Source organism: Mycolicibacterium sediminis (genome assembly GCF_010731735.1).
Classification (GTDB): Bacteria; Actinomycetota; Actinomycetes; order Mycobacteriales; family Mycobacteriaceae; genus Mycobacterium; species Mycobacterium sediminis.
The window spans coordinates 395993-626678 of record NZ_AP022588.1 but is presented as its reverse complement, the minus strand read 5'-3'; the positions used below and the strand labels follow the sequence as shown (position 1 = coordinate 626678).

The 230686-nt window shown below is 68.2% G+C and carries 216 protein-coding genes, 5 tRNA genes, 1 other RNA gene and 2 pseudogenes (2 of these 224 cut by a window edge); 108 read left to right on the top strand and 116 right to left on the bottom strand.

The window, feature by feature from the left end; translation table 11 throughout:
* Both G6N64_RS03130 and G6N64_RS03125 read right to left on the bottom strand, forming a co-directional pair.
* Positions 1 to 144, bottom strand: the start of a protein-coding gene (locus G6N64_RS03130) for a GtrA family protein (RefSeq protein ID WP_163801400.1). The gene continues 252 nt to the left of window position 1, outside the view; the window shows 144 of its 396 coding nt (coding positions 1–144); it begins with the start codon at positions 142 to 144; the stop codon falls past the left edge of the window.
* A gap of 24 nt (positions 145 to 168) precedes the next feature.
* Positions 169 to 1407, bottom strand: coding sequence for a hypothetical protein (locus G6N64_RS03125; RefSeq protein WP_163795560.1), 1239 nt, complete (start codon positions 1405 to 1407; stop codon positions 169 to 171).
* Between the two features lie 208 nt (positions 1408 to 1615).
* Here G6N64_RS03125 and G6N64_RS03120 point away from each other — a divergent pair, with 208 nt between their 5' ends.
* Positions 1616 to 2611, top strand: a complete 996-nt coding sequence (locus tag G6N64_RS03120) for an AraC family transcriptional regulator (protein WP_163795559.1) — start codon at positions 1616 to 1618, stop codon at positions 2609 to 2611.
* Between the two features lie 3 nt (positions 2612 to 2614).
* Here the strand turns inward: G6N64_RS03120 and pdxR are convergent, their stop codons facing one another.
* Positions 2615 to 4024 (bottom strand): MocR-like pyridoxine biosynthesis transcription factor PdxR, encoded by a 1410-nt coding sequence (gene pdxR, locus G6N64_RS03115; protein ID WP_163795558.1) that lies wholly within the window; start codon positions 4022 to 4024, stop codon positions 2615 to 2617.
* 186 nt (positions 4025 to 4210) lie between these two features.
* Between pdxR and G6N64_RS03110 the strand changes: the two genes are divergently transcribed.
* Positions 4211 to 4516, top strand: coding sequence for an STAS domain-containing protein (locus G6N64_RS03110; RefSeq protein WP_246230906.1), 306 nt, complete (start codon positions 4211 to 4213; stop codon positions 4514 to 4516).
* A 74-nt stretch (positions 4517 to 4590) separates the two neighbouring features.
* On the top strand, positions 4591 to 5061 hold the full coding sequence (locus G6N64_RS03105) for a carboxymuconolactone decarboxylase family protein (protein WP_163795557.1): 471 nt from the start codon (positions 4591 to 4593) through the stop codon (positions 5059 to 5061).
* A 172-nt stretch (positions 5062 to 5233) separates the two neighbouring features.
* Here the strand turns inward: G6N64_RS03105 and wzm are convergent, their stop codons facing one another.
* From wzm to G6N64_RS03080, 5 genes are read right to left on the bottom strand one after another with little or no spacing between them, the layout of a single operon-like run.
* A complete protein-coding gene (wzm, locus tag G6N64_RS03100; RefSeq protein WP_163795556.1) occupies positions 5234 to 6064 on the bottom strand; it encodes a galactan export ABC transporter permease subunit Wzm/RfbD in 831 nt (276 codons plus the stop codon).
* Positions 6061 to 7023, bottom strand: a complete 963-nt coding sequence (gene glfT1 / locus G6N64_RS03095; protein WP_163795555.1) for a galactofuranosyltransferase GlfT1 — start codon at positions 7021 to 7023, stop codon at positions 6061 to 6063. Before glfT1 ends, wzm begins: the two co-directional genes overlap by 4 nt.
* On the bottom strand, positions 7016 to 7825 hold the full coding sequence (wzt, locus tag G6N64_RS03090) for a galactan export ABC transporter ATP-binding subunit Wzt/RfbE (protein ID WP_174266745.1): 810 nt from the start codon (positions 7823 to 7825) through the stop codon (positions 7016 to 7018). The genes glfT1 and wzt overlap by 8 nt, the downstream gene beginning before the upstream one ends.
* Before the next feature lie 19 nt (positions 7826 to 7844).
* Positions 7845 to 8360, bottom strand: a complete 516-nt coding sequence (locus G6N64_RS03085) for a bacterial proteasome activator family protein (protein WP_246230905.1) — start codon at positions 8358 to 8360, stop codon at positions 7845 to 7847.
* A complete protein-coding gene (locus G6N64_RS03080; protein WP_163795552.1) occupies positions 8357 to 10312 on the bottom strand; it encodes a DUF6541 family protein in 1956 nt (651 codons plus the stop codon). Before G6N64_RS03080 ends, G6N64_RS03085 begins: the two co-directional genes overlap by 4 nt.
* Before the next feature lie 110 nt (positions 10313 to 10422).
* On the opposite strand from G6N64_RS03080, the gene G6N64_RS03075 reads away from it, so the two are divergent.
* Positions 10423 to 11619 (top strand): cysteine desulfurase-like protein, encoded by a 1197-nt coding sequence (locus G6N64_RS03075; protein WP_163795551.1) that lies wholly within the window; start codon positions 10423 to 10425, stop codon positions 11617 to 11619.
* On the opposite strand, the gene G6N64_RS03070 is transcribed toward G6N64_RS03075, so the two are convergent.
* Positions 11616 to 12599, bottom strand: coding sequence for an NAD(P)H-quinone oxidoreductase (locus tag G6N64_RS03070; RefSeq protein WP_163795550.1), 984 nt, complete (start codon positions 12597 to 12599; stop codon positions 11616 to 11618). The two genes, G6N64_RS03075 and G6N64_RS03070, sit on opposite strands and share 4 nt — an antisense overlap.
* 45 nt (positions 12600 to 12644) lie before the next feature.
* Between G6N64_RS03070 and G6N64_RS03065 the strand changes: the two genes are divergently transcribed.
* Positions 12645 to 13157 (top strand): MarR family winged helix-turn-helix transcriptional regulator, encoded by a 513-nt coding sequence (locus G6N64_RS03065; RefSeq protein ID WP_163795549.1) that lies wholly within the window; start codon positions 12645 to 12647, stop codon positions 13155 to 13157.
* 19 nt (positions 13158 to 13176) lie between these two features.
* Positions 13177 to 13266 (top strand) — tRNA-Ser (locus tag G6N64_RS03060).
* Here G6N64_RS03060 and G6N64_RS30450 read toward each other — a convergent pair.
* From G6N64_RS30450 to G6N64_RS03020, 9 genes are read right to left on the bottom strand one after another with little or no spacing between them, the layout of a single operon-like run.
* Complete coding sequence (locus G6N64_RS30450) at positions 13245 to 13373, bottom strand: hypothetical protein (RefSeq protein WP_264002352.1); 129 nt, start codon at positions 13371 to 13373, stop codon at positions 13245 to 13247. The two genes, G6N64_RS03060 and G6N64_RS30450, sit on opposite strands and share 22 nt — an antisense overlap.
* Positions 13374 to 13428: 55 nt before the next feature.
* A complete protein-coding gene (locus G6N64_RS03055) occupies positions 13429 to 14637 on the bottom strand; it encodes a DUF1214 domain-containing protein (protein ID WP_163795548.1) in 1209 nt (402 codons plus the stop codon).
* The gene (locus G6N64_RS03050) at positions 14637 to 15395 is read right to left on the bottom strand and encodes a sugar phosphate isomerase/epimerase family protein (protein WP_174266726.1); all 759 of its coding nucleotides are present in this window, start codon (positions 15393 to 15395) and stop codon (positions 14637 to 14639) included. The genes G6N64_RS03055 and G6N64_RS03050 overlap by 1 nt, the downstream gene beginning before the upstream one ends.
* Positions 15388 to 16527 (bottom strand): sulfotransferase family protein, encoded by a 1140-nt coding sequence (locus G6N64_RS03045; protein ID WP_163801398.1) that lies wholly within the window; start codon positions 16525 to 16527, stop codon positions 15388 to 15390. The genes G6N64_RS03050 and G6N64_RS03045 overlap by 8 nt, the downstream gene beginning before the upstream one ends.
* 20 nt (positions 16528 to 16547) lie before the next feature.
* Positions 16548 to 17669 (bottom strand): LLM class flavin-dependent oxidoreductase, encoded by a 1122-nt coding sequence (locus G6N64_RS03040; RefSeq protein ID WP_163795546.1) that lies wholly within the window; start codon positions 17667 to 17669, stop codon positions 16548 to 16550.
* Between the two features lie 47 nt (positions 17670 to 17716).
* The gene (locus G6N64_RS03035; RefSeq protein WP_163795545.1) at positions 17717 to 18541 is read right to left on the bottom strand and encodes a crotonase/enoyl-CoA hydratase family protein; all 825 of its coding nucleotides are present in this window, start codon (positions 18539 to 18541) and stop codon (positions 17717 to 17719) included.
* Between the two features lie 18 nt (positions 18542 to 18559).
* A complete protein-coding gene (locus G6N64_RS03030; RefSeq protein WP_163795544.1) occupies positions 18560 to 18967 on the bottom strand; it encodes a hypothetical protein in 408 nt (135 codons plus the stop codon).
* Positions 18968 to 18984: 17 nt separating this feature from the next.
* Positions 18985 to 19479, bottom strand: coding sequence for a DUF4334 domain-containing protein (locus G6N64_RS03025; protein WP_163795543.1), 495 nt, complete (start codon positions 19477 to 19479; stop codon positions 18985 to 18987).
* Complete coding sequence (locus G6N64_RS03020; protein ID WP_163795542.1) at positions 19476 to 20540, bottom strand: pyridoxal phosphate-dependent aminotransferase; 1065 nt, start codon at positions 20538 to 20540, stop codon at positions 19476 to 19478. Before G6N64_RS03020 ends, G6N64_RS03025 begins: the two co-directional genes overlap by 4 nt.
* 78 nt (positions 20541 to 20618) lie before the next feature.
* On the opposite strand from G6N64_RS03020, the gene G6N64_RS03015 reads away from it, so the two are divergent.
* The 4 genes from G6N64_RS03015 to G6N64_RS03000 all read left to right on the top strand — a co-directional run bounded on the left by G6N64_RS03015 (position 20619) and on the right by G6N64_RS03000 (position 23354).
* A tRNA-Ser gene (locus G6N64_RS03015) sits at positions 20619 to 20710 on the top strand.
* Between the two features lie 38 nt (positions 20711 to 20748).
* Positions 20749 to 20821: transfer RNA gene (locus G6N64_RS03010), tRNA-Arg, on the top strand.
* A 248-nt stretch (positions 20822 to 21069) separates the two neighbouring features.
* Positions 21070 to 22935 carry an Ig-like domain-containing protein gene (locus G6N64_RS03005; RefSeq protein WP_163795541.1) on the top strand — a complete coding sequence of 622 codons (1866 nt, stop codon included), beginning with the start codon at positions 21070 to 21072 and terminating at the stop codon, positions 22933 to 22935.
* Positions 22936 to 22964: 29 nt separating this feature from the next.
* On the top strand, positions 22965 to 23354 hold the full coding sequence (locus tag G6N64_RS03000) for a nuclear transport factor 2 family protein (RefSeq protein ID WP_163795540.1): 390 nt from the start codon (positions 22965 to 22967) through the stop codon (positions 23352 to 23354).
* Here G6N64_RS03000 and G6N64_RS02995 read toward each other — a convergent pair.
* On the bottom strand, positions 23309 to 25645 hold the full coding sequence (locus G6N64_RS02995) for a putative bifunctional diguanylate cyclase/phosphodiesterase (protein ID WP_163795539.1): 2337 nt from the start codon (positions 25643 to 25645) through the stop codon (positions 23309 to 23311). The two genes, G6N64_RS03000 and G6N64_RS02995, sit on opposite strands and share 46 nt — an antisense overlap.
* A 152-nt stretch (positions 25646 to 25797) precedes the next feature.
* Between G6N64_RS02995 and G6N64_RS02990 the strand changes: the two genes are divergently transcribed.
* Positions 25798 to 26289 carry a metallophosphoesterase family protein gene (locus G6N64_RS02990; protein ID WP_163795538.1) on the top strand — a complete coding sequence of 164 codons (492 nt, stop codon included), beginning with the start codon at positions 25798 to 25800 and terminating at the stop codon, positions 26287 to 26289.
* 58 nt (positions 26290 to 26347) lie between these two features.
* A complete protein-coding gene (locus G6N64_RS02985; RefSeq protein ID WP_163795537.1) occupies positions 26348 to 28225 on the top strand; it encodes an alkyl/aryl-sulfatase in 1878 nt (625 codons plus the stop codon).
* A gap of 60 nt (positions 28226 to 28285) precedes the next feature.
* Here the strand turns inward: G6N64_RS02985 and G6N64_RS02980 are convergent, their stop codons facing one another.
* Complete coding sequence (locus tag G6N64_RS02980) at positions 28286 to 29041, bottom strand: SDR family NAD(P)-dependent oxidoreductase (protein WP_163795536.1); 756 nt, start codon at positions 29039 to 29041, stop codon at positions 28286 to 28288.
* A gap of 82 nt (positions 29042 to 29123) precedes the next feature.
* Here G6N64_RS02980 and G6N64_RS02975 point away from each other — a divergent pair, with 82 nt between their 5' ends.
* From G6N64_RS02975 to G6N64_RS02965, 3 genes are all read left to right on the top strand, one after another.
* Positions 29124 to 29723 (top strand): histidine phosphatase family protein, encoded by a 600-nt coding sequence (locus G6N64_RS02975; protein ID WP_163795535.1) that lies wholly within the window; start codon positions 29124 to 29126, stop codon positions 29721 to 29723.
* Positions 29724 to 29732: 9 nt separating this feature from the next.
* Positions 29733 to 30779 (top strand): phosphotransferase family protein, encoded by a 1047-nt coding sequence (locus G6N64_RS02970; RefSeq protein ID WP_163795534.1) that lies wholly within the window; start codon positions 29733 to 29735, stop codon positions 30777 to 30779.
* A gap of 129 nt (positions 30780 to 30908) precedes the next feature.
* Positions 30909 to 31712 (top strand): transglutaminase-like domain-containing protein, encoded by an 804-nt coding sequence (locus G6N64_RS02965; protein ID WP_163801397.1) that lies wholly within the window; start codon positions 30909 to 30911, stop codon positions 31710 to 31712.
* A gap of 8 nt (positions 31713 to 31720) precedes the next feature.
* Here G6N64_RS02965 and G6N64_RS02960 read toward each other — a convergent pair whose 3' ends face one another.
* Entirely contained in the window at positions 31721 to 32101 is a 381-nt protein-coding gene (locus G6N64_RS02960) for a LapA family protein (RefSeq protein ID WP_163795533.1), read from the bottom strand.
* A 179-nt stretch (positions 32102 to 32280) separates the two neighbouring features.
* Here G6N64_RS02960 and G6N64_RS02955 point away from each other — a divergent pair, with 179 nt between their 5' ends.
* The 5 genes from G6N64_RS02955 to G6N64_RS02935 are packed head-to-tail and all read left to right on the top strand — an operon-like array spanning position 32281 to position 36412.
* The gene (locus tag G6N64_RS02955) at positions 32281 to 33231 is read left to right on the top strand and encodes an ABC transporter substrate-binding protein (protein WP_163795532.1); all 951 of its coding nucleotides are present in this window, start codon (positions 32281 to 32283) and stop codon (positions 33229 to 33231) included.
* A gap of 31 nt (positions 33232 to 33262) precedes the next feature.
* Positions 33263 to 34363, top strand: a complete 1101-nt coding sequence (locus G6N64_RS02950; protein WP_163801396.1) for an ABC transporter ATP-binding protein — start codon at positions 33263 to 33265, stop codon at positions 34361 to 34363.
* A complete protein-coding gene (locus G6N64_RS02945) occupies positions 34363 to 35022 on the top strand; it encodes an ABC transporter permease (protein ID WP_163795531.1) in 660 nt (219 codons plus the stop codon). Before G6N64_RS02950 ends, G6N64_RS02945 begins: the two co-directional genes overlap by 1 nt.
* The gene (locus tag G6N64_RS02940; protein ID WP_163795530.1) at positions 35019 to 35816 is read left to right on the top strand and encodes an ABC transporter permease; all 798 of its coding nucleotides are present in this window, start codon (positions 35019 to 35021) and stop codon (positions 35814 to 35816) included. Before G6N64_RS02945 ends, G6N64_RS02940 begins: the two co-directional genes overlap by 4 nt.
* The gene (locus tag G6N64_RS02935) at positions 35813 to 36412 is read left to right on the top strand and encodes a putative glycolipid-binding domain-containing protein (protein WP_163795529.1); all 600 of its coding nucleotides are present in this window, start codon (positions 35813 to 35815) and stop codon (positions 36410 to 36412) included. The genes G6N64_RS02940 and G6N64_RS02935 overlap by 4 nt, the downstream gene beginning before the upstream one ends.
* Here the strand turns inward: G6N64_RS02935 and G6N64_RS02930 are convergent.
* Positions 36375 to 37319 (bottom strand): prephenate dehydrogenase, encoded by a 945-nt coding sequence (locus G6N64_RS02930; protein WP_163801395.1) that lies wholly within the window; start codon positions 37317 to 37319, stop codon positions 36375 to 36377. The two genes, G6N64_RS02935 and G6N64_RS02930, sit on opposite strands and share 38 nt — an antisense overlap.
* A gap of 105 nt (positions 37320 to 37424) precedes the next feature.
* Here G6N64_RS02930 and G6N64_RS02925 point away from each other — a divergent pair, with 105 nt between their 5' ends.
* The 3 genes from G6N64_RS02925 (at position 37425) to G6N64_RS02915 (ending at position 38700) form a co-directional block, all read left to right on the top strand.
* Positions 37425 to 37943, top strand: a complete 519-nt coding sequence (locus G6N64_RS02925) for a tRNA adenosine deaminase-associated protein (RefSeq protein WP_163795528.1) — start codon at positions 37425 to 37427, stop codon at positions 37941 to 37943.
* Positions 37940 to 38395 (top strand): nucleoside deaminase, encoded by a 456-nt coding sequence (locus G6N64_RS02920; RefSeq protein WP_163795527.1) that lies wholly within the window; start codon positions 37940 to 37942, stop codon positions 38393 to 38395. Before G6N64_RS02925 ends, G6N64_RS02920 begins: the two co-directional genes overlap by 4 nt.
* A gap of 214 nt (positions 38396 to 38609) precedes the next feature.
* A tRNA-Ser gene (locus G6N64_RS02915) sits at positions 38610 to 38700 on the top strand.
* A 51-nt stretch (positions 38701 to 38751) separates the two neighbouring features.
* On the opposite strand, the gene G6N64_RS02910 is transcribed toward G6N64_RS02915, so the two are convergent.
* Positions 38752 to 39099 carry a cupin domain-containing protein gene (locus tag G6N64_RS02910; RefSeq protein ID WP_163795526.1) on the bottom strand — a complete coding sequence of 116 codons (348 nt, stop codon included), beginning with the start codon at positions 39097 to 39099 and terminating at the stop codon, positions 38752 to 38754.
* A 165-nt stretch (positions 39100 to 39264) separates the two neighbouring features.
* Between G6N64_RS02910 and G6N64_RS02905 the strand changes: the two genes are divergently transcribed.
* The 6 genes from G6N64_RS02905 to G6N64_RS02880 are packed head-to-tail and all read left to right on the top strand — an operon-like array spanning position 39265 to position 45252.
* Positions 39265 to 39852 carry a type II toxin-antitoxin system RelB family anti-toxin gene (locus G6N64_RS02905; protein ID WP_163795525.1) on the top strand — a complete coding sequence of 196 codons (588 nt, stop codon included), beginning with the start codon at positions 39265 to 39267 and terminating at the stop codon, positions 39850 to 39852.
* A gap of 59 nt (positions 39853 to 39911) precedes the next feature.
* The gene (locus G6N64_RS02900; protein WP_163795524.1) at positions 39912 to 41024 is read left to right on the top strand and encodes an ABC transporter substrate-binding protein; all 1113 of its coding nucleotides are present in this window, start codon (positions 39912 to 39914) and stop codon (positions 41022 to 41024) included.
* Positions 41025 to 41037: 13 nt separating this feature from the next.
* Complete coding sequence (locus G6N64_RS02895; protein ID WP_163795523.1) at positions 41038 to 41934, top strand: ABC transporter permease; 897 nt, start codon at positions 41038 to 41040, stop codon at positions 41932 to 41934.
* The gene (locus G6N64_RS02890; RefSeq protein ID WP_163801394.1) at positions 41934 to 42728 is read left to right on the top strand and encodes an ABC transporter permease; all 795 of its coding nucleotides are present in this window, start codon (positions 41934 to 41936) and stop codon (positions 42726 to 42728) included. The genes G6N64_RS02895 and G6N64_RS02890 overlap by 1 nt, the downstream gene beginning before the upstream one ends.
* Complete coding sequence (locus G6N64_RS02885) at positions 42718 to 43845, top strand: ABC transporter ATP-binding protein (RefSeq protein ID WP_163795522.1); 1128 nt, start codon at positions 42718 to 42720, stop codon at positions 43843 to 43845. Before G6N64_RS02890 ends, G6N64_RS02885 begins: the two co-directional genes overlap by 11 nt.
* Before the next feature lie 12 nt (positions 43846 to 43857).
* Positions 43858 to 45252: an NAD(P)/FAD-dependent oxidoreductase gene (locus tag G6N64_RS02880; RefSeq protein ID WP_163795521.1), complete on the top strand. Its 1395-nt coding sequence runs from the start codon at positions 43858 to 43860 to the stop codon at positions 45250 to 45252.
* Between the two features lie 67 nt (positions 45253 to 45319).
* On the opposite strand, the gene G6N64_RS02875 is transcribed toward G6N64_RS02880, so the two are convergent.
* The 13 genes from G6N64_RS02875 to G6N64_RS02815 form a co-directional block, all read right to left on the bottom strand.
* Positions 45320 to 46891 (bottom strand): TrbL/VirB6 family protein, encoded by a 1572-nt coding sequence (locus tag G6N64_RS02875; protein ID WP_163795520.1) that lies wholly within the window; start codon positions 46889 to 46891, stop codon positions 45320 to 45322.
* A 407-nt stretch (positions 46892 to 47298) separates the two neighbouring features.
* Positions 47299 to 48057, bottom strand: a complete 759-nt coding sequence (locus tag G6N64_RS02870; RefSeq protein WP_163795519.1) for an SDR family oxidoreductase — start codon at positions 48055 to 48057, stop codon at positions 47299 to 47301.
* Positions 48058 to 48134: 77 nt separating this feature from the next.
* Positions 48135 to 49271: a lipase family protein gene (locus tag G6N64_RS02865; protein WP_246230903.1), complete on the bottom strand. Its 1137-nt coding sequence runs from the start codon at positions 49269 to 49271 to the stop codon at positions 48135 to 48137.
* A gap of 37 nt (positions 49272 to 49308) precedes the next feature.
* Complete coding sequence (locus tag G6N64_RS02860; protein ID WP_163795517.1) at positions 49309 to 50571, bottom strand: hypothetical protein; 1263 nt, start codon at positions 50569 to 50571, stop codon at positions 49309 to 49311.
* Entirely contained in the window at positions 50561 to 51667 is a 1107-nt protein-coding gene (locus G6N64_RS02855; RefSeq protein ID WP_163795516.1) for a glycosyltransferase, read from the bottom strand. Before G6N64_RS02855 ends, G6N64_RS02860 begins: the two co-directional genes overlap by 11 nt.
* Positions 51657 to 52895 (bottom strand): YveK family protein, encoded by a 1239-nt coding sequence (locus G6N64_RS02850; RefSeq protein ID WP_246230901.1) that lies wholly within the window; start codon positions 52893 to 52895, stop codon positions 51657 to 51659. Before G6N64_RS02850 ends, G6N64_RS02855 begins: the two co-directional genes overlap by 11 nt.
* 127 nt (positions 52896 to 53022) lie before the next feature.
* The gene (locus G6N64_RS02845) at positions 53023 to 54120 is read right to left on the bottom strand and encodes a glycoside hydrolase family protein (RefSeq protein ID WP_246230900.1); all 1098 of its coding nucleotides are present in this window, start codon (positions 54118 to 54120) and stop codon (positions 53023 to 53025) included.
* A complete protein-coding gene (locus G6N64_RS02840; RefSeq protein WP_163795515.1) occupies positions 54104 to 55180 on the bottom strand; it encodes a glycosyltransferase family 4 protein in 1077 nt (358 codons plus the stop codon). Before G6N64_RS02840 ends, G6N64_RS02845 begins: the two co-directional genes overlap by 17 nt.
* On the bottom strand, positions 55177 to 56679 hold the full coding sequence (locus tag G6N64_RS02835) for a flippase (protein ID WP_163795514.1): 1503 nt from the start codon (positions 56677 to 56679) through the stop codon (positions 55177 to 55179). Before G6N64_RS02835 ends, G6N64_RS02840 begins: the two co-directional genes overlap by 4 nt.
* A gap of 10 nt (positions 56680 to 56689) precedes the next feature.
* On the bottom strand, positions 56690 to 57745 hold the full coding sequence (locus tag G6N64_RS02830; protein ID WP_163795513.1) for a glycosyltransferase family 4 protein: 1056 nt from the start codon (positions 57743 to 57745) through the stop codon (positions 56690 to 56692).
* Positions 57655 to 59019 (bottom strand): O-antigen ligase family protein, encoded by a 1365-nt coding sequence (locus tag G6N64_RS02825; RefSeq protein ID WP_308206640.1) that lies wholly within the window; start codon positions 59017 to 59019, stop codon positions 57655 to 57657. The genes G6N64_RS02830 and G6N64_RS02825 overlap by 91 nt, the downstream gene beginning before the upstream one ends.
* Positions 59020 to 59041: 22 nt before the next feature.
* Positions 59042 to 60523 (bottom strand): sugar transferase, encoded by a 1482-nt coding sequence (locus G6N64_RS02820; protein ID WP_163795512.1) that lies wholly within the window; start codon positions 60521 to 60523, stop codon positions 59042 to 59044.
* A gap of 162 nt (positions 60524 to 60685) precedes the next feature.
* Positions 60686 to 61381 (bottom strand): GAF domain-containing protein, encoded by a 696-nt coding sequence (locus G6N64_RS02815; RefSeq protein WP_163795511.1) that lies wholly within the window; start codon positions 61379 to 61381, stop codon positions 60686 to 60688.
* Positions 61382 to 61574: 193 nt separating this feature from the next.
* Here G6N64_RS02815 and G6N64_RS02810 point away from each other — a divergent pair, with 193 nt between their 5' ends.
* Positions 61575 to 61793 carry a DUF3072 domain-containing protein gene (locus G6N64_RS02810; protein WP_163795510.1) on the top strand — a complete coding sequence of 73 codons (219 nt, stop codon included), beginning with the start codon at positions 61575 to 61577 and terminating at the stop codon, positions 61791 to 61793.
* 65 nt (positions 61794 to 61858) lie between these two features.
* Here G6N64_RS02810 and G6N64_RS02805 read toward each other — a convergent pair whose 3' ends face one another.
* Entirely contained in the window at positions 61859 to 62818 is a 960-nt protein-coding gene (locus G6N64_RS02805; RefSeq protein WP_163795509.1) for a DUF8129 domain-containing protein, read from the bottom strand.
* 444 nt (positions 62819 to 63262) lie between these two features.
* On the opposite strand from G6N64_RS02805, the gene G6N64_RS02800 reads away from it, so the two are divergent.
* Both G6N64_RS02800 and G6N64_RS02795 read left to right on the top strand, forming a co-directional pair.
* Positions 63263 to 64156: a mycobacterial-type methylenetetrahydrofolate reductase gene (locus tag G6N64_RS02800; RefSeq protein WP_163795508.1), complete on the top strand. Its 894-nt coding sequence runs from the start codon at positions 63263 to 63265 to the stop codon at positions 64154 to 64156.
* Positions 64157 to 64183: 27 nt separating this feature from the next.
* On the top strand, positions 64184 to 64924 hold the full coding sequence (locus G6N64_RS02795) for a YqjF family protein (RefSeq protein ID WP_246230898.1): 741 nt from the start codon (positions 64184 to 64186) through the stop codon (positions 64922 to 64924).
* 16 nt (positions 64925 to 64940) lie between these two features.
* Here G6N64_RS02795 and G6N64_RS02790 read toward each other — a convergent pair whose 3' ends face one another.
* The 3 genes from G6N64_RS02790 to G6N64_RS02780 all read right to left on the bottom strand — a co-directional run bounded on the left by G6N64_RS02790 (position 64941) and on the right by G6N64_RS02780 (position 67496).
* The gene (locus G6N64_RS02790; protein ID WP_220100563.1) at positions 64941 to 65411 is read right to left on the bottom strand and encodes a GNAT family N-acetyltransferase; all 471 of its coding nucleotides are present in this window, start codon (positions 65409 to 65411) and stop codon (positions 64941 to 64943) included.
* Positions 65408 to 66820 carry a PE-PPE domain-containing protein gene (locus tag G6N64_RS02785; RefSeq protein WP_163795507.1) on the bottom strand — a complete coding sequence of 471 codons (1413 nt, stop codon included), beginning with the start codon at positions 66818 to 66820 and terminating at the stop codon, positions 65408 to 65410. Before G6N64_RS02785 ends, G6N64_RS02790 begins: the two co-directional genes overlap by 4 nt.
* Before the next feature lie 160 nt (positions 66821 to 66980).
* Positions 66981 to 67496, bottom strand: coding sequence for a lipoprotein LpqH (locus G6N64_RS02780; protein ID WP_163795506.1), 516 nt, complete (start codon positions 67494 to 67496; stop codon positions 66981 to 66983).
* Between the two features lie 167 nt (positions 67497 to 67663).
* On the opposite strand from G6N64_RS02780, the gene tgt reads away from it, so the two are divergent.
* The 3 genes from tgt to G6N64_RS02765 are packed head-to-tail and all read left to right on the top strand — an operon-like array spanning position 67664 to position 71451.
* Positions 67664 to 68905, top strand: coding sequence for a tRNA guanosine(34) transglycosylase Tgt (gene tgt / locus G6N64_RS02775; protein ID WP_163795505.1), 1242 nt, complete (start codon positions 67664 to 67666; stop codon positions 68903 to 68905).
* A 4-nt stretch (positions 68906 to 68909) separates the two neighbouring features.
* Positions 68910 to 70142 (top strand): cytochrome P450, encoded by a 1233-nt coding sequence (locus G6N64_RS02770; protein ID WP_163795504.1) that lies wholly within the window; start codon positions 68910 to 68912, stop codon positions 70140 to 70142.
* Between the two features lie 19 nt (positions 70143 to 70161).
* Positions 70162 to 71451, top strand: a complete 1290-nt coding sequence (locus G6N64_RS02765) for an acetyl-CoA hydrolase/transferase family protein (protein WP_163795503.1) — start codon at positions 70162 to 70164, stop codon at positions 71449 to 71451.
* A 34-nt stretch (positions 71452 to 71485) separates the two neighbouring features.
* On the opposite strand, the gene G6N64_RS02760 is transcribed toward G6N64_RS02765, so the two are convergent.
* Positions 71486 to 72859, bottom strand: a complete 1374-nt coding sequence (locus tag G6N64_RS02760; RefSeq protein ID WP_163795502.1) for a flavin monoamine oxidase family protein — start codon at positions 72857 to 72859, stop codon at positions 71486 to 71488.
* Positions 72860 to 72952: 93 nt separating this feature from the next.
* On the opposite strand from G6N64_RS02760, the gene hpnE reads away from it, so the two are divergent.
* Positions 72953 to 74302, top strand: a complete 1350-nt coding sequence (gene hpnE, locus G6N64_RS02755) for a hydroxysqualene dehydroxylase HpnE (RefSeq protein ID WP_163795501.1) — start codon at positions 72953 to 72955, stop codon at positions 74300 to 74302.
* 116 nt (positions 74303 to 74418) lie between these two features.
* Here the strand turns inward: hpnE and G6N64_RS02750 are convergent, their stop codons facing one another.
* The 8 genes and pseudogenes from G6N64_RS02750 to G6N64_RS02720 all read right to left on the bottom strand — a co-directional run bounded on the left by G6N64_RS02750 (position 74419) and on the right by G6N64_RS02720 (position 82310).
* A complete protein-coding gene (locus G6N64_RS02750; RefSeq protein ID WP_163795500.1) occupies positions 74419 to 75201 on the bottom strand; it encodes an amino acid ABC transporter ATP-binding protein in 783 nt (260 codons plus the stop codon).
* Positions 75198 to 76595, bottom strand: a complete 1398-nt coding sequence (locus G6N64_RS02745) for an ABC transporter permease subunit (protein WP_409370797.1) — start codon at positions 76593 to 76595, stop codon at positions 75198 to 75200. The genes G6N64_RS02750 and G6N64_RS02745 overlap by 4 nt, the downstream gene beginning before the upstream one ends.
* An 18-nt stretch (positions 76596 to 76613) precedes the next feature.
* A pseudogene (locus tag G6N64_RS30135) lies at positions 76614 to 77390 on the bottom strand (transporter substrate-binding domain-containing protein); the annotation flags it as partial.
* Between the two features lie 56 nt (positions 77391 to 77446).
* The gene (gene gluQRS / locus G6N64_RS02740; RefSeq protein ID WP_163795499.1) at positions 77447 to 78319 is read right to left on the bottom strand and encodes a tRNA glutamyl-Q(34) synthetase GluQRS; all 873 of its coding nucleotides are present in this window, start codon (positions 78317 to 78319) and stop codon (positions 77447 to 77449) included.
* Between the two features lie 26 nt (positions 78320 to 78345).
* On the bottom strand, positions 78346 to 79122 hold the full coding sequence (locus G6N64_RS02735; protein ID WP_163795498.1) for a GntR family transcriptional regulator: 777 nt from the start codon (positions 79120 to 79122) through the stop codon (positions 78346 to 78348).
* A 58-nt stretch (positions 79123 to 79180) separates the two neighbouring features.
* Complete coding sequence (fabG, locus tag G6N64_RS02730) at positions 79181 to 79960, bottom strand: 3-oxoacyl-ACP reductase FabG (RefSeq protein WP_163795497.1); 780 nt, start codon at positions 79958 to 79960, stop codon at positions 79181 to 79183.
* Between the two features lie 28 nt (positions 79961 to 79988).
* Positions 79989 to 80990 carry a phosphotransferase enzyme family protein gene (locus G6N64_RS02725; protein ID WP_163795496.1) on the bottom strand — a complete coding sequence of 334 codons (1002 nt, stop codon included), beginning with the start codon at positions 80988 to 80990 and terminating at the stop codon, positions 79989 to 79991.
* 45 nt (positions 80991 to 81035) lie between these two features.
* A complete protein-coding gene (locus G6N64_RS02720) occupies positions 81036 to 82310 on the bottom strand; it encodes a class-III pyridoxal-phosphate-dependent aminotransferase (protein ID WP_163795495.1) in 1275 nt (424 codons plus the stop codon).
* 229 nt (positions 82311 to 82539) lie between these two features.
* Here G6N64_RS02720 and G6N64_RS02715 point away from each other — a divergent pair, with 229 nt between their 5' ends.
* The 4 genes from G6N64_RS02715 to G6N64_RS02700 all read left to right on the top strand — a co-directional run bounded on the left by G6N64_RS02715 (position 82540) and on the right by G6N64_RS02700 (position 88385).
* Positions 82540 to 84078, top strand: coding sequence for an APC family permease (locus G6N64_RS02715; protein WP_163795494.1), 1539 nt, complete (start codon positions 82540 to 82542; stop codon positions 84076 to 84078).
* Positions 84079 to 84106: 28 nt separating this feature from the next.
* A complete protein-coding gene (locus G6N64_RS02710) occupies positions 84107 to 86344 on the top strand; it encodes a propanediol/glycerol family dehydratase large subunit (protein WP_163795493.1) in 2238 nt (745 codons plus the stop codon).
* 62 nt (positions 86345 to 86406) lie between these two features.
* On the top strand, positions 86407 to 86676 hold the full coding sequence (locus G6N64_RS02705; protein WP_246231179.1) for a diol dehydratase small subunit: 270 nt from the start codon (positions 86407 to 86409) through the stop codon (positions 86674 to 86676).
* Entirely contained in the window at positions 86673 to 88385 is a 1713-nt protein-coding gene (locus tag G6N64_RS02700) for a diol dehydratase reactivase ATPase-like domain-containing protein (protein ID WP_163795491.1), read from the top strand. Before G6N64_RS02705 ends, G6N64_RS02700 begins: the two co-directional genes overlap by 4 nt.
* Before the next feature lie 51 nt (positions 88386 to 88436).
* Here the strand turns inward: G6N64_RS02700 and G6N64_RS02695 are convergent, their stop codons facing one another.
* From G6N64_RS02695 to G6N64_RS02665, 7 genes are all read right to left on the bottom strand, one after another.
* Positions 88437 to 89504: an ATP-dependent DNA ligase gene (locus tag G6N64_RS02695; protein ID WP_197748318.1), complete on the bottom strand. Its 1068-nt coding sequence runs from the start codon at positions 89502 to 89504 to the stop codon at positions 88437 to 88439.
* Between the two features lie 23 nt (positions 89505 to 89527).
* Complete coding sequence (locus tag G6N64_RS02690) at positions 89528 to 90724, bottom strand: acyl-CoA dehydrogenase family protein (protein ID WP_163801387.1); 1197 nt, start codon at positions 90722 to 90724, stop codon at positions 89528 to 89530.
* Positions 90725 to 90817: 93 nt separating this feature from the next.
* Complete coding sequence (locus tag G6N64_RS02685; RefSeq protein ID WP_163795490.1) at positions 90818 to 91459, bottom strand: TetR/AcrR family transcriptional regulator; 642 nt, start codon at positions 91457 to 91459, stop codon at positions 90818 to 90820.
* 70 nt (positions 91460 to 91529) lie between these two features.
* Positions 91530 to 92876: an MBL fold metallo-hydrolase gene (locus tag G6N64_RS02680; protein WP_163795489.1), complete on the bottom strand. Its 1347-nt coding sequence runs from the start codon at positions 92874 to 92876 to the stop codon at positions 91530 to 91532.
* 31 nt (positions 92877 to 92907) lie between these two features.
* Positions 92908 to 93678 carry a sulfite exporter TauE/SafE family protein gene (locus G6N64_RS02675; RefSeq protein ID WP_163795488.1) on the bottom strand — a complete coding sequence of 257 codons (771 nt, stop codon included), beginning with the start codon at positions 93676 to 93678 and terminating at the stop codon, positions 92908 to 92910.
* Positions 93679 to 93688: 10 nt separating this feature from the next.
* Entirely contained in the window at positions 93689 to 93958 is a 270-nt protein-coding gene (locus G6N64_RS02670) for a metal-sensitive transcriptional regulator (RefSeq protein ID WP_163795487.1), read from the bottom strand.
* 80 nt (positions 93959 to 94038) lie between these two features.
* Positions 94039 to 94980, bottom strand: coding sequence for a LysR family transcriptional regulator (locus G6N64_RS02665; RefSeq protein WP_163795486.1), 942 nt, complete (start codon positions 94978 to 94980; stop codon positions 94039 to 94041).
* Positions 94981 to 95175: 195 nt separating this feature from the next.
* Here G6N64_RS02665 and G6N64_RS02660 point away from each other — a divergent pair, with 195 nt between their 5' ends.
* Positions 95176 to 96087, top strand: coding sequence for an SDR family NAD(P)-dependent oxidoreductase (locus tag G6N64_RS02660; protein WP_163795485.1), 912 nt, complete (start codon positions 95176 to 95178; stop codon positions 96085 to 96087).
* A 14-nt stretch (positions 96088 to 96101) separates the two neighbouring features.
* Positions 96102 to 96869, top strand: a complete 768-nt coding sequence (locus G6N64_RS02655; protein WP_163795484.1) for an SDR family oxidoreductase — start codon at positions 96102 to 96104, stop codon at positions 96867 to 96869.
* On the opposite strand, the gene G6N64_RS02650 is transcribed toward G6N64_RS02655, so the two are convergent.
* Positions 96866 to 98026 (bottom strand): LLM class flavin-dependent oxidoreductase, encoded by a 1161-nt coding sequence (locus G6N64_RS02650; RefSeq protein ID WP_163795483.1) that lies wholly within the window; start codon positions 98024 to 98026, stop codon positions 96866 to 96868. The genes G6N64_RS02655 and G6N64_RS02650 overlap by 4 nt on opposite strands.
* A gap of 159 nt (positions 98027 to 98185) precedes the next feature.
* On the opposite strand from G6N64_RS02650, the gene G6N64_RS02645 reads away from it, so the two are divergent.
* From G6N64_RS02645 to G6N64_RS30445, 3 genes are all read left to right on the top strand, one after another.
* Positions 98186 to 99238, top strand: coding sequence for an ATP-dependent DNA ligase (locus G6N64_RS02645; RefSeq protein WP_163795482.1), 1053 nt, complete (start codon positions 98186 to 98188; stop codon positions 99236 to 99238).
* Positions 99238 to 100281, top strand: coding sequence for a non-homologous end-joining DNA ligase (gene ligD, locus G6N64_RS02640; protein ID WP_163795481.1), 1044 nt, complete (start codon positions 99238 to 99240; stop codon positions 100279 to 100281). The genes G6N64_RS02645 and ligD overlap by 1 nt, the downstream gene beginning before the upstream one ends.
* A gap of 564 nt (positions 100282 to 100845) precedes the next feature.
* A complete protein-coding gene (locus G6N64_RS30445) occupies positions 100846 to 102255 on the top strand; it encodes a PGRS repeat-containing protein (RefSeq protein ID WP_163795480.1) in 1410 nt (469 codons plus the stop codon).
* A 292-nt stretch (positions 102256 to 102547) separates the two neighbouring features.
* Here G6N64_RS30445 and G6N64_RS02630 read toward each other — a convergent pair whose 3' ends face one another.
* From G6N64_RS02630 to G6N64_RS02610, 5 genes are all read right to left on the bottom strand, one after another.
* The gene (locus G6N64_RS02630; RefSeq protein WP_163795479.1) at positions 102548 to 102820 is read right to left on the bottom strand and encodes a hypothetical protein; all 273 of its coding nucleotides are present in this window, start codon (positions 102818 to 102820) and stop codon (positions 102548 to 102550) included.
* Between the two features lie 128 nt (positions 102821 to 102948).
* Complete coding sequence (locus G6N64_RS02625) at positions 102949 to 104013, bottom strand: NAD(P)H-dependent amine dehydrogenase family protein (RefSeq protein WP_163795478.1); 1065 nt, start codon at positions 104011 to 104013, stop codon at positions 102949 to 102951.
* Positions 104014 to 104064: 51 nt separating this feature from the next.
* Positions 104065 to 105087, bottom strand: coding sequence for a S1C family serine protease (locus tag G6N64_RS02620; RefSeq protein ID WP_163795477.1), 1023 nt, complete (start codon positions 105085 to 105087; stop codon positions 104065 to 104067).
* Positions 105088 to 105164: 77 nt separating this feature from the next.
* Entirely contained in the window at positions 105165 to 105995 is an 831-nt protein-coding gene (lucA, locus tag G6N64_RS02615; RefSeq protein ID WP_163795476.1) for a lipid uptake coordinator LucA, read from the bottom strand.
* Between the two features lie 81 nt (positions 105996 to 106076).
* Positions 106077 to 106162 (bottom strand) — tRNA-Ser (locus G6N64_RS02610).
* Positions 106163 to 106311: 149 nt separating this feature from the next.
* Between G6N64_RS02610 and ffs the strand changes: the two genes are divergently transcribed.
* The 3 genes from ffs (at position 106312) to G6N64_RS02595 (ending at position 109794) form a co-directional block, all read left to right on the top strand.
* Positions 106312 to 106408, top strand: an RNA gene (gene ffs, locus G6N64_RS02605) — signal recognition particle sRNA small type.
* A 29-nt stretch (positions 106409 to 106437) separates the two neighbouring features.
* Complete coding sequence (locus tag G6N64_RS02600) at positions 106438 to 107724, top strand: aspartate aminotransferase type Ic (RefSeq protein ID WP_163795475.1); 1287 nt, start codon at positions 106438 to 106440, stop codon at positions 107722 to 107724.
* A 48-nt stretch (positions 107725 to 107772) separates the two neighbouring features.
* Entirely contained in the window at positions 107773 to 109794 is a 2022-nt protein-coding gene (locus G6N64_RS02595) for a DNA polymerase III subunits gamma/tau (RefSeq protein ID WP_163795474.1), read from the top strand.
* Here the strand turns inward: G6N64_RS02595 and G6N64_RS02590 are convergent.
* Both G6N64_RS02590 and G6N64_RS02585 read right to left on the bottom strand, forming a co-directional pair.
* Entirely contained in the window at positions 109791 to 111101 is a 1311-nt protein-coding gene (locus tag G6N64_RS02590; protein ID WP_163795473.1) for a class I SAM-dependent methyltransferase, read from the bottom strand. The genes G6N64_RS02595 and G6N64_RS02590 overlap by 4 nt on opposite strands.
* A 28-nt stretch (positions 111102 to 111129) precedes the next feature.
* Positions 111130 to 112509, bottom strand: a complete 1380-nt coding sequence (locus G6N64_RS02585) for an FAD-binding oxidoreductase (protein WP_163795472.1) — start codon at positions 112507 to 112509, stop codon at positions 111130 to 111132.
* 90 nt (positions 112510 to 112599) lie between these two features.
* Here G6N64_RS02585 and G6N64_RS02580 point away from each other — a divergent pair, with 90 nt between their 5' ends.
* Entirely contained in the window at positions 112600 to 113040 is a 441-nt protein-coding gene (locus G6N64_RS02580; RefSeq protein WP_163795471.1) for an SRPBCC family protein, read from the top strand.
* Here G6N64_RS02580 and G6N64_RS02575 read toward each other — a convergent pair.
* A complete protein-coding gene (locus tag G6N64_RS02575) occupies positions 113037 to 113774 on the bottom strand; it encodes an Rv3717 family N-acetylmuramoyl-L-alanine amidase (RefSeq protein WP_163801385.1) in 738 nt (245 codons plus the stop codon). The two genes, G6N64_RS02580 and G6N64_RS02575, sit on opposite strands and share 4 nt — an antisense overlap.
* 237 nt (positions 113775 to 114011) lie before the next feature.
* Here G6N64_RS02575 and G6N64_RS02570 point away from each other — a divergent pair, with 237 nt between their 5' ends.
* The 4 genes from G6N64_RS02570 to G6N64_RS02555 all read left to right on the top strand — a co-directional run bounded on the left by G6N64_RS02570 (position 114012) and on the right by G6N64_RS02555 (position 116484).
* Positions 114012 to 114344: a YbaB/EbfC family nucleoid-associated protein gene (locus G6N64_RS02570; RefSeq protein WP_163795470.1), complete on the top strand. Its 333-nt coding sequence runs from the start codon at positions 114012 to 114014 to the stop codon at positions 114342 to 114344.
* A gap of 14 nt (positions 114345 to 114358) precedes the next feature.
* A complete protein-coding gene (gene recR, locus G6N64_RS02565) occupies positions 114359 to 114970 on the top strand; it encodes a recombination mediator RecR (protein ID WP_163795469.1) in 612 nt (203 codons plus the stop codon).
* Positions 114971 to 114980: 10 nt separating this feature from the next.
* Positions 114981 to 115379 (top strand): hypothetical protein, encoded by a 399-nt coding sequence (locus G6N64_RS02560; RefSeq protein ID WP_163795468.1) that lies wholly within the window; start codon positions 114981 to 114983, stop codon positions 115377 to 115379.
* Positions 115380 to 115608: 229 nt separating this feature from the next.
* A complete protein-coding gene (locus tag G6N64_RS02555; protein ID WP_163795467.1) occupies positions 115609 to 116484 on the top strand; it encodes a type IV toxin-antitoxin system AbiEi family antitoxin in 876 nt (291 codons plus the stop codon).
* Between the two features lie 8 nt (positions 116485 to 116492).
* Here the strand turns inward: G6N64_RS02555 and G6N64_RS02550 are convergent, their stop codons facing one another.
* On the bottom strand, positions 116493 to 117194 hold the full coding sequence (locus G6N64_RS02550; RefSeq protein WP_163795466.1) for a type 1 glutamine amidotransferase: 702 nt from the start codon (positions 117192 to 117194) through the stop codon (positions 116493 to 116495).
* Positions 117195 to 117244: 50 nt separating this feature from the next.
* Complete coding sequence (locus G6N64_RS02545; RefSeq protein ID WP_246230897.1) at positions 117245 to 118522, bottom strand: Mur ligase family protein; 1278 nt, start codon at positions 118520 to 118522, stop codon at positions 117245 to 117247.
* Between the two features lie 89 nt (positions 118523 to 118611).
* On the opposite strand from G6N64_RS02545, the gene G6N64_RS02540 reads away from it, so the two are divergent.
* Positions 118612 to 119601, top strand: a complete 990-nt coding sequence (locus tag G6N64_RS02540; protein WP_163795465.1) for a DEDDh family exonuclease — start codon at positions 118612 to 118614, stop codon at positions 119599 to 119601.
* On the opposite strand, the gene G6N64_RS02535 is transcribed toward G6N64_RS02540, so the two are convergent.
* From G6N64_RS02535 to G6N64_RS02525, 3 genes are read right to left on the bottom strand one after another with little or no spacing between them, the layout of a single operon-like run.
* The gene (locus G6N64_RS02535) at positions 119588 to 120673 is read right to left on the bottom strand and encodes a galactokinase (protein ID WP_163795464.1); all 1086 of its coding nucleotides are present in this window, start codon (positions 120671 to 120673) and stop codon (positions 119588 to 119590) included. The genes G6N64_RS02540 and G6N64_RS02535 overlap by 14 nt on opposite strands.
* Complete coding sequence (gene galT, locus G6N64_RS02530) at positions 120670 to 121767, bottom strand: galactose-1-phosphate uridylyltransferase (protein ID WP_163795463.1); 1098 nt, start codon at positions 121765 to 121767, stop codon at positions 120670 to 120672. The genes G6N64_RS02535 and galT overlap by 4 nt, the downstream gene beginning before the upstream one ends.
* Positions 121764 to 122549: a DeoR/GlpR family DNA-binding transcription regulator gene (locus G6N64_RS02525; protein WP_163795462.1), complete on the bottom strand. Its 786-nt coding sequence runs from the start codon at positions 122547 to 122549 to the stop codon at positions 121764 to 121766. The genes galT and G6N64_RS02525 overlap by 4 nt, the downstream gene beginning before the upstream one ends.
* A gap of 138 nt (positions 122550 to 122687) precedes the next feature.
* On the opposite strand from G6N64_RS02525, the gene G6N64_RS02520 reads away from it, so the two are divergent.
* The 3 genes from G6N64_RS02520 to G6N64_RS02510 are packed head-to-tail and all read left to right on the top strand — an operon-like array spanning position 122688 to position 125688.
* On the top strand, positions 122688 to 124394 hold the full coding sequence (locus G6N64_RS02520; protein WP_163795461.1) for a sodium:solute symporter family protein: 1707 nt from the start codon (positions 122688 to 122690) through the stop codon (positions 124392 to 124394).
* 15 nt (positions 124395 to 124409) lie between these two features.
* Entirely contained in the window at positions 124410 to 124715 is a 306-nt protein-coding gene (locus G6N64_RS02515; protein ID WP_163795460.1) for an Asp23/Gls24 family envelope stress response protein, read from the top strand.
* Between the two features lie 7 nt (positions 124716 to 124722).
* Positions 124723 to 125688: an aldose epimerase family protein gene (locus G6N64_RS02510; protein ID WP_163795459.1), complete on the top strand. Its 966-nt coding sequence runs from the start codon at positions 124723 to 124725 to the stop codon at positions 125686 to 125688.
* A gap of 4 nt (positions 125689 to 125692) precedes the next feature.
* Here the strand turns inward: G6N64_RS02510 and G6N64_RS02505 are convergent, their stop codons facing one another.
* Positions 125693 to 126544 carry a hypothetical protein gene (locus tag G6N64_RS02505; RefSeq protein ID WP_163795458.1) on the bottom strand — a complete coding sequence of 284 codons (852 nt, stop codon included), beginning with the start codon at positions 126542 to 126544 and terminating at the stop codon, positions 125693 to 125695.
* A gap of 185 nt (positions 126545 to 126729) precedes the next feature.
* Here G6N64_RS02505 and G6N64_RS02500 point away from each other — a divergent pair, with 185 nt between their 5' ends.
* The gene (locus tag G6N64_RS02500; protein ID WP_163795457.1) at positions 126730 to 128034 is read left to right on the top strand and encodes an alpha/beta hydrolase; all 1305 of its coding nucleotides are present in this window, start codon (positions 126730 to 126732) and stop codon (positions 128032 to 128034) included.
* 4 nt (positions 128035 to 128038) lie between these two features.
* On the opposite strand, the gene leuA is transcribed toward G6N64_RS02500, so the two are convergent.
* Positions 128039 to 129859, bottom strand: coding sequence for a 2-isopropylmalate synthase (leuA, locus tag G6N64_RS02495; RefSeq protein WP_163795456.1), 1821 nt, complete (start codon positions 129857 to 129859; stop codon positions 128039 to 128041).
* A gap of 286 nt (positions 129860 to 130145) precedes the next feature.
* Between leuA and G6N64_RS30125 the strand changes: the two genes are divergently transcribed.
* Entirely contained in the window at positions 130146 to 130982 is an 837-nt protein-coding gene (locus G6N64_RS30125; protein ID WP_246230896.1) for a UCP033725 family protein, read from the top strand.
* Between the two features lie 86 nt (positions 130983 to 131068).
* Here G6N64_RS30125 and G6N64_RS02485 read toward each other — a convergent pair whose 3' ends face one another.
* From G6N64_RS02485 to G6N64_RS02455, 7 genes are all read right to left on the bottom strand, one after another.
* Entirely contained in the window at positions 131069 to 131716 is a 648-nt protein-coding gene (locus G6N64_RS02485) for a type II toxin-antitoxin system RelB family anti-toxin (RefSeq protein ID WP_163795455.1), read from the bottom strand.
* Positions 131717 to 131732: 16 nt separating this feature from the next.
* Positions 131733 to 132920: an NAD(P)/FAD-dependent oxidoreductase gene (locus tag G6N64_RS02480; RefSeq protein WP_163795454.1), complete on the bottom strand. Its 1188-nt coding sequence runs from the start codon at positions 132918 to 132920 to the stop codon at positions 131733 to 131735.
* A gap of 76 nt (positions 132921 to 132996) precedes the next feature.
* Complete coding sequence (locus tag G6N64_RS02475) at positions 132997 to 134328, bottom strand: FMN-binding glutamate synthase family protein (protein ID WP_163795453.1); 1332 nt, start codon at positions 134326 to 134328, stop codon at positions 132997 to 132999.
* A complete protein-coding gene (locus G6N64_RS02470; protein ID WP_163795452.1) occupies positions 134328 to 135014 on the bottom strand; it encodes a protein glxC in 687 nt (228 codons plus the stop codon). The genes G6N64_RS02475 and G6N64_RS02470 overlap by 1 nt, the downstream gene beginning before the upstream one ends.
* Positions 135002 to 135898: a class II glutamine amidotransferase domain-containing protein gene (locus G6N64_RS02465; protein WP_163795451.1), complete on the bottom strand. Its 897-nt coding sequence runs from the start codon at positions 135896 to 135898 to the stop codon at positions 135002 to 135004. Before G6N64_RS02465 ends, G6N64_RS02470 begins: the two co-directional genes overlap by 13 nt.
* 81 nt (positions 135899 to 135979) lie before the next feature.
* Positions 135980 to 137293 carry a type III glutamate--ammonia ligase gene (gene glnT, locus G6N64_RS02460; protein ID WP_163795450.1) on the bottom strand — a complete coding sequence of 438 codons (1314 nt, stop codon included), beginning with the start codon at positions 137291 to 137293 and terminating at the stop codon, positions 135980 to 135982.
* A gap of 117 nt (positions 137294 to 137410) precedes the next feature.
* The gene (locus tag G6N64_RS02455) at positions 137411 to 138664 is read right to left on the bottom strand and encodes an ammonium transporter (RefSeq protein WP_163801382.1); all 1254 of its coding nucleotides are present in this window, start codon (positions 138662 to 138664) and stop codon (positions 137411 to 137413) included.
* A 246-nt stretch (positions 138665 to 138910) separates the two neighbouring features.
* On the opposite strand from G6N64_RS02455, the gene G6N64_RS02450 reads away from it, so the two are divergent.
* Positions 138911 to 139384 (top strand): hypothetical protein, encoded by a 474-nt coding sequence (locus G6N64_RS02450; RefSeq protein WP_163795449.1) that lies wholly within the window; start codon positions 138911 to 138913, stop codon positions 139382 to 139384.
* A 37-nt stretch (positions 139385 to 139421) separates the two neighbouring features.
* Complete coding sequence (locus G6N64_RS02445; protein WP_163795448.1) at positions 139422 to 140405, top strand: bile salt hydrolase; 984 nt, start codon at positions 139422 to 139424, stop codon at positions 140403 to 140405.
* Here G6N64_RS02445 and G6N64_RS02440 read toward each other — a convergent pair.
* Entirely contained in the window at positions 140402 to 141004 is a 603-nt protein-coding gene (locus G6N64_RS02440) for a nitroreductase family protein (RefSeq protein WP_163795447.1), read from the bottom strand. The two genes, G6N64_RS02445 and G6N64_RS02440, sit on opposite strands and share 4 nt — an antisense overlap.
* A gap of 118 nt (positions 141005 to 141122) precedes the next feature.
* On the opposite strand from G6N64_RS02440, the gene G6N64_RS02435 reads away from it, so the two are divergent.
* The 3 genes from G6N64_RS02435 (at position 141123) to G6N64_RS02425 (ending at position 144577) form a co-directional block, all read left to right on the top strand.
* Positions 141123 to 142388: an aspartate kinase gene (locus G6N64_RS02435; protein WP_163795446.1), complete on the top strand. Its 1266-nt coding sequence runs from the start codon at positions 141123 to 141125 to the stop codon at positions 142386 to 142388.
* Positions 142389 to 143423 (top strand): aspartate-semialdehyde dehydrogenase, encoded by a 1035-nt coding sequence (locus tag G6N64_RS02430; protein ID WP_163795445.1) that lies wholly within the window; start codon positions 142389 to 142391, stop codon positions 143421 to 143423.
* Positions 143424 to 143539: 116 nt separating this feature from the next.
* Positions 143540 to 144577 carry a DUF4185 domain-containing protein gene (locus tag G6N64_RS02425; protein WP_174266914.1) on the top strand — a complete coding sequence of 346 codons (1038 nt, stop codon included), beginning with the start codon at positions 143540 to 143542 and terminating at the stop codon, positions 144575 to 144577.
* Between the two features lie 50 nt (positions 144578 to 144627).
* On the opposite strand, the gene G6N64_RS02420 is transcribed toward G6N64_RS02425, so the two are convergent.
* Entirely contained in the window at positions 144628 to 144798 is a 171-nt protein-coding gene (locus G6N64_RS02420) for a CsbD family protein (RefSeq protein ID WP_163795444.1), read from the bottom strand.
* Between the two features lie 162 nt (positions 144799 to 144960).
* On the opposite strand from G6N64_RS02420, the gene G6N64_RS02415 reads away from it, so the two are divergent.
* From G6N64_RS02415 to egtE, 10 genes are all read left to right on the top strand, one after another.
* Positions 144961 to 145467 (top strand): hypothetical protein, encoded by a 507-nt coding sequence (locus G6N64_RS02415; RefSeq protein WP_163795443.1) that lies wholly within the window; start codon positions 144961 to 144963, stop codon positions 145465 to 145467.
* A 92-nt stretch (positions 145468 to 145559) separates the two neighbouring features.
* Positions 145560 to 147008 carry a catalase gene (locus G6N64_RS02410; RefSeq protein ID WP_163795442.1) on the top strand — a complete coding sequence of 483 codons (1449 nt, stop codon included), beginning with the start codon at positions 145560 to 145562 and terminating at the stop codon, positions 147006 to 147008.
* A gap of 264 nt (positions 147009 to 147272) precedes the next feature.
* Positions 147273 to 147764 carry a hypothetical protein gene (locus G6N64_RS02405; protein WP_246230895.1) on the top strand — a complete coding sequence of 164 codons (492 nt, stop codon included), beginning with the start codon at positions 147273 to 147275 and terminating at the stop codon, positions 147762 to 147764.
* 30 nt (positions 147765 to 147794) lie between these two features.
* Positions 147795 to 148235, top strand: a complete 441-nt coding sequence (locus G6N64_RS02400) for an organic hydroperoxide resistance protein (protein WP_281361477.1) — start codon at positions 147795 to 147797, stop codon at positions 148233 to 148235.
* A complete protein-coding gene (locus G6N64_RS02395) occupies positions 148232 to 148885 on the top strand; it encodes a sensor domain-containing protein (protein WP_163801379.1) in 654 nt (217 codons plus the stop codon). The genes G6N64_RS02400 and G6N64_RS02395 overlap by 4 nt, the downstream gene beginning before the upstream one ends.
* A gap of 94 nt (positions 148886 to 148979) precedes the next feature.
* Complete coding sequence (gene egtA, locus G6N64_RS02390; RefSeq protein ID WP_163795440.1) at positions 148980 to 150299, top strand: ergothioneine biosynthesis glutamate--cysteine ligase EgtA; 1320 nt, start codon at positions 148980 to 148982, stop codon at positions 150297 to 150299.
* A complete protein-coding gene (egtB, locus tag G6N64_RS02385) occupies positions 150296 to 151570 on the top strand; it encodes an ergothioneine biosynthesis protein EgtB (protein ID WP_163795439.1) in 1275 nt (424 codons plus the stop codon). Before egtA ends, egtB begins: the two co-directional genes overlap by 4 nt.
* Entirely contained in the window at positions 151563 to 152252 is a 690-nt protein-coding gene (gene egtC / locus G6N64_RS02380) for an ergothioneine biosynthesis protein EgtC (RefSeq protein WP_163795438.1), read from the top strand. The genes egtB and egtC overlap by 8 nt, the downstream gene beginning before the upstream one ends.
* Positions 152253 to 153218 carry an L-histidine N(alpha)-methyltransferase gene (egtD, locus tag G6N64_RS02375; RefSeq protein WP_163795437.1) on the top strand — a complete coding sequence of 322 codons (966 nt, stop codon included), beginning with the start codon at positions 152253 to 152255 and terminating at the stop codon, positions 153216 to 153218.
* Positions 153215 to 154300: an ergothioneine biosynthesis PLP-dependent enzyme EgtE gene (egtE, locus tag G6N64_RS02370; protein ID WP_163795436.1), complete on the top strand. Its 1086-nt coding sequence runs from the start codon at positions 153215 to 153217 to the stop codon at positions 154298 to 154300. The genes egtD and egtE overlap by 4 nt, the downstream gene beginning before the upstream one ends.
* Here the strand turns inward: egtE and G6N64_RS02365 are convergent.
* The 9 genes from G6N64_RS02365 to G6N64_RS02325 form a co-directional block, all read right to left on the bottom strand.
* Positions 154297 to 154989, bottom strand: coding sequence for a class I SAM-dependent methyltransferase (locus G6N64_RS02365; RefSeq protein ID WP_246230893.1), 693 nt, complete (start codon positions 154987 to 154989; stop codon positions 154297 to 154299). The genes egtE and G6N64_RS02365 overlap by 4 nt on opposite strands.
* 30 nt (positions 154990 to 155019) lie before the next feature.
* A complete protein-coding gene (locus tag G6N64_RS02360; protein WP_163795435.1) occupies positions 155020 to 156498 on the bottom strand; it encodes a glutamate-cysteine ligase family protein in 1479 nt (492 codons plus the stop codon).
* Between the two features lie 9 nt (positions 156499 to 156507).
* Positions 156508 to 157629: an FAD-binding domain-containing protein gene (locus G6N64_RS02355; protein WP_163795434.1), complete on the bottom strand. Its 1122-nt coding sequence runs from the start codon at positions 157627 to 157629 to the stop codon at positions 156508 to 156510.
* 39 nt (positions 157630 to 157668) lie between these two features.
* Positions 157669 to 158385, bottom strand: a complete 717-nt coding sequence (locus G6N64_RS02350) for a class I SAM-dependent methyltransferase (protein WP_163801377.1) — start codon at positions 158383 to 158385, stop codon at positions 157669 to 157671.
* Between the two features lie 47 nt (positions 158386 to 158432).
* Entirely contained in the window at positions 158433 to 158798 is a 366-nt protein-coding gene (locus tag G6N64_RS02345) for a hypothetical protein (protein ID WP_163795433.1), read from the bottom strand.
* A 139-nt stretch (positions 158799 to 158937) separates the two neighbouring features.
* Positions 158938 to 159792, bottom strand: coding sequence for an oxidoreductase (locus G6N64_RS02340; RefSeq protein ID WP_163795432.1), 855 nt, complete (start codon positions 159790 to 159792; stop codon positions 158938 to 158940).
* A gap of 100 nt (positions 159793 to 159892) precedes the next feature.
* The gene (locus G6N64_RS02335; RefSeq protein ID WP_163795431.1) at positions 159893 to 160627 is read right to left on the bottom strand and encodes a PadR family transcriptional regulator; all 735 of its coding nucleotides are present in this window, start codon (positions 160625 to 160627) and stop codon (positions 159893 to 159895) included.
* An 83-nt stretch (positions 160628 to 160710) separates the two neighbouring features.
* Positions 160711 to 161250: a PadR family transcriptional regulator gene (locus tag G6N64_RS02330; RefSeq protein ID WP_163795430.1), complete on the bottom strand. Its 540-nt coding sequence runs from the start codon at positions 161248 to 161250 to the stop codon at positions 160711 to 160713.
* Between the two features lie 70 nt (positions 161251 to 161320).
* Positions 161321 to 162898: an NCS1 family nucleobase:cation symporter-1 gene (locus G6N64_RS02325; RefSeq protein ID WP_163795429.1), complete on the bottom strand. Its 1578-nt coding sequence runs from the start codon at positions 162896 to 162898 to the stop codon at positions 161321 to 161323.
* A 244-nt stretch (positions 162899 to 163142) separates the two neighbouring features.
* Between G6N64_RS02325 and G6N64_RS02320 the strand changes: the two genes are divergently transcribed.
* The 3 genes from G6N64_RS02320 to G6N64_RS02310 are packed head-to-tail and all read left to right on the top strand — an operon-like array spanning position 163143 to position 166044.
* Complete coding sequence (locus tag G6N64_RS02320; protein WP_163795428.1) at positions 163143 to 164471, top strand: carotenoid oxygenase family protein; 1329 nt, start codon at positions 163143 to 163145, stop codon at positions 164469 to 164471.
* 37 nt (positions 164472 to 164508) lie between these two features.
* On the top strand, positions 164509 to 164886 hold the full coding sequence (locus G6N64_RS02315; protein WP_163795427.1) for a hypothetical protein: 378 nt from the start codon (positions 164509 to 164511) through the stop codon (positions 164884 to 164886).
* A gap of 57 nt (positions 164887 to 164943) precedes the next feature.
* On the top strand, positions 164944 to 166044 hold the full coding sequence (locus tag G6N64_RS02310) for a cation:proton antiporter (protein ID WP_163801376.1): 1101 nt from the start codon (positions 164944 to 164946) through the stop codon (positions 166042 to 166044).
* On the opposite strand, the gene G6N64_RS02305 is transcribed toward G6N64_RS02310, so the two are convergent.
* Positions 166023 to 166955 (bottom strand): AraC family transcriptional regulator, encoded by a 933-nt coding sequence (locus tag G6N64_RS02305; RefSeq protein WP_163795426.1) that lies wholly within the window; start codon positions 166953 to 166955, stop codon positions 166023 to 166025. The genes G6N64_RS02310 and G6N64_RS02305 overlap by 22 nt on opposite strands.
* A gap of 44 nt (positions 166956 to 166999) precedes the next feature.
* On the opposite strand from G6N64_RS02305, the pseudogene G6N64_RS30120 reads away from it, so the two are divergent.
* A pseudogene (locus G6N64_RS30120) lies at positions 167000 to 167443 on the top strand (anthrone oxygenase family protein); the annotation flags it as partial.
* On the opposite strand, the gene lfrA reads toward G6N64_RS30120, so the two are convergent.
* The 3 genes from lfrA to G6N64_RS02285 form a co-directional block, all read right to left on the bottom strand.
* Positions 167355 to 169052 carry an efflux MFS transporter LfrA gene (gene lfrA / locus G6N64_RS02295; protein ID WP_246230892.1) on the bottom strand — a complete coding sequence of 566 codons (1698 nt, stop codon included), beginning with the start codon at positions 169050 to 169052 and terminating at the stop codon, positions 167355 to 167357. The pseudogene G6N64_RS30120 and the gene lfrA sit on opposite strands and share 89 nt — an antisense overlap.
* A gap of 28 nt (positions 169053 to 169080) precedes the next feature.
* Positions 169081 to 169647: a TetR/AcrR family transcriptional regulator gene (locus tag G6N64_RS02290; protein WP_163795424.1), complete on the bottom strand. Its 567-nt coding sequence runs from the start codon at positions 169645 to 169647 to the stop codon at positions 169081 to 169083.
* A 143-nt stretch (positions 169648 to 169790) separates the two neighbouring features.
* Complete coding sequence (locus G6N64_RS02285) at positions 169791 to 170711, bottom strand: RDD family protein (protein ID WP_163801375.1); 921 nt, start codon at positions 170709 to 170711, stop codon at positions 169791 to 169793.
* Between the two features lie 28 nt (positions 170712 to 170739).
* Here G6N64_RS02285 and G6N64_RS02280 point away from each other — a divergent pair, with 28 nt between their 5' ends.
* Positions 170740 to 171732, top strand: a complete 993-nt coding sequence (locus G6N64_RS02280) for a stage II sporulation protein M (RefSeq protein ID WP_163795423.1) — start codon at positions 170740 to 170742, stop codon at positions 171730 to 171732.
* On the opposite strand, the gene G6N64_RS02275 is transcribed toward G6N64_RS02280, so the two are convergent.
* From G6N64_RS02275 to G6N64_RS02255, 5 genes are read right to left on the bottom strand one after another with little or no spacing between them, the layout of a single operon-like run.
* A complete protein-coding gene (locus G6N64_RS02275) occupies positions 171733 to 173055 on the bottom strand; it encodes a DUF58 domain-containing protein (RefSeq protein ID WP_163795422.1) in 1323 nt (440 codons plus the stop codon).
* A complete protein-coding gene (locus tag G6N64_RS02270) occupies positions 173056 to 174030 on the bottom strand; it encodes an AAA family ATPase (RefSeq protein WP_197748317.1) in 975 nt (324 codons plus the stop codon).
* Positions 174027 to 175181, bottom strand: coding sequence for a DUF4350 domain-containing protein (locus tag G6N64_RS02265; RefSeq protein WP_163795421.1), 1155 nt, complete (start codon positions 175179 to 175181; stop codon positions 174027 to 174029). Before G6N64_RS02265 ends, G6N64_RS02270 begins: the two co-directional genes overlap by 4 nt.
* On the bottom strand, positions 175178 to 175831 hold the full coding sequence (locus G6N64_RS02260; RefSeq protein WP_163795420.1) for a DUF4129 domain-containing protein: 654 nt from the start codon (positions 175829 to 175831) through the stop codon (positions 175178 to 175180). The genes G6N64_RS02265 and G6N64_RS02260 overlap by 4 nt, the downstream gene beginning before the upstream one ends.
* Position 175832: 1 nt before the next feature.
* The gene (locus tag G6N64_RS02255) at positions 175833 to 176972 is read right to left on the bottom strand and encodes a glycerophosphodiester phosphodiesterase family protein (protein WP_409370793.1); all 1140 of its coding nucleotides are present in this window, start codon (positions 176970 to 176972) and stop codon (positions 175833 to 175835) included.
* Positions 176973 to 177082: 110 nt separating this feature from the next.
* Here G6N64_RS02255 and G6N64_RS02250 point away from each other — a divergent pair, with 110 nt between their 5' ends.
* The 4 genes from G6N64_RS02250 to G6N64_RS02235 all read left to right on the top strand — a co-directional run bounded on the left by G6N64_RS02250 (position 177083) and on the right by G6N64_RS02235 (position 180688).
* A complete protein-coding gene (locus G6N64_RS02250) occupies positions 177083 to 177547 on the top strand; it encodes a GatB/YqeY domain-containing protein (protein WP_163795419.1) in 465 nt (154 codons plus the stop codon).
* A gap of 38 nt (positions 177548 to 177585) precedes the next feature.
* Entirely contained in the window at positions 177586 to 178563 is a 978-nt protein-coding gene (locus G6N64_RS02245; protein WP_163795418.1) for an LLM class F420-dependent oxidoreductase, read from the top strand.
* 178 nt (positions 178564 to 178741) lie between these two features.
* Positions 178742 to 179875: a class I SAM-dependent methyltransferase gene (locus G6N64_RS02240; RefSeq protein ID WP_163795417.1), complete on the top strand. Its 1134-nt coding sequence runs from the start codon at positions 178742 to 178744 to the stop codon at positions 179873 to 179875.
* A 54-nt stretch (positions 179876 to 179929) separates the two neighbouring features.
* Positions 179930 to 180688 (top strand): hypothetical protein, encoded by a 759-nt coding sequence (locus G6N64_RS02235; protein WP_163795416.1) that lies wholly within the window; start codon positions 179930 to 179932, stop codon positions 180686 to 180688.
* A gap of 19 nt (positions 180689 to 180707) precedes the next feature.
* Here G6N64_RS02235 and G6N64_RS02230 read toward each other — a convergent pair whose 3' ends face one another.
* Positions 180708 to 181067 (bottom strand): ArsR/SmtB family transcription factor, encoded by a 360-nt coding sequence (locus G6N64_RS02230; RefSeq protein WP_163795415.1) that lies wholly within the window; start codon positions 181065 to 181067, stop codon positions 180708 to 180710.
* Positions 181068 to 181153: 86 nt separating this feature from the next.
* On the opposite strand from G6N64_RS02230, the gene G6N64_RS02225 reads away from it, so the two are divergent.
* The gene (locus G6N64_RS02225; RefSeq protein ID WP_163795414.1) at positions 181154 to 182482 is read left to right on the top strand and encodes an NAD(P)-binding domain-containing protein; all 1329 of its coding nucleotides are present in this window, start codon (positions 181154 to 181156) and stop codon (positions 182480 to 182482) included.
* On the top strand, positions 182479 to 183678 hold the full coding sequence (locus G6N64_RS02220; protein WP_163795413.1) for an MFS transporter: 1200 nt from the start codon (positions 182479 to 182481) through the stop codon (positions 183676 to 183678). Before G6N64_RS02225 ends, G6N64_RS02220 begins: the two co-directional genes overlap by 4 nt.
* A gap of 34 nt (positions 183679 to 183712) precedes the next feature.
* On the opposite strand, the gene G6N64_RS02215 is transcribed toward G6N64_RS02220, so the two are convergent.
* The 3 genes from G6N64_RS02215 to G6N64_RS02205 are packed head-to-tail and all read right to left on the bottom strand — an operon-like array spanning position 183713 to position 185588.
* The gene (locus G6N64_RS02215; protein ID WP_163795412.1) at positions 183713 to 184123 is read right to left on the bottom strand and encodes an arsenate-mycothiol transferase ArsC; all 411 of its coding nucleotides are present in this window, start codon (positions 184121 to 184123) and stop codon (positions 183713 to 183715) included.
* Positions 184120 to 185220, bottom strand: coding sequence for an ACR3 family arsenite efflux transporter (arsB, locus tag G6N64_RS02210; RefSeq protein ID WP_163795411.1), 1101 nt, complete (start codon positions 185218 to 185220; stop codon positions 184120 to 184122). The genes G6N64_RS02215 and arsB overlap by 4 nt, the downstream gene beginning before the upstream one ends.
* The gene (locus G6N64_RS02205) at positions 185217 to 185588 is read right to left on the bottom strand and encodes an ArsR/SmtB family transcription factor (RefSeq protein WP_163795410.1); all 372 of its coding nucleotides are present in this window, start codon (positions 185586 to 185588) and stop codon (positions 185217 to 185219) included. Before G6N64_RS02205 ends, arsB begins: the two co-directional genes overlap by 4 nt.
* Positions 185589 to 185999: 411 nt before the next feature.
* Between G6N64_RS02205 and G6N64_RS02200 the strand changes: the two genes are divergently transcribed.
* From G6N64_RS02200 to G6N64_RS02145, 10 genes are all read left to right on the top strand, one after another.
* The gene (locus G6N64_RS02200) at positions 186000 to 187169 is read left to right on the top strand and encodes a Fic family protein (RefSeq protein ID WP_078316146.1); all 1170 of its coding nucleotides are present in this window, start codon (positions 186000 to 186002) and stop codon (positions 187167 to 187169) included.
* Positions 187170 to 187723: 554 nt separating this feature from the next.
* Positions 187724 to 188875: a DUF3644 domain-containing protein gene (locus G6N64_RS02195; RefSeq protein ID WP_174266744.1), complete on the top strand. Its 1152-nt coding sequence runs from the start codon at positions 187724 to 187726 to the stop codon at positions 188873 to 188875.
* Between the two features lie 352 nt (positions 188876 to 189227).
* Positions 189228 to 190250 carry a hypothetical protein gene (locus G6N64_RS02185; protein ID WP_078316090.1) on the top strand — a complete coding sequence of 341 codons (1023 nt, stop codon included), beginning with the start codon at positions 189228 to 189230 and terminating at the stop codon, positions 190248 to 190250.
* A 315-nt stretch (positions 190251 to 190565) separates the two neighbouring features.
* Complete coding sequence (locus G6N64_RS02180; protein ID WP_197748316.1) at positions 190566 to 191117, top strand: chemotaxis protein CheB; 552 nt, start codon at positions 190566 to 190568, stop codon at positions 191115 to 191117.
* Positions 191118 to 191978: 861 nt separating this feature from the next.
* On the top strand, positions 191979 to 192170 hold the full coding sequence (locus G6N64_RS02170; protein ID WP_163794974.1) for a hypothetical protein: 192 nt from the start codon (positions 191979 to 191981) through the stop codon (positions 192168 to 192170).
* Positions 192136 to 192393 (top strand): cytochrome c oxidase assembly protein, encoded by a 258-nt coding sequence (locus tag G6N64_RS30675; protein WP_078316088.1) that lies wholly within the window; start codon positions 192136 to 192138, stop codon positions 192391 to 192393. Before G6N64_RS02170 ends, G6N64_RS30675 begins: the two co-directional genes overlap by 35 nt.
* Before the next feature lie 153 nt (positions 192394 to 192546).
* Entirely contained in the window at positions 192547 to 192816 is a 270-nt protein-coding gene (locus G6N64_RS02160) for a metal-sensitive transcriptional regulator (protein ID WP_078316087.1), read from the top strand.
* A gap of 22 nt (positions 192817 to 192838) precedes the next feature.
* Positions 192839 to 193249, top strand: a complete 411-nt coding sequence (locus G6N64_RS02155; RefSeq protein ID WP_078316086.1) for a DUF302 domain-containing protein — start codon at positions 192839 to 192841, stop codon at positions 193247 to 193249.
* 33 nt (positions 193250 to 193282) lie between these two features.
* Positions 193283 to 194056: a sulfite exporter TauE/SafE family protein gene (locus G6N64_RS02150; protein ID WP_078316085.1), complete on the top strand. Its 774-nt coding sequence runs from the start codon at positions 193283 to 193285 to the stop codon at positions 194054 to 194056.
* Positions 194057 to 194109: 53 nt separating this feature from the next.
* Positions 194110 to 195456: an MBL fold metallo-hydrolase gene (locus tag G6N64_RS02145; RefSeq protein WP_078316084.1), complete on the top strand. Its 1347-nt coding sequence runs from the start codon at positions 194110 to 194112 to the stop codon at positions 195454 to 195456.
* An 88-nt stretch (positions 195457 to 195544) separates the two neighbouring features.
* Here G6N64_RS02145 and G6N64_RS02140 read toward each other — a convergent pair whose 3' ends face one another.
* Positions 195545 to 198628 carry an MMPL/RND family transporter gene (locus G6N64_RS02140; RefSeq protein WP_163795409.1) on the bottom strand — a complete coding sequence of 1028 codons (3084 nt, stop codon included), beginning with the start codon at positions 198626 to 198628 and terminating at the stop codon, positions 195545 to 195547.
* Positions 198629 to 199001: 373 nt separating this feature from the next.
* Between G6N64_RS02140 and G6N64_RS02135 the strand changes: the two genes are divergently transcribed.
* Positions 199002 to 199643 carry a TetR/AcrR family transcriptional regulator gene (locus G6N64_RS02135; RefSeq protein WP_085981140.1) on the top strand — a complete coding sequence of 214 codons (642 nt, stop codon included), beginning with the start codon at positions 199002 to 199004 and terminating at the stop codon, positions 199641 to 199643.
* A gap of 90 nt (positions 199644 to 199733) precedes the next feature.
* On the opposite strand, the gene G6N64_RS02130 is transcribed toward G6N64_RS02135, so the two are convergent.
* Positions 199734 to 200375 carry a TetR/AcrR family transcriptional regulator gene (locus tag G6N64_RS02130; protein WP_011895470.1) on the bottom strand — a complete coding sequence of 214 codons (642 nt, stop codon included), beginning with the start codon at positions 200373 to 200375 and terminating at the stop codon, positions 199734 to 199736.
* 102 nt (positions 200376 to 200477) lie between these two features.
* On the opposite strand from G6N64_RS02130, the gene G6N64_RS02125 reads away from it, so the two are divergent.
* Complete coding sequence (locus tag G6N64_RS02125) at positions 200478 to 201347, top strand: metal-dependent hydrolase (protein WP_105387184.1); 870 nt, start codon at positions 200478 to 200480, stop codon at positions 201345 to 201347.
* Positions 201348 to 202106: 759 nt separating this feature from the next.
* On the opposite strand, the gene G6N64_RS02120 is transcribed toward G6N64_RS02125, so the two are convergent.
* The 3 genes from G6N64_RS02120 to G6N64_RS02110 are packed head-to-tail and all read right to left on the bottom strand — an operon-like array spanning position 202107 to position 205305.
* A complete protein-coding gene (locus tag G6N64_RS02120; RefSeq protein ID WP_372481192.1) occupies positions 202107 to 202682 on the bottom strand; it encodes a carboxymuconolactone decarboxylase family protein in 576 nt (191 codons plus the stop codon).
* A gap of 35 nt (positions 202683 to 202717) precedes the next feature.
* Positions 202718 to 203815, bottom strand: coding sequence for a zinc-dependent alcohol dehydrogenase (locus tag G6N64_RS02115; RefSeq protein WP_163795408.1), 1098 nt, complete (start codon positions 203813 to 203815; stop codon positions 202718 to 202720).
* Positions 203812 to 205305, bottom strand: coding sequence for an acetyl-CoA acetyltransferase (locus G6N64_RS02110; protein ID WP_163795407.1), 1494 nt, complete (start codon positions 205303 to 205305; stop codon positions 203812 to 203814). The genes G6N64_RS02115 and G6N64_RS02110 overlap by 4 nt, the downstream gene beginning before the upstream one ends.
* A 180-nt stretch (positions 205306 to 205485) precedes the next feature.
* On the opposite strand from G6N64_RS02110, the gene G6N64_RS02105 reads away from it, so the two are divergent.
* The 4 genes from G6N64_RS02105 (at position 205486) to G6N64_RS02090 (ending at position 209591) form a co-directional block, all read left to right on the top strand.
* Positions 205486 to 206079 (top strand): TetR/AcrR family transcriptional regulator, encoded by a 594-nt coding sequence (locus tag G6N64_RS02105; protein ID WP_174266912.1) that lies wholly within the window; start codon positions 205486 to 205488, stop codon positions 206077 to 206079.
* A gap of 48 nt (positions 206080 to 206127) precedes the next feature.
* On the top strand, positions 206128 to 206562 hold the full coding sequence (locus G6N64_RS02100; protein ID WP_011895463.1) for a PaaI family thioesterase: 435 nt from the start codon (positions 206128 to 206130) through the stop codon (positions 206560 to 206562).
* Between the two features lie 52 nt (positions 206563 to 206614).
* Positions 206615 to 207514 (top strand): alpha/beta fold hydrolase, encoded by a 900-nt coding sequence (locus tag G6N64_RS02095; RefSeq protein WP_163795405.1) that lies wholly within the window; start codon positions 206615 to 206617, stop codon positions 207512 to 207514.
* Between the two features lie 784 nt (positions 207515 to 208298).
* The gene (locus tag G6N64_RS02090) at positions 208299 to 209591 is read left to right on the top strand and encodes a PucR family transcriptional regulator (protein WP_163795404.1); all 1293 of its coding nucleotides are present in this window, start codon (positions 208299 to 208301) and stop codon (positions 209589 to 209591) included.
* Between the two features lie 465 nt (positions 209592 to 210056).
* On the opposite strand, the gene G6N64_RS02085 is transcribed toward G6N64_RS02090, so the two are convergent.
* From G6N64_RS02085 to G6N64_RS02070, 4 genes are all read right to left on the bottom strand, one after another.
* Positions 210057 to 211613, bottom strand: a complete 1557-nt coding sequence (locus tag G6N64_RS02085; protein WP_163795403.1) for an acyl-CoA synthetase — start codon at positions 211611 to 211613, stop codon at positions 210057 to 210059.
* Positions 211614 to 211753: 140 nt separating this feature from the next.
* Positions 211754 to 212908 (bottom strand): acyl-CoA dehydrogenase family protein, encoded by a 1155-nt coding sequence (locus G6N64_RS02080; protein WP_163795402.1) that lies wholly within the window; start codon positions 212906 to 212908, stop codon positions 211754 to 211756.
* Positions 212909 to 212965: 57 nt separating this feature from the next.
* A complete protein-coding gene (locus tag G6N64_RS02075; RefSeq protein ID WP_174266743.1) occupies positions 212966 to 214981 on the bottom strand; it encodes an acetyl/propionyl/methylcrotonyl-CoA carboxylase subunit alpha in 2016 nt (671 codons plus the stop codon).
* Between the two features lie 5 nt (positions 214982 to 214986).
* On the bottom strand, positions 214987 to 216588 hold the full coding sequence (locus G6N64_RS02070) for an acyl-CoA carboxylase subunit beta (RefSeq protein ID WP_163795400.1): 1602 nt from the start codon (positions 216586 to 216588) through the stop codon (positions 214987 to 214989).
* Positions 216589 to 216695: 107 nt separating this feature from the next.
* On the opposite strand from G6N64_RS02070, the gene G6N64_RS02065 reads away from it, so the two are divergent.
* Positions 216696 to 217895 (top strand): acyl-CoA dehydrogenase family protein, encoded by a 1200-nt coding sequence (locus G6N64_RS02065; protein WP_372481207.1) that lies wholly within the window; start codon positions 216696 to 216698, stop codon positions 217893 to 217895.
* A 385-nt stretch (positions 217896 to 218280) separates the two neighbouring features.
* Here the strand turns inward: G6N64_RS02065 and G6N64_RS02060 are convergent, their stop codons facing one another.
* Positions 218281 to 218463 (bottom strand): hypothetical protein, encoded by a 183-nt coding sequence (locus tag G6N64_RS02060; protein ID WP_163795398.1) that lies wholly within the window; start codon positions 218461 to 218463, stop codon positions 218281 to 218283.
* A gap of 708 nt (positions 218464 to 219171) precedes the next feature.
* Between G6N64_RS02060 and G6N64_RS02055 the strand changes: the two genes are divergently transcribed.
* The 5 genes from G6N64_RS02055 (at position 219172) to G6N64_RS02035 (ending at position 226555) form a co-directional block, all read left to right on the top strand.
* A complete protein-coding gene (locus G6N64_RS02055) occupies positions 219172 to 220095 on the top strand; it encodes a ferritin-like domain-containing protein (RefSeq protein ID WP_163795397.1) in 924 nt (307 codons plus the stop codon).
* Positions 220092 to 221738 (top strand): flavin-containing monooxygenase, encoded by a 1647-nt coding sequence (locus G6N64_RS02050; RefSeq protein WP_163795396.1) that lies wholly within the window; start codon positions 220092 to 220094, stop codon positions 221736 to 221738. Before G6N64_RS02055 ends, G6N64_RS02050 begins: the two co-directional genes overlap by 4 nt.
* A 71-nt stretch (positions 221739 to 221809) precedes the next feature.
* A complete protein-coding gene (locus G6N64_RS02045; protein ID WP_174266911.1) occupies positions 221810 to 223324 on the top strand; it encodes a flavin-containing monooxygenase in 1515 nt (504 codons plus the stop codon).
* 315 nt (positions 223325 to 223639) lie between these two features.
* Positions 223640 to 225217, top strand: coding sequence for a flavin-containing monooxygenase (locus G6N64_RS02040; protein WP_163795394.1), 1578 nt, complete (start codon positions 223640 to 223642; stop codon positions 225215 to 225217).
* Between the two features lie 537 nt (positions 225218 to 225754).
* Positions 225755 to 226555, top strand: a complete 801-nt coding sequence (locus tag G6N64_RS02035; protein WP_174266742.1) for an SDR family NAD(P)-dependent oxidoreductase — start codon at positions 225755 to 225757, stop codon at positions 226553 to 226555.
* Positions 226556 to 226579: 24 nt separating this feature from the next.
* Here the strand turns inward: G6N64_RS02035 and G6N64_RS02030 are convergent, their stop codons facing one another.
* Positions 226580 to 227287, bottom strand: coding sequence for a TetR/AcrR family transcriptional regulator (locus G6N64_RS02030; RefSeq protein WP_237569051.1), 708 nt, complete (start codon positions 227285 to 227287; stop codon positions 226580 to 226582).
* Positions 227288 to 227434: 147 nt separating this feature from the next.
* On the opposite strand from G6N64_RS02030, the gene G6N64_RS02025 reads away from it, so the two are divergent.
* Positions 227435 to 228580, top strand: coding sequence for an acyl-CoA dehydrogenase family protein (locus G6N64_RS02025; protein WP_163795393.1), 1146 nt, complete (start codon positions 227435 to 227437; stop codon positions 228578 to 228580).
* Between the two features lie 147 nt (positions 228581 to 228727).
* Here the strand turns inward: G6N64_RS02025 and G6N64_RS02020 are convergent, their stop codons facing one another.
* Together G6N64_RS02020 and G6N64_RS02015 are read right to left on the bottom strand one after the other, a co-directional pair.
* Positions 228728 to 229390: a TetR/AcrR family transcriptional regulator gene (locus G6N64_RS02020; protein WP_163795392.1), complete on the bottom strand. Its 663-nt coding sequence runs from the start codon at positions 229388 to 229390 to the stop codon at positions 228728 to 228730.
* Positions 229391 to 229796: 406 nt separating this feature from the next.
* Positions 229797 to 230686, bottom strand: partial view of an acyclic terpene utilization AtuA family protein gene (locus G6N64_RS02015; RefSeq protein ID WP_163795391.1) — the 3' portion only. 847 nt of this gene lie beyond the right edge of the window; the window shows 890 of its 1737 coding nt (coding positions 848–1737); its start codon lies off the right edge, out of view; it ends in the stop codon at positions 229797 to 229799.

The following is a 230686-nucleotide window of genomic DNA, read 5'->3' as shown; positions in this document are numbered from 1 at the left end:
GATGAAGCTGAGGGTCTTGGCGAGGTTCACGTGCAGACCCAGCCGCAGGAACAGCACGTACAGCCCGAAGTCGACGATGGCGGACAGCCCGCCGGTGACGACGAATCGCCACGCCTGAGCGGTCAGGCTCAGGTTCGGCGACATCGGTGGCTCGGCCATCGACGCAGCCTAGCCAGTCGCGTGGCGCGCCTTCGCCGCGCCGACGCCCGATGCGAGCACCGCGATCACCAGGGTCACGGCGAGCGGCGGGAGGAACGGCACGATCGACCGTGCCGTGCCGATCGGCAGCAGGATCATCGCGAGGAACACCGCAGGCATCACGACGCGGAGCCACCACCCGGCCGGGCCGTCGTCGAGCCGGGCGTTCGCCTCGATGATGACGGCGTACACGAGCAGCAGCAGCCACATCGCGACCCAGGGCACGATCTCGTCGGCGTGAAGCCACGCTCGGGTCATGCCGACCACGAGGAGCGCCGCGACCACGACGGCGGAGACGAGCTGAACCTCCGGGACCCGGTGGGCTTCCATGGTGCCGGTCAGTCGGACGATGCCGAGCATCATCGCGAGGAGACCGGCGAGTGACAGCGACACGGCAATGCCCGCATACGCGTAACGGGCAGCGTCGCCGAACAGGTCCTGAGCGATCGCCGTCGCCCACCTGCCGTCGATGCGGGCGACGCCGGGATCGGCCGCCCGCACGGCATACCAGCAGGTCACGGCCACGACCGCCGCGACGATGATGCCCGTCGCCATCGGCCTGCCCACGGAGGCGACGCGGTCGCTCTGCGTGGTGATCAGCTCGACGCCGATGACGCCCTTGGCGGCGAATGCCAGCGCACCGATGACGGCTAGAGCGGTCCAGGGGCCGGCGTCGGGAAGGGGGTTGATCAGAAGGTCGGGGTCGGTCAGCGCCTTGGCCGTGACCGCGAGTGCGACGTAGAAGAGTCCGAGTGCGCCGACCCCCGCCAGTACGGCGGCGATCGCGGCCGTCGCGCGGGCGGGCAGCGCGTACGCGACCACCGCTGCCACGGTCAGTGCCGCCAGTCCGTAAAGGGGCCACAACCACGTGTCGATGCCCAGCGGGTCGTCGACGTAGGCGAAGAGCACCGCCAGCCCGAATGCGGTCGCACTCAACGCCGCGAACGCCGTGTAGGCGGCCAGTTGCAGGATGGTGACGGTCTCGCCGGCGCCGCGGCCTAGCGTCGACGCGACGAGGTCGCCGGTGGTGGCGCCGTGCGGTGCTCGACGACGCAGGCGAACCAGGGCGTAGATCACGGTCCCGAAGACGATCGCCCCCGCCAGGGTGCCGAGGCCGTTGCCGCCCGCACCCGCGGACATGACGACTCCCAGGGTCAACCCCGCGGCCCGCCAGCCTGCGATGGGTTGTTGATTCGGGACGGTGGTCACGTGAGACGAGTCTTCCAGGCTCGCGGGTGGTCCCGGCGCACCAAAAAGCCACCACCCGCTCACCCCACGAGAGCGGATGGTGGCAGTCCCCGAGTCGACACTTCCGTTAGTTTCCAGTTCAACGGTATGAATCCCGACCCGCGCCGGTAATGACCACACCTAGCGTCATGTGTGACCCAACCGCGCATCGGTGGGGTAGCTTCTGCCTGTGGCAGGCCATACGGTCGCGATTCAGTTCGTCCGCTCGGCCCTGGAGCCGGCCCGGGCGCGGGGACTCGACGTCCAGGTCGTGCTCGACCAGGCGGGCATTCCGTCCGACCTGCTCGCCCAGGACGCGGCCAGGGTCACCCGGTCGCAGGCCGAGCGACTGATCGTCGCGCTGTGGGACGCCACGGGTGACGAGCTGATCGGGATCGGCCCGAAACCCGTTCCGCGAGGGACGTTCCGGATGGTGACCCTGGGTCTGATCCATGCGCCCGACCTGTCGACCGCGTTGGCCAGGCTCGTCGAGTTCTCGGGCATCGGCATGGGCGTCGACGTCAGCGACATGTCCGACGACGGACGCACGGCGCGCCTGAGTTTCGCGGGCACCGGTCAGGAGGCCGAAGGGCAACTCGTCATGGCCGTCGGGATGACGGTCGGTCACCGGTTCGCGGCATGGCTGATCGGGAGGCAGATCACGTTGACGGCGGTCGACCTGCCCGGTCCGCCGCCCACCCACGCCGCTGAGTTCACGGCCGTGTTCGGCGTCGCCCCCACCTTCGACGCGCCTCAGGCGGCCATCAGTTTTGCCACGCCCTACCTCGCCGCTCCGCTGGTGCGCGGTGAGGACGAGTTGCTGGAGATGATCGGGCAGTTGCCGACGTCGCTGTTCGTCCGGCAGGACTACAAGCCCACGACCGCGAGCCGCGTCCGGAAGCTCATCGAACGGCGGGCGGTGGAGGCGGTCTCGGTGGAGGACGTCGCGAGGCCGCTGAGCGTCAGCGCCCAACACCTGCGCCGTCAGCTGCGCGAGGAGGGCACGACCTTCCGCCAGATCCGGGACGACGTCCTCCGCGACGAGGCCATCGCGGCCCTGGTGCGGGGCACCGAGTCGATCGAGGAGGTGTCGAGCAGGCTCGGCTTCTCGGAGTCCAGCGCGTTCCGCAGGGCCTTCCGCCGCTGGACGGGCAGCCCGCCGGGGTCTTACCGGCCGGCACCGTGATCGTCAGCGGCGCAGACTGCTCGCCAGTACCCGGCACAGTGCGTCGACGGCGGGACCGAAGGCATGCTCGGCGGGCGTCCCGAAGTTGACGACGATGCCGTCGGTGCGCGGTGTCTCCGGTCCCGCGTCGGGGTGTCTCGACACGGCGAGGCCCGACAGCGCGATCCCGGCCTCGCCAGCGCGACGCAACACCTCCGCTTCGCTGCCCGGCGGCAGCACGAGAAGCAGATGCAGGCCGGCCGACAGACCGCTGATGCCGACGTCGAAGGGTGCGAGCGCCTCGACCAGTCGATCGCGGCGTCGACGGTAGCGCAGCCGCATGCGACGAATGTGCTTGTCGTAGCTGCCTTTCGAGATGAAGTCGGCCATCGTCAGCTGCACGATCCCGTTGACGTGGAACTGCTGGCCGCCCTGCGCCGCCAGGACTCGGTCGACGAGGTCGTCGGGCAGGACCATCCAGCCCAGCCGCAGCGCAGGGGCGAGGCTCTTGCTCGTGGAGCCGAGATACGCGACACGGTCGGGAGCGAGGCCCTGGACCGAGCCGACGGGTTGTCGGTCGTACCGGAACTCGCCGTCGTAGTCGTCCTCGAACACGTAGCCGCCGGTGCGTCGCGCCCACTCGAGCACCGCCTTCCGGCGCGACGGGTGCAGCGGCACACCGTGCGGGAAGTGGTGAGCCGGTGTGAGGAGCGTTGCGACGCAATCGGTTCGGTCGAGGTCGGCGACGACGGCACCGTGGTCGTCGACGCCGATCGGGGTGGTGGCCACGCCGACCGCGGCGAGGGCATCGCGGAACAGGAAGAGGCCGTAGGCCTCGACGGCGATCGGTCCGCCCACGGCCCGCCCGAGGATGTCGACCGCGGTACGGGTGCCCGCCGAGATCACGATCGAGTCCGGCGTGGTGCGGACGCCGCGGACCCGGCCGAGGTATTCGGCGAGCGCCTCGCGCAGCTCGACGCGCCCGCGTGGATCGCCCATGCGCAGCGCCTCGGTGGGAGCCGTCGACAGGGCTCTGCGGGTGGACGCGAGCCAGGCCCTGCGGGGGAACTCCGCGACGTCGGGTGAGCCGGGCATCAGGTTGTGGGTGGGCGTGCCGGGGGTGCCGCGCGGGCGTGCCGGTGGCGGGGCGGCGCCGCGGTCGAGCACCCACGTGCCCGCGCCCTGCCGTGATCCCAGCCAGCCCTCGGCGACGAGTTCGGCGTACGCCTCGGCCACGGTGTTGCGGGCCAGGCCGAGATCCGTCGCCAGGCTTCGGGACGGGGGAAGCACGGTGCCGGTGGCGAGACGGCCGCTGCGGACGGCGTCGCGCAGGGCGTCGAGCAGGAGGTCGCGGGCTCCGCGCGCGCCGGGGGTGATGGCGTCGCGCAACTCGAGGTGCAGGTCGCGGGCACCGGAATCGGCCCATGAGGTCACCGGCGCATTCAAGCACGCCGTTCTCGGCGTCGGGCGTGGCGCGGTCAGGTCACCGAACGGTTCCGATTGAACTTCGGCCGGTGGTGGCAGGGGTCTGCTCTGGGAGACTGGCACGGGTCGCCCGCACCCACTCGAGGAGGACCGATCAACGGCTTCACCACCACGGAGACCTGGCACGGTCGCGTGGTGGTCGTGTCGGCATCCGGGTCCATCGACACCGAGTCCGCGCCCCGGCTCTACGGCGCGGCCGCCGTTGCCGTGCAAAAGAAGCCGACCGGGTTCGTCTTCGACTTCACCGACGTCGACCTGCTGGCGTCGGCCGGCATGCAGGTGCTGGTGACGACCATGCGGATGCTGGGGCCCACGGTCGGCTACGCGGTGGTCGCGGACGGGCCGGGTACGAGCCAGCCCCTGAGCGTCGCGGGCATCGACGACCTCGTCGACGTGGTCACGAGTCTCGACGAGGCACTGCGCCGGGTCGGCGCCGCGTAACGGCGGAATTGGCCCACGAAGAGACGCGTGGATTGCACCAGATGGGCGGTTCTTTGCGGCCTATCGTCGATGGCATGACACAGACACTCGAACACCCCACCGCCATCGACCGGCTGTCCATCTACAAGGTCGCGCCCGGCCTCTACGACGCGATGATGAAGCTGTCGACCGCGTCGGCCGCGGAGATCGACCCCACCATCGGCGAGCTGATCAAGATCCGGGCCAGCCAGATCAACCACTGCGCCTTCTGCCTCGACATGCACGTCGCCGATGCCCGTAAGCAGGGCGAGACCGAGCAGCGGCTCGCGCTCGTCGCCGCGTGGGAGGAGGCGGGCGACCTGTTCACCGACCGCGAGCGCGCCGCCCTCGAGCTGACCGAGGCCATCACCGAGCTTCACCACGGGCACGTTTCCGACGAGGTGTACGCGACGGCCGCCGCGGTGTTCAGCGAGCGGGAACTCGCTCAGGTGATCGCGATGGCCGTCACCATCAACGCCTGGAACCGGTTCAACGTGGCGACGAGGATGAAGGCCCCGCGCCGCTAGCCCGCGACGTCTGCACCAGCGTCGTCGTCCGCCCGCGTCGACGACGCTCGTGCAGAACTCGACGCGAAGCCCGCCTGCGCCAGCGTCGTTCCCGTGAGCCGAACGTGCGGTGGTGGCGGGATTTCGGCCGCAGGGCCGCCGTACTCGCACGTTCGTCGAGGGGCGGTGGCGCTCACACCCAGTACGGCACGCGGGCGCGGTACTGCTTCATCGCGAAGGCGGTCACGGTCCAGCCGACGATGGTCAGCACGATCACGACCACCCAGTGGTGCAGCTCCTGGTCGGCGCCCAGCAGCGGCGCCCGCACGATGTCCAAGTAGTGCAGCAGCGGGTTGAACTCGATGATCTTCGCCCACCCGCCGGCACCCTGATCGCGCAGCGTCTGGTCGTTCCAGATGATCGGCGTCATGTAGAACAGCAGCTGCACCAGGCTGAAGAGCAGCGGACTGATGTCGCGGTAGCGGGTGGCGAGGATGCCGAAGCACAGCGCCACCCACACGCAGTTCACGACGATCAGCGCCAGCGCGGGGATGAACGACAGGTCGGTCCACTTCCACGGCTGCGGATAGATCATCGCGATGATCACGAAGATGACGATGTTGTGGGCGAACAGGATCACCTGCCGCCACACCAGCCGGTACACGTGCACCGACAGCGGCGTCGGCAGCTGCTTGATCAGGCCCTCGTTGGCGACGAAGACGTCGGCGCCCTCGAGGATGCTGGCGTTGATCAGGTTCCAGATGATCAGCCCGAGCGTCACGTAGGGCAGGTGCTCGGACAGCTCGAGGTTGAACAGCTTCGAGTACAGCCCGCCGAGCGCGACGGCCATGGTGCCGGTGGCGATCGTGATCCAGATCGGACCGAGGACGGAGCGCCGATAGCGCTGCTTGATGTCCTGCCAGCCGAGGTGCAGCCACAGTTCCCGCTTGCCGAACCCGGACACCAGGTCGCCCCACGCGCGCGACATCGTCTTCGACTGCGCAGCCGCGTCGGTGAACGTCATCTCGCCCTACTCTCTTCGCCCCGGCCCACGTCCTTGTCGCTCCGCTCGGCCCGGCCGCCGAACCGCTCGCGTCTTCCCAACCGCCGCAACCTGATCCACTCGGCGAGACCGGCGGGGTCGCGCTGGGTCACCAGGAAGAACCAGCCGAACCGCAGCCACTCCTGGGGGACCAGCCTGCGCATGCCGCGCTGCGACTGCAGGTAGCCGCGGTTGCGGTAGGTGAAGTACCGCTTCGTCGGGTCGGGCGGGTACTGCGTGTGCATCCGCCCGCCGAGGATCGGCTTGAACTCGTCGCCGCCCTGCGGGTGCAGGTAGGTGGCGTCCAGGCAGGTGCCGAACGGCAGGCCCGACAGCACCAGTCGCCGGTGGACGTCCACCTCGTCGCCGCGGACGAACAGTCGGAGGTCCGGGACGCCGACGGCCTCCACCGCCGACGCGCGGAACAGGGCGCCGTTGAACAGCGACGCGATGCCGGGCAGGAGGTCGCTCCCGCCGTCGACGCGCAACTCCGACACCCGCCGCCGCCACACCAGACCGCGCCGCAGCGGAAACGCCAGCCGGGCCGGATCGTCCATGTCGCACACCATCGGTGACACCTGCGCCAGCCCGTGTGCAGCGGCGCAGCCGAGCAACGTCCCGAGCACGGAGGCGTCTGCAGGCCGGCCGTCGTCGTCGGCGAGCCAGACCCAGTCCGCGCCGAGCGCCAGCGCGTGCAACATGCCCAGCGCGAAACCCCCTGCGCCACCGAGGTTTCGGCGCGAGCCGAGATAGGTGGTCGGCAGCGGTTGCGCGTCGACCAGCTCGCGCACCCGCTCGTCGGCGTCGTTGTCGACGACGATCAGGTGGTCGGCGGGGCGGGTCTGACCGCTCACCGCCGCCAGCGACTCGGTCAGGGTGTCGAGGCGCCGGTGGGTGACGACGACCGCTACCACACGCTCAGCGGGCGCCGCGTCACTCACGCGGGACGTCCGTGCGCTTGTTCTCCGCGATGATCTCGCGGACGTGATGGGCGGCGTCGTCACCCTCGTAGGCGCGGACCACGTCCTCGATGCCGCCGGCCATCCGGATCGTGCCGTGATCCACCCACATCGCGGTATCGCACAGCTGGGCCAGGAACTCGTTGGAGTGGCTGGCGAACACCAGGATTCCGGAGCGTGCCACCAGATCCTGCAGACGCGTGCGCGCCTTCTTCATGAACTCGGCGTCGACGGCGCCGATGCCCTCGTCGAGCAGCAGGATCTCCGGGTCGATGCTCGTCACCACGCCCATGGCGAGCCGCACCCGCATGCCGGTGGAGTAGGTGCGCAGGGGCATCGACAGGTAGTCGCCGAGTTCGGTGAACTCCGCGATCTCGTCGACCTTGGCCGCCATCTGCTTGCGGGTCTGGCCCAGGAACATGCCGCGGATGACGATGTTCTCGAACCCCGAGATCTCGGGATCCATGCCGACGCCCAGGTCGAAGACGGGCGCCACCCGGCCGGTGACGGTCGCCGAGCCGCGGGTGGGCTCGTAGATGCCCGACAGCAGCCGCAGCAGCGTCGACTTCCCCGCGCCGTTGTGGCCGACGAGGCCCACCCGGTCACCCATCTTCAGGGACAGCGTGATGTCCCGCAGTGCCTCGATCACGACGACGTTCGAGTCGTTGCGACCGATGGTCCCGCCGGCCTTGCCGAGGAACGCCTTCTTCAGCGACCGCGACTTGGCGTCGAAGATCGGGAACTCCACCCATGCGTTCTGGGTCGAGATGTGTGGCTCCGCCACTGTCACGTCCGCCCAGCGCCTAGAGGTACTGGCCGGTCCCGCTCGAGGACCCGGGTCCCCGAGGGCCGGGCCCGGCGCCGGGGCCCCCGACGCCTGGCGGCAGCGCGCCCTGGCGCATCTGCTCGAGCTGCTGGCGCGCGGCCATCTGCTGGGCGAACAGCGCGGTCTGGATGCCGTGGAACAGTCCTTCGAGCCACCCGACGAGCTGTGCCTGCGCAATGCGCAGTTCGGCGTCGGACGGGACGGTGTCCTCGCCGAACGGCAGGGTCAGGCGCTCCAGCTCGTCGCGCAGTTCGGGGGCGAGCCCGTCCTCGAGTTCGCTGATGCTGGTGCGGTGGATGTCGCGCAGCTTGGTGCGGCTGGCCTCGTCGAGCGGTGCGGCGCGCACCTCCTCGAGGAGTTGCTTGATCATCGTGCCGATGCGCATGACCTTCGCGGGCTGTTCCACGAGGTCGGTCAGGGACTTGCCGTCGTCCTGGCCATGGACCGAGGGGCCGTCGTCGATGATCTCGAAGTCGTTGTCGTCGGTTGTCATGCGGAGTGTGTTCCCTGCCATTCGTAGATTCGATCCTTGCCGTTGTCGTAGATCTTCTTCCACGACCTCGACGCGTCTAGCGACACTAGCCCGTCGGGCATCACGAACCCTCGCACGACCGTTCTGCTGGTCAGGACGTAGCGGATGTTCAGCGCCCGCACCGCCTCGGCGACTCTGGGGTCGGTGTCGGCGTCGTCGGCATAGGCCCAGAAGATGAAGCGGTCGTACCCCGGCCCCTGCTGCTGCGGATAGTCGTAGTGGGTCCACAGCGGGTGCAGTCCGGCGACCGCGTACATCCATGCGGTGCCGTCGACGTTGGCGTTGCCGATCAGGGTGTCGTGGGCCCCGGGCAGCGCGGCGAGGTGGGCGATCGCCTCGAGGTCCTTGTCGCCGATCATCACCTGGTCGTACTTCTCGCCGATCAGGTACCGGTGCCGGGGAAGGTAGTGCCAGGACAGTCCGACGGTGGCGACGACGAGGAGCACCGCGGTGGCCGCCTGCCAGACCCGAGGCGAGGGACGCGGCGCGACCCGCCTGCACTGGTCGGCGAGGAATCGCACGCCGACGTACAGCGCAATGCCCGCCATGGGCGCCAGCAGCATGGCGACGACCGCCGAGAGGCGCCGCGGATCGCTGTAGAACAGGTCGCTGAACAACGCGGTGATCCGGCCGACCGGTCCGCCGAACGGCACCGACGAGTGCACGATCGACACGACGAGCAGCAGCCAGATCGCCAGCGGCCACCAGATCCGGCGGATCAGCAGGTAGAGCCCACCGAGCGCGGCCAGCAGAATCAGCATGTTCTGGATCGGATAGTCGTTGAGGTGCCGCGTGTGCTGCACGACGGCGTCGAACAGGACCCGCTTCCTGCTCTGGCCGGTGACGAACTCGTGTCCCGCGATGATCTCGGCCTGCTGAAGGACGCCCACGAACTGCGGCAGCAGCAGCACCACCGAGGGCACCGCCATCAGCAGCAGGGTGACGACGTCGGCCATCCGGCCGCGCACCGGTCGCCACAACCCGTCCAGTAGCCACCACGCGGCGACGAACGTCACGGTCACGACGCCACCGGTGATGTGCACGGAGAAGATGCCGAGCAGGGCCAGCACGGCCAACGGGACGCGATCGCGGTGCCGCAGCGCCGACACGACCAGGGCCATGGTGGGTACCGCGAGGCCATAGGCCGTCATGTTCGGCATCGAGGCGGTGTCGAATTCGACGTACGGCACGGCGGTGAACGAGGCCGTCAGCGCGGACGCGGCGGCAGCGCAGCCCGCCACCGTCCACTGGTCCTCGATGCGAGGCCGAAGCACGACCCAGGTCAGGGCGGCGGCGCTCACCGGGAACAGCCAGATGGCGGCGATCAGGGAGTGCAGGGTGTACGCCGTCGTGGCGGCGGTACCGGCGAGTTGGCACTGGATGGCGGCCAGCGCGTGGAACGCCGAGGGGTAGTAGAGCGCGTCCCTGGTCTCGACGTTCCGAAGTTCGCCCATGTGCGTCGGGGACGCCTGACCGGTGTCGAGGATGAACCGGATGGTGTTCGCGTGCCAGACGGAGTCCCAGTTGCTGGGGACGCTTTGCCAGTGGGTCAGCCCGCTAACGACGGCGTAGCCGATGAGCACGGCCCCCAGGATCACCCCGCCGGCGACGAACACGGCCGGTCCGCGCGCCATCGCGCGACCCTCGGCAGCGGGGTCGCGGAACCGCCGCAGCACCACCTGCAGCACTGTGACCGCGATCACGACCAGCAGTAGGGCCGCGAGCGCGGTCCACCCGTTCCACGGGACGCCCAGGGCGCCCATCGGCAGGATGGCGAGGGCCACCACGCCGGAGGTCAGGGGGGCGCCGACCGCCACGGCGACCGGCCACGTTAGCTGGCCCGCGCGCGCGACGATTGCTCCCGGGATGACCAGCAACAACCACGCCACCAGCACCCCAGCCGTCAAGCTCACTGCACTAGTATGGCTGCCCAGGTGACCCGGTTCGGCGCGGCACGGATGCGCGCGGGCACCTCCCGGGATCGCCATGGGTGGCGATTTTCAGATGCTCGAAGGTGGCTGGCATGGCATATGACGTCGCCCGGGTGCGCGGTCTGCACCCGTCGCTGGGCGACGGTTGGGTGCACTTCGATGCGCCCTACGGCATGCTCCTGCCCGACTCCGTCGCCACCACGGTCTCCACCGCCTTCCGCGGTTCTCTCACCACGGACGTCGGTCCGCACCCCGCCGCGCAACGCAGTGCCGCGGTGCTGGCCGCCGCGCGCCAGGCCGTCGCCGACCTCGTCGGTGGCGACCCCGCGGGCGTCGTGCTCGGCGCGGACCGCGCGATCCTGCTGACGTCGCTGGCCGACGCGGCGTCGTCGCGGGTCGGGCTCGGCTACGAGATGGTGGTGACGCGACTCGATGACGAAGCGAACATCGCCCCGTGGCTGCGCGCTGCGAACCGGTACGGCGCGAAGGTCAAGTGGGCCGAGGTCGACATCGAGACCGGTGAGCTGCCGACGTGGCAGTGGGAGAACCTGATCACCAAGCCCACCCGGATGGTCGCGATCACGTCGGCGTCCTCGTCGCTGGGCACCGTCACGGACCTGCGCCCGGTCATCAAGCTGGTGCACGAGAACAGCGGTCTGGTCGTGGTGGACCACTCGGTCGCGGCGCCGTACCGGCTGATCGGTCTCGACGACGTCGAGGCCGACGTGGTGGCGGTGAACGCCGTCGCGTGGGGTGGCCCGCCGATCGGCGCGTTGGTGTTCAAGGACCCGTCGCTGATCGAGTCCTTCGGATCCGTCTCCCTCGACCCGCTGGCCACGGGCGCCGCGCGCCTGGAGGTCGGCGTCCACCAGTACGGCATGCTCGCCGGCGTCGTCGCGAGCGTCGAGTACCTGGCCAACCTCGACGAGACCGCCATCGGCAGCCGTCGCGAGAGGTTGGCGGTGTCAATGCAATCCGCGGCCACGTACATGGACCGGCTGTTCGACTACCTGCTGTCCGCCCTGCGCTCGCTGCCGCTGGTGATGGCGCTCGGAGCGCCCGAGGTGCGCATCCCGGTGCTGAGCCTGGCGGTGCACGGCGTGCCCGCCGATCGCGTCGTCCGGCGTCTCGCCGACAACGGCGTGCTGGCGGTGGCCAACACCAACTCGCGCGTGCTCGACGTGATCGGCGTCAACGACATCGGGGGCGCCGTCACGATCGGCCTGGCGCACTACACGACCATGGCCGAGGTCGACCAGTTGGTCCGCGCGCTGGCCTCGCTGGGCTAGTCGGAGACGCGGAGCAATACCTTCCCGGTCACCTCGCTGGACTCCAGCCGACGGTGCGCCTCTTCCACCTCGGTGATCGGCAACTCGGCGCCGACGATGGGTCGGACGCTGCCGGCGGCGATCATCGGCCACACGTTCCCGACGACCTCGGAGATGATGGCGCCCTTGCCCGACGGGCCGTCGACGGGACGGGACCGCAGCGCCGTCGCGATCACTCCGGCGCGCTTGCCGAGCAGCTTGCCGATGTTCAGTTCGCCCGTGACGCCGCCCTGAAAGCCGATGACGACGAGACGGCCGTCGGGTGCCAGTGCATCGACGTTGCGGTCCAGGTAGGAGGCGCCCATGATGTCGAGGATCACGTCGACCCCGGCGCCGTCGGACGCGTCGCGAACCCGTTCGACGAAGTCCTGTTCGCGGTAGTCGATCAGGACGTCGGCACCCAGTTCGCGGCACGCGTCCAGCTTCTTCTCCGATCCCGCGGTGACGGCGATCCGGCACCCCATCGCGCGAGCCACCTGGATGGCGTGGGTGCCGATGCCGCTGGCGCCGCCGTGCACCAGCAGGAAGTGGTGCGGCGTCAGCCCGGCGGTCATGACGACGTTCGACCACACCGTGCACGCGACCTCGGGGAGCGCCGCGGCGGCGTGCAGGTCGACGCCGTCGGGGATCGGCATCACCTGGGCTGCTGGCACCGCGACCCGCTCGGCGTAGCCGCCGCCGGCGAGCAGCGCGCAGACCGGTTGCCCGACGCTCCAGCCGTCGACGCCCTCGCCGACGGCGGAGATCCGTCCGGACACCTCGAGGCCGAGGATCTCGCTGGCCCCCGGCGGCGGCGGGTATTTGCCGGCGGCCTGGAGGAGGTCGGCGCGGTTGACGCCGGCGGTCACCACGTCGATGACGACCTCACCGGCTCGGGCGACGACGTCGGGAACCTCCTGCCAACGCAGGTCACCGGGCTTTTCGACCACGATTGCACGCATGTCCATAACGCTACTACCCGGGGATTTCAGTCCTACTATGACGCCATGGAGGGGATCATCGCAGGGCGCACCGCGAGCGCCATGCCGGGGCTGGACATCGCGGAACAACGGTCGTGGAACAACTTCCTGGACGCCGCGCTGCGGCTCTACGCCACGTTGAACAAGGCGCTGGTGGAGTCACATCGCTTGACACTGAACGACGTTCGTTTGCTCGACGCCCTCGACAAGGCGGCGGGCGGGTCGGCCCGGATGGGCGATCTCGCCGAGGAATTGATGTCACTGCCGAGTCGGGTCACCCGGCAGATCCACCGGCTCGAGTCGCAGAACCTGGTGACGCGCTGCTCGAGCCCCGACGACGGCCGGGGGGTGCTGGCCACCATCACCGACAAGGGGCGAGAGGTACTCCGCGACGCGTTGGCGACGTATGGCGACGGGGTGCGGACGCACTTCCTGGATCGGCTGTCCCGCACCCAGATCGCGGCGATGGGGGAGAACTGCCGTCGGATCGGGGCGGGTCTGCGGTCCGACGGCGCGCCCGCCAGGCTCGGCCGCGTCTGAGCCGTTTAGGCTTGACGACGGTGGCGTGGCAGAGCGGCCTAATGCACTCGCCTTGAAAGCGAGAGTCGGCTAACACCGACCGGGGGTTCAAATCCCTCCGCCACCGCCACGAGCGTCGGCCTCCTGTTCGGCGTCGGCGTCCGGGTTGATCCAGAAGATCTGCCACGAGTGACCGTCTAGGTCGTTGAAGCTGCGGCAGATGACGCACTCCTTCACCGTGGTGGCGTCAGCGGTCTCGATCGGGTGCAGGGCGTCGAAGGCGGCCCCACCGTCAGAGCCCGAACCGCAGCCGGATCCCGTCGAACCGCTGCCGCGTCAGCGCCGAGCGTTCGTCCGGCGTGACGGTCCGGGTGTCGGCGGGGAGCGCGGCGGCGAGGTCGGCCCGCCGGACCAGCCGCGTGTGCAGGGGCACCGGGTGCCCGCCCAGCATGTGCCGGTAGGTCAGGTTGCCGCGCTCGAAGCCCTGGGTGTCCATCCAGTTGTGCAGCCCGGGATCGTCGTGGGCCAGCACCACCCGGATGCGGCCGTCGGAGTCGACGGCGGTCCGGCTGGGCGTGAACCCGACGGGCCGGTAGAGGTAGTCCATGCTCGTGAAGAAGGCGCCCATGTTCGTCAACATCCAGAGTCCGTCGTGCGCGTCGAACTCGACGATGAGCGCCTCGTCGGGGCCGAGCACCCAGTGCATGTTGACCGCCGCGCGACCGCGCAGCGCGTCGCCGTCCTCGGACGTCAACGGCGGGAACGCATTCGGATGGTCCTCGTCGACGCCACCGTGGGCGAACGGGAACTCGGGCCAGTCGGTCATCAGCCCGGTCACGAAGGTGCCCGCCCAGTCGATCGCGTCGATCATGGTCCCCGGAGTCGGCAGGGGCCTGGGTCCGTCCATGTCGACGCGCTCGACCGACAGGCGCGCGGGCGTCTCGTCCCACCGGTCGAAGCCCTGCCGGATGAAGAGCTTGCGCGATCCTGGTGTGGTGGGTAGCCAATTCCCCTCGCGCGCAGGCCCGCCGACGAACACCTCGATCGTGCCGTCGGTGGCCACGCTCAGGTCGGCACCGGTGAGGCTCGCCTCGGGCACGTCGCCGAACGGGTCGTGCAGGACGCCGGGGCCGTCGCGCCGCGGGCCCTGCACGGTCACGTTGAGGAACGGTGCGTCGCCGCGGGTGCCGCTGATGCGATAGGTCGAATCGCCGTCGATCCACGCCTGGTGGTAGGTGAAGTCGGCGCAGTCGCCGCCGAGCTTGCGGGTGGGATGGCAGAACGCGTGCAGCTGCGGGAAGCGCGGGTCGCGGGTCTCCAGCGCGAGGTCGAACGCCTGGCCGAGGTTCTGGGTGAGGAAGCGGAAGCCGTCGGCGCGCTGCAGGTCCGAGGCCGGGTTGCGGTCCTTGAACGCGTGGTCGCCGGCGTCGCGCAGACGGTCGCAGAACGCGTGCCACGCGTCGCGCAGCTGCTCGTCGGACCCACCGTCGCCGAACGCCATCACCGCTCCAGCATCGCCGACACGGTCGCGCACGCGCGGCGGGCGGCCGCGGCCGAGCCCTCGGCGTCGACGCGGGGGCCGATCAGTTCGAGGTCGAAGCCACCTCGGTACCCCAGGTCGAGGACGTCGCGGACGAACCGTTCGATGGGGACGGCGCCGTCGCCCGGCACCGCGCGCGCCGGCAGCGCACGGTCACCGAGGACGTAGTCGCTGAGCTGAATCGACCTGATGCGCGGCAGGATTCGCGCCACGGTGTCCATCAGCCCGGCCTCGGTCCAGCAGTGGAACAGGTCGACGACGACGTCGAGTCCGGCCATGTCGGCGAGCGTCTCGGTATCGCGCAGGGTGTGGGCGACGTGGATGTCGGCGTAGAGCGCCGAGGCGTTCTCGATCGCCAGTGCGACACCGGCGTCCGCGGCGCGCGCGCGGCAGGGCGCGACCGCCGCGCAGAAGCGTTCGGCTGCCTCTTCCCACGTCGCGGTGCCGCGGCCGCCGGTCAGCAGGTAGACGCACCGCGTGCCGATCGCGGCGGCGGCGTCGACGACGCGGTCGAGCCGTTCGGCGGAGGAGAACAGGTGGAACACGGTGTCGACGGCGTACCCGCGGCGGGCGATCAGCGGGGCCAGGCCGGGGTCGGTCAACTGCGTGTCGACCAGGCTGAGCCGCCGCAGCCCGAGCGCCGTCCAGTGTGCGTCGTACTCGTCGAGATCGGCACCGAGGAAGCCGACCGCGTGCAGCGAGAGCCGCGGATCAGTCACGGTTCTCGACCTCGACGCCGAATCGCTCTCGGAACGGCCTGAATTCGTCGTGCAGCGCGGCGAGGTCCTCGCCGATGTCGGTGAGCAGCGACGTGGAGTAGCGGAACGTCCCATGCCGGTCGCCGCGGTTCTCCGCGAGGTAGGTCCGCATTGCGTGGTCGCCATCGGCGGTCAGGTCGCGTCCGCTGAACTCGTAGAAGCGGCCGACGGTGCCGACGGGGTCGGCGACGAAGTCGGTGTAGCGCACGTGCAGGATCCGCGGGTCGTCGACGAGCGGGTTGGTCATGGTGTTCGCCACGCCCGCGCGGGTCATCCCGAGGTGGTCGCGCGCGAGGTCGCGCAGGTCGACCGGACCGACGATCCCTTCGAGGATGTCGGCCATCATCATCGTGCGCGACGCCGCGACCTGGACGGGGTCGCGGTGCAGCCACACCAGGGTGGCGTCGGGGTAGGCGGCGAAGAACTCGGCGAGCCGGAACCCGTGAAAGCCCTTGAGCACCCAGCGCTTCGGGGTCCGGCCGAACTGCAGGTGCTGCAGCATCGCCCGGTGTATCGCGTACTGCGCGGCCGCGTCGGTGGGCAGTCCGGCGACGAGGGTCTGCATGGGCACGCGCCACCACGCGGTGGGCGTCATGACGCGGAAGTCGAAGGCCCAGGTGCGCTCGTCCTCGGGCAGCCCGTCGCCGAGCATGTCGTTGTAGGGGTGGCTGTGCAGCCACTTCGGCATCTTCGCGTTGATCTCGCGCCAATCGTCGTCCGCGCGCGCCCGGCGGCCGTCGTCGGGGGACAGGCCCGGTGGCGGCGACGGGTACATCACCTCCCAGAACCGCAGCGCCCGCGACGCGGGGTCGACCGACATCAGCGCATGCATCAGCGTCGTGCCGGACCGCGGCTCGCCGGTGGCGAACATGGGCCGGTCGATCTGCTCGTCGGCGATCGGATGGCGGCTGCGATCGGCGAAGAACTCGAGCCGCGACGTCAGCAGCCAGCGGCACGTCTCGGCGGCGCGGCGGCCGCCGCCGTCGTCCAGACCGAGCGTGTTCAGGTGGTCGACCGCGATCGAGAAGCGTTGCGGCAGAGTCGGATCGCCGTAGACGGACAGGCCGGTTTCGGACTCCGCCTGGGTCAGCATCGCGTCGGCGTCAAGAGCGTTCACGACTGCCCGCACAGCCGCAGCAGCTCGTCCTCGGTGGCGCGCACGTTCGCGGCCGACGCGGCGGCGTGGCGGACGCCGGCCATGGCGCCGTAGTCGAGGATCTTCGGCACGCGCAGTCCGGCGTCGACGAACTCCTTGATGCGCGCCGCCACCCGGGTCGGCGATCCGTGCGGCACCATCGCCAGCACCGCCTCCGGGTGGACGCGGGCGAGGAAGTCGACGATGCGCTCGCGGGTGAGTGTTCCGGGGTCGATGTCCTGAAAGCCGCGCCAGCGCTCGCCCATCGGGTGCTCGAAGCCGTGGTCGGCCAGTGTCTTCGCCGACACCTGCAGGAGGAAGGCCTTCACCAGGGGCGCCTGGACGATGTCGGCGAGCGCGTCGTCGTCGCCGATGAGACACACCTGGATGAAGGCCGGCGTGATGGCCAGGGGGTCGCGGCCGGCCCGGTCGGCCGAGGTCCGCACGGCCGCGAGCATCTCGGCGTAGTGCTCGGGCGTCCACGCACCCGCGGGCCACCAGCCGTCCGCGTGGCGCCCGGTGATCTCGAGCATGCGCGGGCCACTCGCGCCGATCCAGATCGCGGGTGGCCGTCCGCCGTACGGTTCGGTGTCCAGCCGGGCGTGCCGTAACCGGTAGAACCGGCCGGAGAAGTCCACCGGCCCGTCGCCGTCCCACAGCGCCCGGATGACCCGCAGGGCCTCCTCGAAGCGGCTCACCGGATGGTCGAAGTCGAACCCGTAGGGCACGACGTTCTCGGTCTCGCCGCTGCCGAGGCCGAGGATGAACCGGCCCTTCGCGACGTGGTCGATGGTCAGCGCGCTCTGCGCGAGCATCACCGGATGCCGCCGGACGGTGTCGACGACGCTGGTGGCCAGCGGCACGGTATGCGTGAGCGCCGCTGCTGCGGCGGCCACCGCCATGCCGTCGAGGTGGCGGTGCGGTGACGGCGACGCCTCGGCGAGGTCGGTGAACTCGGGTGTCCATATCGAGTCGGGCCAGAAGCTCACCATGTGGTCGGGCAGCCACACCGAGTGGTACCTCGGGTCGTCGAGGAGTGCCAGTGCGTCCAGGTCGAGGGGCAGCGTGGTGCGGAAGAACGCCGCGGGCTGAACCTTCACGCCCGCGATGCTAAGCGACTGCCCAGCATCGTCGGATGGGATTGCGGCTATTCGCCGGTGAACTCCGCAGGCCGCTTCTCGAACATCGCAGTGATGCCCTCGGTGAGGTCCTTGCTGGCCATGAACGCCGAGTTCCAGGCCGCGACGTACCGCAGGCTCGCCGACACCTGCGCGGTGCGCTGGTCGTCGAGCACGTCCTTCACGCCCTGCACCACCAGCGGCGGGTTGGCGGCGATCTCGCGGGCGGTGGCGTGGGCCGCGGCCAGCGAGGCCTCGGCGTCGGGGTAGACGTCGTTGACCAGCCCGATCTTCTCGGCCCGCGCGGCGTCGATGTCCTTGCCCGTCAGCGCCAGTTCCCGCAGATGCCCCTCGGACAGGATCTGCGGCAACCTCGCCAGCGAGCCCACGTCGGCGACGATCGCGAGCTTTACCTCGCGCACGGAGAACTTCGCGTCGGCGCTGGCGTAGCGGATGTCGACGGCCGAGATGAGGTCGACGCCGCCGCCGATGCACCAGCCCTGGATCGACGCGATGACCGGCGTCCGGCAGTCCGCGACCGCGGTGATCGACTGCTGCATGGAGCGTAGCCGGGCGTGGAAGTCGGCGCGCGGCTTGGCGAGCGCGCCGCCGGCCATCATCGAGCCCATGGTGTCGCCCATCGCGGCGAGATCGAGGCCGTAGCTGAAGTTGCGGCCCGATCCGGTCAGGACGATGGCCCGCACCTCGGGGTCGGCGTCGAGACGCTCGAACGCCACGGGCAGTTCGGCCCAGAAGGCGGGGCCCATGGCGTTGCCCTTGCCGGGCCCGGTCAGCGTGACTCGGGCGACGCGGTCGTCGACGTCGACGGTCATGGATTCGTAGGTGTCGCTCATGGACGTCACGCTAGCGGGCTAGGGCGGGCCGCCGGCCAGTAGCTCGCCGAGCGTGACGTCCGCCGGCGTGAACTGGCACAGCGCGTCGAAGGAGATTCGCAGCATCTCCATCTCGTCGGCGGGACTTCCCGTCGGCGGTATGCCCATGACCTCGGTGAGCGTTGCGGTCTGATCCTCGGGCGCCAGTTCGATGAACTCGCCGCACGTCACCGACTGCGCGTCACCCGGAGGGGCCGACGGCGTCCCCGGGGTGGACGTCCGCGGGCTCGACGTCCGCGGTGACGTGGACGTCGACGACTCGCGGGTCGAGATGCTGGCACCGGGTTCGGTGGTCATGGCGACGGTCCCCGGCACGGTGGTGCTGCATCCGGCGGCGACACCGACGGCCAGCAGCGCGGTCGCCACGACCAGGGCTCGAGACGTCATCCGAGCAACGATAGGCGTTAGACCCGCTGAAGGTAGAAGTACAGGTGGCGCGGCGTGCCCGAGGTCGTGTCGAGCGCGCCCTTGCCGTTCATGATGCCGACGACGGCGTGCTCGTCGACCTTCTTGAAGTGGTCGTGGACGGGGGCGCCGTCGTAGACCATCGAGGCCAGCACCTCGCCGCGGAACTCCTCGAGCCAGAGACTCGCCTCGCCCTTCATCGCCTCGGTGTTGGAGAACTTGTTCCCCTCGGCGTCGAGGCACACCAGCGGCTTGGCGTCGGCGGCCGACACGAACGTCTTGCCGAACCAGTTGAGCCGGTTCATGAATCCGTTCGACCGGTGCCCGGTGTCGAATTCGCCGCCCTTCCACTCGCCGAGCATGAAGTCGACGGTGGTCGGTTCGAGCGTCGCCCAGAACTCGTCGAGTTCTGCGTCGGCCAACCGGTCCGTGCGCGCGATCAGCTGCTCGAATGTCGCGCGGGCGGTCGTCTGCTGTGTCGTCTGGGCTGTCATCGCCGTCCTATCCATCGGGTTGCGAACGCGAGGAACGCGTCGTTCTCATGCCGTGCGGCGACGGTGACCCGCACGCCGTCCCGTCCGTAGGGGCGGACGAGCAGCCGGCCGTCGGCCGCGGCGTTGACGAAGTCGTCGGTCCGCTCGGCCAGGGGGAGCCAGACGAAGTTGGCCTGCGACGCGGGCACCTCGAAGCCCGCGGCGCGCAGCGTGTCGGTGACCCGGACGCGCTCGCCGACCACGACGTCGGTGCGCGCCAGCAGTTCGTCGGACGCCTCGAGCGACGCGATCGCGGCCGCCTGCGACACGGTGGTGGCGGTGAACGGCACGTAGACCTTGTTCAGCGCCACGATGACGTCCGGATCGGCCACCGCGTAGCCGACGCGCAGCCCGGCCAGCCCGTACGCCTTCGAGAACGTGCGCAGCACGACGACGTTCGAGTGCTCGCGGACCAGGCCGAAGCTGTCGGGCAGCATGTCGTCGCGGATGTACTCCACGTACGCCTCGTCCAGGACGATCAGGACGTCGTCCGGTACCGCCTCCACGAAGCGGGTCAGTGCGGCGGGGTCGACGACGGTGCTGGTCGGGTTGTTGGGATTGCAGACGAAGATCAGCCGGGTGCGGTCGGTGACGGCGGCGAGCATCGCGTCCAGGTCGAAGGTATGGTCGCGCAGCGGGACCTGAATGGGCGTCGCACCCGCGGTGCGGACCTGCAGCGGGTAGATCTCGAAGCTGCGCCACCCGAACAGCACCTCGTCGCCCACCGAGGCGGTGATCTGGATGAGCTGCTGGCACAGGCTCACCGATCCGCATCCGACGGCGATCTGCTCGGGCGCGAAGGAGCCGCCGTCGAGCGTCTTGGCGAGGCAGTCGCGCAACTCGACGTACCCGTTGTCGGGGTAGCGGTTGATCGTGTCGGCGGCGGCGGCGATCGCGGCGCGCACGCTGGGCAGCGGGCCGTCGACGGTCTCGTTGCTGGCGATCTTGATGGCACCCGGCACCGTCCGGCCCGGCGTGTAGGCGGGGAGATCGGCCAGCAGGGGGCGCAGGCGGGCAGTCACCCGGTCAGTCTAGGGAACGTCGGGATCTGCTTTGCCTTCCCGTCACGAGGCTGTGTACGCTTTCCCCTCGGATCGTCGGGAGGCGTGCCAGAGCGGCCGAATGGGACTCACTGCTAATGAGTTGTCCGTCTTAAAGCGGACCGGAGGTTCAAATCCTCTCGCCTCCGCCACACTGGCCCGCGGCCAGAGTGAACAACTGAATATGCAAGCGCCCGTAGCTCAACGGATAGAGCACTTGACTACGGATCAAGAGGTTAGGGGTTCGAATCCCTTCGGGCGCACGCGTGAGATCGGATCAGCCCGGACCCCTGCAGGGGTCCGGGCTCTTTCATTTTGTGGTCACCCGGCCGGCTTGCGCCGATCGAGCGCAGTTGCTGGCGAGACGTTGTATCTTCGACCCACTCAATTGTCGTAGGGGTCAAATATGGCGGTGCCGCATATCAGTCGTCGACTCGGCGGGCGGCCTTCTCGTCGCGCTGACGGGTCTGCGGTTCGACACTGGTTCGCGGTCGGTGCCGCGTCTGCGGGTGTGAGCGCGGCGCTCTTCGGACTTTCGCTGACGGATTCGTACGTCAGCGTGGCGCTGGCCGACGAGTCCTCGGCGGGCTCCGGAGGTTCTCCCTCGGATGGGCCGCCGAGCGGTGCCGGCTCGTCGACGGCGGTATCCGAGACCGCCGGACCGTCGCCCTCCGTCGCCATGAAGCCGAACTCCACCCCGACGACGGTGGGCTCGGTATCCCCGAGTTCCCTCAAGGCCAAGGACGCGAAGAACGCGAAAGCCAAGGACGCCAGAGTCAAGGACGCCAGGGACGCCAACGACGGGACGGGCTCCGAAGACGCGCAGACCGACGGTCCGCAGATCGCAGCAGTCGACGCACGCGCCCGAAGGAACGACGCGCCGAGCGTCGTGCCCACTGCGGCCACGTCCCCGGCAATCAGCGCGTCGCCGCCGACGAGGGTCGCCGCCGTGGTCGGCACTTCTGCCGCTCCGACCGACTCCCCGTCCGAACCCGCCTTGCCCATGTCGGTTTCGGTCGCCGCGGTGGCCACCAACGATCGCGTGCCGCCGTGGGCGCTTCGGGTCACGGCGCCGGAAAGCGCCCGCACGCAGGTGATCAACTCCCAGGTGACGAGGTGGACGACGTCGTCGCTCGGGTGGATCGATTCGCTGCCGGTGCCCGACGCGCTGAAGTGGCATCTGGAGGGCGCGTTGTGGACCGCCCGACGAACGTTCCTCAACCAGGCGCCGACGGTGGCTCCGGTCACGGTGACCGGTTCGGGCGGCACGACGGTCACCGGTCGTGTCGATGCGATCGATCCCGAGGGCGACCTGATCGTGTTCCGGCTGGTGCGCGGTCCGTCGACGGGAACAGTGCAGCTGAACCCCGATGGCACGTTCAGCTACATCCCGGGAGCGGGCTTCACCGGGGTCGACACGTTCGTGATCCAGGCTCGGGATCTCGGCCTGCACGTGAACCTGGTCGACCCGTTCCGCGGGGTGGGGACGGCGGCCGACGCGCTGGTGAACCAGGGCGCCGTCACGTTCACCTTCGACTACACGTCCGGCTCGCAGTACTGGTCCGCAGATGCTCGAAATGCATTGCAGGAGGCGGCGAACGACGTCGCCGCGTACCTCCTGGTGAAGGCGCCCGTCGTCATCGACTACGAGGTCACGGGGCTGTCCGACGCCGCCGAGGAAACGCTTGCCTCGGCGGGAAGCGACCTGGTCGGTGACGAGCCGGGATTCTGGCGGACGGTGGTGCAGCACGAGATCATCTCGGGCGTCGACTCCAACGGCATGGCAGCCGACGGCGAGATCGAGTGGAACTGGTCCTACCCATGGGCGCTCGGCGACGACGTCGATGCCGGCAGTTACGACTTCACGTCCACGGCGATGCACGAACTGCTGCACTCCCTCGGGTTCCTGTCCTACGTCGACGCGCCCGGTTCGAACACCGACAGGGCGTGGACGCTGTTCGACCGGTACGTCATGACCGCGGGCGGTACGAGGCCGATGGGAGACGACTTCAGGTGGAACGGCAACTTCGATCCCCGTCTGACGGGAACGGGCGGTGGGTTCTTCTTCGGCGGCGCCCACGCCGTCGCGGCATACGGCGGACTACTCGTCCCGCTGTACACCCCGAACCCGTGGGAGGACGGCAGTTCGATGTCGCACCTGGACGATTCGACCTTCACCGGATCGAACCAGCAGTTGATGAATGCGCGCACCGGCACCGGGCTGGGCGTGCGGGTTCTCAGCCCCATCGAGATCGGCATCCTCCGCGACCTCGGTTACGACGTCGTGGTGCCGCAGGCGCCGACCACGACGCTGGCACTGGCCGGCGTCATCGTCATCGGTCGGCTCCGTACTAGGCAGGTGCGCGCCGCGAGGTGACGGCAGTGCTCGCCTGCGATCATGACCACATGACACCACCCGTGATCGAACGCTGGCACCACTTCATCTCCGGCGGGCACGACCCCGGAGCCCTCGACGCGCTGCTCGCCGACGACGTGGTCTTCCACTCCCCGGCCCTGTTCTCACCGCAGGAGGGCCGTGCGAAGACCGCGATGTACCTGATGGCCGCGGCGAACGTGTTCGGCGACACGGACTTTCACTACGTCGGCGAGTGGTGTGCCGAGCGCTCGGCGGTCCTCGAGTTCGCCGCCACGATCGACGGCAAGTACGTCAACGGCGTCGACATGATCGTCTGGGGCGATGACGACCGGATCACGTCCTTCAAGGTGATGATCCGGCCCTTCTCCGGCCTTCAGCTGGTGATGGGGAAGATGGCCGCGCTGCTGCAGCCCAGCTGAACGTGGGCACGCAACTCGTCCGCCGACATCGGCCTCGCGAAGTAGTGCCCCTGCGCGACGTCGCAGCCGTACTCGCGGAGGCGCTCGGCGGTGGCCGCGTCCTCGACCCCCTCCGCGACGCAGGCCACACCGAGCGCGTGCGCCAGGTCGATCACCGACCGGACGATCGCCGCTGCGCGGGGGCTGTGCAGCACCGGCGAGATGAACTGACGGTCGAGCTTGAGTTCGTCGATCGGTAGGTCCCGCAGGTAGCTCATCGTGGCGTAGCCCGTGCCGAAGTCGTCGATCGCGATCCGCAGCCCGTTGTCCCGTAGGCGCTGGATGACCGTGGCTGCACGGCGGACGTTGGCCAGCAGCAGGTGTTCGGTGATCTCGACCGACAGCGCGGCGGGCGGCAGCCCGGCCCCCTCGAGCGCGACGGTGATGTGGTCGGGCAGCTCCAGGTCGTCGAGCGACGGCGCGAACAGGTTGATCGCCACGGGCAGGTCGCAGTGTTCCGAGTCGTACCAGGTGGCCGCGTCGTGCACCGCCCGGTACAGCACCAGCTCGGTGACCGCACCCATCAGCCCGTTCTGCCGCACCAGCGGAAGGAACTGGTTCGGGGTCAGCACGCCGTACTCGGGATGCGGCCAGCGGACCAGTGCCTCGACGCCGACCGTGGTGCCGGTCGACAGGCTGATCTTGGGTTGGTAGACGAGGTCGAGTTCGTCGTCGTCGATCGCCCGCCGCAACTGGCCGAGCAGTTGGATCCCCGCCACGGGGGCGCGTCGGCGCTTGCCGCCCGCGGACTGCGACGTCCGCAGCTCGGCGCGGTCGACGTTGCGCATGTCGGGCGTGAAGACCTGGACGCCGCCGACGCCCGCCTGCCTGCCCGCGTACATGGCGACGTCGGCGCGCTGGAACAGTTCGTCGGCCGTCAGTTCCTCGTCCTCCACCGGCGGCGCGGTGGCCAGCCCGACACTGGGGTGGATGTAGACCTCCTCGCCGTCGAGGAAGAAGGGGCGGTCGAACACCTCGATGACGCGCTGGGCGATCTCGTCGGCAGGACGGGGTCCGCCCTCGATCAGGATGGCGAACTCGTCGCCGCCGAACCTGGCAAGGGTGTCGCCGCGGGGCACCACGCCGGTGAGCCGCTCGCCGACGGCACGGAGGAGCGCATCTCCGGACGGGTGGCCGAGGTGGTCGTTGACGAGCTTGAAGTCGTCGAGGTCGAGCGAGAGCACCGCGACCTCGCGGCCGTCCCGCTCGCGCAGTTGCATCGCGTGGTTGAGCCGGTCGGTGAAGAGCAGGCGGTTGGCCAACCCGGTCAGCGGGTCCTGCAGCGCTTGCTCGGCGACGACGTCGAGCAGTGTGCGATTGTCGACGAGGACGGTCAGCTGCCGCGCGACGGCGGCCAAGATCAGCACGCCGCCGGACGCCACGATCACGTGTGTGGCGCTAGACGACCGCCACAGGTCGATCGAGCCGACAGTAGCGGCGATCACGAGCGGAACGTAGGGCAGCCAGAACCCGAACCTGGACCGCTCCACGTCGGCGGGGATCTCGACGCCGGGTGTACGGGCCGCCTGCAGTGCGCTCGCGCCGACGAGCAGCAGGCCGAGAGCCCAGCCGACCACCAGGGCATCGTCGGCGGTTTGCCCGCGGGCGCTGAAGTACACCAGTGCGCTGTCGGTGATGGCCACCATGGTCAGGCCCGCGGTCACCGTGCCGAGGACGATGCGGTGGCTTGGCAGCGCGGTCGTCATCACCAGCACGCAGACCGCCACCACCAGCACGTCGGTGATCGGGTAGGCGACGGCGACCACCAGCGCTTGCCGGGTCTGATCGCTGGTCGCGAACACGTCGCGCAGGACCAGGACCCAGGAGATCAGGAACAGCGACGCGGTGATGACCGTCGCGTCGAGCAGCGCCCGGATCCCCGTCAGATGGCGGGCACCGGCCGTGCCGAGTGCGGCGGCGAGGACGCCCACGGGCAGCAGCAGGTACGCCGCGTCGGCGATCGACGGCGACTCGAGGGGCGTACCGACGACGAGGGTCTGGTAGGCCCAGATCAGATCGCCGACCACCCAGCCGAACAGTCCGACGGCGAGCAGGGTCCACGCGCGCCGGCGGAGTCGAGTCGTCCGCCAGGCGGCCCACGCTGCGCACCCGAAGGCGAAGGTGCTGAAGACGACCGAGCCGACGTCGTCGACGACCCGGGTGACCGCCGGCCCGCCCCACCCGGCGAAGAGCCAGGCGGCAAACACCGTCAGCGTCGCCGCCATCGCCCATATGAGCGGACCTAACTTCAATCTGAGCACTGTGTCCCCCCAGTTGAGGGCAACTCTTCGCCAACATCGGAGTGATGTCAAGAACGTGGAATCGACGCGGCCGAAGCATCTAGTACGGCTAACAGCAACGTACAGGCAAGCTCGGTCAGGTTTTGCGGCGATATTCTGACGGGGTGCGCCTGCTGTTGATCGCCGACACCCACGTCCCGAAGCGAGCTCGCGACATCCCCGCCGCCGTGTGGGACGAAGTCGACCGGGCCGACGTGGTGGTGCACGCGGGCGACTGGGTCGAGCCGGACCTGCTGGACCGGCTGGAGGCACGCGCGCAGCGCCTGGTCGCGTGCTGGGGCAACAACGACGGCGACGAACTCCGCCGGCGCCTGCCCGAGCGCGCCGACGTGACGCTGGACGGGGTCAGGTTCGCGGTGGTGCACGAGACGGGTCAGTCCGCCGGTCGGGACGCCCGGATGGCGCGGCTCTACCCGGACGTCGACGTGCTGGTGTTCGGGCACTCGCACATCCCGTGGGACGCGACCGCCGAGACGGGACTGCGGCTGCTCAATCCCGGCTCCCCGACGGACCGGCGGCGCCAGCCGTTCTGCACCTACATGACCGCGACGGTGTCCGACGGCAGGCTCGGCGACGTCGAACTGCATCGCCTCTGAGGCGACGCGCGGCGTCGTTTTCCCGCGTTCGCCGAGCGCTGATGGCAACCTCGACGTCATGGAGCACAAGCCGCCGACCGCCGCCATCGAGACCGCGCACGCCGCACACCTGAACGGTCTCCCGTTCGACGACACCCGCGACTTCGCCGACGCGGACCGGGGTTTCATCGGGGCACTCGAACCCTGCGTCGTCACCGCCGCCGACGGTCGGGTGGTCTGGGACAACGACGTGTACTCGTTCCTCGGGGGAGATGCGCCCACGAGCGTGCACCCCAGCCTGTGGCGACAGTCGACGCTCGCCGCCAAGCAGGGCCTCTACGAGGTGGTCGAGGGGATCTATCAGGTCCGCGGGCTCGACCTCTCGAACGTCAGCTTCATCGAGGGCGACACCGGCGTCATCGTCATCGACCCGCTCGTCTGCACCGAGACCGCCGCAGCCGCGCTGGCGTTGTACCGCACGCACCGCGGCGACCGGCCCGTCACGGCCGTCATCTACACCCATAGCCACGTCGACCACTTCGGAGGCGTGCTCGGGGTGACGAGCCAGGCCGACGTCGACGCGGGGACCGTCGCCGTGATCGCCCCGGAGGGGTTCGTCGAACACGCGGTGCAGGAGAACGTCTACGCCGGTACGGCGATGGCGAGGCGGGCGTCCTACATGTACGGCACCGTGCTCGACCGCGGGCCGCGCGGTCAGGTCGGCTGCGGGCTGGGCCAGACGCCGTCCACCGGCGAGGTCGCGATCATCGTGCCGACCATCGACGTAACGACGACCGGCGAGACCCACGTCGTCGACGGTGTCGAGATCGAGTTCCAGATGGCGCCCGGCACCGAGGCGCCCGCCGAGATGCACTTCTACTTCCCGCGGTTCCGCGCGCTGTGCATGGCCGAGAACGCCACCCACAACCTGCACAACCTGCTGACCCTGCGCGGCGCACTGGTCCGTGACCCGCACGGCTGGTCGGGCTACCTGACCGAGGCCATCGACACCTTCTCCGACCGGACCGACGTCGTGTTCGCGTCGCACCACTGGCCGACGTGGGGCAGGGAGCAGATCGTGGAATTCCTGTCACTGCAACGCGATCTGTACGCATACCTGCACGACCAGACGCTGCGTCAGCTCAACCAGGGCCACACCGGCATCGAAATCGCCGAGACGTTCCAGATGCCGCCGGCCCTGGAGCGGGCCTGGCACGCGCACGGCTACTACGGTTCGGTGAGCCACAACGTCAAGGCCGTCTACCAGCGGTACATGGGCTGGTTCGACGGCAACCCGGCGCGGCTGTGGGCGCATCCGCCGGAGGCCATCGGCCCGCGCTACGTTGAGGCGATCGGGGGACTCGACAGGGTCGTCGAGGTGGCACGCGCGGCGTTCGACGACGGTGATTACCGTTGGGCGGCAACCCTGTTGGACCACGCGATCTTCACCGACGAGAACCATCGCGCAGCCCGCGACCTCTACGCCGACACCCTCGAGCAGCTGGCCTACGGCGCCGAGAACGCGACGTGGCGGAACTTCTTCCTCTCCGGTGCCACCGAGTTGCGCGGGACGAACTTCGGCACGCCGACCCAGGCGGCGTCGTCGTCGATGCTGTCGCAGCTCACCCCGGAGCAGATGTTCGACGCGTTCGCCATCAGCGTCAACGGGCCGCGGGCGTGGGACATCGACCTCGCGATCGACGTGCTGTTCACCGACGTGGCCACCAATTACCGCCTGACGCTGCGCAACGGCGTCCTGGTCCACCGCCGGGTGCCCGGGGAACCGGTGACCGCGCAGGCGACCGTCACGCTCGCGACCAAGGCCCGGCTGCTGGCGTTCGTCGCGGGCGACACCACCTCCCCGGGGGTGGAGGTGACGGGCGACCCCGACGCGCTGCCGGCGCTGCTGGGCGTACTCGACCGTCCGGACCCCGCGTTCGACATCGTCACGCCCTAGCGATTCGTGCACGCGCAGCCGCGCTCACCGCGGCTCCGCGTGCACGAATCGCGCGCGTGGCTAGGGGATGCCGCCGTCGGCCCGCAGGATCGACCCCGTGGTGAAGCTCGATGCGTCCGACGCGAGGAACAGTGCAGCGCCGACGATCTCGGAGGGTTGGCCCGGCCGCCGCACCGCGAGGTGCGAGAACGAGTCGCCGCCCACGTCCCACGCCTTGCTGACGTCGGTCAGGAACGGTCCGGCCATCAAGGTGTTGACCCGCACGGTCGGACCGTAGGCCTTCGCGAGGCCCTCGGTGAGTGCGTTCAGGCCTGCCTTGGCCGCGGCGTAGGGCAGCATGTACGGGTCCGGGCGCAGCGACCCGGTCGAGCTGACGTTGATGATCGAGCCGCCGCCGTCGGCGACCATCCGTTCGCCGATCAGCGACGACAATCGGAACGGGCCCTTGAGGTTCAGGTTTACGACGGCGTCGAACAGCTTCTCGGTGACCGACGACAGCGAGTCGTACAGCGGGGACATGCCTGCGTTGTTGATCAGGACGTCGACTTTGCCGAAGCGTTCGTAGGTGGAGTCGACGAGGCCGTCGAGTTGCTCCCACCGGCCGACGTGCACCTGGTAGGGGAACGCGTCGCGGCCGGTCGAGGCGGCGATCTCCTCGGCGGTGACCACGCACGAGTCGATGTCGCGACTGGCGATCACGACGTCGGCGCCGCACTCCGCGGCGGCGAACGCCATCTCGCGGCCGAGGCCGCGGCTGCCGCCGGTGACGAGGACGACACGGTCGGTGAGGTCGAACAGGTCGTCGGCGTACCCCATGTCAGTCCTCCCGGTCGGTCCCCGCCAGGCTGATGCTCGCACGAGCCATAAGGTGGCACCGGCACGATCGAGAAAGGCGCACATGCAACTCCTGGTGATTCGGCACGCATTGCCGCTGCGGAGCGAGCCCGGCCAAGGCGCGGATCCCGATCTGTCGCCGCAGGGCATAGAGCAGGCGAACCGGCTGCCGGCCGCGCTGGCACGGTTTCCGATCACGCGCCTGGTGAGCAGCCCGCAGCGCCGCGCGCTGCAGACCGCGCAGCCGGTGGCCGATGCCCTGGGGCTGAGCGTCGACGTCGACGACCGGCTCGCCGAGTACGACCGCGACCTCACCCACTACGTGCCCATCGAGGAGGCCTCAGAGGAGGACGTCAAACGCCTCATCGGCGGCCACCTCCCGGCAGGGGTGGACGAGCCGGCGTTCATCGATCGGGTGCTGGCCGGGGCCAAGGGCATCGTGGAGGACGCCGACCACGAGGACACCGTCGCGCTGTTCAGCCACGGCGGCGTCATCAACGCCCTGGTGCACCGGTTGATGCGCACCGAACGGCTGCTCTGCGTCCAGGTGGACTACACGGGGATCACCCGGCTGCTGGCCTCGCGGGAGGGCAAGCTCGGCGTCGCGTCGATCAACGGCACCGAACACGTATGGGACCTGCTGCCCCGTAACAGTCGGTGGTAGACAAGTGCCGTGACGACGGACGCCCCCACCTCACGAGCCACGTCGCCGGAAGGCCTCGACCTCGGCGCGCTCGACCACCATCTGCAGTCGATCGGAGTGCCGCGATCGGGTGAGCTGCACGCCGAGTTGATCGCCGGCGGGCGTTCCAACCTCACCTTCCTGGTCCACGACGACGCCTCGAAGTGGGTGTTGCGCAGGCCGCCGCTGCACGGGCTGACCCCCTCCGCGCACGACATGGCGCGCGAATACAAGGTGGTGGCGGCGCTCGCCGATACGGCGGTGCCCGTCGCACGCGCGGTCGCACTGGCCGACGACGACGCGGCGATCGGCACCACGTTCCAGATGGTCGAGTACGTGCCGGGACGCGTGGTGCGGTACGCCTCCGAGCTGGAGGCGCTGGGCACGCAGAACGACATCGAGGCGTGCGTCGACGCGCTCATCGGCGTGCTGGCCGATCTGCACGCGGTCGACCCCGAATCGGTGGGCCTGGGTGACTTCGGCAAGCCGACCGGTTACCTCGAGCGTCAGGTACGGCGCTGGGGTTCGCAGTGGGACCTGGTGAAGACCGACGACGATCCGCGCGACGCCGACGTCCGGCTGCTGCACGCCAAGCTCGGCGACCGCATCCCCTCTCAGAGCCGCAGCGCGATCGTGCACGGCGACTACCGGATCGACAACACCATGCTCGACGCGGACGACGCGACGACGGTGCGGGCCGTCCTCGACTGGGAGATGTCCACCCTCGGCGACCCGCTCAGCGATGCCGCCCTGATGTGCGTCTACCGGCACCCGACCTTCGACAAGGTGCACGCCGGCGCGGCATGGGCCTCGCCGCTGATCCCCTCGGCAGACGATCTGGCGCAACGGTATTCGCTCGCGTCCGATCAGCCGCTGATGCACTGGGACTTCTACATGGCACTGGCCTACTTCAAGCTCGGGATCATCGCGGCCGGCATCCAGTTCCGCGACCGAATGGGTGGCGGCACCGAGTACGGCGACAAGGTCGGCGAGGCCGTCGCGCCGTGCATCGCGATGGGCCTGGCCGAACTCGGCTAGTGTCCGCCGTCACCGAGCGGTTTGCGCCGCGCTGTGATGGGGTATGAACCGCCCGAAATCACGCGCGTTCGCGAGGATTACCCCACCACCAGAGAGGCGGTCGCCATGCCGTCATCATCCCCCGATGCGCTGAAGCGGGACGTCGGCGTCGAGATGGACGTCTGGATCGCCGCCGCCACCACGGTCGAGTTCCAGATCGCCGTGGCCCCGCAGCCCGGCGCCGCGGTCACCGAGTCGCTGTCGTTCACGTTGAACGGCAACGAGATCGAGGCGACCGAGGTCATCGGTGAACACGGCAACCGGATCCACAAGTTCGACGTCGGCGAGGGCAAGCTGCTCGCCAACTACAGCGCGACCATCATCGGTCGCAGCGACCCGGCACCGGTCACCGAGATCGACCTGTCGACGTACCTGCGGCCGAGCCGCTACGCCGAGGCCGACAAGTTCTTCGGCTTCGCCGCCACCGAGTTCGGGCAGTACGCCGACTCGGAGACGCTGCTCGCCAAGGTGTCGCAGTGGGTGGCGACGCGGCTGCACTACGTGCCCGGGTCGTCCGATCCCATCGACGGCGCGGCGGACACGCTGCTCGCCGGCGCGGGCGTCTGCCGGGACTACGCACACCTCGTCGTGGCGCTGCTGCGCGCGGTCAACGTGCCCGCGCGATTGGTCGCCGTCTATGCGCCGGGCTGCCAGCCGATGGACTTCCACGCGGTCGCCGAGGCGTTCGTCGACGGGAACTGGCGGGTGGTCGATGCGACCCTGCTAGCGCCGCGCCAGACGCTGGTCCGGATCGCCACCGGCCGCGACGCCGCGGACACCGCGTTCCTGGACAACCACAAGGGCTCCATCACGCTGAACTACGCGAACGTGCGGGCCGTCGTCGACGGCGACCTACCCGTCGACGACGTCGAGGAGTTGGTGTCGATCCGGTGAGCCACGGCTCAGCGGATGGCCGCCTTGTAGTTCTTCTTCGCGGCACGGCGGAGCTGGAAGATGCGCACCGCGCCCGCGAGGACGGTGATCAGACCGCCGAGGACGGCCGCGGCGAGGATGGAGACGCCCAACGGCAGGCTCCAGTTCCAGCCCAGGAAGTGCAGGACGGCGGACTCGGTGTTCTGCGCTATGAAGATCAAGAGCACGATCAGCACCAGGAAGCCGACGATGAGCGCCGACCACAGCGCGCCGGCGCGGGTGAACTTGACCTCCTTCGCGGGCGAGGGCGGGTTCTGCACGGGCTCGGCCGGAGTCACGTGTCCGGTGGCGGGGTCGAGGGGCGCTTGCGACCCGGAATCGGCGGGTGGCACATACGGGTCGCTGGTCATGGTGACCATCTTGCCCCGCCGGACGGCAAATCAAACAGCCATCGGGCCGGTCGATCCCCGACGCGTCACACATGCCCGGTGACCTCTACCTCGCTCGTCTGCCTGATCCAAACCCGGGCACCGAGCCCGGACTCCCGTTACTGTCGCTTCCTGGCAGGTGACGTCGAAAGGACGTTCGCATGAAATCGGCAAACCACTCCGTGCACCGCCGGGGCCTCCTCGTCCTGGTCGCGGTGCTCGCGCTCCTCCTATCGGCCTGCGGAAGTTCCAATCCGCTGGGCGGCGGCCAGATATCGGGTGACCTGAAGTCCATCAAGGTCGGCTCCGCAGACTTCCCGGAATCCAGGATCATCGCCGAGATCTACGCGCAGGCCTTGGAGGCCAACGGCTTCGAGGTCACGCGGCAGTTCGGCATCGGCAGCCGCGAGACCTACATCCCGGCCGTCAAGGACCACTCGATCGACCTGATCCCGGAGTACACCGGGAACCTGCTGCAGTACTTCGACAAGGAGAGCACGGCCACCGATCCGACCGCCGTCCTGCTCGCGCTGTACGACGCCGTACCCGGTGACCTGACGATCCTGACGCCGTCACCCGCCAACGATCAGGACACCGTCGCCGTCGCCCGCGAGACCGCGCAGCGGTGGAACCTCAAGACCATCGGCGACCTCGCCCAGCATTCGCCGGAGGTGAAGTTCGGCGGGCCGTCGGAGTTCCTCAACCGCAAGGAGGGGCTGCCGGGGCTCAAGGAGAAGTACGGCCTGGACATCTCGCCGGCCAACTTCGTCGCCATCAGCGACGGAGGCGGCCCCGCCACCGTGCGCGCACTGGTCGACGGCACGGTGACCGCCGCCGACATCTTCAGCACGTCGCCTGCGATCCCGCAGAACGACCTGGTGGTGCTCGAGGATCCGAAGAACAACTTCCTCGCCGCCAACGTCGTCCCCCTGGTGGCGTCGCAGAAGATGTCCGACCAACTCAAGACCGTGCTGAACGCAGTATCGGCGAAGATGACCACCGAGGCCCTGATCGAGATGAACACCGAGACGTCCGGCAACGGCGGCATCGACCCCGATGAAGCCGCCGAGAAGTGGGTCAAGAACAACGGATTCGACAAGGCGCTTTCATGATGAGCGCGTGCGCGAAGAGCAGAGGTCACGCGTGATCACCTTCGAGAACGTCACCAAGAAGTACCCCGACGGCACGGTCGCCGTCGATGACCTGACCCTCGACGTCCCCGAGGGCACGCTCGCCGTGTTCGTCGGTCCGTCGGGCTGCGGGAAGACGACCTCGATGCGGATGATCAACCGCATGATCGAGCCGACGTCGGGCTCGCTCACCGTGGACGGTAAGGACGTCACGCAGGTCGACGCCGTGAAGCTGCGGCTGGGCATCGGCTACGTCATCCAGAGTGCCGGGCTCATGCCACACCTCAAGGTCGTCGACAACGTCGCCACCGTCCCGGTGCTCATGGGTGAGTCCCGCCGCACGGCCCGCAAGAACGCGATGGGCGTCCTCGAACGCGTCGGCCTGGATCCCAAGCTCGCCAACCGCTATCCGGCGCAACTCTCCGGCGGGCAGCAGCAGCGCGTCGGCGTGGCCCGGGCGCTGGCGGCCGACCCGCCCATCCTGCTGATGGACGAACCGTTCAGCGCCGTCGACCCGGTGGTCCGCGAGGAACTGCAGACCGAGATCCTGCGGCTGCAGAGCGAACTGCGCAAGACGATCGTGTTCGTCACCCACGACATCGACGAGGCGATCAAGCTCGGTGAAAAGGTCGCGGTCTTCGGCCGCGGCGGCGTGCTGCAGCAGTACGACGCGCCGCGGCGGCTGCTGTCCAACCCGGCCAACGACTTCGTCGCGGGCTTCATCGGCGCCGACCGCGGTTACCGCGGATTGCAGTTCACCCCGGGCAGCGGCCTGCCACTGCACGACGTGCGCACGGTCTCTGAGTCCGGCGTCGACGCGCTCGATCTCGGTCCCGGCGAGTGGGCCCTGGTCACCCATCCCGACGGCTCCCCGTACGCGTGGATCGACGTCAACGGCGTCGGACTGCACCGGCAGGGAAAGTCGTTGTACGACAGCACGATCGCCGGCGGCTCGCTGTTCGTCCCGGACGGAACGCTGCGCCTGGCGCTCGACGCCGCGCTGTCGTCGCCCGCCGGGCTCGGTGTCGCGGTCGACGCACGCAAGCAGGTGATCGGCGGCATCAAGGCCGACGACGTGGTGGCCGCGTTGAAGAACCGACCCAGGACCACCTAGTGCAGTACCTCTTCACCCATCTCGACGATGCGTGGGAGCTGACGCTCGTCCACCTCTACCTGTCGCTGCTGCCGCTGGCGCTCGGCCTGCTGATCGCTGTGCCGCTCGGAGCGCTGGTCCACCGGACGCGGGTGCTGCGGCGGCTGGTGACCATCGCGGCGAGCATCATCTTCACGATCCCGTCGCTGGCGCTGTTCGTGGTGCTGCCGCTGATCATCCCGACGACGATCCTGTCGCCGTCCAACGTCATCATCGCGCTGACGCTATACACCGTCGCGCTGCTGGTGCGGGCGGTCCCCGAGGCCCTCGACGCCGTGCCGCCCGCGGTGCTCGACGCCGCGACCGCCGTCGGCTACCGGCCGTTCATCCGGGTGCTCAAGGTCGAGCTGCCGCTCGCGATCCCCGTGCTGATCGCGAGCCTCCGCGTCGTCGCCGTCACCAACATCTCGATGGTGTCGGTCGGCTCGGTCATCGGCGTCGGCGGCCTGGGCACCTGGTTCACCGACGGATACCAGTCCGACAAGAGCGACCAGATCATCGCGGGGATCGTGGCGATCTTCGTCGTGGCGATCGTGATCGACACCCTCATCATGCTGCTGGGCAAGGTCACCACCCCGTGGGTGCGCACCGGCGGCACCGCGAAGGCAGGCGCGCGATGAACTTCCTGACCGAGGCGCTGTCCTTCATCTTCACCGGCGCGAACTGGGCCGGACCCGCCGGTCTCGGCATCCGCATCCTCGAGCACCTGCAGTACACGGCCGTGGCCGTCGTGTTCTCCGCGCTGGTCGCCATCCCCATCGGCATGATCATCGGGCACACCGGCCGCGGCACGTTCCTGGTGGTGACGGGTGTCAACGCGCTGCGCGCCCTGCCGACGCTCGGCGTCCTGCTGCTCGGCGTCCTGCTGTGGGGTCTCGGGCTGGTGCCGCCGACCGTCGCCCTGATGCTGCTCGGCATCCCGCCGCTGCTGGCCGGCACCTACTCGGGCATCGCCAACGTCGACCGCGCGGTGGTGGACGCCGCGAGATCGATGGGCATGACCGAGCGGCAGGTGCTGCTGCGCGTCGAGGTCCGCAACGCGCTGCCGCTCATCCTGGGTGGACTCCGCACGTCGACCCTGCAGATCGTCGCGACGGCCACCGTCGCCGCCTACGCCAGCCTCGGCGGGCTCGGCCGCTACCTCATCGACGGCATCAAGGTCCGCGAGTTCTACCTGGCACTGGTCGGGGCCCTGATGGTGACGGCGCTGGCGCTGATCCTGGACGCGCTACTGGCGCTCGCCGTGTGGACGTCGGAGCCGGGTTCGAACCGCTTCCGGCGGATGCCGCAGCCGTTCCTCGACGACGAGGTCGCGCTCGAAGGCGCGGCCCCGGCGGCGTCTGGATCTCGATCTGAGGCCAGATCGTCAGGCCGCTACGAACGAGGGGTTGCGTCGCCTACGGTAGAGGGGTGAGTGCAGCAGATCGCTCCGAAGAGTCCGAAGGCCAATGGCCGTCCGTACTGACATGGCGTGCCCACGACCAGTCCCGGATGGAGTCCGTCCGGGTGCAGCTGTCGGGCAGGCGGGTCAAGGCCTACGGCCGCATAGTGGCGGCGGCGACGGATTCGCATCCTGCCTTCGGTGCGTCCTATGACCTGGTCACCGACGAATCCGGCGCGACGAAGCGCCTGTCGCTGACGGTCACGCTCGCCGAGCGCGAGCGGCAGATCTCGATGGCGCGCGACGAAGAGAACATGTGGCTGATCCAGGACCACCTCAACCAGACCAAGCGGTCGGGTTTCGAGGGTGCGCTGGACGTCGACGTGATCTTCAGCCCGTTCTTCAACGCGCTGCCGATCCGTCGCACCGGGCTCTACGAGGTGGCAGAAGCCGTCGTCCTCCCGGTCGTCTACGTGCGGATGCCGGATCTGTCGGTGTCGCTCGAGCAGACCAGTTACTCGAGCAACGAGGCCGGCATCACGCTGGTGTCGCCGGTGGCCGAGACGGTCGTGACCGTCGACGAGCACGGCTTCATCCTCGACTACCCAGGACTGGCAGAGCGGATCTGATGACGCCGCCGGCCCGTCCGGCGGCGGCGAGTTCGGAGCGCCAGTCGGGAGCCCCGATGGTCGTCCCCAGGATCTGCGGGCGGTCGAAGCTGTCGTAGCGGATGCGTGCGGCGTGCCCGGACTCGACGAGTTCGGCCACCGAGCCGGTGGTCGCCAACCCCTCCCGGGCGCGGGTCAGCAGCTCGATCGCACGGTCCAGTGAGCCGCGCAGTTGGTCGGAGTTCGCCTCGCACATCGCCCGGACCAGGTCGGGGGCCGTAGCGGCGACGCGGGTGCCGTCCCGGAAGGATCCCGCGGCCAGCGAGAAGGCGAGCGGCACGTCTGCGGCGCTGACGGCGAGCGCCTCCGCCAACAGGTGCGGGAGATGCGAGATGGCCGCGGCCGCCGCGTCGTGTTCGTCGGAGCGGGCGGGAACGACGAACGATCCGCAGTCCAGCGCCAGGTGCATGACCTCGGCCCAGACGGTCTCGTCGACGTCGTCGTCGACGCTGACGACCCAGGGCGCACCGACGAACAGCCGCGCATCGCCGGCCGTCCACCCCGAGTGCGCGGTTCCGGCCATCGGGTGTCCGCCGACGAACCTCGCGTCGAGACGGCGTGTGCGCACCACCTCCAGCACCGCGCCCTTGACGCTGATGACGTCGGTCAGCGCGCAGTCCGGCGCGACCCGGGCGACGTGCTCGAGCATCCTGGAGAGCGCGGGCATCGGGACGGCCAGCACGATCAGTGCGTCGACGTCCGCCGCCCGTCGAAGCGCGCCGTCGAGGGAGTCGGTCGCATCGAAGCCGTCGAATCTCGCGGCCTGGACGCCGTCGGTCGAGCGGTTGTAGCCGAAGACGTCGCGGCCCGCCGCCGCGCCCGCCCGCATCACCGATCCGCCGATGAGTCCCAAGCCCAATACGCACAGTGGTCTCGCCACCCGTCAAGGTTGGCACATCGGCCGGGCGCCTGGACGCCGGGTGCCGACTTCGTAGCTGGTCAAAGCGCGTCTGCTGCGACTAGCGTTGCCCCAATGGGAGCACAGCGTGCACAGGCGCAAAACCAGGCCGCAGACCTCCCGGAGGGCTTCGGCGTCGCCGTCGTCCGCGAGGACGGCAAGTGGCGGTGCGCGCCGATGAAGCCCGCAGCGTTGACCAGCCTCAAGGCCGCCGAGACCGAGCTGCGGGAGTTGCGCAGCGCGGGTGCGGTTTTCGGCCTCCTCGACGTCGACGACGAGTTCTTCGTCATCGCCCGACCTGCCCCGGCCGGCACGCGGCTGTTCCTGTCCGACGCGACGGCGGCACTCGACTACGACATCGCCGAGGAAGTGCTGCGCGCCCTCGACGGCGACATCGACCTGGACGACCTCGAGGACGAGGAGCCGTTCGAGAAGGGCGATCTCGGTCTGCTCGCCGACCTGGGTCTGTCGCAGGGCGTGTTGAGCATCATCCTGTCCGACGACGACTACGCCGACGAGCAGCTCGGCCGGATCGCGCAGGAGATGGGCTTCGCCGACGAGTTGTCGGCGGTGTTGGACAAATTGGACCGGTGACGGGTGCCGACGAGCGTCTGATCCGGCTCGCGCTCGACGCCGCGGCGCTTGCCGGACCGGCGGACGTGCCGATCGGCGCGGTGGTGATCGGCGCCGACGGCGTCGTGCTCGCCAGTGCCGCCAACGCGCGCGAACGACTCGGAGATCCGACCGCGCACGCAGAGATCCTCGCGATGCGGGAGGCCGCGGCCACGCTGGGCGACGGCTGGCGGCTCGAGGGGACCACCCTGGCGGTGACCGTCGAGCCCTGCACCATGTGCGCCGGCGCGCTGGTGATGGCCCGGGTTGCCCGCGTCGTGTTCGGCGCGTGGGAGCCGAAGACTGGCGCCGTCGGATCGCTGTGGGACGTGGTGCGCGACCGCCGGCTGACGCATCGGCCCGAGGTGCGCGGCGGAGTGCTGGCCGCCGAGTGTGCCGCGCCGCTCGAGGAGTTCTTCGCGCGGATGCGGTGAGCTTCGTTCCGCCGAGACTGCTGTGAGGTCGACTTTTCGCGCGCGGACGCGATCTTTCAGCAGGCTCGACGATGCCCGCCTGAGCCGACCCGCCGAGCGTGAGCCCACGGCGAAGAATCGGCCGGAAACTCGCCGTGGCGTCACGTTCGTTGGCCTCTGACCGTGGTCGATGGGCGATTAGGGGCGAAGCGCGTCGACCGGTAAGCTGCCACACGGTGGCGTGTCCGAGCGGCCTAAGGAGCACGCCTCGAAAGCGTGTGACGGGTAACCCCCGTCCGAGGGTTCAAATCCCTCCGCCACCGCCACAACCGCCCTCCTGACCAGTCAGGCAGGGCGGTTCTTGCGTCCGGCCACGGTCAGAAGACGGTGTAGACCTTGCGGAGCGTCTCCGTGACGTCCCACCGGCCCGACCATCCGGGCGGCAGGACGACGAGATCGCCCGCGCCCACCTCGATGCGACGCCCGGTCTCGTCGTCGGTGATCGTGGCCCGCCCCGAGAGGACGTAGCAGGTCTCGGTGTCTGGCCGGTTCACGACGGGCCAGCCACCCGGCTCGCACTCCCACACCCCGACCTGGGCGTCGGTGCCCGATTCCACCGACAGCGTCCGCAGCTGCGGGTCCCCGCTGTCGGCACCGGCGCGACGGCCGCTGGGCTCGAGGTCTCCCGTGACGGTGCCCTTGGGCAGGTGGACGAGTGCGCCCATGGCGGCCTCCTTGACGTTGTCGACTGATGTACGCGGGGCCGGCGGATTGATTTCGCGATTCCGGTTGCCGCGGCCCGGTGGCAGGCATAGTGTCACACGCCAACGAACGTTTTGTTCGCTTGCAACGAACTGTTAGTTCTTCTAGCAGAGGATGGGTGTTCGCTGGTGGCCCTGATCGAGGACGGCATCGACCCGGTCGCGTCGAGCACCGAGGCCGAAATGGGCAGCCGCATCAGGGAATTCAGGGGCACCCGCAAGCTCAGCCTGCGCGACCTCGCTGCCCGGGCCGGAATCTCCGCCGGATTCCTCAGCCAGCTGGAGCGCGGGCAGGTCAACGCCAGCGTCGGCACGCTGCGGCGCCTCGCCGAGGAACTCGGCGTCAAACTGCCGGACCTGTTCGGCGATCACCACGCCGGCGGCGCGCGGATCCTGCGGCGAGCCGACCGCCCCGAGATCCACGTCGACGACCTCAGCGCGAAGTATCTGCTGTCGCAGAAGCCGTTGATGAACCTCGAGGTGTACTCAGCGGAGTTCGCCCCCGGCGGATCGGCGGGCGCGGCCTACGTGCACGGCGATGCCCAGGAGGTCCTGATCGTCGTCAAGGGCACCCTCGTCCTCGAACTCGACGGCAAGAAGCACGAACTGAACGCCGGCGACTCCGCGGAGTACCGCACGTCCATTCCGCACACGGTGCACAACCTCGGCGACTCACCCGCCGAACTGCTGTGGATCGTCAGCCCGCCGACCGCATGACCGCGACATCGAGTACGACCACCACCGACCGCGAAACACGTTCCACAGGAGGAGTTCACATGACCACTGCACTCAAGACCCTCGGATGCGGCGTGGCTGCCGTATTGCTCACCGCGGCGTGTTCGTCGGGACCCGCGCCGGGTGCCGACGTCGACCTGGGCAGCGGCCCACCGCAGGCGGGCACCGTGAAGGCCGACGCGCTCAAGGGCGTCACGATGACCTTCGTGTCCTACGGCGGCATCTTCCAGGAGGGCCAGACGCAGGCCGCGATCGATCCGTTCGCCAAGGAGTCCGGCGCCCGCATCCTGCAGGACGGCCCGACCGAGAGCACGAAGATCAAGTCGCAGGTCGAGTCGGGGAACGTCACCTGGGACGTCATCGACACCACCAACGTGTTCACCGCTCAGCACTGCGGCGAGCTGTTCATGCCGATCGACACCAGCATCGTCGACGTCAGCAAGATCCCGCCGGGGGCCAAGACCGACGACTGTTCAGTTCCCGCAATGGGTTACGGCCTGATCGTGGTCTACAACACGGAGAAGTACGGCGCCAACCCGCCCAAGACCTGGGCCGACTTCTACGACACGGCGAAGTTCCCCGGCAAGCGCGGCGTGCAGGGCATCGCCGGTGAACTCGACCCGGGCGTACTCGAGGGCGCACTGTTGGCCGACGGTGTCGCGAAGGACCAGATGTACCCCATCGACGCCGACCGTGCGCTGCGCAAGCTGTCGTCGATCCGCGGCGACATCGTCTTCTGGAACAGCGGTGCCCAAGCCCAGCAGCTCCTCGAGGCCGGACAGGTCGACATGGCGCTTCTGTGGAGCGGGCGGGCCTACTCCGCGGTCAAGAACGGCGCGAAGTTCGCGCCCATGTGGGATCAGTGGATGCCCGAAGCGGACACGATCGCCGTGCCCAAGGGCGCCAAGAACCCGAAGGCCTCCATGGCGCTGATTAACTACTACCTGGGCGCGCAGCAGCAGGCCAAGCTGACCGAACTCACGTCGTACAGCCCGATCAACGTCGACGCCAAGCCGCAACTGGACGCCCTCGCGACGAGCTACCTCACCACCACCCCCGAGCGTCTCGCGGACCGCTTTCCGATCGACCTCGCCTGGTGGTCGAAGAACAACGACGCGATGGTCGGTGCGTACACCGATTGGCTTGCGAAGTAGGGGTTAGCGGGTCATGACCGTAGTCGACGTTCTGTCCGGTGGCGCGGCACCACCGCGCTCGCGGGCTGAGGAGGCGGGTGCCCAGCGCAGGCGCCGCAGCGCCTACGCCCTGCTGGCTCCCGCGCTGGTGCTCGTCATCGGCGTCTTCGCGGCGCCGCTGGGCGTGATGCTGTGGCGCGCGTTCACCGATCCGGTGGCCGGGTTCGACAACTTCGCCTGGTACGCCGGCGACGCCGTGCAGCGCGAGGTGCTGCTGCGGACGTTCACCACCGGACTCGAGGTGACGGTCATCTGCCTGCTGCTCGGCTACCCGTACGCCTACGCCATGGTGGCGTTCGGGCCGAAGGTGCGGGCTGCGCTGACGCTGCTGGTTCTCGTCCCGTTCTGGACGAGCCTGATGGTGCGCACGTTCGCCTGGGTGATCCTGTTGCAGGACAACGGACCCGCTCAGGCGCTGCTGAGCCTCGTCGGGCTCGGCGACGTGCAGCTGATCCGGACGAACCTCGGCGTCGTCATCGGCATGAGCCAGATCCTGTTGCCGTTCATGGTCCTACCGCTGTACGCGGTGATGTCGGGCGTCGACCGTCGGCTGGTGCTCGCCTCGTCGAGTCTGGGCGCGAAGCCGCTGACGTCGTTCACCCGCATCTGGGTGCCGCTGACCATGCAGGGCATCGGAGCGGGCTGTCTGATGGTGTTCATCAGCAGCCTCGGCTTCTACGTCACGCCGGCGCTGCTCGGTTCCCCGGACAACGCACTCATCAGCCAGCAGATCTACGTCCAGGTCAACGGTCTGCTGCAGTGGGGCCGCGGTGGGGCGATGGGCGTGGTGCTCCTGCTGTTGACCTTCCTCGTCCTCGCCGTGCTGATGTTCGTGCTGCGCCGTGCATCCCGGCAGGAACGGGCGTCGTGATGCGCAGCGGCACGTTCTGGCGCGGCGCGCTCCTGGTGTTCTGCGGTCTCGTCGCGACCTGGCTGGTGGCGCCGTCACTGGTGGTGATCCCGCTCAGCTTCACCGATCTGCCGTCGTTCAGGTTCCCGCCGACCGGCTGGTCTACGCAGTGGTACGTCAACTTCTTCACCGACCCGTCGTGGTTGTGGTCGCTGGAGGCCAGCATCCGCGTCGGTCTCCTGGTGGCGGTGGTCGCGACGGTGTGTGGCACGGCCGCGGCCGTCGCGTTCAGCAGGACGCGGTTCTTCGGCGACCAGGGTCTGCGCGCACTGCTGCTGTCGCCGATGATCGTCCCGGTGATCGTGGTGTCGATCGGCATCTACGCGATCTACCTGCGGCTCAACCTTCTGGGCACGACCGTGGGATTCGTCGTGGCGCACAGCGTGCTCGCCCTGCCGTTCGTGATCATCCCGGTGAGCGCCAGCCTGCAGGGGTTCGACCGGCGGCTCGAGGACGCGGCCGCGATCTGCGGTGCGAACAGGTGGACCACGTTCCGCACCGTCACGCTGCCGCAGGTGGCGCCGGGCGTCCTGTCGGGCGCACTGTTCGCGTTCGCCACCAGCTTCGACGAGGTGGTGCTGTCGCTGTTCATCCAAAGTCCCTACCTGCAAACGCTTCCGGTGCGGATGTACTCGTCGGTCACCCGCGACACCGACCCCACCATCGCCGCCGCGGCGACGGTGATCCTGGCGCTCACCACCGCGCTGACCATCGTCGCCAGCATCTTCGCCATCAGGAGGAATCGTGTCCGATGACCGCGCGCCGCACGGCGCTTCCATCACGATGCGAGGCCTCGTCAAGCGGTACGGGTCCGTCACCGCCGTCGACGCCATCGACCTGGATGCGCGTCCGGGCGAATTCCTGACCCTGCTCGGGCCCAGTGGGTCGGGAAAGACGACCACGCTCAACATGATCGCCGGGTTCGTCGACGTCACCGAGGGTGAACTGTCCATCGACGGCAGCCCGGTCACCGACCTGCCGCCCTACAAGCGCGACATCGGCATGGTGTTCCAGCACTACGCCCTGTTCCCGCACATGAGCGTCGCACAGAACGTCGAATATCCCCTCCGGCAGCGGTCCATCGCGAAGGCGCAGCGGTCCACCATGGTCGCCGACGCGTTGACGATGGTGGGACTCGAACACCTCGCCCGGCGCAAGCCCAAGGAATTGTCCGGCGGCCAGCAGCAGCGCGTCGCCCTCGCGCGTGCCGTCGTCTACAACCCCCGGGTCCTTCTGATGGACGAGCCGCTGGGCGCGCTGGACAAGAAGCTCCGCGACACACTGCAATTGGAGATCAAGCGCATCCACGCCGACCTGGGGACGACGTTCGTCTACGTCACCCACGATCAGGACGAGGCGCTGGTGCTGAGCGACCGGGTCGCCGTGTTCAACGACGGACGGATACAGCAGATCGGCACGCCGTCCGATCTCTACGAGCATCCCAACAGCCTGTTCGTCGCCCAGTTCGTGGGTGAGTCGTCGGTGTTCAGGGGAGTCCTGGACGGTGACCGGGTGCACGTCGGCGGTCGGTCGCTGACCGCGACCCGCGGCACGCTGCCCGACACGCGCGACGTCGCCGTGGTCGTCCGGCCCGAACGGATCGACATCCACCCGGGCGTCGCGGAACCCTCCGCGGCCAACGCGATACGCGGCCGCGTCATCCAGCACATCTACTTCGGCAACGCGCGCAAGGTCGAGGTCCGTCTTGACGACGGCAGCATGGTGCTGGTCCGCGAAAGTGCGGGCGCGACACTGGCCCCGGTGCACGCCGACGACGACGTGTGGCTCACCTTCCGCGCCGAGGACGCCTCCGTCCTCGCGCTGGACGGACCGAGCGTCCCCCATCCGACCCCCGTCACCTCGACCAACTAGGAGTATCGAACAATGGCGTCCCCAGGTCAGCAGCCCGTCAACGGCGGCGTGTCCTTTTGGTACCGCTCCATCGGGCTGCCTCGGCCGCGTCCTGCACTGCCCGGCGACGTCGAGGCCGACGTCTGCATCGTCGGTGCGGGGTTCACCGGACTGTGGACGGCCTACTACCTGAAGCGTCAACAGCCCGATCTCCGGATCGTGCTGTTGGAGAAGGAGTTCGCCGGTTTCGGCGCCTCGGGTCGCAACGGGGGGTGGCTGTCCGCCGAACTCGCCGGGTCGCGTGACGCGTATGCCGCCACTCACGGCAAGCAGGGTGTCGTCGACCTGATGCGTGCGATGCGCGACGCCGTCGACGAGGTGATCGACGTCGCGAAGAACGAGGGCATCGATGCCGACATCGCCAAGGACGGGTTGCTGCACGTCGCCCGCAATCAAGCCCAGCTGCAGCGGCTGCACGCCGGGCTTCGGCACGAACAGGACTGGGGCGCCGATCCTCTGGACTTCGTGGCGCTGAGTCGATCCGAGATGGACGAGCGGATCCGCGTCGCGGGGTCACTGGGCGGCATCTTCAGCCCACACTGCGCCCGCGTGCAGCCGGCCAAGCTGGTGCAGGGCCTGGCGGACGCCGTCGTCGGCTTGGGCGTCACGATCTACGAGCAGACCACCGTCAGCCGCATCGACGCCGGCCGGGCCGTCAGCGACCGGGGCACGGTGCGTGCGCCGACGGTGCTGCGCTGCCTGGAGGGGTTCACCGGCAGCATCGAGGGGCAGAAGCGCAGCTGGTTGCCGATGAACTCGTCGATGATCGTGACGGCCCCGCTGCCGCCCGACGTCCTCGACCGGATCGGTTGGGGTGGTGCGGAACTCCTGGGCGACTACGCGCACGGCTATATGTACGCGCAGCGCACCGTCGACGATCGCATCGCGCTCGGCGGACGGGGCATCCCCTACCGGTACGGTTCGCGGCTCGACGAGCGTGGCGCCACCCAGCAGTGGACCATCGATGCGTTGACCGCGCTGACCCGCGAGATGTTCCCTGCGACCGCCGACGTGCCGATCGACCATGCGTGGTGCGGCGTGCTCGGAGTGCCGCGGGACTGGACGGCGACGGTCGACTTCGATCGCGGCACCGGATTGGGTACCGCGGGTGGGTATGTCGGCAGCGGCTTGACGACGACGAACCTCGCCGGCCGGACCCTGGCCGACCTCGTTCTCGGGAACCAGACCGAATTGACGCGGCTGCCGTGGGTGGGGCGGCGGGTGCGCCGATGGGAGCCGGAGCCGCTGCGGTGGCTCGGCGTGCAGAGCATGTACGCGCTCTACCGCACGGCGGATCGCCGCGAGGCCCGCGGACTGGGGCACACCAGTCGGATCGCCAGCGTCGCGAACAAGATCACCGGCCGCTGATCCGGCCGCGAGGTCGACACGGAGACGGCCCCCTCGTCGCCGAGGGGGCCGTCGTCGATCGGTGTCGCTAGTCGGTGCTGCCCGGGCTTCCCGCATTGCCCGTGCTGCCTGCGCCGGCCGAGCCACCGTTGCCCGTCGATCCGCTGACGCCGGCACCTGACGGTGCGGTCGACCCGGTTGTTCCGGCGGACGCTGCCGTGCCGCCGGTGGCCTCGGTGCCACCCGAGGTGGCGAGGCCGGATCCGGTGGACGCGGAACCTGCCGTGGGAGAGGACGTCCCGGATGCTCCGGCCGTCCCCGTGAGGCCGCTCGCGCTACCCGCCGTGCCGGAGGTGCCCGCCGTGCCGGAGGTGGCGGAGGTGGCGGTGCCGTAGGTGCTCACCGGCCGGTTGCTTCCCGTGGACGTCGGCTCGCCGGCCGCCGAGCCGGTGGTGGCGGACGTCGGCACCGAGCTGCTGCTCGAAGACGTTGCGGGGGTCCCGGTTCCAGCGGACGACGACGTGGCGGCGGTGCCGTTCTCGGACGCGGCCGCCGGAGTGGCGACCGAGTTGAGCGACACGGTGTTGGTGCCGATCCCGAGGTCGGTGGAACTGACGCTGGTCGAGCGCGACGTCGCCCCGGCCGGGGGAGTGGTGACCGGAGGCGCCACCGACGCGTTGAGCGCGCCGGAGATCGCGTTGGGGATGTCGACGAAGAAGTAGTCCACCGGACCGTTCGGGCTGAGCAGCCCCTGGAAGAGGGAGCGCGTGGGGAAGTTCGGCACGTAGCCGTTGACGAAGGCATTCGTCACCCGGATCGGCAGGTTCACCAATTCGCTGCCGGCCGTTTCGAAGTCGCCGGCGTCGACCGCTACCCGAACGGCGTCGAAGATCTCGGCGACCTGCAGGGTCGCGGTGATCGGTGCGACCAGCAGCGCCCTGGTGAGGCCCGAGAACACGCCGCGAGTCAGTAGCGAATCCAGCACGTTCGCCACGATCTGTCCGCCCGGCAGGGCGGCGGCGATGTCACCGGGGATGTTGGTCAACGGAACGAGCGACGGGTCGGTGCCGGCCACCACCAGCGGGTTGCCGGGACGCTCGATCAGCTGCACCAGGAAGTAGATGTTCAGCTCGCTGAACGCCTCGACGAACTGCCCCTGGGCCAGGAAGTTGGCCGTGTTTTGGAGAACCGTCGGGAGATTGTCGAGCGCCGTCTGCAGCGCGGCCTGCGACTGAGCAGTGCGGGTGCCGATGGTTTCGCCGTAATACGTCTGGAAGTTGACGAGCTGATCCAGCAGCGGTCCGGGATTCGTGGCGTTGGCCGCGATGAAGTTCGCGATCTGCGCGTACACGGCTGGGTTGGTCAGGGCCTGCGTCGACGAGTTGGTGGCGCCGGCGGACGCGTTGCCCAGCAAGCCGAGGTTGGTGAACGCGTTGGCGATGGTCTGCTGCAGGGTCACCAGCGGGTTGGCGGCGGCGGCGAGTTCGACTGCGTGATGTTGGATCTCGTGCACGTCGGGCACCACCGGGTTGATGGCGACGACGCTGGCGCTGGCGGCTGCGATACCGGCGACCATCATCTTGGTCCGGCGCGAGACTGCTGCCGAGCGGTTGGCCGTCGGGACCGTGACGGGCGACGGGGTGGCGGGGGCGAGTTGCACTGTTTCTCCTGATTCAGCAAAGAAAGTTGCCTGGGCGGCGCCTGAAGGTTAGCTGAGGGTTGCCTAAGAAACAATAGGTATGCCTGGCCTAAGTCTTCGCCAGTATTAACGCCCACGAAAGTGCGGGTGAGCGCAGGTGTGATTCACGTCTCCACTGATGAGCGACTCAAGATCATCCACGGTCCGTGCGTGAGTCCTTGCGAGTGAAACGGGATCTCGGCGTCGAGAACGCTGCCGCTGACGACCCAGTGAATCAGTGCTCGTGGAACGGGCAAACTCTCGAGTTTGCTGGGAGCAACACCGAGCGCCGACGCGCCTCGGTGTGCCTACCGCCGGCGGAGGTCAGGCGTTAGGAACGGTGCGACGACTCGCCGGACGGCGGGTCGTCAAAGCATCGACGGCGAAGGTCATTCCTGGGCGACGTCGGGCCGGATCCGGGGCGCCAACTGCACCACCTCCGGGACGACGCTCGGGTTGGCGACGGCCGTGGTCACCAGCGACACCAGCGTGTTGGCGACGTCCCGAAGTGCGGACATCTGGGCCGGGAGTTGTCCGTGCTCCACCCAGGACTTGAACAACTGGGACAGCAGGTCGCGGTCCGCGCCGCGGAGGATCTCGGTGTCCTGCGTCGGCCCGACACCCACCCGGATGATCGAGAGATCCGGATGCTCGTTGCGCCACGCCAGGAGGATCTCGTCGAGCGCTGCCTTGCTCGCGCCGTACGCCGCCACGCCTGCTCGCGGGCGGCCGACGTCACTGTTGGACGCCACCAGGACCACACCGTTCTCGGAGAGATGCGGCAGGGCGGCGCGCAGCACGTTGTTGGCGCCGATGGCGTTGACGCTGAACGCATGGATCCAGGTGGCGACGTCGGTGTCCTCGATGTGCGCGAAGGGGATGACGGTGCTGGTGAAGACCACCGCGTCGAGGCCGCCGAGCGCAGTGACGGCCTGCTGGACCACGGGAGCGATCGTCGCGGTGTCGGCGACGTCGAGTTCGAACGCATGACCGTCGATCGACGCGGCGAGTTCGTCGAGCAGGTCCATCCGGCGGGCTGCGACGGCGACCTTGGCGCCGAGGGCCGCTGCGCTGGCGGCGACCGCGTGGCCGATGCCCGATGATGCGCCGACGACGAGCAGGCGGAGTCCGGCATGTTGACCGCTCACTGAAGACCATCCCTCGTGGATCGCTGGCGTTTGTCTTCCGCCACGATAGAACGTCAGCGAAGGTTTGCCTTACTTGGCTACGGTTGGGGGCACGTGGTGGAGGGGGGCAGGCCTGCGAACCGGGCGCTGGTCCACTCCGAAGGGATCGATCCCAGATCGAGTTGGCCGTGGCCCTGGCCGGGCGCGACCACGGTCTCGATGACGTCGCCCAGACCGCACGCACGGTCGATGGCCTCGGCCGTCCACTGCGGCAGCACCACCTTGTCGGAGTCGCCATACGCGACGAGCATCGGAGCCGACGCCGGTCTGCTGGGGAGGGCGATCTCGCCGAGGATCTGGCGGAGCCGGTCCGCGGCCTGCGGACTCGTCGGCCGGAAGTCGTCGGCGGACGCGTTCTGCGCGATCTGACCGCGGAGTTCCGAGCCCTCGTTCTGACACCCGCGGAACGCCTCGAGACGGCTCAGCATGACCCCGTGTAGGTAGTCCTCGAGCCGTAGGTCGGGGTACGCCACCTTCAGTCCGGACAGGATCGTCGGCATCAGCACGCGCTGTTCGACGGTGAGCGTCCCGTTCTCCATCGCGTCGACGAGCGGCCGTAGATCGGTCGGCGCGGCGACGCTGATCGAGCCGACGAGGTCGAGACCCGCACCGTAGTCGGGCATCAGCTCGTTCGCGGCCCACACGGCCTGGCCGCCCTGGGACACGCCGTAGCCGACCCACGACGTGGAGGTGCTCGGCACGGCTTCGCGCGTTGCGCGAACTGCGTCGATCACGTTGTAGGCGGCGGACTTCGGTTCCAGATAGGCGTGCATGCCCGGTGCGCCGAGGCCCGCGTAGTCGGTCATGACGACCACGTAGCCGAAGGTGAGGAAGGAGGCGATGACTCCGGTGCTTCCCATCAATCCCGGATCCGAGGATGGCGCGCAACTGTTGAGGAGCCCGGTCGTCGGATGTCCCACGGACGCCATCCGCCAGCCTCCCTCGGGCGGATCTCCCTTCGGTACGAGGACGATTCCCGAGACGGTCGTGGCCGATTCGTCGACGCCGGACGTCGACTTGTATCTGATCTTCACGGCGGTCGACGACAACCCCTGCAGCAACGGGTACAGGGGTAGGGCTACGGGGTCGGCGAGGAGTTCGCCGTTCGCCTTGGTCCCGACGTCGTCGCCGGCAGGGGCGGACGTGGTCGCGCAGGCCCCCAGTGCCAGGGTCACGACCGTCAGTGCAGTGGCCAGCGCGGCGCGGAACACGTCAGTGGCCCGCTGACGGAAGCGTCCCGAGTGGGTCGTCGCACATCCGCTTCAGAGCGCCCTCGACGAGTCCGGCATCGACGGCTGCGTCGCAGAACGTCGCCGTGAAGGTGCGGCCGCCTGCGAGTTCGGACACCAGCAGCGTCACCGCGTCGGGACCGTCGGGTTCGAGGTACGCCGCGAGTTGCGGCGGGCGGCCGCCGGGCACCCACTCGACGTGGTCGAACATCGGCAACCGGCCGAGATCGCTGATGGACAGCCGGATTCGGCCCCCGGCGTCTGCCAGGCCGGGCGCCGAACCGGGGTCGGTGCCACCGCGGCCGAGTCGTGCCTTGGCCTCGGCCATCAGCAGGACGGCGATCGGCCAGCCCGAGTCGAATATCCGTCGCACCAGCGCCGCGATCTCGGCGGGATCGCCCGAGGCAGGCAGGACTACCGGCATCGCGACGGCGAAGTTCCCCTGTGCCAGAGCATGACTCGGATCGAGATACCGCCGGCAGTTCATCAGGATCATCACGCGCTCGTCGAGTTCGGCGCCTTGCGCCCGTAGCGCCGCCATCCAGAGCGCTACGGTCAGCGAGGCCGAGGTGGCGCCGGGCGCGTTCGCGCGCGACCAGTCCCGGGTTGCGGTGACGGTGGCGGGCGGCATGTACGCGGTGACGGTGCGGTTGTGTGCCTGCCAGTCGTCGACGGTGCGGGTGGGACGGCCACCGGTGGTGGTGACCTTGTTCTCGCTGCGGAGACGGCGGACGTCGGCGATGGCCGCGGGACGTGCGCGGAAGTGGCGCCACGCCGCCGAACCGACTGCGCGAGGGGGCAGTCCGCGGGCGAGGATCCGCGACCGCTCCTCGTCGACGTCGCCGCAGAGCGCCGCGAGCAGGTAGACCCCGAGTTGACCGTCACCCACGCCGTGGGAGTAGTCGACGACGAGGTGGTCGCCGCACAGCAGCGCGTTGAGCGGACGCGTCTCGTCGGCGCCGCGGCGCACCGTGGTGAGCAGCGCCCCGAGGTCGTCGGTGGGCAGGTCGTCGCGGCGTACGACGTGCTCGGCGAGATCGGTCCGGTAGCGCCACGCGCGTTCGCCGGCCCGCGGTTCCACGGCGAGATGCGGCTGGGGCAGCGCACCGGCGGCGGCGAGCACGGCGGTCGCGCGGCTCGTCTCCAGACCCGCGACCGGGCCGACGACGGCCACCGTGCGGCTCGGCGTCAGCGCCAGGTCCAAGACCGATGGGCGGTGGCGCGGGCCTGGATCGCTAGGTGGCATCGACGACCTCTTGCATGCGGCGCCGGAACGTGTCGCGCGAGAACTTCTCCGCCCAGGTGCGGATTCGCGCCCCATCGAACCTGGAGGGATCGAAGTCGGTCATCGCCTGTGCGAAGCGGTCGGCGACCTGGTCGTCGGTGCCGACGTCGACGAGCACGCCCGTCACGTCGGGCACCACGGTGTCCATGGCCCCGCCCTCCGCCAGGGCGATCACCGGCGTCCCGGTTGCCATGGACTCCACGGGCACGATGCCGAAGTCCTCGATGCCGGGCATCAGCAGAGCGCGCGTGCGGCGGTGCAGACTGAGCAGCTCGTCGTGGGGAACGCGGCCCAGGAAGATGGTCTCGGGTCCGGCGACCTGCTGACACGCCTGCATGGCACGCCCTCCGCCGGCGACGACGAGCGGCACCTTCGCACGCCGGGCGGCCTCGATGGCCAGGTCGGGTCGCTTGTAGGGCACCAGCCGACCTGCGAGGAGGAAGAAGTCCTCTCTCTCGACGGTGGCGTCGGGTGTGAACCCGTCGGTGTCGACGGGTGGATGGACGACGATCGCGTCTCGATTCCACCACTCGGAGATCCGTTGCGCGACTGCGGATGAGTTGGCGACGACGGTGTGCAGCCTCGGGGCCGCCGCTTTCTCGCCCTTGCGTGCGATCGCCGACAGGGCGGTCAGCACGGCCGCTCCCACTGCGCCGCCTCCCTCGCCCGCCCGGAGCGATGCGTCCCATGCCCAACGCGCGGGACTGTGCACGTAGGCGATGACCGGCGCGTCGGTGGCGAACACCGACTGCGTGGCGAACGCGTGGTGACTGGCGATGACGGCACGGACGTCACCGATCGGCAGGTGGCGAAATGCGGACGGCATCAACGGCATCAGAGGCGCGTAGGACTTCTGTCGAAGGACCCGGTGGTACAGCGGATTCAGCCACGTGGCATGCGGAGGGCTGCTCAGTCCGGGCGACACCCCTTCGGCGCGGACGACCGCTCCGTACACGTCTGACCCGGGCCACTGCAGCGCAAGCTGCTCGACGACGTGCTCGGAACCGGCCACTTCCGTGAATCGTTCGTGGACGATGGCGATTCGGTCAGATGCCATCTCTCGCCTCCTCGGACTCGGGCGCGGGGCTGGGAGTCTCCGTGCGTCGCCGGCCTCTTCGGTGTCCGTGCTGGAGTACGAGGTTCGCCGGTACCCGCAGGTCGGCGAGCTGGGACAGCGCGCGCTCCGCGGCTGCGCGATCCGAGCCGGCGGACGAGACGATCACGACGGCGATGCCCGTGGTGGCGACGTTGACGCGTTGCCACCACGGCGCCGACAGGGGCAGGTCGAACACGGTCCGGAAACGACCGCGCTCGTGATCACGTGGGGCGGTCAACGACGTTGGCGCGACGGCACGTTCACCCACCAGCAGCAGTGCCGGCCGCGCGTCACGCATCGATTGGGCCAGTTCGGCGGAGGTCAGGGGATCCACGTCGCCGACGTCCACGAGTGCCGGGTCGAAGCGCGCGCGGTACTTCCGGGCGACGCGCCGCGCCCAGGTTCGGTTCGGCGCCTTGCCGACGCGTCCCCGCCACAGCACGATCCCCTCGGCCACCACGATGAGCGTGACGAGCGCGGCGACGAGTGCCTCCGACACCGGCTGCGGTGACACGGGCGATGCGTCCTGTTCGGGGGACGCGAGGATCGTCAGCTGGTCACCACCCGCGCTCTGCAGCCCGACCAATTGCGTCTGCAGTTCGGCTACTTGACGTTCCGACTCCGCCCTGGCGGGATCCTCGGGCGCGAGCAGCGATCCACGCGCCTGTTCGGCGGTGATCGCGGCCTGCACCTGGTCCACCTGCTTGCCGATGTCCCTGGCGTGGTTCGCGAACGCTGCCTGCGCGACGGTGACGACCATCGACCGTGCGAGCTGCTCGGCGAGTTCGGGGGAGTCGGCGGTGGCCGTGAAGATGAGGATCTGTGGCGCTGGACCCTTCGACAGTTCCATGTGCTCGGAGAGCGTCGGCGCATCCCAGCCGCCGGTGTCGACTTCGTTCAGCACCTGGTTGAGTACGTTGGCGTCGGCCGCCAGCCCCATGAACGGCGCCCGCACCTGTTCGACGAACGCGTCGCCGGGCACGAGGTCACGTGATCCCGTGATCTCGGTGATCAGGCTGGCCGCATATTCCTTTGGCGCCAGCAGCGTTCGAAGTCCGAAGACCGCGATGCCGACGACGAGCGCGACGACCAGTGCGGGTAGCAGCGCGCGGCCGAACTCCTTCAAGTGTCCCGCCAGATCGACCGGCGGCGGCACGTCACCCCGGTGCACCGGGCCTTCCACAGTCACCAACCGGACTCCTTCGGTCGCCCGGGCGCGCGTGGCGACCCGGGGATCTCCTGGACGTGGAGATTCGATGATAGCGAGATGGCTCGCCAGGCATGGCAGACCGGACGGATCGGCGGTCGTCGTCTGATCATCGGGCCTCCCCGTATTGGCGGACCACGTCATAGGCGGGTTTCGGCGTGAAGTCCCGGCGTAGGACGCCGAAGTTCTGCTCGATCTCGCCTGCGTCGGATCCGCTGTCGCGCATGCTGTACACGAACGCAGGACCGAGCCAGGGAGTGTTCGCGGCCATGGCGAGGATCATCTCGAGCGTCTTGGCCTGAGTGGCGTCGCTGACGGCACGCGGGCCCGTGCCCGTGGGGGCTCCGCATTCGGTGATCCACATCGACTTCGCCGCGTCGCCGCCGTCGACCATCACGCGTCGCATGTCCCACATCCGTTGCGCCGTACTCCATTTCCTGGTAGCGGGGTCGTCGGGCAGAGCAGGATACGTGTAGGGATGGATCGCGAACGCATCGAAGTAGCGGTTCGCCCCCGCGGCGTACAGGCCCCGCAGGAAGGTGAGCGGGGCGATGTCACGGCCGTTGTCCTCGGCGGGCGCCAAGCCGCCGGACAACACGGTCGAATCCGGGTCGACGGCCTTGATGGCACGGTAGGTGGCGGCGAGCAACAGACCGTAGCGTCGGGGATCCGGCTTCGGTTGAAAGTAGTTGACGGTGTTGGGCTCGTTCCACACCTCCCACTCCGAGACCTGGGAGCCGTAACGCCGTGCCGCCTCTGCGGCGAAGCCGGCGAAGCGCTCGGGATCCTTCGGTGCGAAGTACCCGCCCGATGCCGCGGGGTGTTCGGCGGCCCAGTCGGGCGCATAGGTGACCAGTGCCAGAGGGCACAGCCCGCGCGCAGTCACCGCGTTCATCACCCGATCGATGCTCGACCAATCCCGTTGTCCCTCGGTGGGTTCGACACGGGTCCAATCCACGTCGACGCGCACCGACCACATTCCCGCCCCCGTTACCCGGTCGAGCAGGGAGGCGAGGTCGGCGTCCGACATGGTGAGGATGTCGGACCCCTGGGACGCCCCGATCTTGCCCTTTCCAGAGGTGGCTCGGCAGTCGGTTGCCGCGTGCGCCTCCGTGCCGGGCAGGAGCGAGATGGTGACGGCCAGCACGACGACGGCACCGAGCGCCCGCACCGCCCGTCGGGCCATCCGCTCAGCCGGCCAGGACACGCAGCATCTCCGGGATCGTCACGTTGACGTCGTGCCTGGCAGCGATACGGGCGCGCCCACGCTCGCTCATCGAGCGTCGTAGCGTCGCGTCGGTCAGGACGCGCCGGATCGCCTCGGCCAGCGCGGCCGAGTCGCCGGGCGGATGGAGCAGTCCGACGCCATCGGCAAGGAACTCACTGGTACCACCGTGGTCGCTGCCGACGACGGGAAGCCCGTGCGACATGGCTTCGAGGACGTTCAGTGGTCCGGCTTCGGGCAGGATGCTCGCCGACACCACGACGTCCCAGCCGGACATCGCCGACTCGGGGTCGACGTACCCGAGGAAGCGGACCCGCCCGGCGAGGTCGGGCCGCGCCGCACGCGCCTTGAGTTCCTCGACGTGCGGCGCATCCCCGGGGAAGCTGCCCCCCGCCAGCTCGAGTTCGACGTCGGGAAGCAGTGCGATGGCGTCGAGCAGGACGCCGTGCCCCTTCCACGGCGTCAGCAGGGCGAGCATGCCGACGACGGGCGGCGAGTGCAGTTCACCGCCGAAGACCGGTACCGGCCAACGGACGCCGTTGTGCGCGACGACGACCGGGAACCCCATGGCCCGCAGGGGGTCGGCCGTCGCCTCCGACACTGCGACGGCCGTCCTCACCGCGGGTCGTCCGATCGTGGTGACGGTGCGCTGCTTGCCGTTGGCGACGGTGTCGTGGACGAGCCAGGACGAGCAGCCCCGTCCCCCGGCGAGGCGCACCGACGGCAGCGCGAACATCGAGTTGACGACGGTCGCGGTGCCGGGAGGTCGCATCGCGCGCTTGAGTATCCGACTCGCGCGCACCCACCGTCCGACGAGGCGAGCCGCGCCGAGTATCCGCGCGACGCCGGATTCGCCGGTCAGCCCCAGCTGCGGCAGCTCGACGTGCGAGACGCCCTGGGGCAGTGCATCCCGCAGGGGACCCGTCGGACACGCGACGGCGACGTCGCGTCCCTGCCGCCGTGCCTCGCGCACCAGTTCCAGCAGCACCTTCTCGGCACCGGAGACGTTCCCGGTGTGCGCGACGAAGAGGATCGGGGTCACGGCGCGCGCCTTCGTCCGATGGGCGCGGGGAGGCCGACCATGAGGCGCAGCACGTAGGCGAGTCCGACGAGGACCACCACGGCGGCCAGCGACACCAGCGGCCACGTCCCGGGGGCGCGGTCCACGACGTAGGCGCCCGCACCCGACAGGGCGGCGGCGAGGATGAGCAGCACGGCGAGCTGGCGCACCGGCAGCAGGCCCTGGATCGGCACGGTCCGTGCGATCACCACCCAGAGGAGTGTCCCGCACGCCGCCCAGGTGACGACCGTGGCGATCGCCGCCCCGTCGTACGACATGCGGGGGATGAGTACCAGGTTGAGGCCGACGTTGAGGATCAGGCCGCCGACTGCCACCCACGGGTAGCGGCGCTGCAGACCGGCGGCGGTGAGCAGGAAGATCCCGAGCACGATCAGCGACATCAGTGCGGCGCCCACCACCAGCAGCCGCGCGGCGTCCGCGGACGGTGCGAAACGGTCGCCGTAGAGCAGCCGGATCAGCGGTTCGGCCGAGGGCCAGAACGCCACCACGCACACCGCGCCGGCCAGGCCGAACAACATTGCCGCCGTTCGGGTCCGGTCGCGGAACACGTCGGGTTCGGATGGCCACGCGGCCACCAGCAGGGTGCTGATCGGTGCGGCTGCCGCGAGCGCGAAGGTGTCGATGATGTCGGAGAACTTGTATCCGATCGAGTAGAGGCCGACGGCATCGTAGGTGTCCATGAGGCTCAGCATCAGGATGTCGATCTTCATCATCGCCACCGTGAGCGCGAAACCGATGGCCAGCGGGACGGCCTCGACGAGCATGGGCTTCCAGCGCCATACGTCGAGGTGCCGCGACGGCGTGATGCCCACCGATGGCCGGGCGACGCCGAACGCCTTGACCACGAGCTTGAACAGTTCGTTGGCGACCACGGGCAGGACGAAGATGAGCAGTACGGGCGCGAACACCGCGGCGACGACCGTGAGTGCCAACTGCAGGGTCTGCCCGAGGCTTTCGGCAACCGCGACCAGCAGCATCCGGTGCCGACTCTGGAACAGGACCGTCAACGCGTGGCTCGGAGTGGCGAGTACCACGACCAGGCCTGCGACGGCGGTGGCGAGCACGACGTCGGACGGGTAGCCCAGCAGCACCACGTAGGCGAGCGCGACGACGTAGCCGACCACGCCGAGCACGGTCCGCAGTGCGACGAACGATGATGCGGTGCGGGCGATCTCGTCACGATCCGCACCCATGAGGTGTGCCAGTACGACGCGGCCCACGCCCAGGTCGGTGACGATGGACATCACGCCCAGCAGCGCGAAGACGAAGCTGAACTGGCCCCACTCCTCCGACGAGAGCGACCGGGCGACGATCACGCTGCCCACCCAGCCGAGCGCGGCGACGATCACCCGGCTGACCAGGATCACCAGCGTGGCCCGCGCTGCCGCCTTGGGATCGGCGGCGACGTCGCGGTAGTCGGTGACGGGTTCGGCGCCCTCCATCGCGGGATCGTCGGTCACGGCTCGTCCGTCACGTCGGGGCACCAGCGGCGCGGTAGGCCGCGACGGTGCGTTCGGCGGTCCGGTCCCACGTCATCGTCGCCGCAGCGGCGATGGCCCTGGCCTGCAGGGTCTCCCGCGCGTCGGGGTCGTACAGCAGCGTCCGCATCGCGGTCACCCAGTCGTCGATCTTCGACGAGTTCACCAGCACCGCACCGTCACCCACCACCTGGGGCAGTGCGCCGACCGCGCTGGCGACGACGGCGGCGCCACACGCCATGGCCTCGACCGGTGGCAACCCGAAACCCTCGTACTTCGAGGCGTAGGCGGTGATGGTCGCCGCGCGGTACAGGCCGGGGAGGTCCTCGACGTCGACGTAGCCGAGTCCGATCGCCGACGACGGTGCCGCGGGTCCGGTGGATCCCGCGCCGGCGAGGACGCACGGCACGTCGAGTTCGCGTGCCGCGTCGGCGACGAGCGCGACGTCCTTGCGTGGTTCCACGGTCCCGACCTGCAGGACGAAGGAATCGGGCAGCCCGTACTTGGCGCGCACCGCGTCGACGGCACCGTCCTCGGGTGGCCGTGCCCACGGGGCGGGGGCCAGTTCGACGACGGTGGCGTCCCGGCCGCTGATCGCGGCGATCCGCTCGGCGGTGAACTCGGACACTGCGACCAGGAGGTCGGCCTTGCGCAGCGCGTGCCGGACCAGCCGTTGCTCGCCGGCGGCGCGGAACCTGCTGGACGCCGAGGGCATGTCGAAGACCGACAGGTCGTGCACGGTGGCGACGGTGAACGCGCTCGTCGCGACGGGCAGGTCGACGTCGAGCGAGTGGAAGACGTCGCACGACCACGTCGGCACGGCGCCGAGTGCTGCTCGCACGGCACCCGACGACACGGGTCGGCGCAGCGCACGCACGCCCCGGGGAAGCTCTCCGATGGCGTCCTGCTGCACCACGGCGGACAATTGGGCGTCCGGCAGCAGTCCCGGAACCGCCTTCAGGAACTCGCGGACGTAGGTCTGGACACCACTGCCTCCCGGCCGGAGGGCAAGTGCCCCGTAGACGATTCGTGTTGTGCTGCTGCGCATCCCACCACCCCCAAAAGCAGCCAGAAGTAGACGTCGATCGGAAATATCTCGAGGTAGGTGGCCACCACCATGGCCACCATGGAGGCGATCAGCGACGCGCTGACGCCGAGCGCCAGTGCCGCATCCCGGCCCGTGAGCGTCCACGCCAGTCGGGTGGTCCACAGCAGGGCGGTGATGACGATGCCGAGCAACAGCCACAGTCCGATGGGTCCGAGTTCGAGCAGCATCTTCACGTAGTAGTTGTCCGGCTGATAGTTCGTCGACACACCGGAGATCGTCACTCCCTGTGCGGTCGACATCCGATCCGCCGCGGCACCACTGGATCCCAGTCCGAGCCCGACGGGGTGCACCAGGATGCTGCTGATGATGTCGCTCCACCCCGCGCCGCGCTCACCGAGGCTGCTCGACGAGAAGAACACCCGCGAGATGCTCGGCACGAACGGGACGATGATCGCGACGGCGATCGCGCCCACGGCAAGTGGGAGGAAGAGGCTGCGGTAACGCAGGACGGCGAGCCACAGCATGCCCAGCACGAGGCCGAGGATCGCCGCCCGCACGATCGAACTCGCCATCGCGACCACCATGATCGGCGCCAGGCACAGGAAGATCAGGTTGCGCCTGCGGCGCGGTTCGGCGAGAGCCACGGCCCCGCCGACGAGGAGCGCCAGCATCACGTAGAGCCCGAACGGGAACGGCTGGACGAACGTGCTGAACGTTCGGAGCAGTCCGCCTGAGGTGCGCACCTCGCGGCCGTACTCGTAGCCCAGTGACACCAATGTGCCTGGACCGACGATCAATTGGCCGATGCCGACGAACGAGGCCAGCACGGCCATGCCCATCAGGATGCTGACGAAGGTGTCGCGGTCCCGCTCGTCGAACGGTGCGAACCACATGACGACCACGATCGACACGAAGAAGAACGTCACCTTGATCGCCACCAGGCCGATCAGCCCGAAGGCGATGACGGCCGAGAGACTGCCGAACGCCACCCACATCACGGCCGCGGGCCACCACGGCGCGTGCAGCGGCGCGGGCTGATCCCACGGGGCATTCCGCGTCCGGCGCATCCACGCGCAGACCGCGGTCAGGATGAGTAGACCTTCCTTCCACCCCGCCGCGATACCGGGTAGGGGAAGGATCGATAGCAAGCCGTGCAGCGGGGTAAGCGCCGCGAGCAACAGCAGGCCGCGCTGGGGGCGGCGGTAGATGACGTTGACGGTCAGTCCCGCAACGAGACAGGCGGGGACCGCCAAGACGATCAGCGCGAGAGTCACGATGTCTCGATGAGCAGCGGTCTCAGTCCTCGGCGCGCTTCAGCACTGCCCGCACGGTGAGGAACAGGATCTTGACGTCGAGCCAGATCGACCAGTTCTCGATGTAGTAGTTGTCCCACTCCGCGCGATCCGCGATCGACGTCTGTCCGCGCAGTCCGTGGACCTGCGCCCAGCCCGTGACACCTGCCTTCACCCGGTGCCGCTCACCGTAGCGCCGGATCTGAGCTTCGAACAGTTCGACGAATTCGGGCCTCTCGGGGCGTGGACCCACCAGGCTCATGTCGCCCTTGATCACGTTCAGCAACTGGGGCAGCTCGTCGAGCGACGTCTGACGCATGATCTTGCCGATGCGGGTGCGGCGGTCGACGCCCTCGACACCGCCCGGTGCGGCACCGCTCTTCAGTTCGAACTGCGCGTCGGACTCCCGGGGCGGCCGCATGGACCGGAACTTGTAGCAGTCGAACGGCTTTCCGTCGCGGCCGACGCGCTTCTGCTTGAAGAGGATCGGCCCGGGCGAGCTGAGCCGCACCAGCAGCGCCAGGCCCAGGAAGATCGGCGAGATCACCAGCAGGCCGAGGGCGGTGAGCACACGATCGAAGAAACCCTTGACCCAGAACTGCCAGCCCAGCGGGTTGACGTGCGGGAGCACCAACAGGGGGAGACCGCCGAGGTGCTCGACGCGCGCCTTCTCGCCGACGGCATCGTGCAGCCGAGGCACCACCCAGACGCGCATGCCCCGACGCTGCGCCACGCGGACCGCGGCGACGATGTCGTCGAACGGCACGTCCTCGCAGAACCCGACGATGAGTTCCTCCGCGGCCGTGGCGTCCACGACCGCGGCGATGTCGGATGGTCTTCCGAGGTTCGGTACCTCGAGGAAGCCCGGCAGATCGTGCATGCGCGTGAGGGGTGGTGCGCCGCTCAACGTGCCCACCGGCACCATGCCGTACTCCGGCATCTGCTGCATGCGGGAGATGAGCTGATGGGAGATGGGGCCGTCACCGAGGACGAGAGTCGGTGCCGCGGAGTCGAACCGCTGGCGCAGGACTCGCTGCACCACGGCGCGAGCGAGTCTGACCGTCGGTATCAGGATGGCCGAGCAGATCCAGATCCGGGCGATCACCTCGCCCGGTCGGCCCTGCGTCCCGACCACGAGCATCAGAGTCAGCAGGATGAGCGCCGCAAGCGCGATCGACGTCTGCACCGGGCCGACCTCGTCGAGGAAGTTGCGCCGCAGAGCCCGCCGGTACATGGCTCGCGATGCGAGCATCGCAACCACGATCGGGACGAAGAGCCAGGGCATGCCACCGACCAGTGCCTGAGCTTCGGACTCCCGCCCCCAGAGGGCCGCTATCCCGACGGCGGCAGCCGCGGCAGCCACGTCGAGGACGAGTGTCACGACGGTGTGCAACGGGTCGCGTCGCAAGAGGTTCGGCAGCGTGCGTCGCCCAGGCGACCGGCCCGCCGCAGGTGTCGCCACGCGGACCGAATTCTGGAGTGACATCGCTGGAGCCGCCATGCCGCCCTACGTCCTGCCGCCGTCCATGTTCGTCAAGTTACGCCTGTTGCCGTTTCCAGACAGCAGTTTGCTTGGACAAATACCCAAATTCGTGAAACGGGAGGGTAATTGACGCTGATGAAAGAGCGAAGAGATGGGCCCGCACCGTCATGCCGCCGCGAAGACGCGTTCGCTGACGAGTTGTGCGAGATCGTCGAGGACCTGCAGGTGACCGGTACTCCACTGGCGCGGCTGACCGTCCCACACGCAGACGGTGCCGATCGCCAGGCCGCTCGGGGCGAAGAGCGGGATGCCGGCGTAGGAGACGAGCGTGCCGTCCAGCACGGCGGGGTGATCGTGCAGGAGTGGGTGCACGCGGGCGTCCTCCACGACGAGGGGTTCCCCCCTGGCCACCGCGTACCGGCAGACCGAACGGTCGAGTGTCGTCTCGCGCACGCCGTCGGGCAGGCCGATCACGCTCTTGAAGAACTGCCGGTGGTCGTCGACCAGCGATATCGCGGCCGACGAGACGCCGAGCGCCTGCACCGCCATGGACACGATGCGGTCGTACGAGGGCTCGGCGTCCGAGTCGAGCAGGCCCGTGTCCCGCAGTGCCTGCAGGCGCGCCGGATCGTCGAGGATCGGGTGCTTGCCCGTCACCTCGGCGATGGAGGCGTTCTCGCTGATCCGCTTCAGCAGGTCGAGGAGCACCTGCATCTCGGGCTCCGCGTTGGCTTCGAGGTCCTTGCGCAACCGGGCGGCGACCGCCTTCTGGACGTAGACGTCGATGGATTCGCCGGATCTGCTCGCCTGCGCCCGCAACGCGCGATCGAGTTGCTCGTCGAAGCTGGGGATGTCCGCCATCCACCTAACATACGGCCACCCGGCAATCGGGTTGCGCCCTTCGCGCGGCAAAGTCCTGCAGTTAGCCCGGCCGGTTCGGGGCGGCTCGGTCTCTCCTACTTCCGCACCTCGCTGCGCCACGCGGCCGGTCGCGGATGAGGCCCTGGGAAACTCGTAGGTTTCGAACGCGTGTTCGTCCGGGTATCAGGTCGTCATGAGTGAGAATACGAACGAGGTGCCGCAGGCCCCGAACGAGAATGCCGAGAAGGATCCGTCCGACTGGGTCACCGGTGACGAGCCGATGACCGGTGCGCAGCGCAGTTATCTGCACACCCTGGCCCAGGAGGCCAAGCGTGAGGTGCCGGAGGACCTGACCAAGGCGCAGGCCTCCGAGATGATCGACGAACTTCAGTCGTCCACCGGACGCGGGTAGAAACACACGACGCAAAAACCCCGGCCACGAATGCGTGGCCGGGGTTTCGCGTGTTCAGAGGTGGATCAGACGCCGACGACCTCGCGGGCGATGTCCGCGACGCGCGTCTGCGCGGCGGAGACGACTCCTACGCGGTTCTTGTGCTGCTCCTCGTAGGCGATGATCGCGCGGATGTCGGCCGGGTCACTGAGATCCTTCACGGCGGCGACGGCGGAGCTGACGTTCAGCTCGTCGTAGTCGGCGATCGGCAGCTCGTCGGAGGAGACGACGCCGGCTGCGGTGCGCAGCGAGTGCAGCACGTCCGCGGCATCCTCGGCGCCCGCGTCACGGGTGACCTTTTCGGCGGTCTCCAGTGCGGCGTCCCGCGAGGCGGAGAAGGCCTTCGCGGCGACGGAACCCGCCTGCGCACCACGGTCGGCCAGCTCGCTGAGCGTCGGCGGGGTGTTGCGAATTGCGTCGACGGCGCGATCGATCCGCCGTGCCGACCACGTCAGCGGGAGGTTGGCGATCTTGACGGTGATTCCGGCGGCGGCCTGCAGCGGGGTCCGGCGCAATGCGGCCGGTCCGCCGAGGGCATCCTCGGCCAGCACGGTGGTCAACCAGTCGACGGTCGCCGAGTGCGCCGTGATCAGCTCGGTGGCGAGCGCCTCGACGTCCTTGTTGCCGGCCGAGACGGCCAACGCCTTGAGGTAGCGCGACCGGTCGAGCAGCTGGTGCTCGAGGCCGAGGTCGCCGAGGAGGGCCTCGTCGAACGGGCCGGCCTGCTCGCCGAGCGCCTTGACGGCGGCGGCAGCGCGACCGAAGAACGGTGCGACCACGTCGGGGAAGCCGCCGAGTTCGCGGATGGCGGCCTGGATCTTCAGGGCGCGCTCGCGGCCGTGCCGTGCGTTTTCGGTGAGTTCCCGCTGGACGGCCTCGGTGCGTGCCTGGACGGTCCGCGTCTCGGCGACCTGGACCTCGGTGTTGGTCAGGGCGAGTACGGCGCGGAGTTGTGCGATGAGCGTGCTGGTGTCCGTGTTGGACATGGTTCTCCTCCCACAGTGAAGTGTCGTGTCGAGCGGCGCAGTGTTGCGCCTTGTTCTGGTGGTTACCCGACCCTCCGACGTCGGAAAACGGGTTCCCGCTGTTGGCTGGATCACGTCGATCTGTGAGACCCGGGCCGCGCTTTGCAGCGTGGCGCCATGAGCGGCGAAAGCGGTGGACGAGCGGCGACCGAACGGACGGAGACGGTTGCGAGGTCTGCGGCCGGCGTGCCCGAATTGACCATGCGACCCTCGTCACAGGTGTCGGGTGGTTTGCGGGAACCGAGGGTCGTGCTGCGACAATGAGGAGTAAGAGACCCGTTCGCGCCATTCTGGTGACGTCGTCACGTCGTTGCCAAAACGGTCCGCCGGGGACCAAGCGGCTCACGACGAGGTGACCGCCCCGTCCTCCGCGAACGTCGACGCCTCAAGAGGAGCTTCTGTCACGTGGCCTTGAACACCATCGCGCTCGAACTCGTCCCGTCCAATGTGGAGCGCGGACCCGACTTCCCCGTCGAGGAGGCTCGCAAGGTGGTGGAGCTGTCCACCGCCGCCGGAATCGGCGACCGCCTCGGTCACGTGATGATCCCCGGGATGATCGACGAGGACGACGACCGCCCCATCGAGATGAAGCCGAAACTCGACGTCCTGGACTACTGGTCGCTGCTGCAGCCCGAACTTCCCGGTGTGCGGGGACTGTGCACCCAGGTGACGTCCTTCCTCGACGAGGACGCCCTGCGTGAGCGGTTGACGCGGCTGAACGGCGCTGGATTCGACGGCATCGCCTTCGTCGGCGTTCCGCGCACCATGAGCGACGGCGAGGGCGTGGGAGTCGCTCCCACCGACGCGCTGTCGATGTATGAGGAGCTGGTCGACAACCGCGGCGTCATCCTGATCCCGACCCGCGACGGGGAGCAGGGCCGCTTCACGTTCAAGGTCGACCAGGGCGCCACCTACGGCATGACGCAGCTGCTGTACTCCGACGCGATCGTCGACTTCCTCGGCCGCTTCGCCAAGGAGAACGACCACCGCCCGGAGATCCTCCTGTCCTTCGGGTTCGTCCCGAAGGTCGAGTCGAAGGTCGGGTTGATTACCTGGTTGATCCAGGACCCGGGCAACGCCGCCGTCGCAGAGGAGCAGGCCTTCGTCCGGCGGCTCGCCGCCATGGAGCCCGACGACAAGCGCCGGGAGCTGGTCGATCTCTACAAGCGCGTGATCGACGGCGTCGTGGACCTCGGCTTCCCGTTGAGCATCCACTTCGAGGCCACCTACGGGGTGTCCCGGCCCGCCTTCGACACCTTCGCCGAGATGCTCGACTACTGGTCGCCGACCGCGGGCTGACCGCAGTCGGCGTGGCACGATCGAGTCGTGTCCACCTCCTCCGATCCGTTGGCGACGTACCCGGTCGCGGCACCGTCGGTCCCGCCACCCGTCTTCACGTCCCAGCGGTGGAGCGAGCTGACCTTCCTGCACTGGCCGGTCGATCCCGAGGCCGTGGCGCACCTCTATCCCGAGGGCACCCGTCCGGACGTCTTCGCCGACGGCCACACCTACGTGGGGCTCATCCCCTTCGCGATGCGTGAGCTGGCGTTCGTCGTCCCGGCCGCCGTCCCGTACTTCGGGGACTTCCTCGAGACCAACGTCCGGTTGTACTCGACCGACGACGCCGGTCGGCACGGCGTGCTCTTCCGGTCGCTGGAGACCGAGCGGCTCGCCATGGTGGCACTGTCGCGCGCGATGCTGGGCATCCCGTACACCTGGGCACGAATGCGCATGCACCGCAACGGAAATCGCGTCACCTACCTCGGTACGCGTCGATGGCCGGACCGCGGTGTGGCATCCGAGATCGTCGTGGACGTGGGCGCGCCCGTCGAGCCGACGCCGTTGGAGACGTGGCTGACTGCCCGGTGGGGCGCGCACACCCGGAAGGCAGGCCGGACGTGGTGGGTGCCGAACGAACACGCGCCATGGGTCTTTCGCGCCGCCGACGTGGTGCGCCTCGACGACGACCTCGTCGCCGCCGCGGGCGTCACGCCGGTCGGCGAGCCACTACGCGCGCTGTATTCGGAGGGCACCGTCGCGCGCTTCGGGCGTCCGAGCCTGGTCTAGCGGCGGGCGGTACGCCCTATCGCCGCGGCGCCGGTCTCACCGCCTTGGCGAAGAAGACTCGACGGTAGCCGTCCTCGAGGCCGCGGCCCGTCTCCCGGTATCCGCGCCGCGGGTAGTAGTCGAGGTTCTCCGTCATCGCCTCGTTGGTGCTGAGTCGGACCTCGGGGAGGTCGAGTTCCGCGGCCAGCCGCTCCGCGCGATCCAGCAGGATGCGGCCCAGGCCGAGGCCGACGGCGTCGGGTGACACCGCGACCGTGTCGACGAGGAGGTGATCGGCGCGGGCGACGGCGACCATCATCCCGGCGACGGCGCCGCCGTTATCGACGACCCAGACGGTGCCGTCGTCGACCAGCGCGGCGTAGTCCGACAGCATCGGCGCGGGCTGCTTGCCGATCCGCTCGACGTACTTCTCGAATGCGGCGGCGACCAGTTCGGTGACGTCCCGTACGTCGTCGGCGGTCGCGGGGCGGGGCTCGGTGTTGGTCACGCCGCCGCGAGACCTGCTCCGCCGGTGCCGGGTTCACTCTCCGAGACGCCCGCTCGCGCGGCGGAGGTGCCGGTGAGGGCCGACGGCCCCCTGCTGGTCACCGAGGCGGTGCCCCCGACCCCGGGCTCGGCGCTCGACGCACCCGGGCCGACGGTCAGCCCACCGGCGCCGGTGGTGCTGACCGGACCGCCGGCGACTCCGGCCGGGGTGGCCTTGTTGCCACCCGACGTGAGCGTTGGACGCAGGATCCGCGCCCTGTCCGTCCGGCCGGAGCTTCCCGAGTCCGGTTGCCTCACAGTCGGCGTCGCCGCGGGCTCGGCAGCTTCCGCGGGGGCCGTGCGCCGGTTCGGTGCCGTACCCGCACTGCTGAGGGGGCCACCCGTCGCCCCCGTCGTGAACGAATCCGGCTCGCCCCGCAGTGCCTCGATGATCCGGCCGGGCGGCGTGATGAGCGAGAACCGCACGTCCTTGTCGACGTTGGCGTAGGTGCGGTCGGTGTAGGCCATGTCGACGACTCGCCGCAGCAGCGGTTCGACGGCGTCGAGTACGGGGTCGGTGAACGCAGCGACACCGCCGTGGGCGGCGAGGTCGCGCAGCGGTGCCAGGAGTGGCAGACGGGGATTCCGGTACAGGACATAGGTGTCGGTGCCGCCGGCGGCGTTGCGCACCGTCTTCTGGATCTTCGGGGTGGTAGCCCGATCGATGGGGTCGTAGGCCGCGTCCGGGTGTGCATAGCGGACCGCGATGGCCGAGTTGAGCAGAGCGAGCGGGTTGAAGTAGGCGGGGAAGTCGGCGTACGGGTCGTACTCGAGGGCCTCGTAGACGGTGTCGTAGCGAGTCGGCGCGCTGGGCCCCACCGTGTCGATCACGGTCGGGACCGAGAAGCCGGCGAAGCGCCCGAACATTCCGCCGTTGGGCGCGAAGGGCGAGCCGATCATGACGAACCTGAGTTGGTCTGCGGGCGGCGCCCATTCGTCCGGGTCCACGTCCGGAAACGGCCCGACCCGCTTGGCCTGCAGATCCCGCCGAGCCCGCTCGGCGACCAGCGCGCCCTCCGAGTAGCCGAGAACCACGATGTCCGCCTCGGCCTCCCGGCCCCGAAGCGCGACGATCACCGATGCCGCGCCGAGGTCCCGACTGCCCGCGAGGTCGATGGTCGCGGGATAGTCGATGGGCACGTACGCGTATCCGTCGGGGATGACGGTCCCGTTGAACTTGGCGGGGAGGCGTGCGCCGGGACCGTCGTCCTTGCCGCCGGCGCCGATGACGGAATTGCCGAGCACGACGTCGACACTCGGGGGAGTGGGGTTGCCTGCGAGGCCGACTACGAGTGCGACGGCGAGGCCGGCTGCGGCGACCCTGGCCAGGATGCCCCCATGCGTCTGAATCTTCGTGACAGCACGGCGCATGACCACTCGACTCCCCTAGACGTTCGGCGCGAAGGTGCGCGCGTCGGACGGTACTCCGAGGAGTGGGCCTGCCGGGGTCGATCGAACCGTTGAGGACGCCGACCCCTCGACACGACGACGGCGGCGCTCGACTGCTGCGCCGCCGCCGGTCGAATCACCGCTAGGGGCAGGTGACCTCGATCTCGAACGGCTTCGTGATCATCCCCGCGGTGGGGTTGGTCATGTCGACGCCGGTCGCGTTGCCGCTGATCTTGTAGTCCTTGCCGTCCTTCTCGGCCTTGGCATCGCCGGCGCCCGGGCCGACGGCGAGCGCGACGCCGTTGACGTTGCCGAGCGCGACCGAGGTGACCGATGGTGCGTCCCCCTCGCCGAGCATGACCCCGACGCCGGTCATGCCCTGACCGATCGCGATGTTGACGGTGCCGCCCATCGTGGAGCACACCACCTGGCCGTCGATCGCCTGGTCCTTCCCGTCGATGGTGACCTTCGAGCCGCCGGGCTCTGCGCTGGCCGACTCGGATGCCGACGACGACTCGGACGAACTCGACTCCGATGACGACTCCGACGAGGCCGACGACGACGAACTCGGCGACGCCTCGTCGCCGGACGAACAACCGGACAGGCCGGCGACGAGTAACGCCGCCCCACTGACCGCAACCAGCACGCCACGCTTCACAATCGGTCTCCTTCGATAGTCGTGACCGGTCAAGATCAACCGGCCATCCTCCGTACTATGGCGGCCCGTCGACCTGCGGTCTCGGCTTTCGGAGAAAAATCTGGCAGTCGATGTCAGGCGATCCGCTCCGCGGGCGACTCCCGGCCGAGGTGTGACAACCTAGGGCGGTGAGCGCGCCCACCGCCGACTTCTTCGAGGTCAAGGCCGAACTGCCCGGACGTGCCGGCCGGGTCGGTGTGATCCACACCCCGCACGGCGACGTCGAGACCCCCGCGTTCGTCGCGGTCGGGACACAGGCCACCGTGAAGGCCGTCCTGCCGGAGTCGATGAGCACCGTTGGTGCGCAGGCGATCCTGGCCAACGCCTACCACCTTTACCTGCAGCCGGGATCCGACGTGGTCGACGAGGCGGGCGGTCTCGGCGCCTTCATGAACTGGCCCGGCCCGACGTTCACCGACAGTGGTGGCTTTCAGGTGATGTCGCTGGGCGTGGGATTCAAGAAGGTGCTCTCGATGGATTCCAGCCGGGTCCAGACCGACGACGTCATCGCCGAGGGCAAGGAGCGGTTGGCGCACGTCGACGACGACGGGGTGACGTTCCGATCGCACCTCGACGGGTCCAAGCACCGGTTCACGCCCGAGGTGTCGATCGGTATCCAGCACCAGCTCGGCGCCGACATCATCTTCGCGTTCGACGAGCTGACCACGCTGGTCAACACCCGCGCGTATCAGGAGACGTCCGTCCGCCGCACGCACGAGTGGGCGGTGCGCTGCCTGGCCGAGCACCGTCGCCTCACCGTCGAGCGTGCGTCGAAGCCCTACCAGGCGCTGTTCGGTGTGGTGCAGGGGGCGCAGTACGAGGATCTGCGGCGGCAGGCGACCCGTGGCCTGGCTGCGATCGTCGACGACGAGGGTCGGGGCTTCGACGGGTTCGGCATCGGAGGGGCGCTGGAGAAGCAGAACCTCGCCACCATCGTCGGCTGGGTCACCGACGAACTGCCCGATGAGAAGCCACGCCACCTGCTCGGGATCAGCGAGCCCGACGACCTGTTCGCCGCGGTCGCCGCGGGGGCCGACACCTTCGACTGTGTGTCGCCGTCGCGGGTGGCGCGCAACGCGTCGATCTACTCGGCCGACGGGCGCTACAACATCACCGGCGCGCGCTACAAGCGGGACTTCACGCCGCTGGACGCCGAATGCGACTGCTACACCTGCGCGCACTACACCCGGGCGTACGTACGCCACCTCTTCAAGGCGAAGGAGATGCTGGCGTCGACGCTGTGCACCATCCACAACGAGCGCTTCGTGATCCGGCTCGTCGACCGGATCCGCGCCGCCATCATCTCCGGCGAGTTCGACGACCTGCGCGACGACGTCCTGGGCCGGTACTACTCCACGCGTGCACAATAGGAGCATGACGAACGCCGACGCGCAGGCGCTCCTGGGGAACCTGCTCGATCCGTCCAACCGTGCCGACCCCTACCCGGTGTACGCCCGCATCCGCGAGGCCGGCCCGCTCGTCCTGCCCGATGGGCACCTGGTCGTCTTCTCCTCGTTCGCGGACTGCGACGACGTCCTCCGCCATCCGGACTCGGCGAGCGACGGCATGAAGTCGACCCTCGTTCAGCGGCGTCTCGCCGACGGCCAGGTGGTGCGTCCGCCGGGACCGCCGGGATTCCTGTTCCTCGACCCGCCGGACCACACCCGGCTGCGCAAGCTGGTGAGCAAGGCGTTCGTCCCCAAGGTCGTCAGGGCGCTCGAGCCCGACATCACCGCGATGGTCGGGGACATGCTCGACGCCGTCGAGGCGCGCGGCTCGTTCGACGTCGTCGCCGACCTCGCGTACCCGCTTCCCGTGGCGGTGATCTGCCGCCTGCTCGGCGTCCCGCTGGAGGACGAACCCCGTTTCAGTCACGCCTCCGCGGTGCTCGCCCAGGCGCTCGACCCGTTCATGACCGTGACCGGTGGCGTTCCCGACAACGTCGACGAGCGGATGGAAGCGGGCGCGTGGCTGCGCGACTACCTGCGCGGGCTGATCGAGCAGCGCCGCGCCGAACCCCGCGACGACCTCATCTCCGGTCTGATCGCCGCCGAGGAGGCGGGGGACCAACTCACCGAGGAGGAGATCGTCGCGACGTGCAACCTGCTGCTCATCGCGGGGCACGAGACCACGGTCAACCTGATCGCGAACGCCGTGCTGGCGATGCTCCGCAGTCCGGAGCAGTGGGCGGCGCTCGCGGCCGACCCGAGCCGCGTGTCGACCGTCGTCGAGGAGACGATGCGACACGATCCGCCGGTGCAGCTCGCGATGCGAATTGCGGAGCAGGACATGGTCATCGGGGGTGCGAGCGGCGGGACGGCCGTACCGAAGGGCGACACGATGATGCTGCTGTTCGGCGCCGCGCACCGCGACCCCGACGCGTTCAGCCGGGCCGACGCGTTCGACCCCGACCGCGACGTCATCCGGCACCTCGGCTTCGGCAAGGGCCCGCACTTCTGCCTCGGTGCGCCGCTGGCGCGGCTCGAGGCGTCGGTCGCGCTGACGGCGGTCACCGCTCGTTTCCCGAACGCCCGCATCGACGGCGAGCCCGTCTACAAGCCGAACCTGACGCTGCGCGGCATGGCGACCCTCCCCGTCACCGTCTAGCAGTGGGTAGGGTCGCGCCATGCCGACCGAACTCACCGCCGAGCAGGCCGCCGCACGACTCGACTCCACCGACGGGCTGGGCATCCCGCTCGGACCGGGCCAGCCGCCCGCCGTCCTGCGGGCGCTCGGCGAACGCGACGACTGGGCCAACCTGCGCGTGTACGGCGCGCTGCTGGCGGTGGGCACCGAGCTGTTCTCCCGCAGGGGCGTTCACTACCTCTCGGGCTTCTTCGGACCGCTCGAGCGGGCACTGCTCGCGGGTGGCGCGGACATCCAGTTCACGCCCGCGGACTTTCGCCGCTTCGGGCCGCTGCTCGAACGGCAGGCCCCGAGGGTCATGACCACCGTCACGGCATCGCCCGACGCTGACGGGTGGTGCTCCCTCGCGCTGCATGCCGGGGGCACGATCAACGAATTGCGCCGTGCCGGAGCCGATCCCGACCGCCTGCTCATCGTCGAGGCATCGGAGGCGTATCCGCGGACGTCCGGGCTGGGTGAGCACCGGCATGCGCTGCACGTGGACGAGATCGACGTGCTCGTGCGCTCGACCGACGCACCGCTCGAACTGCCCGGTGGCGATGCCGAACCCGCCGACGCCGATAAGGCCATCGCGCGGCACGCCGTCGGTCTCATCCCGTCGGGTGCCACGCTGCAGGTGGGCATCGGCTCCATTCCCAATCAGATCGCGACGCTGCTGGCCGACGGGGATCTGGGCGAATTCGGGCTGCACACCGAGATGTTCACCGACGGGTGCATGAAGCTGCACCGTGCCGGCAAGGTCACGAACACGCGCAAGGGACAGTACGACGGGGTCAGCGTCACGACGTTTGCCTTCGGGTCGAATGATCTCTACGCGTGGCTCGACGGCAACGACGAGGTCGCGTTCCTGCCCGTCGATATCGTGAACTCGCCGGAGGTGATCGGCGCGAACGACGAGATGATCTCCGTCAACGGGGCGCTCGCGATCGACGTCCACGGCCAGGTGGTCGCGGACACGATCGACGGCAAGCAGTTCAGCGGGATCGGTGGCGCCGAGGACTTCGTGGCCGGCGCCGGACTCGAGCTGTCGGACCGTTCGCTGATCTGCCTGCCGTCGACCTACGAGAAGGACGGCGAACTGCGATCCCGTATCGTTCCGACCTTCGGCCCGGGCGCGGTGATCACGACGCCCCGTCACCAGGTCGACGTCATCGTCACCGAGTACGGCGTCGCCGAACTGGAGGGCAGGACCGTGCGCGAGCGCGCCGAGGCGCTCGCCGCGATCGCCCACCCCGACTTCCGCGACGCCCTCCTGAACGGGTCGGCTTAAGCTGCGAGCGTGCGTGTCTGCGCACGCTCGCGGGTCAGCGCAGCAGCGCGTCGATGACCTCACGCGCCGCACGCTCGCCGGCCTCGACCGCACCCTCCATGTAGGCACTCCAGTACGTCGCCGTGTCGGTCGACGCCCAATGGACGACGCCGATCGGCTCGGACAGCGCGGAGCCGTACTTCGTCCACACGTGCGGGCCCATGTTCGCGTTGTAGCAACCGCGCGTCCACTGCCGGTCCGACCACTCCCCGTCGACGTAGTACTCGGGATGTGCTGCACGGGAACCGAAGTGCCGCACCAGCTCGGCGGTGAGCGCCTCCCGCCGCTCGGCCTCGGGCAGGCGGCCTGCGGTCCTGGCCTCGTCGCCCTCCAGGAACAGCAGGATCACGCCGTGGTCGTCGCCTGGGATGCACGTGTCGTTCGACATCCGCGCCGGCCCCACGTCGGAGATGAGCTGCCCGTTGAGCCCGTCCTCGCGCCAGAACGGGCTGTCGTAGACGAAGAACGCCTTCATCGCCGATCCGTTGGGCATCCGCTGGGTGAGCTGATCCCGTATTCCGGAGAGCGGCGGGTCGTACATGATGCGCCCGGCCAGCACCGGTGAGATCGCGACGACGACGTGGCGGCCACTGGCCACCAGCCCGCCACGGCAGCGGACGACGACGCCGTCGGGGGAGTGCTCGATGGTCTGCACGGGTGCCTCGACCACGATGTGATCGGCTATCAGCGCCGCCAGCCGGCGCGGGATCTCGGTGGTGCCGCCCACGAACCGGGTGGTCTGCGCGCCACCCTCGGACTCGGCGAACAACTCCGACGTCACGCCGCAGGTCTGAATCGTGAACAGCAGGTGCAGGAACGACACCTCGGCGGTCGGTACCGCCAGGATTCCCACCGTGCAGATCTCGAGCAGGGTGCGCGCGACGACGGACAACCCCTGCGTGTCGTACCACGCACCGGCGGTGATCGCGTCCCACTCGGCGGCGTGCGGTGCCTGCCACGGTGCGTCCGGCGGGACCTCGGCGGCCAGTTCGTCGAGGTGGCGCAGGACGTGCTCGAGCGCCACCAGTTCGTCGCCGAAGCGATCGTGGAAGTCGTTCTCGCGCAGCACCCCTGTTCCCACGAGGTCGTAGGAGGTCTCGCCGACGTCGTACTGGGGATAGGTCTCGACGCCGAGTTCGGCGGCCAGTGCGAACATCCGGTGGTGGGTGTCGCCGATCCACTGTGCCCCGAGATCCAGCGGCACCCCCGCGATCGCCTCTTCGGTGAGGATCCGTCCACCGACACGCTCGTCGGCCTCCAGGACAACCGGCACCAGGCCCGCCTCGAGCACCGTGCGGGCGGCGATCATGCCCGAGAGTCCGGCCCCGACGACGACGACGTCGGCTTCGATCCGTTGTGGCTGCGTCACGCCACCCAGCCTTGCCGCGAACCTCGATCAACGCACCCCTTTCCCGAAGAAACCGTGGTGGGCGGGTCGGGTGGGGTGGCGTACGTTCGAGGTATGTCCGCCGATCAGCGCCGTTTCGTCGTGATCGGCGGTGGTCTGGCCGGGCTGGCGTCCGCCGTGTGGCTGGCCGAGGCCGGCGGCCACGTGACCCTCCTCGAGCGCCGCGCTCACCTGGGCGGGCGTACGCATGGGATGCGGGCCGACGAGGTCGACGACGGCGCCGACAACGGTCAGCACGTCATCGCCAGCGGGTACGAACACCTCTTCCGATATCTGACCAGCATCGGCACGCGGGACCACGTGACCTTCCCGAAGCGCTCCACGCTGCGCTGGCCCGACGGCCGCACGGTCTCGGTGCAGACGACGGGTATCGGCGCCGTGCGTTCACTGTTCGGCCTGCACCCCGATGCGAGTGTCGGCGACCGGATGCGGGCGGCACGAGCCACGCTGCGTCTCGGTTGGCAGGCGCTGCACCCGCCCGCGGACCTCGCCGACATCACCACCGAGCAGTGGTTCGACAGGGTGGGGATGCCCGCCCCGGCCCGCGAAGCACTGTGGGACTGGCTGGCCCTCGGCATCGCCGCCGAACCGGTGTCGCGAGGGTCGGCGAAGGTGTTCGCCAACGTGATGGCCACCGGCATCCGGATGGGCGCCAAGCACCGCACATTGATCACCATCGGGTATCCCACCGTCGACCTCGACACGCTCTACGTCGACGGGGCGATCGAGTTCTTCGCCACCCACGGCGTCGACGTCCGCTACCGGGCGGTGGCCCGCCGCATCGAGATCGCCGACGGGGCGGTCATCGGCGTGCTGCTCGCCGACGGCACCGTGGTCCCCGCCGACGCCGTGGTGTGCGCGGTGCCCAACTCACACGTCGGCGGGCTGCTGGACGACCTATCCGAACACGCCGAGATCTATGCCGCCGCAGACAAACTCGCAGCCACCCCGATCGTGAGCACCAACCTGTACCTCGACCGGCCGCTCGGCACCGAGTCGGCGTTCGAGGGTCTGATCGGCGGCACCGGCGTCATCGACGAGGTGTTCGACCGACAAATCATGCACGGCAGGTCGACCGACCGCACCTGGCTGTACTGCCTCACGACCAGCGGCGCCTACGAGCAGATCCGCAAGCCGAGCGACGAGATCGTCGACGAGCAGATGGCGCTGCTCCGCCGGTACTACCCGGCGGCGGCCGACGCGACGGTCGTGCACGCGCAGGTGGTCAAGATGCCGAAGGCCACGTTCTCCCAGACCGTCGGCATGGACTCGCTACGGGTACCGCAGCGGACCTCGGTGCCGACCCTGGTACTCGCGGGCGACTGGACCGCGACCGATTGGTCGGCGACGATGGAGAGTGCGGCCCAGAGTGCTGCGCGCGCAGTCGATCTGCTGCTCAATTGATCCCGCGAACAGACGTCAACTCCCCTCATTGGGGGCGAAACAGGGAACTTCGCGTCTGCTCGCCGATGGGTCCTGCTCGCCGGACGAGCATGTCTGCTCGCCGGGAAAGCGAGACCCTACAGCGGGTTGAGGATCCGCTCCAGGAACTGGCGGGTGCGATCTTCCTTCGGGTTGCCGATCACCTCGGCGGGGGTGCCCTTCTCCAGGATCACGCCGCCGTCGGTGAACAGCACCTGATTGGACACTTGCTTGGCGAACTGGATCTCGTGGGTGACGACCACCATGGTCCACCCCTCGACGGCGAGGTCCTTGATGACCGACAGCACCTCGCCGACGAGTTCGGGGTCCAGCGCCGACGTCGGCTCGTCGAACAGCACGAGCTTGGGCTTGAGCGCCAGCGCGCGGGCGATGCCGACGCGCTGCTGCTGCCCGCCGGACAGTTGGAACGGATACTGGTCCTGCTTCTCCTTCAGTCCGACCTGATCGAGCAGTTCGACGGCGTCGGCGACGGCCTCGTCGCGCGGCCGCTTCTGCACGATCACCGGGCCCTCGATCACGTTCTGCAGCACCGTCTTGTGTGGGAACAGGTTGTGCCCCTGAAAGACGAAGCCACTGCGCGACTGGAACCTGCGCACCTCGGGTTTCGGTGTGGGCGTGGCGAAGTCGATCTCGACGTCGTCGACGCGGATCACGCCCGCGTCGGCGCGATCGAGCGCGTTGAGCGTGCGCAGCAGCGTCGTCTTGCCCGAGCCCGACGGCCCGATGATCGCGGTGGCGGTGCCGCGAGCCACCTTGAACGAAACGCCCTTGAGCACCTTGTTGTCGCCGAACGCCTTCTCGACGCCCTCTGCAGTGACGCGATATTCGACGGAGTCATCGTCGTCACGGGGTTCGGTCATCTGGCCACGTACCTTTCCAGTCGGTGCTCGACGCGACTCTGGCCGAACGACAGCACGAGGCAGATCACCCAGTAGTAGACGGCGGCGGTGCCGTAGAGGGCGAAGAACTCGAACGTCGGCGCCGCGACGATCTGTGCCTGCCGCAGCAGTTCGGTCACCAGGATCGTCGAGGCGAGCGAGGTGTCCTTGACGAGCGAGATGAGCGTGTTCGACAGCGGCGGCACGGCCACGCGGGCGGCCTGCGGGAGGATGATCCGTCGCAGTGCGCCCACGTAGTTGAGTCCGATGGTCTCGGCGGCCTCCCACTGGCCCTTGGGGATGCTCTGGATCGCCGAGCGGATGATCTCCGCGGCGTAACCACCCACGTTGAGGCTGAACGCGATCACCGCGGCGGGGAACGGATCGATCTTCACGCCGAACTCGGGAAGCGCGAAGAACACGATGAACAGCTGCACCAGCAGCGGGGTGCCGCGGATGATCGAGATGTAGAAGCGAGCCACGTTGCTGAGCACCAGGTTCGACGACAGCCGCGCCAGCGCGACGGCCAGCGCGATGATCAGGCCCACGATGAAGCTGATGATCGTCAGCGGGATCGTCATCGTCAGGGCCGCCTTGGCCAGCGGCCAGAGGTTGTCGATCACCAGTTGCGAGGCCGATCGGACCTGCGGCGCCTCCTGCGCCGATCCGGGCGCGGCACTGGTCTGCGACGTTCCGGTGGCGTCGGCCTTGAGGTACTTCTGCGAGATCCCGGTGAGCGTGCCGTCGGCGCGGAGTTCGTCGAGCGCACCGTTCAACTCGGGCAGGTACCCGCTGTTCTTGCGGGCGGCGAGTCCCTGTTCGCTCTTCTCGCCGACGGTGCCGGCGATCTTGACGGACGTGTCGCCGGTCTCGGCGAGGTAGGCGTAGACGGCGATGCTGTCATTGATGACGACGTCGACGCGGCCCTGGTTGAGCAGGGTGATGGCCTGGGTGAAGCCCTCGACGGATTCGACGTTGGCGCCGGCCTTCCTGGCGATCTCCGACCAGTTGCTGGTGGCGTTCTCCGCGGCGGTCTTGCCCTTGACGTCCGCGAGGCTCTTGATCGAGTCGTCGTCGGCGCGGGTGACGATCACGCCCTCACCGACCGAATATGGCTGCGACAGGTCGTACTTGGCTTGCCGCTCGGGGTTGATGGTGACCTCGTTGGCGACGATGTCGAAGCGGTTCGCCTCGAGTGCGGCGAAGATCGAGTCCCACGGCGTCTCGACGAACTCCACCGGGACGCCGAGTTTGTCGCCGATGGCCCGGGCGACGTCGACGTCGTAGCCCACCAATTCGCCCGTCGCCGGATCGTGGTAGCTGAACGGGGCGTACACGCCCTCGGTGCCCACGCGCAGGACGCCGGCCTCCCGGATCGGGGTCGCCGCCGGCGCACCGGTCGCATCGGCTTTGAGGTACTTCTGCGAGATCTCGGTCAGCGTGCCGTCGGCGCGCAGTTCGCCGAGGGCGCGGTCGAGTTCCGGCAGGTACCCGCTGTCCTTGCGTGCTGCGAAGCCCTGTTCGCTCTTCTCGCCGACGGTGCCGGCGATCTTGACGGACGTGTCGCCGGTCTCGGCGAGGTAGGCGTAGACGGCGATGCTGTCGTTGATGACGACGTCGACGCGGCCCTGGTTGAGCAGCGTGATCGCCTGGGTGAAGCCCTCGACCGCCTCGACGTTGGCGCCCGCCTTGCGCGCGACGTCCGACCAGTTGCTGGTGGCGTTCTCCGCGGCAGTCTTGCCCTTGATGTCCGCGAGGCTCTTGATGGAGTCGTCGTCGGCGCGGGTGACGATCACGCCCTCGCCGACCGAGTATGGCTGCGAGAGGTCGTACTTGGCCTGCCGCTCGGGATTGATGGTGACCTCGTTGGCGACGATGTCGAACCTGTCGGCCTCGAGTGCGGCGAATATCGAGTCCCACGGCGTCTCGACGAATTCGACCTTCACGCCCAGCTTTTCGCCGACGGCCTTGGCGACGTCGACGTCATAGCCGACCAGGTCGCCCGTGGCCGGGTCGTGGTAGCTGAACGGGGAGTAAACGCCCTCGGTGCCCACGCGCAGCACGCCCGCGGAGGCGATCGGGTCGCCGCCCTGGTCACCGGACGACCCGCATCCGGCAGCACCGAGGATCACCGCCGCGACGAGGACGACGGCGAGCAGCGCCCGACGCATGATGATTCTCACGGGCGGACGGTAGCAATGCCGACCCGGTTCGCGAAGGGTTCTGCTCACGCGGGCCGATATACCCACGGTTCGCGCGGTAACCGTCCGGGCTCGAACTCCGAAAGCATGCCGTCCAGCGTGACGGCGGAGTACCCCAGCGACGCGGCGATCCGACCCATGACACCAGGGACGCCGACCTCGGCCAGCGTCACCGCCCCGTCGCGCTTGGCCAGTCGCTTGCCTTCGCCGTTGACCACCAGCGGGACGTGCGCGTACGTGGGTGGGAGGTGGCCCAGCAGCGTCGCGAGGTAGGCCTGCCGTGGTGAGGACGCCAGCAGGTCGTCACCGCGCACGACCTGGTCGACGCCCTGGGCGGCGTCGTCGACCACCACCGCGAGGTTGTAGGCGGGCACGCCGTCGCCGCGCCTCAGGACGAAGTCGTCCACGACGCCGGTGTACTCGCCGTGCAGCAGGTCGGTGACGGTGAACGCGTCGACGTCCGAGCGCAGGCGCAGCGCGGGCGGCCGTCCCGACGCGGCGCGTTCGGCCCGCTGCGCTGGGGTCAGTTCGCGGCAGGTCCCCGGATAGGCGCCCTCCGGAGCGTGCGGTGCGCGTGGCGCCTGCTGGATGTCCCTTCTGGTGCAGAAGCATTCGAAGACCAGTCCGCGATCGGTCAGCCGGTCGACGACGGCGAGGTACCGCTCCTCGTGGTCGGTCTGATGTTCCGGCGGCTCGTCCCACGTCACGCCGATCGCCGCGAGGTCGTCCAGTTGCCGCGTCGCGAACTCGGTTCTGGCCCGGTCGTCGAGGTCCTCGACCCGCACCAGGAAGCGGCGCCCGGTCGACCGGGCGAACAGCCAGGCAAGTGCCGCGGTGCGCAGGTTGCCGACGTGCAGGTCCGCCGAGGGGCTCGGCGCGAATCTGCCGGCGGGCGTCATGCCCCGAATCTAGTCGGCGCCGACGGTCAACTGGCCTTCGTGGTCTGGCTCTGCAGCGCCACCGATGCCGTGTCGACGGCGGGTTGCACGCCGATGCCGCGGCCCTGCACCGTCACGGCCAGGCGGGTGCGGTCGCCGCGGAAGAGGTCGCGGGAGAACTCGCACGGCGTCTCGTTCTGGTCGTAGGTGACGCGGGTGATCAGCAGGAGCGCCGACTTCGGCTTGATGCCCAGCAGGGTGGCCTCCTCGGGCGTCGCGTTCACCGCCTCGATCCGCTCGTCGGCGCGGGCGGTCACCAAACCGTAACGGCTCTCCAGCATTTCGTAGATCGAGCCGCCGAGCTGTTGCTCGAGCAACCCGGGGAAGGCATCCGCGGGGAACTGCGCGAGTTCGAGCGATATCGGTGAGCCGTCGGCCAACCGGACGCGCTGGATCTCCACGACGAAGTCCTCGGCCGTCAGGTTCAGCGCGTGCTGCGTCGCGCGGTCGGGCGCGGTGATCCTCGTCGACAGGACGCGTGTCCCCGCGACGTAGCCCTGGTTGGCGAGGAACGCGGGGACGCCGACGACGTCGGACAGGCTGCGCTGGACCTGCGCGTGGCTGATGAAGATCCCGCCCGCCCTGCCGATGACCCGATCGACCAGGCCGGCCTCCTCGAGTGCGGCGAGTACCTGGCGCAGGCTGGACCTACTGGTTCCGTAGTGCTCGGACAGGTCTCGCTCGCTGCCGAGCTTGGTGCCGGGTGCGCCCGCGTTGATGTCGGCGACGATGCGGCGCCGCAGTTCCTCGGTTGGCGTTGGCACCCGACCTCCCCTTCATTTGGTACGACCAAATATAGGCGACGGCCGGACCCCGGGTGGCCTACATGTCCGCGATGGCCTCCGGCGACTCCGGCAGGATCTGGCCACCGTCCACGATCAGGGATTGACCGGTGACGTAGGCGGCTTCGTCGGTAGCGAAGAACAGGGCGGCGTTGCCGATGTCCGCGACGCTGCCGAGCCGGCCGGCCGGTACGGCGGCAGCCATTTGGTCCATGTAGTCCTGGCCCATTTCGATCAGTCCCTCGGTGAGGATGTTGCCCGGCAGGACGGCGTTGACGGTGATCTTCTTCGGGGCCAGTTCCATTGCGGCGGTGCGCAGGAACCCCAATTGTGCGGCCTTGCTGGCACCGTAGTGCGACCACCCCGGATACCCGGTCACTGGACCGGTGATCGAGGAGGTGATGATCACCCGGCCGTGCCCGGTCGCCGCCAGCGCCGAGATGGCCGCCTGCACGATGTAGAACGTGCCCTTCACGTTGACGCCGAGCACCTGCTCGAGGTCGTCGGGCGTCATGTCCTCCAGGCGCGCGGACGGGAAGATGCCGGCGTTGGCGCAGACGACGTCGAGAGCGCCGTGGCGCTCGACCGCGGTCTCCACCACCCGGCGGCAGTCCTCGGGGCTCGTCACGTCGGCGGCCACACCGCTGACCGCTCCCTCGTGTTCGGACAGCGCGGCGACGGCGGCGTCGATGTCGGCCTGCGTGCGTCCGGTGAGCACGACGTTCACGCCGGCGGCGGCGAACACCTCGGCGATGCCGCGGCCGATGCCCTTGCTGCCGCCGGTGACGATGGCGGTACGGCCCTTGAGTGACGCGAACATGTTGGCTCTCTTCGTTCGTGGAGGATGGTCAGGCCAGTCGTCGGCCGTCGAAGGTGAGGTAGCGCTCGGCGAGCGCACAGCTGCCCGCGGCGTAGGTGATCGACATGCCCCGTGATTCGCGCGAATGGGCGTGCGTGCCCATCCAGGCGAGCAGCAGCAGCCTGCGCAGCAGCACGAACGACGGCAGCATCGCTTCGTCGGCGGGCGTCATCGGTCGCCGGGTCCGGTAGCCGGTCACCCACGCGTCCAACCATTCCGGGACGGCCGGGTCGTCCTCGAAGAACGACACGGCGGTGCCGAAGTCGTAGAAGTACCAGCCGAATCCGCAGTCGTCGAAGTCGATGACGGTGATGGTGTCGCCGTCGACCAGGAGGTTCGCCAACCGTAGGTCGGCATGGACGAGGCCGAATACGTCCGGACCGCTGCCGTACTCGGTGAGCCGCTGCTCGAGCAGTTGGGCGGCGCGGTTGAGGACGGCCGACTCGGACGGTCCGACGCCGACGGCGTCCTGCCAGCGACCCCAGCGCGGGGTGTCGCCGAGGCTGTGCGGCCAGTCCCAGGCGAAGCGGCCGAACCCCTCCGGTCGAGTCCACGCCCGCGAGTGGTCGTGCAGTGCCGCGGTAATGCGCCCGAGCGTCTGAAAGTCATGCACGGTCAGGGATTCCGCGTCCGGCTCGGCGCCGGGCACCATCGCGAAGTGCACGACGTGGCGGTCGGTGCCGTCGTGACCGACCGTGACGACGCGGCGGCCGTCCCGAGCGGGGAGGACCGTCGGCACGGTCACGTCGCCGTCGCGTCGCAGTGCGTCCAGCCAGTGCAGCTCGGACTCGATCTCGTGCGGTCGGTGGTAGTCCTTGCGGTGCACCCGCAGGATCGAGCGATCGCCCGTGGCGGGGTCTTCGACTGCGTACGTGGCATTCTCGGAGAGATTGAGCAGCCGCAGCGTCGAGTCGGGGGACAGGTCGTAGGCCGTCAGCGCGAGTTCGGCCACCTCGACGTCGTCGGCCACGAATGGGGTCTCGGCGCTCATGGGTACAGCCTGCCCGGGGCGGTCGCGGTGTGCACGTCGGCCCCGTCAGACGGTGCTGGCCGCAGCCGCGTGGGCCCGCTCGACGGCGGTCTCCAGCCGGTTCAGCACGTCGTCGCACAGGTCGCGCGTCAGGAGCAGGCCCGGCTTGAACTGCAGGACCCTCGGGTCGAGGGTGGAGAAGATCGCCCAGACGCCGTTCTCGTAGAGCTCGCGCATGACGTACTTCGCGCCCTCGGGATGGTCGAACTCCAGCCCGATCACGACGCCGTTCTGCCGGATGCCGACGAACCAGTCGGGGTGGTCGGCGCGGATGCGGGCCAGTCCCGACGCGAAGACGTCGGTGATGGCGTGCACGTTCTCGCGCACCTCGGGCCGGCTGGTGATCTCGAGGGTCTTGATCGCCGCCACGCAGCCGAGTTCGGCGCCGCCGAACGTGGAGATGTGGCCGAACCCGTCCTGGTAGAGCCACTCTGCGGCCCGCTCGCTCAGCAGCGCGGCGGTGATCGGGTACATGCCGCCGGACAGGCCCTTGCCCGTCACCATGATGTCGGGCTCGATGCCGTGTTTGGTGATGCCCCACATCTCGCCGGTGCGCATGAGGCCGGTCTGTACCTCGTCGGCGATGTAGAGCGAGTCGTAGCGGACGCACAGGTCCTTGACCGCCTCGAGGTAACCCGTAGGGGGCAGCGGGAAGCCGTAGGTGGCGGGGATCGTCTCCATGATGACGGCGGCGACGTCGCGATCGCGCAGTGCGGCGTCGACGGCGTCGACGTCGCCGAAGGGCACCTGGATGAACTCGTCGGGCTGGTCGGAGAGGAACAGTTTCGAGAAGCGGTCGTCGCCGGTGGCCACCGCAAGGCCGGTATGGCCGTGGTACGCCTTGATGACGGAGACGATCTTGCGGCGCTGCGTCGCGTGGCGCGCGCTCTTCAGCGCGATGTCGATGGCCTCGCCGCCGCCGGAGCCGAACGCCACCTTGGTGAGCGACGCGGGTGCCGACTCGACGAGTCGCTGCGCCAGGGCGGTGCGCGCCACCGAGGGGAAGTGGTGGTTGCCGACGTCGAAGTACTGCATGCCGTCGATGAGGGCGGCCATCACCTCGGGGTTGCGGTGGCCGAGGTTGTAGGTGCCGCCGTTGAGGTGCATGTCGATGAGGCGACGACCGTCCATGTCCCACAGGAGGTATCCGTCGCGACGGTCGATCACCAGGTCGACACCGGCATCGGTCCAGAACTGCGTCTTGTCCGGATTCCAGTACTTCTTCGCCAGTGCCAGCACCTCGGCCTTGGACTGAAACGAGAACGTGCCGTAGTCGTGCACCGGGACTCCTGCCGTGAACGTGCGCGAGCGTGTCCTGGCCGACGGGCACGGGTGCGCGCCGTCAGGTGTCGTCGCTGCTGACGGGTCAACCCTAAAAAGGTTGGACCATTTATGTCAATGGTCGCCGTTCCTGTTGCGCGTCCTAATTGGTAGTGCCAATATACGGAGGTTCGCCTGTGGGATGGACCACAACGGACCCCTATCGTTCGCTCGAAAGGTACTCCCGCAGATGACTGAACAGGTCGTGTCCAAGGACGAGAACACAGGTGATTCCGTCCAACGACTGAAGCGCAACGCCGTCGGCACCTTCGGCGTCATCTTCATGGCGGTCGCCACGGCCGCGCCCATCACGGCAATGGTCGGCAACGTCCCGATCGCCGTCGGGCTGGGAAATGGTTCGCACGCACCGGCCGGCTACCTGGTGGCCACCATCGTGCTGGGCCTGTTCGCCATCGGCTACGCGACGATGGCCAAGCACATCACCGCCACCGGCGCCTTCTACGGATTCATCTCCCACGGCCTCGGCCGCATCGTCGGCATGGCCAGCGGCCTGATCATCACGATGGCCTACATCGTGTTCGAGGGCTCGCTGATCGGCATCTTCTCCTACTTCTTCGCCGACTTCGCCGCCACGCAGTTCGGCATCACCGTGCCCTGGCTGGCTCCGGCGATCCTCATGCTGGTGCTCAACTGCATCCTCACGTACTTCGACGTGAACCTCACCGCCAAGGTGCTCGGCGTCTTCCTGATCACCGAGATCTTCATGCTGTCGCTCGGCGCGCTCGCGGTGCTGTTCCGCGGAGGCAACCCCGAGACCGGCTTCGCGGTGGCGGAGACGCTGAACCCCATCGGTGCGTTCACGCCGGCAGCGGGAGTGGTGGGCGCCAGTGCAGGGATCGGCCTGTTCTTCGCGTTCTGGTCCTGGGTCGGCTTCGAGTCGACGGCCATGTACGGCGAGGAGTCCAAGGACCCCAAGAAGATCATCCCCCGCGCCACCATGATCAGCGTCCTCGGCGTCGGCATCTTCTACGTGTTCGTCTCCTGGATGGCCATCGCGGGAGCGGGACCGCAGAAGGCGGTCGAGATGGCGCAGGACTCGGCGACGGCGGGCAACATCTTCTTCGACCCGGTGCAGGCCACCTACGGCGACTGGGCGATCACGCTGTTCAAGCTGCTGCTGGTGACCGGATCGTTCGCGTGCGGCATGGCGTTCCACAACTGCGCGTCGCGCTACCTCTACGCGATGGGCCGCGAGGGCCTGTCCACGGGTCTCCAGAAGACCCTCGGGGCAACGCATCCCACCCACGGTTCGCCCTACATCGCGTCGTTCGTGCAGACCGGCATCACGCTCGTCCTGATCCTGCTGTTCTTCTTCGCGGGCATGGATCCGTACGTGCACCTCTACGGCCTGCTGGCGATCCTGGGCACCATGGCGATCCTGATCGTGCAGTCGCTGTGCGCATTCGCCGTCATCGCGTACTTCCACTTCCACAAGAACCACCCGTCGAGCGCGCACTGGTTCAAGACGTTCACCGCTCCGTTGCTCGGTGGCATCGGCATGCTCTACGTGGTGTACCTGCTGTGGGTCCACAAGGACACGGCGGCAGGTGCCGCCTCGGGCACGCTGCTGTTCAAGATGACCCCGTGGATCGTGGTCGGCCTGTTCGTCCTCGGTGGCGCGATGGCGTTGTACTTCAAGCTGCGTGACCCGCGGCGGTACGCGATGATCGGCCGGGTCATGTACGAGGACACCGAAGTTCGGGACTGACCGAGCAGCGATCAGAGGAGGTTGACCGGTGGATCGCTTGGGACGGTTCCGCGTCCTCGACGACAAGCCGGTCAATCTCGACGGGTTCAGCGTCGCCGACGCCGAACTCGGACTGGTCGCCATGCGCAGTCCATGGGACCCCTCCCCGTCGCTGACCATTCGCGACGGGGAGGTGCTCGAACTCGACGGCAAGGGCGCCGCCGACTTCGACGTCATCGACGAGTTCATCGCCCGCTACGGCATCGACCTGGCGGTCGCCGACGAGGCCATGGCGCTGGACGATTCGGCACTCGCCCGGATGGCCGTCGACGTGAACGTGCCGCGTGCGGAGGTGATCCGCCTGATCGGCGGCACCACGCCGGCCAAGCTGGCCAGGGTGGTGGCGCTGCTCAGTCCCGTCGAGATGCAGATGGCGATGACCAAGCTGCGGGCCAGACGGACCCCGAGCAATCAGGCACACGTCACCAACCAGCTCGACGATCCCCTGCTGATCGCGGCCGACGCGGCCAGCGCCGTCGCCTACGGGTTCCGCGAGGTCGAGACCACGGTGCCCGTGCTCGGCGACGCGCCGTCCAACGCGGTCGCGCTGCTGATCGGCAGCCAGGTCGGCACGCCGGGCGCCATGGCGCAGTGCTCGATCGAGGAGGCGCTCGAACTGCGCCTCGGCCTGCGCGGCCTCACCAGTTACGCCGAGACCATCTCGCTCTACGGCACCGAGCAGGTGTTCGTCGACGGCGACGACACCCCGTTCAGCAAGGCCATCCTGACGTCGGCCTACGCCTCCCGCGGCCTGAAGATGCGGGTCACCAGCGGTGGCGGCGCCGAGGTGCTGATGGGCGCGGCCGAGAAGTGCTCGATCCTGTACCTGGAGTCGCGGTGCGTCTCGCTGGCCCGTGCGCTCGGCAGCCAGGGCGTTCAGAACGGCGGCATCGACGGGGTGGGCGTCGTGGCGTCGGTGCCCGAGGGCATGAAGGAGTTGCTCGCCGAGAACCTGATGGTCATGATGCGCGACCTCGAGTCCTGCGCGGGCAACGACAACCTGATCTCCGAGTCCGACATTCGGCGCAGCGCGCACACGCTGCCGGTTCTGCTGGCTGGCGCGGACTTCATCTTCTCGGGGTTCGGCTCGATCCCGCGCTACGACAACGCGTTCGCACTGTCCAACTTCAACTCCGACGACATGGACGACTTCCTCGTCCTGCAGCGCGACTGGGGTGCCGACGGTGGATTGCGCACGGTGTCGCCGGAGCACCTGGAGCGCGTCCGTCGCCGCGCCGCCACGGCCGTCCAGGCCGTCTACCGCGATCTCGGCCTCGCCGACTACGAGGACAGTCGCGTCGACGACGTCGTGGCCGCCAACGGATCCCGCGACCTCCCACCGGGGCATCCGAGGATCGTCGCCGAGGCGGCCTCGTCGATCGAGGCCCGGCAGTTGACCGTCTTCGACGTGATCGGGGCGCTGCACCGCACGGGGTTCGTCGAGGAGGCCGAGGCCATCACTCGCCTCACCCGCGAGCGGCTGCGCGGCGACCAGCTGCAGACCTCGGCGATCTTCGACGCCGAGTTCAACGTCCTGTCCAAGCTCACCGACCCCAACGACTATGCCGGTCCCGGAACGGGTTACGCGCTCTCGGAGCATCGCCGCGCCGAGATCGACGGCATCCGGCAGGCCCGCACGTCGGCCGAGTTGACGGCCGACCAGGTGGAACACCGTGGGCACGTCGGCGTCCGTGACGTCGAGCCCGCCCGCCAGGGCAGCGATCCCCGCGAGGTCGTGATCGGGCTGTCGCCGGCGTGGGGGCGCAGTGTCTGGCTGTCGCTGTGCGGCCTGACGATCGGCGAGGTGCTGCGGCAGATCTCGGCGGGGCTGGAGGAAGAGGGCTGCGTGCCGCGACTGGTCCGCGTCCGGTCCACCATCGACGTCGGCCTCATCGGGCTGACGGCGGCCCGGCTGTCCGGATCCGGCATCGGAATCGGGCTGCAGGGCAAGGGGACCGCGCTGATCCACCGTCGAGACCTGGCCCCGCTTGCCAATCTGGAGCTGTTCAGCGTCGCTCCGCTGCTGACCGCCACGATGTATCGCGACCTGGGCAAGAACGCCGCCCGGCACGCGAAGGGCATGGCGCCGGTACCGATCTTCACCGGCGGCACCGACGAATCCATCTCCGCGCGCTACCACGCCCGGGCGGTTGCGCTCGTCGCGCTCGAACGCGAGGCGTGCGAACCGGGGGAGGCGCCGATGACGGTGGAGGTGGCGCGGCCGTGACCCGGACGGAGATCACCGTCGACAACGCGGTCGACGGCAAGCTGGGCCTGCCGGACCTGCGGATGGATCCCGCCGTGCTGGCGCACCAGGCGGTCGTCGCCGAGGAGGGCGGCAACCCGCAACTCGCCGAGAACTTCCTGCGCGCAGCCGAACTCGCGATCCTCGACGACGAGGACGTGATGGCGCTCTACGAGGCGCTGCGGCCGCACCGCTCGACGGCGACCCAACTCGACGACCTGCGCGCGTCGCTGGAGGCCCGCGGTGCGTCGCGCTGCGCCGCCCTGGTCGCCCAGGCGGCGGTGGTCTACGCGCGGCGGGGTCTGCTGCGTTGACGGTGACGGTGGCGGGCATCGACGTCGGCAACCACACCACCGAACTCGTCCTGGCCCGGGTGGCCGACGGCACGGTCACGCCGCTCGGCCATGCGCACGCGCCGACACGTGGGCGCAAGGGATCCCACGAGTCGCTGCTGGGTGCTGCGGCACTGCTGCGGAGGGCCGAGGCCGACGCGGACGTCCACGTGGACGAATGCCTGCTGTCGGCACTGCGGCCGGTCGACACGGCGACCGCACCGCTGCCCCGGGCGACGTCACCGCGATCGCCGGTGCGGAATCTTCGCAGGCCCGACGCCAGCACCCCGGCGGGCACCGGCTTCGGGGTGGGCCGCCACGTCCCGCTGGCCGGTCTCGACGGCACCGCCCCCGACGGCCCGGTGGTCGTATCGGTCGACGCGACAATCGACTTCGAGGTGGCGGCCGCGGCCATCACGTCGGCGGTCACCGCCGGGTGGCAGGTGGTCGGGGTGATCGCCGCGCAGGACGACGCGGTGCTGATCCGCAACCGGATACCCGTCGCGATCCCGGTGGTCGACGAGGCCGACGTGGACGTCGACCCCGGTGCCGTGGTCGCGGTGGAGGTGGTCGAGGAGGGTCGCGCCTACCGGGCGATGGCGGACCCGATCGCCCTGTCGGCCGCGCTCGGCATCGACCCCGCCGGCATCCACGACGTCGCCGAGTTCTGCCGCGAACTGTCCGACGCGTCGGCGATCGCGGTGACCCGGCGCACCGGTCCGCCACCGGTGCCCGCGGTGGACGACGACTACGTCGACTGCACCATCGACGGCGTCGGCCGGCGCTACACGCCGTCCCAGGCGCACGCGGTACTGCGGCTGGCGCCACCGGGTTGCGCCACCCACCTGCGGCTGCGCGCCGTCCCGTCGGCCGAGCACGGGCTCGCCGTGGAGGATGCGTTCTTCACCGACCTCGGCACCCTCGACGACGGCGCCTGGTTGCGCCGCGGGGTGGCCGACGCCCACGGCACCGTCGTGGCGATGCTGGCCGCCGACGAGGTGTCCGACGCGGCGGAGACCCTCGCGGCGCTCACCGGCCGGCCGACTCGCACGCTGGCCACCGAGCCTCGCGCCGCGGCCGAGGGCGCCCGCACCACGCCGGGTCTGCCGCCCGACTCGATGGTGTGCGACATCGGCGGCGGCACGGTTGATCTGATCGGTGCCGACCGCACGGTGGTCGCGGCGGGGGCGGGCGAGACCATCACGGTGGCGGTCGCACGCGTGCTCGGCATCCCGCGTGCGCTCGCCGAGCAGGTGAAGCGGACGCCCGCGGTACGGGTGGAGGGTCCGCACGTCGCCCACGAGGAGGACGGTCGACGGGTCTTCCTGGACTACCCCGCACCGTCGGATGCGATCGGCCGACTCTGCACGCGCGGCAGCGCCGGGCTGGTGCCGTTCTCGAACCGACTGGCCGCCGAGGAGTGGCGCAGCCTGCGGCTGGCGATCAAGCGGGAGACCATCGCCGCCAACATCGCCCGCTGTCTGCGTGCGTTCGACGAGCCATCCGCCGCGCTGGTATTGGCCGGCGGCGGCGCGCTCGACGACGAGCTGCTGCGGTCGGTCGCCGAGGCGCTTCGCGGTGTGCCGGTCGCGGTGGGGAGGGCGAACGTCGACGGCGTGCACGGCCCGCGTTTCGCGGTGGCCAGCGGGCTGGTGCACCTGTACGCCGCGGGCTCGATGCCCCGAGTGTGAATCGGACGACGTGACACGCGCTGGATGCGTCGCAGATTTCACACTGGACGGCTAACGCCGCTGACCGAGCCCCGGGACGATGTCGTCGAGGTCGAAGTCCGCCGGCTCCTCGAGTTGGGCGTAGGTGCACGATCGCGCCTCGCGGTCGGGGCGCCACCGGTTGAACTGCGGGAGGTGGCGGAAGCGTCCGCCCTCCATGTGGTCGTAGCGCACCTCGACGACGCGCTCCGGTCGCAGCGGCACGAACGACAGGTCCTTGCCGGCGTTCCAGCGTGAGCCCGCGCCGCGCGGGGTCGCCTCCTGCACGTGCCCGCCCCAGTTCCAGGGATGGTCGTCGAACGGCACGACGAGCGACTGCAGTTCGGTGAACAGCGTCTTGCGCGTGGCCATGGGGAAGGCGCCGATGACGCCCACCGACGCCAGAGTCCCGTTCTCGTCGTACAACCCGAGCATCAGCGAGCCCACCGCGTCGGCGCCAGACTTGTGCACGCGGTATCCGGCTACCACGCAGTCGGCGGTACGAGCGTGCTTGATCTTGAACATGATTCGCTTGTCGGACTGATACGGGATGGTGAACGGCTTGGCGATGATCCCGTCGAGGCCGGCGCCCTCGAAGTCGTCGAACCACCGCTGCGCGACGGCGAGGTCGGTCGTCGTCGGGGTGACGTGAAAGCTGGTGCCCGTCTCGCCCATCGCGTCGACGAGTGCGGCGCGACGGTCGGCGAACGGCCGTGCGGTGTAGTCGTCGTCGCCGAGCGCCAGCAGGTCGAAGGCGATGAATGCCGCAGGTGTCTTCTCCGCGAGCATCCGTACCCGCGACGCGGCGGGGTGCATTCGCAACTGCAGCGCGTCGAAGTCCAGGCCGCGCGCGCCGGTCACGACGATCTCGCCGTCGACGACGCAGCGCTCGGGCAGCTCCCGGAGTGCGGCGGCGACCAGTTCCGGGAAGTAGCGCGTCAGCGGCCGCTCGTTGCGGCTGCCGAACTCGACCTCGTCGCCGTCGCGGAAGCAGATCGACCGGAACCCGTCCCACTTCGGCTCGTAGGACGCGCCGGGCGGGATCGTGGGCACCGACTTCGCGAGCATCGGCGACACCGGGGGCATGACGGGAAGGTGCACCGGCCCATTGTCGCGCTTGCCCGTCAGCCCGTGACGTCGCGGCCGATGAGTTGGCGGGCCACGATCCACTGCTGGAGTTCGTTGGCGCCCTCGAAGATCTCCAGGATCTTCGCGTCGCGGTACATCTCCTCGAGCCGGACGGACTCGCCGGTCTCGGCGACCTGCCGGGCGAAACCAAGCGCGCCATGGATCTGGATGGCCTCGCGCGTCACGTCGTTGGCCAACCGTGTTCCGTACGCCTTCGCCATCGCCGCCTCAGGCTCCGCGCTGCGGTCGCCGCGATCGAGCAGCGTGGCTGCCTTTTGATAGAGCATGCGGGCGCACTCGATCTCGGTGGCGCGCTGGGCCATCGTGAACTGCCAGTGCTGCATCGCGCCGAGTGGACCGCCGAAGACGTGACGCGTACGCAGCCGGTGGACCGCGAGATCCAGCGCCGCCTGCGCCACGCCGACGCCCGCCGCCCCGATGCCGATGCGTCCGCGGACCAGCGCGGACAACGCCACGCCGAGGCCGCCACCGGCCGGTCCGAGCAGGTTCCCGTGGGGGACGAAGACGTCGTCGAACACGATGTCGGCGGTGACCTGACCGCGGTGGCCCATCTTCAGGTCCGGTGCACCGATGCGCACGCCCGGCGAGGACAGGTCCACCAGCAGCATCGTCGCCCTGTTGCTACCCGCGCCGGCCCGGACCAGCACCGAGACCCAGCCCGCCACGATGCTGTTGGTGATCCAGCGCTTCCGCCCGTTGACCACGAAGCCGCCAGGGGTCTCCTCGGCAACGGTCTGCATGCGTTCCGCCGTGAGGTCCGAACTGGTGTCCGGCTCGGTGGTGGCGAAGGAGAAGGCCGTTCGCCCGCTGATCAGCTCCGGGATCAGGTGCCTGCGCAGCTCGTCGGAGGCGTAGGTCAGCGTCTGGGGGACCAGGATGCACTGGCCGTCGTACACCCCGGCCATCGACGACGACTGGTAGGCGATCTCCTCGGTGACGGTGCAGGTGCCGAGCATCGGATGGCCTAGTCCGCGACCGAATTCGGCGTCGAAGGGGACGGCGAACATGCCCTCGGCGGCGAGGCCGCGAAACGCCTCCCACGGGAAGCTGTCGATCGATTCCTCCCGCTGACCGATGTCCCGGGCATGGGGGGCGAGCCGCGTGGCCACGGCGGCGCGGGCCTCGGCGCGGAGTTCGACGATCTCGTCGGGGAGCCACACGTCGTGGGTCATGTGGTCCTGGGTGCGCGGGACCGACTGGGTCACCGGTGGCGCTTCGCGTGTCGGCACGGATCCTCCTCGGGGCGGTGACCCGAAGCCTAACAGTCAGCCTTGACCGTTAGTGGTGACGTCGAGCATCCGGCACGCCACCGAACGCCACATCGGCAGGTGCGGATCCGAGTCGGGTTCGCGGTCGACGATCGAATAGGTGAGGGCCACCCCGCGCATGCTGCTGAACAGCAGCTCCCGGAGGTCGTCGAACCCCGGATGGCTGCTGTGCACCGGCCCGAACATCGTGGCGACGACGTGCACGATCGCCCGGCCCAGCCGACGTTCGGACGCCGCCAGCTGCTCTCGCAGATCCGCGTCGGTGCGCGCCGCCGACCAGAGGTCCATCGCGGCCCAGAAGTACGGCTGGCGAAAGGTCCGCCACAGGAGATCGACCGCGTGAGTGACGCGTTCGGCCGCAGCTGGATGGAGGTCGTCGGCCCGCTCGAACCACCGCTCCATGTCGGCTATCCGCTCGTCGGCCAGGTGTTGCGCGGCGGCGACGAGCAGTGCGTCGCGTGACGGGAAGTGGTGCAGGAGCCGACCACGGCTCACGTTCGCCCGCTCCTGTATCGCAACGGTCGTCGTGTTGCGATAGCCGCGCTCCACGAGCAGTTCGACGGCGGCGTCGAGGATGAGGGATCGACTGTTCGCCCGCCGGCTCGCCTGCGATCGGACCGATGTCGCCGATTCCGTCATGACCGAAGGTTAGCGCGGCGGCGGACGGGAACGGTCACTCCTGACCGTTCCCAAGCAGATGAACGCCCGTCTATGCCGCAAGCCCCAGGTCGACGGCGGTGGCAAACGCGTCGTCGACGAGCACGACCGTGCGGTCCGGGCCGTCGAGGATCGACGCGGCGATCGATGCGCGGTAGCCCGATCCACAATGCACCCACACCTCGCCGAGCGGAATCTCTCCCAGGTGCGCGAGCAACTCGTGCAGCGGGATGTTGACCGCTCCGGGAACCGAGCGCTTGGCGAATTCGTGGCTCTGCCGGACGTCGAGGAGCGTCGCCTCGGCGGGCAGGGGCGAGCCGGCCAGTTCGGCGAAGTCGCTGACGCGGTAGGACCGAAGGGGACGTCCTGCCGAGAGGTCGTCGATCGGCCCCACGGCCGCTCCCCGCACGTCGTCGATGCCGATCCGCACCAGTTCCCGACGCGCGTCGTCGATGGCGGTGTGGTCGTCGGCGATCAGGGTCAGCGGCGCACCCCACCGATAGAGCCACCCGAGATAGGTGACGAACGAGCCGGACAGTTCGAACCCGAACGTGCCCGCCAGGTGGCCGGCGGCGAAGGCGGTTCGGGTGCGGAGGTCGACGACCCACTCACCGGCGTCGATCCGCTGTCGCAGTTCTGCGGGATCGACGGGTTCCGGCGTCGTGAGGTCGACGGGCGACGGGCCTGCCGCGTTGATCACGCCCATGTGCGCGTAGTACGCGGGGTACGCCGACAGACCGGCGATGAGGTCGGCGACGTAGGTGCTCTCGTCGGAGGTGAGCGCCGGGTTGTCCTGTCGCGCAGCGCCTATCGTCGAGGAGTCGCCGGTCGCCGGCGTCGCCGAGCAGAAGCTGCCGAAACCGTGAGTGGGGTAGACCTCCGCCTCGTCGGGCAGTTCGGCCGCAAGGCGCCGCACCGAGTGGAACTGTGCGTGCGTCAGCTCTTCGGTGTCCTCGGCGCTGATCAGGTCGGTCCGCCCGGTGGTGCCGTGCAGCATGGAACCGCCGGTGAAGACCGCGGAGGGGGAGTCGCCGCCGACACGTAGGGCGTAGCTGACGTGATGATGGGTGTGGCCCGGCGTGTGCAGCACCTCGAAGCGCATAGCCCCGGCCTCGACCACGTCGCCGTCGTGGGCGGGTCGGCGGTCGTAGGCCACGTCGTCGCCGGCGGGCACCACGTACTGCGCGCCGACGGTCCGCGCGAGTTCGAGACCGCCCGTGACGTAGTCGTTGTGGACGTGCGTCTCGAGCACGTGGGTGATGGTGACGTCACGGTCCGTCGCCAGCTCGAGCACGCGGTCGATGTCGCGCTGCGGGTCGATGACGACGGCCACTCCGTCGTGGTCGACGAGGTAGCTCCGATCTCCGAGGCTCGACGTCTCGATGATGGAGATGTTCATGGGCATGTCCCTTCGTGAGGTGTGTGGACGATCAATGCAGGACGGTGTCGGTGACGACGTAGGCCGCCACGGCGAGCACCAGGTAGGCGAACCACCGCTGTAGTCGCCGCGTGTCGAGCAGGTTGCCGAGCCGGCCCGCGATCAGGGATCCGACCACGGCGGCGCCGACGAATGCCGCGGTGGTCCCCCAGTCGATGGCATCGCCTCCCAGATGGGAGATGATGCCGGCCAACGAGTTCGCCACGATGACGAGAAGCGACGTCCCGATCGCGACGGGCATCTGGACGCCGAGCAGCAGGACGAGGACCGGGACGATGAGGAATCCGCCGCCGACTCCGAAGAGTCCGGTGAGCAGGCCCACCGCCAGCCCCGCAGGAATGGAACGTGGTGCGCAGCGACGCCAGTCGATACCGGAGTTGCCTATCTTGCAGGCAGTTCCGACGTCTCCGCCGTCCATCAGCATGCGGACGCCGGCCGCAATCATGACCATTGCGAAGCCGGTCAGGACGACGTCCTGGGGCAGTTGGCGGCCGATCGCAGTCCCGAGGACGGTCGCGGGAATGCCCACGGCTGCGAACACCCCGGCGAGCCGCCACTGCACGTGTCCGGAGGCGATCTTCGGTAGGGCCCCCACGGCGGAGGCGGCGGCAATCACGATGAGCGACATCGGGATCGCGTGCTCGAGCGGAATGCCGAGCACGTAGACCAGGGCAGGCACCGCCAGGATGGAACCACCGCCACCGAGCAGGCCCAGGAAGGTGCCGATGACCGCACCGAGGGCGAGCGTGATGGCCAGTGTCATCGCTTGCCCGTCAGGCCAGCGCGAGGAAGAGCTTCTCCAACTCCGCCTCCGTCAGGGGAGCCTGATTGCCGTCGGCGTCACCGGCCAGGCATTGACGGAGGCCGGTCGCCACGATCTTGAAGCCCGCCCTGTCCAGCGCCTTGGACACCGCGGCCAACTGCGTGACGACGTCCTTGCAGTCGCGACCCTGCTCGATCATCGTGATGACCCCCGCGAGCTGGCCGTGCGCCCTGCGCAATCGGTTGAGCACCAGGGCCATGCTGTCGTCGTCTCCGACCATGAACTGCCTCCTCGATACCGGTGGGGGTATGTGACCACTGATGCCAACATACCCCTAGGGGTATCGATCCGTCGAGTTGGTCAGATGGCCCAGGGCGCCGTCGACACACGCCGCTGCAGCTCGAGGGCCGTGATGGCGACGGTTTCGCGCAGCCAGACGTGCCGTGCGTCGTTGTCCAGCACCGGGTGCCACGCCATGAGGTAGTTCAGCGTCTCGATCTCGCGCGGTGCGCGCAGGACGCGGGTCGCGGCGTGGTCTACCTGTGTGTCGACGAGCAGGGATGGCAGCGTGACGACGAGGTCCGTGCCGGCCACGGCGGCGAGAGCCGCGGCGTGGAACGGCAAGGTCAGTGGTGTACGCCGGGCGACCCCCAGTGCGGCGAGCGTCAGGTCGACCGCCGGCTGTTGCCCGGTGTCGATGTCGATCGCCACGTGCCTGCACCCGAGGTAGTCATCCAGGTCGAGACCGTCCGCATCGGCCGACGGGTGACTGCGATCGACGACGCAGACGAAGCGCTCGGTGAACAGTCGGGACACCTTGAGACCCGGTGGGTCGAGCCCGCCGAAGAAGACGAGATCCAGTTCGCCGGCGTCGATCTGGTCGAAGACGCCGGCGTGCCAGTGGCGGAACCGGAGGCTCGACGTGGGCGACGCGTCTCGCACGCGTCGGTGCAGCGGCGGTGCGAGAACCGTCGCGATGTAGTCACTGGCGGCCACGTGGACGTCGAGCGCCTCGCGCCCGGGCTCGAACCCATCATCGGCGAACATGGCGTCGAGCTGGGGGACCACCGCGGCCAACTGGGCACGGATGCGATGCGCACGCGGCGTCAGGCGGTACTCGTTGTCGGTACGCACCAGCAGCTCGTCGGCGAGCACGCGGCGCAGACGCTGCAGCGCGCGGCTCATCGCAGGCTGACTGATCCCGACCCGCGAGGCCGCGCGAGAGATCTGTCGCTCGTCGAGCAGCGCGACGAGCGACGGCAACAGGTTCAGGTCGACCCGGCTGATATTCATCGGATGCATGACGCGGAGTGTAGGCATCCTGGCGTCATCGCCGCTGCGACTGGGCAAACTGCCGTTCGCAACACACAAGGTGTTCCCCTAAGCATGCGCCACACGCATGTCGACCATTCAAATCATGCACGTGACACCACCCCGGCGGCGCGGCACGATCGGAGACATGGCGGCCGAACGGTCGGATCACGGAAGGCGGCAACGATGACATCGAACGGCAAGGTCATCCTCATCACCGGCGCGTCGAGCGGCTTCGGCTGGATGACCGCCGAAGCCCTGGCGCGCGCTGGGCACACGGTCTACGCCTCGATGCGACACACCGCCGGCCGCAACGCGCCGCGGGTCACCGCAGCGAGGGAACTCGCCGAACGCGACGGGATCGACCTGCGCACGCTCGACATGGACGTCCAGGACCAGGAGTCCGTCGACGCGGCCGTCGGACGCCTGATCGACGACGCCGGACGCCTCGACGTGTTGATCCACAACGCCGGGCACATGGTGTACGGACCGGCTGAGGCGTTCACCCCCGAGCAGGTGGCCTCCCTCTACGACGTCAACGTCGTTGGTACGCAACGGGTCAACCGAGCGGCGCTGCCGCACCTGCGGCGGTTGGACGAGAGCCTGCTGCTGTGGGTGTCGAGCAGTAGCTGCGCCGGCGGCACCCCGCCCTATCTCGGACCGTACTTCGCGGCCAAGGCGGCGATGGACGCCCTCGCCGTCAGCTACGCCCGCGAGCTGGCGCGGTGGGGTGTCGAGACGTCCATCGTCGTGCCTGGCGCATTCACCTCCGGGACCAATCACTTCGAGCATGCGATGGCACCGGCCGACCAGCGCGTCGTCGACGACTACGAGGACGGACCGTACCGAGGTTTCGGACCGCAGGTGCAGGAGGCGTTCGACGCCATCGTCCCCGACGACGCGGATCCGAGCACGGTGGCCGAAGCCATCGTCGACGTCGTCGACATGCCGTTCGGCAGCAGGCCCTTTCGGGTCCACGTCGATCCCAGCCGGGACGGTGCCGACGTCGGCTTCGCGGTCCAGGACCGGCTCAAGGCCGAGATGCTGCACCGGGTCGGCCTGTCCGATCTGCTGACCCCCACCCACACCACTACCTGAGAAGGACACGACGCATGAGGATCTCCGGAAACACCATCTTCATCCCCGGGTCGACGAGCGGCATCGGTCTCGCTCTCGCACTCGCGCTACGGGCCAAGGGCAACACCGTCATCATCGGCGGTCGGCGCAAGCAGCTACTGGACGACATCACCGCCGAGCATCCCGAGTTGGGGGCCGTCCAGATCGACGTGTCGGATCCGGCCAGCATCTCGGCCGCCGCCGAGAAGGTGATCGCCGACTACCGGGACCTCAACGTCCTGATCGGGATGGCGGGGATCATGCAGATCGAGGACTGGCACCGGCCGGAGTCGTTCCTCGAGTCCGCCGAATCAGTCGTCACCACCAACGTGCTCGGTCCCATTCGCCTGATCGCGGCGTTCGTCGAGCACCTTCGGACGCGCAGCGAGGCCACCATCGTCACCGTGTCGTCCGGACTGGGTTTCGCCCCGCTCAAGGTGACGCCGAGCTACAACGGGTCCAAGGCGTTCGTGCACATGCTCACCGAGTCACTGCGCCTTCAGTTGGCCGACACCTCGATCGAACTCAAGGAACTGGTGCCCCCGTCGGTCGCCACCGATCTGATCCCCGGGCAGCGGGACAGCTCGTTCGCGATGCCCTTGGAGGAGTTCGTCGGCGAGGTGGTCGACATCCTGGAGAACGATCCCGACGCCAAGGAGATCCTGGTCGACCGGGTGAAGTTCCTGCGGTACGGCGAGGCGCGCGGTGACTACGACGACGTGGTCGCCACGCTCAACGACTCCGACCCCCACGCCGGGGACTAGCCCGAGGTCTGCTTCGTCTCCCGTTCGGTCGCGTGGTCCTCGATCGCCTTGCCGATGGCGTGGGCCGCCCGGTCCATGAAGTCGGTGCCGCTGGCCAGCACCCAGTCGCGGGACGCGTTCGGTCCCGCGAGCTGGCCGGTGAATCGCGGCATCACGTACTGGGCGAACAACTCGTAGCTGCGCAGCTTCGCCGCGGGTGGCGCCCAGTCGTGATCGAAGAGCAGGAACGCCCCGAACCCGCCATTGCTCGCCTCGACCAATTCCTCGATCTTGGCCACCGCGTCCTCGGGCGTCCCGATCACCGCGAAGCCGGACTGCTGGTTGTTGGCCAGGATCTCCTCGACGGTGTCGCCCTGCACCGGGCCGGCGGGGAGCAGATGCTTGAAGTACGTCGAGAACTCGACGATGCCGTGTTCGACGTCGCGCTCGGCCTGTTCGCGGGTTTCTGCGAGGTGCATCGGGCCGACGAGGCGCCACTTCGAACGGTCGGCGACGTGGCCGTTTTCGTGTGCGACCTCCTCCCACGTCTGCCAGTGCTGAGCCAGCAGGTCCATGCCCTGCCGCGCCGTCGCCGCGATCGAGAGCATGCCGACGCCGTGCTTGCCGGCACCTCGAGGGCCGGTGGGGGAGAACGAGGCCGCCACCGCGATGTCGAAGCACGGATCGCTGTATGGCCGGAGTTGCAGCCGGGCGTCCTGCAGCGTGAAACCGTCGGTGTGCATGGTGACCGTTTCGCCACGCAGCAGGCGGATGATCGCGTCCAGGCACTGTTCCATCCGCGGCCGCTGCTGGTCGGCGGGGATGCCCAGCATGTGCGCGTCGGAGGTGAGTTGGCCCGGTCCGCAGCCGAGCATCACCCGTCCGCGCGTGAGGTGGTCCAGCAGCACCATGCGATCGGCCAGCATCAGCGGCTGGTGATAGGGCAGTGAACTCACGCCCGTACCGAGCTTGATGTGCTTCGTGCGTTCGGCGGCGACGCCGATGAAGACCTCGGGCGAGGCGATGATCTCGAAGCCCGCCGAGTGGTGCTCGCCGACCCACGCCTCGTGGAACCCGAGGCGGTCCATCGCCACGATGAGGTCGAGATCCCGCTCGATGGCGAGCGTCGGGTTCTGTCCGGTCGGGTGGAACGGTGCCATGAAGTTGCCGAAGCGCATGGGTCGGAGTCCTTCTCCTGGGGCCTGCCACGGTATTACACGGGCGCTCGCGTCGGAGGGACATCGAGTACGAGCCGATCGCGACCGCGCGATGAGTTTCGCCAACGCGGGTAGTCCTAGTCGGCGACTTGCAACCCGACGCGAGAACGATGAACCAGGATGGACGCCGTGGACCTTCCCGTACAGCCTCCCGTCGAGCCCATGCTCGCCAAGGCCGTGGCCACGGTGCCCGCCGAACCCGGCACCTGGTCCTACGAACCGAAGTGGGACGGCTTCCGCGCGGTGGTTTTCCGCGACGGCGACGAGGTCATGGTCCAGTCCCGCAGCGGGAAGGACCTCGGCCGCTACTTTCCCGAGTTGCTGGTGTCCCTGCGCGACGAACTCGCCCCGCGCTGCGTGGTCGACGGTGAGGTCGTCGTTCCGCGTGAGGTCGATGGACGCACCCGGCTGGACTGGGAGTCGCTGAGCCAGCGCATCCATCCCGCGGAGTCACGCGTGCGCAAGCTGTCGGAGGAGACGCCGGCGCACTTCATCGGCTTCGACGTCCTCGCCGAAGGGGATCGCGCGCTGCTCGCCGAGCCGTTTCGCGCGCGGCGGGAGGCGCTGTCGGACGTGGTGCACCCGAAGGCGTTCTGCCACGTGACCCGAACCACCGAGGACGCCGAGCAGGGCACGCTGTGGCTCACCACCTTCGAGGGCGCTGGACTCGACGGCGTCATCGCCAAGCGCCTTGACGGGAAGTACCTGCCCGGCAAGCGTGACATGGTCAAGGTGAAGCACGCCCGCGACGCCGACTGCGTGGTGATGGGCTACCGGATCCACAAGAGCGGCGAGGGACTGGGATCGGTCCTGCTCGGTCTGTACCGCGACGACGGCGAGTTGCAGATGGTCGGCGGCGCAGCGTCTTTCACGGCGAAGGACCGGATCAAGCTGCTGGCCGAGCTGGAGCCCCTGCGCGAGGGTGATCGGGTCAACGACGGCGAACCGTCGCGCTGGAACTCCGCGGCCGACAAGCGGTGGATCCCCGTGCGGCCGGAACGGGTGTGCGAGGTGGCCTACGACCAGATGGAGGGGCGGGGTAACGACCAGCGGTTCCGCCACGCCGTGAAGTTCGTCAGGTGGCGCCCCGACCGTGAGGCGTCGAGCTGCGCGTTCGACCAGCTCGACGTCCCCCTGAAGTACGACCTCTCCGACGTCCTGGAAGGCCAGTGATGCCCACTCCCGCAACAGAGATCGACGTCGACGGGGTCATGGTGCGACTGACCAACCCGGACAAGCCGTACTTCCCGAAGTTGGGTGCCGCGGGCACCAAGGGCAAGCTCGTCGACTACTACCTGGCGGTCGCGGAACCCATGGTGCGGCTGCTCCGTGACAGACCCGTTCACCTGCAACGCTTTCCGGACGGCATCGACGGCGAGGAGGTCTACCAGAAGCGGGTCCCGGTCAAGCATCCCGACTACCTCGAGACGTGCACGGTCACGTTCCCGTCGGGCCGCACCGCCGACGCGCTCAAGGTCACCCATCCGTCGGCCATCGCATGGGCCGCGCAGATGGGCACCGTCACCCTGCACCCGTGGCAAGTGCGCTGCCCCGACACCGAACATCCCGACGAACTGCGCATCGACCTGGACCCGCAGCCGGGCACGGGCTTTGCGCAGGCGCGCGAGATCGCCGTGGACGTGCTCAAGCCGCTGCTCGACGAACTCGGCATCGCGGGATATCCGAAGACCTCGGGTGGACGCGGCGTGCACGTCTTCATCCGGATCGCCCCCGAGTGGGACTTCGTCGAGGTGCGTCGGGCAGGCATCGCGCTGGCTCGCGAGGTCGAACGTCGTGCACCCGATGCCGTCACGACGTCGTGGTGGAAGGAGGAGCGGGGAGAGCGGTTGTTCGTGGACTACAACCAGAACGCCCGCGACCGGACGTTCGCGTCGGCGTACTCGCCGCGCCGCACCGAGATCGCCACCGTGTCGACGCCGCTGTCGTGGTCAGAACTGGCCACCGCCGACCCCGACGACTACACGATCGTCACCGTCCCCGACTTCCTCGCGGGACGCGACGACCCGTGGGCCGAGATCGACTCCCACGCGCACTCGCTGTCACCGTTGCTGGAGATGGTTCGTGCCGACGAGGAGCGTGGGCTCGCCGACCTGCCGTACCCGCCCAGTTACCCGAAGATGCCGGGCGAGCCGCCGCGCGTGCAGCCGAGCAAGAAGGTTGCAGCGAACTGGGACGAGGCGGGGGAGAAGCGCTGAGCCGTGCCTCTCGGTGGGGACTTTCCCGACGTCGGGTGCGCAGTCCTCGCATCGATCCGGCGGCGCGGATGCTCGGCAGCGTGCGCTCGGCGTGGGTGAAGCGGCGGGCGTCAGCGTACGGAGGACGCCATATCGATTTGCCGGAACTGCAGACGTCGACGTATGCGCGACATGATGAATCGCCGGTCCGGTTCGCTCGGGACCCGACGACCACGAAAAGCGAGTTGAATCGCGACTGATCTCACGTGAGCGCATCGAGTTAGGCAGCCCTAACGACGAGCGGTTTCAGCGGACTATGGCCTGAATGGCCCGTCTGACGGCTCAACGGCAAGAACGAAAGTAGTTGATTTCGAAAGTAACTGCATCCAGTAGTTCCCCGGACTGCGCCATTCTGTGCGAGCTGGTGATACGTTGCTGACGCAAATGTCAATTCCAGGTGATCGGTTAACTCACATGCATAAGCGCAGCGTCTCCGTCCAATCCCGAACCGGTCACCCCTCGTCCGCGAGGCGAGCCAGTCCAGTCGCGGCCCTCGCGGCGATGGTCGGCGGGGCCGGCCTGGTGTTGGCAACACCGGTTGCACTCACGGTTCTAGCTGCCGCTCCGGCGCAGGCCGATCCCATCAACGATCTCTTCTCGAACTTCTTCGGCACGGCTCAGCAGGCTGGGTCAGCTGGATCGTGCGGGCTGGTGTGCAACGGCGCCGATGGCACTGCAGCCAATCCGAACGGTCAAAACGGCGGATTCTTTGGGGGCAACGGCGGCAAGGGCTACACCTCCAGCGCGGCGGGACAAGCCGGCGGCAACGGTGGGAGCACCGGCTTCCTTGCGTTCTTCGGCAATGGGGGCAACGGCGGCAATGGTGCGAACGGCGCACTCGGGATCGCTGGCGGCGTCGGCGGCCAGGGTGGCAGCACGGGCTTGTTCACGTTCTTCGGCACCGGCGGCAACGGCGGCGCGGGCGGTAACGGCTACACCGGCAGGGACGGCGTCAACCGGACTCCGTACTCGCAGCCACTGCCCGGGCAGCCCAACGGCGGAACCATCGATGGCGACGGAGTGGTGGTAGGCGCCAACGGCGGTAACGGTCGGGATGCCAAGCCCGGAACCGACGACTCCGGAGCCAACGGTGGGGATGGCGAAGATGCCTACGCTTCGGTAGGTCTGAACGATCCTGTTCCACCGGCATTGTCCGCGACAGGCGGTAACGGCGGTGCCGGCGGCAAGGGTGACGGCGGCGGCGCGGGGGGCGCCGGCGGCGAAGGAGGAGTGGCCGCCACCAGTAGCCCGACCCTCATACCCGGCCTGGCGCAGGGCGGGAATGGCGGTCCCGGTGGTGTCGGCGGTGACGCCGGTGGCGCTGGCGGCCCCGGCGGCGACGGCGGCTACGCGTACGGGCGGACTGGCTTGCCAGGCAGCGCCGGTGTGGGCGGTACGGGCGGGACCGGCGCGAACGGTGAGAGCGGCACCGACGGCGGTGCTGGCGGTGCGGGCGGCAGCGGCGGCCCCTTCGGAGCAGGCGGAGCTGGCGGTGCGGGCGGCATCGGCGGGGCGGTGGCGACGGCGCCCAAGGCGGCGTCGGCGGCGCGGGTGGAGGCGGTGGCGCCGCCCCTCAGAACCCGGTGCCGGCGTATGCGCCCGGCGCTCAGGGCGGTGCGGGCGGTACCGGAGGTGCCGGCGGCAATGCCGGCAAGGGTGGTGCCGCGGGCACCGGCGGAACCGCACTTTTCGGTAGCACCGGCGCCAACGGCGCGACCGGCAGCAACGGCACACCGGGCAGCGGCGGCAAGGGCGGCACCGGCGGCGGCGGCGGTGCGTCTGCATTGGGTGTGTCAACGAGCAAGGCCGGCAGCCCGGGCACCGCCGGAAGTCCCGGTAGTGCACCCGCGACCGGCGGTCTCACAGGCGGCAGTGGCGGTACGGGAGGCGCAGGCGGCGCCGGTGGCCCGACGCCCTAGTCGAACGGGGTTCTGAAGCCTCTCGTCCCGAGCCGCAGCGCCGCGTCTAGCTGGGCGTGAGCTACCGCCATCGTCGCCTCAATGGCGCGAATGGCTGTTGGTGGTGGGTACGTGACGTACCCACCACCGCTGCGGCGCGGGGCGCTGCGGTGGCGGGTCATCGACATGGTGGGGCCATGAACCCACGAATGGCCGTTCGCGCATGGCCAACCGTAGGGAGCTACTGCTAGACGCCGAGCGGGCCGGCAGCACAGGCAGCGGGTGCGAGAAGCTGCGGCGACGCTGGTTCACGCCGCCCGGGCGGGCGGTCAGCCGAGGGTCAGGACGTCGGTCGAGGCGTGCGCCTCGTCCGCGTGATCCCGCGTCGCGTGCCGCGACATCGCCTTGGAGAGCGCAGCCACCGAGGTGAGTTCCAGGGCGCCGATGACGAGGAGAGGCCAGACGGCTCCCGCCAGGAAGCTGAGCACCAGTGTCTGAGCCCAGGGAAGTTGGTGATCACCCAGATGACGTGCGGCTACGAAGGCAGCGATGGCAGTGATCAGCCACACTCCCAGATAGGCCACCGCCCACGTCGCGATCACGCCGATACCCCTCATCGCTCATTGTCGTTGACGTCAATGTAGCGCGGTTTGCCGCAAGCAAACGTCATTTGGCGAAGCCCGGGCGGAGGGCCGGGTCGGTCGTCGAGGCGCTCGCTACCCGGAGGGTGTTAGCCGACGGCGACCACGCCCCGCGGAAGTGTGAGAGGCAGATCGGCGTAGGTGGCGATGCCTGGCGGTGCCGCGACGACGGCGGAGATCGCGTTGATGGCGGGCATGGCGGTCATGATGTGGCCGAGCACCATGAACTCCTCGAGGGTGGTCGCCTCGAAGTCCGGCGGGGGCAGGAAGCTGATGACGTTCTTCACCGTCGGCCTGCCGTCGACCTGGAGCACCCACCCGTCCTGCTCGATCTTCCAGTCGGGCTCCAGCGTCTGGCCCTTGCGCCACTTCAGGTTGCACTCGACGATCGTCTTGCCTGCAACGATGCCCTTCCAGCTGGCGTGGACGCCGGCCACGCAGCCTGCTGGGATCGTCCACGAACCGAGATCGAGGTCCTCGGTGGTCTGCGCGAACTCGCTGTCACAGCGGACCTCGTCGAGTTCGACGCCGAGCGCGTCGCCGATCAACCGGACCGCCTCTCCGAAGACCCCGGTGCCCTGTGCGGCCATCGCCTGCAGATCCGGACTGTCGATCGGCTGGCCGAATCCGACGGGCTTCTCGGTGGCGGGAGAGTCGTAGAACGTTGTGTCCGCGGCTTCGTTGATCGTGACCCGGTCGACGCGGTCGCAGATGCTCGCCGCCAGGATTGCCAGCAAGTTGATGTAGCCGGGGCTGATGCCCGACCCGAACATGGTGGATCCGCCGCGTGCGCAGGCCTCGGCGATGCGGTCACGCCCGGAGCCCTGGTTGTGACCGGTGATGAACGACGCGGTCGCGACGACGTTCACGCCGGCGGACAGGATCGTGACGAGTTCGTCGACGTCGATCCACATGGGGTTGTAGACGACGCAGTCGGGCTTGAGCGCGAGGAGTGCGTCGACGTCGTTCGTGGCGGCGACGCCGAGGGGACCGATGCCCGCCAGTTCGCCCGCATCCCGGCCGACCTTCTCGGGCGACCAGGCGTAGACGCCGACCAGTTCGAGGCCGGCATTGTTGGCGATGGCAGCGACCGAACTCTTGCCGACGTTGCCCGTCGTCCACTGGACGACCCGTAGAGGTGAGGTGTTTGGCACTCGCTCAGCATAAGGATGCGGCACGGGTGGTCGTCCCGGAATCGGAAAGATCTACGGACCCGAGACCAGCGTCGCCTTGCCGTTGAGCTGGCGGCCGGCCCGGTCGACCCAGACGAGGTCGACCACGTCGCCGGCGTAGTGCCGGTCGAGCACATCGGTCAGCTTGGTGGCCGAACCGACCTGCTCGCCATCGATGCTCACCAGCACGTCCCCGTCGAGCAGTCCAGCGGCCTCCGCCGGTCCACCGCGGATGACCTCGCGGATGATGACGCCGGGCACGCTCTCCTCCTGATCGGCGGTGCTGACGCCGACGCCGAGGAGCGTCGGCGGACCGATGTGAATCCCGTCCGACCGTGCGCCGGCCCGGATCTGCGCCGCGATTCCCAGAGCGTCCTTGATGGGGATCGCGAAGCCGGCGCCGCCGGGCCCCATGCGGAAGTTGACCGTGGCGGCCGTCGTCACGCCGACCACCTGTCCGGCGGAGTTGACCAGCGGGCCGCCGGAGTCTCCCGGTCGCACGGGTGCCGCGAACTCGATGAGTCCCGTCATCTGCTCGAAGCTGCCGGTGAGTTCGTCCTTGGCGCTGATGGTCCGGCCGAAACCGGTGACCGTGCCCGCCTCGTTGGTGAGCGGGCTGCCACTGCCGCGCGCGTTGCCGAGCGCGACGACCGGTTCGCCGGTGGCGAGCGCCGACGAATCGCCGATGGGGGCAGCCGGGAGTCCGCCCGCACCGCGCAACTGCAGTACGGCGATGTCCTTGGAGCGGCTGTAACCGATCAGGTCGGCCGGGTAGGGCCTACCGGCGACCATGGCCGTCACGGTGTCGGCGCCGCCGACAACGTGGAAGTTGGTCAGCACGGCACCGTTCGGGTCGATGACGACTCCCGTGCCACTGCCGATGGCCTGCTGGTAGTTGATCGTGGTGTCGATCCGGACGACCGCCGGCTCGACGGAGGCGATCGCAGACGTGAGGTCTGCCGGTTCGGCCTGCGCCGGCGCGGGCACGGCGATCGAGATCGTCGATGCCATCGCAGCCGCGAGGACGATCCGCGATCGGTAAAGGAACCTAGCCATGCGCCGCCTTCACCTCAGTGGAATCCGTCCCTCGTGTCTTGGAGACGGCCAGCTGACGGCGAAACGTGCCCAGCTGTTCAGTCGTCGAGGGCTACCCCGCCGCGTGAGCGACGAAACAGCCGTGACGAGGACTTTCCTGCCGGACGACGGTTGCGCAGCTTCCCGTTCTCCTCGGAGTCATTCTCCTCGGAGTCTTTGTCGTCGGCGGTTTCCTCGGCGTTACCGTCTGAGACGGTCGTCACCTCATCCGAAGCAGCAGTCACATCGGACGCAGGTTCGGTCTCGTCGGCGGTGGCGGTCTGGCTGGCGTGCACGGTCTCGGTGGTGGTCTCGTCGACCGCAACCCCGTCCGCCTCGATGACCTCGACCGTATCCGCTGCATCGACCTGCGACTCGTCGGCGTCGTCGGTCTCGGTCTCGGTCGCCTTGCCGCGTCCGCGACGACGGGTCTGGGTCGACGACTTCAGCGGCTTGGGCGGCGGCGGCGGAAGCTCGGCGGCGAACGCGAGGTAGAAGGCGAACGCGCCCAGCAGGGCCACCGCGGCGGCCGCGCCGTAGATGCCGAACAGCCACTGGCCGACGTCGTCGAGGTTCAGCCAGATCTCACTGACCGCGGTCCCCACGATCAGGACGCCGGCCAGCACGTGCAGCCCGATCGACGCCGTCCGAAGGTTCAACGCCAACTGCGGGGTGCCGTACTCGGGCTTGCGGGTCCGTAGCCAGGTGAACACCACGGGCAGCGCGGCCAGGGCGACCAGGAGCCCGCACACGATCCGCATCGAGGTGCCGAGCGTAGTGGACCAGTCGCCCAGCAGCTCGAACCACCGCGGCAGAACGAAGAAGAAGTAGAGACCACCAGCGATGAGCAGGAACGATGCGTGCCACAGGATCGCGATCCAGCGCCGCATACTCCTCCTCGAGTTCGGTGATGTGCGGGGGCCGAGGGGCGACCGGACTGACGTTCACCGGTCGCACCTCGGACCCGACTGCGGAGGATAGGGGATTTGAACCCCTGAGGGCTATTAACCCAACCCGCGTTCCAGGCGAGCGCCATAGGCCACTAGGCGAATCCTCCGCGGGCAATGGTAGCGGACCCGGCTGCGTCCCCATACCGGCCGGAGGATCGACCGCTCACTCCTGCGCGCCGACCCGCGCCTTTTCTGCCCGCCGGAATATCCCCGGGTCGCTCCGCTCCTGCCCGCCGGAACCCGCGTACTACACTCGACTCGGACCCCGCGCGGCGTCCATCCTGTGAACTCCCCCAGGGCCGGAAGGCAGCAAGGGTCAATGGGCTCTGGCGGGTGCGCGGGGTCCCCTATTTTTTCAGGGCTAGATCGCGAAAGGCGCGCCGTGTCCTTTGAGTCCCTCGGCCGGGACGACCTGCAGGCACAGCACGACCTGCAGCGTCGCAACTACGATGACCTGCAGGCCAAACGGCTCAGCCTCGATCTGACCCGCGGCAAGCCCTCTCCGGCGCAACTCGACCTCGCCAACGACCTGCTGTCGCTGCCCGGTTCCGGGAAGGACGCCTACCGCGACGGCGACGGGACCGACACCCGTAACTACGGCGGCCTGCACGGCCTGCCCGAGCTGCGTGCGATCTTCGGCGAGCTGCTGGGCATCCCCGTGCCGAACCTCATCGCAGGCAACAACGCGAGCCTCGAGATGATGCACGACATCATCGTGTTCTCGCTGCTGCACGGCGGCGTCGACTCGCCTCGCCCGTGGCGCGACGAACCCGTCGTCAAGTTCCTCTGCCCGTCGCCCGGCTACGACCGCCACTTCGCCATCACCGAGAGCTACGGCATCGAGATGATCCCGGTGACGATGCACGAGGACGGCCCCGACGTCGACTCCATCGAAGAACTCGTCGCGCAGGATCCCGCGATCAAGGGCATGTGGTGCGTGCCGATGTACTCCAATCCCACCGGGACCACCTACTCCTGGGAGGTCGTCCGTCGGCTGGTCCAGATGGAGACCGCCGCAACGGACTTCCGGCTGTTCTGGGACAACGCGTACGCCGTGCACACGCTCACCCACGAGTTCCTCCGTCAGGTCGACGTCCTGGGCCTGGCCAACGCCGCCGGGCATCCGCACCGGCCACTGGTGTTCGCGTCCACCTCGAAGATCACCTTCGCCGGTGCCGGCGTCAGCTTCTTCGGTGGGTCGCTGGGCAACATCGCCTGGTATCTGCAGCATGCGGCGAAGAAGACCATTGGCCCGGACAAGCTCAACCATCTCCGTCACCTCCGCTTCTTCGGTGACGCGGACGGGGTGCGACTGCAGATGCAGCGGCATCAGCAACTCCTGGCGCCGAAGTTCGCCCTGGTGGCCGAACTGCTCGAGGACAGGTTGGGCGAGTCGAAGATCGCCTCGTGGACGGAACCCAAGGGCGGGTACTTCGTCAGCCTCGACGTGCTTCCCGGCACGGCCAAGCGGACGGTGTCCCTGGCCAAGGACGCGGGCATCGCCCTCACCGAGGCGGGCGCATCGTTCCCGTACCGGAAAGACCCCGAGGACAAGAACATTCGCATCGCGCCGACCTTCCCGTCGCTACCCGATCTGCGCGAGGCGATCGACGGCCTGGCCACCTGCGCGCTGCTGGCGGCCACCGAGTCGTTGCTCGCACGCGACTAGTCAGTCGCCGGGGCGGCATCGTCGGCGCGACTCGGTAACCTGACCCCCGTGGCTCTCTACCGCAAGTACCGACCTTCGTCGCTCGCCGAGGTCGTCGGGCAGGAACACGTCACCGAGCCACTGTCGAACGCGCTGACTGCGGGACGCATCAACCACGCCTACCTGTTCTCCGGGCCTCGCGGCTGCGGCAAGACGTCGTCCGCCCGCATCATGGCCCGCTCGCTGAACTGCGAGAAGGGGCCGACGCCCACGCCCTGCGGAGTCTGCGGGTCCTGCGTGGCCCTTGCACCCAACGGGCCGGGCAACCTCGACGTCACCGAATTGGACGCCGCCAGCCACAACGGCGTCGACGACGCCCGCGAACTGCGCGATCGCGCCTTCTACGCGCCCGCAGAGTCGCGGTACCGCATCTTCATCATCGACGAGGCGCACATGGTGACGCCGCAGGCCTTCAACGCCCTGCTGAAGATCGTCGAGGAGCCGCCGGACCACCTCATCTTCGTGTTCGCGACCACCGAGCCGGAGAAGGTCCTCACGACCATCCGGTCCCGGACGCATCACTACCCGTTCCGGCTGCTGGCTCCGAAGACCATGCGCGGCCTCGTCGAGAAGATCTGCGCCCAGGAGGACGTGGTCGTCGACGACGCCGTGTACCCCCTGGTGATCAGGGCCGGCGGCGGCTCGCCACGCGACACCCTGTCGGTGCTCGACCAACTCCTCGCCGGCGCCCGCGGCAATCGCGTCGACTACGCGAGCGCACTCTCGCTGCTCGGTGCCACCGACATGGCGCTCATCGACGAGGCCGTCGACGCGCTGGCCGCCGGCGACGCCGCCGCGCTGTTCGGTGCCGTCGAAGCGGTGATCGACGCCGGGCACGATCCCCGACGGTTCGCCACCGATCTCCTCGACCGCTTCCGTGACCTGATCATCCTGCAGGCCGTGCCGGATGCCGCGGCGCGCGGCGTGGTCGACGCCCCCGCCGACGCGCTCGAGCGCATGCGCAGCCAGGCCGACCGGCTCGGCGCGGCGACGCTGGCCCGCTACGCCGAGGTGGTGCACGCCGGGCTCGGCGAGATGCGAGGCGCGACGGCGCCGAGACTGCTCCTCGAGGTGGTCTGCGCGCGACTGCTGCTCCCCTCCGCCAGCGACACGGAATCCGCTCTGCTGCAACGCATCGAACGCCTCGAGATGAGGCTCGACGTGTCCATTCCCGCGGGCGAGGCCGCCCAGTCCGGGGCCACGTCGGCACCCGCGCCCTCCAAGCAGTTCGCCCGCCGGAGTCAGGTCGAGCCCGCCGCACCCGAATCCGCGCCCGCAGCCGCGCCACCACCCGCCGCCGCGATTCCGCCGCTGCCACCCGTCCCGGTCCCCGTCTCGCAGGTCGCCGCCGCGCCGGCGCCCGCCGAACCGGTCGCGGCCCCGCCGCCGCGGCCCGAACCCGTCGAGCGGCCCGCGCCGGTGGAACGCCCCGCCCCCGTGGAGCGAGCCCCCGAACCGGCCGTGCGCCCCGTGGAGCGAGCCCCCGAGCCGACTCCGCCCGTCGAGCGTCCGCGCGTCGACCCGGCCCCGCCTTCCCGGCCGGAGCCCGTGGCACCCGCAGCGGCGCACGTGCCCGCCGCAGGCCAGCCGGACGCCGCCACCGTCCGCAGTCTGTGGACCACGGTGCGGGAGAAGGTGCGCGAACGCAGGCGACCCACCGACGTCATGCTCGACGGGGCGATCGTCGTCGCCGTCGAGAAGGACACGCTGGTGCTGAGCCACGTCTCGGGTCCGCTGGCCAAGCGACTCAACGAGCAGCGCAACGTCGAGATCATCCGCGACGCACTCAAGGACGCACTCGGCGTGAACTGGAACATCCGTTGCGAGGCGGGCACTCCCGTCGGCAATCCGGATCCGCGGGCGCAGCGGGCAGGGGACGTTCCCATGGCGCCGCCACCCGACGTCGAAGACGAGGAGAGCATGCTCGCCGAGGCGCAGCGGGAGGACCCGGCGCCCCGGCGCGACCCCGAGGAGGTCGCACTCGAGCTACTGCAGAACGAGCTGGGCGCCCGTCCCATCGAGAACCGCTAGGCGGTCCACCACGGCCGCAGCGGCAGACCGCCGTCGCCGCCCTTCTCATCGACCTTGACGGCCAGGATCTGGTGCAACTGAATGACGTTCACCTCGAAGCCCAGTCGGGAGCCGGCCATGTACAGGCCCCAGACCTTCGCGGTGGGCAGTCCGACCTCCGCGACCGCGGCGTCCCAGTTCTCGACCAGGTTGCGGCACCAGTCGCGGAGCGTCATCGCGTAGTGGTGGCGCAGGTTCTCCTCGTGCACCACCTCGAGTCCGGCGTCCTGTGCCTCGGTGATGAGACGGCCCGAGCCGGTCAGCTCGCCGTCCGGGAACACGTACCGGTCGATGAACCCCTTGGCGGCAGCCCCCGAGCGGTTGTCGGGGCGGGTGATGCTGTGGTTGAGGAGCAGCCCGCCCGTCCGTAGCCGGGACTTCAGGAACGTGAAGTACGACGGGTAGTTGCCAACCCCGATGTGCTCGGTCAGGCCGATGGAGGACACCGCGTCGAACCCGCTCTCGCGGACGTCGCGGTAGTCGCAGTGCCGGACCTCCGCCAGCGCGGACAGTCCCTGCTCGGCGATCGCCTTCTGTGCCCATTCGGCCTGCTGCTTGGACAGCGTCACGCCGATGACGTTGACGCCCTGCCGTGCGGCGTAGCGGACCATGCCGCCCCAGCCGCATCCGACGTCGAGCAACCTGTCACCTGGCTGGAGGCGCAGCTTCTCGAACACCAGGCGGTACTTGTTCTCCTGCGCCTCTTCTAGTGAGGTGTCGGCGTCCGAATAGCACGCGCACGTGTACGTCATCGACGGACCGAGGACCATCTCGTAGAACGCGTTCGAGACGTCGTAGTGGTGTTCGATGGCATCGGCGTCGCGAGACTTGCTGTGCCGCAACCCTTCCGCGATCCGACGCCAGCGTGGCACGGTCTCCTGCGGCGGCGGCGCGATCGGCTTCAAATGCTCGAAGCCGATGGACCGCACGACGTTGGCGAGCACCCGGGGCGAGGGCCGCTTGAAGTTCAGCTTGTCGGCCAGCGTGACGAGCAGGTCGTAGGGATCTCCGGGATGGGCGCCCAGCATCTCGACGTCGCCGGACACGTAGGCGCGGACCAGGCCGAGTTCACCCGGAGCGGTGGCGATGTAGGTGGTGCCTCGCGGTGTCAGCAGGTCGATGCTGATCGCCGCACCGTCCGGCCCTGCCGAGCTGCCGTCATAGGCCGTGAACTTCACCGGCAGGTCGTCGCCCGCCATGATCTCGAGGATCTCGGCGAGGGTGAGCTTGCCGGTCCCCGCCCCGAGTCGATCCTTATAGGTCGTCATCCGGTTCCTTTGGTCATCGCGTCCGTGCTCATCGTCGCTGCACCGCCTTGGCGTACAGATCCAAGAGCCGCGAGTCGGGATCGTAGGCCTTCTTGACGGTCCTGTACCTCTCCCCGCCGTACAGCACGTCAAACTCCTCTTTCGAGTAGTAGGCGTCCGAGTAAAGCGACTTGTGCCCCTCGAGGTCGCTGACCGCGCGTTCGATCAGCTTGTTGGTGTGCCCCTCGTCGGGCCCGACCGGGACCGAGGACCAGAAGCCGATGTTGACGTAGGTGTGGTGCGGGCGGATGGGGTAGAGCGGCCATCCGGCGTCGTCACGCAACCGCAACGGGCACAACCAGATCGGCTCGATCGGCACGTTCGCGAGGAACCAGTCGAGGAATTCGACCGTCCGGCCGATGGGTACCTCGACGTCCTGGACGACCCGCTCGCGTATGGGTCTGCCGTTGCGCTTCTCGATGCGGTCGGCGATGCCGAACCGCTGGTCGTATCCGATGAGCTTCCAGTAGAACGCGCTGCGTCGGTAGCGCCGCGGCCACAGTCGGCGGATCGTCGGGTTCTGCGCGCCGAATGCCCTTGAGCACCAGAACCAGTCGGTGTCCCACCGCCACAGGTAGTCGTGGATGGTGAGCCGGTCGTGCGTGACGCCGGAGTCGTGCTGGATCGAGCGGTAGTAGACGTCCTGGCCGGTGTAGTCGCTGACCGGTCCCGTTGTGCCGGTGCGGAACCCGAGGGTGAGGTAGCTCTCGTCGGCGCTGAACACGACGCCGTCCAGGTAGTCGACGGGGGTGCCGTCGATGGCGCCCGTCTCGACGATGCCGTCCATCGTCGCCACCATCTCGACGAGCGAGGAGAACCGGAGGTGACGCAGCGCGACGAACGGCCGGACCTCCTCCAGTTCGATCTTCAGTCGCACCGAGTACCCCAACGTTCCATAGGAATTCGGGAACGCGCGGAACAGATCGGAGTTCTGCTCCCGCGACGCCGTCACGATCTCGCCGGTGCCCGTGAGGACGTCCATCTCGAGGACCGACTCGTGGGGCAGTCCGTTGCGGAACGACGCCGACTCGATGCCGAGTCCCGTCACCGCGCCGCCGAGGGTGATGGTCTTCAGCTGGGGCACGACCAGCGGGCACAGGCCGTACGGCAGGGTCGCGGCCACCAGGTCCTCGTAGGTGCACATCCCGGCCACGTCCGCGGTGCGGGCGCCGGGATCCACCGAGATGACCCCGGTCAGCCCCGACGTGTCGAGGCCCTTGACGGTCGCCTTGGCGCGGGCTCGGAAGAGATTCGACGTCGACTTGGCCAGCCTGACCGTCGCGTCGCGAGGGATGGCCCGGTAGCTCTTGAGCAGTCTCTCCACGCCTCGTGCGTGGGCCGACTGCGCGTCGATCGATGCAACAGTCACGGATATACGCTAGTCCCCGGTGGCACCCGATGCGACCGCACCAGGCCGGGACACCCGGTCCGACACCGAATCGACGAGGAGTCTTCACCGATGGGACAGGTCAGCGCGTCCAGCACCGTCTTGATCAACGCACAGCCGGATGCCGTGTTCGCTGCGGTCGCCGACTACCGGACCGTGCGGCCGAAGATCCTGTCCTCGCACTACAGCGGCTACCAGGTCCTCGAGGGCGGACAGGGCGCCGGGACGGTCGCCGCGTGGAAGCTGCAGGCCACGAAGTCGCGCAGCCGCGACGTCAAGGCGACCGTCGACGTCGCAGGTCACGCCGTCATCGAGAAGGACGCCAACTCGACCATGGTCACCAACTACACCGTGGCGCCGGCGGGAACCGGATCGACCGTGACCGTGAAGACGTCGTGGCAGGGCGCAGGTGGCATCGGCGGATTCTTCGAGAAGACCTTCGCGCCGCTCGGGCTGCGCAAGATCCAGGCCGAGGTGCTCGAGAACCTCAAGTCCGAACTCGAGAAGAACTAGATCGTTCGCTGCGGGCGTGTCGCCAGGAACCCGGCGATCCCGCGGACGACGGCTTCGGCGTACTTCTGCCGGCCGTCGGGGCTCTCGATCAACGCCGTGTCGGCGGGGTTCTTCATGTTGCCCAGCTCCACCAGGACCGACGGATACTGCGCGAGGTTGAGCCCGGCGATGTCCGACCGCGGGAGCAGCCCGCCCTGGCCGATGTAGGTGGCGGGCACGAGACCGGAGGCCTGCAGCTGGTCGCGCATGACGCGGGCGAACTGCACCGACGGTCCGGCCTGCGCGTCGTTGAGCGGCGGGGCGGAGTAGTTGACGTGGAAGCCGCGGCCGGTCGCAGGACCGCCGTCGGCGTGGATCGAGACGATCGCGTCGGGCTTGAGGGCGTTCGCCATCGCGGCGCGTTCGTCGACGCACGGACCGAGCCCGGTGTCGTCGCCTCGGGACATCGCGGTCCGCACGCCCAGCGCCGTCAGCTGCTGACGGATGCGCAGCGTCGTCTCCCACGTGAAACTGTGCTCTGGGTAGCCGTCGCCGGCCGACGTGCCGCTGGCCTGGCAGTCCTTCGTGCCGCCGCGGCCGGTGGGGACCTGGCGGCTGATCGATGCATCGTTGGACCCGTTGTGGCCGGGATCGAGGAAGACGATCATCCCGGCGATGTTCGAGGGCGCCGCGGTGGCGACGGGTGTGGCGACGAGCGACGCGGCGGCGAGGACGCTGGCCGCCAGGGCGGTCAACGCGCGGGTCCGCCCGGCGGCTCTGCCCGGCTCGGGGTCGACGGGTCTGCCGCGCGTGGACGCGGTCGCTCCGACACGCAGGCAGGCTGGGGCACGCACGCCGTCACGCTAGCCCGGCGGGCGACTACGCTTGAACCCCAAACGGCCTCGTGCGGCCATGCGCAACCAAGTCGAGACCAATACGCGACACCCTCGACTCCAAGACCCGCCGAAACCACCAGCGTGAGGGGACCAGCCATGCAACCCGGCCAACAGCCCGACATGTCAGCACTTCTGGCGCAGGCACAGCAGGTTCAGCAGCAGCTGATGGAGGCCCAGGAGTCGCTCGCCAACACCGAGGTCCACGGGCAGGGCGGCGGCGGTCTGGTCCAGGTCACGATGAAGGGCAGCGGCGAGGTCATCGGTGTCGCCATCGATCCCAAGGTCGTCGACCCCGATGACGTCGAGACCCTGCAGGACCTGGTGGTCGGCGCCATCAAGGACGCCTCGCAGCAGGTGACCCTGATGGCGCAGAGCAAGCTCGGCCCGCTCGCCGGCGGTCTCGGCGGCCTCGGTCTGCCGGGGGCCTGACACCTTGACCCGTCATGTTTGAGGGGCCCGTCCAGGACCTGATCGACGAGCTGGGCAAGCTGCCCGGTATCGGTCCGAAGAGCGCCCAACGCATCGCCTTCCACCTGCTGTCGGTGGAGCCGCCCGACATCGACCGCCTCACCGCCGTGCTCGCCCGCGTACGCGAGGGCGTGACCTTCTGCTCGGTGTGCGGCAACGTCTCGGACAACGAGCGCTGCCGGATCTGCAGCGATCCGCGTCGTGACGCCGCCCTGATCTGCGTGGTCGAGGAGCCGAAGGACGTGCAGGCCGTCGAGCGGACCAGGGAGTTCCGCGGGCGTTACCACGTTCTCGGTGGCGCGCTCGATCCGCTCTCGGGCATCGGACCCGATCAGCTGCGGATTCGTGAGCTGCTCAATCGCATAGGCGAGCGGGTCGATGGCGTCGACGTCGGCGAGGTCATCATCGCCACCGACCCCAACACCGAGGGCGAGGCGACCGCCACGTACCTGGTGCGCATGCTTCGCGACATCCCCGGTCTGAGCGTCACCAGGATCGCCTCCGGACTGCCGATGGGCGGCGACCTCGAGTTCGCCGACGAACTGACGCTCGGGAGGGCGTTGGCCGGTCGTCGGGCGATGGCCTAGTTTGGTGGCCGTGGCGGACGAAGAGTTCAAGGTCGAGGTCGAGCTGGGCAGCGACGAGCATGGGCTGTCCTTCTGGGAGAAGCTCCGCACGCTGGACCTGGACGACGACGCGCGGGACCGGCTCGGCTCCAAGGTGACGGTGACCCGCGACGGTGATCGCGTGCAGATCTACACCCACACCCTCGCCGACGCTCAGGAAGCCGAGCGCACGATCCGCGGGCTCGTCGCTGACGACCACGTGGGCGCCGAGTACGCCGTGACCCGCTGGGACGGCGCCGCGCAGGAGTGGGTCGACCCCGTCGACGGTGACGTCGTTCCCGACGACGCCCCCGAGACGCCCGCCCCCGATCCGAGCTACGTCATCCTCGAGGCCTACAAGCCGGAGTTCCTGCGCGACCTGGGGTTGTAGGGCTGGGGTCCCCGCGGCCTGGTCCGCCCCGCTTACTTGCTCGCGACGAGAGTCGCTTTTTGTAGGCGTCCACTCGCACTTTCCCGCCAAAACGCAACTCTCGCGGCGGCGGTCGTGGAGGGGGCGCGCGGCGGTCGACGAGAGTCGCTTTTCGTAGGCGTCCACTCGCACTTTCGCGCCAAAACGCAACTTTCGCGGCGGTGTCGGTACCTCGAGCCAAGATGCGCGGATGGCCGAGGTCTTTCTGGGTGCGGAAGCAGTCGCCGCGGGACGCGTGACGCGCCACGAGCTGCGCCGGTGGTACCGGCCGATGTTCCGGGGCGTGTACCTACCGACGGACGAGGAGCCGACGCTGGCCGACCGCGCAGTGGGTGCGTGGCTCACGACGGGTCGGCGTGGCGTCATCGGAGGCGTCGCCGCATCCGCGTTGCACGGAGCGCCCTGGGTAGATCCATCCCATCCCATCGAGGTGTCCGGCGTGGTGGGCAGGCCGCAAGCCGGTTTGGTGACTCGCCGCGAGCACATCGCCGATGACGAGGTCACTCGACGTGCGGGTGTCCCCGTCACGACGCGTGTCCGGACGGCGTTCGACCTCGGCCGGCACCTGAGCCGTGCGCAGGCGATCGCACGACTCGATGCGCTGATGTGGAACCAGAAGTTCTCCCTCGACGAGGTCCTCGCCCTTGCCGAGCGCTACCCGCGGACACGCGGGCTCCGTCAGTTGCGTGAGCTGCTCCCGCTGGTCGACGGGGGATCGGCCTCGCCTCGGGAGAGCCAGACGAGACTTCTGCTGATCGACGCGGGCATGCCGAAGCCGGAGACTCAGATCCCGGTCGTGCTGGGCCGCAACGCCGTGGTCTTCCTCGACATGGGGTGGGAGGAATTCGGTGTGGCGGTCGAGTACGACGGCGATCACCATCGCACCGACCGTCGGCAGTACGTCAAGGACGTCGCGCGGCTGCGCAAGCTGGAGGAACTGGGCTGGATCGTCATCCGCGTGATCGCCGAGGATCGGCCGGAGGACTGGTTGGCGCGTGTCGCGTCGGCGCTACGAAGCCGTGGCTGCCACGTCGACATGTACGTCGCCGCCGCGCTCGCCGCGTGAGAACGGACCTACACGCGCCGCGGCGCCGCCAACCGCTCGCGCCGCAACCGGTCGACCTCGGACAGCTCGAGCGGCGGCAGCTCGCCGACCACCTGGGCCAGCATGTGGTCCGCCAGTTGCGGGTTGCGCGCCAGGCACGGCCCGTGCAGGTACGTCGCGATGACGCTGCCCTGCACGACGCCGTCGAAACCGACGCCGTCGCGGTTGCCCGCACCCGTGATCACGCGAGCCAACGGCGACGCATCCGCGCCGAGATCCGTTCCGCCGCGGTGGTTCTCGAAGCCAGTGAGGCGATCGCTGAGGCCCGGGAGCAGCGGCTGTGACACCACTTCGCCGATGGTCCGCTTCGGCTGCGGCGAGGTGGTCACGTCGAGGAGGCCGACGCCGTCGACCCGCTCGCCCGACGACGTCTCGTACCAGTGGCCGAGCACCTGGATGGCAGCGCAGATCGCCAGCACCGGAGCACCTCTCGCCGCGGCCTGCTGCAGTCCGGGGTGGCGGATCAGGTGCTTGGTGGCCAGCCGCTGCGCGAAGTCCTCCGCGCCGCCGAGCGTGTACAGGTCGAGTTCCGCGGGCACCGGGTCGTCGAGCGTGATCTCGACGACCTCGGCGTCGATCCCGCGCAGCTGCAACCGCTTTCGCAGGACTACGGAGTTGCCGCCGTCGCCATAGGTCCCCATCACGTCGGGCAGCACCAGCCCGATCCGCACCGCCGACTCGGAACCCTTCCCCCCGGTCGCTTCGCTCCTGCCCCACCGGGTCACCGCTTCACCGCCCGACTCAATTGCGAGAACGCCGTGTAGTTGGCGACGACCTCGACGTGTCCGGGCGGGCAGGACGCGATGGCCGCAAGGGGGTCGTGCACCAACGTGTGCGCGACACCGCCGTAGCCGAGCCGCACCGCCAGATCGGTGGCCCGCTCGCCGGCCGCGACGACGGGGTGGTCGACGAAGTGCTCGAAGTTGACGTCCCACAGCCAGGACAGGTCCTCGCCGTCGGGCACCTGACCGTTCACCGAGATGACGACGGAGCCGGCATCGGTGTCGACCATCGACAGCGCCTCCTGCCACCCGGCGGGGTTCTTGGCCAACAGCATCCGCACGGTGTGCCCACCGACCTGGATCGTGGAGTACCGGCCCGCGACCTCGTCGACGCCCTCCGCTGCCGCGACCGCGGCGGCGGGGTCGGCGCCGAGGGTGACGGCCGCGGCGATCGCCTGGGTCGCGTTGCCCCGGTTGACGGTGCCGGGCAGCGCCAGCGCCATGGGCAGGCAAAGCCCGTCGGGCCCGTGGACGTGGGTCTCGTCGTACCACCACTGCGGCGTGGGCCGCTCGAACGTCCGAGGGCTTCCAGGCCCGACCTGTGGCATGGTGCCGGTCGAGTACCAGTGCGCCCCGTCGCGGACGATGACCTCGCCGCTGCGCGGACAGCTCACCGAGTCGTTGGCCCAGCCGCCGCCCGCCGCGACCCACACGACGTTCGGGCTGTCGTAGGCCGCCGACGTCATCAGCACGTCGTCGCAGTTGGCGATCACGACGGTGTTCGGGTGCCGGGCCAGCCCACCTCGCAGCGTCCGCTCGATGTGGTTGATCTCACCCACCCGGTCGAGCTGGTCCCGGGAGAGGTTGAGCAGGACGACGACCTCGGGGTCGACGGCGTCGGCCACGTGCGGGACGTGCATCTCGTCCACCTCGAGCGCCGCCAGCCCCGCGTCGCGCGATCCGGCGAGCGCGGCGATGAGACCGGCGTCCATGTTGGCGCCCTCGGCGTTCGTCGCGACGGGTCCGATGGTGGCGAGCGCCGCCGCCGTCATTCGGGTGGTGGTCGACTTGCCGTTGGTGCCGGTCACGATCACGGAGCGACGATTTGCGCCGAGCTGGGCGAGGATCGACTTGTCGAGCGTCATCGCGACCAGGCCGCCGATCATGGCGCCCGCACCGCGGCCGGACAGCCGGGACGCCCACCGTGCCGTGGCACCGGCGCCCAGTGCGAGGCGCCCGCGTGCGGACACGCTGCGCCGTTCCAGCCCTCTGGTCACCCCGAGCAGTCTAGGAGGGCGGAAGTGGGTGGGCGACACGCGGCGCGGGGGACGCGGCCTTGTCGGGACGCCGTGCCATCCTCGAATTCGTGAGCATTGCCTGTGGCCGACCGGCCACCGAGCCCGGCGCGGGATGGGCGGTCGTCGACGTCGAGACCACCGGCTTCCGTCCCGGGCAGGCGCGCATCGTGAGCGTGGCGGCGCTGGCGGTCGGGGACGACGGCAACGTCGAGGGCAGTTTCTCCAGCCTGCTCAACCCGGGCGTCGACCCCGGACCGACCCACGTGCACGGGTTGACGTCGGAGATGCTGGCCGGGCAGCCCACGTTCGGTGACGTCGTCGACGACCTGAAGAGCGTCCTGCAGGGCCGCACGATGGTCGCGCACAACGTCGCCTTCGACTACTCCTTCCTCGCCGCCGAGGCCGAGCTGATCGATGCCGAACTCCCCATCGACACGGTGATGTGCACGGTGGAGTTGGCGCGGCGGCTGCGGCTGGGCTCCGAGAACCTCCGGCTCGAGACGTTGGCCGCGCACTGCGGCGTGACGCAGATGCGCCCCCACGATGCGCTGGACGACGCGCTGGTGCTCGCGCAGATCCTCAAACCGTTCCTCGCGAATGCGCACGAGCGCAGGACCTGGCTGCCGGTGCGGTCGGTGTCGCGGCGCACCTGGCCCAACGGCCACGTCACCCACGAGGAACTGCACTCGCTGCGGACGGTCGCTGCCCGCCTGCCCTGCCCGCACCAGAATCCCGGCCGGTTCGTCCGTGGTCGCCCGCTGGTGCAGGGCATGCGGGTCGCGATGTCGACCGAGGTCTCCCACACCTATGACGAGCTGATCGAGCGCATCCTGCACGCGGGGCTGGCCTACACCGACTCGGTGGACCAGCAGACGTCACTGGTGATCTGCGACCGGCCTGAGCCCGACCAGGGCAAGGGCTACCAGGCAGGCGAGATGGGCATCCCGCTGGTCACCGACGACGACTTCATGGGTCTGCTCAACCGCGTGGTGGGAGGCCGGGACGTGGAGCCGTTCGTGGAACCGACGTCCGCGGGCGAGCAGTTCACGCTGTTCTGACCCGCCCCGCTCCCGCCGCGGCATGCGTCGCGGTGACCGTCGGCGCGCGGTAGCCGCCGTCGCGCATCGCGACCTCGACGGCGTCGGTGACCGATCCGGCGCGATCGGTGGGGACGAGCACGATCACGCAGCCCCCGAACCCGCCGCCGGTCATCCGTGCGCCGAACGCACCGGCCGCGACCGCCGACGCCGCGATCGCGTCGAGGTGTGGGGTGGTGATCTCGAAGTCGTCCCGCATCGAGGCGTGGGACTCCGTCATCAGCCGCCCGGCGGCGGCGAAGTCCGACGCGCGGACCGCGGCGACGAAGTCGTGGACCCGTGCGTTCTCGGTGACGATGTGCCGGGCGCGCCGGGCGTCGACCGGATCGCGGACGGGATCGAGCGAATCGTCGGCACAGACCTCACGCAGCGAGGCGACGCCGAGGTCGCGAGCCGCGCGCTCACAGGACGTGCGCCGCGCGGCGTACTCGCCGCCGGCGTGTTCGTGCACGGCATGGGAATTGATGACGAGCAGCGTGACGCCCGCCGCCTCGGGGTCGAACGGCACCGGCTCGACCGTGACGTCGCGGAAGTCGATGAGCAGCGCTCGCCGAGGTTCGCCGAACAGTGAGGAGAGCTGATCGAGCAGGCCGGTCGGCGCACCGACGTACTCGTTCTCGGCCCGCTGGGCGATGCGGGCCGAGGTGATGCGGTCCAGCTCCGGACCCGACGCCGTCAGCGCGCCGAGCGTGGCGCACTCCAGTGCTGCCGACGACGACAGTCCCGCCCCGATCAGCACGGTGCTGGTCAGCCGCAGCGTGCCGCCGGTGACGGGGTGACCGGCGGCACGCAGCGCCCACACCACGCCGGCGACGTACGCCGCCCAGCCCTCGACGTCACCGGGTCGGGTGTCGAGCCGGATGTCCACTGCCCCGTCGAGGTGGTCGCTGTGCACGGTCAGGACGTCGGTGTCGGCGGGGGCGAAGCGGGCGATCGTGCGCTCCGGCAGCGCAATCGGCAGCGCGAAACCGAGGTTGTAGTCGGTGTGTTCGCCGATCAGGTTGATTCGTCCCGGTGCGGCCCAGCTGATCACGGTGCGACCTCCCGAAGTCTCTGGGCGACGGCCTCGGGGGTGACGTCGCTGATGTAGGCGTCCATCGCCGACTCGGAGCCGGCGAGGAACTTCAGCTTCGTCGCACTGCGGCGGATCGACATCAGCTCCACGTGGAAGTAGCCCTCCCGCTGCGCACCCACACCGGTGTACTGGTGCAGCGCCGAGATGTAGGGCAGGGGAGTCGGGTAGAGCCGGTCGAAGCGGCCGAGCACGTCGAGGTAGATCTCGGCGAACGCGTCCCGTTCGGCATCGGTGAGACCGATCAAATTGGGCACCAGTCGATTCGGGTAGACGTGCACCTCGACCGGCCACCGTGCCGCGAAGGGGACGAACGCGGTGAACCAATCGTTGCGCGCGATGACGCGGCTGCCGTCGGCGACCTCGGTGGCCAGGATGTCGGCGAACATGTTGCCGCCGGTGCGACGGTGGTGTGCGTCGGCCTGGCGCAGGACGGTCGCGGTGCGCGGGGTGAGGAACGGGTACCCGTAGATTTGACCGTGCGGATGGGTGAGCGTGACGCCGATGTCCTCGCCGCGGTTCTCGAAGCAGAAGACCTGCTCGATGCCGTTGCGCGACAACATGTCCGCAGTGCGATGCTGCCACGCGTCGACCACCAGGCGGGCGTGGGACGGGCTGAGCTGGGCGAACGACGCGTCGTGATCGCTGGAGAAGCAGATCACCTCGCAGCGGCCGTGGCCCGGTGCCGCGATGAACCCTCCGCCGTCCTCGTCGGGCAGGGCGAACGGGGTGTGGGCGTCGGCGCCGGACAGGCTCGGGAAGCGGTTCTCGAACACCACGACGTCGTAGGCGGGCGCCGGGATCTCGCTGCGGTCGCCCGACGGGCCCGGGCAGAGTGGGCACTGGTCGGGCGGCGGCTTGTACGTGCGGTCCTGGCGCAGCGCGGCGATGATCACCCACTGGCCGGTCTGGCGGTCGAACCGCACCTGCGACGATTTCTCGACCCGCGGGGGAAGTGGGCGGCGGTCGGGCACCGGTGACGCGGAATGGCCTGGCAGCGCGAAGAAGAACTCGTCGCGGCCATCGGCCAGCGTCCAGTGCAGGGGCTCGGTCACGAGACCACGTCGGCGACTCGGAGTTCGCCCACCTCGGCGGCGACGACCGCACGGTCGGTCTCGGCCAGGCCGTCGTCGACGATCAGCGTGTCCACCCGGTTCAGCCTGGCGAAGACGTTGGTGCCGATCTCCCCGTACTTGGTGTGATCGGCCAGCACCACGAGGCGGGCCCCGATGTCGATGAGCGTCCGATTCACCTGTGCCTCGCTGACATTGGGTGAGGTCAGCCCCACTCGTGGATCGAATCCGTGGACACCGAGGTAGGTGGCGTCGACCCGAAACGAGGCGATCGTGGTGTCGGCGACCGGACCGACCAGGGCGTCCGACGGGGTACGCACGCCGCCGCTCAGGTAGGTCTGGGGCGTCGCGGTGTCGCCGCCCGCCGGATCGGTCAGCGCGGCGAACACGCTGAGCGAGTTGGTGATGACCGTGATGCTCGGCCGGTGGCGCAGCAGGCGAGCGAGTTCGGTGGTGGTGGTTCCCGCGCTGAGGGCGATCGTCATGCCGTCCTCGACGGTGCCGGCGGCCGCACGGGCGATCGCCGCCTTCTCCGCGCGCTGCTGCGAGGCCTTCACCGACGACCACGGTTCCTCACCGCGATTGTGTCGTGGCACCGCGCCGCCATGCACCTTGCGGAGCAGGCTCTGGGCGTCGAGCGAGTCGAGGTCGCGACGCACGGTCATCTCGGACACGTCGAGATCGAAGGCGAGGTCGGCGACGCGCACGGACCCGCCGGCCTGCAGCGTGCGCAGGATCGCGGCGCGGCGTTCAGCAGCGAGCATGGGTTCCTCCGCTAGTGGGATTCGCACATTATCAAACAACGGGACCCGTTCTTGACGGTTCTGCGGGTCAGGACTGTTACTTTCTGCGGGTTCCTGTTTGAATCTGTGACGCACGCACTCCACCGAAGGAGTTGACCCATGACCAGCACCCTGGTCGCCGAATCCGTATTGCGCCTGAACGTCGGTTTTCTCGACTACTCGCTGATCGCCATCTACTTCGTCTTCGTGCTGGGCATCGGCTACATCGCCCGCACCCAGATATCCACCAGCCTCGACTTCTTCCTGTCCGGACGAAAACTGCCCGCCTGGGTGACCGGCCTCGCGTTCGTCTCGGCCAACCTCGGCGCTGTCGAGATCATGGGCATGGCGGCCAACGGCGCCCAGATCGGCCTGTCGACCATGCACTACTACTGGATCGGCGCCGTTCCAGCGATGCTGTTCCTGGGCGTCGTGATGATGCCGTTCTACTACGGCTCCAAGGTGCGCAGCGTGCCGGAGTTCATGCGCAGACGCTTCGGGCCCGGCGCCCACCTGGTCAACGCGATCAGCTTCGCCGTCGCGCAGGTCCTCATCGCCGGCGTCAACCTCTTCCTGCTGGCCACCGTCATCAACGTGCTGCTGGGCTGGAACCGGTGGCTGTCGCTGATCGTCGCCGCCGTGATCGTGCTGACCTACACCGCGCTCGGCGGTCTGTCGGCGGCCATCTACAACGAGGTACTGCAGTTCTTCGTCATCGTCGCCGCCCTCGTCCCGCTGACCATCTTCGGGCTGATCAAGGTGGGAGGCTGGAACGGGCTGAAGGACAAGCTGATCGACACCGTCTCCGACGGCACGGTCACGGCATCGGTGAACGAGCAGCTGAACACCTGGCCGGGGGAGGCGCTCAGCGGCTTCGACAGTCCGGTGTGGTCGGTGGTGGGCATCGTCTTCGGGTTGGGCTTCGTGCTGTCGTTCGGGTACTGGACGACGAACTTCGTCGAGGTGCAGCGCGCGATGGCATCGGACTCGATGTCGTCGGCCCGCCGCGCGCCGATCATCGCGGCGTTCCCGAAGATGTTCATCCCCTTCGTCGTCGTGCTGCCCGGCATGATCGCCGCTGCCGCGATCGGCGACATGATCGACTTCAAGTCGGCCGGCACGGGGGACATCACCTACAACGACGCGATGCTGTTGATGATCCGCGACATCCTGCCCAACGGGCTGCTCGGCGTCGCGATCGCAGGCCTGCTCGCGTCGTTCATGGCGGGCATGGCGGCCAACATCTCCGCCTTCAACACCGTGTTCAGCTACGACATCTGGCAGACCTACCTCGTCAAGGACCGCCCGGACGGCTACTACATCGGGGTCGGTCGGATCGCGACGGTCGCGGCCACGGTGCTCGCAATCTTCACCGCGCTGATCGCGGCCGGCTACTCCAACCTGATGGACTACCTGCAGACGCTGTTCGGGTTCTTCAACGCCCCGCTGTTCGCGACGTTCATCCTCGGCATGTTCTGGAAGCGGATGACCCCGACGGCGGGCTGGATGGGTCTTGTCGCCGGCACGCTGTCCGCGATCGGCGTCTTCCTCCTCGGCGAGGCGGGCGTGATCAACCTGCCCGGGCAGGGCGTGCCGTTCGTCGCGGCATCGGCGGCGTTCGTCGTCGACATCGTCGTCAGCGTCGCGGTCACCATGGTGACCCAGCCGAAGCCCGTCGCCGAACTGGCGGGCCTGGTCTACTCCCAGACCGACGTCGACATCTTCCGCGATCCGGACGGTGCCGGAAAGGCGTGGTACCAGAAGGCCGTTCCACTCGCCAGCGTCGCACTCGTCCTCGTCATCGCCCTCAACCTGCTCTTCCACTGACCCCCGGGAGAATCGATGTCCGACCCCTCCACACCCCAGTCGCGGTTCCGCCTCTTCGACATCCGCAACATCATCGGTGCCCTCCTGGGCATCTACGGCCTACTCCTGACCCTTGCCGGGGTCTTCCCTCAACTCCTGTCCGAGCACTCCGATCCCGCGGCCGAACGCAACCGCACCGACCTCTACATCGGCACCGACGCGAACTGGTGGGTGGGGTTGGTCCTGCTCGCCGTGGCAGGGCTGTTCTTCGCGTGGGCGCTGCTGCGGCCGGTGGTGCCCGACGAGCCGGACACTGCCGAGGAGCATACGCAGACAACGTGATTCGTTGATGACCGACGCCCGGCGGATCACCCTCACCAGCAGCAGCTGCACGGCGGTGCTCACCGACCTCGGTGCGCGACTGCTCGAACTGCACGTGCCGGACGCGAACGGCGTGCTCGCCGACGTCGTCCTGGCCCGCCCGGCGGCCGACGTCGCCACCGACGACACCTACATGGGTGCGATGGTAGGGCGCTGCGCCAACCGGATTCGCGACGGCGTCGTCGAGATCGACGGCCGTTCGATTCAATTGAGCCGCAACGAGGGCGACAACCACCTGCACGGCGGCTCCCGCGGGTTCGACCGGATGGTCTGGGAGACGTCCCGCGAGGATGTCGGTGAGGTGACCTTCTCGCGCGTCTCCCCGGACGGTGAGGAGGGCTACCCGGGAACGCTGACCGTCAGCGCAACCTACCGGCTCGCCGGGACGACCCTGAGCGTCGACGTCCACGCGACCACCGACGCCCCCACCATCGTCAACGTCGTCCACCACACGTACGTCAACCTGGCCGGGCACGACGCAGGCACCGTCGCGGATCACTCACTCCAGGTGCGGGGTTCGTCGTACCTGCCGGTCGACGAGGCGGTGCTGCCCACCGGTGAGGTCCGCGCGGTGGCGGGGACGCCGTTCGACTTCCGGACGCCCGCGCCGATCGGGGGGCGAGGCGTCGACATCGACCACACCTGGGTGCTCGACGGGGTGGGTACCAGGGAGGTCGCCGTGCTGGTCGACCCGCGCAGCGGGCGCCGGATGGCCGTCACCACCGACCAGCCCGGCCTGCAGGTGTACGCGGGCGGGCACCTCGGGGGTGCCACGGCGAAGGGCGCCGGTGGCGCGTACCGTGCCGGTGCCGGGGTGGCGCTCGAGGCCCAGCACTTCCCGGACGCCCCCAACCACCGTCACTTCCCGTCCGTCGAATTGCGTCCGGGTGAGGACTACACCAGCACGGTGCGCTTCGACTTCACCGCGTGCTGACGCGTCACTCCAGCCGTACCGGGTGCCGATGCGCCCACACCACCGCGACGGCCGTCCCGATCAGCCACACGGCGACCGCGATGCCCAGGTGCACGAAACCCTTGGTGTCCCGGCCGAACACCGGCCCGACCACCGACGGCGCCTGACTCCACAGGAAGCGGTGCCCGACGCCGTCCATGGGGTCCGCGACGTAGTACAGGACGTACGGCAGCGTCAGCGAGGCCAGCCACCGGGTGGTGTCGCGTCGATCGTTGCGCCTGCGCCACCGCCGGAGCACCGGCTGCGCGGACACCGGGAGCAGGATCGAGACCACGTTGCCCAGCCCGATCCACGACACGACGGGCACCGCCACGTTCGGGATCGTGACCGCGAGGCGCGCAGGCGACTCGAACCACAGCGTCAACGCCATGGCGGCCGCCAGGGTGGGCGCACCGACCAGCACGACGAGCGCGAGGTTCTTCACGATCAGGACCCGCCACAGCGGCACCCCGTTGGACAACGCCTCGCCGACCCGGCGATGGTCGGCGCCCAGCAGGTTCGTGGTCGTCACGTCGGCGAGGACGAACGAGGCGAAGTAAGTGCCGACGAGGATCACCCAGTCCTGGTGGCGGCCGTGCGCGGTCAGCGGCTGCACCGTCAGCCAGACCACCGCCAGCGCGAGGTTGGCGAGCACTCCCACCAGCCAGGTACGCGGCGGGGTGAACGCCCAGCGAATCTCGGCGGCCAGCGCACGGGCCATGGTGAGTTCGAAGTCGCGGGCGGCGTGGGCGGCAGCCGCGGGCCGCGAGGCGGACGCCCGTGCGACCGATCGCGAGGCCGCTTCGAGACGCGACCGCGCGGTAGCCAGGGCGTTCATCGTCGACCCGTCACCACGGACGTGACCCTATCCCGCGCGGCGGCGTCGGCAGTGTCGCCGAGGCGACCGGGAGGCATGTTCGCAGAGCACTCACAGGCAGCTGGTCCTCGGACTCCCAGTCAGTGCACAGCAAACCACGGGCAGGATGGGTCTGTCGGGTCGACACGGGAGAGGAGGTGCTCGGGATGCTGGATTGGTCGCTGCTGACCGGTGCCGTGCCCGTCGTGCTGTCCGTCCTCGGCGTGACCGCCGGAGCCTGGCTCCTCGTTCGCGTCCTCACCTCGGACCGACGGCCCTGGGCCAAGGCACTCGAGGTGATCGGGTGCCTCGCGTTCGCGGTCGCCACCACCGCGGTCCTCGATCACATGGCCCGCGCGGTGTGGATGCTGTTCCCCGATCAGCTGGCACCGGCGATCTACGCGTGGGTGGGCGCCGGCTTCCTCGCCGTGGCGCTCGCGGTGGCGCGCTCGGCGCGACGACCACGGCGCGGCATCGTGCTCTCGATGGTCGCGGCACTCGTGGTCTTCGCCGCCTGCGCCAACCAGGTCAACGCCATCTACGGGACCTACCTGACGCCGGGTGACCTGTTCGGAATCGCCCACCACGACGACATCGCGCTGTCCGACGTCGTCAACGACGTGCGCGTGCTGCCCGACGCCGACCCGATCGAATCGGAATGGACGCCGCCGCAGGGGATGTCACTGCGCGGAAAGATGACGTCGGCGGTGATCCCCGGCCCACTCTCGGGGTTCTCGGCGCGACCGGCCGCGGTGTACCTGCCGCCCGCGTACTTCAGCAACCCGCGTCCGAGACTGCCGGTGGTGGTGCTGCTGGCCGGCCAACCCGGTGATCCGGACGACTGGGTCAGCGCGGGCAAGCTGGCGTCGATCATGGACCGCTTCGCCGTCCAGCACGACGGCCTCGCACCGGTCGTGGTGGTGGCCGATGCCACCGGCAGCCGGTTCGCCGATCCGCTGTGCGTGGACGGCCCGCGCGGCAACGCGGCGACCTATCTGGTGAAGGACCTGCCGCGCTGGGTCGCCCAGCACCTCACCGTCGACCCCGATCCGCAGGCGTGGGCCATCGCGGGCGCCTCGTACGGCGGTACCTGCGCGCTGCAGCTGGGCACCAACCACCCCGAGGTCTACCCGACGTTCCTGGACATCTCGGGATCGAGCGAGCCGACCCTGGGCACCCGCGACCGCACGGTGAAGGAGGCGTTCGGCGGCAGCGACGCGGCGTTCGCCCGCGTCAACCCGATCGACTTGATGCACGGGCGGAGCTTCCGGGGCAGCGCCGCCCGGTTCGTCGCCGGTGCCGGCGACCGCGATGCGCGCAACGACGCGCATCGGGTGCTGGCCGCCGCCACCGGCTCCGGAATGACCACCCGCTACGACGAGGTGCCGGGCTCCCACGACTGGCACTGCTTCACGGCCGCCCTGTCCCTGGAACTGCCGTGGCTGGCGCAGCGGACCGGGCTGACGTCCTGACCGGTCAGCTTCGCGCGGCGCGGTTGACCGCGGACACGACCGCACGCAGCGAGGCCGTCGTGATCGACGTCGCGATGCCGACCCCCCAGACGGTCTTGCCGCCGATCGACGCCTCGACGTAGGCCGCGGCCTGCGCCTCCTCGCCGGCGGACAGCGCATGCTCGGAGTAGTCGAGGACCGAGACGTCGTACCCGATGGCACCCAGGGCGTCGACGAACGCGGCGAGCGGACCGTTGCCCGCGCCCTCGATCTCGCGCTCCACGCCGTCGACGAGCACCGTCGCGACGATCGAGTCGGTACCGCCGTCGACCTCCGAGGCGTCGACGCGCTGCTTGATGCGCTCCAACGGACGGACCGGTGACAGGTACTCGTCGGCGAAGACGTCCCACATCTCCTTGGGCGACACCTCGCCGCCCTCGCCGTCGGTGATCTTCTGGATCGCCTGGCTGAACTCGATCTGCAGCCGACGGGGCAGTGCCAGACCGTGGTCGGCCTTCATGATGTAGGCGACGCCGCCCTTGCCGGACTGCGAATTCACCCGGATGACGGCCTCGTAGGTCCGGCCGACGTCCTTCGGGTCGATCGGCAGATACGGGACCTGCCAGAGCATCTCATCGACGTCGGAGTCCGCCTCGTCGGCCGCGACCTTCATCGCGTCCAGACCCTTGTTGATCGCGTCCTGGTGGCTGCCGGAGAACGCCGTGTACACCAGGTCGCCGCCGTAGGGGTGGCGCTCGTGGACGGGCAACTGGTTGCAGTACTCGACGGTGCGGCGGATCTCGTCGATGTTGGAGAAGTCGATCTGCGGGTCGACGCCGCGGCTGAACAGGTTCAGGCCCAGGGTCACCAGGCAGACGTTGCCGGTGCGCTCGCCGTTGCCGAACAGGCAGCCCTCGATGCGGTCCGCGCCGGCCTGATAGCCGAGTTCGGCTGCGGCGACCGCGGTTCCGCGGTCGTTGTGGGGGTGCAGGCTCAGGATGATCGAGTCCCGACGAGCCAGGTTGCGGCTCATCCACTCGATCGAGTCGGCGTACACGTTCGGCGTCGCCATCTCGACCGTCGCGGGCAGGTTCAGGATCAGCGGGGCGTCGGGCGTCGCGCCGACGATCTCGCTCACCGCGTCACAGACGTCCTTCGCGTACTCCAGCTCGGTGCCGGTGTAGGACTCCGGGCTGTACTCGAAGCGCCACTGCGTGTCCGGGTACTTCGCCGCCTCTTCGACGCACATCCGCGCGCCGTCGGTGGCGATCTTCTTCACCGCCTCGCGGTCGGCACGGAACACCACGCGGCGCTGCAGGATCGACGTCGAGTTGTAGAAGTGCACAATCGCGCGCGGCGCACCCGCGCACGCCTCGAACGTCCGCGCGATCAGCTCCGGCCGGCACTGCGTCAGCACCTGGATCGTGACGTCGTCGGGTACCGCACCCTGCTCGATGATCTCGCGGACGAAGTCGAAGTCCGTCTGGCTGGCCGACGGGAAGCCGACCTCGATCTCCTTGTAGCCCATGCGGACCAGCAGGTCGAACATGCGGCGCTTGCGCTGCGGGCTCATCGGGTCGATCAGGGCCTGGTTGCCGTCACGCAGGTCGACCGCGCACCACATCGGTGCGGTTTCGACGACCTTGTCCGGCCAGGTGCGGTCGGCGAGCGTGATGGGCTCGACCTCGTCGGCGAACGTGCGGTACCGGCTGACCGGCATCTGCGTCGCGCGCTGGGTGTTCCACGCGGGCTGATTTGGGTGCGGCGGCCCGGCGGGCGTGGAGATGGTGCGGGCGCTGGTGAAGGCGTCGGGGGAGTCGCTGGATGCGGGGGAGAACGTGGTCACGAGGTGGCTCCGGATTCGTCTGTCGAGTGAACTTCAGACCGGCGCATGGCGAACACCCGCGACGGAGAGCCAGTCCGAGTCAGACTCCGTCGCGGCGTCCGAGGAGGAGCGCACGCTGCACGGGTGACACTCTACTCCCGAGGTGTTCGGAGCCAAAACGGCGGGCTTTCGCGCCGAACTGGAGAGTCACGTCGCTGGGCAGCCGCCTGAACGACGTGACTGTCCGGTTCGGCGTCGAGGGGAAACTGGTGATGGCCGGTGCTCGGTATGACGGAGGGAGTGAACGGTGACGTCCACGTTCGAAGGCGAGGTCGATCGCATCGTCGGCCGCACCCTGTCGACGTACGGTCTGCGGTTCGACGGCACCTTCGTGGGCCTCGATGCCGACGGCGCCGGTCTGGCGATCTGCTACTTCCGGAGTGCCAACTGCAAGCTGCAGATCTACACGTCGGAGCGCGAGGGCGAGACCGGCTGCATGATCGCGCCGGCGGATGCGCCCAACGTCTTCGGCCCGACGGACGACTCTGGCTGGTGGAAGTTCCTGACCGACGTCAACCAGGATGCGGACGACCCGTTTCGCGGCGTGCCGACCGAAGCCGGGAGCTACGGGGTGCCGTTGACGAGGCTGAGGGCGCACCTCGTCGCCTCCTACGACGACGCGTGCACCGCCCTGGTGGTCACGCACTCGGGGGAGCCCACCGCGGCGGACGACGTCGTGCGCGTCCCCGTGACCGGGGCGGACGCCATCTACCGGGGTAAGCGATACCGGGTCGCCTTCAGCGGCTCCGACTGGGTGGCGCTGCGCGCCGATCCCGACACCGAGCTGCCCGACGCCTTCGAGCGAGGGGAGTCCGGGCGACGGGAGATCCACACCCGCCAGACGTGGGCCAAGGTCCCGAGGTCGGCGATCGAGACGATCATCACGATGACGGTCGAGGGAACCATTGCGGGACACACGGTCTCGCTGCGTTCGCAAGGGTCCGACGGGCGCGTGCTCGTGGAATTCATCGGACCGCCCGCGGTGGCCGAGGAACTCGGTCTGGAGGGCGATCAGTACATGGGCTGGACGGGTCTCTTCGCTCCCGGGGACTTCGACGAGATCACCGTCGAAGAGACGTCCTGACCCCAGGCGTCCGCGAACTGGATAGTCACGTCGCTGGGTCGCAGCCTCGACGACGTGACTCTCCGGTTCGGCGAAATCCAGGGCGATCAGACCTGCGCGTCCGGGAACGCGATGACCGACAGGAAGCGGATGGGTAGCTCGACGAGGTCGACCGGGCCGTGCGCGCCCTCACCGTCGATCTGCAGCGAGTCGCCCTCGTGCAGTCGGTACACCGACCGGCTGTGGCTGTAGTCCATCACCCCTTCGAGCATGTAGATGAACTCGGTGCCGGGATGCTGGAACAGCGGGTAGGTCTGGCTCTTCTCGGTCAGCGTGACGTGCAGGCACTCCAGCCGCTTGTGCTCCCCGCGCAGCGAACTGAGCAGCTGATACTCGTGCCCCTGCCGAGTGCCGTTGCGCACGATCTCCGCACCGGTGCCCGCCTTGACGAACGCGGCGGGGCGCTCGACGTCGGCACCCCGGAACAGGCTGGTGACCGGAACGTCCAGACCCTTCGCGAGCAGTGCGAGCGTGGAGAGGCTGCACGACGTCTGGGCGTTCTCGATCTTGGACATCATCGCCTTGGAGATGCCGACCCGGTCGGCCATCTCCGCGACGGTCAGTCCGTGCCGCTGACGCAGCTGGCGCACGTTGCGTCCGATGGCCGCCTCGAACTCGAGGTCTTCGACGGGCTCGTGCGGGTCCCGTTCGCGGGCCGTCCCGGACTGGTTGCGCAGGAGCGGAACGTCGCTCACGGGCACTCCTCTCCGGCTACCGCATCTCCCCGGCCCCGACGTACGGGTACGGGCTCTTGAGCAGTGTGCCATCGGCGAACCGGGTGAGCGCGAAGTCGGTCTCTGGGATGCGCGGGTCGAAGCTGCGGCCGTCGGTGACCAGGTCGGCGACCAGTGCGCCGACGGCCGGCGCGATCTTGAAACCGTGGCCGCTGAACCCGGCGGCCACGATCAGTCCGTCCATTCCGCCCGCCGAGATCACCGGGTTCCAGTCGGGGGTGACGTCGTAACACCCCGCGTAGCTGCCGGTGATCGAAGCGTCGGTGAGACCGGGGAACCGGGTGCCGACCTTCTCGACGGTCAGGTCCACGAAGTCGTCGGTGGCGCGGTTCAGGTAGTCGTCGGGGTCGGCGTCCTGGCAGTGCGCGAGATCGCTGTTGCCGAAGAGGATCTCGCCACCCACCTCGGGTCGCACGTACTGCAGGGACACCAGATCGGAGAACACGGGTACCGGCCCCAGGTCGAGGCCGGGGGAGATGGTGACGATCTGTTCGCGCACCACCCTGATCGGCATGTCGACGCCATGCCGACTCAGGAACGGCTGCGTCCACGCCCCGGTCGCCACGACGACGGTGCCCGCGGACACCTCGGTGCCGTCGGCGAGCCGTATCCCGGTGACCCGACCGGCGTCGACGATCAGGTCGGTCACGTTGGCGCCCTGACGGATTCGCACCCCGGACGCACGGGCGGACACCGCGAAGGCCTGTGCGGTCTGGTAGGCGTCACCGTAGCCGCCGCGGGCCTCCCACCCGAACGCGGCGAAGGGGCTCAGGTCGGCGTGGGGCCACATGTCGGCCACCTCGCCGGCGTCGATCTCCTCGGTCTCGACTCCGACCGACCGTTGTGCGGCGAGGCTCTTGCGCAGCGAGTCGACGTTGGGCTCGCCGACGCCGACGACGTACCCGGTCTGCCGGAAGCCGATGTCGTGGCCGAAGCGTTCCTCGGCCGTCTCGAACACCTCGAGACCGACGGCGGCCATGGCGGCGAGCGAGCTGACGCCGTAGTGGCATCGCACGATGCCCGAGGACTTGCCGGTCATGCCGGAGCCGACGGTGTTGCGTTCGGCCACCAGCACGTCGGTGACGCCACGCTCGGCCAACGCCCAGGCGGTCGCGGCGCCCTCGAGGCCACCGCCGACGATGACGACGTCCGCGGTCTCGCTCACGACGGTGCCGAACGTGACGCCATGGCGGACACGGGCGCGGATTCTCGCCGTAGCGTCACGTTCGGCGCGACGACGATCACGTGCCCGGGATCCAGCTCGTACCGGCCAGCGGGATGCGCGCCATCGCCGCGGCCTCGATGGTGACCGCGACCAGGTCCTCGGGCTCGAGGTGGGTGACGTGGGCCTTGCCGCACGCGCGGGCGATGGTCTGCGCCTCCATGGTGAGGACGCGCAGGTAGTTGGCGAGTCGCCGACCGCCCTCGATCGGATCGAAGCGGGCGGCGAGTTCGGGGTCCTGAGTGCTGATCCCCGCCGGGTCCCGACCGTCCTGGAAGTCGTCGTAGAAACCGGCTGCGCTGCCGAGCTTCTCGTACTCGGCGGCGTACTTCGGGTCGTTGTCGCCGAGCGCGATGAGCGCGGCCGTGCCGATGGCCACCGCGTCGGCCCCGAGCGCAAGCGCCTTCGCGACGTCGGCTCCGTTGCGGATGCCGCCGGACACGATCAGCTGCACGCCGTTCCGGTGCACGCCGAGTTCGGCCAACGCCTGCACCGCCTGCGGGATCGCCGCCAGCGTCGGGACGCCGACGTGCTCGATGAAGACCTCCTGGGTGGCGGCGGTCCCGCCCTGCATCCCGTCGACGACCACCACGTCGGCTCCGGCGTGCACGGCGAGCTTCACGTCGTAGTAGGTGCGGGTGGCACCGACCTTGACGTAGATCGGCTTCTCCCAGTCGGTGATCTCCCGCAACTCGTTGATCTTGATCGTGAGGTCGTCGGGCCCGGTCCAGTCCGGGTGCCTGCATGCCGAGCGCTGATCGATGCCCGGTGGCAGCGTCCGCATGCCCGCGACGCGGTCGGAGATCTTCTGTCCGAGCAACATTCCGCCGCCACCCGGCTTGGCGCCCTGTCCGAGGACCACCTCGATGGCGTCGGCCCGGCGCAGGTCGTCGGGATTCATCCCGTAGCGCGACGGCAGGTATTGATACACCAGGTGCTTGCTCTGACCGCGCTCCTCGGGAGTCATGCCGCCGTCGCCCGTCGTCGTGGACGTCCCGACCGCGCTGGCGCCGCGGCCCAGTGCCTCCTTGGCCGGCCCCGAGAGCGCGCCGAAGGACATGCCCGCGATGGTCACCGGGATGTCCAGGTGCAGTGGGTACTTCGCGTGCCGTGCACCGAGGACGACGTCGGTGCCGCAGCGTTCGCGGTAACCCTCCAGCGGATAGCGCGACATCGACGCGCCGAGGAACAGCAGGTCGTCGAAGTGGGGCAGCGGCCGCTTGGCGCCCCACCCGCGGATGTCGTAGATGCCGGTCTCGGCGGCGCGCTGGATGGCCGCGATGGTGGGGCGGTCGAAGGTGGCGGACTCTCGCAGGCCGGCGCGTGCCCGGTCGTCGGATGCCGTGTTCATCAGTAGCTTCCCGAGTTGTCGACGTGAAAGTGGTAGAGGTCGCGCGCCGACCCGTAGCGGGTGTACGCGGCGGTGTCGTCGTCCTCGAAGCCCGCGGCCTTGAGCAGTCGGCCGAGTTCCTCGTGGTGTTCGGGGCCCATCGCCTTGGCGACGCAGTCGGCGCCGAGGGATGTGACCTCGCCGCGGACGTAGATACGGGCCTCGTAGATCGAGTCGCCGAGCGCCTCGCCGGCGTCGCCGCGGACGACGAGCGTGCCGGCCTGGGCCATGAACGCGCTCATGTGGCCGATGTCGCCACCGACGACGATGTCGACGCCCTTCATCGAGATGCCGCACCGCGCAGCCGCATTGCCCTCGATGACGAGCAGGCCGCCGTGGGCCGTGGCACCCGCGGACTGCGAGGCGTTGCCCTTGACCCACACGGTGCCGCTCATCATGTTCTCCGCGACGCCGGTGCCGGCGTTGCCGTCGATCACGACGTCGGCCTGCTGGTTCATCCCGGCGGCGTAGTAGCCGACGTGCCCGTCGACGGTCACCGTCACCGGTGCGTTGATCCCTACGGCGACGTTGTGGGCACCCGCGGGGTGCTCGATCAGGAACTCGCCCTGCAGATCCGGTGCATGCAGGGCGGTGTTGACCTCGCGCAGCGGGGTGGTCTCGAGGTCGAATCGGGTCACCGCGTCCATGCGTACACCACCTCGGGTTCGGGCTCCCAGATCGCGGCGTGCTCGACGCCGGGTAGGCCGGACAGCGCACGGTACTCACTGGCCATCGCGACCCAGTCGTCGGTCTCGGCGATGACGGCGGGCTTGCAGGCGATGGCGTCGCGGACGACGGCGAAGGAGTCGCGGTTGGACACCAGCAGCGTGTAGAAGCCGTCGAACGTCGAGCACAGGTCCTTCAGTGCGGTCTCGACGTCGTAGCCCTTGGCGAGGCGGTCGGCGACGAAGCGCGCGCCGACCTCGGTGTCGTTCTCGCTGTCGAAGTGCACACCCGCAGCGCGCAGTTCACGACGGATCGTGGCGTGGTTGGCGAAGGACCCGTTGTGCACCAGGCACTGGTCTGGTCCGACGGCGTAGGGATGCGCACCCGACGGCGTGACCGCCGACTCCGTCGCCATCCTGGTGTGTCCGACGCCCTGCCAGCCACTCGCCCCGGCCAGACCCCACGCGTCGGTGAGCGTCTTCGGGTCGCCGACGCCCTTGAGCACGGCGAGGTCGTTGCCGAACCCGGCGATCAGCGCGTCCGGGTAGGCGGCCGAGACCGCCGCGCGCAGCGTCTCGACCGCGACCTCCGCGGCGACGAGGTAGGTGGCGTCGAGCACCGACACCGACACGGGGACGTCGAGGCCCGTGCCGACTGCGTCGCGTACCGCGTCCGGCCCGTCGCTCACCTCGAGGACGGATACGCAGGCCCGGCCCGGCGGGGTCCAGGTGGGATCGCCGTAGACGGCGACGCCCGCCGAGTCGCTGCCGCGGTTGGACATCTCGCACAGCATCCCGGTGAGCAGCTCACCGAGGCGGGGATGGAGGTCCGGGTTGCGCAGGTGCAACCCGACGATGCCGCACATGGGGTGTTTCCTCTCGTGACGGGGGACTTCGGCGCGTTGATCCGCGGTGAGCGCGGCTCAACGTGCACGAATCGCGATGGGCTAGAAGGCGGTGAGGTACTGGTCGACCTCCCACGGACTGACCGTGCCGTGGTAGGTGAAGAACTCCTCGCGCTTGAGGTTCGCGAAGTAGCCGGACACGCCGTCGCCCGCGGTGTCGAGCACCCCGGTGAGCACGGGGTCGTCCTGCAGGTCGTCGATGGCGTGCAACAGGGTCGGTGGCAGCGTCCGGCCGGAGCCTGCGCCCAGCGCGCCGGGGTCGAGACTGCGCTTGATGCCGTCGATTCCGGCGCCGAGCGCTCCGGCGATGGCGAGGTACGGGTTGGCCGAACCGTCGCCGCCGCGCAGTTCGACCCGCTGATCGTCGGGCACCCGCACGTAGTGGGTACGGTCGTTGCCGCCGTACGTCGGAGTGCGCGGTGCCCAAGACGCGCCGGACGCCGTCGTCAGGGCGCCGGTTCGCTTGTAGGAGTTGACCGTCGGTGCGATGACGGCCTGCAGGGCACAGGCGTGGTCGAGGATCCCACCGATGAACGCGTAGGCGGTGTCGGACAGGCCCAGGCCACGGTCGTCGGTGCCGTCGGGGAACACCGGCGATCCCCCGCTGGTCAGCGAGAGGTGCAGGTGCAGGCCACTTCCCGTGCGGTCGGCGAACGGCTTGGGCATGAACGTGGCGATCATGCCCCGTTCCGCGGCGATCATCGAGAGCAGGTAGCGCAGCGTGACGACGCGGTCGGCTGTGGTCAGGGCGTCGGCGAACTGGAAGTTCTGCTCGAATTGCCCGTTGCCGTCCTCGTGATCGTTGGCGTAGTTGCCCCAGCCCAGGGCGTTCATGGCCGTCGAGATGGTGGTCAGGTGGTCGTACATGCGGGTGACGCCGCGGGCGTCGTAGCAGGGTTGGTCGGCGGTGTCGTCGGCGTCGGCGGTGACCAGGCCGCCGTCGCCGTTGCGCTTGAGCAGGAAGTACTCCACCTCGGCGCCGACCCACGGTTCGAAGCCGGCGTCGCCGGCCCGCGCGATGAGTGACTTCAGGATGACGCGCGGCGCGTACGGCCACGGCTCGCCCTCGACGTGCGGGTCGCAGTGGACGATCGCCAAGCCGTCCTTGATGAACGGGATGGGGGTGAACGACGCCGGATCGGGGATGGCGACCAGGTCTGGATCCTTGGGTTCCTGGCCCATGGCGCCGACGGCGTAGCCCGCGAAACCGACTCCCTCGGTGGCCAATTGGTCGACCGCCTCGACCGGGACCAGCTTTGCGCAGGGCTTGCCGCGGAGATCCACGAAGAGCGCGAGAATGAACTTCGTGCCCGCGGCCTCGGCCTGTTCGGCGAGGGATCCGGTGGAGGTCGTCATGTCAGTCCCGTCTCTTGTCAAGAATCAAGGTATCACCGTAAGAAACAACATGCAGCGCGAGAAACCCCGGCCGGCGCGGGTGACCGCACCGACCGGGGTGTCCTGGTCAGGCCGTGGTCACGAGGTGGCCATGTCGTAGGAGGACTCCCGGTGGAACGCCGCGTCGATGCCCTGTTCTTCTTCCTCGGGCGAGACGCGGATGCCCATCGTCTTCTTGATGGCGAAGGCGATCGCGAAGGCGACGACGAACGAGTAGGCCATGACGGCGAACGCGGCGACCGCCTGCTTGCCCAACTGCTCGATGCCGCCGCCGTAGAACAGGCCGTTGATCCCGTTGGGCATGCCCTCGCTGGCGAACAGGCCGATCAGCAGGGTGCCGACCACACCGCCGACGAGGTGGACGCCGACGACGTCGAGCGAGTCGTCATAGCCGAACTTGGACTTCAGGCCCACGGCGTAGACGCAGATCGCGCCGGCGATGGCGCCGACGAAGATCGCGCCGACCGGCGTGACAGCCCCACAGGCGGGGGTGATCGCCACCAGGCCGGTGATGGCACCGGACGCTGCGCCGACGCCCGTGACGTGCCCGTCCTTGACCTTCTCGACGGCGAGCCAGGCCAGCGTCGCCGCGCAGGTCGCGACGAAGGTGGTGACCATGACGATCGCGGCCGAATTGCCTGCGGCCAGGGCGGATCCGCCGTTGAACGCGTACCAGCCGGCCCACAGCAGGCCGGCGCCCAGCAGGGTCAACGGCACGTTGTGCGGCTTGCGCAGCTGACCGAACATCGCGGACTTGCCGAGCACGATGGCGACCGCCAGCGCCGCGGCGCCCGCGTTGATGTGGACCGCGGTGCCGCCCGCGAAGTCGATCGCGCCGAGGCTGTTGGCGATCCAGCCGCCGACCGAGTTCTCCGTGACCACGCCGTCGAATGCGAACACCCAGTGCGCGACGGGGAAGTACACCAGCACCGCCCAGACGGTCGCGAACAGCATCCACGCGCCGAACTTCATCCGGTCGGCCACCGCACCGGAGATGAGCGCCACGGTGATGGCTGCGAACAGTGCCTGGAAGAGCGCGAACAGGCTGACCGGGAGTCCCGAGATCGTGGTCTGCGACTCCAGCAGATCCTTCATGCCGGCGAACTCGGTGAAGCTGCCGACGAAGCCGCCGTAGGAGGTGCCGAAGACCATCGAGAAGCCGAAGAGCACCCAGAGGACGCCGACCACGGCTACCGCGCCGAAGGTCATCATCATCATGTTCGTCGAACTCTTGACCGAGACCATGCCGCCGTAGAACAGGGCGAGGCCCGGGATCATGAGCGTCAGCCCGATGATGCAACACAGCATGAAAGCCGTGGTGCCGGTATCCACTACATCCATCGTCGTACTTCCTTCTCGCGTCGTGCACTGGGAACCCGTTGCGGCCACTCGGCGGACCGTTCACTGGCAGTAACTGACGCGAGTGTTACGTGGAAACACGCGCGATGTTGCCGGGGTGTAACAGTTCCCGTAGCAAATCCTGGGAGCCACGTAACGCGTAGTTCACCGCCCGTCGGCCCCGCGGGCTCGCGGACGACCGGATGGGGCCGCCTCGGGACCTCGTGCCAGAGTCGAGGCGTGAGACGACGCCGACCGCTGTTCACCGTGGTGGTGCTCGTCGCCTTCCTGGTCGGCGGCAGCATCTGGTGGCTGTTCTTCCGCGACGAGCACTCCTCGGCGGACTGTGCGCCCGTACGGGAACTGCTGTCCTACAACAACGCCGAGGTAGATGCGCTCAACGCCAAGACCCACGTCCCCGAGGAGGGGTCCTACGAGTCGGCGACCGAGCCCAGCGACATGGACTACCGGGCCTGGTCCGACGGGATGTCCGACCGGGCCTCGAAGGTGACCGCGGAGGGTCTGGCCGACCAGGCGCGCGAGCTGGCCAAGACCGTCGACCGCCTGGTCGGGGCGAAGATCGACTACAACGCCAAGAACGCGACCACCGCACCGGGAGCCGGGGGACCTCAGGCGCTGGCGATGGTGGTGACCGCCTTCAACGACGAGTACGAGGCGCGGGTCGGTCAGCTGTCGCAGGCGTGCCCGGCGTAGACGCCCTCGTCTCGCTTGCCCGTCCTAGAGTGATCCCGTGTGCACTCGGGTGGTCTATCTCGGAACCAATGATCGTGTCGTCACCGGTCGCTCGATGGACTGGAAGACCGAGATGGGGACCAGCCTGTGGGCGTTCCCGCGCGGGATGACGCGCACCGGAGAGGCCGGGCCGGGCTCCCCGGAGTGGACGTCGACGTACGGCAGCGTGATGGCCTCGGGCTTCGACATCGCGACCACCGACGGCGTCAACGAAGTCGGTCTGGCCGTCAACCTGTTGTGGCTGGCCGAATCGGAGTACCCGGCGGCGACCGCCGACGGCCCCGCCGTCTCGGTGTCGCTGTGGGGCCAGTACGTCCTGGACAACTTCGCGACCGTCTCGGATGCGGTGACGGCGCTGACGGCGACGCCCCTGCGGGTGGCCACAGCGGAGATCCCGGGTCAGGGCCTGTCGGCGACGGTGCACCTGGCGATCTCGGACCCCAGCGGGGACAGCGCCATCGTCGAGTACATCGACGGCCAGCAGGTGATCCACCACGGCAGGCAGTACCAGGTCATGACGAACTCACCGATCTTCTCCAAGCAACTCGCGATCACCGAGTACTGGAAGGAGATCGGCGGCACGGTGATGCTGCCCGGCACCAGTCGCGCCGCCGACCGGTTCGTGCGCGCCTCGTTCTACGTCGACGCCATCCCCAAGACCGACGACCCGCTGGTGGCGGCCGCCTCGGTACTGAGTGTGATGCGCAACGTGTCCGCCCCGTACGGCATCGCGACGTCGGACGAACCCAACATCTCCTCGACGCGCTGGCGGACCGCGATCGACCACAAGGCGCTGCGGTACTTCTTCGAGTCCGCGCTGTCGCCCAACACGTTCTGGGTCGAGCTGAAGAACATGGACTTCACCGAGGGTGCGCCGGTGTGCAAGCTCAGCCTCGGCGAGGGGGAGAAGACGATCTACGCCGGCGACGCCAGTTCGAACTTCGAGCAGGCCGCCCCGTTCACGTTCCTCGCGGTGGGCTAGTCCTTCAGCGGTACGCCCCAGCGGCCGGCGAACGCGATCTCCTCCAGCGGCAGGCGTTCACGCGGCCGGGAGTCCCGCTCGACTATCTCGGGCGCAGCGTCGGCGTAGTCACCCAGCGTCCCCACCGCGAGGATCGCGATCGGCCGCGCGCCGTCGGGGACGCCGAACTCGGCACGGGCGGCATCGGCGTCGAAGCCGGCCATGGGATGCACGACCAACCCCCGCGACACCGCCTCGACCGTCAGGTTCGCGATCGCGGCCCCCGCGTCGACCGCGGAGTAGAGCGCGGTCTTCTCGTCGTCGCCCTCGTCGGCGCAGACCAGGATCAGCGCGCCCGCAGCGCGCGCGTAGGAGTTGCCGCGCTTCAGCGTGGCTGCGAGCGCCGTGAACGTCGCGTCGTCGCGCAGGCCCACGACGAACCGGACGGGCTGCCGGTTTCCCCAGGTCGCGGACCATCGCGCCGCCTCGAGCAGCGCGGTCAGCTGTTGATCGGAGACGTGGCTATGGGGGTCGAACGCCCGCGGGCTCCACCGCGCGGCGAGGTCCGGGTGGATGGGGACCTGGGTCTTGGCCGACCGGTCGGCGGGGCGGGCGGTCACGGTGCCTCACGCTACCGGCGGCCGCACGGGCAAAATCAGGTGCGGGTACCCCTTATCCTTGACGGGAATCACGGTAGGTGACCCCGGGGGAATCCCCGAGTATGCAGAGAGGCTCGTCGTGGCGCTCGTCGTCCAGAAGTACGGCGGTTCGTCGGTGGCCGACGCCGACAGAATCCGACGCGTCGCCGAACGCATCGTCGAGACCAAGAAGGCCGGCAACGAGGTCGTCGTCGTGGTCTCCGCGATGGGCGACACCACCGACGACCTGCTCGACCTCGCCCGGCAGGTCAACCCCGCACCCCCGGCGCGCGAGATGGACATGCTGCTCACCTCGGGTGAACGCATCTCCAACGCACTCGTCGCGATGGCGATCTCCTCGCTCGGAGCCGAGGCCCGCTCCTTCACCGGATCGCAGGCAGGCGTCATCACCACCAGCACGCACGGCAACGCCAAGATCATCGACGTCACCCCCGGCCGTCTGCGCGAGGCGCTCGACGAGGGGCTGATCGTCCTGGTGGCCGGCTTCCAAGGCGTGAGCCAGGACAGCAAGGACGTCACCACGCTGGGCCGCGGCGGGTCGGACACCACCGCCGTCGCGCTCGCCGCGGCGCTCGACGCCGACGTGTGCGAGATCTACACCGACGTCGACGGCATCTTCACCGCGGACCCGCGCATCGTCCCCAACGCCCGCCACCTCGCGACCGTCTCCTTCGAGGAGATGCTCGAGATGGCCGCCGCGGGCGCCAAGGTGCTGATGCTGCGGTGCGTGGAATACGCCCGCCGCTACGACGTTCCGATACACGTCCGGTCGTCGTACTCCGACAAGCCAGGCACGCTCGTCACAGGATCGATGGAGGACATCCCCATGGAAGATGCCATTCTCACCGGGGTGGCCCACGACCGCAGCGAGGCGAAGGTCACCGTCGTCGGTCTGCCCGACGTCCCGGGCTACGCCGCTCAGGTGTTCCGTGCGGTCGCCGATGCCGACGTCAACATCGACATGGTGTTGCAGAACATCAGCAAGATCGAGGACGGCAAGACCGACATCACGTTCACGTGCTCGCGGGAGAGCGGACCGGGCGCCGTCGAGAAGCTGACGGCGCTGAAGGACGAGATCGGTTTCAGCGCAGTGCTGTACGACGATCACATCGGCAAGGTGTCGCTGGTCGGTGCGGGCATGCGCAGTCATCCCGGCGTGACGGCCACCTTCTGCGAGGCGCTGGCCGACGTCGGCGTGAACATCGACCTGATCTCCACCTCGGAGATCCGAATCTCGGTGCTGGTCAAGGACACCGAACTGGACAAGGCCGTCGCCGCGCTGCACGAGGCCTTCGGCCTGGGCGGCGAAGAGGTCGCGGTCGTGTACGCGGGGAGTGGGATCTAAATGGTGTCGATCGGCGTAGTGGGTGCGACCGGCCAGGTGGGTCAGGTGATGCGTCGCCTGCTCGAGGAGCGTGACTTCCCGGCGACCAGCGTGCGGTTCTTCGCCTCGGCGCGGTCCGAGGGCAAGAAGCTGACGTTCCGCGGCCAGGAGATCGAGGTCGAGAACTCCGAGACCGCGGATCCCAGCGGCCTCGACATCGCGCTGTTCTCCGCGGGCGCCACGATGTCGCGGGTGCAGGCGCCGCGCTTCGCGGCCGCGGGTGCCGTCGTCGTCGACAACTCGTCGGCGTGGCGCAAGGACCCGGAGGTCCCGCTGATCGTCAGCGAGGTGAACTTCGAACGCGACGCCGGCAACCGGCCCAAAGGCATCATCGCCAACCCGAACTGCACCACCATGGCCGCCATGCCGGTACTCAAGGTCCTGCACGACGAGGCCGGGCTGACCAGGATGATCGCCTCGACCTACCAGGCGGTCTCGGGTAGCGGGCTGGCCGGCGTCGAGGAGCTGTTCGGCCAGGCGTCCGCCGTCGTCGCCGACAGCCGTGATCTGGTGCACGACGGGTCGGCACTGACCTACCCCGCGCCGGACAAGTACGTCGCGCCCATCGCGTTCAACGTGATTCCGCTGGCCGGGTCGCTCGTCGACGACGGATCCGGCGAGACCGACGAGGACCAGAAGCTGCGCAACGAGAGCCGCAAGATCCTCGGCCTGCCGGATCTCGCGGTGAGCGGGACCTGCGTGCGGGTCCCGGTGTACACCGGTCACTCGCTGTCGATCAACGTCGAGTTCGAGCGTCCGATCACCCCCGAGCGCGCACGCGAACTACTCTCCGCCGCGCCGGGTGTGACCTACGTCGACGTGCCGACCCCGCTGGCGGCAGCCGGTGAGGACGACTCACTGGTCGGCCGCATCCGGCAGGATCCGGGCGTGCCGGAGGGCCGCGGGCTGGCGCTGTTCGTGTCCGGCGACAACCTCCGAAAGGGCGCCGCCTTGAACACTATTCAGATCGCCGAGCTGCTCGCCGCCCAACTCTGAGACGCCGGTTGTCGGTGCGCGTCAGGCGGTCCGGCCGTGCGGCACGGCTGACGGCGATCGTCGGGGTGGTGCTGTTGGCTGCTGCGCCCCTGGCTCGTGCCGACCCGCCGGCACCGATGCCCGGTCCCGCGCTGCCGCCGCTGCTGCCCGGCCAGGTGATCCGCATCGGTCCAACCGCGGGAACCGGAACGCCGACACGCGATTACGGCATCGGCGCCACGGACCTCTGCGAGTTCATGGAGTTCCCCAGCGGCATCCTGCAGGTGTGCGGCGACAGCTTCGCCGGGCAGGGAGTGGCGTTCGGGCGGCACTTCTCACCGATTGCGCTGCACGTCGAGACCGACTCGATCGACGATCCGGCGGGGGTGAGATATGACGGCGTCACCGGTGTGGACACCCCGCTGCTGGCAGACCGGTCCGCGCCGGGTACCTCGCAACTACCGGCCGGCATCGTCTCGATCAACCGCGAGAACTACCTGCTCGTCACCACCACGAAGGACCTGGTGCCCGCGACGTCCCGGCTCGTCAAGGCCGTTGCGGCGCAGGGTGACTGGCCGACCGTCCCGGGCTCGCAGCGAGACGCGGCGTGGGCCGAGGGTAGGCAGTCGCAGATCAGCGGCTACTACGATCCGATTCCGCGGCCGGACTCCGAACGCGGCTGGGTGTACGTGGTGGCGAACGACTTCGATCGCAGCGGACCCGTCGAGCTGTACCGCGCGACACCGCAGAACTTCACCGATCGCAGCTCGTGGCAGGCATGGGCTGGGCCGATGGGCGGCTGGGGCAAGCCCCCGACGCCGCTCTGGGACGGCGCGGTGGGCGAGATGAGCATTCGCCAGATCGACGGCATGACCGTGCTGTCGTACTTCAACGCCAGCACCGGCAACATGGAGATCCGCGTCGCCGACGACCCCACGCTGCTCGGCACTGCGCCGGTCACCACGGTCGTGGTGGCGGCGGACTGGCCCGAACGCGCCGACGACCTCCCGGCGCCCACGGACAACCGGTTGGCCCAGCCCTGCGGCGGTTACATCTCACCGGGCTCGACGATCGACGAGGTGCGCGTCTTCGTCAGTCAGTGGAATACCACGCCCCGCGGGGACAACGCGCCCTACCGGGTGATCCAGTACGCGGTGAATCCGCTGCGGCCCTGAACGCGATCGAGCCCGCCACCCAGGGGTGACGGGCCCGATCAACGCAGGTGCTACTTGAAGGCGTCCTTCACCTTTTCGCCGGCGTCCTTGAGGTTGGCCTTGACCTGGTCGGCCTTGCCCTCGTTCTTGGTGCTCTCGTCGCCCGTGGCGTCGCCGGCCTTCTCCTTGGCCTGGCCGCCGAGATCCTCGGCCTTGTTCTTGGCCTTGTCGACAAAGCTCATGTTCGACTCCTTCTTCTCACTGCTCGGAGAATCCGAGCGTGATGGGCGGGTACCTCCTGACGCTCGCGACGAAACCGGCCGCGGCGCCGTCCGGCCGTCTTCACAGGCGATTCATATGCGGTTCTCCGCCGATGCTTGGCCTCGACGACCACCATCGGAGCCATGAGCGAACCGACCCCGTCCTCGACGCCCCCCGAACGTCCGGCGGGAGAAACGCCCTCCGAGCCCGTCACCGGCCCCATCCAGCCCGTCGCCCCGCCGCAGTACGGACCGCCGCCCGGCTACGTCGTGCCCGCAGCGCCACAGCAACGGCCGAGCCGGGTTCCGCTCGTGGCGGCGTGGGTGGGCATCGCGGCCGGCGCGGTGTTCATCGTCGCGATCATCTTCGGCACGGGCTTCATGCTGGGCGCCCACTCGGGCCAGCACGGCGGCGCCGACCGTGGCGACGCGATGGCCCGCCGGGACGGACCGCCGCCGCAGGTGTTCCCGATGGGCCCGATGCTGCGACCCGGTCCCGGCTTCGTCTTTCCCGGTGGACCTGGCGGCGAGTTCGCACCCGGAGGGCCCGGTGGCGTGTTCGCGCCAGGCGGCCCGGGCGGGTCGTTCGGCCCGGATGGACCCCGCGGTTCCGGTCAATCGCCGAGCACGCTGCCGACTCCGCCGCGCTGAGCCGTTTCCAGTCGTACGGTCCTGGGGTACCCGCGACAAGGACACCCCAGGTATGTCGGCGGCCCAGCCCCCGCCGACCACGAGGAGATGACATGACCGAGAAGATCGCCACGACAGACGGCGGTGTGCCGGTACCCAGCGTGGAGCATTCGCTCTCGGTGGGACCCGACGGGCCGATCCTGCTGCAGGACCACTACCTGATCGAGCAGATGGCCAACTTCAACCGCGAGCGGATCCCGGAGCGCCAGCCCCACGCGAAGGGCGGCGGCGCGTTCGGTCAGTTCGAGGTGACGCACGACGTCAGCCAGTACACCAAGGCCGGCCTGTTCCAGATGGGCGCGAAGACCGAGGTCGTGGCGAGGTTCTCCACGGTGGCGGGGGAGCGCGGCAGCCCAGACACGTGGCGGGACCCGCGGGGTTTCTCGCTGAAGTTCTACACCGACGAGGGCAACTTCGACCTCGTCGGCAACAACACCCCGGTGTTCTTCATCCGTGACCCGATGAAGTTCCAGAACTTCATCCGCAGCCAGAAGCGCATGGCGGCGAACAACCTCCGCGACCACAACATGCAGTGGGACTTCTGGACGCTGGTGCCCGAGTCGGCGCACCAGGTGACCTGGCTGATGGGCGACCGCGGCATCCCGAAGACGTGGCGTCACATGAACGGTTACTCCAGCCACACCTACAGCTGGCTCAACGCGAACGACGAGCTGTTCTGGGTGAAGTACCACTTCAAGACCGATCAGGGCATCGACTTCCTGACCCAGGAGGACGCCGACCGTCTCGCCGGCCAGGACGCCGACTACCACCAGCGCGACCTCTACGACTCGATCGAGGCGGGGGACCACCCCAGCTGGTCGTTGAAGATGCAGATCATGCCGTTCGAGGACGCCAAGACCTACCGCATCAACCCGTTCGACCTGACCAAGGTGTGGTCGCACGACGACTACCCGTTGATCGACGTCGGCAAGCTGACGCTCAACCGCAACGTCGTCGACTATCACTCCCAGATCGAGCAGGCGGCGTTCGAACCCAACAACATCGTGCCGGGGACGGGACTGTCACCGGACAAGATGCTGCTGGCGCGCGGCTTCTCGTATTCCGACGCACATCGGGCTCGACTCGGCGTGAACTACAAGCAGATTCCGGTGAACGAGCCCAAGGTCGAGGTCAACGCGTACTCGAAGGACGGGGCGATGCGGATGAAGCTCGCCACCGATCCGGTGTACGCGCCCAACTCGATGGGTGGGCCGGTGGCAGATCCCGCGCGGGCCGCCGAGGTGCACTGGTCGTCCGACGGCGACATGGTGCGGACGGCCTACACGCTGCGGCCCGAGGACGACGACTGGAGTCAGGCAGGCACCCTGGTCCGGGACGTCATGACCGAAGAACAGCGGGATCGTCTGGCGCAGAACATCATCGGTCACGTCTCGGACGGCGTGAAGGAGCCGGTGCTGTCGCGGGTCTTCGAATACTGGACCAACGTCGACCCTGATCTCGGCAAGAAGGTCGAGGAGGGCGTGCGCGCCGGTAAGGGCTGACGGCACGACCTTCCCGCCTCCAGACTGCGGGGAGATCGACTTCTCGGCCAGGGAAGCGATCTCCCCGCAGTTTCGGCGTTGAAGGGGTGTAGCGGGGGTGCAGTGGCCCCGCGACACGCCGGTCGAATCGCACTCTTGTAATTCTGCTGTGGTCTGTGGGACCATTGAGAACTTTGTGGTTGCTGTGGCGTAACGGTCTCATCCGTGGAAGATTCGCTACCCATGACGCGTGTCGGGCGGGTCCAGCGGGTGGCGGTCGCAGTGATGGCAGCAGCCACAGTGCTCGTCGGTTGTGGAACCACACCCGCACCCGTCGAGCGGGCGACGATGGACGTCTTCGAGGTGGGCGACTGCGTCGAGATCCCCTCGGGCACCCCCGACGGACCCGGATCACTGCGCGCGGCCGAGGTGCCCTGCAGCATCGACCCGAGCTACACGGTGGGGGCGACCGCCGACGACTCGGGAGCCTGCCCCAGCGCGGAGTACCAGCACCTGTCGGCGGACACCGTCGACCCCACCACGAAGCGGCTCTGCCTGGTGCCCAACCTCGTCGCCGACCACTGCTACGTCATGGAGATGCCGGTCGGCGTGCTGGAGCGCGCCGACTGCACCGATCGCGGACAGGATGGCCTGCTCGTCCAGGTCACCCAGCGTCTCGACGTCCGGGATCAGCGAGCGTGCCCGTCCGCGTCCGGCCAGTTCGCGTGGCCCTACCCGTCGCCGGCAAGGACGTACTGCACGCTCACCATCTACTGACGCAGACCCACGACTGGCATGATCGAACGCGTGAGCATCGACGTCGTCTACACCGCAGAGTCCACGGCCACCGGCGGAGGCCGGGACGGCCACGTCAAGTCCACCGACGGCAAGATCGACCTCAACACCCGGCCGCCCAAGGAGATGGGCGGCAGCGGCGAGGGCGTGAATCCCGAGCTGCTGTTCTCGGCGGGCTGGTCGGCCTGCTTCCTCGGCGCGCTGCGCCTGGTCGCGAAGAACGAGAAGGTCACCATCGACGACGCGTCGGGAATCACCGCGCAGATCGGCTTCGGCAAGGACGTCGGGGAGGGTTCAGACGGCGGCTTCGGTCTGACGGCGCACCTGCTCGGCTACCTCCCCGGCCTGGAGCAGGACGCGGCGGACGCGCTGATGGAGAAGGCGCACGAGGTGTGCCCGTACTCGAAGGCGACACGCGGCAACATCGACGTCAAGCTGACGGCGAAGGTCTGACGGTGCGGCCGGCCGCCTGGGGGGCTGGACTGGCGGTCCTCGCCGTGGCGCTGACGACCGCCGTTCCGGCCTCCGCCCGCCCGTCGGACCCCGGCGTGGTCAACTACGCGGTGCTCGGCAAGGGCTCGGTGGGCAACGTGGTGGGGGCCCCGATGCGCTGGGAGTCCACCTTCACCGCGCCCTTCCAGGCGTTCTACGTCGACGACGCCCGCTGCAACGACTTCGCCGACGTCGGCCTGCCCGACGTCTACGCAGATCCCGACCTCGCATCGTTCAACGGCGCCGTGGCACAGCGGGCCGCGGACGACGACACCAACCTGGTGAAGCAGGCGGTCGGCGTCTTCGCCACCAACGACGCCGCCGACCGGGCGTTCCGCCGCCTGGTCGACCGGACCCAGGGGTGCGCCGGTCAGACCACCGCGATGCACCTCGACGGCTTCGTCACCCAGGTCTGGTCATTCTCCGGTAATCCCCCCACGGGCACCGACGTGGCATGGGTGAAGCAGGAAGCGGGTACGGACCGGCGATGCTTCATTCAGACGCGGCTGCGGGAGAACGTCCTGCTGCAGGCCAAGGTGTGCCAGCCGGGCAACGGAGGACCCGCCGTGAACGTGCTCGCCGGGGCGATGCAGAACGCACTCGGCCAGTAGCGACGGCAGGACGTGGCGTTCGGCGATGACTCCTGGGAAAGGTGACGCGGGAATTCCCGCGACGCCGTCGGTGTCCTCTTCCAAGATGGATCCCATGGCGACGAACGAACGGTCGGCCGTGCCCACGTCGGAGGGAACCGATGACGTGACCACGACCGTGTCGGATGCACGACAGCGGCGCCAGCGGGAATTCGCCGACGCCGACGAGGTCGCTCTGCACATCGGCGGTGACTGTCTGCGCGACGGACCGGTGGGCACGGTGGGGCTGGAGATCGAAGCCCACTGCTTCGACCTCGCCGATCCGATGCGACGCCCCGGGTGGGATCGGCTGAGCGACGTGATCGCCACCGTTCCCGCTCTGCCGGGTGGCAGCGCCATCACCGTCGAGCCCGGTGGCGCCGTCGAGCTGTCCGGGCCGCCGCTGGAGGACGCGCCGCGCGCCATCGAGGCGATGCTCGCCGACCGGCGAGTGCTGACCGCCGCATTCCGGGAGGCCGGTCTCGGACTGGTCCTGCTCGGTGCCGATCCCCTGCGGCCGGCCCAGCGCGTGAACCCCGGTGGTCGGTACCGCGCCATGGAGACGTTCTTCCGCGCGAGCGGCACCGAGGCGGCGGGTGCCGCGATGATGACGTCGACGGCCTCGATCCAGGTCAACGTCGACGCGGGACCTCGCGACGGGTGGACCGAGCGGGTGCGCCTGGCCCACGCGCTTGGACCGACAATGATCGCCGTCGCCGCCAGTTCACCGCTGCTGGGCGGGGAGTCCACGGGGTGGCGCAGCGCCCGCCAACGGGTGTGGAGCCGGCTCGACTCGGCCCGCTGCGGTCCCATCCTCGGCGCGGGCGACGACGACCCGGTCAACGACTGGGTGCGATACGCGCTCAATGCGCCGGTGATGCTCGTGCACGATCCCGAGCCGACGGCGGTGACCGACTGGGTGCCGTTCGCCGACTGGGCCGACGGCCGGGCACCACTCGGCGGTCGTCGCCCCACGGAGTCCGATGCCGACTACCACCTGACCACGTTGTTCCCGCCCGTCCGGCCCCGAGGATTCCTCGAGATCCGATATCTGGACAGCGTGCCCGACGGCGTGTGGCCTGCAGTGGTGTTCACGCTCGCCACCCTGCTCGACGACCCGGTCGCCGCAGACGTCGCCGCCGAGGCCACCGAACCGGTCGCCACCGATTGGGACCGCGCGGCCCGCGACGGACTGGGCGACCCGCACCTGCACTGCGCCGCCGTCCGATGCGTGACCGCTGCCGCCGAACGCGCTCCCGCGGAATTGGCATTCTCGATGGCACGACTGGTCGATCGGGTGGAACGCGGACGCAGCGCCGCCGACGACTTCGACGAGAGCGTCGCAGAACTCGGAATAGCCGGCGCCACGATCCGGCTCGCGACGGAGGACGAATGACTTCACGCGAGGTACTCGCCCGGGAACTGAGCCGTGCGCGGGATCGAACGCTGCGGATCGTGGAGTTCGACGACGCCGAGCTGCGGCAACAGTACGACCCGCTGATGAGCCCGCTGGTGTGGGATCTCGCCCACATCGGCTGGCAGGAAGAGCTATGGCTGCTGCGCGGCAACGATCCCCACCGGCCGGGGATGCTGGCACCGGACGTCGAGCGTTGCTACGACGCGTTCGCCAACCCTCGGGCGGGCCGGGTCGACCTTCCGCTGCTCCCGCCCACCGACGCCCGGTCCTACTGTGCGACGGTGCGGGACAAGGTGTTCGAGAGCCTCGACGCGCTGCCCGAGGACGGCGACGAGTTCAGGTTCGGTCTGGTCGTCAGCCACGAGAACCAGCACAACGAGACCATGCTGCAGGCGCTGAACCTGCGTTCCGGGCCGGCACTGCTGGGCGCGGGTACCGCGCTGCCCGCCGGTAGGCAGGACGTCGCAGGGACGTCGGTCCTGGTGCCGGGCGGCGAGTTCGTCCTCGGCGTCGACGCCGTAACCGAACCGCACTCCCTGGACAACGAGCGCAACGCACACGTCGTCGACGTCCCGTCGTTTCGGATAGGCACCGTGCCCGTCACCAACCGGGAATGGACCCACTTCGTCGCCGACGGCGGTTACCGCGACCAGCACTGGTGGTCCGACCGCGGCTGGGAGCACCGGGAACGGGCCGGCCTCGAGGCGCCGCAGTTCTGGGGGGCCGACGGGACGCGCACCAGGTTCGGCCACGTCGAGCAACTCCCCGGCGACGAACCCGTGCAGCACGTCACCTTCTTCGAGGCGCAGGCGTACGCAGCCTGGGCGGGAGCGCGGCTGCCCACCGAGGAGGAGTGGGAGAAGGCGTGCGCGTGGGACCCGGTTGCCGGCCGGCGCCGCCGCTTCCCCTGGGGGGCCACCGAACCCACCGCCGCGCTGGCGAACCTCGGCGGCGAGGCGCTGCGGCCCGCCCCCGTCGGGGCCTACCCGGCCGGTGCGTCGGCCTACGGTGTCGAGCAGATGCTCGGTGACGTGTGGGAGTGGACCACGTCCGACATCCGGCCGTGGCCGGGCTTCACGCCGATGCTCTACGAGCAGTACACCCAGCCGTTCTTCGGCGGCGACTACAAGGTGCTGCGCGGCGGATCGTGGGCGGTGGGCGCCGACATCCTGCGGCCGAGCTTCCGCAACTGGGACCACCCCATCCGCAGGCAGATCTTCTCCGGCGTCAGGCTGGCCTGGGATGTGTAGACACCTCGGCTGGCTCGGCGCGCCCGTGTCGGTGGCCTCGTTGGTGCTCGACCAGCCGTACGGCCTTCGCGTGCAATCGTATTCGCCGCGCAGGCAGAAGAACGGCCTGATGAACGCGGACGGCTGGGGGGTGGGCTTCGTCGACGCAGGCGAGGTCAGACGCTGGCGCAGCGCGGCCCCCCTGTGGGGCGACGCGTCGTTCGCGTCGGTGGCTCCTGCGCTGCGCAGTGAGTGCATCGTCGCGGCCGTCCGCTCCGCGACCATCGGCATGCCCATCGAACCGTCCGCGTCGGCCCCGTTCACCGACGGCACCTGGCTGCTCTCGCACAACGGCGTCGTCGACCGCAGCGTGCTGCCGCTGTCGGCCGCTGCCGAGTCGACAGTCGACAGCGCGCTGCTGGCCGCGCTGATCTTCGACCGAGGACTGGACGCGCTGGGCGCCACGATCGCCGCGGTCGGCGCCGACGATCCGAACGCGCGCCTGAACATCATCGCCGCCAATGGTTCTCGCCTCCTCGCCACGACGTGGGGCGACACGCTGTCGATCCTGCGGCGCGACGACGGCGTGGTGGTGGCGAGCGAACCCTATGACGACCACCCCGACTGGCAGGAGGTGCCGGACCGGCACCTCGTCGACGTCGGAGCCGGTCGTGTGACCTTGACCGCTCTGGAAGGAGCTTGAATGTCCATCACCCTGTCCAACTACCTGGCGGCCGACGCCGCGGCCACGGCCCTGCGCCGCGACGTGCGCGACGGTCTGACCGGCTCGCCGAAGTCGTTGCCGCCGAAGTGGTTCTACGACGCCGTCGGAAGTGACCTGTTCGACCAGATCACCCGGCTGCCCGAGTACTACCCGACCCGCGCGGAGGCCGAGATCCTGCGCACCCATGCCGCCGCCATCGCCGCGGCCGCGGGTGCGGACACCCTCGTGGAACTGGGCAGCGGGACCTCGGAGAAGACGCGAATCCTGTTGAGCGCCATGCGTGACGCGGGCTCACTGCGCACGTTCATCCCGTTCGACGTCGACGCCAGCGTGCTCACCGCCGCCGGCGAGGCGGTGAGCACGGAGTATCCCGGCGTCGACGTGGACGCCGTCTGCGGCGACTTCGAGGAGCACCTCGGCAAGATCCCGTCCGGCGGCCGCCGCCTGGTGATCTTCCTCGGCTCCACCATCGGCAACCTCACCCCCGGACCGCGCGCGGAGTTCCTCACCGCGCTGTCCGACAGCCTGGCCCCCGGCGACACCCTGCTGCTCGGCACCGATCTCGTCAAGGACACCGGACGCCTGGTACGCGCCTACGACGATGCCGCGGGCGTCACGGCGACGTTCAACCTCAACGTCCTGTCCGTGGTCAATCGCGAACTCGACGCGGACTTCGATCCGACCGCGTTCGAGCACGTCGCCAAGTGGAACGAGTCCGAGGAACGCATCGAGATGTGGCTGCGGTCCCGCACCGCGCAGCGCGTCCGGATCGCCGCACTGGACCTCGACGTCGACTTCGCCGACGGCGAGGAGATGATCACCGAGGTGTCCACCAAGTTCCGGCCCGAGCGCGTCCGCTCCGAACTGGCGGCGGCGGGACTGACGCTGCAGCACTGGTGGACCGACGCCGCAGGCGACTTCGGCCTGTCCCTGTCGACCAGGTGACCACGGCCCTGGCCGACCGGTGGCGCGCCGCGCGACCCCCGGTCGCGGGCGTCCACCTCGACAGCGCGGCGTGCTCGCGGCAGAGCTTTGCGGTGATCGACGCCGCCGCCCAGCACGCCCGGCACGAAGCCGAGGTGGGCGGGTACGTGGCAGCCGAGGCCGCGGCCCCCGTCCTCGAGGCGGGCCGCACGGCGGTCGCGGCGCTGACCGGATTGGACGCCGACGACGTCCTGTTCACCACGGGCGCGACCGATGCGTTGGACCTGCTGCTCGGCGACTGGCGCGGGGAACGCACGGTGGCGTGCCTGCCAGGCGAGTACGGGCCGAACCTCGCGGTGCTGGCACGGCACCGCTTCGAGGTCCGCCGGCTGCCGGCCGACTCCACCGGCCGCCTCGACGTCGACGCCGTCGCGGCGTTCCTCGACGACGACCCGCCTGCGCTGGTGCATCTCACCATGCTCGGAAGTCACCGTGGCACGGTGCAACCCGCCGGCCCGCTGGCCGCGGCCTGCCGTTCCGCGGGCATCCCGCTGGTCGTCGACGCGGCGCAGGCCTTCGCCCACCTGGACTGCGCGACCATCGGCGCCGACGCGATCTACACGTCGTCGCGCAAGTGGACGGCGGGTCCGCGCGGGGTGGGCATCCTCGCAGCCCGGCCGGGCCTGCTGTCCGACGAGGCGCTCGCCGTCCTGGCGCACCGCGAGGTGAACCTCGCTGCGCACGTTGGTCTTTCGTTGGCACTCGGTGAGCACGTGGCGGCTGGGCCCGAGCTGATCCACCAGCGGCTGGTCGAGGTCGGTGCGATGACCAGGTCGGTGCTCGCGGGCGTCGCGGGCTGGCGGGTCGTGGAGCGGGCCGACGAGCCCAGTGCCATCACGACGTTGACGCCTCCGGACGGCGCCGACGGCCGCCGGCTGCGCGAGCGGCTGATCGCCGAGTACCGCATCGTGACCACCTACGCCGGGGTGGAGCGAGCCCCGGACGAGATGACGACGCCTGCGCTGCGGGTCTCGCCGCACGTCGACGTCACCGCCGACGACCTCGAGTCCCTGGCCCGGGCGCTGACGGAGATCGGCGCCTAACCCGGCTTGTGCGCGGTGAGTAGCAGCGCGGGAAACTTCATGCGCCCCTTGTCGTCTCGCGGGTGATCCGGGCCGGGCAGTTCGACGCCCGGTGGTGGCGTCACGGTGTTGGCGTGGATGAACGCGGGCCGGACCTCGGCGACCGCCCAGTACTTGCCGACGACGTCGCGCAGTTCGTTCTCATCGACTTCGTTGGGCTTGGTGGTCCACTCGGCCGGGAAGGCGCCCCGCGCGAACACCAGCACGAAGTACGTCGCGCCCGGTGCCGCTGCCCTGAGGATGGCCTGCAGGTAGCCGTCGCGCCCCTCGACGGGCAGCGAGTGGAACAGCGTCGAGTCGATGACGGTGCTGAACCGCCCGTCGAAGCCGGTGAACGAGGTGATGTCGTCGGCGACGAACGTGGCAGTCGTCAGGTTGCGGCGTGCGGCGGCCTCGCTCGCCGCCGCGATCGCGGTGGGGGACAGGTCGATCCCGACGACCGTGTAGCCGTCCGCGGCCAGGGCCAGGGACAGTTCGGCGTGCCCGCAGCCGGCGTCGAGCACCTCGCTGCGGACCTTGCCGTCGTGGATCAGCGCCGCCAACTCCGGTTGGGGTTCGCCGATGTTCCAGGGCGGCGGGCCGCCGAGGTCGCCGGTGCCCCGGTAGGCGCCGTCCCAGTCCATGTCGTCGGTGTTCATGGCGTCGGTCATGGCACCCAAGGTACGCGTGAGAACTCACCCCTAGGAGGGGCCGTCCCAGCTGTGCACCGGTTCGTTGGAGTGCATCCGCTCGCAGTACAGCCTCAACATCTCGGCCAGTGCCCGCGGTCGGTCGAGCCCGCGCTCGTGCAGCGCGTGAACCGTCTCGACTTGCCACGCCGCGCCGTTGCGGCCGGTCTTGGCGCGGCCCTCGATGACGCCGAGGAAGCGTTCCCGGACCTCGGTCGCCACACCCCACCGGCGCAGCCCCTCGTGGGCCATCGGCAGCAGCTCGCGCAGCACGAGTTCGTCGGGCGTCACCTCGCCGACGCCGGGCCAGTACAGCCGGGCGTCCATCCCGTGCCGGGCGGCGGAGGTGAAGTTGTGTTCGGCCGCAGCGAAACTCAGCTTGGTCCACACCGGCCGTTCGTCCTCGGCGAGGCTGCGGAGCATGCCGTAGTAGAAGGCCGAGTTCGCGAGCATGTCGACCACGGTTGGGCCCGCGGGCAGCACCCGGTTCTCCACCCGCAGGTGTGGCCGCCCGTCGACGACGTCGTACACCGGCCGGTTCCACCGGTAGATGGTGCCGTTGTGCAGGCGGAGTTCGGACAGGGTGGGGGTTCGTCCGGCGGCGAGTTCGGCGACCGGGTCCTCGTCGGACAACTCGGGCAGCAGCGACGGGAAATAGCGGACGTTCTCCTCGAACAGGTCGAAGATCGACGTGATCCACCGCTCGCCGAACCACACCCGGGGCCGGACACCCTGGGTCTTCAGTTCGTCGGGCCGCGTGTCGGTGGCCTGGGCGAACAGCTCGATGCGCGTCTCCGACCACAGTTCGTGGCCGAAGAAGTACGGCGAATTGGCCCCGAGCGCGAGTTGCGGCCCGGCCAGCACCTGCGCGGCGTTCCAGTTCTTCGCGAAGTCGCCGGGTGAGACCTGCAGGTGCAGCTGCATGCTGGTGCAGGCGGACTCGGGGGCGATTGTCGCGGTCCCGACGTTCAGGCGCTCGGGACCGTGGATGTCGATCTGGATGTCTTCGCCGCGGGCGGTGAAGATGGAGTCGTTGAGCGCCTGGTACCGCGTCGACTCGCTCATCCAGGTGCCGGTGAGGTGCTCTGGCATCAAGGTGGGCAGGATGCCGATCATCACGATGTGCGAACCGTCGGCGTTGGCCTTGGCCTCGGCGGCATTGAGGCTCGCACGTACCTCCGTCTCGAGTTCCAAGGCCGACCGGCCCGGCAGCGGACGGGGCGGCACGTTGAATTCGATGTTGTAGGCGCCCAATTCGGTCTGATAGGCCGGGTCGGCGATCGAGGCGAGCACGTCGGCGTTCGTCATCGCCGGCTGATAACCGGCGTCGACGAGGTTGCACTCGATCTCCATGCCGGTCATGGGCCGCTCGAAGTCGAAGCTCGACTGGGCGAGCATCGTCTCGAACACGTCGAGGCTCAGCGCCACCTTGCGGCGGTACTCCTGCCGGTGCGCCCGGCTGAACTCCGTCTGCGTGACTTCTTCACCCACCCCGTGAGCCTATCGGCGCGCGGTGCCGGGCGGTCCACTTCGACGAGTGCCGCCGCTCGTCTTCTCGCACTGCTTCCAGAAGCTGGTGAACGAGGCGTACGACTTCTCGGGCACGTCTGGGAACATCCGTGGCATCTCGTCTGCGGTACCGCGCCAGTGCGGCACCGAGGGATGCCGGGCGAAGTACACGTCGTCACCCAGGTCGAGATCGTCGAACTCGGCGACCACGACGGCCGCGCCGGGGATCTCGCGGGCGCAGCGCACGAGGTAGTCGGTGACGTGCGGGGCGACCGGGAAGCGCGCGAACCAGCTCGGCTCGAGCAGGACGATGCGGTTGGCGTCGAGGTCCCGTCGCCAGGACGCGTTGAGCCAGAACGAGTGGTACAGCACCGTCGGCTTGGCCGGATCGATGGTCACCGGGTCGCTCGGCGGCGGCGCCCACGCGAGGTCGAGGTCGGCGCGTTCGGTCAGACGGTCGGGGACGGCCATCTCGGCCAGTTCGCCGTAGCCGACGTCGATGATGCTGCCGTGCTGTACCAGCGGCGAGTACTTGTTGACGTTGGACTGCGCGGGCACGTACTTCTTGTGGCTGTTCGTGCCGGCCACCCACTGCCAGGACAGGCTGTTGCTGGCCGGGTCGCCGTCGAGCAGGTGGTAGTACAGCCACTGGCTGGGTTGCCACCAGTGGGTGCGGGCGACGTTGCAGATCAAGCCCGACAACCACATTCGCGCGTGGTTGTGCATGTAGCCCGTGTCGTAGAGGGTCCGGATCGCGTCGTCGAGCGCGTCGACCCCGGTGTCCGCCTCGAGCACGGCTCGCGGCATCCGCCGTGAGCTGACGGGGTACTGCGACCGCTTGACGTCGCTGAAGATCCCGTCGCCGAGGAACGTCCACTCCCGCTGCCAGTACTCACGCCACGCCAGCTCGAAGACGAACTTGGACGCCTGGCTCGGCGTGTGCCGTTCGAGGACCTCGTCGCGCACCTCGGGCAGCGTGACCAGCCCGCGCGTGAGGAACGGGGAGATCTCGGTGCCGCCGTCCGTGTGGTTGCGCCGCCGGGCGTAGCGGGCGGCGTCGATCTGGGCGACGCGGGCCAGCACCTCGTCGCGGGACACCGGAAACTGCTGCACGATCCGAGCGTAGGCGTCGGCCCCGACAGCCCCCGGCGGTCAGCGTCGCGTGGCCACCATGACCTGCGGGCTCAGCAGCCCGCCGCGCAGCTCGACGTCCGCGCCCGCGTGGTCGGCCAGCGCCCGCAGGGCCGAGGGACTGTAGGACCGCAGCGAGCTGATGACGCCGTCGTGCACGAACGGCACGAACGGCGCCAGCGGCAGCATCGTCGCCAGTCGGACCAGGTGCAGCGGAGCGGGCGGCCGGGGCAGGTCGATCACCAACAGCTTGTGCGCGACGCGGGTGCCCTCGGCGATCGCGCGCGACGCGTCGGCGGGCGGGAGGTGGTGGAACGACAGCGCGAACACCGCCAGCGCGAAGTGGCCGTCGGGGGCGTCGATCGCGGTCGCGTCCATCGCGCGGACCACGGCGCGCGGATCGTCGCCCAGTGGTCCGGCGGCGATGGCGGCCACCGAGCCGGGCTCGAGGTCGGTGACGGTCAGCTCCGCCGTCGGGTGCATCTCCAGCAGCTTCGCCGACAGCCCGCCGTGTCCCGAACCCAACTCCAGGATCCGGGGGTCGGGGACGTCGGCGACCTCGTCGAGCGCGATCGCCGCGAACCTCTGGTGGTTGCCGAACAGTTCGCCGGTCCGTTCCAGGGCCCGCACGACGCTGCGCTTGATGGCGGGATCGACGTCGTCGCGGTCGAGGTACTCGGTGCAGTCGGTCTGCAGCCGGCGATCCAGGCACGACGCCCTCGGTCCGCCGCGGGGCATGCGGTCGACGTCGATCACGCGCGTACTCGTGGCCACGGTGCCTCCCCTCAGGAGGGGCCCAAGAACCCCGGGAGGCGAAAGTCCGGGGGGATGGTGAAGAGTTCGGGGATCTCCGGGCGTTCGGTGGGCTCCGTCTTCCCGTCGCGGTAGACGGCCGTGCCGACGTAGGTCCCGTTCTCGTAGGTGTCGTAGTAGAAGTGGCCCGTGACGATGTACTGACAGACCGAGCGTTGAACGCCCTGCTGGACGTCGGTGACGAGAACGCCGCCGAACTCGGGGGACTCGCACTGAGCCCGCAGGTCGGCGCCGGGCTGGGTCGGATTGGGCTCGGCGTGGGCGGCCGCGCTCAGGACCAGGGGTGCGACGGCACACGCAGCCACGAGCGCAGCGACCCGACGTACGGCAGTGGTCATAATGGACGGCACCTTTCACGTCGCAACGGCGAACCCGACCCCGTGCACGCTACCGGCGTCGACCGTCGGGCCCGTGCGCTTCAGCGGCAATGCCCACCTGGTCGTCCGAGACGGCGAAAGCCGGCGCTCGGCGCATCCCCTACGGTGCGAACCCTGCGGGGAGTTCGATGTCGTCGACGGCGAGGTTCTCCTCGAGGTGCGCCACCGAGGACGTGCCGGGGATCAGCAGGACGTTGGGTGCCACCGACAGCGTCCACGCCAGGGCGATCTGCGCCGGTGTGCGGCCGAGGTCGGCCGCGGCCTGCTTCACTGCGGGATTGCCGAGCACCGGGTTGTCGGCGGAGAAGCCCGAGCCCAGCGGGAAGAACGGCACGAACGAAATGCCGTGTTCGGTCGTGAGGTCGAGCACCGGCTGCGACGACGTGTCGACGAGGTTGTAGGCGTTCTGCACGGTGACGATCTCCGTGCGGTCGAGCGCGATCTTCAGGTGCTCGACGGAGACGCTGGACAGGCCGATGCCTCCGATGAGGCCCTCGTCGCGGGCGGCGATCATCGCGGTCAGCTGGCGGTCGAACAGGTCGCGCTGCACTGGTCCGACGGAGTTGGGATCGCCGGAGTGGATGCGGAGGTTGACCGCGGCGAGGCGGTCGGTCTGCAGGGTGCGCAGGTTCTCCTCGATGTCGGCGCGCAGCTCGTCGGGTTCCTGGGCGGCGTTCCAGTTGCCCTCGCCGTCGCGGCGGGCGCCCACCTTGGACACCAGCGCAAGGTTCTCCGGGTACGGGTGCAGCGCCTCGCGGATGAGTTCGTTGGCGACGTCGGGGCCGTAGAACTGCGCGGTGTCGATGTGGTCGACACCCAGCTCCACCGCCCGCTTGAGCACCGCGATCGCCTGGTCGTGGTCGCGGGGAGGCCCGGAGACGCCGGGGCCGGGGAGCTGCATGGCGCCGAAGCCCACGCGCTTGACGGTGTAGGAGCCGATGTGGAAGGTCGTCATGCTCTTGACTACCTCGAAGGCGGTGGGTGTATTCCGGGTTCCGGGCGATTCGTGGAGTCTGAGCGGCGGTGAGCGCCGCTCAGACTCCACAACCGGCGTGCTACTCGGTTTCGCCAAGGATCTGATAAACCTCGCGACGGGCGTTGTTGACGATGTCGAGGATGCGCTGCTGCTGCTCGGACGAGCCGGCGTGCGCCGACTGGGCGATGGCGCCCATCAGCTGGCCGACCGCGCTGCGCAGATTGGCCGCGTTGGGGTCGGCGCCCTCGGTGATCTCGTCCCACGGAGCCGTTTCAATCTTCTCCGCAGCGGCGCGGCCGTCGTCGGTGAGCGCGAAGGACTTCTTGGTGCCGCCGGCCTCGGTCGAGACGATCAGGCCCTCGTCGACGAGGAGCTGCAGCGTCGGGTAGACCGAGCCGGGGCTGGGCTTCCACAGCTGCTGACTGCGCTCGCCGATCTCCTGGATCATCTCGTAGCCGTGCATGGACCGCTCGGTCAGCAGGGTCAGGATCGCCGCGCGCACGTCGCCGCGCCTGCCGCGTCCGCCGCCACGAGGTCCGCCGCGTCGTCCGCCGCGACCGCCGGGGCCGAAGCCGAAGCCCGGGCCGGGTCCGCCGGGGCCGAAGCCACCGAAGCCGGGTCCGAACGGACGCTCGCCGCGGTGTTCGCGGACGTGGTCACGGAAGTCGCGGCGGGCCTGCCTGCGCTGTTCGTGCAGCGCACGCCGTTCCGCCGGGGCGAAGCCGAAGCCAGGACCGAAGCCGGGGCCGAAGCCGGGGCCGAACTCGGGGCGGTCGCCGAAGGGTCCGTCATGGGATGTGAATGGGGTGTTCATGGGTGTTCCTTCTTTCGAGAGGGAAGCACGGTGTGCGCTTCCGATACGTTGACGATATATCGGAAACTATCGCGATGCAACGATTAAGCCGAGGGCGAAATCGAGATGCGTTCGTCGATCGCGCTGACCAGCCACTGCGCCCACCGCTCCTCCATCGCAGCGTCGCGCAGCCCGAACTCCAGTGCTGCGCGCCCGTAGAAGTCGGCGTCGTCGGCTCCCCACTCGAACGAATCCCGTAGGTGCTGGAGGCGTGCCAGCTCCGACGCGGCGTGTTCGGCGAAGTCGACGGCATACGTGCGGGCGGTCTCGGCGGGCAGTTCCCCGAGCAGGAAGACGCGCAGCAGATCCGGCCGCCGCATCGGTGGATCGGCCTCGGGGGCGGTGATCCAGCGGACGAGTTCGGCGCGGCCGGCCTCGGTGACGCGGTACTCCTTGCGGCCGCGGGGCCCGATGTCGGTGACCTCGATGAGCCCACCGTCGGCGAGTTTGTTCAGCTCGCCGTACAGCTGGCTCTGGGTGGCGGGCCACACGTTCGCCATCGACAGCTCGAACCGGCGCAGCAGGTCGTATCCACTACCGGGATGCTGGGCGAGGAGGCCGAGGGCAGCGAAGCGAAGACTCACCGGGAAAGCGTACGGCCTGACATGTCAGTCATGACATGTCAGGCCTCGGCAGTGTGTCGTGTCGCGGAGGTCAGACCGGTTCGGCCGTCTTGTCCGGGTCGATGAGCGTGGCCCCTTCGGCCACCCGAAGTGCCGTCATCCGCCACGGTCCCCGCGTCGCCAACACGTAGTAGATGGCGAAGGCCACCCCGCAGCCGATGAACCAGCTGTACTGGGCGGCGCCCGCCATGCCGAAGACCACGCCACCCAGCAGCACCGGGGTCATGGCCAGGATCGCGCCGACCAAGGTTGCAGCCACTGCCGCGGGGTTGTACCCCTTCGCGTACCAGTAGTTGCCGGTCTCGCTCATCGTGAACAGGTCGTCGACGACGATCTTCTGCTTGCGGATGAGGTAGAAGTCCGCGATCAGCACGCCGAACAGCGGACCGATGAACGCCCCCAGCGTCTCCAGCGTGTAGTGGATGACTTCGGGGTTCCCGTAGAGGTTCCACGGCGTGAGGAGGACGGACCCGACCGCGGCGATCATGCCGCCCATCCGCCAGCTGATCTTCTGCGGGCTGACGTTCGAGAAGTCGAACGCGGGGCTGATGAAGTTGGCGACGATGTTGATGCCGATGGTGGCGATCGCAAACGTCAACGCGCCCAGAATGATCGCGGTGACGCTGTCGATGCGGGCGACCGTGGCGACCGGGTCGGTGATCAGCTCGCCGAACACCGGGACCGTCGCTGCCGCGGTCACGACCACCAGGAGGGAGAACACCAGGAAGTTGATCGGCAGGCCGAGGAAGTTGCCCTTCTTGACCGCCTGGTAGCTCTTGCCGTATCGGGCGAAGTCGCCGAAGTTCAGCATGGGTCCGGAGAAGTAGGAGACGACGAGGGCGATGGCGCCGAGCATGACGACCACTGCGTTGCCTTGCTTCTCACCGCCGAGCGACAGGCTGACGTGCCAGCCGGACTTCCACAGCAGGTAGCCGCAGAGGATGAACATCACCACGTAGACGGCGGGTCCGCAGAAGTCGATGAACTTGCGGATCGACTCCATGCCGCGCCAGAAGACGCCCGCCTGCAGCACCCACAGCAGCGTGAAGCTGCACCAGCCCAGCAGTGACAGCCCCGTGAAGCCGTACTGCTCGACGTCCGCGTACGGCATGAGGCCCGGAAAGAGCTTGAGCAGCACGATGTCCAGGGCCGCCGACGCCAGGTAGGTCTGAATTCCGTACCAGGCCACTGCGATCAGTCCGCGGATGATGGCCGGGATGTTGGCGCCGAGCACCCCGAACGAACTGCGGCACACCACCGGGTACGGCACGCCCGCCAGTTGGCTCGGCTTGGCGACGAGGTTGCACAGGAAGTACACGATCACGATGCCGACGAGCAGAGCGATCAGGACCTGCCAGCTGGCCAGACCCAGCGCGAACAGGCTGCCCGCCGTCACGTAGCCGCCGACGCTGTGCACGTCGGACATCCAGAACGCGAAGATGTTGTACGTCGACCACGACTGCTTCGCCAGCGGCGCCAGATCCTCGTTGGTCAGTCGCGGGTCGTAGTGCTCCTTGATGAGGCCGCCGCCGACGGGATGGCCCGCCGCCTCGACGACGTCGCCCGCGCCGACGGTGGCGCTCGGTGGGAGATCACGGATGTCTGTCATGGCTGCGTCCTGTCCATCGAGCAAGGAGATGAACGGAACGTAGCGTCGGTGTGTTTCGCCGCCGTTGCGCCGAAATCATATTTACGCGGCGCGTGACACGAGCCGCGAGCAGTCATGAACTCCCCTGTTTCGGTACCAAGGAGGGGAGTTGGCGTCTGCTCGCGGGGTGCACGCCACATCCCACCATTGACATGTCATACATGGAATGTCAGTGTGAAGGTCAGCCCAGCCCGAGGAGTCCGTCATGACCGAGACCGTGAACCCGCCGACCACCGATGCGACCCTGCCCGAAGACGGACAGGCCTTCGGCGTCGGCAACTATGCCCCCGTACCCGACGAGCTGACCGAGTACGACCTCGACGTCGAAGGCGCCATCCCGCCGGACCTCGACGGCTGGTACCTCCGCAACGGGCCCAATCCGCGTCAGGCGGAGGGTCACTGGTTCACCGGCGACGGGATGATCCACGGCGTCCGCGTCGAGGACGGACGGGCCAAGTGGTACCGCAACCGGTGGGTGCGCACCGAGAGCTTCGTCGATCCGTTCCCGCTGTACCGGGAGGACGGCACGCGCAACCTACGCTCGAGCGTGGCCAACACCCACGTCGTCAACCACGCGGGCAAGACGCTCGCGCTGGTCGAGTCGTCGCTGCCCTACGAGGTCACCAACGACCTCGAGACCGTCGGCGTCTACGACTTCGGCGGCAAGCTCGTCGACTCGATGACCGCGCACCCGAAGATCTGCCCGACCACCGGCGAGTTGCACTTCTTTGGATACGGCAACATCTTCGAGCCCTACGTCACCTATCACCGCGCGAACGCCAAGGGCGAGTTGGTGATCGACCGCCCCATCGACGTCCCGGCGATGACGATGATGCACGACTTCGCGATGACCGCCGAGCACGTCGTCTTCATGGATCTGCCCGTCGTCTTCGACGTCGACGTGGCGGCCGCGGGCGGCATGCCGTTCCGCTGGGACGACGGGTACGGAGCGCGGTTCGGCGTGCTCCGCCGCGATGACCCCTTCGGCGAGGTGCGGTGGTTCGACGTCGAGCCCTGCTACGTGTTCCACGTCGCCAACGCGCACGACACGGTCGACGGCCTCGTGGTGCAGGCCGCCCGATACCCCGAATTGTGGCGCGACGCAGCCGACTTCGACGTCGACGCCGTCATGTGGTCGTGGACCATCGACCTGGCGTCCGGTCGGGTGACCGAGCGTCAACTCGACGACCTCAGCGTCGAGTTCCCCCGCATCGACGACCGGCTGGCCGGGCTGCCCGCGCGCTACGCGGTATCCGTCGCGAAGAACGGTTGGGTGCGCCACGACCTCGGCACCGGTGCTGCCGTCGCACACGACCTCGGGGACGGCGGCCCCGGCGAGGCGGTGTTCGTCCCCGCGCCCGGTCCGGCGGGGGAGAGCAACGGCTACTACCTCGGCTACGTCTACGACCCCGGCCGCGATGGCAGCGATCTCGTCATCCTCGACGCCGCCGACTTCGCGGGCGATCCGGTGGCCAGGATCAAGCTGCCCACCCGCGTGCCCTACGGATTCCACGGCAACTGGATCGGCGCCTGACAGCGGATCTGCAGCCCGGGCCGTTTATCGTGACCGGATGGCAGTCAAGTGGATGGCCGATCCGGAGGCCCATGACTACGACGCTGCCGCCGACTACCTGAGCCTGATCGCCGAGGCGGCGGCCGTCGAGGCGACGGTGGGCGCGCTGAAGGTCGCCGACTCCATTCACCGCAAGGCGAAGGACATCTTGCGCGCCGCGTGCCTGGCGCTGCTGCCGGACACCAACGTGCGGGTCCGCAGCGACCTCGGCAAGATCAGCGATGGCAAGAAACTGTCTCCGATCCTGCTCGTGCGCGGTGACTTTCGCACCAACGCGCCGTTGCAGATCGCCGACGGCTACCACCGCGTGTGCGCCAGCTACCTCACCGACGAGAACACCGACATCCCGTGCCGGCTCGTGTCTTGGCAGTCCTGATCGGCTGACGTGCCGGGGTTCGGGTTCGACACGCTGGCGCTGCTCGTCGTCGTCGGCATGGCCGGTCCGCTGCTTACGGCGGTACCGCGCCTGGCCATCCCGGTCATCATCGGCGAACTGGCGGCCGGAATGCTGATCGGCCGAACCGGATTCGACCTCGTCGACACCACCGATCCCACGTTCGTCCTGCTCGCCAACATCGGGTTCGCGCTGGTGATGTTCGTCGTCGGCACCCACGTCCCCGTCCGCGACGCGTCGCTGCGCACGGGCATCGGCAGGGCCGTGCTGCGGGCGGTTCTGGTCGGCGCGGTCGCCGCCGTGCTCGGCGTCCTGATGGCCCACCTGTTCGACACGGGTCACGCCGCGCTGTACGCGGTGCTGATGGCGTCGTCGTCGGCCGCCGTCGCGCTGCCCATCATCGACGGACTCGGCCTCGACGGTCCGCCGGTGCTGTCGGTGAAGGCGCAGATCGCGGTCGCCGACGCCGCCTGCATCGTCCTGCTGCCACTGGTGATCAACCCCGGACGAGCCGCCGGCGCCGCGCTGGGTGCGCTCGCCATCTCGGCATCGGCGGCGGTGCTCTACCTGGTGCTGCGCCGATTCGACCGGGACGGCACGCGGGACAGGGTGCGGAAGTACTCGAAACGGCACGGCCTCGCGCTGGAGCTACGCATCAGCCTGATCCTGCTGTTCGCGCTGTCCGCCCTCGCCGCCACCACCCACGTGTCGATCATGCTGGCGGGTTTCGCGCTCGGCCTGGTGATCAATGGGATCGGGGAACCGAAGCGGCTGGCGCGGCAGCTGCTCGGCATCACCGAGGGCTTCTTCGGGCCCCTGTTCTTCGTCTGGCTCGGCGCGTCGCTTCGTGTCCGCGAACTCGGCGACCATCCCGCCTTCATCGGTTTGGGCGTCGCGCTCGGCCTCGGCGCCGTCCTGGCCCACGGGTTGGGAAGGCTGGTCGGCCAACCACTCCCGCTGGCGGCGATGGCTGCCGCGCAACTCGGCGTCCCGGTCGCGGCGGCCACCCCCGGCACCGAGCAGGGACTGCTGGCACCGGGTGAGCCGTCGGCTCTGATCCTGGGCGCGCTGGTCACGATCGCGGTGACCTCGATCGCCGGCGCGGTCGCGAAACGCGGTCAGGCCGCGGCGGCGCGGTAGGCGGTCGGGCTGGTCCCGTAGGCCCGCTTGAACGCGCTGCTCAGCGCGAACGGCGTAGCGTAGCCGACCTCGTGGGCGATGGCGGCGATCGTGGAGTCGCCCGACCGCAGCATGTCGGCGGCCAGCGTCAACCGCCAGCCGGTGAGGAAGGCGATCGGTGACTCTCCGACGCGATCGGCGAACCGGCGCGCGAAGGCTGCGCGTGAGGTGCCCACGGCGGCAGCGAGATTGGCGACCGTCCACGGGTGCCCGGGGTTGTGGTAGATCAACCGCAGAGCCGGCCCGACCACGGCGTCGCGCTCGGCGTGCCACCACGCCGGGGCATGCGCGTCGCGGTCGAAGCGGGTCCGTAGGACATCCATCAGCAGGAGGTCGAGCAGCCTGTCGAGGAACGCCTCCTGGCCGGGTCCCTCCCGTCCGGCCTCGTCCGCGAGCAGGTCGACGAGCGGAGTGTGCCAGTCGTCGCCGCGGAGGACGAACAGCGTCGGGAGTGCCTGCAGCAGGCGGGAACTCACCTCGCTGCCACCGTCGTACGTCGCGACGATCGCGCGGTCGGCACCCGCCGCCGAGTTGCCCCAGGTGCGTACGCCCACCGACATCTCGAAGCGGAGGTCCGCGCCGTTCAGCGTCGTGCACCGGTTGCCGGGGTGGATCACCACCTGTGGTTCGGTGTCTGCGGAGTCGGCGAACCGGTAGTGCTCGGTGCCGCGCGCCACGGCGACGTCACCCGGGGCGAGGTCCACTCGCGTGCCCGACGCCGTGACGATGACGGCCGCGCCGTGGGTGACGCAGATCAACGTCAGCGGTGCATCGTCCCGGATGGACATCGACCACGGCGGGTCCAGCGACATCCTGAGGATGAAGGCGCCGCGGGCGCGCACACCGTCGAGCAGACCTCCAAGCGCATCCATGATCGAAATGTAGACGCTGACGTATGAAGGAGAGACGGTGATCGATGGATCGTCTCGCCGAGGGCAGGTGGACTGTACCCATGACCTCGAGCCCCTACGTCCTCGCGACCGCCGCCGCTACCCTCACCGCGGCCGCCGTCGGCGGTCTGTTCCTCGCCTTCTCGACGTTCGTCATGGCCGGGCTGGACCGCGCGGACCCGGCCGACGCGATCGCCGCCATGCGTGCGATCAACGCCGAGGCCCAGGCGAAAGCGCCGTTCCTCACCCTGTTCTGCGGTGGCGCGCTACTGGCGGTCGTCGTCGGCGTCCTTGCGGCACTGAGGCTGTCGACGCCGGGAGCGGGCTACGTCCTGGCCGGCGCGTGCCTCGGCGTCGTCGCCTTCATCGTGACGGTGGCGTTCAACGTCCCGTTGAATGACCGACTGGACGCGGTCGATCCGGCCGCGGTGTCCGGGGCCGACGCGCTGCGCGACTGGACTGCCTACTCAGGGCCGTGGATCGCGTGGAATCACGTACGGACGGTGGCGCCACTGGTGGGGTCGGCGTTGATGCTGACGGGCCTTCTCCACCACCGTTGAGCCGGTGGCTGCGGAACGCCAGGGCGACCACGACGGCTGCGATGAGCACCAGGACGCCGGCGATGATCGACGTCGGAGCGATGCCCGAGTCGAAGGCCGTTCGCGCAGAGTCCATCAGCGAGTCGGCTTGAGCCGGCGGCAGCTGCGTCGAGACGGCAGCCGCACCGCTGATGCTCTCGGCCGCATCGGCGGTCTGCACCGCCGACAGGCCGGCGGGGACGTCGACGTTGGCGCGGTAGAACGCGGTGAAGATCGTGCCCAGCGTGGCCGTGCCGACGACGGCGCCCAGCTCGTAGGCGGTCTCCGACACCGCGGACGCCGCACCGGACTTCTCGGCCGGCACCGACGCGACGATCGTGTCGTTGGTGATCGTCTGCGAGATGCCGACGCCGATCTCCAGCACGATGAACGACGCCACCACGGCGGCGATCGTCAGGTCGTGGCGGAACAGCAGGATCATCCCGAACCCGACGGACACCAGGACGAGTCCGACGATCATCAGCTGGTGCGGCGCGAACCAGCGGACGAACCGCACCACGGTGATGCCGGCGATCATCGACAGCACCGCGCCCGGCAGGGTCACCAGTCCGGCGGCCAGCGGGCTCAACCCGAGGACGAGCTGCAGGTGCTGGGACACGAAGAAGATGAATCCGATGAGGCCGACGATCGACAGGAAGTTGGCCAGTACCGACGACGCGAACGGCGCATGGCGGAACAGCGTGATGTCGAGCATCGGTGTCGCCGTGCGCATCTGACGCCGTGCGAAGAGGACGCCGGACCCGACGGTCACCGCGAGCGCGGCGGCCACGGTCCACGACGGACCGTCGTGTGCGGCCGTCTTGACCGCCCACACCAGCGGGAGCATCGTCGTCAGCGACAGCAGCACGCTGAACGAGTCGACCGGGCCCGGGTTCGGGTCCTTCGACTCGGGCACCAGGCGCGGCGCGAGGATCAGCAGCGGCAGCAGGATCGGCACCGCGACGAGGAAGACCGCGCCCCAGTGGAAGTGCTCGAGCAGCACGCCACCGACGATCGGCCCGAGGGCGGAGCCGGCCGTGAAGAACGACGCCCAAATGGCGATGGCCAACCGGCGCGAGGACGCGTCGGCGAAGATGTTGCGGATCAGCGACAGCGTCGACGGCATCAGCATCGCGCCGAAGAAGCCGAGCACGGCGCGCGCGCCGAGGAGTGCTTCCGCGCTGGGCGCGAAGGCGGCGGCGACGGACACGACGGCGAAGCCGCTGGCACCGATCATCAGCAGGCGGCGGCGTCCGAACCGGTCGCCGAGGCTGCCCATGGTGACGAGCAGCGCGGCCAGGACCAGCGAGTAGACGTCGATGATCCACAGCTGCGTGGTCGCCGGCGGGCGGAAGTCCTGGGCGATGCTGGGCAGCGCGAAGGCGAGGATGGTGTTGTCGACCGCGATCAACATCACGGGCAGCAACAACACCGCGAGCGCCACCCAGGCGCGTCGCGGCGTGTGGACGGACGTCGTCACGACGTCTGACCGGGAAGACATTGGTTCTCCTGAAATCGGGTGTAGCGGATCAATCGGACGTGATGGTGCCGCGGGTCAGACTGGCCATGATGGCGTCGACCACCTGTACGCGGGGCGTGCCCATGTTCGCGGCCTCGTAGCCGGCGTTGAGCAGCGCCCAGAAGACGAGGCGCGGCCAGCACGGCGGACCGGCCGTGCCCTGTGTCGCGACGCGGTCGAGCACCGCGACGATCGCCTCGTCGCCGGTGTCGAGGATCGCGGCCAACTCCTTGTCGGCCTGCAGGCTCGGTTCGGCGTAGACGAACGGCACGATCGGGCCGAGGTCGAGCTGGCTCTCGACGACGCGTCGCAACGCCTCGATGGCGGGCCCGCAGTCGGGTTCGGCGTGGGCGATGGCCGCGTTGCTCAGCTCGTGCACGTGCAGCGCCACCGCCTTGAGCAGCTCCGAGCGCTCCGGGAAGTAGCGGTGCAGCGTGCTGCGGCCCACCTCGGCGGCCGAGGCGATGTCGGCGAGCGACGCCGTGCCGTTCTCGGCGAGCACGACCATGGCGGCCTCGAGGATCGCCCGGCGTGTCCGCGTGCGGGGACCGCCTTCGGTCGACAAGGGAGCAGCCATGTCGTCCAATGTAGCACTCATGGTCCAGAATGGGACATTGGTGTCCCACCTGTTGGCCGATGCCGCGCCGCGAGTGTGAACGTCACGACGGTTTCGGCGCTCAGGCGTCGCCAGGTTCACACTCGGCGACGGTGACGGGTGGGTCAGTCCGGCGGCGCGAAGCCGGGCGGGCCCGGGGAGGCCGACGGCGGTGAGGCACGCGGCGCGGGCGCCCACTCGACGCCGGGCGGCGGGGTCGCAGGCGGTGGGTAGCCCGTGGGTGTCCAGGGTGCCGGCGACCCACCCCGCGCGCCCCCGGCGGGCGGGGCCTGCGCCGCCTGCATCCGGGCGATTTCGCGCCGGTGGCGTTCGGCCAGCACCGCCGCGAGCACCAGCTGCGGCGGCGTGCCCGGCGGCGGGGGCGGGGACGTCTGCGCGAGCACCTCGGCGGCGATCCGGTGCGCCATCCCATCGCGGACCGCGGGCTGCAGCTGCGGCGCGCGTGAGAGGAACTGCCGCGCCCTCTCGGCAGGCTCGGCGCCCAGCCCGGACAGCTGCAGCGTCGACGCCCACCACGCCAGCTGCGGCGGCATCACCGGCGGCGGACCCAGCCGCGGCGCGCGCTCACTGATCACCATCGTGCCCGCGAACACGTCGCCGATGCGCTTGCCGCGTGGGGACACCAGACTGCAGATGACGGCTGGGCCGCCGGTCAACATCCAGATCTCGACGAACCCGGACAGCGCACGAAACAGGGCCTGCCGGAAGCGTTCCGGGCCGCCGTCGTCGGAGACCACGCGCAGACCCATCACGACCTTGCCGAGCGAGCGGCCGCGGGTGGCGGTCTCGACGATGACCGGGTAGCCGACGACCGCCAGCACGGTGAAGACGATGAGCACCGCGGCGGAGAAAGCCGTGTCGAGGTCGGCCAGCGTGGTGGCCCACAGCACGATCCCGATGAGGTAGACGATCATCACGACGGTGACGTCGATCAGGGCCGACAGTGCGCGGACCGGCAACTGGGCGATCTGCACGTCCAGGACGACGGCGTCGCCGGTCACCATCGGTTCGGGCACGGCCACCATGGCAGCCAACGCTACTAGGATCGCGCGGGTGGACACAGACGCGTTCGTGCTGGCCCACGGCGCGACGTGGGACCGTCTGGAGCACCTCGTGAAGCGCCGCCGCTCGCTGACCGGCGCGGAGGTCGACGAACTCGTCGACCTCTACCAGCGGGTCTCGACCCACCTGTCGATGGTGCGATCGTCGGCCGCCGACCCCGTACTGGTGGGCAGGCTGTCGGGGCTGGTCGCCCGGAGCCGCGCCGCCGTCACCGGCGCGCACGCCCCGCTCTCGAGTGAGTTCATCCGGTTCTGGACGGTGTCGTTCCCGCTGGTGGCCTATCAGGCCTGGCGGTGGTGGCTCGCGTCGGCCGCGGCGTTCCTGGTGGTCGCGGTCGTCGTCGGCGCGTGGGTCGCGGGCAGCCCCGAGGTGCAGTCGACCATCGGCACGCCGTCGGACGTCGCGCGCCTCGTCAACGAGGACTTCGCCGCGTACTACAGCGAGAATCCGGCGGCATCGTTCGCCTTTCGGGTGTGGGTCAACAACTCCTGGGTGGCCGCGCAGTGCATCGGCTTCGCGGTCCTGCTCGGTCTACCGATTCCCTACCTGCTGTTTCAGAACGCCGCGAACGTCGGCGTCAGCGGCGGCCTGATGTTCGATGCCGGCAGGGGCGACGTCTTCCTCGGCCTGCTCACCCCGCACGGGCTGCTCGAGCTGACCGCGGTGTTCCTCGCCGCCGCGGTGGGGATGCGCCTGGGTTGGTCGGTGATCGCGCCTGGCGATCGCCCCCGCGGTCAGGTCCTCGCCGAGCGGGGCAGGGCCGTGGTGTCCGTCGCCGTCGGGCTCGTCGTCGTCCTGCTGGTGTCCGGGCTCATCGAGGCTCTGGTCACGCCGTCGCCGCTCCCGACGTTCGTCAGGATCGCGATTGGAGTGGCCGCCGAGGCGGCCTTCCTCGCGTACGTGGTGCACTTCGGTCGCAGGGCCGCACGGGCCGGGGAGACGGGTGATGTCCGGGACGCGCCGGATGTCGTCCCGACGAGCTGATCAGAGTCTGCCGGTGGCCTTCATCGCCAGATAGCGATCGGCGAGAGCCGGTGCCAGTTCCTCGGGTTGGGCGTCCACGACGTCCACGCCGTGGCGGCGCAGCCTCGTCGCGATCGCCGACCGGTCGTTGCGGGAGCGCTGCGCGGCCGCCGCGTCGTACACCTGGGCGGCGTCGGACCGTCCCGCCGCCAGCACGTCGACGCGCGGGTCGGACACCGCGGCGAGCAGGACGTGGTGGCGCGACGCGAGCCTCGGCAGAACGGCCATCAGGCCCTCGTCGAGCGCCGACGCGTTCAGGTCGGTGAGCAGCACCACCAGCGCACGCCGTCGCACGCGGCGCTGCACGGTCGCGACCATGGCGCCGGCGTCGGACTCCACCAGCGCCGGCTGCAGCGGTGCCATGGCCTCGACGAGCGCGGCGAGGAGGCCGGTGCGCGAAGCGTTGAACACCCCGGCCCGCGCGACCCGGTCGTGGGCGACGAAGTCGACGTGGTCACCGGCCCGAGACGCCAACGCCGCCAACAGGAGTGCGGCATCCATCGACCAGTCCAGGCGGGGCCAGCCGCTCGGGTCGCCCGCGGTGGGGTCGACGCCCACCCGTCCCGCGGAGGTGCGGCCGGTGTCGAGGACGATGACGATCCGCCGGTCGCGTTCCGGCCGCCACGTGCGGACCACGACGTCGGAGCGCTTGGCCGTCGCCCGCCAGTCGATGGACCGGACGTCGTCGCCCGGCACGTACTCGCGCAGCGAGTCGAATTCGGTGCCCTGGCCGCGGATCAGGACGGGGACCATGCCGTCGAGTTCGCGGAGTTTGGCCAGCCGCGACGGCAGGTGCCTACGGGACAGGAACGGCGGCAGGATGCGGACCTGCCAGGGCACCCGATGCGACGCCTGCCGGCCCGCGAAACCCAGGGGACCGATCGAACGCGCCGTCACGACCGCTGCCCGCTGATCACCGCGTCGATTCGGACGCAGTGTCGTCACCACTCGAAGCCGTTGTCCCACAGCGACGTCAGCGTCGTGATGGCGAGGTTCGGCACGTGCGGACGGCCGCCAGGCGTCGCGAATCACGCCGCGGAACCGTCGCCGTCCACCGTTCTGCACCGTCAGGACGGCATCGACGTGCGCGCCGAGGCGGGCCGTCACCTCACCGGCCCTGCTGAACCGCAACCGGCGTGGGCTGGCGGCCAGCGCCACGTCCGCGGCGACCGCGAGGACGAGCACGGCCGCCAGGACCGCGAACGTCGCCGCGGGCCAGGGCGACAGGCCGACGGGCAGCACGCCGAGCAGTGCCGCCAATCCGGCGCGCCGGGTGAGGATCATCTAGCGGGGCACCGGGACCGCGGCCAGAACGCCGTCGAGGATGCCGTCGGGGGTCGCGCCCTCGAGTTCGGCCTCGGGTCGCAGGGCGATGCGGTGGCGCAGCGTCGGCCGGGCCATGGCCTTGACGTCGTCCGGCGTCACGTAGTTGCGGCCGGACAGCCAGGCCCACGACCGTGCGGTGGAGAGCAGCGCCGTCGCGCCGCGCGGGGAGACGCCCAGCTGCAGCGACGGCGAATGCCGTGTGGCGCCGACGAGGTCGACGATGTAGCCGAGCACCTCGTCGGCCACCAGCACCCGCGACACGGCGTCACGGCCGGCGGCCAATTCGGCCGGGCCCGCGACCGGACGGATCGCGGACAGGTCGCGCGGATCGAAGCCGTGGGCGTGCCGGGACAGGATGGCGATCTCCTGATCGCGCGGCGGCAGGGGCACGTTGAGCTTGAGCAGGAAGCGGTCGAGTTGCGCTTCGGGAAGCTGGTAGGTGCCCTCGTATTCGATGGGGTTCTGCGTCGCGGCGACGATGAACGGGTCGGGCAGCGGCCGCGCCTCGCCCTCGACGCTGACCTGACGCTCCTCCATCGCCTCGAGCAGTGCGGCCTGCGTCTTCGGCGGTGTCCGGTTGATCTCGTCGGCGAGCAGCAGGTTCGTGAACACCGGGCCCGAACGGAATTCGAACTCCGCGGTGCGGGCGTCGTAGACCAGTGAGCCGGTGATGTCGCCGGGCATGAGGTCCGGCGTGAACTGCACCCGCTTGAAGTCCAGTGCGAGCGCCGCGGACAGCGTGCGTACCAGCAGCGTCTTCGCCACGCCCGGAACGCCTTCGAGGAGCACGTGGCCGCGGCACAGCAGCGCGATCACCAGACCGCTGACGACGGCGTCCTGACCCACCACCGACTTGCCGATCTCGGTGCGCAGAGCCAGCAGTGCATTTCGTGCCGCCGCCTCGTCGGGTGGGGTGTCACGGGAGTCGGTCACGACTGGGAGACCTGCCTTTCGATGTCGTCCAATTGGTGGGCGAGGGTGACCAGTTCGGCGTCGGTGGCCGGGGCCGGCCCGAACAGCCGATGTCCGTGGGCGTTCGGGTCGCCGCCGATGCGGTCGGCGACGGCGCGGGCGACTGCGGACGGCGCGGTGGTGGCGTTCATGCCGAGGCGCGGCAGCAGGCGATTCAACGCGCCGGTCCGCAGCGCGTCGGCGGCCCGGTCGCGGGCGCGTCTGGACCGGTAGAGCCGGCCGCGGCCCTCCACCGTCTCGGAGGCACGCACGACGACCGGTAGGTCCTCCGCCACCAGCGGGCCCACGCGCCGGCCCCGCCACAGCGCGGTGAGCAGGACCGCGAGGCACAGTTGCGCGACGACCCACGTCACCCAATCGGGGATCAGGTCGGTGATGGACGCCGACGCATCGGAATCGCCCTCGACGAGGGTCGGCGTGTACCAGACGACGCGTTCCCTGCTGCCGACGAGGTTCATCGCGAGGGCGGCATTGCCCTCCTTGGCGAGGTCGGCGTTCAGCATGAAGTCGCCGGAACCGACGGCGGTGACGGTCCGCCCGTCCCGGGTGTAGCGGGCGACGGCGCCGCCGTAGCAGCGGGTGACGTCGGCACCTTTGATTTCCAAGCCCTTCGCCACGTAGGTGACGGCGGTGTCGAGCCGGGTACGCCCGGCGCGCTCGGCCGCACGGAGGTCGCAGTCGGGATCGCCGCCGAAGCTGGTGTCCGGTCCGACGTCGAGGCCGTCCGCCAGCGCCTCCCGGGCACGGGACACGGGTTCGACGACGAGTCGGTCGCCGGGGATCGCGGACAGGCGCCGGAGTGCGTCGTCGTCGACCAGGAGGTAGGTCTCCGTGAACACCACCAGGGTGTCGGGGCGGGCGTTTCGCTCGACGTCGGCGAGCCGGTCGGCCTCGATCACCTCGACGCCCGCGTCCCGGAGCAGTGACACCAGCGCGAGCGCCCCGTCGGGCGACGTCGATCGTGGGTCCATCCTGGCGCCGGGCCGCGCTCCGGTCAGGAGGGCGGTGGCGGCGGACACCGCCGTGATGGCGACCAGCGCGAGGATGACCCACCTCGCGGTGCGCCAGCGCTGCCCGACCGAGGGCCCGACCGCCGTGCTGCCGAACGTCAACGGATCTCCGCCCAGGAGTCCACCTCGTCGGCCGGTGCGGACGTATCGGCCCGGGACACCGAGCGCCGCAGGAGCCGGTCGTCGAGATCGGCGACGATGCGGTACCCGGCCTCGGTGCCGGGCCGTTCACCATAGGTGACGTCGTTGAATTCGATTGCGGCAGAACGCAAGTCGCCCGTAAGATCGGGCATCGCCGTGGCGGCGTCGCGAGCCAGTTCCGTTGCGGTCCGCCCCGGCATCGGGTCCAGCACCTCAGCCTCCTCGAGGTGTCGCGCGACCGCGCGGAGCCGGTGCCGGATGGCCGCCGCCCACTCGCCGCGCGCCGCGTACTGCTCGGCGGCGACCCGATGTTCAGAGGACGTCCGGAGATGGGAGTCGAACAGCGGGGTGTCGCCGCCGCGGTTCGTCCGCATGGTGCGCGACGCCACCCGGACGGCCACCACCAACGCGGCGAGGAGGAGCAGGAGCAGGACGGTGACGGTGAGCCAGCCGCCGGGGAACGACGCGCCTCCGACCATCAGCCGGTACAGGAGGTCGTCGAGCCAACCGGCCAGCCGGTCCGTCAGCGAACCCGTCGGATAGATGGGTCGGGAGAGTTCCCGTTGCGCGGCGTCGTGGGCGGCGTCGCGGTCGACGTCGAGGGCCGTCACGTCAGGTGTGCGGGGTCTGCGCGGTCAGCCACAGATGGTCGGTGGAATCGGCGGAGGCGTGCGGCGGTGCACCCACACCGGTCTGCAGGACCAGGTCGAACGCCTCGCCGCGGATGCGCCGGTCGGCGTACAGCAGCACCGTCACGCCGGCGGTGAAGGGCGCGGTGATGATCTGGCCGATCGCCGAACCGACCGACAGCAGCACCAGTGCGAGCATCGAATCCGACGTCGACCCGGAGCCGAGGAGCATGACCTGGCCGCCGACGCTGAACGGAATCGACACCGCGCCCGCGATCATGCCCGCCACCAACTGGGACAGCAGCCAGATGCCCAGCACGCGCCAGAAGTCGGGCTTGACGAGATTGAACGATCGCTTGATCGCTTCCAGCACCGGCAGCCGCTCGAGCACCACCAGCGTGGGGGCGAACAGCAGCATCGTCCCGAGGTACACGAACGCGGCGATCGTCGCGAGGACCAGGGGCACGCCGACGAGGAAGCCCGCCGCCGTCCCGATGACGTAGGTGACCACGGCGATCACGCCGCCGACGATGCCGACGATCAGCAGCGCGCCGAGGATTTCCAGGCCGACGATGCCGAAGAGCGCGGGCAGCCTGCCACGTACCCGCTGCCACGCCTCACCGATCGTGATGCTCGAGCCGAAGACCGCGCGCCCCACGACGACGGTGAGCAGGCCGCTGAGCACGATCGCCGACACCGCGGTCGCGATGCCGCCCGCGAGGCTGGAGAGCGACAACCCCACCAGGCTGGCCGTGGACACGTCCTCGGCCCCGGACCCGCCGTAGAGACCACCCAGCGAGGCGAGCGGGCCGATCTGCAGCAGCAGGGCGACGATCTGACTCACCACGACGACGACGGCGGTAAGCCCCAGCGTCGCCTTCGGATTCCCGCGCACGTATCCGAAGGCGCCGTTGAAGAGGTCGGACAGGCTCAACGGTCGCAGTGGGATGATTCCCGGCTTGACGACCGGTGGGGCGGGAGGCCAGTGGCCGCCGGGATGGCCGGGTGGCGGGCCGTACCCCTGCGGCGGGCCGTAACCCGGTGGCGGTCCGTAGCCAGGCGGTGGTCCGTAGTACGGCGGCGGGGGACCGGGCTGGCCGAACCCACCGGCGTCGTTGCTCATGCCCACCATCCTGTCCATGACACCGGCGATTGACAACATTGGTCAACGGGGTGCGAGTCCGCCCGTGGCGGACCGCCGCAGGCCGGGGGCGCGGGCGTACCGTTCCGGTCATGTCGGAACTCAAGGAACGACTCCGGTCGGATCTCACGGCGTCGATGAAGGCCAGGGACAAGCTGCGCACCGCGACGTTGCGGATGCTGCTCGCCGCGATCCAGGCGGAGGAGGTGTCCGGCAAGGCCGCGCGCGACCTGTCGGACGACGACGTCCTGAAGGTGCTGGCCCGGGAGACCCGCAAGCGCGGCGAGGCGGCGCAGATCTACGTCCAGAACGGGCGCGGTGAACTCGCCGCCAACGAGCGCGCCGAGGCGAGCGTCATCGACGAGTACCTGCCGTCTCAGTTGAACGACGACGAACTCGCCCACGTCGTCAACACCGCCATCGCCCAGGTGGCCGAGGAGATCGGCGCGCGGCCGAGCATGAAGCAGATGGGGCAGGTGATGAAGGCCGCGACCGCGATCGCCGCGGGGCAGGCCGACGGCGGTCGTCTGTCGGCGGCGGTGAAGGACCGCCTCTAGCCGGGTTTTCGCAGCTGGTCCCCGGGTATCCGAGCGGGATGACTCGTTACGGATACACCTTGATGACCGAGCAGAGCGGCCCGAAACAGCTTGTCGAGTACGCGGTTTCGGCGGAGCGGGTGGGGTTCGACTTCGAGGTCAGCAGCGACCACTTCTCACCGTGGCTCAGCTCCCAGGGGCACGCCCCCAACGCGTGGACCATGCTCGGCGCGGTGGCGCACGCGACGAACACCGTCGAGCTGTTCACCTACGTGACGTGCCCGACGATGCGGTACCACCCGGCGATCGTCGCGCAGCAGGCTGCCACCCTGCAGATCCTCGCCGACGGACGGTTCACGCTCGGCGTGGGCAGCGGCGAGAACCTGAACGAGCACGTCGTCGGCAAGGGCTGGCCGACGGTGGCCCGCAGGCTCGACATGCTGCAGGAGGCCATCCACGTCATCCGCGAGTTGTTCACCGGCGAGATGGTCGACTGGCGGGGCGAGTACTTCGAGGTCGACTCCGCGCGGCTGTGGGACGTGCCGGACGTGCCCGTGCAGATCGCCGCCGCCGTCTCGGGGGACCGCTCCGTGGACGCCTTCGCCAGGGTCGCCGACCACCTCATCGCGGTCCAGCCCGACAAGGACGTCGTCGACGCGTGGCACGAAGCACGGAAGGGCACGGGCCTCTCGAGTGACGTCCGTGTGATCGGGCAGCTGCCGATCAGCTGGGATCCCGACCGCGACACCGCGGTAGCCCGCGCGCACGATCAGTTCCGCTGGTTCGCCGGAGGCTGGGCGGTCAACGCCGACCTCCCCACCACCGCGGGCTTCGCCGGGGCGACGCAGTTCGTCACGCCCGACGACACGGCGTCCGCCATCCCGTGCGGTCCCGATCTCGACGCGATCGTCGACGCGGTGCGGGAGTACGAGGCCGCCGGGTTCACCGACATCGCGCTCGTACAGGTCGGCGACGAGGGTCAGGCCCGGTTCCTCGAGGAGGCCGCCGAACCCCTGCTCGCCAAGCTGCGGGGCTGAGCTGGATCGGCGTCGCGACGCCCTGCGCAGGTGCCGGCGCCTCCGCGCCCGTCTTGCTCGACGCGGCGGCCTGCTCTTGCGACGTAAGGGGATCGGCGCAACCGCGCATGCCGTTCGGTGACGCGGGCTACGATTCTCGCGCTCGGGCTCGCAACCTCCACGAAGGGCGCTGTCGTCGATGTCGAATGACCCCACGCTGATCGAGCAGGTGTTGCTCGCGGCCAGTTCGCCGGACGCAGAGGCTCGGGTGACGGGACTCGGTCCCGGTGCCGTCGCCCAAATGCTGCTCGACGAGGTGGCCGATCGGGCTGCTCTGCTGTTGGGGCCCGCGGACCGCTTGGTCGTCCAGATCGATTTGGGCTTCGCCGAGGAACGTCTGGGCTACCTGCTGACGCTGGGCGACGGTGCTCCCCGCGCAGAGATCGGTTGGGACGACGAGGCTCCCGCTACGGTGCGTCAGGATCTGGTGGACCTGTTGCGCGAACTCTTCGGACCGGTGGGGCCGTTCGGCGCCACCCGCGAACTGTTCGCCCGGGAACTCGCCAGCGAGGAGTATTCCGCTCCCATCGCCGCAGCGGTTCGACAGATCGTCGCGGCGGTGTCACAACGCCCCAGGGACGTCACCGAACTCGCCGTCAGATTCGGTTCCGACAAGTGGGGCGGACGCTGGTACACCCCGCACTATCAGCGTTACTTCGAGCCGTACCGGGAGCAACCGGTCAAGATCCTCGAACTCGGCATCGGTGGCTACGACTCACCGGACGCGGGCGGGGAATCGCTGCGGATGTGGAAGCACTACTTCCGGCGAGGCCTGGTCTACGGGATGGACATCTTCCCGAAGAACGGTGTCGCCGAGACCCGGGTGCACGTGATCCGAGGAGACCAGGGCGACGAGGGCTTCCTCGACTCCATGGCTAGCGAGCTGGGGCCCTTCGACATCGTCATCGACGACGGAAGTCACATCAGTCATCACATCATCCCCTCGTTCAATGCCCTGTTCCCCCACGTGAAACCCGGTGGCCTCTACGTGATCGAGGACCTCGCGTCCGCGTACTGGCCGGGATGGGGTGGTGACCCCGACCCGTCAGCCCAGTATCGGACCATGGACATGGTGAAGAACCTGCTCGACGACCTGCACCACAACGAGCAGATCCGCAATGGGAACGACGAACGTTCCACGACGGAACTGACGGTCACCGGCGTCCACGTCCACCACAATCTCGCCATCATCGAGAAGGGGCGCAACACCGAGCAGGGTGCCCCGGAATGGCTGCGCGGCATCGACCACGCGAGCGCGTACACCGAAGCGTAGGGCAACGAAAGCGACTGTCGTGCAGTGAAATAGTGTACTAGAGAGGTATTGACCGTGGGCAACGTCGCAGTCACCCTGGCCGAGCGTCCGGAACTGGAGGAGCAGGCAATCGCCGATGGGGACATCTGGCCCGAGTTCAATCTTCACGGCGACACCTACCTACGCATGTGGCCTCGGCTGTCGAAGGACCTGCCGGCGTACCAGTTCTCCATGTGCGATGACGCCACGGGCCGCGTGATCGCCGAGGCGCACACCGTGCCGTGCTGGTGGGACGGCACGCTCGAAGGCCTACCCGGAGGCATCGACGACACGATCGCCGATGCGTTCGACCGGCTGGACAACGACCAGCCCGTCAACACGCTGTGCGCCGTAGCCGCTGAGATCCCGACGGGTGGCCGCGGTACCGGGCTCGCGGCCGAGATCTTGCGGGCAATGGCCGTCATCGCCGTCCGGCACGGCCTGACTCGAATGATCGCACCGGTCCGCCCGACGTGGAAGGACCGCTATCCGATCACACCGATCGAGCGGTACATGACCTGGCGCCGCGAGGATGGATCGCTGCAGGATCCGTGGCTGCGACTGCACGAGCGGTTGGGCGCCACGATCGGACCTGCCGCACCGGCCTCGTACCGCATCGAAGCGTCGGTCGCCGAGTGGGAATCGTGGCTCGGGATGGCCCTGCCCGAGACGGGTCTCTACTCATTCCCCGGCGGTCTCTCACCCCTCGCGGTCGACCGCGAGAAGGACGAAGCCACCTACCTCGAGCCCAACGTATGGATGATTCACGACCTGTCCGCACTGACCGCGGGGTGAGACCACCGGGTATCGGCGATCATCGCGGTTGCGAGGACACTGCGGTGGCGATGCGGTCCAGGGCTTCGGCGTTGACTCGGTAATAGGCCCACTTTCCCCGTTGGTCACGGCTCACCAGGCCGACGTCCACGAGCATCTTCATGTGGTGGGACACCGTCGGCTGACTCAGACCGAGCGGTTCCACGAGGTCGCAGATGCACGCTTCGCCGCCGTGCGACGCGGCGATCAGTGACACGAGTTTGACCCGTGCGGGGTCGGCGAGCGCCTTGAACACGATGGCGAGTCGCTCGGCGGCGGACGTGTCGAGCACGCCGCCGGTGAGCGGCGAGCAGCAGCCTGCGACGTCATCAGAGGTCAACGCCACGCTTGCAGTAGCCACGTCCCCATGGTGCCACACGCATTGACAAACTTCGATGCGTCGCGGAGCATCGTCTCATCGAAGAACGTCGATGAGAGGAGTCCGCGATGTCAGTGCTGCCCGTCGTGGTTGTCGGCGCCGGACCGCTGGGTCTGGCGGCCGCGGCTCACCTGATGGAACGTGGACTCGACCCGTTGGTGTTGGAGGCCGGTAGCCGCCCGGCGGCGGCAATCGAGCAATGGGACCACGTGCGGACCTTTTCGCCGTGGCCCGAACTGGTCGACGCCGCCGCCGCCCGGCTGCTCGAACCGACCGGCTGGACCGCCCACGCGGCAGGGTTCCCGACCGGCCGAGAGTGGATCGACGACTACCTGGCACCGGTGGCGGAGGCATTGGGGCCGCGTGTGCGGTACGGCGCACGGGTGACGGCGGTGTCCCGCCTGGGCCGGGATCGGCTGGTCAGTCCGGGCCGTGCCGAGGCGCCGTTCGTTGTGTACGTCGACGGCGCGGAGTCTCGGATACGGGCGCGGGCGGTCATCGACGCGTCGGGCACCTGGGGTCAGCCCAATCCTGCCGGTGCGGACGGTGTTCCCGCGATCGGCGAACGCGCCGCCGCGGCCTCGGGTGTGCTGACCTACGTTCCGCCGACCCTGCCACACGCCACGGCGCTGGCGGGCAAGCACGTCGTGGTAGTCGGCAGCGGGCATTCGGCGATGACCGCGGTGATCCAGCTCGGCGAGGTGGCCCGCAAGGATCCCTCGACCACGGTGACGTGGGTGCTGCGCCGCGGGGTGTCCGAAGATACCTTCGGCGGTGGCACAGCCGACGAACTGCCCCAGCGGGGCGCCCTGGGCGTGCGTTCCAGGGAAGCGGTCGACGACGGCCGGGTGGCGTTGACGACCGGGTTCCGCACCGAGCGCATCGATCTGATCGTCGGGCGTGCGGTGCTGAGCGCGGAGGACGGTCGGTCCCTGCCGCCAGCCGATCGCGTGGTGGTGCTGACGGGGTTCCGGCCAGACCTGTCGTTTCTGTCGGAGATGCGCATCGCACTGGACCCGATCCTGCAGGCTCCGGTCAACCTGGCCGGCTCGATCGATCCCAACCTGCACTCGTGCGGCAGCGTGCTGCCGCACGGTGCCGCGGAACTGGCCCACCCCGAACCGAACCTGTACATCGTCGGAATGAAGTCCTACGGGCGTGCACCGACGTTCCTGGCGATGACCGGTTACGAGCAGGTCCGCAGTATCGCCGCCGAGCTGGCCGGCGACCACGAGGCCGCTCGCCGGGTCGAGCTGACGCTGCCCGTCACCGGAGTCTGCAACGGAGCAGGCCTTTCCGACGGCCCCGATGGCGAGGACGCCGGCGCCGGGTGCTGTGGGCCCGCGTCGTCCACGCCACGACCGGGGTCCTTGTCGCTGAACCACTTTGGCGGATGACGCAGGCGAATCCCCCTACGGCGCGCACTGCAGCCCGGCACGAGCTGCGCTGGGTGCTGTTCACCTTGTGTGTCACCGAGGTCGTGAGCTGGGGTGTGCTCTACTACGCCTTCACCGTGCTCTCCGAGCAGATCAGTGCCGACACCGGCTGGTCGGCACCCGCGGTGACGGCCGCGTTCTCCGCCGGATTGGTGACGTCAGCACTGGTGGGCATCCCGCTCGGGCGGTGGCTGGACCGAGTGGGCCCACGCAGGATCATGACCGCTGGGTCCGTCCTCGGCGCGCTCTCGATGGTTGCGGTCGTCGGCGCGCCGAACTACGGGTGGTTCGTCACCGCTTGGGTCTTGGCCGGTGTGGCGATGAGTGCAGTCTTCTACGCGCCCGCCTTCGCGGCGCTGACCCGTTTCTTCGGCAGCGACGCGGTGCGAGCCCTGACGGTGCTCACCTTGGTGGCGGGGTTCGCCAGCACTGTCTTCGCGCCGCTGACCGCCGCGATGTCGGAGGAAATGGGTTGGCGCCAGACATATCTCGCTCTCGCCACCGTGCTGGCGGTGATCACCGTTCCGGCGCACTTCTTCGGGTTGCGGCGTCCCTGGCCGTCGGTCACGAGCCACCGTGACCACGTCGAGGCGCCGAACCGGACGGCTCGAAGTCAGCCCTTCCTGGCGCTGGTTGCGGCGTTCGCGCTGGCGGGGCTTGCCTCCTATGCGGTGATAGCCAACCTGGTTCCCCTGATGAGTCAGCGCGGCATCAGCACCGGCGCTGCATCGGTTGCGCTCGGCTTGGGCGGCGCAGGGCAGGTGTTGGGTCGGCTGGGTTATCGGATGCTGGTGCGACGCGTCGGCGTCGTACCGCGCACGGTGATCATCATGGCCGGCGTCGCGGTCACGACCGCGCTGCTGGGAGTGTTCAGCGGTTACGGGGCCCTGGTGGCGGTCGCCATCGGGGCGGGCGTGATGCGCGGCATCATGACGCTGCTGCAGGCAACGGCGGTCACCGAGCGGTGGGGTGCCACCCATTACGGCCACCTCAGCGGAATCCTCAATGCACCGATCATGATTGCCACCGCGGTCGGCCCGTTCGTCGGGGCAGCGCTGGCGAGCCTGCTGGGCGGTTACGCCCCGATGTTCGTCGTCCTCGGGATGATTGCCGGAGCCGGAGCCCTCACGGCGGTGGCCACCAGGCCCCGCTCGTGACCCCATGCCGTTGCGGTCGCGTACGTGGTGACCTTCAGGTGTGGGTGAGCGTGGCGTGCAGACGGTGCACGCGGGCGGCGATGTCGTCGCGGATCAGGCGCATGCGGTCGAGTCCGTCGATGCCTCGGTCGGAGGGTTCGTCGGTGTCCCAATTCTCCACTCGGGTGCCGGGCAATGGATCGAGTCGTGCTTCGCGGCCGAGGGTCACGACGATGTCGACGTCGCGCGCCAACTCGCGGTCCACCGCCGTGGGCTGCTCGGCGGTGATGTCGACGCCCACCTCCAGGAGTGCCTGAGCGGACAGGCCGTTCACTGTCGCGCCGGGTGCGGTGCCCGCAGAATGGACCTCGACGGTGTCGCCGGCGAGCTGGCGCATGAGCCCGGCCGCCATCTGCGACTTTCCGCCGTTCTTGACGCAGACGAACAGCACGGATGGGGTGGTCACGGGGTGTCCTCGGTGGTCGGCACGGCCGGGTCGTGGTCGCGGAAGCGGCGGCGCAGGGCGAGTGACACGTACACCAGTCCTACGAGTACCGGGACCTCGATCAGCGGTCCGACGACCCCTGCGAGGGCTTGGCCCGAGGTGGCGCCGTAGGTCGCGATCGCGACGGCGATCGCAAGTTCGAAGTTGTTGCCCGCCGCGGTGAATGCGAGCGTGGTGGTGCGCTGGTAGCCGAGGCCGATCGCAGCACCGAGCAGGTAGCCCCCGCCCCACATGACCGCGAAGTACGCGAGCAGCGGGAGCGCGATGCGTACGACGTCCAGTGGTCGGTTGGTGATCTGCTCGCCCTGCAGCGCGAACAGGATGACGATGGTGAACAGGAGGCCGTAGAGCGCCCATGGGCCGATCCTCGGCAGGAATTTCGATTCGTACCAGTCGCGGCCCTTGGCCTTCTCGCCTAGCCGGCGCGACAGATAGCCCGCCAGCAGCGGGATGCCCAGGAAGATGAGCACCGACTTGGCGATCTGCCACGGCGAGGTATCGATGGTGGTCTGCTCCAGTCTCAGCCACCCGGGCAGGACCGACAGGTAGAACCAGCCCAGGACGGCGAACATGACGACCTGGAAGATCGAGTTCAGCGCGACGAGGACGGCGGCGGCCTCGCGGTCGCCGCAGGCGAGGTCGTTCCAGATGATGACCATGGCGATGCAGCGGGCAAGCCCGACGATGATCAGCCCGGTCCGGTACTCGGGCAGGTCCGGCAGCATCAGCCATGCCAGCGCGAACATCAGCGCCGGGCCGAACACCCAGTTCAAGAACAGTGAGCTGAGTAGCAGCTTGCGGTCGCCGGTCACGGTGTCCAGGCGGTCGTAGCGGACCTTCGCGAGCACCGGGTACATCATGACGAGCAGCCCGAGGGCGATCGGCAGCGAAATGCCGTCGATCTGAACGCCGTTGAGCGCCGCGTTCGTACCCGGAACCCACCGCCCGAGCAGCAGGCCCGCGGCCATCGCGACGCCGATCCACACCGGGAGGAACCGGTCCAGGGTGGACAGCCTGCCCGCTACCGGTGGTGGGGTGCTTTCGACCGTGTCGGTCATGTCGGTGCTCCCGAGAGGGTGGCGGTGCGAAGATCCAACAGCTCCGCGACGTCGAGAAGCGCCTCCGGCACCACCGCGTAGTAGACCCACGACGCGCGACGCTCCGAGGTCAACAATCCCGCGTCGCGCAACACCTTCAGGTGATGGGACACCGTGGATTGAGCGACGTCGATGCCGCCGGTGACGTCGCAGACGCAGGCCTCGCCGCCGGCATGACCGGCGATCGCGCTGAACAGTCGCAGCCGCACGGGATCGGCAAGCGCCTTCAGCTTCTTGGCCATCTCGGCGGCTGCCACCTCCGTCAGCGGCCGCCGCCGCAGCGGCGGCCTGACGCAACCGCCATCGGCAGTCCGATCCGGATTCGACATCCATCGATATTGACCGACATCGAATCAGATGGCAAGGGCTGGAAACGAGAGAAGACCCTGAACCGGTCGCCGGTCAGGGCCTTCTGTCTGCAGTTCCACGAGTCGGGGTGGCGGGATTCGAACCCACGACCTCTTCGTCCCGAACCACGCCACCTGGGGTTTTGATGACGTTGGGTGCGTTGGCGGAAGCGAGTTTCCCCAGGTCAGCTGCATTGGGACGGTTGGGGTGCGCAGGCGGTGCGAAAATGTACTGCGGACTGACTGCGGACTGGAGGCCACGTCGCGACCACCACCGTTTCTGAGTTAGGCGGAACGTGAACCTTGAAATCAGAGTGTCGGTTTTCAAGGTTGACGCGCTAACCTTGAAATTACAGTTCTGGAATTCAAGCTTGGCGAGTCGAGGTGGAAGCGGTGGACATCGAGGCGCTTCGTGACAGCCCGATCGGACAGCTGGTTCCGATCAGGGGTCATGACCCCCGCCTAGGCGAGGCGTACGAATACGTCGCCTACGTCCCGGACCCCCTACCGTCGAACCTCGAGCTGAAAGCCGAGACTTATGCTGCCGTCATTGACGCCGCCTCGGCAATGGCGCGTGCCGACCAGGCGTCCTCGCTGCTGCCGAACCCAAGCCTGCTCGCCCGGCCGGCCACTCGACGTGAAGCGGTAAGCACCTCCGCGCTGGAGGGCACCTACGCCTTATTGGCGGACGTGTTCGAAGCAGACTTTCTCGACGTCGGGGAACTCACCGGTTCGGTCAGCGAGGTCAGAAACTACGTCACCGCAGCTGAGCGGGCATACGACATGGTGGCCGAAGGACAACCGATATCGGTTCGGATGCTCGAGGATTTGCAGCGCGAACTATTGCGCGGGACTGCCAGTGATGGCTCGCACGCAGGCAGTGTTCGCACCACTCAGGTGTTCATCGGACTCGGCAATCAGCGTGTCATGTCGGCTCGCTTTGTGCCGCCCCCGGCCGATCATCGGCTGCTCGACGGCTTGCGGCTGTGGCAGGACTGGATCCGGGAACCCAGCGCGATACCGACCATCATCCGAGTCGCGGTTTCGCACTACCAGTTCGAGACACTGCACCCGTTCCATGACGGCAACGGCCGTCTGGGGCGTCTCGTTATGGCTCTGCAGTTGATGAGTGCTGGTGAACTGCGCTTTCCAGTCCTGAACATCTCACCGTGGCTAGAGCAACATCGCACGGAGTATCAGGACGGCTTGCTGCGGGTCTCGCAGACTGGCGGATGGGACAACTGGGTGTGCTTTATTTCCGCGGCCATCCATGCTGAGGCCTTGGAAGTCATCGACCGAGTGGACAAGCTTCTTGCACTCCGCGAGGAGTTCCAGGCGATTTTGCACGGAGCTAAAGGGGTCTCGCTCCGGATCGCCGACGACCTGATCGGTTACCCCATGATCACTGCGTCGGCTGCGGCGGCGCTCCACGGCGTGTCCTACCAGGCCGCGAACACCGCTATCACCAAGCTGGTCGATAAAGGGATACTCCGGCAAAGGACTGCGGGACGATACGACCGAATTTTTCAATGTGACGGTGTCCTGGCGGCGCTGGAGTACTGACGTTCGGCCGGGACGGCCCTTTCGGCCTGCGATCCTGATGATGCGCAGCGCAAGATGACAACTGCGAAAGACCCTCGCGGACCTCGCGTGCCTCGTTGACGCTGGTTAGAGTGCGAGCGCCGATGGTGGCAACGGGAGGGCTCGTCGGCGCCCGCCAAACTCGGCGAAGGTTTCGCGAGGCTCGACGTTGAAACACGGCAAGTCCGACGCCCAGCCGGTTCAGGAATTAGCCACAGAAGCGATGACCTCGATCGCGACCGCGGCCGGCACCGACCTCGGAAAGCAATTATTGAGGCGGCACTGCCCCTGATGGCCTAAAGATTCTTCGACGTCAGCTGCCCCTGCAGCCGCGTCGTCAAGAGCGGCGCAAACCACGGTGAGGCCGCAGCGCGATCACCGGCCGATTCGTGACGGCGACGGGCCCCGGCACATCATTCGGATACGGCGGTGACGTAGCGCGGATGAGCGTTAGGCGGGGGCGGCCGATGTTGTTTGGCTGCCCTTGTGCCCTGTTTCTAACCTTCCGCCGCGCCTCTGCGAGGCAGAGTAGTGCGATGGCGCCGCCCACCCGGTTTATGCAAATGGTCGAATCCTCGCGCGACGAGGCATCGCTGGCTGTCCGGCTTTACAACAACCCCTCGGAAGCCCGGTCGTTCGAAGGGTTTGTAGTTCATATGCACCTGGCCTGGCTTTACTTGCTGCACGCCGAGTTGACGCGTGACGGGGTCGACTACCGGTACTGGCACCAGCAGGGCCGCTCCCGTCGGCTGGAGCGGGTGGACGGAGAGCCTAAGCGTTGGGAGTTGGCAAAAAGCATGCGCTACCGCTGGCCGAACGAGAAGGACCCCGTCCGGGCAAACCTCATGTTCTTCATCGGGCTGCGCAACAAGTTTGAGCACCGGTACGCCCGTCAGCAGGAAGCCCTAACGGCGGTGGTGGGTGGTCAAGTCCAGGCGCTTCTGCTGAACTACGAGGAAGAAGTGACCAGCCAGTTTGGCGTCGAACTGTCGCTGGCTACTCGCCTGCGGTTCCCAGTCTTCATTGGCTCGTTCACCGACGAGGGCGAGCGCACTCTGCGCAGACTGCGCGCTCAACTCCCGGCGACGCTACGAACCTTCATATCCGAGTACGACGCCGGACTCGACGACTCGATCACCAGTGACTCCCGCTACGAACTCCGCCTCCGGGTGATACAAGAACTCGCGCCGAAGGACCCTGACGCTCTGGCGGTGCAATTCACCAGATACGACGACATGGACGATGAGCAGCGGGCCATTGTCGAGGCGATCGGCAAGAAAGGCCACGTCGTCGTCCGGGAGCGCCAGCGGGGTGTCGTCGGGCATGGCCTCATGAAGCCGACTAGGGCCGCCAAGGTCGTGCAGGATCGGATCCCGTTCCTCTTCAGCACCGGGCACTTCACTAACGCCTGGAAGCGGCTTGGCGTGCGTCCCCCGGTCGGTAGCCCCCATCCCGAGAAGACCGACGAAAAATACTGCCTCTACGACGAGCGGCACAAGGACTACGGCTACACGCAGGCCTACGTTGAAAAGTTGGTTCGGGAGTGCGACACCGAGGAGGGCTTTCGGAAGGTCCTCGGGACAGCGCCTCGAGATAAGGAAACTGGCACCTGGGTGGGCGAACCGCCGCCTAACGCAACCCCGCCGTGGATAAGGAAAACCGCCCCGCCGATCATCGAGGAGCGATAGCTCCGCGGCCTCAGTTAGGGGTTTCAACGCCTTGGGCAGCGAGTGCGGCCAGTTGCGCATCGAGGCCTTGGGCGGCGGTGCTCACGCGGGCGTACCCGAGAATCGTTGTCACACCACTACCGTCTCATTCGGCTCCGACATGAGGATCTGAGACACGGGATGCGAGACAGGAAACGAGACAAGGCAAGCTGGGACTATGCGGCGGGGAGTGGGCCACTTGTCGGGTGTCCCGTTTCTCTACAAATGAGACCGAGCAGTTGGTTCACGTCGGTAGGCGTCTTGGTCGCGTCAGGAGTAGCCAGGCGGGCACGGCTTGCTATCCGTATCTAGTGATCCGCAGTAGGTTGAAGTCGTGTTCGAAGGCGCGACCACTGAGCAGGCTCTGGCGGTGCTGGCCGCCGCTCACCGGGTCGTCCAACAAGTGCTCGACCCCGCGGACCCCCGTTCTGGACGTGGTGACGGCGTCGTCGTGGCGGCGGGCCGCTTGCTGTTCACCCCCGAAGTATTCGTCGATCCAAAGGCGTTGCCGCGCATCGAGCCCCAGGATCTCGGCAAGGCAATCGGGGCCAACCGTGACCTCGCAGAGCATGCGGCCGCCCTCATCGCCTGCGCTGGCCTCGCCGACGGCGTAATCGAGCCCACCCGTCTGCGACTGGTCGTGGAGTACGCCCATGCCATGCACGTCAGCGACGGCTGGGTGCGCGATGTTCTGCAGGTCGCCCGAGGGCATCTAGCGTGGGCAATGGCCGACATGACGCGACGCAACGCCTCGAACTTTCCCGGGTTCGCCAATCCCGATGACACCTTGGCACCGATGATGCCCTATGAGACGCAGACCGATGACGACAAGCGACTCGCCGAGCGGTTTCTCGTCTTGGAGGGGTTGCCGAAGAACACCTACGGACATCAGTTCTGGGCGCACTTTCGCAAGCACGGCTTCGACTTTCCTGGTCAGCCCAACGCGTTCACCGGTGTGTGGGCCGTGCCGCACGACGGCTTGCACGTCCTGTCGGGGTACAGCACGTCGATTCAGGGTGAGTTACTGGTCAGTGCGTTTACCGGGGGGATGCACCGCCGTGACGCGTTGCGCGCTCAGATCCTGCCGACCATCTTCGAGTGGCATGTCGGTCAGGAGGTCAATGGCATCGGCAAGCAGCAGGGGGCTCTGGATCCGGTCAAGTTCCTGATCAGTTGGCAGCGCGGCGAGGCCGCTACCACCGACGTACTTTCACCGCAGTGGGACTTCTTCGACGTCGTCGCACGTGATTTGGAGGAGCTGCGCTGGACTTACGGCATCACGCCGCTGATGCCCGCCCACGCCGCAGCCGGCACCGAGATCAACGTTGATGCGACCGCGGACCCCTACGCGAACTAGCCCGTGACCCTCGTCGACCACTTCGTCCACGCGGCGATCCCCAACCCGGAGCATGACCGACACCGCAGCCCATGGCAACTCGATTAGGCAAAAGCCGAGACGCGTCGAATGTCTAGAAATGAGACGGACGCTGGCCTCGGTTTCCACACGCCTTCTATTCGGGCCGGGTAGTGATCTGCCCGCAGGACGGCATGATGTGGCGAAACGATCAGGAGAGAACAATGCCAAGTAGTTGGGAAGCCTCGTCTGAGTAAACGGAGTGACGGCATCGCAACCGATGACCCCTACGCGGTCAACCACCCGGTCATCGCACTGGTGACGTCGGCGGGCGGCTTGGATGCGTTGTCGCATGTGCTGGCTCCGCTGCCAGCCGATTTGCCTGCGACCGTGCTTGTCGTTCAACACCACAGCCCGGACAAGACCAGTGCCTTGGCTGAGATTCTGAGTCGACGCACCGCGCTGCCGGTACGCGACGCCGAGGACGGCGACACCCTCACACCGGGCACCGTGTTGATCGCACCGCCCGCTCAACACCTGCTGGTGACCTCCGAGGCCCGTCTCGGGCTGATCAGGTCCGGAGACCTCCCACCCGCGCGGCCGTCAGCGGATCTGTTGCTGGCCACCCTGGCCGTCACCTGCGGACCGCGCGCCCTGGCGGTCGTGCTCACAGGCAAGGGTACCGACGCGCAAGCCGGCATCCGCGCCATCAGGCTCTGCAAGGGAACAGTGTTCGCTCAAAGTGAGTTCAGCTCCGAGCATTCCGGCATGCCTGGCGCAGCGATCGATACCGGACTAGTCCATCGCGTCCTACCACTGCACGACATCCCGAACGCCATCTACGACCACGTTCGCGCCCTCAGCGGATAACCATCGGCAACCCATACCCGGTCTCCAACAATGACCGGTGGCGCATCCCCGCGAGGCCAGTTTCCTTCCGTATCGGCGGGGTACCGACTGCCATCATGTGGCGACATACGGTGACCGAGGGATTGATGGCAGGCGCGGTTGGCGTGGCGGTGATGACCGTGGCGGAGAAGATCGAGCAGCGGCTCACCGGCCGGCCGAACTCCTACGTGCCGGCAGATGTGTGGTCGCGCCTGAGTGGGGCGCAGGACATGTCACCGCGCACACGATTGGCGGCGAACTGGGGCATGCACTACGGGCAAGGGGCCTTGTTGGGCGTGCTGCGCTCGGTGATGTCGGAAGCTGGTCTGCGTGGGCCGCTGGCGTCGGCGAAGTTCACTGTGCTGCGCCTGACCAACGACCAGATCCTGGAGAACGCCACTGGTGTCGGCGCTCCGCCGCAGACCTGGCCACGGCGTGAGCAGGTCATCGACGTGCTGCACAAAGGCGTCTACGCCTTCACCACCGGCGCAGTCACCGACGCGCTCGCCGCCCGCCGCGGACCCTCGCCAGGCCAACGTCACGCCCGTCGACTGCCCGGTCGGCATGCCGACGTCGGGCCCACCACAGAGGCCTACGCAGGGTCGCCGCTGACCGTGACCTACTCGTGGTGCGGCCGACAGTGCGTAGGGCGGCTGGCGGCGAGCGAGCAGATTCTTCCTAGGCAGGAATGGATGCGTGTCGTTGCGGTCCCGGACGTGGCGTCGGCGCCTTGGTGGTGGCTCGGTTGGGCGCCAGTTGGCCAGCAGGGCCAGGACGAGCAGGAGTTCGGCGATGTCGCCGCCGTAGTACATCAGGGACCCGGCACCAACACCTGCTCCTGGGATGTACGCACCACTGGCACTGGCACTGGCACTGGCACTGGCACTGGCACTGGCACTGGCCCTGGTGCTCGGTGCCCCGATGACCCTGCTGCTGCGTTCGATCCCGCGGCGGCACGGCCAAGAGATCGGCCGCATCCTGCGTTCGTTGGCTCGCCCACATCCTGGCCCGACCCGATCGTCACGCTCACCTTGACCATCGGCGCGGCCTGGCCGCGCTCTGCTTCACCCCGCTCTACGCCGCCGCCAGCGACAGCCCCGCACTGCACGCCCTCATTGACCTGCACTTCCTGCTGGTGGGCTACCTGTGCGCCGGGGTCATCGCCGGCCCGACCCCGCACCGAGGCGCCGCTCGGTCTATGCACGCCTGTGGCTGCTTAGCGTCGCGATCGCCGCCCACGCCGTCACCTCCCAACTGATTACGCCGGACTGTTCACCCAAGTCCCCGTCACTGCGGAAGAACTACGCGGCAGGAAAGTCGTTCGCCGCTAGATACCCTACGGGGTATAGTATTGAAAGTGGGGTCGGCGCTGTAGTGGCGTAACCCGGTAAGGTCCGCGAAGGAGTGTGCGATGGTTGCTGATGATGCGAGTATGACGTTGGTGCTCAACCGATTACGTCGTGCGCAGGGTCAGTTGTCGGGGGTGATCTCGATGATCGAGCAGGGCCGCGACTGCAAGGACGTGGTGACCCAGCTGGCGGCGGTGTCGCGCGCATTGGACCGGGCCGGATTCAAGATCGTCGCGACCGGGATGCGCCAGTGTGTGACCGGCGAGGCCCCCGAGGGTACGACGCCGTTGACCGAGGCCGAGCTGGAGAAACTGTTTCTGGCGTTGGCCTGACCTATTGAGAAGGGAGTGAGAGATGGGATACGCCTTGTCGACGACACTGCGCACGACATTCGACGACGCGGTGGCGCGCACGCGTACGGCGTTGTCCGAGCAGGGTTTCGGTGTGCTCACCGAAATCGACATGAAGGCCACACTGAAGGCCAAACTCGGTGAGGACATGGAGAACTACCTGATCCTGGGTGCGTGCAATCCACCGCTGGCGCACCGCGCCGTGACCTGCGATCGACAGATCGGGTTGCTGCTGCCCTGCAATGTGGCGGTGCGCACCGACCCCGACGACGCGGACACCATCATCGTCGATGCCATGGATCCGCAGGTCATGGTGCAAATGTCTAATGCGCCCGGGCTGCGGGAGGTCGCCGACGACGCCGCCGAGAAGTTGCAAGCGGCGATCGCCTCGCTGCAGCAGACCGCGGCCAGCTAGACAGCCACAGACTCCGATGCCGTCCCCGCACCGATGACCATCGCGCTGGCGCTGGCTTTCGGGGCGGTCATCGGGGTCCTGCTGGGCTTGCTCGGCGGGGGCGGGTCCATCATGGCCATCCCGGCCCTGGTCTATGCACTTGGGCTGGACTTCCAACAGGCCGTGCTCATCGCGCTGATCGTAATCGCGGTGGCCTCCGCGGTGGGATCGCTACCCAAAATTTCTGCCGGGCAGGTCAATTGGCGGCTGGCGGGTGTGTTCGCCCTTGCCGGCATCCCGGCCGCGTTCGCCGGTTCCGCCATCGGTGACCACCTACCGCAAACGGTCGTCATGGTGGGGTTCGCCGTGGTCATGGTCGTCGCCGGGATCCGCATGCTGACCGACGCCGACGACACCGGCGGCGCGTGCGAGATCGCTGACGGCGGGATCAACTGGCGCCGCTGCGCACCGCGCTCGATCCCCGCTGCTGCTGTTGTCGGGTTGCTCACCGGCCTGTTCGGCGTGGGCGGCGGATTCCTCATCATTCCCGCGCTGGTGATCATGTTGGGCGTGGAGATGCCGATCGCGGTGGGGACCTCCTTGCTGATCATCACCGCCAACTCCGCGGCCGGCATCGCCTCGCACGCTCAGGACGCCACCATCAACTGGTCGGTGACCGCAGCCTTCGTCGCTACCGCGGTAGCCGGCTCGCTGATCGCCGGGCAGCTCGGCACCAAACTGAACAACACCCGCCTCCAGCACTGGTTCGCCTACCTCGTCTTCGTGGTCGCGGCCTACGTCCTCGTCGACACCCTGCTCCTGCATTGAGGCACAACACCGACGTGACACCCCACCCCCAATTCGAACAAGGAGTTCATCTCATGGACGTGTCCATCATCGAAACCTCCGGTCTCGGAGACCGCAGCTACCTGATCACCCACGGTGACACCGCGGTGGTGATCGACCCGCAACGCGACATCGACCGGGTACTCGACCTCGTCGCCGACCACGGCGTGCAGATTACCCACGTACTCGAAACCCACATCCACAACGATTACCTCACCGGCGGCCTGGAACTGGCCCGCACGACCGGCGCGGTGTACGTCGTGCCCGCCGGCGACGACGTCGACTACCAGCGACACGCCGTCACCGACGGAGACACCATCGACGCCGGGCCCATCCAGCTCCGCGTCCTGCACACCCCTGGCCACACCCATCACCACGTCAGCTACGTGCTGCAGGACGCCGCCGGCACGGTGCACGGTGTATTCACCGGCGGGTCCATGCTGCACGGCACCACCGGGCGTACTGACCTGCTCGGCAGCGACCAGACCGAAACCCTGTCGCACGCGCAGTTCCATTCGGTGCGTCGCCTCGCCGCTGAACTGCCCGACACCACCGCGGTCTATCCCACCCACGGCTTCGGCAGCTTCTGCTCCTCCAGCCCCGCCACCGGCGACTCCTCCACCATCGCCGAACAACGCACCACCAACCCTGCACTCACTCAAGACGAACAGACCTACGTCGAGGAACTCATCGCTGGGCTCTCGGAATATCCGACCTATTACGCCCACATGGGCGTCATCAACAGCCGCGGCCCCGCCCCCGTCGACCTGTCACTGCCGACACCGGTAGACCCCCAGGAACTGCGTCGACGGATCGACGCCGGCGACTGGGTCATCGACCTACGCAACCGCACCGCCTTCGCCGCCGGACACCTCGCCGGCACCCTCGGCTTCGAACTCTCAGGATCCTTCGTCGCCTACCTCGGCTGGCTCTACACCTGGGGCGCCCCGCTCACCCTCATCGGCGACGACCACGACCAAATCCTCGAGGCGCGACGCGAACTCGCCCGCATCGGCGTTGACAACCTCACCGGCTCCGCTACCGGAGACGTCCACACCCTGGCCCACGACACCCCGCTGCGCAGCTACCGCGTCGCCGACTTCGCCGCCCTCGCCACCGAGATCGACAACCCCAACATCACTGTCCTCGACGTCCGCCGCGCCGACGAATACGACAACGGCCACATCCCCAACGCCCTCAACATCGCCCTGCATGAACTACCCGGCCGCGTCGGCGACGTCCCCACCGGTGAAGTCTGGGTGCACTGCGCCTCCGGCTACCGCTCCTCCATCGCCGCATCACTCATCGACCAACCCGACCGCGCCGTCGTCCTCATCGACGACAAATACACAGAGGCCCAGAACCTGAACCTGACGACGTGAGCCTGTCGCCCTCGCAGGTGTGGCTCTTGCGGACATCGCGCAACTCATGCGCCCTCGGAAGGGGGTGTTTCAGGTCTTGCAGGAGCCGTCAGCCGACGATGGGCTCACCACGTCGCGGGGCTGTTGGTTTGGTGGGCCACCAGCTGGCTTCGCGTAACAGTGTGGCGATAGCGGGCACGGTGAGGGTGCGCACGAGGAAGGTATCGAGCAGCAATCCGAAGCCGATGATGAGGCCGGCTTGGATCATGATGGCGACTGAGCCGACCATGAGGCCGAACATGCTGGCCGCGAATATCAGACCAGCTGAGGTGATGACGGCTCCGGTGTTTGCCACGGTGCGCAGGACGCCGACGCGGATGTTGGTCCCGGATTCTTCGCGGAGCCGTGAGACGAGCAGCATGTTGTAGTCGGCGCCGACGGCGACGAGGATGATGAATGCCAGTAATGGTACGGGCCAAGCGATTTCGTAGCCCAGTCCCCATTGGAATACCACAACGCCGATGCCGAGCGAAGCGAGGTAGTTGAGCACGACGGTGCCTAGTAGGTAGAGCGGTGCCAGGAGTGCGCGCAGCAGTAGGACCAGGATGACGCCGACGATGATTATGGTGGCGACGGCCAGTTGTGCGAAGTCGGCCCATAGGAATCGTTGGATATCGGAGTTGACGGCGGGGAAGCCGGCGACGGATACGGTGGCGTCGGCGAGCGACGTGTTGGGTCGTGCGGTGTTGGCGGTGTCGGTGATGCGGCTGGCGAGCTCCATGGCTTCGACGCTGTAAGGGTCGTGGCTGCTTTCGATCATGAACCGCGCGGTCTTGCCGTCCGGTGAGAGGAATTGCTTGGCAACGTCGGTGAATTGCCGGTTCTCGAATGCATTAGCGGGCAAGTAGAAACCGCTCGAGGAGTCGGAGTCCGCCGCTGCGCGTGAGGAATTCTGTAGTTGGGTGGCGATCTGGCTCATGCCGGACAGCATTTCGATGTTGCTGTCGGCCAGGGTGCGGACACCGGTCGCGAGTGCTTGAGCGCCGGAGGCCAGCTGTCCGATTCCCTCCTGTAGTCGGCGGAGGTTGGTGGCCAGGTCGTCGGGATCACCCAGGGCTCCGAATGCCTTGTCCAGCGAGGCGACTGCGTTCTGGACGTTGGCGAGGGTGCCACCAACGGTGGCATTGGTCGCGGGATCGTAGCGGTCCCCGAGGTCGGCGATCTGGTCGAAGAATCCGCTGTCGCGCAGGCTGACCAAAATCTTCACCTGGTCACGAATTTGGGCGCACTGCGGGGTGGCGGCACACCACGGTGAGGTGTTGAGCGCGCCCACGAGTGGATCGAGCTGGGTGATCGCGTTCTGCGCCTGGTTGGCCAGCGGTCGCAGTCCTGGGCCGGATTGGATGGCTTGGTCGACGGCGGGGGCGGTGGCGGAAAGTTGTTGCAGCAGTGGGCGGAACTGGTTGACCTGAGTTCCCGCGGATTGAGCTTGGGTGAGGATTCCGGCCAGTGGCGCGAGGGCGGTGCGCACCGTGCCATCGAGTTGGGCGAGGCCGTCGGCGAGCTGGTCGGCGCCGCCGGTGAGTTTGGCGAGGTCGTCTTTGCGTGAGTTGCCCTCGGCGACCGCGCTGGCCATTTTGTCGCCGATCTGGCCGTTCTGCCAGGCCAGTTCCGCTTGGTCGAGGCGCTCCCCGGTGGGGCGGGTGACTCCGGACACCCTGGTGACGCCAGGGATCTGGGAGACGCGAGAGGCCATCTCGTCGAGATCGGCCAGCCCCCTCCCGGTCCGCATGTCGGTCGGGTTCTCTACGACGAGGAACTCGCTGATGACGACGTCCTTGCGGAAGTGGCGGTCCAGAAGTTGGTAGCCCTGGTTGCTGGCCGTGGTGTCTGGTTGTCCCTTGCGGTCGTCGTAGCTGATTTTGATGGTCGCAGCGGCTGCCGATAGGGCGAGCAGGATGGCCAGGCTGACGATCAGCAGTGGCACCGGACGGCGGACCACGGCGACGGCGACGCTGTTCCAGTAGCGGCGGGTGCGATCGGATTTGGGTTCACCGATGCCGCGTTTGGCGGCTAGCGACAGCACGGGTGGCAGCAGGGTGACGGTCGCCAGAAATCCGAACAGCACGGCGATGGCACACGCGGGGCCCAGGGCGGCGAAGACGCTGAGCCGCGCGAAGACCATGGCCAAGAACGCGAGTGCCACGGTGGCGGCGGACGCCAGGATGACGCGCCCGATGCTGGCGGTGGCGTGGATGATCGCCTGATCAGCGGGTACTTGGGCGCGGCGCTGCTCGTGGTACCGGCTGATCAGAAAAACTGTGTAATCAGTTCCGGCGCCGAGCAGGATCGCCGTCATGAATGCGACGGTGAACTGGGAGACCGGCATGCCCATCTCGCCGAGGGCGGATAGCACGCCGCGCCCAACCGCCAGGCTCAACCCGATTACCAGCAGTGGCAACAGCGCGGTGAACACTGACCGGTAGACGATCAGCAAGATCAGGGCGATCACGCCGGCGGTAGCGATTGAGATCAGCAGCAGGTCGTGCTCGGCGGAGGCGATCATGTCGCTGAAGGTCGCCGGTGGTCCCGTCACTTGGACGGTCGTGGTCGATCCGGTGAACACCTCCGCGGCGATGTCGCGCACCGCGTTCAAGGATTCGGCTGCCGTGGGGTCTCCGAGGGTGCCGGTGACACCGACGGGCAGATACCAGGCTTTGCGGTCGGCGCTGACTGCCTGAGCTTCGGTAATCGGATCGGCCAGCAGGTCCTGCACCAGCAGGACGTGGTCGCCCTCGGCCTGCAACCGGCGCACGAGTTCGCCGTAGCGCTGCCGTGCAGTTGGAGTCAAGCCAGTGGGGTCTTCCATGGCGACGAACACCATGGTTTTCGAGCCTTCTTCGCCGAACGCGGCGCTCATGCGGTCAACCGTCTGCAAGGACGGGGCGTCGCGAGGAATGAGGTCCACCGACTGTTGGCGAACCACGGTTTCCAGCTGTGGGAACAGCAGCGCGAGAACCACCGCGGCACCTAGCCATACCCCGATGACGAGCGCTTTGTGTCGGAGGGTGAACCGGGCCAGGGTCGCCAACCGTTCGCTGTACTCGCGAGTGTCGGCCGGGTCGGTGGATCCGTTGGCGCGCCGACCAGGCCGCTTGGCCTGGCTTGGGGCATCTGCACTGCCGTCGGTCACTTGGCCTCCACTGGTAGCGATACTGCCGGTATCGGTACGCTACCGCACGTAGTGCAAGTGGTGACGGCGACCGGTGGTGGCCTCGCTCAAGAGCGTCATGAGTCGACTCCCCACGGGATTGCAGCGGGCCAGTCGGCCACGAATACCTGCACGGCGTGCAGGGCGCCTCCTACCGCCACCCTCGCCAGTGCCGCACGATCACTGCTGGGAGCAGGAATGACGACAGCCGCTGCCACGTCTCTGAGAACTCGAAGTCCGAGCGTTCTGATCGTCAAGCGCTGCCCTCCGCGGAGTCCTATGGTGGCACGCGCCCCCACTGGTGGCGGATGCCACCAGATTGTTGCGACCTACTGTGGTTTGCCAAGATGGACATGTGCGGACGCGGTCGAAGAGATGGGGCGGGCGTACCGGTGCTGAACGCCGGGCGGAGCGCCGTCAGCGCCTCATTGATGCCGCGACGGAAATCTGGAGTGAAAGCGGTTGGGCAGCAGTCACGATGAGAGGAGTGTGCGCCAAAACCGGCCTGAACGACCGTTACTTCTACGAAGACTTCAAGACCCGCGACGAGTTACTTGTCGCTGCATGGGACGGCGTGCGCAACGAGATGCTCGGTGAGGTTTCTGCGACGCTCGCAGAACGCATCGGGCAGCCGCCGATGGAGACCATCCGCGTGACCATCGCCGCGGTGGTCGACCGGATTGCAGAGGATCCGGGCAGGGCGAAGATTCTACTGGCTCAACACGTGGGCAGTTCCCCGCTTCAGGATCGGCGCGCTGTCGCACTGCAGGAGGCGACACACCTGGTGATCGCAGCCAGTGAGCCACACCTGAGGCCGGAAGCCGATGAAACCGCCCTTCGAATGGACACACTGGTGGCCGTTGGTGGCTTCGTCGAATTGATCACCGCATGGCATGCAGGTTTGCTTGACGTCATCCAGGGGGAGATCGTGGAGCACACGAGTCGGCTTGCCGAGACGCTCGCCGAACGTTATTTGGTCGACGACGCTGGCCTCTAATGTTGTACAGCGGCGTTCAGTGTTCAGTCCGGAATGAAGCAAGCGGAGGCACCTCGACATTCGCGAAGCGCGGCCGGGAGGCGCCAGAAGCTAGCTCTGAGGTTTGGCTTTGGTCGTGGCCGACTCGACTGCGTTCTGCAGCAGCACATAGCTGCCGAGGCTGCCCAGGAAACCTGCGCAGTGCTGAACGAGTTCATCGGTGGTGAACTCGAGTTCTCCGTCGAGCCAGCGGCGCAAGACTTCGAATAACCCACCCACGCCCAATGTCGAGGCCAAATGGGCAACGCCCACTGCGGAGTCGGCGATGTCAAGGTGAAGTCTGGCCTCACGCAATACGAGGTCGGTGAAACCGGTCATCATGTCGCTGCGTAACTCCCGAAGCAGCGGCTCCGTTGCAGATTCCACGAACAAGATCCGACCCAGTCGAGGATCGTTGTTGATCATGCTGACCAGCCCGCGGATCGGCGCGTACGCGAGCACCTCGGGTGGGGCGCCGGCATCGGGGATCGCGTCAACTATCACCTCCTGGAAGGTTGCGTAGAGCTGCTGGTAGACAGCTCGCAAGAGGGCGTCTCTGTCAGGGAAATGCTGATAGAAGTAGCGTGACGTCACGCCGGACTCAGCGCATACGGCAGTCACCGTGGCGGCGGCAACGCCGTGCGTGCCGATCAACTCCATCGCGGCCTCGATGAGACGCGTGCGCCTGTTCCGGTGACGCTCCTCGGCGGACATCCCGCTGTACACCCGCACCGATCGCACAACGCATAGCTTGCCATCTAATTCTGACTAGGCGTAAAGTCAGATCATCAGTGCCCATGACAACAGGAGAACAACATGAGCGACGATTCGTCCACACGGCCCACCACGCGGGTCGTCCCGAAGCCCCGCCGTGTCCGATTCGACATGCCTGCTGGGACCAGCCGGCAGCACTTCGTCGATGGCGACTTGGTGATGAGCCACTTTGTGTCCACCTTGTCGGCCACGTTCCCCGAAGGCGAAGACTTCTTCATCCGGTCAGTCCGCGAGTACCGGGACCACATCAGCGACGCTGACCTGAAGGAGGCGGTCAAGGGATTCATCGCTCAAGAGGCCACCCACCGGCACCAGCATCGGCTGCTCAACGATCGCCTTCAAGCGATGGGCTATCCCACCGAGGGGATCGATCGGCATATCAAGAAGTTGGTTGGCCGACTCGAGAAGCGTTTTTCTCCCAAGATGCGCCTGGCTGTGACGGCAGCCCTCGAGCACTACACGGCGACATTCGCCGAGATCATTCTCACCAGCGACGAAGCTCAAGAACTGATCGGCTACACCGAGGTGCGGCCGATTCTGCTTTGGCACGCACTGGAGGAATGCGAGCACAAGGCCGTCGCTTTCGATGTCTACGAGACGGTCGGTGGAAGCGAACGCACCAGGGTCTGGGGAATGCGGATCGCCAGTCTCCTATTGTTCACCGAGTTGGTCATCCAGACCACCCGCTCTCTGGCCGGCGATCGTGCCGCCTACAACCCGGTGCGGTTGCTGCGCAGCCTTCGAGCCTTCCGTCATAACCCGCTGTTCAGCCGAGCAGCGATTGAGCGCTTCCGTTCCTACACCCACGCCGGGTTCCATCCCGACGACTGGGATAGCGCAGAAATCCTCGAACGTTGGACCAAGGAACTCTTCGACGCCGATGGCGGCCAACAGCTACGGAGTAATGTGTAGGTCGACAAGTACTTTTGTGGTGAAAGCCGCCATATGGAACGACCTCTTCACGAAGAAGTGCGTTGCGCCGTGGCCGCATCGCGCGTTCAGGCATTCCGCTGATGCGGGCGGAAGGGCCATTACCGCCGTCCCGCGAGCGTCCGAAGACGTCCCGGCAAATCTGGACACAAGTTGGCGCCGTGTCAGCGGGCGCGCATGTCTTCTACGAATTGCTGTCCGGAGTTGCGATGCCGTTCGCGTCGGTGATTGGTCCGGTGCCGGCAGCGACGGGTTGGGGCATGAGCACCGCAGTAGTACTTCGCATGGCGGAACGTGCCGATAAGCGTCACGAGGCTGTCCTCGGTGTTGTGAACGGCCTGTTCCTGACGACCGTGTTGGCTCACTTCATACACTGGCCGAAGCGCTGGAGATTTGGTGTGCCAAGCCTGTCCGAGTGCGAAGGACTATGCGGCCCAATCCTGGTGCCTTACAACGGTATTCTCTACATTTCGGGACTCAGTGCTGTAGCCGGATTGCTGGAGAATGGTCGCCGAGGTGCGGTCCGTGGTGCGATCGTCCCGCTGGTGGGTGTTCCAGTTCTCCTTCGACTGCAGCGGATGGAATTCCGTCGGCTCAGGCTTCAGGCCCGGCGCAATCCTCGGTGGTGGAATCGCCGTCTGCAGATGCAACCGCCCGACCGTTCGACATCGTCAGATCCCGACCAACAGGTGCTAGGGGCAGAGTCATAGCACGGAGTCGACATGGCGAGCCGATCACCCTTCAGTCAACGGAGGGTCGAACTCCGTCAGGGGGCCATGCTTCGAGGCCGTCTTCTAGCGGCACGTGCAAGGACCGCAGCAGCGCTGAGAACAATCTCCAATTCCCGATCGCGGCGACGAGTTCGACGAGGACGGCCGGGTCCCCGTGCAACGCGCGCTGACACTCAGCCCAGGTTTCATCCGAGATGGTGCCGTCACGCAACGTCTCGTCTGTCGCCGCCAGTACCGCCCGCTCGGCTTCGCCGAAGTGGCCGGCGTTCTGCCAGTCGCGCACCCCGAGCAGGTCGCGTTCGGGCACTTCGAGCAAGCGGGCAACCCTCCAGTGTTGCGTCCATTCATAGACCGAATCAGTGACCCAGCCGATTCGCATGATGATCAGCTCCCGTAAACGCGCATCCAGCGCGCCTTTCCACAGCAACGCCTCCAGCATTCCATGCAATGCGACGGCCACAGGGGGCTGATGAAGCGCGATCCTGAAAACAGACAGTTCAGCCATGGCGTCCGGAATCCCGCATTGAGCGGCGCGCTCGCGGGCATCTGTCAGGGCAAGCATGTCAACCCGGCTTTGGCTGCTCACGGTGGATCCTTCCGGTTGGGCGCTAGTTGGCGCTGTCAGGCGATCGGCACAAAGACGTTGTGCAGAGCGGGAACCCGGTCCGGCTCGTTGCCGGCCAGAAGGTCGAGCAGCCCGGGCAGGCCGGCGAAACCGGTGATCTCGCGGTGCAATTCTTCGAAGGGCCAACGCCTAGAGACCAGCAGCTCGATGGCGCTCTGGTAGGCGGGGTAATCGACCCCCAACGAACCGAAGATGCGTAGTTCTTTGAATACGAGCAGGTCTGGCTCGAAGCCCGGCGCTCCTCCGCCGCCGCGTGTGCCCGCGACCACCACGCGTCCGCCGGGCTGCGCGAGTGCGACGGCGTCCGCGAATGCGGCTGGCGCCTTCGCGGTGACGTCGACGACGACATCTGCGAGCCGGCCGGTCGCCATTTGCAGGGCCTGCGCCGGGTCGTCTTCGGTGACGTCGATGGTCAGGTCCACGCCGAACTGGTGGGCTGCGGCTAGCCGAGTTCGGTCGCGAGGGCCGACCCCGGTCATCGCGACGAATGCCGCTCCGGCCTCCTTGGCGGCTACGGCAGCACAAATCCCGCGGATCCCTGGTCCGAGGACCGCGACGACGTCGCCCGGGCTTGTCTCGGGCAACATGGCAGCCCATTTGATCCCTGCGCCAAGCGGATTGAACAACGTCGCGACGATCGGGTCGAGTCCGTCCGGGACCGGCAACAACATGGAATCGAACGGCAGATGCAGGTGGGTTGCGTAGCCTCCCCACAGGCCGGGCGGGATGTTGGCGTCGACGAAGCCGAACATGGTGGCGAGGCCGTTGCTCGAGCACCTGCGATACTCGCCGCGGCCGCACGAGTCGCACTCCCGACACGATCGGAACACCTCGACGGCGACTCGCTGACCCACCGAGACGCCCCAACGCTGGCGCGCGGCGTCACCGATTCCCTCGATGACGCCGATGATCTCGTGTCCGGGGATGAAGGCGAACCCCGTCGGCAGGTGTCCGCTGAACTGCTCGTGGTCGGTTCCGCAGAGCCCGCACGCCTCGATCCGCAGGAGACCGGACTCGTCGTCGATGCGCGGCACCGGAAGATGCCGCCGTTCAAGGGTGCGCGGCTTGGTCAGCACGAGCGCGTCGGCGTTCACGACAGTTCGAATTCGACGTGTCCGTCGGCCTGCCGCACGGCGACTTGGTGTCCGACGCACATGTCTCGTGACATTGCCACCGCCACCTCGGCATCGTCACTGCGCGCCGCGACGCGGCGGCCGTCGGTCATGCGCGCGAAAATCGGCACCCAGGAGGGGCCTTGGTCACGGTCGTGCACGACGGTGTATCCATCTATGGTCGCCTCTCCGGATGCGTCGGCGGGAGAAGCGACCGGGAGGGAGGTGCCGTCGATCGCAGACTGCGCATCGGCCATGTCCGGAGTCTGCCATCCCGTTGGCGGTGGGGTCGCCGACCACAGACCCAGCGAGTGCTTTGTGATGTACCAGCCCAGTCCGGACACGAGCCCGACGGCGTCCGGGTCGCTCCTGCAGCGTCGCACCATCTCGACGATCGAATGGCTGACATAGTTGTTACCCGGCCCTCCGTGGTAGGGCAGTCCGCCGGTCACCGTGAACCCGCGGTCATCCGCCGGGTCGAGATCCAAGGCGTCGATCGCCGCCTCGACCGCGGAAGGAAAGCAAGAGTAGAAATCGAACCATCTGATGTCGTCGATGTGAAGTCCACTGGCCGCCAATACCGCCTTGCCGGCGGCCCTTATTCCGGCGGAACGACCCAGATCAGGCCGCTGAACCGGGAAATACACGTCGTTGCATGTGGCCGACGACCACGGGAAGACCCAACGATCACTGGGCACTCCGAGTTCCTCGGCGACTTCGGCGGCCATGATCACGAAAGCGGCAGCCATATCCACGGCAATGATGCTGTTGAGCAGCTTCGGATACGGCTCGCACACCATCCGGTTAGCCGGGGAGACCGTGCTGAGCTCGTCTGCGCTACGGGCACGCGGAAACCAGGCCTGCTCGGGATGTCGGGACGCCTCAACCGTGAACGGAGCCATCAAGTCACCCAGCCAGCGGCGCTGTTCGTCGAATGTGCGGCCTGATCGGGCCGCGATCGCGGATTCGAAGATCGGGTACACCTCGTGCGGCCAATGTAACCCGGCGCCCATCTCGGCTTCGCTCAGTCCCGGGCGGGTGTCACCGAGTGACTCGTCCTGTGCTGCGACGGGTTTGGGCTCCAAAAGTGCGCTACCGGATGCGACTTTGCGTGCTGACGCGCCGCTTTCCGCTCCGACGATCAGAGCCGCGTCGCTGACGCCGCGCCAAATGCGGCGGCCGAGGACCTCGACCAGATACTGGGGGGTGTTGCCGCCGACCGGACAACTGATGCGATGATTCGGCGTCAGTCCAGTCGCTTCGGCAATCCTCGACGCGGGGTTGTCGCGTGGGATCATCAAGATTCCGGGCGTCGCCACGGTATCGATGCGATGCCCGATCGCGGCCGACGCATCATGCAGTGCTCGACGCGCGGCCTCGGCGGCCAAATCGATGGGATCGACGGTGCCTTCACCGCGATGTGTGAGTTCACCGACGCCGACGACAACTGGAGTGCGTGGTGGGATGGCCAACGGTCAGATCACGCTCATCGTCGAGGTCTTCTATGCGACACGACTGCGATATTGTCACATCCGTTTCCATGCGACAACCGCGGGTGTTCGACAGAGCGAGTCCCTTGACAGGGCATACTCGTACCCGTGACGAAGAGATCGTTGCGGCGGGGCGACGCGACTCCTGGGCGAAACCGCGATATGGCGCGCGATCGCCTACTAGACGCCGCCGAAACGTGCCTGCAAGGCAAGGGGCTGTCGGGCACCACGATGGAGGATATCGCCAGGCAAGCGGGCGTATCGCGCGCCACGGTCTATCGCTACTTCGCGAGTCGCGAATCCGTCGTATCCGGTGTCATCGTCCGCGCAGCGGAACGCTACCTGCACCGCACCAGCGGACGGATCTTGGCGCACACCGACTTGGGCTCTGCCATACTGGACTTCGTTGCAGTCACGGTGCGCGCGGCACGCCGCGAACCGATAATCGGCATGCTCTTCGCCAGCGACGATGAACTCGCCGGCGTGGGACTGGCCGAGGGAACGTCGGTGGCGCTGTTCGAACTCGTCGCCGAGTTTCTGCGACCCGTGTTCGCCGCACACTGGCATCAACTCGAAGCCGGCGTTTCGGTCGATGACGCCGCCGAATGGATTTTGCGCATCATCCTCAGCTTGCTCTCGGTTCGCGGCCCCCGGCACCGCAGCCCCGAAGGAATCGACGCTTTCTTGCGCCGATTCCTGCTTCCCGCGCTACTGGCCGACACTCACAGTTGCATTGCTGCGACAACTGCGGAGTAGTGTCTCAGCGATGGCATCGGTATCGCTGAACGAAACGAGGCGCTGACCATGGACTTCCCCCAGTTCAACAAGCAAATAGCCGAGGAGCTCCAGCACGCGGGGGGAACCTCGGGAGGGCTCGCCAAGTACTTGGACTTCCGCCACATCGAGTTCTCCGCCGGGAGACTGGTAGTGGAAATGGACGCCCGAGCCGATTTGTTGACTCCCTTCGGCACTCTGCATGGCGGATGCCTGTCAGCGATGGTCGACCACTGCTTGGGCGTGGTGTTCTATCCGGTGATCCCACCTGGGTCATGGGTGGCCACAACCGAATTCAAACTGAACCTCCTACGTCCGGTGTCCAGTGGAGTCTGCGTTGCGGTCGCCGACATCATCGCGCTGGGTAAGCGTAGCGGCGTCGCCAGGATCGACATCACCAATACGGGACGCCCGGTATGCGCCGCACAGGGAACAGTGACCGTCGTCGCCCAGAGCGCCTCGTGATCCGGTCGCGGAACGAGAACGCTGCCCAAGGCGACCATCGAGGACACAGCAAATGACCTCAACGTTCGAGCGCGTCCGCAACGAAGACGGAACCGCCCTTGCAGCCGATGTCTACCGACACGAATCCGCCCGCGCGGTCGTCATACTGCTGCACGGCGGTGGACAGAACCGCCATGCCTGGGCGACTACGGCGCGCCGCTTACACGCGCGCGGGTATACCGTCGTCGCTTACGACGCCCGCGGTCACGGCGACAGCGAGTGGGACCCCGATGGTCGATACGATCTCGACCGACTTGCATCCGACCTGCTGTCCATTCGCCGATATGCCAGCGATGGCCGCCCGCCAGCTGTCGTTGGCGCATCCTTGGGCGGCATGACGGTGTTGGGAACGCATTTGGTGGCGCCTGCCGATCTGTGGGGAGCCGTCGTACTGGTCGACATAACTCCGCGAATGGAGTTTCACGGAGCACGCCGGGTCGTGTCCTTCATGGGCGCCCATCCCGACGGATTCGATACACTGGACGCGGCCGCGGACGTCATTGCCCAGTACAACCGGCATCGCGCTCGGCCCAAGAACTTGGACGGCCTCCGAAAGGTCTTGCAGCAGCGCGACGACGGTCGGTGGATCTGGCGATGGGATCCGGCGTTCATAGCTTCCAACTTCGAGTTCCTGCAGGGCGACCCAGCAACTGGTGCCAAAGAATTCGGCGCCATAAGCGACCTTCTCATCGAAGGGGCCCGCCGGGTGCGAGCACCAACGCTTCTCATTCGCGGCGTTCACTCCGACGTGACGTCGCAGCAGTCGGTCGAGGAGTTCCTCGAAGTCGTACCGCACGCCGAGGCTGTCGACGTTTCGGGCACGGGCCACATGGTTGCGGGCGACGACAACGACGCCTTCGCCTCGGCAGTCGCAGATTTTCTCGACCGCACGCTGAACGACTCGTCGGACTGAGCGTCATTCAGGGCCCTGCGATGGCCGCGGCCCGGCCACTCTGGTTCGTTGTCGAGGTGTCAGAACTACCTCCATGAACGGAACCCCGGCGGCGCAGTATCGGCGCATCCGAAGGCAGCGATGCCAAACCGTGTGGTTCGACCATCGCCTGGGCCGAATTATCATTCGAACCGAAGCATTTTGCTGGTGGGCGCTGTCCAGGTCGGATCGAGCGGTCGGAGTTCTCCGAACCAGTGCCCGCACACCTTGACGATCACACCCGCCGCCGGGGCGACCCGGATCAGATCGGCGCTGCTGTTGGGATCTTGGAGTCAGTCGACGGCCGGGGGCGAGTCCAGAGGGGAGCCTACTGCTATCCAGGCTTCAGCTTCGGTATGCGGGAGGCGGGCGGGCATATCCGGCGCCCGATTCGACCACCTCGTCAGAGCGGCGGGCGTTCCTTCGCATGAGCAGTTCCGGAAACTTCGTGGCCGAAACGATCGAGAAAGTCGTCTATTGCGGCCAGGGCGGTGCTGATCGTTCCTCGCAATGGGGCTGCTCCGGCCGCGAAGGCCGCAAACAAGGTTATTGCGAGCAGACAACTCATGCCTCCGCCTTCCTCGTCACGCGCAGCCGTTCGCCGTGGCCCACAGCAATGGCTCGTTCGGCTGCTGAAATGGTAAAACGTGGCTCACCGCTCCTTAACAGCGTAGATACCCGGAGCCGCGATCGGTATGTCTCGAAGGGTCGAACCTGCGGGCGTCTGTTGTCTCGCAAAGACAAGTAATCGAGTACGGTCGCAGCTGTGCTTGATTCATCCGAAGTTCAAGACACCCCCGGTCACGCGGTTCATCACCTATTCCGAGACCTCGGCGACCTCGTCAGAGAATTGCCCGAGTCCATACATGGCCTTCTGATTGAGCAAGTTGCCGAACTCGCTGCCGATCAACAGCTCAAAGAGCTACTGAGTGACACCGTCGCCGCGAACGTAGACACTTGGTTCTCCGTCGTCCGTCACTCGATCCCGTTCGACCGCATGGAGTCACCGACGGCCGCCCTTGAACACGCCCGGAGGATGGCGCAACGCGAGGTACCCGTCAACGCGCTGCTGCGGGCATACAGGCTCGGGCACCAGTATGGATTGAACCTCATCATCGCTGGCCTTCGGAGCGCGGACCTACCGCCCGAGGAGAAATTGGCGCTCATTGAACACATCACCCGTGTGTCTTTCCGCTACATCGACTGGATGTCTGAGCAGGTCTTGGAGACATATCAGACTGAACGCGCGGAGTGGGACGAGAGCCGACGAAGTTTGCGTGCACAAGCCATTCGAGAGATCCTCGACGGACGCGACGTAGACCTGACCGAGGCGTCGTCGGCTATGAGGTACTTCTTGGGCGCAACGCATGTGGCTCTCATGGTATGGCTCGACCGAGATGCGGGCGCCGACACCGACGAGTTCATCGCCATGGAGCGCTTCATGCAACACGCGGTCTCCGCCACTGGAGCGAAGCAATCGGTCTACTTCTCCATCGACCGCCTCGTCGGATGCGCATGGATGACGGTTCACCGCCCGTCGGACCATTTATCGCAGCTGCGCGACTTCGTCCGGGCTCAACCTGACGGCCCAAGACTTTCCGTCGGTGAACCACTTCCGGGGATTGAAGGCTTCCGTCGCACCTACCGACAGGCTGAGCAGGCCCGTGTGGTCGCGATGGCAGCCGACGGCTCCTCACGGCACCGGATCGTCGCTGCACGAGATCCCGGTGTGGCCCTGGCCTCGATGCTGATGACCGATGACGCGACTCTGAAGGAATGGATTCACGATGTGCTGGGCCCGTTGGCTCAGAACACTGCATCGGACCAGCGTCTACGAGACACGCTGAGGGTGTTCTTGCGTGCCGGTTCCAGCTTCAAAGCCGCGGCCAACGAATTGCAGATACACGCCAATACCGTCAAGTATCGCGTAAATCGAGCACTCGAGCGCCGCGGTCGCCCGATCGCCGCGGAACGATTAGACGTCGAGGTCGCCCTACTGATGTGCTATTGGCTCGGCGAAGTAGCACTGAACCCAACACAAGCCTTGGGGCGGTCCTAGTCGTTCGTGTCCCGCGAACGCCCTTGCTGCGTAACTGTGCCGTCTACTGACGAACACGCCGAATCTGAGGATGGTCAGCGCGACGATCCGGCGCCGCCCGGCCTGATAATCCGAGTTCGATTCATGTTTCGACGCTGCCGCGGGGCTCTGCTGCGGGCAGGCTGATCGAGTGGAGTCGTCGATCGCCGCCGTACGGAGCTGAAGCACCCCTTTCACCGAAGCTCATCGACGTCAGACACGCTCAAGCACCCATCGCGCAAGGCGACAGGCGAGTCGTGGCGCAGGTTGCGACTTGTCGGCCCAGACAACCAGGAGGCATAAGAACATCCGACAAGTGGCGCGCGTGGTCTTGCCACGCGCTAGACGTTAGCGACAATTAACATCTTCATCTAGTTGCAGCGGTGACCGCGGTTACTCGTCGCGACAACACTTCCCAAACCCGCGCTCCGCCTCCGGTGTCGTGCCTCAGCGCTGGACGACGCCGCCCTCGACACCGGTGAATCGCTTGCGCAACTCCGTCTTGAGGAGCTTTCCGGTGGCGTTGCGGGGCAACTCGGGAAGGAGGTGCACCTCGCGCGGGCACTTGAAATGCGCCAGCCGTTCGCGGCACCAAGCGATCAGTTCGTCGGCGCCGGGTTCCTGTTCGGCGGCTGGGTCGGCCACCACCACGGCGACGACGCGCTCACCCCACTTGTCGTCCGGACCGCCGACGACCGCGGCGTCCAGCACACCGGGGTGACGGAACAGGACCTGCTCCACCTCGATGGGGTAGACATTTTCCCCGCCCGAGATGATCATGTCCTTCTTGCGGTCGACCAGCGTGATGTAGCCGTCGGCGTCGATCCGGCCGAGGTCGCCGGTGTGGAACCAGCCGCCCCGGAAGGCCTCGGCAGTCGTCGCCGGCTTCATCCAGTACCCGACGAACACGTTGGGTCCGCGCACCAGGAGTTCGCCGACGGTGTCGACCGGGACGTCCCGGTCGTCGGCGTCCACGATACGGGCATCGACGTGCATGGCGACCCGGCCGATCGACCCGGCCCGCGTCGTGATGTTGGCGGCGTCCAAGACCGAGACCATCGGTGCAGTCTCGGTCATCCCGAATCCCTCGGTGAAGGGGACGCCGCGTTGCTGCATGAAGTCGATGACGGTCAACGGCACCGGCGCGCCGCCGCCCATGGCGAACCGCAGCGCCGAGAGGTCGTAGGAGTCGAAGTCGGGCACCTGCGTCAGCGCCGACCACATCGCCGGCACCATGAATTGCACGGTCGCTCGGCTCTTTGCCATCGCCATGAGCGTGCCCACCGGGTCGAACGACGGGAGGATCACGCTAGTCCCGCCGACGTAGAGCAATGGCAGCGTATGCACCCCGAGCCCGCCGATGTGGAACATCGGGGCCACGGCCACGGTCACGTCGCTGCCGTTCAGGCCCTGATCGGTGCCCAGAACGTTGACGGCGTTCCACAGCAGGTTGTCGTGGGTGAGGATGGCGCCCTTCGGGCGGCCGGTGGTGCCCGAGGTGTACATGATGAACGCCGGGTCATGGCCGTCGACGTCGTTGTCGAGAGCCTCGGGGGCGCCGCCGGAGAGAAGGTTGGCGTAGGAGGTCTCGCCGTTGGCCGCGGCGCCCCCGGCTCGGACGGTGTGCCGGACCCGGACCCCCGGCTCGGCCAGCGCGCTGACCGCGGCCGCCGCGAGCGGGTGGTGGAAGATCAGCGTGTCGGCGCCGGCGTCGGCGAGGATGTAGCCGATCTCCGGGCCGGCGAGCCGGACGTTGATCGGGATGGTGATGGCGCCGATCTTCGCGCAACCGAGTAGGACCTCCATGAACTCGACCGAGTTCACCAGGAGCACGGCCACTCGGTCCCCCTTGCGGACGCCAAGACGCAGCAGGTTCGAGGCCACCTGATTGGTGCGCTGTTCGAGTTGGGAATAAGTGAAGCTGGTGTCACCGCAGACGAACGCCGTGCGCTGCCCGTTGAGGAAGGCCCGTTTGGTGACCCACTGACCGATACCGCGATCCATGGCGTACTCCTCTGCCGCCGCGTCGGCGGCTCCTGCTAGTTGAGAATGGCTCGGTGGGGCAGCGCCGGGGCCCTGAGGGCCACTCGGTCGATGCCGTCCGCCCATGTCCATCGGAACGGACACGATCGGATGAAGGATGCTCAGTACGAGCGTGGCAGGTTGAGGCTGTGCTGTGCTACGTAGTTGAGGATCATCTCTCGGCTGATCGGCGCGGTCCGCATCAGCCGTGCCGGGCCCCAGAGAGTGGCCAGCCCGTACTCGGTGGCCAACCCGTTGCCGCCGTGGGTCTGGATCGCCTGGTCGAGGGCGAGGATGCCCGCCTCGGCCGCAGCGTATTTTGCCATGTTGGACGCCTCCGCCGAACCGGGATCGCCGGCGTCGTGCAGTGAGGCCGCGCGCTGGGTCATCAGCCGCGCCAGCTCGAGCTGGATCTTGGCGTGCGCAAGCGGGTGGGACAAACCCTGGTGGGCTCCGATCGGCACGTCCCAAACCTTGCGCTCGCGCGCGTAGGCAGAGGCCTTGTCCAGCGCGTAGCGGCCGATGCCGTTCCCCAGGGCGGCGCCCATGATCCGTTCGGGATTGAGGCCCATGAACACCTGACGCAGACCGTCGTTTTCCGCGCCGATCAGGTTCTCGGCCGGCACCCGTGCGTCGTCGAAGAACAGAGTGAACTGCTTTTCTGGTGTAACGGCCTGCACCGGGATGAGGGTCTTGGTCAACCCCGGCGCGTCGGTCGGGACCACGACCAGGCTCAGCCGTCCGCGTCCGCGATCATCCGTCGCGGTGCGGGTAACGACCAGGATGGCCTCCGCCTCGTCGACGCCGGAAATGTAGTACTTGGTGCCGTTGAGCACCCAATCCCCACCGACGCGCTTGGCCTGGGTGGAGATGTTGTGCGAGTTCGAGCCCGCATCCGGCTCGGTGATCGCGAACGCCATGATGACCTCGCCGCTGGCGATGCCCGGCAGCCAGCGCGCCTTGAGTTCGTCGCTGCCGAAAGCCTCGATGATCGTGCCGCAGATGGTGGGGGAGACCACCGTCATCAGCAGCGGGCAGCCGGCCGTGGCCAGTTCCTCACCGACGATCTGCATGTCGTAGATGCCGCCGCCGCCGCCCCCGTACTCCTCGGCGATGTTGACCCCGAGGAACCCCTGTTTCCCCACGGCGTGCCAGAGTTCCGAACTCTTTTCCCCGCCGAGCGACTTGGCCACGTAGTAGTCGTGCCCGAAGTCCTTGGCGATCTCGGACACGGCCTTGCGCAGCGCTCGCCGCTCCTCGGTCTCGTGCAGTTCCATACCGCTCTCCTACTTCGATGTCACCCGCCACCGGGGCCGGTGACGGGTCGGATGGTGTCAATCCTGGTCTGCACCGGCGGCCGCTCCGACCACCGCGAGGGCATCGCCGGTTGACACTTGCTGACCCACCTCGACCGAAAGCTCGGCGACGATCCCGTCGATCGGGCTGACGATGGTGTGTTCCATCTTCATCGCCTCCACCACGACCAACGCCTGCCCGGCCGTCACGACGTCGCCCGCGGCGACGGGCAGCCGGATCACCGAACCCGGCATAGGCGCCGTCAGGGAGCCCGCCGGCTTCAGCGCGCTCGGGTCCAGGAACCGTGGTACCTGGGTAAACGCAGTGGACCCGGCAGGGCTGTCAACGTAGGCAATGTCGGCGTCGAGGACGACGTCGTAGGCGCGCCGTACCCCGCCGGTCTCCAGGACCACCCGGTCCGGCCGCTGCACGAGCACGCTGACGTCTTCGACCGGCTTGCCGTCGACTTCGACCTCGACGCCGTCGCGGAGCAGCGCATAGCCCACCCGTCGCTCCCGGCCGTCGGCGGTCAGCCATCCGGTGGCCTGCAGTTGGGACGGGTTGTTGCGCCACCCGACAGGCAGGGTCGGCTGGACGGGGGCCGCCGCGCGGCGTCCCGCGACCTGGGCGAGTGTGGCCGCGACGGCGTGCAAGCCCTCCCCGTCGCTGTCGATGAGGGCTGCGCCGAGGCCGGCCACGTCGTGGCGGTCGAGGAACCCGGTGTCGGTGCCGCGTCCGGCGAACTCGTCGTGGCGCAGAACGCGAACCAGGAGATCCCGGTTGGTGGTGAGTCCGTGGATCCGGGCGCCGGCGAGCGCGGCGGACAGCGCGCCGAGCGCCTCGGCGCGGGTGGGCGCCCAGGCGATCACCTTGGCCAGCATGGCGTCGTAGTGGTGGCTGACCACCGAGCCGTCGCGCACGCCGGAGTCCACCCGGACCCCGACGTGGTTCGGGATCTGGATGGTGCGCAGGGTCCCGGTCTGCGGCAGGTAGCCCTTAGTGGGGTCCTCGGCGTAGAGCCGGGCCTCGACCGCGTGGCCGGTGATCCGCGGCTTGCTCACATCGGCGGGCAGTGGCCGACCCATCGCCACCAGCAGCTGCAGGCGCACGAGGTCGAGCCCGGTGACGAGTTCGGTGACCGGGTGCTCGACCTGCAGCCGGGTGTTCATCTCCAGGAAGGCGAACGTCCCGTCGTCATCGCCGCCGTTCGCGTCGAGGACGAACTCGACCGTTCCGGCCCCGACGTAACCCACGGCCTGTGCCGCCGCGACCGCCGCCGCACCCATCCGCGCGCGCATCTCGTCGTCGACGACGGGGGAGGGCGCCTCCTCGATGACCTTCTGGTGGCGGCGCTGCACCGAGCACTCCCGCTCGAACAGCGAGACAACCGTGCCGTGCATGTCGGCCAACAGCTGGATCTCAACGTGGCGGGGACGCTGCACGTAACGCTCTAGGAACACCGTGCCGTCCGAGAACGCCGACATCGCCTCGCGCGAGGCCGAGGCCACGGCTCCGTCGAGCTCGTCGGCCGACTCGACGACCCGCATCCCGCGCCCGCCGCCGCCGGCGCTCGCCTTGACCAGCAGCGGGTAGCCGATCTCGGCGCCGAGCTTGCGCAGCTGCTCGGAGTCCAGGCCGGTGGCGTCGCCGCCCGGGAGGACCGGCACCCCCGCATCGGCCATCATCGCCTTGGCCGTCAGCTTGGAGCCCATCGCATCGATGGCATCCGGCGGCGGGCCGACGAACACGAGCCCGGCGTCGGCGCAGGCCCGCGCGAAGCTTGCGTTCTCCGACATGAACCCGTAGCCGGGGTGGACGGCGTCGGCGCCGGTGAGGAGGGCCGCGGCGATCACCCGGTCACCGTCGAGGTAGGTCTCAGCCGGCGAGGAACCCGGTAGCCGGACGGCCTCGTCGGCATCGTCCACGTGCCAGGCGTCGGCGTCGGCGTCGGAGTACACGGCGACGGTCGCGATGCCGAGTTCGCGACAGGTGCGAAACACGCGTCGGGCGATCTCTCCCCGGTTGGCCACCAGCAGCTTCTTGATCACGGGCATCGCCATCACATCCGGAACACGCCGTAGCCACGTTGGCCACGGATCTCGCTGTTGTCGACCACGGACAGGCAGAACCCGAGAACGGTACGGGTGTCGCGCGGGTCGATGATCCCGTCGTCGTAGAGCCTGCCGCTGTTGGCCAGCGCCAACGACTCACGCTCGATCTGGCCCTCGACGGCAGCGCGCATCTGCGCGTCGGCCTCCTCGTCGAACGGGAGGCCCCTGTCGGCGGCCGACTCGCGGGCCACGATCGACAGCACGCCCGCGAGCTGGGCCGGGCCCATGACGGCCGAACGCGAGTTGGGCCAGGTGAACAGGAAGCGGGGAGAGTAGGACCGCCCGCACATCCCGTAATTGCCCGCACCGTAGGACGCGCCCATCACGATCGTCAGGTGTGGGACAGCGCTGTTTGAGACGGCGTTGATCATCTTCGCGCCGTCCTTGATGATGCCACCCTGCTCGTACTCCGCGCCGACCATGTAGCCGGTGGTGTTCTGCAGAAACACCAGTGGCGTGTCGATCTGGTTCGCCAGCTGAATGAACTGGGCGGCCTTCTCCGCCTCCTCGCTGAACAGGATTCCGCGCGCGTTGGCCAGGATCCCTACCGGGTATCCGTGGATCGAGGCCCAACCGGTGACCAGCGAGGTGCCGTATAGCGGCTTGAACTCGTCGAAGGCGGACCCGTCCACGATTCGGGCGATGACATCACGTGGGTCGAAGGGAACCTTGGGGTCCACCGAAGCGATCCCGAGGAGTTGGTCGGGATCTCGCAGCGGGGGGGCCGGGGAATGTGTCGGTCCGGGCCCGAGCTTGCGCCAGTTCAGTCTGGCCATGATGCGCCGCCCGATCCTGATGGCGTCCTGCTCGTCCTCGGCCATGTAGTCGGCCAGCCCGGAGGTGCGGGCGTGCATGTCTGCGCCGCCGAGCGACTCGTCGTCGGACACTTCGCCGGTCGCCATCTTCACCAGCGGCGGACCGCCGAGGAAGACCTTGGACCGGTTGCGGACCATCACCACGTAATCACACATGCCGGGGATGTACGCGCCGCCTGCCGTCGAGTTACCGAATACCAGCGCGAGGGTCGGCAGGCCCAGCGCGCTGTGCTGGGTGAGGTCGTGGAATAGCTGGCCCCCGGGCACGAAGATCTCGGCCTGCGTGGGCAGGTCCGCCCCGCCCGACTCGACGACGTTGATGATGGGCAGGCGGTTCTCGCGGGCGACTGCCATGCCCCGGAACACTTTTCGGAACGTGTAGGGGTTCGAGGCTCCGCCGCGCACCGTCGGGTCGTGCGCGATGATCATCGACTCGACGCCTTCGACGATGCCGATGCCGACCACAACGCTGCCGCCCACCGGAAACTTCGTGCCCCACGCCGCGAACGGACAGAGTTCCAGGAAGGCCGTGTCGGGGTCGATGAGCAGCTCGACGCGCTCCCGAGCCAGCATCTTGCCGCGGCTACGGTGCCGGGCGACGTACTTCTCGCCGCCGCCACCGTTGGCCAGCGCTAGCTGTTCGGCGAGCGCATGGAGCTGCGCGATAAGTCCCTCGCGATTCTCGAGGTATACCGGCGCGCGGGTGTCGACCCGGTCAGGCAGGACGTCAATCAACTTTCCTCCAAATGACATCAACGTCGATCTCCTGACACGCTACGTTATCGATCATTAACATTCGCGGACAATCGGGGTCGACGTGGCAATCGTGCCGTCCCCGAGTGATCACAGCAGGAGCAACTCACATGAAACAGCCGGATCAGCGGGAAGCGGAGGCGGCCGCAGCCGACCCGTGGATGACGCCCGAGCGCATCTCGTTGCGCAACCTCGCCATGTCGTTCACCCAGAAGGAGATCGTTCCTCACCTGCAAGACTGGGAGGACGCCGGAGAACTCCCTAGAGAACTCCACCGCCGCGCAGCCGCAGCGGGGTTGCTGGGCATCGGGTTCGCGGAAGAGATCGGTGGCTCCGGCGGTGACCTGCGCGACCTGGTGCTGCTCACTGAGGCCGTGATGGAGGCCGGCGGCTCGTCGGGCTTGCTGGCCAGCCTACTTACGCATCACATCGCAGTGCCCCATATGGCCGCGCAGGGCGATCCCGAGCAGATCCGCAGCTTCGTGGCGCCGACCCTGGCCGGGGAGAAGATCGGCAGCCTCGGCATCACCGAACCAGACACCGGTTCTGACGTCGCCGGCATCCGCACTACCGCACGGCGCGACGGCGACCACTACGTGGTCAACGGTGCGAAGCTGTTCATCACCTCGGGTGTCCGCGCCGATTTCGTGACCACCGCCGTGCGTACCGGCGGCCCGGGCCCGTCGGGGATTTCACTGCTCGTGGTGGAGCGTGGCGCCGCGGGTTTCTCGGTCTCGCGGACACTGAAGAAGATGGGCTGGCTGTGCTCCGACACCGCCGAACTCGGATTCACCGACGTGCGCGTGCCGGTGGTCAATCTGGTTGGCCCCGAAGGCAGCGGATTCCTGCAGATCATGCAACAGTTCCAAGTCGAACGTGCTTTCATCGCCGTCCAGTGCTACGCCACGGCCCAGCGCTGCCTCGACCTGACGCTGGATTGGGTGAAGAAGCGCGAAACCTTCGGTCGACCGCTATCGACCCGACAGGTGGTGCGGCACAAGATCGTCGATATGTCGACGGCCGTCGACGTGGCTCGTACGTACACCCGTGCCGCTGTGGACCGCATCGTCGCCGGAGACACCGACGTGCGGATGGTCTCGATGGCCAAGAACCAAGCCGTAGAGGCCTGCGCGCTCGCCGTTGACACCGCCGTCCAACTCTACGGTGGCATGGGCTACCTACGCGAGACCGAGGTAGAAAGGCACTATCGCGACTCGCGCATCCTGGGCATCGGGGGCGGTACTACCGAGATCATGAAGGAGATCATCGCCAAGCGGATCGGGTTATGAGTACAACTCGTCATTCGACGAGCGAGCAGCGTCGGCTTCGACAGCCGACGGTACTGACCGCTAGCCATCTTGGAGGCGAGTCGGCTGCGTCGCCGCACGCCCTTTCTCGAATGATGCCTGTGCGAGCGAGGGTGCTCACAATGCCATTCAGCGAGACGTACGGACCACGTAGCGGTGGTCCCGTGCTGGAGCAGCCTGCTCCATGTTCGACGACGTCCACTTGACTTACATGGACCAGTTGTTCGCGTGCCTGGCGCCAATCAGTTCGACGGTCCCGCCGGCCGCTAAGTGCCGATGCGCAAAGCCATTCTTGGGTTGCTCCTCGTAACGCCACTGGGCGACGACCTTGCATGTCGAACTACCCCGACTTTTGTGTCAGCAGAATTCAGGTTCGGTCAGCATGCTGGGCGATGCGGAGAACAACGCTCGAGTTCGCGGGACCAAGGTCCCGGTTGGTGGTGCCCACGCGTTCGGCACACCCGCCGAGCAGCTTGGTTCGGACGCCGCCGAACGCTGCCAGCAGCAACTCATCGCGGGCCTCGAACTCCTCATGGATCGGCGATCCCACAACGCCACTCTGGCGCGTAGTCAACGCATCACGGCAGTCGGCAGCCCATCCGCTCTCAGCCCAGACTTCCATTGCCGCTTCGACTAAGCGCCACCCGGTCGTCAATCCGGCGCCCGTACGCCGCCCCATCTTGCTGCTTACGTTCCCAGGCCTGCGTCTTGACAACGATTGATGCGCGAGCAAAACTGGTGGCACGTGACCACAATTGCGTTCACTGCCACCAGTTGGCAGCAGATTGGCTTGACTCAACCACCCGACATCGCCCAATCTCTAAAGGAATCGGTACCGATGAATCTCTTGCCGTTGGACGGGTCGCCTCGCCCCAGCCGCCGCGCCAACGTGGTTGTTGCGGGGGCGGGCAGCGGAATCGGCCGTGCCTTCGCTTGGGACTATGCCTGTTCGCGTGGACGAGTGGTGGGTACTGTGCCCAGCGTTCGTCAGAACCAACATCGTCGACAGCTCCCACATACGGGAGCCAGCCTCCAAGCTTTGAACCAACTTGATGAGAGAACGGGCGCGTCAGCGGAATTGCTGGCTCGCGGGACAATCAACGCGAACGGCCCACGGACGGTTGCACGTCTTACCTCGAATCGACGCGAAGACCTTATGGCTCTTCAAACGGGCAGTGCCTGCCACGTATACCCGTGCTCTCGGTTTGATTGACCAAATCGAGCTAAGTCACTCCCGACAAGGACGAAGGAGACCGTAATGGCATTCGAATACAGCGACATGCTCGAGACGATCAAGAATCGGCAGTGGGCGCTGGCCGACATCGACTGGGATGCGCCGGGCGCCGACAAGGTCACCGATGAACAGCGGCCCGGCCTGAAGCAGTTCATGTCTGACGTGGTGTGGATCGAACACGTCGGGGCCCGAGCCTTCGCCGCCATGGCGCCGAAGGCGCCGTTCGAGGCCCTAGGTGAGATCTACCGGTACTTCCATGCCGAGGAGCAGCGGCACGCCAACGCGGAACTGGCTCTCATGAAACGTTGGGGGATGCTTGAAGTAGGGGAAGTCCCCGTGCCCAACAAGAACATTCGGCTGGTCATCGAGTGGCTTGACCGATACGCTGAGGCCCTCCCGTTGACGGTTATCGGCGCGGCGATTCCCGCCTTGGAGACTGCGCTCGACGGAGCGTTGCTGAAGTTCCTGCTCGATGAGGTGCAGGATCCTTTGTGCGCCGAGGTCTTCAACAAGGTCAACAATGACGAGTCGCGGCACCTAGCGGTCGGGTTCCAAGTCTTGAACGATCTCGGTGCTAGCCCTATGCGGATTCACGCGATGCAGACGATAGGGGCACTGGTCGACCCGAGAATCCTTGCCGGCGGACTCCTATACGTGCCGTTGCTCACGCGGATGCTGGCCAACCTCAACGCCATGGGTCTGTCGGAGGATAAGTTGTACAACGCGGTCATGCGCTACGAGAACGTAGGGGATCGGAGCGAGTTCACGCGTCGCGTGCCGGGCTACCACATCCTGAAGGCCCACATGTCGGCAAGTATAAAGCGTTCTCAGCCACTGCATTACATCTCGCAGCGACTAGGTACCGCGATCGACTACTTCCCCACGGCAGTGCTCGGTAAGACGCCATCGTGGACCGAAGAGTTGACCTATGAACCGGTGGCTAGATGAGCGACACCACGAACGTCTTGATAGTCGGTGCGGGTTTCGCTGGCCTGGGAACCGCAATCCGGTTGCTACAACAGGGTATTGACGACTTCCTCATACTGGAACGCGCCGATGAGGTGGGTGGTACGTGGCGGGACAACACGTATCCTGGCGCAGCTTGTGACATCCCGTCGCTGCTCTATTCCTACGGGTTCGAGCAGAATCCGAACTGGTCCCGCGCATACTCGGGCAGCGGCGAGATACTCGACTACATCAAGACGATGGTGGACAAGCACTCGCTGTCGCGTTTCATCCGGTTCGGCGTGAACGTCACCGGTCTGGATTTCGACGACGAAAGCGCACTATGGACAGCGCAGGCTGCTGACGGCTCCGAGTTCAAGGCGCGCACCGCAGTGATGGCCAGCGGGCCGCTTGCGAATCCGAGCCTGCCTGACATCCGCGGACTGGACACCTTCCTTGGTCACAAGATCCACAGTGCGCGTTGGGATCACCACTACGACATGAGCGACAAACGGATCGCAGTGGTGGGCACCGGCGCCAGCGCGGTGCAGATCATCCCCGAACTGGTGAACACTGCGCGCTCGGTGAAGGTCTTTCAACGCACCCCCGGCTGGGTCCTGCCTCGGCCCGACTTCTCCCATCCGCAGTGGGCGCGCACGGCGTTTCGTCGAGTGCCTCTCGTGCAAAATGCGGCACGGCAGGCCTGGTTCTGGGTGCACGAGCTCATGGCCGTCGGGATGGTCTGGGATACCCCGGTCACCACCGGCATCCAGCTGGTGGCGAAGGCGAATCTGCGGAGGCAGGTTTCGGATAGTTGGCTCAGGCGCCAGCTCACTCCGAACTTCCGCGCCGGCTGCAAACGGATGCTGATGAGCAGCGATTACTACCCGGCTCTTCAGCGCGACAACTGCAAGCTCGTCTCATGGCCGATCGCGACCCTGTCGCCGAATGGCATACGGACCGCAGATGGCATCGAACACGAACTGGACTGCATCGTGTTTGCCACCGGCTTCGATGTATGCAAGGCCGGTACGCCTTTTCCCATCCGAGGCGCGCATGGTCGTGAGCTCTCCGACGAGTGGTCCGAGGGCGCCTATGCGTACCGGAGTGTCACTGTCGCAGGCTATCCCAATCTCTTCTTCACATTCGGTCCGAATTCGGGGCCCGGCCATAACTCGGCCCTCGTGTACATGGAAGCCGAGATCAACTACATCGTCAAAGTCATTGGTGCGATAGTCGAGAATGATCTCAGTACGCTCGAGGTCCGAGAAGACCGGCAAAATGATTACCACGGCGAGGTACAGCGACGGTTGGTAAGTACGACATGGAATTCGGGCTGCAAGAGCTGGTACCTCACGAATGACGGATACAACGGCACTATGTACCCCGGTTTCGCCACCCAGTTCGTGCGCGCATTGTCCAAGGTCGACATGGGTGATTACGTGACGAACCCGGCAACCGCACGGCGTGAACTCCAAACAGTGGAACACGCCGAAAACGGCTTGCGTGTGGCCAAGGTCGCCCAGGGCCGCAAAAGCGCAGGCGCCTTGCCAACGCGGCCAGACGTCAGAGCAGACGTCGTGGACGTGGGCGTTGGGAAAGTACCGCCTAAGCGTGCAGCCTCGAGTGTGAGGAAAGACGCTTGAGTGTCCATGTCGCGGGCGACGAGGATGCCCCCACCTCCGGAGCCCCTACGTACGAGGTCCCCACCCACGAGATTTTGGTCATCGGAGCTGGATTCTCCGGGATCGGGGTGGGCATCAAGCTGCTCAAGGAAGGTTTCTCAGATTTCCTCATCGTTGATGAGGCCCAAGGGGTGGGTGGAACGTGGTACTGGAATACCTACCCTGGGATTGCAGTAGACATCCCGTCATATAGTTACCAGTTTTCTTTTGAGAAACGCCCGTCGTGGTCACGCACCTATGCGCCGGGGGTCGAACTGAAGAACTACGCGAAGCATTGCGTGGAAAAGTATGGCCTTGCGTCGCGCATTCGCTTCGGAGTCACGGTTGTGAGGGCTGAGTTCGACGAGGAATCGACACTATGGCGTCTGTATACCTCGGCGGACGAGGAACTGACAGCTAGGTTCGTCATCAATGCCTCCGGGGTTCTCACCCGACCAAAGTCACCGGATATACCGGGTGTTGGAGACTTCGGCGGGGTCACGATGCACACGTCGCGTTGGGACCATCAGCAAACTCTCACCGGAAAGAGAGTCGCCGTCATCGGAACGGGCGCCTCGGCGGTGCAACTGATCCCCTCGATAGCCAAGGGCGTCGAAAGACTCACCGTCTTCCAACGCACACCGATATGGTGCCTGCCGAAACTCGACTTCGCGGTGCCCAGCGCGCTGAGTGCCCTCCTCAGGCTCGCACCTGGGGCGCAGATCGCCGCGCGGGGAGCCAGCCAGGCGTTTGTCGAACTCACCTTCCCCGTTGCAGCGCACTTCCATACCGCCATACCGCTCTCGTCGGCGATTGAGCGCGTAGCGATCAGCTATATGCGTCGGCAAGTCACCGACCCGGTCGTTCGGGAGAAGCTGACACCCCGCTACGCGCTGGGCTGCAAGCGACCAAGCTTCCACAACGAGTATCTGAAGACATTCAACCGCGACAACGTTCATCTCGAAACCAACCCAATTACCCGGGTGGATGAAACCGCGGTGATTACGGCGGATGGCGGACGACACGAGATCGATGTGCTCGTGCTGGCAACGGGATTCAAGGTCATGGAATCGGACAGCATGCCGACCTACTCGCTGGCAGGTGTAGGTGGCAGAGACCAGGCTCAGTGGTGGGACGAGAACCGCCTGCAGGCGTATGAGGGCGTCAGCGTGCCGGGATTTCCGAACCACTTCTCAGTGTTTGGCCCGTATGGGTACAACGGGTCTTCCTACTTTGCACTCATCGAGGCACAGGCAGGTCACATTCTTCGTTGCCTCCGGCATGCCCGGGCGGCCGATTCGAACTACGTCGAGGTACGTGAGGAGGCGAATCGACGCTTCTTTGCGGAGATGCTGGCACGGCGGCATACGCAAGTCTTCTGGCAGGACAGCTGTGCGGGCGCGAACAGCTACTACTTCGACAAGCATGGGGACGTGCCACTCCGTCCGACGACGACGGTCGAAACGGTCTGGCGCAGTCGACGATTCGACCTGGCGGACTACCGTTTCGAACGGCGACCGGCGAAAACGGCGGACGCTGCGCCACAAGAGGTGGACACTGCCGGATGACTCCACCTGCCAAGACGAATCCGATCATGGCGAGCCACTTGGTCGCGGCGACGGTGCGTCGCGGCGTCCGGCCGCTCACGCAAGTGATTCCCGCCGACTTGCATGGCCTGGCGGTCAGGGACTGCGTACTACGGGGAGTACTCGTGGTGCCCCGGTCCGAGGGCGGAACCAGTGTCGAGAAGTTGGACACCCCTTTCGCTGGAAGGCCCTCGGGCGCGGTGGCGAGTTCTTGCGACCGCGGCCACCGTGGTTGACAGCGTCTCAACGCACGGCTTCGCCCCTCGGCGCCCCAGCAAGAAGGGTGATGAGCTAACGATGAAAACCATTGAACTCGAACATAACCAGGCGAATTCCCAAGGGAACCCGTCTATCGTCATCATCGGCGCCGGCTTCGCGGGAATTACCCTGGCACTCCGCCTCAAACGCGCTGGATTCGACAGCGTCCTCATTGTCGAAAAGGGCGATGGTGTCGGGGGAGTCTGGCGCGAGAACACCTATCCGGGTGCCGCCTGTGATGTCCCGTCGCAGTTGTACTCAATCTCGTCGGCGCCAAATCCCACGTGGGGTCGGCGTTACGCAGAACAGCCCGACATCCTCGCCTACCTTCGCCGCGTCGTCGACGAAAGCGGATTGCCACCCCTCCTTCGGACGCAAACCGAAATCTCCAAGGCAACCTTCGATGAGCGCTCGAACACATGGCGTCTGACCACGACTACCAACCAGGAGTTGGAGTGTGACGTGGTGATTTCGGCCGTGGGCCAGCTGTCCCGCCCTTCGGTTCCGAACATTGCTGGAATATCGCGGTTCGCTGGCCCGTCTTTTCATTCCGCCGATTGGGACCACGATCTGAATCTAAGCGGTAAGAGGGTTGCGGTCGTTGGCACTGGCGCAAGTGCGGTGCAGTTCGTCCCGGTGGTGGCTGAATGCGCTGAGCACTTGGATGTCTTCCAACGGTCAGCCCCGTGGGTGCTGCCCAAAATCGATCGCCAGTACGGTGAGCGGCATCACCAGCTGCTGCGCAGGTTACCCATCCTGCGACTCGGTGAGCGCCTGATGATTTGGACGATATTCGAGTTCTTGGCGTTGGCGCTCGTGGATGCAAAGCCAGTAGCACGCGCCCTCGGCGCCGTCGCCCTCGGGCACCTCGGTCGCCAGGTGCGCGATGCCAACCTGCGTTCCCAGCTCACACCTGACTATGCTCCCGGATGCAAGAGAATTCTTTTCTCTAGCGACTACTATCCTGCACTCGGGCGTCCCAACGTTTCACTAGTGACTGAAGATATCGAGGCAGTAGAAGCTGGGGGAATTCGCACGGTTGACGGCGGCTTCCATGCCGCCGACGTCGTCATCTACGGCACCGGCTTCACTGCCACAGAGTTTCTTTCGCCTATGGAGGTCCACGGCCGCGCGGACCGGAAGCTGTCCGAAGTCTGGGCAGATGGTGCGCACGCCTATTACGGCTTGTCGGTACCAGATTTCCCGAATTTCTTCATGATGTATGGGCCCAATACGAACGTGGGATCAGGGTCGATCGTCTATATGCTCGAGTCGCAAGCCCGACACATAGTCAGGTTGATGAAGGTTCTCCGGGCCCACCCGGGCACTGCTGTCGAAGTGCGTGCCACCGCGGAGTGGCGCTTCAATCAACTGTTGAGTCGCCGCCTGGACAAATCCGTATGGACTCTGTGCTCTAGCTGGTATCGCTCGGCGCGTGGTTCGATATCCACTAACTGGCCCAGCCCCACCTTTCTCTATCGCGTTCGTACAAGGCGGCCGCGACGGAATGCATACGTCCTTTCGAATGCAGTGGCTACGAACTCGTCGAGCGGTCGGACGCCCGAGCCGGCCCATACCGGTTCGACCGTTTCAAGCGGCACCGACAGCGCCGACTGATGGCGGTCTCGTGTGGCACGCTCAAAGCGGCAGTTGGGTGGACGTATTGTCGACCCACACTGTCGATCGAGTCGGCCTTTGGCAGATGCTGCCTCTTTGCGTTTACCGCCGCCAACGAGATTCCCGGGGGGAACCGATGACAAGGGCGCCCATCGAGATCGCGACTATGCCTTGGGCGGGCTGACATCGGTGCTGTTTGCGCCCGCACAGGGGGAGGAGTGTGCCCCATGAGAACTGAGTCGACAATGGCCGATATCGAGGTCGCCGCGGCGGAAGCCCTGAAATCGCAACGGCTCCCGCGGACGGCTAACGCGCTCGGTGGGGGGATACGGCCTTACCCTTCCCGATCGACGGCTCGCCCTTTACGTCGCTGCGCGGTGAGGTCTAGAACCCCTAGACGGGTTGGGCCAGACCGGGCGTCAACGGACATCGGCGTGTCGGCGACATTGACACTAGTCCGATGTGCGTCGGGAACCCCTCACGAACTTGTGCAAACCATAGTCGGCAAGCCGACGTCGACCTGAGGAAGGGATTGACATGCCAGCGCCATCAATAGCGGTCGTCACCGGGGCAGGTCGAGGGATTGGTTTGGAGATTGCGAGACAACTTTCCGGTACCGGTCACAGGGTGTTGCTCACGGACGTCGACGGCGATGCAGCAGAGCGTGCTGCAGCCCAAGTGGGCGGTGGCGCCTGGAGTACCAGACAAGACGTACGAGACCCGTCGGGCCATCGTGATGTCGCTGCGCAGGCTTCGGCCGCGGGCCGTCTGGCCGTATGGGTAAACAACGCTGGGGTTTTGATCGCGGGTAACAGCTGGAGCCACACCGATGGCGAGATTGCGTCGATTCTTGATGTCAACGTACGCGGCGTTGTCGCCGGCTCACACGCCGCAGTCGCCGCTATGGGCGCAGGTGGAGGTGCGATCCTCAACATCGCGTCGCTCTCCGCTCTGGCACCTGTCCCGGGGCTCGCTATGTACGCAGCGAGCAAAGCTGCCGTATTGTCGTTCACCACCTCTTTGCAGGGCGACCTTCACCATGCGGGTTTGCCAATCCGCGCCCGTGCACTGTGCCCTGACGTGGTAAGTACAAAGATGGTCACCGACCGAGTTGCCGACCCTGGAGCGGCGCTTTTGTTCGCCGGCGCCAGTCCCTTGGATGCTGCAGACGTCGCCCGCGCAGGACTCGAGCTGCTGGGAAGCCGCCAAGTATTTCGGGTAGTTCCGCGGTGGCGTGGCGTCGTTGCCCGCGCCGGCGATGCCGCACCGTCGCTTGGCTTGAATGCTTTCGCGTTGATGCGTGGCGTCGGTGAGCGGCGCCAACGCGGACATCGTTGACGGCTGCGTCGAAGACCCGATGGTTCAGCGCGGGGAGGCGGGGGTTGTACTCGATGAGACCGTGGGGTCGTTCAGGGGGGATTGGGGATCAAGCTGGATTCCCAGTTCGCGCAGCCTGTCGTCGATGATCAGCCACGTTTGCCGTGTCAACCGAACGACGAGTTCTTCACGGGTGGAGTCTCGGTGGTCCAGCCACCACAGGACTGATGCGTCGATCAGGCCCATGATGGCGGCGACGTTCCGGTCTGCCGCGGCGGAGTCTTCGCCGTACCGGGGAAAGTAACGCGCGCCCGCCAGGGCGAGTTCAGATGCGAACGCACTGCTACCGGGCGCGGATTTCTCGGTGCTTCGCCGGTAGTGTCGGTTCACGAGGAACCGATAGAGGTTGGGGTTTTCGTCAGCCCACACAACGTGCTGAGTGACCGGCGCGCGAATCACGTCTAGCGGTGATCCCCGCACTCCCAGAGTTAGACGAATCTTGGCAGTGAGTTCGCGGTGGACGTAACGAGCCACGGCCAGATCGAGTTCTTCCTTACTGGCGAAATGGCGGTAAAAGTGCGTTCGGCCCAAACCCGCCTTGTCCGCGATTTGGCCCGTGAGTGCGTGGGGCCCGTTCTCTTCGATCGCGCTGAGCGCCGCTTTGATGATCTGTTCACGACGCAGATCACGACCCGGCAATCTACTGGTTGCGCGACGGACCGCTGTGGTGTCCACCCAGTGCTTCCGCTCCACGATGCCCACCGTAACGCCCACCGTGCGCTGGAAAGTTCTGGGTACGGGTTGTACCCAGGACCGGGTTCGTGGTACACCATGTACCCGTTGCGCCTCGCGAAACCATTTAGGGATCGGCGCGCAAACAGACACAGTGAGGACACTCGAATGGCCGCCAATCGCTCTAGCTGGATGGATGATGACCTCGATGCACTGCGCGACTTGGCGCGCACGTTCTGCGAGAAGGAGGTTGCGCCGCACAGCGACCGCTTCATCGAGCAGCACCACGTGGATCGAGATCTGTGGACTCGAGCGGGCGACCTAGGGTTGCTATGCATGTCGATCCCCGAGCAGTACGGCGGAGGTGGGGGAACGTTCGCTCACGAGGCGGTCCTGATCGAGGAGCAGGCCCGCATCGGCGATTCGGCTTGGGGCGCGCCGCTTCATAGCGGAATCGTCGCCCACTATCTGCTCGAGTACGGCACCGATTCGCAGAAGGAGCGCTTCCTTCCACGACTGGCGACCGGCGAGATGGTCGGTGCGATCGCGATGACGGAGCCAGGCACGGGATCAGATCTTCAGTCGGTCACCACCAAGGCAGTACGCGTCGGGGACGAGTACGTCATCAACGGTTCGAAAACCTTCATCACCAACGGCGCTCAGGCTGACTTGATCATCGTCGTCGCCAAGACCGACTCGACTGCCGGAGCGAACGGCATCTCTTTGATGTTGGTCGAAGGCGATCGGCCGGGCTTTCGGCGAGGTCGGGTGTTGGACAAGGTCGGTCAGCGAGGCCAGGACACCTCCGAACTCTATTTCGAAGATGTGCACATTCCCGTTGAGAATCTGCTCGGTACGACTGAGGGCCAGGGTTTCATCCAGTTGATGCAGCAACTGCCTCAAGAGCGATTGATCCTCGCACTCGGCGCAGTGGCGGTGCTGGAAGCAGCGCTCGAGTTCACGGTGGAGTACACCAAGGATCGGCACGCTTTCGGCAAGCCAGTCTTCGCCTTCCAAAACACCAAGTTCAAACTTGCCGAGGTCGCAACCGATGCCCACATCAGCCGTGTCTTCATCGACGACTGCGTCGTCCGCCACCTGCGTGGTGAACTCGACATTCCCACTGTCGCAATGGCGAAGTGGTGGACTACTGAGCGCGCGATGGTGGCCCTCGATGACTGCTTGCAACTACACGGCGGGTACGGCTACATGACCGAGTATCCCATCGGCAGGATGTGGGCCGATGCGCGCGTTCAGAAAATCTACGGTGGGACGAACGAGATCATGAAGGAAATCATTGCTCGCTCGCTCTAGATCGAATTGCACATCCGGGATTGGTCTCGAAAGTTCGTCGTAGCAGGCCGGCGTTGGCGGATGAAGATGGTGTGGGTACGGCCGATCAAATGGATAGCCGCCGAGTTCGCTTGCAGTCGAGTCGTCTTCGTGTGCCCGAGAATGCCCCTAGTGCTGTGGCTTGCCGGGACGGGGACTCGATGGTTCAGCGGTCACGGCGCCCGTCTGGTAACTCGACGCGGGGACGCCAAGCACGGCATGCCCCATCGCCAGGAGAAGTGCAGAGGTCTGCTCGGGAGCCAAACCAGTGCCGCGGTAGTGCAAGATCGATTGAATGGCGCCGATCGCCCCATGGACCATCGCCCGGAGTTCGATCTCGTCGACCGCGGGCCGCAACTCCCCGACGAGGTGCACCCACTCTTCTAGATAGTGCCGCTGTTTCCGGCGCAATCGGCTCTGATGCTGATCCGGCAAGTTGTGCACTTCGCGGTAATACACCATCGCCAACTCGCGTTGATCCATTACCAAGGCGACTTGGTCGGACACCAGCATGGTTAACGCCTCCGCCTCGTCGCGCGATTGCTCTACGATCGCAGTGGCACGCTTCAGGAGGTTGTCCACCACTCTCTCGAAGAGTGCCGCCAGAAGGTCGCTCTTACTGTTGAAATGGCGATAGATGGCCGGGCCAACAACGCCTGATGCAACTCCGATGTCGGCCATGGAAACAGCGTGATAGCCCCGCTCGGCAATCAACTCCGCCGCGGAGGCGAGGATCCGCTCCCGACGCTCGCCGCGGACCCGAGTACGTCCGGCAACGACCGCGTTGTTCACCGCTACCTTCCTTGTTCCTTCGTTCGCGACGCGTGCTCGCGCAGCACTGTAGACCCAGGAATCACAATACGAACGTTAACACTTGCTCACAATGCGGGGTCGAACTCGTAGGTGCCGACGGCAGGCCGCCCAGCTTCCCGCACGTGTGAACCCGAAATCCACGGGCGGTACCCGACTCATCGGGCAAATGCGACATCCCCGCAGAGGAGGGTGCGCCGTATTCGTCGCACAGTTCGGCGAAATCTGGTCAATGCCTCCATACCGTCTGGTGGACGCTGTGGCATCCGGTCGTCCTCACCATATGGCCGCGACAAGGCTCTGGTGCAGGTGCTAAGTCAAGCGGCGAACGGGGAGCGGCGACTACGCGCCGACCGCGTGGCCGGCGGGCCGCACCGGATCGGCCCTGTCAGGTCGCGCTGAGCAAGGATTGCGGGATGTCGACGATGCGGGAGCGCAGGTACTCGCCCAAGCCCTTCGCCTGGGCATCAGGCCGGGTCGAGGATGCCACGCCTTCCCCCAGCAGCCCGTGCACCACAACGTTGAGCGCACGCAGGTTGGGCAGCTCGAATCGCTCTATGCGCAGCTGCGCAGCCTCCGGGCCGAGCAGCCCGCGCAGTCGCTCGACGGTTAAGTGCTCGCGCACCCAGGCATAGCCGGCGTCGTCGCGGGCCCAAAGACCGATATTGGCGTTGCCGCCCTTGTCGCCGGACCGCGCGCCCAGCACCGCACCCAGTGGCGCGCGGCACGTCGGCTCGGTCGGCGGCGCAGCGGCCGAGCTGCCCGCGACTTTCGCGCCCGGCACGCTACCGGTCGGCGGATCGGCGATCGTCCGGCGCTCACCGTCGGGCAGCACCACGACCTGCGTCACGCTCGACCGGGGCACGGCCGCTGGACGGTACACGCCGAACGCCGACTCCGACGTGGGTGGCGTGGTGGTGTGGAAGCCCGCGTACCCGGCCAAAGCGATCTCCATGATTGCGCTCGAGAACGCCCGGCCGACCTTGCGCGGGTCGGTGTCCTTGACCGTGATCCGCAAGTGCGCGCACGCCTGGTCGTTGGTGGGGGCGTCCGGTGTGTCGAAACGCAGAAACCGGACGTCGACCTCGGCGAAGGACCCCCGGCCGCCGAGGATGTCGAACAGCTGCTGCTGCGCGAACGCGGCTTTCGCCTCCAGGTCCAAGCCGGTGAGCACCACCGTCATGGTGTTCCGGTAGCCCCCGACCTCGTTCAGCGCCACCTTGAGCGTCTCCGGTGGCGGGCTGCCGGTGACACCCGTGATCGCCACCCGGTGCTCGG

Excerpts from the sequence above, each read along its gene's own strand:
- egtA (WP_163795440.1), top strand. The coding sequence starts at position 148,980 with ATGGCGACGAACGAACGGTCGGCCGTGCCCACGTCGGAGGGAACCGAT.
- G6N64_RS02655 (WP_163795484.1), top strand. The coding sequence starts at position 96,102 with ATGAGGATCTCCGGAAACACCATCTTCATCCCCGGGTCGACGAGCGGC.
- G6N64_RS02470 (WP_163795452.1), bottom strand. The coding sequence starts at position 135,014 with ATGGACGCGGTGACCCGATTCGACCTCGAGACCACCCCGCTGCGCGAG.
- G6N64_RS03025 (WP_163795543.1), bottom strand. The coding sequence starts at position 19,479 with ATGACAGCCCAGACGACACAGCAGACGACCGCCCGCGCGACATTCGAG.
- G6N64_RS02895 (WP_163795523.1), top strand. The coding sequence starts at position 41,038 with ATGACCGTAGTCGACGTTCTGTCCGGTGGCGCGGCACCACCGCGCTCG.
- G6N64_RS02880 (WP_163795521.1), top strand. The coding sequence starts at position 43,858 with ATGGCGTCCCCAGGTCAGCAGCCCGTCAACGGCGGCGTGTCCTTTTGG.
- G6N64_RS02525 (WP_163795462.1), bottom strand. The coding sequence starts at position 122,549 with ATGCTCGCTGCTGAACGCCGCGCCGCGATCCTGCGCACGCTGCAGGCC.
- G6N64_RS02815 (WP_163795511.1), bottom strand. The coding sequence starts at position 61,381 with ATGGCGGACATCCCCAGCTTCGACGAGCAACTCGATCGCGCGTTGCGG.
- G6N64_RS02150 (WP_078316085.1), top strand. The coding sequence starts at position 193,283 with ATGACCATCGCGCTGGCGCTGGCTTTCGGGGCGGTCATCGGGGTCCTG.
- G6N64_RS02105 (WP_174266912.1), top strand. The coding sequence starts at position 205,486 with ATGGCGCGCGATCGCCTACTAGACGCCGCCGAAACGTGCCTGCAAGGC.
- G6N64_RS02305 (WP_163795426.1), bottom strand. The coding sequence starts at position 166,955 with ATGGATGCGCTTGGAGGTCTGCTCGACGGTGTGCGCGCCCGCGGCGCC.
- G6N64_RS03085 (WP_246230905.1), bottom strand. The coding sequence starts at position 8,360 with ATGACAACCGACGACAACGACTTCGAGATCATCGACGACGGCCCCTCG.
- G6N64_RS02910 (WP_163795526.1), bottom strand. The coding sequence starts at position 39,099 with ATGGGCGCACTCGTCCACCTGCCCAAGGGCACCGTCACGGGAGACCTC.
- G6N64_RS02315 (WP_163795427.1), top strand. The coding sequence starts at position 164,509 with ATGGCAGTCAAGTGGATGGCCGATCCGGAGGCCCATGACTACGACGCT.
- G6N64_RS03105 (WP_163795557.1), top strand. The coding sequence starts at position 4,591 with ATGACACAGACACTCGAACACCCCACCGCCATCGACCGGCTGTCCATC.
- G6N64_RS02620 (WP_163795477.1), bottom strand. The coding sequence starts at position 105,087 with ATGGCTAGGTTCCTTTACCGATCGCGGATCGTCCTCGCGGCTGCGATG.
- G6N64_RS02580 (WP_163795471.1), top strand. The coding sequence starts at position 112,600 with ATGGGACAGGTCAGCGCGTCCAGCACCGTCTTGATCAACGCACAGCCG.
- G6N64_RS02770 (WP_163795504.1), top strand. The coding sequence starts at position 68,910 with ATGACGAACGCCGACGCGCAGGCGCTCCTGGGGAACCTGCTCGATCCG.
- G6N64_RS02675 (WP_163795488.1), bottom strand. The coding sequence starts at position 93,678 with ATGACACTGGCCATCACGCTCGCCCTCGGTGCGGTCATCGGCACCTTC.
- G6N64_RS02415 (WP_163795443.1), top strand. The coding sequence starts at position 144,961 with ATGAGCGAACCGACCCCGTCCTCGACGCCCCCCGAACGTCCGGCGGGA.
- G6N64_RS02325 (WP_163795429.1), bottom strand. The coding sequence starts at position 162,898 with ATGACAGACATCCGTGATCTCCCACCGAGCGCCACCGTCGGCGCGGGC.
- G6N64_RS03000 (WP_163795540.1), top strand. The coding sequence starts at position 22,965 with ATGACACCACCCGTGATCGAACGCTGGCACCACTTCATCTCCGGCGGG.
- G6N64_RS02505 (WP_163795458.1), bottom strand. The coding sequence starts at position 126,544 with ATGAACGCCCTGGCTACCGCGCGGTCGCGTCTCGAAGCGGCCTCGCGA.
- egtB (WP_163795439.1), top strand. The coding sequence starts at position 150,296 with ATGACTTCACGCGAGGTACTCGCCCGGGAACTGAGCCGTGCGCGGGAT.
- G6N64_RS02960 (WP_163795533.1), bottom strand. The coding sequence starts at position 32,101 with ATGACCAGCGACCCGTATGTGCCACCCGCCGATTCCGGGTCGCAAGCG.
- G6N64_RS02690 (WP_163801387.1), bottom strand. The coding sequence starts at position 90,724 with ATGACCCACGACGTGTGGCTCCCCGACGAGATCGTCGAACTCCGCGCC.
- G6N64_RS02035 (WP_174266742.1), top strand. The coding sequence starts at position 225,755 with ATGCCAGCGCCATCAATAGCGGTCGTCACCGGGGCAGGTCGAGGGATT.
- G6N64_RS02125 (WP_105387184.1), top strand. The coding sequence starts at position 200,478 with ATGAGCGACGATTCGTCCACACGGCCCACCACGCGGGTCGTCCCGAAG.
- G6N64_RS02340 (WP_163795432.1), bottom strand. The coding sequence starts at position 159,792 with ATGACGACCTTCCACATCGGCTCCTACACCGTCAAGCGCGTGGGCTTC.
- G6N64_RS02975 (WP_163795535.1), top strand. The coding sequence starts at position 29,124 with ATGCAACTCCTGGTGATTCGGCACGCATTGCCGCTGCGGAGCGAGCCC.
- G6N64_RS02685 (WP_163795490.1), bottom strand. The coding sequence starts at position 91,459 with ATGACGGAATCGGCGACATCGGTCCGATCGCAGGCGAGCCGGCGGGCG.
- G6N64_RS02765 (WP_163795503.1), top strand. The coding sequence starts at position 70,162 with ATGCCGACCGAACTCACCGCCGAGCAGGCCGCCGCACGACTCGACTCC.
- G6N64_RS02660 (WP_163795485.1), top strand. The coding sequence starts at position 95,176 with ATGACATCGAACGGCAAGGTCATCCTCATCACCGGCGCGTCGAGCGGC.
- G6N64_RS02365 (WP_246230893.1), bottom strand. The coding sequence starts at position 154,989 with ATGACCGACGCCATGAACACCGACGACATGGACTGGGACGGCGCCTAC.
- G6N64_RS02900 (WP_163795524.1), top strand. The coding sequence starts at position 39,912 with ATGACCACTGCACTCAAGACCCTCGGATGCGGCGTGGCTGCCGTATTG.
- G6N64_RS02285 (WP_163801375.1), bottom strand. The coding sequence starts at position 170,711 with ATGGTGGCCGTGCCCGAACCGATGGTGACCGGCGACGCCGTCGTCCTG.
- G6N64_RS02275 (WP_163795422.1), bottom strand. The coding sequence starts at position 173,055 with ATGATCCTCACCCGGCGCGCCGGATTGGCGGCACTGCTCGGCGTGCTG.
- G6N64_RS02195 (WP_174266744.1), top strand. The coding sequence starts at position 187,724 with ATGGCGCCGCCCACCCGGTTTATGCAAATGGTCGAATCCTCGCGCGAC.
- G6N64_RS02860 (WP_163795517.1), bottom strand. The coding sequence starts at position 50,571 with ATGCCACCTAGCGATCCAGGCCCGCGCCACCGCCCATCGGTCTTGGAC.
- G6N64_RS02590 (WP_163795473.1), bottom strand. The coding sequence starts at position 111,101 with ATGACGACCTATAAGGATCGACTCGGGGCGGGGACCGGCAAGCTCACC.
- G6N64_RS02500 (WP_163795457.1), top strand. The coding sequence starts at position 126,730 with ATGCTGGATTGGTCGCTGCTGACCGGTGCCGTGCCCGTCGTGCTGTCC.
- G6N64_RS02335 (WP_163795431.1), bottom strand. The coding sequence starts at position 160,627 with ATGAACACCCCATTCACATCCCATGACGGACCCTTCGGCGACCGCCCC.
- egtC (WP_163795438.1), top strand. The coding sequence starts at position 151,563 with ATGTGTAGACACCTCGGCTGGCTCGGCGCGCCCGTGTCGGTGGCCTCG.
- G6N64_RS02520 (WP_163795461.1), top strand. The coding sequence starts at position 122,688 with ATGACCAGCACCCTGGTCGCCGAATCCGTATTGCGCCTGAACGTCGGT.
- G6N64_RS03030 (WP_163795544.1), bottom strand. The coding sequence starts at position 18,967 with ATGACGTCTCGAGCCCTGGTCGTGGCGACCGCGCTGCTGGCCGTCGGT.
- G6N64_RS02240 (WP_163795417.1), top strand. The coding sequence starts at position 178,742 with ATGTCGAATGACCCCACGCTGATCGAGCAGGTGTTGCTCGCGGCCAGT.
- G6N64_RS02025 (WP_163795393.1), top strand. The coding sequence starts at position 227,435 with ATGGCCGCCAATCGCTCTAGCTGGATGGATGATGACCTCGATGCACTG.
- G6N64_RS02810 (WP_163795510.1), top strand. The coding sequence starts at position 61,575 with ATGAGTGAGAATACGAACGAGGTGCCGCAGGCCCCGAACGAGAATGCC.
- G6N64_RS02220 (WP_163795413.1), top strand. The coding sequence starts at position 182,479 with ATGACGCAGGCGAATCCCCCTACGGCGCGCACTGCAGCCCGGCACGAG.
- fabG (WP_163795497.1), bottom strand. The coding sequence starts at position 79,960 with ATGTTCGCGTCACTCAAGGGCCGTACCGCCATCGTCACCGGCGGCAGC.
- G6N64_RS02155 (WP_078316086.1), top strand. The coding sequence starts at position 192,839 with ATGGGATACGCCTTGTCGACGACACTGCGCACGACATTCGACGACGCG.
- G6N64_RS02310 (WP_163801376.1), top strand. The coding sequence starts at position 164,944 with ATGGCCGGTCCGCTGCTTACGGCGGTACCGCGCCTGGCCATCCCGGTC.
- G6N64_RS02570 (WP_163795470.1), top strand. The coding sequence starts at position 114,012 with ATGCAACCCGGCCAACAGCCCGACATGTCAGCACTTCTGGCGCAGGCA.
- G6N64_RS02425 (WP_174266914.1), top strand. The coding sequence starts at position 143,540 with ATGCCCGGTCCCGCGCTGCCGCCGCTGCTGCCCGGCCAGGTGATCCGC.
- G6N64_RS02145 (WP_078316084.1), top strand. The coding sequence starts at position 194,110 with ATGGACGTGTCCATCATCGAAACCTCCGGTCTCGGAGACCGCAGCTAC.
- G6N64_RS02430 (WP_163795445.1), top strand. The coding sequence starts at position 142,389 with ATGGTGTCGATCGGCGTAGTGGGTGCGACCGGCCAGGTGGGTCAGGTG.
- G6N64_RS02515 (WP_163795460.1), top strand. The coding sequence starts at position 124,410 with ATGTCCGACCCCTCCACACCCCAGTCGCGGTTCCGCCTCTTCGACATC.
- G6N64_RS02080 (WP_163795402.1), bottom strand. The coding sequence starts at position 212,908 with ATGGAACTGCACGAGACCGAGGAGCGGCGAGCGCTGCGCAAGGCCGTG.
- G6N64_RS02100 (WP_011895463.1), top strand. The coding sequence starts at position 206,128 with ATGGACTTCCCCCAGTTCAACAAGCAAATAGCCGAGGAGCTCCAGCAC.
- G6N64_RS02705 (WP_246231179.1), top strand. The coding sequence starts at position 86,407 with ATGGATCCCGCCGTGCTGGCGCACCAGGCGGTCGTCGCCGAGGAGGGC.
- G6N64_RS02890 (WP_163801394.1), top strand. The coding sequence starts at position 41,934 with ATGCGCAGCGGCACGTTCTGGCGCGGCGCGCTCCTGGTGTTCTGCGGT.
- G6N64_RS02785 (WP_163795507.1), bottom strand. The coding sequence starts at position 66,820 with ATGCGCCGTGCTGTCACGAAGATTCAGACGCATGGGGGCATCCTGGCC.
- G6N64_RS02055 (WP_163795397.1), top strand. The coding sequence starts at position 219,172 with ATGGCATTCGAATACAGCGACATGCTCGAGACGATCAAGAATCGGCAG.
- G6N64_RS02345 (WP_163795433.1), bottom strand. The coding sequence starts at position 158,798 with ATGACCACTGCCGTACGTCGGGTCGCTGCGCTCGTGGCTGCGTGTGCC.
- G6N64_RS02095 (WP_163795405.1), top strand. The coding sequence starts at position 206,615 with ATGACCTCAACGTTCGAGCGCGTCCGCAACGAAGACGGAACCGCCCTT.
- G6N64_RS03075 (WP_163795551.1), top strand. The coding sequence starts at position 10,423 with ATGGCATATGACGTCGCCCGGGTGCGCGGTCTGCACCCGTCGCTGGGC.
- G6N64_RS02040 (WP_163795394.1), top strand. The coding sequence starts at position 223,640 with ATGAAAACCATTGAACTCGAACATAACCAGGCGAATTCCCAAGGGAAC.
- G6N64_RS02245 (WP_163795418.1), top strand. The coding sequence starts at position 177,586 with ATGACTCGTTACGGATACACCTTGATGACCGAGCAGAGCGGCCCGAAA.
- G6N64_RS02255 (WP_409370793.1), bottom strand. The coding sequence starts at position 176,972 with ATGAGCAACGACGCCGGTGGGTTCGGCCAGCCCGGTCCCCCGCCGCCG.
- G6N64_RS02855 (WP_163795516.1), bottom strand. The coding sequence starts at position 51,667 with ATGGCATCTGACCGAATCGCCATCGTCCACGAACGATTCACGGAAGTG.
- G6N64_RS02715 (WP_163795494.1), top strand. The coding sequence starts at position 82,540 with ATGACTGAACAGGTCGTGTCCAAGGACGAGAACACAGGTGATTCCGTC.
- G6N64_RS03035 (WP_163795545.1), bottom strand. The coding sequence starts at position 18,541 with ATGAGCGACACCTACGAATCCATGACCGTCGACGTCGACGACCGCGTC.
- G6N64_RS02160 (WP_078316087.1), top strand. The coding sequence starts at position 192,547 with ATGGTTGCTGATGATGCGAGTATGACGTTGGTGCTCAACCGATTACGT.
- G6N64_RS02670 (WP_163795487.1), bottom strand. The coding sequence starts at position 93,958 with ATGGTCGGAGACGACGACAGCATGGCCCTGGTGCTCAACCGATTGCGC.
- G6N64_RS02075 (WP_174266743.1), bottom strand. The coding sequence starts at position 214,981 with ATGCCCGTGATCAAGAAGCTGCTGGTGGCCAACCGGGGAGAGATCGCC.
- G6N64_RS02940 (WP_163795530.1), top strand. The coding sequence starts at position 35,019 with ATGAACTTCCTGACCGAGGCGCTGTCCTTCATCTTCACCGGCGCGAAC.
- G6N64_RS02250 (WP_163795419.1), top strand. The coding sequence starts at position 177,083 with ATGTCGGAACTCAAGGAACGACTCCGGTCGGATCTCACGGCGTCGATG.
- ligD (WP_163795481.1), top strand. The coding sequence starts at position 99,238 with ATGCCCACTCCCGCAACAGAGATCGACGTCGACGGGGTCATGGTGCGA.
- glnT (WP_163795450.1), bottom strand. The coding sequence starts at position 137,293 with ATGACGACCTCCACCGGATCCCTCGCCGAACAGGCCGAGGCCGCGGGC.
- G6N64_RS02665 (WP_163795486.1), bottom strand. The coding sequence starts at position 94,980 with ATGCATCCGATGAATATCAGCCGGGTCGACCTGAACCTGTTGCCGTCG.
- lucA (WP_163795476.1), bottom strand. The coding sequence starts at position 105,995 with ATGCGGCGCTGGATCGCGATCCTGTGGCACGCATCGTTCCTGCTCATC.
- G6N64_RS03055 (WP_163795548.1), bottom strand. The coding sequence starts at position 14,637 with ATGGCGTTCGGCGACGGTGGGTCCGACGAGCAGCTGCGCGACGCGTGG.
- G6N64_RS02955 (WP_163795532.1), top strand. The coding sequence starts at position 32,281 with ATGAAATCGGCAAACCACTCCGTGCACCGCCGGGGCCTCCTCGTCCTG.
- recR (WP_163795469.1), top strand. The coding sequence starts at position 114,359 with ATGTTTGAGGGGCCCGTCCAGGACCTGATCGACGAGCTGGGCAAGCTG.
- G6N64_RS02805 (WP_163795509.1), bottom strand. The coding sequence starts at position 62,818 with ATGTCCAACACGGACACCAGCACGCTCATCGCACAACTCCGCGCCGTA.
- G6N64_RS02555 (WP_163795467.1), top strand. The coding sequence starts at position 115,609 with ATGGCCGAGGTCTTTCTGGGTGCGGAAGCAGTCGCCGCGGGACGCGTG.
- G6N64_RS02645 (WP_163795482.1), top strand. The coding sequence starts at position 98,186 with ATGGACGCCGTGGACCTTCCCGTACAGCCTCCCGTCGAGCCCATGCTC.
- G6N64_RS02170 (WP_163794974.1), top strand. The coding sequence starts at position 191,979 with ATGTACGCACCACTGGCACTGGCACTGGCACTGGCACTGGCACTGGCA.
- G6N64_RS02350 (WP_163801377.1), bottom strand. The coding sequence starts at position 158,385 with ATGCCCCGCGGCGGACCGAGGGCGTCGTGCCTGGATCGCCGGCTGCAG.
- G6N64_RS02050 (WP_163795396.1), top strand. The coding sequence starts at position 220,092 with ATGAGCGACACCACGAACGTCTTGATAGTCGGTGCGGGTTTCGCTGGC.
- G6N64_RS03065 (WP_163795549.1), top strand. The coding sequence starts at position 12,645 with ATGGAGGGGATCATCGCAGGGCGCACCGCGAGCGCCATGCCGGGGCTG.
- G6N64_RS02680 (WP_163795489.1), bottom strand. The coding sequence starts at position 92,876 with ATGAACATCTCCATCATCGAGACGTCGAGCCTCGGAGATCGGAGCTAC.
- G6N64_RS02085 (WP_163795403.1), bottom strand. The coding sequence starts at position 211,613 with ATGGATCGCGGTATCGGTCAGTGGGTCACCAAACGGGCCTTCCTCAAC.
- G6N64_RS02980 (WP_163795536.1), bottom strand. The coding sequence starts at position 29,041 with ATGGGGTACGCCGACGACCTGTTCGACCTCACCGACCGTGTCGTCCTC.
- egtD (WP_163795437.1), top strand. The coding sequence starts at position 152,253 with ATGTCCATCACCCTGTCCAACTACCTGGCGGCCGACGCCGCGGCCACG.
- G6N64_RS02225 (WP_163795414.1), top strand. The coding sequence starts at position 181,154 with ATGTCAGTGCTGCCCGTCGTGGTTGTCGGCGCCGGACCGCTGGGTCTG.
- G6N64_RS02650 (WP_163795483.1), bottom strand. The coding sequence starts at position 98,026 with ATGCGCTTCGGCAACTTCATGGCACCGTTCCACCCGACCGGACAGAAC.
- hpnE (WP_163795501.1), top strand. The coding sequence starts at position 72,953 with ATGTCCGCCGATCAGCGCCGTTTCGTCGTGATCGGCGGTGGTCTGGCC.
- G6N64_RS02985 (WP_163795537.1), top strand. The coding sequence starts at position 26,348 with ATGGAGCACAAGCCGCCGACCGCCGCCATCGAGACCGCGCACGCCGCA.
- G6N64_RS02750 (WP_163795500.1), bottom strand. The coding sequence starts at position 75,201 with ATGACCGAACCCCGTGACGACGATGACTCCGTCGAATATCGCGTCACT.
- G6N64_RS02405 (WP_246230895.1), top strand. The coding sequence starts at position 147,273 with ATGGCAGCAGCCACAGTGCTCGTCGGTTGTGGAACCACACCCGCACCC.
- G6N64_RS03070 (WP_163795550.1), bottom strand. The coding sequence starts at position 12,599 with ATGCGTGCAATCGTGGTCGAAAAGCCCGGTGACCTGCGTTGGCAGGAG.
- arsB (WP_163795411.1), bottom strand. The coding sequence starts at position 185,220 with ATGACCGACACGGTCGAAAGCACCCCACCACCGGTAGCGGGCAGGCTG.
- G6N64_RS02130 (WP_011895470.1), bottom strand. The coding sequence starts at position 200,375 with ATGTCCGCCGAGGAGCGTCACCGGAACAGGCGCACGCGTCTCATCGAG.
- G6N64_RS02320 (WP_163795428.1), top strand. The coding sequence starts at position 163,143 with ATGACCGAGACCGTGAACCCGCCGACCACCGATGCGACCCTGCCCGAA.
- lfrA (WP_246230892.1), bottom strand. The coding sequence starts at position 169,052 with ATGTCTTCCCGGTCAGACGTCGTGACGACGTCCGTCCACACGCCGCGA.
- gluQRS (WP_163795499.1), bottom strand. The coding sequence starts at position 78,319 with ATGACGCCCGCCGGCAGATTCGCGCCGAGCCCCTCGGCGGACCTGCAC.
- G6N64_RS02510 (WP_163795459.1), top strand. The coding sequence starts at position 124,723 with ATGACCGACGCCCGGCGGATCACCCTCACCAGCAGCAGCTGCACGGCG.
- G6N64_RS03045 (WP_163801398.1), bottom strand. The coding sequence starts at position 16,527 with ATGCTGACCCAGGCGGAGTCCGAAACCGGCCTGTCCGTCTACGGCGAT.
- G6N64_RS02410 (WP_163795442.1), top strand. The coding sequence starts at position 145,560 with ATGACCGAGAAGATCGCCACGACAGACGGCGGTGTGCCGGTACCCAGC.
- G6N64_RS02475 (WP_163795453.1), bottom strand. The coding sequence starts at position 134,328 with ATGAACACGGCATCCGACGACCGGGCACGCGCCGGCCTGCGAGAGTCC.
- G6N64_RS02925 (WP_163795528.1), top strand. The coding sequence starts at position 37,425 with ATGGGAGCACAGCGTGCACAGGCGCAAAACCAGGCCGCAGACCTCCCG.
- G6N64_RS02290 (WP_163795424.1), bottom strand. The coding sequence starts at position 169,647 with ATGGCTGCTCCCTTGTCGACCGAAGGCGGTCCCCGCACGCGGACACGC.
- G6N64_RS02820 (WP_163795512.1), bottom strand. The coding sequence starts at position 60,523 with ATGTCACTCCAGAATTCGGTCCGCGTGGCGACACCTGCGGCGGGCCGG.
- G6N64_RS02465 (WP_163795451.1), bottom strand. The coding sequence starts at position 135,898 with ATGTGCGGCATCGTCGGGTTGCACCTGCGCAACCCGGACCTCCATCCC.
- wzm (WP_163795556.1), bottom strand. The coding sequence starts at position 6,064 with ATGACGTTCACCGACGCGGCTGCGCAGTCGAAGACGATGTCGCGCGCG.
- G6N64_RS02420 (WP_163795444.1), bottom strand. The coding sequence starts at position 144,798 with ATGAGCTTTGTCGACAAGGCCAAGAACAAGGCCGAGGATCTCGGCGGC.
- G6N64_RS02830 (WP_163795513.1), bottom strand. The coding sequence starts at position 57,745 with ATGCGCAGCAGCACAACACGAATCGTCTACGGGGCACTTGCCCTCCGG.
- G6N64_RS02205 (WP_163795410.1), bottom strand. The coding sequence starts at position 185,588 with ATGTCGAATCCGGATCGGACTGCCGATGGCGGTTGCGTCAGGCCGCCG.
- G6N64_RS02725 (WP_163795496.1), bottom strand. The coding sequence starts at position 80,990 with ATGAGCGCCGAGACCCCATTCGTGGCCGACGACGTCGAGGTGGCCGAA.